Here is a 169,794-nt window from a genome sequence, read left to right as displayed (position 1 = left end):
CGCTACGCCCTGGAGTCCGCCGAAATCATGATCGAATGAACCCCAAACACTTGACCTTCAATACAGTTGCTTTCTTTGCGGCGGCAAAGAAAGTAAGTGCCGCCCCGCACAGGGGCAACGCTAATAGACCACGAACAAAGCAAGGAAAGGCCAAAAGACCAACCCAAACAGACCACGAACAATTCAAGGAAAGGCCAAAGACCAGAAGGGCAACGCCAAACCAAACCACAAACCCAGCAAGGCCCCGCCCAAATTCCAGATCAACAAAAAAAGCGTCGCGAAGACCCCTCCCAGCCGGGCAGGCAAAAAAAACCCCGCCAAAAACACCAAATTCAGCGCACACTCCGTAACTGCTCCCTCGCGGAGGGACAAACGCCTATTGGGGAGCCCATCATGGCAAAAGGTCAAATGCGCAGCAACCGCGAAGTAAAGAAACCGAAACAGGCCAAGAAACCTACACCGGCCACAACACCGTCGGGCGCGCCGCCGATCCGCGTTGCCCCAAGCAGCTCGGCAACCCAGAAAAAGAACTAGGCAAGCACCAACCCGGCAGCAAGCCCGCCGCCACCAGGCGGGCCTCAACCATCACTTCGAAATATCCTCCAGCGCAACATCCCGTGTCTTCGGCCCAAGCGTTCCGATCGCCACCATCACCACCACCATCGCGCCCGAAATAAACACGAACACGCCATTCACACCAAAACGGCTCAAACACCCCGCAATCACAAACGCGGAAAACATCGCGGAAAGCCGGCTCCACGAATAAACAAATCCCACCGCCCTCGCCCGAATACCAGTCGGAAATAGCTCGGCCTGATAGGCGTGGTAGCTATACGAAATGATATTGCCCGCCAGCACGAGGCACACACCCAGACTCACGAGCAATACCGTCTCCCGCGCCTGGCTGAACAGCAGCCCGCACACCACGTTTACCGCCGCCATGCAGATAATCACCGTCTTACGCTCGAAGCGGTCGGCAATCAGCATCCCCAGCAATGGCCCCAACGGCGCAGCAATCGCAATGACGCTCGCATACATCAAACTCGTCGTGACGGTAATGCCCTGCCTGATCAACAACGTCGGAATCCAGTTCGCGAAGCCGTAATAACCCATCGTCTGGAATACGTGGAAAATAATCAGCATCAGCGTGCGCTTGCGATAAGGCGGCATCAGCAGATCGCGAAACGCCGCACGCGCACGCACCGGTTCGGGCAACGCCGGCTCCGGCAAAGGCCGTCCATATTCCCGCTCGACGCGCGCTTCAAGCCGCTTCATCACCGCGTCCGCTTCCTCGATGCGGCCCTTCTGCGCGAGCCAGCGCGGGCTCTCCGGCAAACGCCGGCGAATCCACCACACCACGATCGCGCCCACTACGCCGGTCAGCACAACCAGACGCCAGCCGTCGAGACCGAAGTAACGGTGCGGCACCAGCAAGTACGATAGAAACGCCACGATCGGCACCGCGCAGAAACCGACAGCCTGCGAAAAGGCCGATGCGCGACCACGCACGTGCTTCGGCACGAGCTCGGAGATGTACGTGCCGATCGTCACGATCTCCACGCCAATGCCAATCCCCGCGATGAAGCGCCAGAGGTTCAACCCAAGCGCCGTGTCCTGGAACGCCATGACGACGTTGGCCGCGGTGTACCAGAGCAACGACCAGGTGAAGATCGCGCGCCGCCCGAAACGGTCGGCGAGAAAACCGCATGCCGCCGTGCCAATGAACAGGCCGGCAAACAACGCCGCGATGAAACTCGCCACGCCGCTCGTGCCGAACAAACCATGCGTCGTCGCGGTCAGAATGCCGCTACGCACGAGACCCGGCGCGATGTAGCCGGAGAACATCAGGTCGTACAGCTCGAAGAAAAGCCCGAGGCTCAGCAGCATCACCAATTGCCAGATCGAGCGCGTGGCGGGCAGGCGGTCGAGCCGCGCGGAAATGCGCGCACCGCCTAGCGCGATCTCTTCAGCGCGGCCGCCCGCCGATGCGCCAGCGTCCGAAGGCAAACCACCCAGCGCGCCGGCATCGCCAACCGCTGTCGCATATACCGCATGATTCGACGATTTCATCGTCTGTCTCCATGATTTCCGGTCTGATGCCGGATGAGATTGATCGACTACGTTTCATGCAACGAGTACTCACTGCCTCACACCATCACGCTCACGCAGCTTCTCGCGGCACCTGCCCCGCACCGCCGCCCAACGCCGCGATCTGTGCCTCGTCGTAGCCCAAACCGCGCAGGACGTCGGCGGTGTGCTCGCCGATCTTTGCGATTGGCTGGCGTGGTTGCAAACGCGCGCCGTCCATCGAAATCGGCAACAGGGGCATCGCGGTTTCGCTGCCGTCGTCGAGGGTCAATCGCGCAAGGCCGCCGCTCTCGTTCAGGTGCGGATCGTCGAACAGGTCTTCGGGTTTCGTGATCGACGCAAACGGAATGTGGTCACGCTCGAACAGCGGCACAAGCGCGGCGCCTTCGAAGCGGCTCAAGGTTTCGCCGAGCGTCTGCAGCAGCCACTCGCGCGCCAGCACGCGGTCGTTGTTGGTCGCAAGGCGCGGGTCGGCCAGCAGGTCGGCGCGGTCGAGAATCGCGCACAGCGCGCGCCATTGGCCGTCACCGGTGGCAGCGATAAACATCTGCTCGTCGTTGGCAAGCCTGAACACGTCGTAGACCGCCCATGCGCTGATGCGCTCGGGCATCGGCGCGGCAGCCACGCCGGTCGCGGCGAACTGCTGCATGTGCTGCGCGGACAGCAGCACGCAGTTTTCGAACAGCGCGCTCTGCACTTCCTTGCCGCGCCCGCTCGTATGCCGCTCGTGCAACGCCGCGAGCACGCCGATCGCGCCGAACATGCCGCCCATGATGTCGTTGACCGAACTGCCCGCCCGCAACGGACGGCCTACCGGCCCGGTCATGTAGGCGAGGCCGGCCATCATCTGCACCACTTCGTCCAGCGCAAGACGGTGCTCGTACGGACCGTTCAGAAAGCCTTTGTGCGAGACGTAAATCAGCCGGGGATTGCGTTCGCGCAGCGACACATAATCGAGACCCAGGCTCGCCATGCGGCCCGGCTTGAAGTTCTCGACGAAGACGTCCGCGGTATCGACCAGTTTATGCAGCGCGGCCAGTCCCGCTTCGCTATCGAGATCGAGCGCGACACTCTTCTTGTTGCGATTGAAGGTGCGAAAAAAGCCCGCACCCGTACCAAGCAAACGGCGCGTACCGTCGCCGCGCGGCGGTTCGACCTTGATGACTTCGGCGCCAAGGTCGCCAAGAATCATCCCGCAGGTCGGCCCCATCACCATATGCGACAACTCGACCACGCGGATGCCCGCCAGCGGCAACGCGCCCTGTTGCTCCGCCAGAGAAACGGATGCGGAAGTGGTTGAAGAATCGGGAGCGGAAGAATCTGAAGTCATTGCAACACCTGTGAGTCGGAAGGTTCGATACGTTGCGGCGCAGCGCTGAACTGCTTCGGCAAACCGGCTCGCGCCAGATAGCCGTACAGAGGTTCGCCGGGTAGCGCCTCAGCGAGAATGTCGCGCGAGGCAATGAGTCGAGTAAGGTCGATGCCGGTGTCGTAGCCCATGCTGTCGAGCATGAACACGAGGTCTTCGGTGTTCACGTTGCCGGTTGCGCCCGGCGCATGCGGGCAGCCACCGAGACCGGCCAGCGACGCGTCGAGTTCACGGATACCGTGCTGCAGCGCGATCAGCGTATTCGCGAGACCGAGGCCGCGCGTGTCGTGAAAATGCAGCGAGCGCAACTTGCTTCCCGCCACCGCTCGCACCAGTTCGATGATCTCGCCCACCTGGCGCGGCGTCGCTTCACCCGTGGTGTCGCCGAGTGCAATGGCATCGGCGCCGGCCTGCAACGCGGCGCGCGCAATCTGCTCGATGTCGGTATAGGGCACCCCGCCTTGCAGCGTGCAGCCGAACACGGTCGACAATCCCGCAATCAACTCCACGCGCCGCGCGTTTGCACCGGCCGCGCTATCGATCAGCTCGCGCATCGCGGCAAACGATTCGATCATCTCAGCGGGTGTCTTGCGGACGTTGGCAAGGCTATGCGCCGTGCTCACCGAAATCGGCGCGACGATCCGATGCACACCGGATGCGAGCGCGCGTTGTGCGCCCTTCAGGTTCGGCACCAACGCCGTCACGATCAGATCGCCGTAGCTCAGCGCGTGGGCGATCACGTCCTCGGCGTCGGCCATTTGCGGCAGCAGCTTCGCCGGCACAAACGACGCGACTTCCATATGCCGCACGCCGGCGGCATAGGCCGCGTCGATCCAGCGTCGCTTGAATTCGGTGGGCATCGTGCGCGCAATGCTTTGCAGACCGTCGCGCATGCCGACTTCGGTCACGACGACGCGCTCATGGGTGTCACTCATGGTCTTGAATCCCGGTCTTGAATCTTGCGTGGAGGGCAGGGAAAGAAGTTGCTGAGCGACAGCGTGCCCGCGCGCGGCCGCGCGGCAAAGTCTGCGTTGACGACGCTCTCCATCGCCGCTCGCGATGGCGGCTCAGGCAAGCTGGACGGGCGCGCTCCGTCGCAAAGGGAAAACCCTTAAGGACTTGTCAGAGGGTGTTCAGAGCGCGTTCGACCCGCGCTCAATCCACGTTCCGCGCACGCTCAGGCGAGGCGCAGCAGATGGTCGAGCAAATTCGACGCCGCCAATGTCAGCGCCTTCCGGTCGCGCATGCAGATCACGAAGCGCCGCTCGGCCCATGCTTCGCTCAACGGCACGGCGGCAATGCCGTACTCGTCGGCGGCATGCCGGGACAACGCCTCACGTGGCAGGATCGCGACCGCAAGGCCGGCCTGGATAAAACGATAGGCGGCGTCGAAGGTCGATACGTAAGTTCGGTAGTTGAGCTCGTGGCCTTTTTCCGCCGCAATGCGCTGCATCAGCGCGTTCATCGAGGCGTTCGACGCAAGTCCGAGATGGTCGAACGCCAGGCTCTGCTCAAAACCGATTGCGGCCTCGCCGGCCAGCGGATGATCGCGCGGCACAAGTAGCGCGAGATGATCGGAGCGATACCGCAGCACGTCCAGATTGCCCATAGGCACCGAATCGCGGCAGATGCCGAGATCTGCCACGCCCTCTTCCAGACCGCGCACGATCTCGGTACTGACGCGCTCTTCGACATCGACGCGAATCTGCGGATTGGCCTTCAGAAACACCGACAGCGCCTCGGGCAAGAACTCGACCATCGACGACACGTTCGCCAGCACCCGTACATGACCGCGCGCGCCGGCCGCGTATTCGCTGAGCTCGGCCTGCAGACGTTCGTGGCCCCGCATGATGAGCCGCGCGTGCCTGAGCAGCGCCTCCCCGGCGGCGGTCGCGCGCACGCCGCGCTGGCTGCGCGAGAGCAGCGCGACGTCGACCAGCGCTTCGAGATCGGCGAGCCGCTTGCTGACCGCGGACGGCGCAATGAATTCGCGTTCGGCCGCGCGCGCGATCGTGCCTTCCTCGCAGACGGCGATAAACAAGCGCAGTGTCACCTGATCGATTTGCCACATGGACGGGCGCGCCCTGGGAGTTCGGAGTGGGAAAATTATGCCCGAGGAACGCGGCGGGCAGCTTGCCCGGGATTTTCGCTCCGACTATGCTTGTGGACGCGCCGGCCGGACGCCTGCCCGCACACTAGAAGCGCAGCGCGCGGCCCACCACCGAACAGAACAACCTATCAAGGCTCTCCATGTCCACCGCCAGTCTCTTCGTCACCTCCGCCGGTGTGGGCCTCGCGATTGCCGCACCGGTCGGCCCGATGGGCATGCTGTGCATTCGCCGCACGCTGACGGGCGGCCCGCGCGCGGGGCTCGCGATCGGCTTCGGCATTGCAACCGGCGACGCGGTTTACGGCCTGATCGCGGCGCTCGGCCTCGTCGGCATTTCGCAGTTCATGCTGGCCTACGACCGCCCCTTGCATCTGGTCGCCGGCCTGTTCCTGCTGTATCTCGGCGTGCGCACGCTGTTGCAGAAAGCTCCCGCGGAAGCCGCCAACGGCAATGGCGGCAGCGACGCTAACGGCAAACTCGCGCAGGTGGGCCGCGCCGGCGCGCTGCGCGCGTATGCGAGTTCATTGCTGCTCACGCTGACCAATCCGCAAACCGTCATCATGTTCGCCGCGCTGTTCACGACACTCGCGCCGCGTGGGGCATTTTCATCGAGCATCGCATTGACCACGGTCGGCGGCGTATTTTGCGGTTCGATCGCGTGGTGGTGTTTTCTCGTGACGGTGGTGTCGCTCGCGCGTCATGCGATCGGCAGCAAGTTGCGCGTCGCGATCGACCGGATCGTTGGGTTCACGCTGGCGGCATTCGGTATCGTCGAAATTCGCCGCGCGCTTTGAGTGGGGTTTAAGGCCTGGCGGCGCGCTTCGTACGCAAGCGCGGCAGTTTTGCGACAATAGCGGCTTTCGCCGTGCCGCCACGCGCCTGCCGCCGACCTTCGCCGACACTCGAAGGCCGGTGCGCGTAGGCCTTGCCGCCTGATCCGTCCAACCCACCCGACCGTCACCGGTCCGCTCAATGGCTCTTCCCCACATCGATCTGCTGTACTCCGTCTCCGGCCTGTTCGTCGGCTTCCTGGTCGGCCTGACGGGTGTCGGCGGCGGCTCGCTGATGACGCCGATCCTGGTTCTGCTGTTCAACGTGCATCCGGCTACCGCGGTCGGCACCGACCTGCTGTACGCGGCCGCCACCAAGGCGACGGGCACACTGGTACACGGCCTGAAAGGCTCCGTCGACTGGCAGATCACACTGCGTCTCGCGGCCGGCAGCGTACCGGCCGCCACCCTCACCTTGATCCTGCTGCATCGGTACGGGATGGACACGCCGGGCGCGAGCCGGCTGATCCAGATCGTGCTCGGCGCCGCGCTGCTGGTCACCGCCGTGGCGCTGGTCTTCCGTCCGCAACTCGCGGCGCTCGGAGCGCGCCGTCAGCGCGCTCCGCGGCAAGGCCGCACGCTCGCGCTCACCATGTTGACCGGCGCGGTGCTGGGCGCGCTGGTGTCGCTGACTTCGGTGGGGGCCGGCGCCATCGGCGTGACGGTGCTGCTGCTGCTCTATCCGTTGCTGCCGACCACGCGCATCGTCGGCTCCGATATCGCGCATGCGGTGCCGCTCACACTGCTGGCGGGCGCGGGGCACTGGCTGCTGGGTTCGATCGACTGGTCGATGCTGTTGTCGCTGCTGGTGGGTTCGCTGCCCGGCATCGCGATTGGCAGCTATCTGTCGTCAAAGGCACCGGACGCGCTGCTGCGCAACGTGCTCGCCGCCACGCTCACGCTGGTCGGTGTGCGCCTCGTGCTGGCGTGAAGCCTGAGAGACATAGACGGCGGCGCTGGCGGCCCCGCTTGCGTTTCTATTTGAAAAACCGGCAGGTCAGATCGGCTTCGAACTGCTTGACCCATTGCCCGCGACGGTCCGGATAACTCTGTGCCCAGCCGCCGCGGCGAACCGTGACGAGGCGCTCATGTGGAGCCTCGCCCGGATTCAGGCGGGCGCTGATGTCGAAATGCACCGGCGCAAAGCCGTGCCGTGCGCATACCAGTTCGAAAGCCGCCCGATCGCCGATAGGCAAATCGGTGTAGCGCAAAAGCGTGATGTCCATGGCGAAGGCTCCCGTTTCCCTCACATCACAGTACGCTTCATGACGCGTTAATTGTGTGTCGCAGCGCACGCAGGGGCCGTTGCGGCGCAGGCGTTCGACCCGCAACGGGTCTAAGCCATCATCGCCGCTTTAAAAATAATCGCCACGAAAAATAAAGCGAAAAAAAAGCTCCGGGTATTAGCCGGAGCCCTCGCACTGGCATGCCTCAGAATGGCGCATAACGATCTTGAATCGCCCACGCCCTCCGATACAGCTTTGCGCGCCTGCCGGCGCCTCGTGCGCCAGTTGCAAACTGCTGGAGCCAGGCCGCCTGATGCGGCCTGCCGATTGCAACTGTCTTACTGCTGTACAACGGTCAGCTTGTTGGTTACCGACGTCACGCCGGCAACGCCCTTGGCCACCGTACCGGCATTGTCGATCTGGCCTTGATCAGGCACCGAGCCCGTCAGGGTCACCGCACCGCCACGAGCACGCACGGCGATGTTCGACACGTCGATACCTTGCGCCTTGGCAAGCGCGCTGCGCACCTTGCGGCCGAGTTGGCCATTCGCCTTCTTGGTGGCCTTGGCGCTTGCAGCCGGCGCGGCGGTCGTGCCCATCGTTGCATCGCTTGCCTGAGCGTACACGTTGCACGCCACCACCATTGCCACGACCGAGCCCAGCGTTTTCAGAAAACCGACCGATTTCATAGTTTCTATTCTCCTTAGCTACACATTGGACCGCATATACCAGCAGCGGCTTCGTTACGACTACGGGCGGCCATCCTGGACGCGACAAGGCGCGGCTCAGCGACGGCCGACTATGGCTGCAACACGGTGTGCGAGAGGCGAGAGAAGCCGGCCGCCGTTATCGCATGCGCATCCACGCATACATGCGGTACGAGAGCCGGCAAGCCGCGAAGTCCGCCGGCGTGCCCGGTTCTTGTCTGTCGTGCCGGGTCACGCCGCGCAAACATTTGTTCGCGACGGCGATGCACAATTTAATCTAGCCGCGCCAGAAGCGCAAAGGGTTTAGTCATCCCTCGAGGTGGCTGCTGGTTGTCATCCGGTCATGGATCGTGTTTTATTCATGCACTGTTCATATTTTTGGCCGGGAGCCGGTTCACCGGCCGCTCACGAGGCCGTCATGGACCATTCGTGCGTCATTCATGCTTCGGTCATTTCCCCTTCACGGGCTGTTCACACGCTGTTCACTCGCTGTTCACTCGCTGTTCACTCGCTGTTCACGAATTGTTACGGGTTTGACAGCGCCCGCGCCGGCCCGGCGCTGCGCCACCGCGCGATTCTCGGGTACCATCGGCGCGACGCGCGCTGCCGTGCGGCGTGCCGGTTCGGCGTGGTCGCCGGCCCGGCATGGCGCGCGCCTCGTCCCGGTTCGCGTGCCGCACAGCGCCGCCACCCTGTCCACTTTCGACCGTAGCCGTCACGTCACCCGATGAAGCCAGCCACCGGCCGCAAACGCCCTCCCCGCCTCGTCGCCCGTTTTGTCGCGATCTCCTGGCGCGATCTGGCGGTCTCGTTCGGACCACTCGTGCTGATCGCCGTCGCGGCGATCTGGGTCGCCGTGCGCCTGATCCAGCCCGCGCCGCCCAATACGCTGACGATCAGCGCCGGCCCTGAAGGCAGCACCTTCTGGAACGCCGCGCAGAAGTACAAGGCGATTCTGGCGCGCAACCGTATCACCCTGAACGTACTGCCCTCGGAAGGCTCGGTGCAGAATCTGAAGCGGCTTTCGGACCCCAGGTCGAACGTCGACGTCGCCTTCGTGCAAGACGGCATTTCGCCCGGCCCGGTCAGTCCGGACCTGATGTCGCTCGGCAGTGTCGCCTATGTGCCGCTGGCGATCTTCTATCACGGACCGACCATCAGCCGGCTCTCCGAATTCAAGGGCTTGCGCCTCGCGGTCGGCGCCGAGGGCAGTGGCACGCGTGAACTGGCGCTCGCGCTGCTCAAGGCCAATGGCATCGTGCCGGGCGGCCCGACCAAACTGCTGCCGCTCTCGGGCGACGACGCCGCCCAGGCCCTCGTTGCCGGCAAGGTCGACGCGGCTTTTCTGGCCGGCGATTCGGCACAACCGGCGGTGATGGGCAAGCTGAACCGCACGCCGAATGTGCAGTTCTACGATTTCACCCAAGCCGATGCTTATACCCGCCGGTTCCCCTATCTGACGCAGCTTCAGATACCGATGGGTGCATTCGACCTCGGCAAGAATCTGCCGGCCGCGCCGATGCACATGGTGGCGCCGACCGCCGAACTGGTGGCGCGCGACTCGCTGCATCCGGCCCTCTCCGATCTGCTGATCGAAGCGGCACGCGAGGTCCACGGCAAGGCAAACATCCTGCAGCGCGCCGGTGAATTCCCCGCGCCGCTCGCGCACGACTTCCCGATCAGCGACGACGCCGCCCGATACTACAAATCGGGCAAGAGCTTCCTCTACCGGGTCCTGCCGTTCTGGCTGGCCAGTCTCGCAGACCGGCTGCTGGTGGTCGTGGTGCCGCTGATCGTGCTGCTGATTCCGGCGCTGCGCGTGGTGCCTTCTCTGTACACGTGGCGGGTGAAGTCGCGCATCTACCGCTGGTACGGCGCGCTGATCGCGATCGAGCGAAGCGCGCTCAGCGAGCATTCGGCCAGCGAACGCGCGTCGCTGATCGAACGGCTCGATGCGATCGAAGAATCGGTGAACGGTCTGAAAATGCCGCTCGCCTATGCGGATCAGTTCTACGTGCTGCGTGAGCATATCGGCTTCGTGCGCGAGCGGCTCACTCACAGCCGCGAGGCCCAGCGCGACGCCGCGGGCGAGCCGGACGAGCCCGGCGATCCAGATGCACCGGGCGAGTCCGGCGGCGGATCCGAACCGGCCGTCGCGGGTCCAAAGTCATATTGATCGGTGCAAGCCTCGGCTGCACCGCGTAAGATCATTACAAATCCGACGATTCAGCAGACAACATCGTCTGGAACAGGCAATCCGGGAGACATTTATGACCGTTGGCATCGACGCCAGGCAACCGCTGTGGTTTTACGATTTTGTCTCGCCGTTCACGTACCTGTTGCTTGAGCAACACGACAAATGGCCGGGCTTCGACTTCGCGTTCACGCCGGTCGTGCTGAACGAGTTGTATCGCCATTGGGGCCAACGGCCCGCTTACAGCGTGCCCGCAAAGCGCACTTTCATGTATCGCCACGCGCTGTTTCGCGCGGAGCAACTCGGCATTCCGTTCAAAATGCCGCCGGCCCATCCGTTCGATTCGATGAAACCGCTCCTGCTCGCCACCGCGGCGAAGGGCGATATCGGCTTCGTACGCGAGATTTTCCGTTTCATCTGGCGCGAAGGCCGCGATCCGTCCAGCGATACCGCATTCGCCGAACTGTGCGAGCGCGTGGGCATGCCGGACGGCCCGGAACTCATCAAGAGTGAAGAAGTGAAAGCGCAACTGCAACGCAACACCACGGACGCAATCGGTCTGGGCGTGTACGGCGTGCCGACCTTCTTTCTGAACGATCAATTGTTCTGGGGCGAAGACGCGTTGCCCATGGTGCTGTATTGCGCGCGCACCCCGAACTGGCTCGACTCGAAGGAAGTGAAACGGATCAGCTCGCTGCCTTCGGGACTTGCGGACGTTTGAGCGAAAGCAAAAAGTAATGTTCGTGCAATCAGGCTCGCTTTTGCGGGCCTGATTGCGCCAAAAAGCCCGTCCTGATGCCGGCCATACCGTGCCCGCTATGCCGCCACACCATAAACGGCCTAAGGTTATAACCTTTGCGCCCTGCTCTCGCGATCCGGCTCGCCGGCAGCTCCGTAAGACGCTTCATCCGGACCTGACCTGCTTGCATCGCCTCCCCTGAACCATGGACGACGACTCCGCCGCCTCCCTCGACATCTGGCTTGTGCGCGTGCTGCGCACGCTGATCGTCGAGCGCAGCGTCACACAAACCGCGCTACGTCTGAACCAGACCCAGCCCGCCATCAGCACGGCGCTGCGCAAATTGCGCGAAACGCTGAACGACCCGATCCTCGTGCGCGGCAAGTCCGGCATGGTGCCGACGGAATACGGCGAATCCTTGCTGGCCTCGGCGCAACGTGTGCTGCGCGAAGTCGATTTCGTGGCGACGCCGCACGGCGACTTCGATGCCGGCCGCTCGCGCCGCACCTTCCGCGTGGCCGCGCCGGATTATCTGAACGACTTCTTCATGCCCACCGTGATCGCGCAATTTCGCGAAGCGGCGCCGCATGCGCGTCTGGAGATCGATTCGCTGAGCCCAATGCTCGATCATTCGGCCGCGCTCGACGCAGGCGAACTCGATCTGGTGATCGGCAACTGGCCGAAACCCGAGCCGCGTTTCGAACGCAGCGATCTGTTCTCCGATACGGTGGTGTGTCTGATGCGCGCCGATCATCCGCTCGCACGCGCGCCGATGACGCGCGAAGCCTACCTCGCCGCGCCGCATCTCGCGCCAACGCCCTATAGCGGCGCGAGCGGCGGCGCCGTCGACATCGGCTTCGCACGGGCCCGCGCAGAGCGGCGCATCGTCGCCACGCTGCCTTACTTCGGCCTCGTGCCGCAAACGCTGCTGCAATCGGATCTGATCTTCACGACGACACGCCGGTTCGCGATGCACTACGCCAACATGCTGCCGCTTGCGGTGGTCGACGTGCCGATTCCGTTTCCGCGCATCAAGTGTTATCAGCTATGGCATCCGCAGCCGGACCGGCCGAGCGATATCGGCTGGCTGCGTACCCTGATGTCGCAAGTGTCGGACGCACTGGTCGCACAGAAGGTTCGGCGCACAAAAGGGCCGCCGAAAAAGACAACGTCAGCCGCGGCGGACTGACGTTCTCGTTTGAACTGCTGGCTTGAACTTACGCTGAACGCCTGATGCCAGGTGTCTTGCTCTACCGGTTCACACGCTCGCGCAGAGCTTCTGTGTCGCTGCCTGCGCCATAGCCTGGCGAGTACGGATCTGCAGCAACTCCGCACACACCGCGACCGCGATGGCCGCAGGTGCTTTATCGACAATGCCGCCGACGCCGATCGGGCACGTCATCTCCGCCAGCCGATCCAGATCCACCCCGCGATCCAGCAAACGGCGCTCGAATTTCACGCGCTTCGTTTTAGACCCGATCATGCCGAAGTAGGTGAAATCGCGCCGCCGCATGATGCGCGCGGCAAGCGAAAAGTCGAGCGCATGGTTATGCGTCATCACGAGAAAATACGCGCCGGGCGGCGCCGTATCGACGATCGCATCCGGCGTGTCGGTTGCTTCGACCTGCACGTTGGCGGGCGTTTCGTCAGGGAACAGTTCATCGCGCTCATCGACCCACTGGACGACGCACGGCAAGCTGCCGAGCAGCGTGACGAGCGCATGGCCGACGTGCCCCGCGCCGAACAGCACGATGTGCATCGGTGCCGGACGCGGTGCTTGCTCGGCGCTGCGCCGGCCGATCTGAACGGAAGAAAAATCGTTCATGGCGATCAATCCAGTTGGTTTCAATGATTGCACAATTGCGTTGGCGGGTCAGTGTGTTAGCCGATCATGGCGCGATCCGCGAAAGGCCACGCCATGCGCACAACGCGCTTACTGCCGCGCCGCCGCGGTCGCTGCCCGCACGGCGCCGACTGCCTTGAGGATTTCCTCGCTGGTCGCAGGCGCGTTCAGCGGCGGATTGACCTTGTGATCGCCCACGGCCGAGATGGCGTCGCGCACCGCAAAGAACACCGAGAAGGGCAGCAGCAGCGGCGGCTCGCCGGTCGCCTTCGAGCGATGGATGCTGTCCTCCGCGTTGCGGTTCTTGAACAGGCGCACGCGGAAATCGGGCGGCGTATCGTTGACGGTCGGAATCTTGTAGGTGGACGGCGCGTGCGTCATCAGCTTGCCGCCTGCGTTCCACCACAGTTCCTCGGTTGTGAGCCAGCCCATACCCTGAATGAACGCGCCTTCCACCTGACCGACGTCGAGCGCAGGGTTCAGCGACGCGCCCACGTCATGCAAAGCGTCCGCGCGCAGCACGCGCATTTCGCCGGTCAGCGTGTCGATCACCACTTCCGACACGGCCGCGCCGTACGAGTAGTAGTAGAACGGCCGGCCTTGCAGCTTCGATTGATCCCAATAGAGCTTCGGCGTTGCGTAGAAGCCGTCCGACCAGAGCTGGATACGCGCGACATAGGCCTTCGCGATCACTTCTTCGAACGGCACGATCACTTCGCCGACCACCACGCGATCGTGGACGAAACGCACGTCCGACGCCGCCACCTGTCCTGCGCCGAAACGCTCGGCGGCAAACGCCGACAGACGTTCGCGCAACTGACGCGCGGCATCTTGCGCCGCCTTGCCGTTCAGGTCCGAACCGGTCGATGCGGCGGTTGCCGACGTATTGGCGATCTTGCTCGTATCGGTCGCCGTCACGCGAATGCGGTTGAAGCCGATCCCCAGTTCATGCGCGACGACCTGCGCGACCTTGGTGTTCAAACCCTGGCCCATTTCGGTGCCGCCGTGGTTCACCAGCACGGAGCCGTCGGTGTAGATGTGGACCAGCGCGCCGGCCTGATTGAAGTGGGTCACGTTGAACGCGATGCCGAACTTGACCGGCGTGAGCGCGAGACCCTTCTTCAGCACTTCATTGTTCGCATTGAACTCGTTGATCGCCGCACGACGCGCGCGGTATTCGCTGGTCGCCTCGAGTTCGTCGATCAATTCGTGAATCACGTTGTCTTCGACTACCTGACCATACGGCGTCTGGTTGCGCTCGGTCTTGCCGTACAGATTGCGGCGGCGCACGTCGAGCGAATCCTCGCCGACCGAGCGCGCGACGTTGTCCATGATGTACTCGATCGCGAACGCGCCCTGCGGACCGCCGAAGCCGCGGAACGCGGTATTCGATTGCGTGTTGGTCTTGCCGCAGAAGCCGTCGATCGACACGTCGGACAGCCAGTACGCGTTGTCGAAGTGGCACAGCGCGCGCGTCATCACCGGACCGGACAGGTCGGCGGAGAAACCGCAACGCGAGGTCATGTCGACGCTCACGCCGTCGATCACGCCTTTATCGTCGTAGCCCACTTCATACGTGTAGTGGAAATCGTGGCGCTTGCCGGTCACCATCATGTCGTCGTCGCGGTCCGGACGCAGCTTGACCGGGCACAGCAGCTTCCATGCAGCCAGCGCCGCGCAGCACGCGAACAGACCCGATTGCGATTCCTTGCCGCCGAAACCGCCGCCCATGCGGCGGCATTCGATCAGCACGTTGTGCGAGGCCACGCCCAGCGCGTGCGCGACCATGTGCTGCATTTCGGTCGGGTGCTGCGTCGAGCAGTAGACGTGCATGCCGTCGTCGTCCTTCGGCACCGCGTACGAAATCTGGCCCTCCAGATAGAACTGTTCCTGGCCGCCGAGCAGCATCTCACCGGCTTCGCGATGCGCTGCACGGGCGATCTTCGTGCCGGCGTCGCCGCGCGCGAGTTTCATCGGCGGCAGGACGTGCTGGTTCGCGGCGCGCGCCTGTTGCGCGGTCAGGATCGCGGGCAGCTCTTCGTAGACGACTTCGGCGCGGCGCGCGGCGAGACGCGCGGTTTCATGCGAGGTCGCGACCACGATGAACATCGGCTGGCCGACGTATTGCACGACGCCGTCGGCGAGAATCGGATCGTCGCCGTGGATGATCGGGCCGACGTCGTTGACGCCGGGGATATCCTGCGCGGTGAAGATCGCAACCACGCCGGGCGTGGCACGCACCTTATCGAGCGACATCGAGACGATCTTCGCGTGCGCTTTCGGCGACAGGCCGAGCGCGGCATGCAGCGTGCCGGCGAGCGTCGGGATGTCGTCGGTGTAGGTTGCGCGGCCGCTCACGTGCAGATGCGCGGACTCGTGCGGACGCGAGATGTGGACCTGGGTAAAGTCGTCGAGATCCTGAAGGTCTTTCAGGAACGGTTCGGCATGCTGGTTCATTCTTGTGTTCTCCGTATCCTTGTGGCGTCTCAGGCGCTTGCGCCGACCGGGGCGCAGGCAGCGGCAACCGCGCGAACATCCAGCGCGCTTCTCGGCAGCGGATTGTTCGGACGCGTTTCGAGCCAGAAGCGGTACAAGGTGTTCTTCGCCGCTTCGAGGCGGTAGTTGCTGGTCGCGCGCATGTCGCTGAGCGGCGCGTAGTCGTTGCCGAGCGCGAGCATCGCGGCCTGCGCGGTGGCTTCGTGCCATTCGGCGTCGCGCAGCACGGCTTCGGCGTGCGTCGCGCGCTTCGGTGTGGCGGCCATGCCGCCGAACGCAATGCGCGGCTCGCGGATCAGGTTGCCGTCGGCGATGAAGGAGAACGCGGCGCACACGGCCGAGATGTCCGAGTCGAAACGCTTCGACAGTTTGTAGGTGCGGAACTGCAGGTTCTTGCGCGCGCCGGTACGGGTCGGCACCTTGATCCCGACGACGAACTCATGCTCGGCCATGTCCTTCTTCTGATACGCGAGGTACAGATCTTCGAGCGGCATTTCGCGTTCGATCTCACCGCCGCGCACGATCACATGCGCGCCGAGTGCGATGAGGCCTGGCATCGAATCGCCGATCGGCGAACCGTTGGCGACGTTGCCGCCGAGCGTGCCGGCATTGCGGATCGGCAGCGATGCGAAGCGTTGCCACATTTCATGGAGTTCCGGATATTGCTTCGCCAGCTCAGCGTACGCCTTCTCGACCGTTACGCCCGCGCCGATCTCGATCCAGTCGTCATTGGTTTCGAGCTTTTGCAGCTCGGCGATCTGGCCGACGTAGACGATGTTGCCCAGTTCGCGCATCTGCTTGGTCACCCACAAACCGATGTCCGTGCTGCCGGCGAGGATGCGGGCGGCCGGTTCGGCTTCCTTGATTTTCGCGAGCGCGTCGACGGTGCGCGGCGCATTGAACTGCTGTCCGGCGTGCTGGTAGTGGAAGGTGTCCTTGCGCTCGAGCGTGGCGAGCGTTTTCGACAGCGCCTCGACGTTGACCGGCGCCTTCGGCGCGGGGGCTTCGAACATGCGCACGGCTGCGTCGACGATCGGACGATAGCCGGTGCAACGGCACAGATTTCCGGTCAGCGCGTTGCTGATCGCTTCGCGTGACGGCACGGTCCTGTTCGCGCAGCTATGTTCGTGGCCGTGCTTTTCGTACAGCGACCACATCGACATCACGAAGCCCGGCGTGCAGAAGCCGCACTGCGAGCCATGGCACTCGACCATCGCTTCCTGCACCGGATGCAGCGAGCCGTCAGGCTGACGCAGGTCTTCGACGGTGTAAAGCGCTTTGCCGTCAAGGGTCGGCACGAACTGGATGCAGGCGTTCACCGCCTTGAAATCGACGCCGCCCGCCTCGTTGCGCTCACCGATCACGACCGTGCACGCGCCGCAGTCGCCTTCGGCGCAGCCTTCCTTGGTGCCCGTGCAATGCGCGTCTTCGCGCAGATACTGCAGGACGGTGCGGGTGACGGGCGCGTCCTTGATCTCGCGGATCGCGTTGCGGTGGTAGAAGCGAATCGGCTCAGTCATGTCTCGTTACTCTCAATGTTCTGTGTCCGTGGGACGTGCTGCGATGATGGTTCGAAAACTATCACCGTCAATAAATACAACCCATAGCGGGGACCGCATGCGGGACATATCCGCAAAACGATATCGAGACGGGTTTAGGGGGCGGTTGACTTATGTTGATATGGCTGGTTTTCCGTATTTTCACAACAATATCGTCTTTATCGCCATTCTGGATCTTGGCCTTCTGATGCATGGCGCACGAAAAGCTCGCCTCCATGGAGATAGAAGCGACCTTTATATAGCTCTGGCACCGTTTTTCGGGTGGTAACGCTATTAAGCAATCCCTGCAAGGGAATCGGTTCCATGGGAAAATCACGCCTTTCCGCCGTTTTCAAGTCTCGTTTTCCCCATGCCCACCGACTCAGCGACACCTCGCAGCGAATTTTCGACGACCATGCAGATCATTCCGGTCGTCTTTTTCACGTTTCTTTGCTACCTGACGATCGGAATTCCGCTCGCGGTGCTGCCGGGCTACGTTCATGACGACCTCGGATACAGCGCGATCCTGGCGGGCGCGGCGATTAGCGTTCAGTACCTCGCGACGCTGGCATCGCGGCCGCTTGCCGGCCGTTCGGCCGACACATTGGGGCCGAAGCGGACCGTGTCGATAGGCTTGCTGGGTTGTGGCGCGAGTGGGGTTCTGTTGCTGCTGGCCGTGTTGTGCGGGCGCTGGCCGGTGCTGAGCCTGGCGTTGCTGGTGTGCAGCCGACTGGTGCTTGGATTCGGCGAAAGTCTGTGCGGGACGGGTGCGATTCTGTGGGGGATCGGCCGGGTGGGCACGAGCAACAACGCCCGGGTGATTTCGTGGAACGGCATTGCAACGTATGGCGCGCTCGCGATTGGCGCGCCGCTGGGTGTTGCGATTGCGCATTCGATCGGGTTCGCCGCGTTGGGCATTCTGGTGATTTTGCTGGCGGGGCTTGGGTTTTATCTGGCGCGGCTTATCGCGCCTGTGCCGATTGTGCATGGCGAGCGGATGTCGTACCGGAGCGTGTTCACGCGGGTGTTGCCGCATGGGATCGGGTTGGCGCTGGGCTCGGCCGGCTTTGGGTCGATTGCGACGTTCATTACGCTGTTTTATGCGGCACGGCATTGGCCCAATGCGGCTTTGTCGCTGACTGTTTTTGGCACGCTGTTTATCGGCGCGCGCCTGTTGTTTGCCAATACGATCAAGGTTTATGGCGGGTTTCGTGTCGCGATTGCTTCGTTTTCGTTTGAGTGTGCCGGGCTGTTGATGTTGTGGTTGGCGCCTGAGCCGCATATTGCGCTTGCGGGGGCTGCGTTGACCGGGTTTGGGTTTGCTTTGGTGTTTCCGGCTCTTGGGGTTGAAGCGGTTGGGCTTGTGCCGCCGGCTAGCCGCGGGGCAGCTTTGTCGGCGTATTCCGTGTTTCTCGATCTCTCGTTGGGGATTACCGGGCCGTTGGCCGGGTATATCGCTGGGGAGTTCGGCTATGCGCAGGTGTTTTTGTTTGCGGCGGTCGCGTCTGCGATGGCTGTTGTGCTGTCGACTATGATGTATTTGCGCAATGCGCGGGCGCCGAATGCGCCTGCGGCGACTTGATTGTTGTTGCCTGGTCGGCGGGTTTTTTGTTGATCTGGAATTTGGGCGGTGCCTTGCTGGGTTTGTGGTTTGGTTTGGCGTTGCCCTTCTGGTCTTTTGGCCTTTCCTTGCTTTGGTAGTGGTCTGTTTGGGTTGGTCTTTTGGCCTTTCCTTGAATTGTTAGTGGTCTATTAGCGTTGCCCCTGTGCGGGGCGGCACCTACTTTTCTTTGCCTGCCGCAAAGAAAAGTAGGCAAAAGAAAGCGGCTCAAACCGCTAATTCTTAAGCGGGTCCCCCGCGCAGTAACGGTAGTGGTGCATCTGGAATCTGTCGCCTCGCACATTCCGCCCAAGTGACAAGGCAGTCATACCTCCGGCGGCGCTGCGCGCACCGATACCCCGTTCATATCGCCACCCCGCTACGGCTTCCACCCCCGATCCGCCCGCTGCGGTTTCACGCCTTGATCCGCCCGCTGCGATCTCGCGCCTTGATTCGCCCGCTGCGGTTTTCGCGCCTCGATTTGTTCGGATTCGGACTCGTCGGCGCATCGCTGTCACCAGGCCGCGGCCTCACTCTCCCGTTTGCCCCGGCTCTCTGCTCGCTGTTGCCCCGCTGCTGCGAGTGCAACCGCGGCAGCGATCGCGATCGCACCGCGAAAGCGAAAGCAAAGCACCGACATTTCCGAATTGGGGGTTGGCCAATCAGAGCGGGGGCATCTCGCCGAGGCGGAGCCGACGGCTCCCGCTGCGCGAAGCGAAGCCGCTGGTTTCCCAGGCAGACCCGTCCGCGACGCACATAGTGCGGAGTGGGAGCTGATGAGCGCCTTGTCGCTAACGCGGAGTGTGCGAGGCGACAGATTCCAGATGCACCACTACCCCCTCCAAGCCAGGGGACCCGCTTAAGAATTAGCGGTTTGAGCCGCTTTCTTTTGCCTACTTTTCTTTGCGGCCGGCAAAGAAAAGTAGGTGCCGCCCCGCACAGGGGCAACGCCAATAGACCACTAACACAACAAGGAAAGGCCAAAAGACCAGCAGCAGAACAGAGACAACTACCACAGCAAGGAAAGCCCCAAAACCCAGACCAACAACAAACCGCCGACCAGGCCCAAACCCTTATTTCCCCTCCGACAACCCTCTCTCAAGCGCCGCCACGCCAGCCGGCAACTCAACCTTAACCCCAAGATCCACCATCGTCCGCCCAAGCGCATGCAACGTGCGAAACAGATTGTGCTCCCGGCACTGCTCCCCCATCTGCCCGATCCGCACGATCGGCAAACCAAACGAACCCGAGATTTCCACCTGATGGTGCCGCGAAATGTGCCCACAAATATCAGCAGGACTCAACCGCTCCGGCACAACAATACCGACCACCGAATTCAACCGGCAAGGCGCCGGCGCATACAACTGCAAGCCCAATGCAGTAATCCCCGCCTGCAACGCCACCGAACACTTCAAGTGCCGCGCAAAGCGCTTCTCAAGCGTCTCGGCGCAAACAAGACGCAGCGCCTCATGCAAAGCAAGCACGCCGGAAACCGGCGCCGTATAGTGATACCCCGCGTTATGCCAGAAATTCTCCGCCAGCGAAGCATCAAGACACCAATGCGCATTCGCCGCCGTACGACCCTTCACACGTGCCCATGCCTCATCCGAAAACGCGATCAGCGAAACACCCGGGATCGAGGACAACCCCTTCTGCCCGCCCGTAATCACCGCATCGATCCCCCACGCATCCATCTCCAGCGGCATCGTGCTCAGCGTGCACACCGCGTCGACAATGACCAGCGCGCCCGCCGCTTTCGCCAGCGCCGCAATGTCCTTCAGGTGATGATTCCACACGGTGTTGGACGTCTCGCCCTGCACCACCGTGACAATCTCTGGCCGCTCGCGGCGGATCGCCTCGGCAACCGCGTCGAGACTCGCCACCGTGCCGTCCTCGACATCGAGCGTGACAACGTGTGCGCCGACTCGCCGACCCATCTCCGCCATCCGCTCGCTGAAAAAACCGTTCCTGATGCTCAGCACGCGCGTGCCTTCCCACGCCAGGTTGGAGATCGCCATTTCCATCGCGGCTGAACCCGGCCCTGCGACCCCCAGCACCCACTTCGAATTCGTCTGGAAGACGTAGCGCGCCATGGTCTTCACCTGGCCAATCACCTTCACCATCGTATTACCCAGGTGATTGATCACCACCGTATTGGCCTTCGCGACCGCCGCGGGAATCGGCACGGGACCGGCGCCCATCATCAGCAACGGTTCTTCGGGAAGAATGGCGTCGAGCGATTCGACCACCGGGCAGGGCACAAGGTGGGAAACGGATTCGGTAGAGAGCGATGATGTCGGCATGATCGGTACGTGAAAGTCAGGACGCAAAGGAACAAGCGGCCCCGCCAGCAGTGACACTGGCGGGGCCGTTCGTCCGATCATTCACCGATCCGCGCGATTGCGCAAGTTTTTTTACTTCACTTTGGTCTTATCGAGCTTCTTGCCGGTTGCCGCGTTATACCGCTCGACATACTCCTCGATCAGCTTGCGCATCGCGCGGCCGATCTGCCGATAGTCCGACTCGTTCAGGTTCGCGAGCGATACCCGCCCCGAGGGATGCTGCGTACCGAAGCCGCGTCCCGGCAACAGCACCACACGCGCCTCGCGCGCGAGGCGGAACAGCAACTCCGACGGCTCGGTGTTCTTCAGCAGCCACTCGACGAACTCGCGACCGAACATGCGCTCGCCGAGGAACTCGATGTCGAGAATCGTGTAGTAATCGACCTGATTCGGATCGCTGTCCTCGAACGAAATACCCACCTCTTCGTACAGCGCCTGCTTGCGCTTGCGGATCAAACGCTTCAACGCGTTCTTATACGCGTCCGGCGTGTCCATCAACGAGAACAGCGAGAACAACACCATCTGCACCTGCTGCGGCGTCGACAAACCGGCGGTGTGATTCAGCGCGACAGTGCGACTGTCGGCGACGAGGCGATCGATGAACTTGAGCTTGTCCGGTTCAGTCGTGATCGATTCATAACGCTCGTGCAGCTGGTTCTTCGCTTCTTTCGGCAACTCGCCAATCAGTTTGTCGAGTACGTTGTCGCGATGCGTCGCGATCACGCCGAGACGCCAGCCGGTTGCGCCGAAATACTTCGAGTAAGAGTACACAAGAATCGTGTTCTTCGGCGCGAGCGCGAACAGCGAGACGAAATCGTCGGCGAAAGTGCCGTACACGTCGTCGGTCAATAGAATCAGATCGGGGCGTTCCTTGACGATGTCGGCGATGTATTGAAGGCTCTCGTCGTCGATCTTCACCGAAGGCGGATTGCTCGGGTTCACAAGGAAGAACGCCTTCACCTTCGGATCGCGCAGCTTGTCGAGTTCCTTCTTCGAATACTGCCAGCCGTTCGCAACGTCCGCCTCGAGATTCACGACGTTGAGCTGATAGTCGTTGAGACGCGGAATTTCGATGTACGGCGTGAAGATCGGCAAGCCAAGCGCGATCGTGTCACCGGGCTTGATCAGGTGATTCTCGCGCATCGTGTTGAAGATGTAAGTCATCGCCGCCGTGCCGCCTTCCACCGCGAACACGTCGAATTCGCCGACAAACGGATGGTTGCCGATCATCTCCTTGCGCAGATACTGCCCAACGATCAGTTCGGACAACTTGAGCATCCGGTCCGGCACCGGATAGTTCGAGGCGAGAATGCCCTCGCACATTTCATAGAGAAAGTCGCCCGCGGAGAGCCCGAGCTGATCGCGCACATACGACACCACACCACGCAAAAAGTCGATGCCCGGTACGCCCTTGTTTTCGCGCAGGAACAGATCGAAGCGCTCCGTGAGCCCTTCGCGACGCGGGAACCCGCCCACGCCTTCCGGCATATAGGCAAACGAACGCTCCGACTCGCGCATCGCGAAGAGACCAAGCTGCCAGAAGCCGTGGCGCGGAATCGTCGCGAGGAAGTTCGGGTTGCCGCGGCCGGCGTTGAGCATCGACGCGTTGGCGGCACGCTCTACCGCGCCGCCGCCGGCGGCCTTGATCAGTTCGTCCTTGAGTTCGAACGGGCTGAGCGCCGCGAAGCCGGCTTGAGCCATGTCGCCTTGTTTCTTGCCGCTTTTCTCTTTTGCCATGATGCGTTCTCCAGTGTGCAAGTGAATGACGCCGGCCTCGCGTGTGAAACTTTCAGTTGAGGCAGGCGTTAGAGAGATCGATAAATGCGTGCGCTAAACCGGGTTAAACCAGCCCGACCACGAGCGGTCCGAGCAACGTCAACGCGACGTTCGCAATCGCATAGGTGATCGCAAACGGCACCGTCGGCACGGCGCTTTCCGCCTTGTCGAGCACGCCGCCAAACGCCGGATTGGCACTGCGCGAACCCGAGAGCGCGCCAGCCAGAATCGCCGCGTTCCTGTAGCCAAGTACGTAGCGGCCGAACAGCATCGTCAGAAGCAGCGGGAACAAGGTGACGAACACGCCGAGCAGGAAAATCGTCATGCCGCTCTGCTTGACCGTTACGACCGCCTGCAAGCCGGAGTTCAACCCGACCACCGCGACGAACGCCGCGAGACCAAAGTCTTTCAGCAATTGCGAAGCCGCTGTCGGCATCGCGCCGTACATCGGATGTTTGCCGCGCATCCAGCCGAACAGCAGACCGGCCAGCAGACAGCCGCCGCCCGAGCCGAGCGTGAGCGGAATGCCGGCCACGTTGACGACGATCAGCCCGATCAGCAGACCGAGCACAAGGCCGACGCCCATATAGATGAAGTCGGTCTTGTTGCTGTACGGCAGTTCATAGCCGGCTGCATCGACGGCGCGCTTGGTGTCTTTCGGCGAACCGTAGAAGGTGATCACGTCGCCGTGTTCAAGCTTGGTCTCAGGCAGAATCGGCAGCGGCTGGCCGGCACGCGAAGCACTCTGGATAAAGACACCATGGCGCAAATCGCGGTCCACCACCTCACGTGCCGCGGCGATCGTCGTGTGATTCATGCCTTTGCGCGTGAACACGCCCTGGCGCGTCTGCATCACGACGCCACTGTCCTCGACGTTGGCAATTTCATTGCCGTTCGCACCGAAGGCGACCACCGCCTCGCGACGGCCCACCACCAGCACTTCGTCGTTGGGTTGCAAGATCAGGTCGGGCGTCGGATCCAGGCTCTTGCCGTCGCGCTTGATCCGCTCGACCGTCAACAGGTCCTGATGCAGGGTCTCGACGGCCTTGACCGTTTTCCCCGCACTGACATCGATCCGGTACGCACGCCCCACCAGTTCGGGTAACGCACTAATTTGCCCCGCGCTGAGGGACGGCGTACCCGCGGACAGTTCACGCTCCGCTTCGATCGACGCCTCGCGCAAGCCTTGCCCCATAAACTTCGGCAGGATGTTCACGCAGACGATGATCGCGCCGAGCGAGCCGAACACGTAGGTCACGGCGTACGCGATGGCGACGTCGGATTGCAGCGACTTGACCTGATCGGCGGGCAGACCGAGACGCGCGATCGCGTCGCCGGCCGTGCCGATAATCGCCGACTGCGTCAGCGCACCACCCGCGAGCCCCGCGGCGAGGCCCTTGTTCAGATGGAACAGCTTCGCGCACACCACCACGGTGATTAGCGCGGAGACGGCGAGAAACACCGCCATCGCGATCTCACGCAGCGTCTTGCGGTTCAGGGAGTTGAAGAAGCCCGGCCCGGAGTCGTATCCGACCGCGTAAATGAATACGGCGAACATCACCGATTTCACGCCGTTGTCGATCGTCACACCGGCCTGACTGATCACGACCGCGGCGAGCAACGAACCGCCCACGCCGCCTAGCTGGAATTTACCGAAGTTGATCTGCCCGATGAAGTAACCCGCTGCAAGCGACAAAAACAGCGCAATCTCGGGTGATTTCTGAAAAATGTGATGTAGCCAGTCCATCGTGCCCTCGCTGGATAGTTTGCGATACTGAGTACTGGGTGCTGCATGTGCAGACGGACCTCACGGCATCCGCATGCGGTCGACCGCGCGCCACGCCGCGCGCAGTCCATCTGCCCGGCTAGCCAAACTTCCCGGCAAGGCCGACGACGATCGGCCCCATCAACGGCAACAGAATGTTCGAGAGTGCATAGGTGATCGTGTAGCCGATCACGGGCGTCGAGTTGCCGGTCACGCCGACCAGCGCGCTGATCGCCGGCGTACTGCATTGCTGACCGGCAATGGCGCCGAGCAGCATGGGCGTTTCGAGCTTGAGGAACACGCGGCCGATCCACAGCGACAGCAGACCGGGCACGAGCACCATCAGAATGCCGGCGACCGGCAACGCCAGACCGTATTCGCGCACCAGCTTGATGGCGTCGGGGCCGGCCGACAGTCCGACGGCAGCAATGAATGTGGCAAGCCCGAAGTCCTTGAGAATTTGTGCGGCGGCGGAAGGCAGCGAGCCGATTAACGGATGGCGCGAACGGATCCAGCCGAACAGCAGCCCTGAGAGCAGGCAGCCGCCGCCTGTACCGAGCGCGATCGACACACCGCCGATACGCCCGCCAAGGTGACCGATCGCCATGCCGAGCAGCACGCCGAGGCCCAGATAAACGAAGTCGGTTTTCTGGGTCGCGGGGAGCACGTAGCCCAGATGCCGCGCGCCGCGCTCGACGTCGGCCTTCGCGCCCACCAGCGTCAGTACATCGCCGCGATTGAGTTCAGTGCCGGGCAACGCGGGCACCGTCGTTTCGAGCCGCGTGACGGCCGCGATATAAACGCCGCGCCCCTCTTCCGGCTTCGCCCGTTCGCGCACCTGCGCGACCGTCAGACCCTCTGCCTCGCGGCGTGTCAGCACGACGTCGAGCTTCTCCGCAATGAGCTGGCCGAAGCCGGCGTCCGCCACTTCTTCGCCGAGGCCGGCAGCCGCGGTCACGATCGCTTCGCGCCGCCCGGCCACCAGAATCACGTCGTCGTCTGCCAGCACTAGTTGCGGCTCGGCCGGCACCTCGGCGCCATTGCGCCGGACCCGCTCGACGGTGAGGTTGAAGCCGTAAGTCTGTTCAAATGCATGGATCGTGCCGCCCGCCGCCGCACCCACCCGGAACGCACGGCCGACCAGGGCCGGCGCCGCGGCCCGCTGACCCTCGCCGAAGGCGCCGTCGCCACCCAGCTTGTGCCACACGCGCTCGGCTTCTTCGCGCAAATTGACGCGCAGCAGCAGCGGCGCGAACTGGCTGGTGAACAGGACGATGGTGATCAGGCCGAACAGGTAACTCACGCTGTACGCGGTCACGATGTTGGCCTGCAAGCGCAAGGTCTCCGCGTCGCCGAGGCCGAGCTTGGCGATCGCCTCCGAAGCGGTGCCGATCACGGCCGATTCCGTCGCGGCGCCGGCCAGCAGGCCGGCCGCCGTGCCGGCGTCGAGCCGCATGGCAAAGACGGCGATCATGATCAGCACCAGCACCGACACGATCTCGACCACCGACAGCAAGCCGTAACGCCATCCCCGGCCAATATTGGCGAAGAACTGCGGGCCACCGGTGAAACCCAGCGCGAAGATGAACAGCGCGAAGGCGATGTTCTTCAGATCGGGCGCCAGCCGCGCCCCTGTCTGACCCAGCAGCAAGGCCACGATCAGGGTGCCGCACACGCCCCCGAGCTGGATTGGCCCCACGCGAAACGACCCGATGAAGTACCCGATTGCAAGACTTGCGAACAGCGCGATCTCCGGTTGAGATCTCAGCAATTCACCGATCATGTTGGCTCGCCGATTTACGGTTTATTAACAGAAAGTTGAAGAATCTCTCTCTGGGATTCGAAGCGAATTCGATCCGGGTCTTCACGACCCGAAAATGACGCATCCGGCATAACCGGTTTTCATCAAATCGAAATTTATGGCAATGACATGACGCTATGGGCGTCACAATAGATATGCCGCAATGCAATGAAGGTAGCGAAACGCTCTACGGTAAGCTTGACGGTCACGCTTTCCTCGCGAAGTTTGCCTGATGCCCAGACACAAACATAGTCTATGGATGGCCGATTTTCAGCACGATATCTTCATGCTTTTTTGGGATTGCTTTTTTAATAAATATTGTAGTTCGGCATCGCTGTCAATATTATTTTCAATTACGGCCGCTTTTGCTTCGCAAAAGATGATCTTTAGTAAATTCGAAACGTATTGCGAACTGCGCATGCAAGCGGCGTCCATTAGGCTATAGGGTCGATATACTGTCCTGCCCGCCTGCCACGCAGTGAGTCCATTTGCCGCACCGGCACGCTTTCTTCGGAGCCATTCATGCGCATGATTCTGTTCAGCAGCCGCCAATACGACAGCGATACGTTCGCCGAAGCGAACGGCACGCATCGCTATGAACTGCACTTCCAGGAATCGCACCTCGACGTCGAAACCGCGATCCTCGCGCAGGGCTATGAAGTGGTCTGCCCATTCGTCAACGACAACGTCGACGCCGCCGTGCTGGAACATCTCCATGCCGGCGGCACGCGCATGATCGCGCTGCGCTCGGCGGGCTTCAATCACGTCGACCTGGCCGCTGCCGAGCGTCTCGGCATAACGGTTGCCCGGGTGCCGGCCTACTCGCCGCACGCGGTCGCCGAGCATGCGGTCGGCCTGATTCTCGCGTTGAACCGGCGCTTGCCGCGTGCGGTCGCGCGTACCCGTGAAGGCGATTTCTCGCTGCATGGGCTGCTCGGCTTCGATCTGCACGGCAAGACCGCGGGTGTGATCGGCACCGGCATGATCGGCCGCGTATTTGGTCGCATCATGGCGGGCTTCGGCATGCAGGTGCTGGCTCATGACCCCGGCACGCCGGCCGAGGATCTGCTCGCGCTCGGCGCGCGCTACGTGCCGCTCGACACGCTGCTGGCCGAAAGCGACGTGGTCAGCCTGCATTGTCCGCTGGTGCCCGACACGTACCATCTGATCGACGGGCCCGCGTTGGCGAAGATGAAGCGCGGCGCGATGCTGATCAATACCGGGCGCGGCGGCCTCGTCGAAAGCAATGCGCTGATCGGCGCGCTGAAGGATGGCCAGCTCGGCCATCTGGGGCTCGATGTGTACGAGGAAGAAGGCGGCCTCTTTTTCGAAGACCACTCGAACCTGCCCCTGCAGGACGACGTGCTGGCACGCCTGTTGATGTTCCCGAACGTGATCGTCACCGCGCACCAGGCGTTCTTCACGCGCGAGGCGATGAACGAGATCGCGCAGACCACGCTCGAGAATGTCGCGGCATGGCAGGCCGGCACACCGCGCAATGTCGTGCAGGCACGAAGTTAAGCGCTGCCGCCGCCATCTACCGTAGTCGGGCGAATCGCCGTGCGGGCGTCGTCCGCTGCGCCGCAAATCTCGCGCAGCAAGGCCGCCTCGCGCTCGTGCACTTCCACCGGAAACCAGCGCGCGCCCGCATCGGCCAGATAGCGCGCGCGATGCTGCCCATTGCGAAACGCCACCACGCCTTCGCGCTCGAGACCGACCCAGCCCAGCAAACCCGGCGCGCGACGCGTCGAGATCGTCACATACGGCATCTGCGGAATACGCGGATTGTCCGGATCGAGAAACTCGCGAATCCCGCGCACTTTGCCCGCATGCCATTCGGCAACCGGCTTGAGCACGTAATCGGTGTTGTCGCGATCCGCGCACTCCAACAGCTTGCGAGCATCGACCATGACCACTTGATGGCGCGTGCCGTCAGCCACAAAGACGCGCTTCAGGCGCACATGGTCGTACCATTGATGGTCATGGAGGGGTACGGTCCAGACCGTCTCCGCACAAGCCGGCACAGCTTCGGGTGATGAATTGGACAAGGACAAAGGCAAGCTCGAAAAGCTAGCTGAAATCCGCCAGCGCGTTAAAAGAGCGCTAACGCTACGACCCGATTGTGAAAGACGCATGACAACCATCGGGATTAAGCGCAGCGCATGAGCACACTGACTGGATCAGCGGCCGGCCACCGCCCTCAACGGAGACAACGATGATAACGACGCAACATTTGAATGAGCATGTGCGCATCGAAGCCAACGAAGACACCGGCGTCGCCACCATCGTGCTCCAACGGCCCGCGCGGCGCAATGCCGTCGATCGGCCTACGGCGCAAGCGCTCAGCGAAGCCTTCGTTCGTTTCGAAGCGGAGCCGGCATGGCGCGCGGCCGTGCTGTTCGGCGCGGGCGGCACCTTCTGCGCCGGCGCGGACCTCACCGCGCTCGCCGACGAGAGCCGCCGCAATGAACTGCACGCCGACGGCAGCGGACCTGGTCCGATGGGCCCGACGCGCATGAGCTTCAGCAAACCGGTGATCGCCGCGATCGCCGGCCATGCGGTCGCCGGCGGCCTCGAACTGGCCGCGATGTGCGATCTGCGCGTGGTCGAGGAAGATGCCGTGCTCGGCGTGTTCTGCCGACGCGTCGGGATTCCGCTGATCGACGGCGGCACGGTCCGCTTACCGCGTCTGATTGGCCTGTCGCGGGCGCTCGATCTGATTTTGACGGGCCGCGCGGTGGAGGCGCAGGAAGCGCTCAGCCTGGGGCTGGCCAACCGCGTGGTACGCAAAGGTGAAGCTCGCGCGGCGGCGGAACAACTGGCCGCTGAACTGGCGGCCTTTCCGCAGGCCGCGCTGCTGGCGGACCGCCGCTCCGCGCTCGAAAACAGCACGCTCGAGGATCTTGCCCTCGCGTTGCAACGCGAAGGTGCCGGCGGCTATCAGGCCGTCTTCGAAGAAGGCGTCGCGGGCGCCGCACGTTTCACCGAAGGTGCCGGCCGTCATGGCGGCACTTTCAAATCAGACGAAAGCGCGCCATAAAACTGCGTTACTGTGCTGCCGCATCTCAAATACATGCAACGCCCACGCCGCGCGCATTTTCAAATCCGCGCTCGAAGCCAGCTTTCAGAAAAAAACAACAACTGGCTTGACGCTCAGCAAGGCTGTTTTGACTTAGGTAGAATCCCCTACTGTTTTCCCCTTGCATGGCGCATGCGTTCTCGCCCCGAAAAATGCGCGCCTGCCGCGCGACGCTTCCCGTCGCGCCGATTCACGCTCCGTCACCCATGCCTTTACCCCTGCTCGCCCTTGCCGTTGCTGCCTTTGGAATCGGTACCACTGAATTCGTGATCATGGGGCTGCTGCCCGATGTTGCCCGCGACCTGTCCGTATCGATTCCCGCGGCGGGCATGCTGGTGTCGGCCTATGCGCTCGGCGTCACCATCGGCGCACCGATTGTCGCCATTGCCGTGGCCAATATGCCGCGCAAGAAAGCGTTGATGAGCCTGGTCGGGGTCTTTATCGTCGGCAACCTGCTGTGCGCGATCGCGCCAAGCTATGCGGTGCTGATGGCCGCGCGTATCGTCACGGCGTTCTGCCACGGCGCATTCTTCGGCATCGGTTCGGTGGTTGCGGCCGGTCTGGTTGCGCCGAACCGCCGCGCGCAAGCCATCGCGCTGATGTTCACGGGCTTGACGCTCGCCAATGTGCTCGGCGTGCCGCTCGGCACCGCGCTCGGGCAGGCAGTGGGCTGGCGCGCGACCTTCTGGGCGGTCACCGGTATTGGTATTCTTGCCGCGCTGGCGCTCGCGGTTTGCCTGCCGGCCAGAATCGAGATGCAGAAGGCAAGCCTTGTGCGCGAATTCAGCGTGCTGAAGAACCCGCAAGTGCTGATGGTGCTCGGCATCAGCGTGCTCGCGTCGGCCAGCCTGTTTTCCACCTTCACCTACATCACGCCGATTCTCGAAGACGTGAGCGGTTTCACGCCACACGCGGTCACCTTCGTGCTGTTGCTGTTCGGCCTCGGCTTGACGGTGGGCAGCACGCTCGGCGGCAAGCTCGCGGACTGGCGGTTGATGCCCTCACTGGTCGCGTTTCTGCTGGCAATCGTCGTGATCCTGACCATTTTCGCCGGCACGATGCATGCGCAGATTCCGGCCATGCTCACGATCTTCGTATGGGGTGTTCTGGCTTTTGCGATCGTGCCGCCGCTGCAAATGCTGATCGTCGACCGCGCAAGCCATGCGCCGAATCTGGCGTCGACTCTCAATCAAGGCGCGTTCAACCTCGGCAATGCAACCGGCGCATGGCTCGGCGGCATGGCGATCGGCGCGGGCGCGCCGCTTACCACGCTGCCGTGGGTCGGCGTGGCGACCTCGATCGGCGCATTGGCACTGACGCTGTGGTCGGTGTCGATCGACCGGCGCGCGCAACGGATGGCGGTAGCCGGTTGATTGGTGGTTGAATGGTGGTTGATTGACGGCGCCGCGGCAAGCTGGCGGCGAGGCACGCACCTCGTATGCGCTAACTACCGTTCTTACCCACTCCGCACGAAGGTGCAAAGGACGAACGACTCAAGGCCGTAGTAGCATCTCGGCCGATGAAAGTCATCTTCACACGCGATTTCCTCGCACTGATCCTGAGTGTCGCCGTCGTCGGACTCGGCAGCGGCGCCACGCTTCCGCTCACCGCCCTCGCGCTGACGCAGGCAGGCTATGGCACCGACGTGGTCGGCCTGTTGACCGCCGCGCAAGCCGGCGGTGGTCTGATCGTCGTGCCGCTGGCCGCTTGGGTCGCGGCGCGCTTTGGCGGCCGCCAGGTAATCGTCGGCGCGGTGCTGACCGTCGCGCTCGCCACCGCGCTGATGCAATTCACCTCGAACCTATGGTTATGGGCGGTGTTGCGCGTGCTCTGCGGCGCGGCGCTGATGCTGCTCTTCACGATCAGCGAAGCATGGGTCAACCAGCTCGCCGACGACGCCACCCGCGGCCGGGTCATCGCGATCTACGCGACCACCTTCACGCTATTCCAGATGTCGGGCCCGGTCCTGGTGAGCCAGATCGCCGATTTCATGCATGGCCGCTTCGTGATTTGCGGCGCGATCTTCCTGCTGGCTTTGCCGACGCTCGCGAGTATCCGCAAAACGCCCCATGCGTCCGAGGATGAACACGCAGCGCACGGCAGTTGGCGCCACGTGCTGCCGCAAATGCCGGCGCTTGTGATCGGCACGGGCTTCTTCGCGCTGTTCGACACGATCGCGCTGTCGCTGCTGCCGCTCTTCGCCATGTCGCATGGCATCACGAGCGAAGTGGCCGTGCTGTTCGCCTCGGCCCTGCTGCTCGGCGACACGACACTGCAGTATCCGATCGGCTGGCTCGCCGACCGGCTTGGCCGCGAACGCGTGCATATCGGCTGCGGTGTGATCGTCGTGGTGCTGCTGCCGTTGCTGCCCTGGGCGATTCAGTCGCCGTGGCTGTGCTGGCCTCTGCTATATGTGCTCGGTGCGGCGGCTGGTGCGGTCTATACGCTGTCGCTGGTTGCGTGCGGCGAGCGTTTCCGCGGCGTCGCGCTGGTGTCAGCGAGTTCACTGATGGGCGCGTCATGGAGCGCCGCCAGTTTCGGTGGGCCGCTGGTGGCCGGCGCATTGATGAAGGGGGTCGGCAATGATGCGATGGTCGGCGTGCTGCTTGCCGCCGCATGTGCGTTTCTCGTCGCGACCTGGTGGGAAAGGCGGCGCGCGCCGGCGGGAGCGATCGGCTGACGGTGCGGCTGCGGTGCTGATTCCAATGCGGATGCGCTGTTGCCCATGCCGGAGCCGGTACGCAAAACCGGGAAGCCGCGATGGCCTCCCCGTTTTGCATTGCGCTTCGAACCGCGCTTCTTTCGCGTTCGTTCCGCGCTTGTTCCGCACTTCTTCCGCGTTATTTCAACGCCGGCAGAATTTCTCCAACGCAAGTCCCGAAGCCGACACGGTAGCCATCGCCCTGACACCATCCGGCAAGCGTCAGTTCGTCGCCGTCTTCAATGAACCCTCGCGTGCCGCCTTCCTTCAACTCCAGCGGATTCTTGCCGTTCCAGGTGGATTCGAGCAGGCTGCCGCATGAATCCGCAGTGGGGCCGCTGATCGTGCCGGAGCCCATCAGATCGCCGACCCGCGTGTTGCAGCCCGACACCGTGTGATGCGCGAGCTGTTGCGCCATCGTCCAGTACATGTGCTTGAAGTTGGTCCGCGAGATCGTGGTGGCCTGCTTTGCGGTTTGCGGCCGCAGCGTCACTTCCAGTGAGATGTCGAACGCGTGCTTGCCGTCGTGGCGCAGGTATGCCAACGGCTGCGGCTCCTGCAGCGGCTGCTCGACGCGGAACGGTTCGAGCGCGTCGAGCGTCACGATCCACGGCGAGATCGTCGTCGCGAACGTCTTCGAGTTGAACGGGCCGAGCGGCACGTATTCCCATTGCTGGATATCGCGCGCGCTCCAGTCGTTCAACAGCACCATGCCGAAGATGTGCGCTTCGGCATCGGCACAGGCAATCGGCTCGCCCAGCGTATTGCCGCTGCCGATCACGAAACCAGTCTCCAGTTCGATATCCAGCTTGCGGCACGCGCCGAACACCGGACGTTCCTGATCCGGCAGTTTCAACTGACCGTTGGGCCGCCGCACCGGCGTGCCGCTTACCACCACCGACGACGCGCGTCCGTTGTAGCCGATCGGCATCTCCGACCAATTCGGCAACAGCGCATTCTTGGGATCGCGGAACATCGAACCCACATTGGTCGCGTGCTCTCTCGACGAATAGAAATCGGTGTAGCCCGGAATCTGCACCGGCAGGTGCAGTTGCGCATCGGCCTCGCGCACCAGGGCTTTCGAACGCAAGGCGGCATCGTCGCGCAAGGTCGCGGTGTCGCGCGCCAGCAGACTGCTCAACTGGATGCGCACGTTGCGCCATGCATCGCGGCCAAGCGAGATGAAATCGTTGAGGGTGTCCTGCTCGAACGCCCGATCCTTCAGCGCAATGAATTGATCGGCCGAGGTGATCGGAAGCTTGAGCAAGCCGGCCGATTTGAGCACGCTCAGATCGACGATCTGGTCGCCGATCGCCACACCCACACGGCGCGCGGGGTTGGCCTTATCGCTGAAAATACCGAACGGCAGGTTCTGGATCGAAAAATCGTTGGTCGGGTCGTTAGCCGACTCGACCCAGCTCTTGCGCGACGGATCGAGCGTCGCCTGAAGATCGCTCAATGCGTTCATCGTTGCTCCGGGTTGAAGTGTTTCTTGAGACCTTGCCAGCACTCGTAGTAATGCGCCTGCAGTTGCGCCGTTTCGAGCGCGAAACGGGTCGGCTTGATCAGGGTGCGCGTTTCGAACATGAAGGCCATCGTGTCGCCGACCTTCTTCGGCGTGGACGTATCGCTGTGCGACGCTTTCTCGAAGGTGTCCGCGTCCGGTCCATGACCCGACATGCAGTTGTGCAGACTCGCCCCACCCGGCACGAAACCCTCGGCCTTCGCGTCGTACACGCCGTGCACGAGACCCATGAATTCGCTCGCCACGTTGCGATGGAACCAGGGTGGTCGGAACGTGTCTTCGGCTGCGAGCCAGCGCGGCGGGAAAATCACGAAGTCGATCGTATCGACGCCCGGCGTATCGCTTTGCGACTGCAGCACCAGAAAGATTGACGGGTCCGGATGGTCGAAGCTGATCGAACCGATCGTGTTGAAGCGGCGCAGGTCGTATTTGTACGGCGCGTAGTTGCCATGCCACGCCACTACATCGAGCGGTGAATGGCCGATGTCCGCGCGCCACAGATTGCCGTTCATCTTGGCGACGAGTTCGAAATCGCCTTCGCGGTCTTCATACGCGGCATGCGGCGTGAGGAAATCGCGCGGATTGGCAAGGCCGTTCGAACCGATCGGGCCGAGGTCCGGCAGACGCAGCAATGCGCCAAAGTTCTCGCAAATGTAGCCGCGCGCCGCGCCATCCGGCAAGCTCACCGCGAAGCGCACACCGCGCGGGATCACCGCGATCTCGAACGGCTCGACATCGAGTTGGCCCATTTCGGTGGCGATATGCAGGCGGCCTTCCTGCGGCACGATCAGCAACTCGCCGTCGGCGCTGTAGAAGAAGCGGTCCTGCATCGAACGATTCGCGGCGTACAGGTGGATCGCGCAGCCGTTCATCGCTTCGGCCGAACCGTTGCCTGCCATCGTCACCCAACCGTCGATGAAATCGGTCGGCTCGGTGGGCATGGGCAACGCATCCCAGCGCAACTGATTGGGCGGTGTAGGCGGCACTTCGGCGAAGTTGGCGACGAGCCGTTCCGACGGCAGTTGCGTGAACGGCTTGTGAACGGCCGCCGGACGAATCCGGTACAGCCACGAACGGCGATTGTGTCCGCGCGGCGCCGTGAACGCGGTGCCCGACAACTGCTCCGCGTACAAGCCATAGGCCGCACGCTGCGGCGAATTGCGGCCTTCGGGCAATGCGCCCGGCAAAGCCTCTGAAGCAAATTCGTTCGCGAATCCCGACTGATAGCCCGGCTCGATCTCGAGCCGCGAACTGGCGGTATTCGGTGTACGGGTTGAGGTTTCCATGCAAAGTTCTCCGTTGATACTCGATCTGCCGGCGTGAGCGGTTTATCTCAGGCCGTGCGCGGTTCGGACGGGCTGCGTTGCCGTGTCGCCGCGGCCAGTGCGATCACCAGCAGCGCGGAGCACAGCACCGGCAGCGCAGCCGCGTGAAACAGCGATTCGTTCGACCAGTTCAGTGCAATCAATTGTCCGCCGACCAGCGGCCCGATCACCGAGCCGATGCGGCCGATGCCGAGGCTCCAGCCGATGCCGGTGGAACGCAACGCGGTCGGGTAAAAGTGGCCGGCCAGCGCGTTGACCGCAGGTTGGCCGCCAACCACACAGAAGCCGCCCACGAACACGACAAGCAGCAGCCACGGCAACGCATGCGCCACCGTACCGATGGTGCCGACCGCCAGCGCCGCGCCCGCGAAACACACAAACAGTACGCGCACAAAACCAAAGCGCTCGATGAACCAGCCAAGCAGCAAAGTGCCGACCACGCCGCCGGTTTGCAGCACGGTGCCGACGATCACCGCCGTGCCCGGCGAGTAGCCGGCGTCGCGCATCACGGTGGGCAGCCAGTTCGACAGGAAATAAAGATCGATCAGGTTCATGAAACTGATCGCCCACAGAATCAGTGTGACAGCACCCCGTCCCGCACGGAACAGCTCGGCAACCGGCGCGCCGCCGTTGCCCTTCTCACGCACGACGACACGCGTGTTCGCATCGATCGGCAACGTCGGATCGAACCTGGCGAGCCAGCGTAACGCGCGATCGCTGCGTCCTTTGAGGACGAGAAATTGCAGCGACTCCGGCAACGCCGCCAGCATCGCGAACGCGAGCAGCAAGGGCACCGCGCCGCCCACCCAGAACACCGCGCGCCAACCATACGCGGGAATCAGCGCGGCACTGATGAAGCCGCCGAGCGCCGCGCCCAGCGTAAAACCACACGACACCAGCATCATGCGCTTGACGCGATGCGCGGGCGTGGAGAACTCGCCGACCAGCGCCATCGCGTTCGGCATGATGCAGCCGAGGCCAAGCCCGGTGATGAAGCGCAGCGTGATCAAGACGGGGATCGTCGTGGCGAAGGGCGTGGCCAGCATCGACAGGGCGAAGAAAAACGTTGCGCCGATCAATACCGGCCGCCGGCCAATCCGGTCAGCCAGCACCGACAAGCCCAGCGCGCCCAGCAGCATGCCGAACAGACTGGCGCTGAACACTGGCCCGAGCGCCGCCTTGGAAACATGCCATTCGCCGATCACGCTTGGCGCGACGTAGCCCATCGCCTGCGCGTCAAAGCCGTCGATCACGAGACACAGACCGCATAGCGCGAGCAGCATCAATTGAAATGCGGGGTGATGCGTTTCGCCGAGCACGCGCTCGACTTCGATGACATTGGCGGCAGCTGCGGCCGGTTTGGCGCTCATTAGGTCGTCCCCTCGTCCTGACTGGATTGCTGATTCGCGGTGCGCACCAAGCGATGGTCCGCACAGGCGGGCGCCTTTCCCGCAAAGAAAGCGCAGACGCCACCACGCTGCGCTGCCGCGCAGAGATTTACGTATAGTAAAACCAATTACGAATAGTGAAATTAACGTATACCCTGAATGCTTGCGGTGAACACGCCGGCAGCCCGTGCTGACAGGCGCTCGACCGATAACGTTATGAGCATTTTGTTCAAGTGCGCGCGGCGCGGACTGCTACCATCAATGGATGCGGCAACCGCGTCGTGTTGCCGGGCGCCCAGTGCGCACCTATCTCCATCCATTCGCCTACATGATTCCGCCGACCATCCCCAACCTGATTGCCCGCGCCGCCGAGCACCCCTTTCTCGGCGAACATCTGGTGATGGGAACGGGCGTGCATAGCGAGATCGCGCTGGCGCGGTTCGACGGCGTCGAGCTTGCCAGTGCCTATGAGCCGATCTTCGATATCAGCGTGCATGCGTTGGCGCAGTCGCTGACGTCGGGTGCCGAAGGCGTGGATCGTTTCGGCGATGAGCTCGGATTTCAGGCGGTCACGCAACGTCTCGACGGCGCGGCCTTCGATGCTTTCGATCCCTTCGACCGGATCGCCGACGATCAGCAACTGGTCGCGCTCGACCGCATGTCACGCGCACTGCACGCGATCAATTTCTTCGGCGCGCAGCGGCACGGGCTGTTGTTTCTGCGGGTGCACGAGCGCCTGCTCAAGAGCGTCAAGTACGACCACGGACGGCATTTCTCGAGTGTGCTACTGTCGTTCGGGCTGAACCCGTCGCGCGTGGTGATCGAGCTGCCCGCCGCAGCGGTCGCGCATAAGACGTTCCTTGGTTATCTGACCACGAGCTATCAGCGCTACGGCTTCAAGGTGGCGGGGAATCTGTCGAACGCGGGGCAGATTCTGTCGGTCTCGGAAACGGCGCGGCTCGACTTCATCAAGATGGATGCGGCAATCGCGTTGCGCGATGCAATGGTGAAGCCGCTAGTCGGCTATGCGAGCCGGCTGCGGGTTCCGTTGATCTTCAATCGGGTGATCGATGAGCCGCAGTTCCTCGCGTTGCAGCAGTACGACGTGCGCTTCGTGCAAGGGCCGTTGTTCACCGCGCATTATCACGATCGGGCAGTGTGACCCGGTTCTCCGGGATTCACCGGAGCTCGTCCGGATCAGCCGGGGTTGAGCCCGCCCGGCGCTCAACCGGTATCCCCCAGACGGCGCGCCAGCGCCTTCAGACGCGGCGCCACGGTTTCCCGAAACACCTCCTCCCCCATCGACGACGCCGGCCCGCTGCAACTCAGCACCAGCCAGCGGCCTTCGCGTGGCTCGCGAAACGGCACCGCGACTGCGTTCACGTCGTCATGCCACGCGCGGAACGAATAGCAGCAACGCTCGTGCGCGAAGGCCTCGATTTCCTTTTCGGCATCCGCCAGCAATGCAGCGCCCTCCTTGCCGGCGGCTTTCTTGAGCTCGGCTAGCAATGCGACGCGCACGTCCGGCGCCTGCACCGCCAGATACGCGCGCCCCATCGAACTCGTCAACATCGACAGTTTCGAGCCCGAGGCGAGTCCGAGCGTCAATGCGGTTTCGCTGCGGATCGTCTCCAGATAAATCATGTCGAGACCGTCGCGGCACCCGAGCGACACCGCCGCGCCCACTTCGCGCGCGAAGGTGCGCATGTGCGGGCGCGCGAGTTCGAGCGTGTCGGTACCCGAGAGCAGCGCGAAACCTAGCGACAGCACGCCGGCGTCGAGCGCATATTTACCCAGGGTTTCGTCGAACCGCAGATAGCCGAGCATGGTCAGCGTGTAGGTCAAACGGTTGACGGTCGCCTTCGGCAAACCCGTGCGTTCGACGAAATCGCGATTACCGAGCATGGTGTCGCCCGGCTTGAACGCGCGCAGCAAGTCCAGACCACGAGCGAGGGCGACGACAAATTTTCGCTCGTCGAGCGGTTCGGAGAGAGTGGATGCAGGCGTCATGTGGTGATACACTCGGTCGTGGTTTGCAAAACATTGTTCCGCATAGCGGAACTTAAGTCAAGCACAAATCCGTTTTGGTCAAGCAAGGAATCAGGAGATACGTCATGGCAGAGGCCGCGCAGTTTCACTGGGAAGACCCGTTGCTGCTGGATCAGCAGTTCACCGAAGACGAACGCATGGTGCGCGACGCCGCCGCCGCTTACTCGCAGGACAAGCTGCAGCCGCGCGTGCTCGAAGCGTTCCGTCACGAGAAGACCGACATTGAGATCTTCCGCGAAATGGGCGAGCTCGGGCTGCTCGGGCCGACGATTCCCGAACAATACGGCGGCCCCGGCCTGAACTACGTGGCGTACGGTCTGATCGCGCGGGAAGTGGAGCGCGTCGACTCCGGCTACCGGTCGATGATGTCGGTGCAATCGTCGCTCGTGATGGTGCCGATCTACGAATTCGGCTCGGAAGCGCAAAAGCAGAAGTACCTGCCGAAGCTCGCCACCGGCGAATGGATCGGCTGCTTCGGACTGACCGAGCCGAACCACGGCTCCGATCCGGGCAGCATGGTGACGCGGGCGAAACAGGTCGACGGCGGCTATTCGCTGTCGGGCTCGAAGATGTGGATCACCAATTCGCCAATCGCCGACGTGTTTGTCGTGTGGGCGAAGCTCGAGGAAAACGGCAAGGACTCGATTCGCGGCTTCATTCTCGAGAAGGGGTGGAAGGGGTTGTCGGCGCCGACCATCCATAGCAAGGTGGGTCTGCGCGCTTCGATCACCGGCGAGATCGTGCTCGACGAAGTGTTCGTGCCGGAAGAGAACCGCTTCCCCGAGGTCAGCGGCTTGCGCGGCCCCTTCACGTGCCTGAACTCGGCGCGCTACGGGATTGCCTGGGGCGCGCTTGGCGCGGCTGAGGCCTGCTGGCACACGGCGCGTCAATACGTGCTGGACCGCAAGCAGTTCGGCCGGCCGCTCGCCGCGAACCAGTTGATTCAGAAAAAGCTCGCCGACATGCAAACTGAAATCACGCTCGGCCTGCAAGGCGTTTTGCGTCTGGGCCGCATGAAAGACGAAGGCACGGCTGCCGTCGAAATTACGTCGATCATGAAACGCAATTCGTGCGGCAAGGCGCTGGACATTGCGCGGCTCGCGCGCGACATGCTCGGCGGCAACGGCATCTCGGACGAGTTCGGCATCGCACGGCATCTGGTCAATCTGGAAGTCGTGAACACCTATGAAGGGACGCACGACATCCACGCGCTGATCCTCGGGCGCGCGCAAACCGGAATTCAAGCGTTTTTCTGACGCGCCGAATGCCTTGATGGCGGCGTTTCGCGGTCTGATTCTGGCCGCTGACTTGCTGGGTGGAAAAAAAGGCCGGTTCCTGTGAACCGGCCTTTTTCTATTGCGGCGCCACCATGAATCCAAGGGGGCGCCGGGTGCTCCATCAGCCGCTTACTTGTTCGGCTGCGGCGTCAAACGCAGATACGGGCGCAGCGCCTTGTATCCCTTCGGGAATTTCTGCTTGATGACTTCTTCATCTTTCAACGACGGCACGATCACCACGTCGTCGCCCTGCTTCCAGTTGCCGGGCGTGGCGACTGAGTGAGAGTCGGTGAGTTGCAGCGAGTCGATCACGCGCAGCACTTCGTCGAAGTTGCGCCCGGTGCTGGCCGGATACGTAATGGTCAAACGGATTTTCTTTTTCGGATCGATCACGAACAGCGAGCGGACGGTGAACGTCTCACTGGCGTTCGGGTGAATCATGTCGTACAACTGGGAGACCTTGCGGTCGCCGTCGGCGAGAATCGGAAAACCGACATTGGCGGCTTGCGTCTCGTTAATGTCCTTGATCCATTCCTTGTGCGATTCGGCGCTGTCGACCGACAATGCAATCGTCTTGACATTGCGCTTCTCGAATTCGTCGGCCAGCTTCGCCGTCAAACCCAGCTCGGTCGTGCAGACCGGCGTGAAATCGGCGGGATGCGAGAACAGCACACCCCAACTGTCGCCCAGCCATTCGTGGAACCTGATGCGGCCAACACTCGACTCCTGCTCGAAATCCGGCGCGATATCGCCAAGACGTAGACTCATAATGCAGCTCCTTGATTGTGTTCGGACATTCCGCGCGTTCGCCGGCGACGCCACGCCAAAGGGCCCCTGGCGAAGACACCTCGGCTAAAGCGTCCCTGGCTAATGCGCCCCCGGCAAAGCTACAGCATACGGGAGTGACCGTACACACCTAACGAACATCGCGTCACTACTTTATGCGTTTTTGTAATTTTCACCGTTTTAGTGGAAACTTTGCGGGACAGATCAACTCCATCTTAGGCAAACTTTGCTGCACGGTGCCGCATAGAGGGAGTTTTTAAGCTTTCCTTCAACCAGGAACGGTTCGTGCGTTCGTTATCGAGAACCGAGCACTGCGCTCGCCAGCGGCCGTTTCTTTGGTTACGATTCACGCGTGGCGTGAGACGAAGGGGAGCTGTCAATGTCGGAAGTCAACAAGGAGAGATTGATGTCGGATATCAAAACCGTCCTCGCGGACGCTGAGGATCTGCTGAAACAGGCCGCGAGCGCCACTGGCGAGCGCGCTTCGGAACTGCGTGAAACGGCGCTCACGCGCCTGAAGCAGGCTAAGGAAAAGGCGGCTGACGTACAGGTCGTGGTGGTCGAGAAAGGCAAGAAGGCCGCCCGCGCAACCGACGATTACGTGCACGAGCACCCGTGGGCATCCATCGGCATCGCCGCGGGCGCCGGCGTACTGCTTGGGCTGTTGATCAACCGCAAGTAACACTGCGCACACTGGTGACGCTGCGGCGTATCGCGTCCAGCACACCAGCGAATCAAGTTGACCGGCGCATTTTGGCCGGTCCGCTTCTCTTGGCGCGCTCGTTTTCACGCGCCGCTTAGGCCTTCACGCGCAACGCCCAAAGCCATGACGATCGAAACACAATCGCAGCACGGCGAACATAGTCCGTTGCGCCGTATCATCGGATCCGTGTTTGCCATTTTGCAAACGCGGCTGGAACTGGTCGGGATCGAACTCGCCGAAGAAAAAGATCGTCTGATCGGCGTGCTGTTCCTTGGCCTCGCCGCCATGATGCTCGCGACGATGGCCCTGATCGCCTTGACGGCGCTGATCGCGATCGCGTTCTGGGACACCTACCGATGGCAAGCGCTCGCCGGCATCACGGCGGTTTATGCCATTGCTGGAATAGTCTGTGCACTGAAAGCGCGCAGCGGTTTGCGCAATGCCCCAATGGTGTTCGAAGCCACCCTTGCCGAGTTCGAAAAAGACCGCGACCTGTTTCGCAAACCGTGATGCGGTAGGCAGCTTGGGTTGATGTTGGGTTACTGGACGCGCCCCAACCGGTTCACAGTTTTTACAGATACTCCGCAAACACCTCGAGCGACTTGCAGCACCGTTTTACCGCCCTACTTCCACTGCAGCCGACACGCCATGAGCCAATCCCATTCCGATACCGCCTTTCGCAACAAACGCTACCAGGCCAAGGATCTGAGCGCGCCGCATCTGCGAGCGCTGCGCAAGGAATTGCTGCTGGTGCGCGCGGATGTCGAGCGCCTGGAACTCGCTCAGGCGACCATCGAACTGCGGCAGGCCGTCACGCACTTCAGCTGGCTCAAATTCATTGTGCCGGGCTTCGGCGGCTTGCGCGTAGGTAGCGGATCGAAGGCGAGCGTTCTCAACGCCGGGAGCATCGGCGCGCTTCTCAAACAATATCCGCTCATCAGTTCGATCGCTTCGCTAGTACTGGCCAAGCCGCTGCGCGCGACGCTTGCCGCAAGTGCGAAGCCCGCGCTCAAATGGGGCGGCCTTGCGCTTGCCGCCTGGGAAGCGTATCGAATCTGGCAGCAAATGAAGAGCGACTCCGCCACGTCTACCAACGACAATGAAGGTGCTGTCGATAGCGGATACTGAGAGGCCGCACAAGCATGGCCTGTCTGTGTGCCATCGCGTTTCGACTCCCTGGTCGGCACGTTCCCGGTAGCAGGCCCTAGCTCGTATTCCAGCACTCGCCGCTTGCCGGCACTGTAGCGCTTGCGCCGCTTCTATTGCCTCGCAACCCTGTCGCATCCAGCGTAAAGATTCCACAAGCGTCGTCGCGCATCGGACCGCTATCCAGCGGTGCGGCCTCTATCGAATAACCGCCGTTTGTGTCGTCCGTCGGCAGCACTTGCAGCCGATAGATTGGCGTGCCGAATTGTGGCGTCTGATCCAGGCCCGGCGGCAATGTCGCGGCGCCGTCGCTTGCCGCTCGCTCGACGAATTGCGCGGCTCGATAAAGCGCGGATGCCGCGTCGATCCTGTGCGTTCGCGCAACATGATTCCGGTAGGAGGGCACGGCAAAAGCGACCAGCGTCGCCGCTATTGCCAGCGCGATCATCAGTTCCAGTAGCGTAAATGCCCGTTTGTGCTGCCTCGTCATGAACCTCCCGTCAAAATGGTCGCGCCACGACATGACGCCAATGGCGCTCGATCTGTTCACCCTCGATCACAAGTTCCATCTGCAGCCACACCTGCGACTCTGCCGTCCGGCCAAAGCCACGCGAGGTGAGTAAATAGGCGCGGGCATCGGCGCGCGTGCCCAGACGCCAGGCTTCGATCAAACACTGCGGCGCACGCAGCGATCCTGGCCACTGCGCGACCGGCGCGACCGCGCCGGCTTCAAAGGCGGCTTCGCGCGTCCATTGCGTCGGCTCACCGGGCAAAAGCGAAGCCACTGGCCGTGATTCGAAAGCTGCCGCGGCGATCGCGCTCCGCGCACAGAGGGTCAGTGCCGAATCCGCGGCATGAAATGCCTGCAGGTAGTCGTGCGCGTTATTGGCGCCGCGCGCCGCCGCTAGCGCTGTTTCGAACCAGGCTGCGGAGGTTGTCAACATCATCGCGGAAATCAGCAGGACGATCGGCAGGACAGTGCCGACGTTGCGAATACGTGATCCAGGACCGGCATGGATAGAACGTGCCGGATTTTTCAGCGACACACGACGCGTCGGGCCACGAAGTTCTCCTGTCATGGCGAATCCTCCGGGTGATTACGCATCGCCGCCCGCCGCCAGAAGGCCTGACGCGCGCGCATGTCGGTCCCCAGAGTGCTTACGCCATCGCAATCCACGTAGCGCACGCGCCGCCCTTGCGGCGCTCCGCGAACGAGCACGCAGAGATCGACGGCGACGATCTCCGCCCATTGACTGGCCGTCACTACTGAAGCGTCTACGGCCGCCAGCCCGCCGCGCAGCCAGTACTTGAAACGCACACGTTCGACGCCTTCGACCAACGGTTGCGCGGACCCCGCCTTGCCATTGCCTTCACAGTAAAGTTCCGGCTCACCCGTCGACCCGCTGACCCTGGCGAAGTATCGATTGACCACTAACACACCCTGGCCACCGAGTGCCGCATCGTTGTTCGCTACAGCCTGACCCAGACAGTCGGTCGATTGGCCGGTCGCCGACGGCCATGTCGACACGGTGTCTCCGACATAACGAACCAGAATGCCGTCCGAGCGGCCAGGCAATGCCTCGCAGGCAACGCTGCCGTCCGTGCCGGTCGGGCGTCCTCCCGAACATCCGAACAACGCTGGCGGACTGTTGAACCTCACGACGTCCGCAGGCACGAAGCCGGCCATTTGAACTTGCTGTCCCAGCAGCGTAAGCGCGGTCAGGCCAGCTTCGCGGATCCGCATCGCATCGCTCTCGCGCTCGAACACGTTACGCTGCGTTGTATAAAGCGAGACTGCACCGGCGGTCACCACCAATCCCAGTGCGATTGCGATCACGAACTCGACGAGCGTATGACCACGCGCGCTATCGATACGCCGCGTCATTTCGCGAACGCCAGCGCAACGCATGAGGAGCCGGCGGGAACATCCGCACCGCCGCACGACTCGGGTTTGTCGATGACATCGTCGGCACGCGGCAGATTGCGCAGGGCAGCCCAGGTGACGCGTGCGGCAGACACACCGCCACTTTCCCGCACCGACGCCTCGCCGTGCGGCAACAAGGCCGCAGCAAGCGCACTCCATTGCCTGATCGCAGAATCGCCTGCCGCAGGCTCGCGCATCGCCTCGGCGACGGCATCGGCAATCCATGCCGCGTGCTCGCGCATTGCCATCGCACGGGCTTCGCGCGCAATCCACAATTGACCGGCGATCAGCCCGAGCGTCGTCACTGCCAGCAGCGCAACGGCCAGCATCACTTCAATCAGCGAACTGCCTCGATGCCTCGTTGAGCGGCTTACCGGGCCGTTGTGCGCCCGTGAGTTCGACGGATATCGGCTCATGATGCCGCTCCACAGGTGCCTGCGACAATGCGCGGCCGCCCGCCTGCCGCGATGCGGATGCAGCGCCGCCACTGGTCACCCCGCGTCGCTTTTGACTGCACCCGCGGCGCGATATCGAAGCTGCGGAAGGCACCGATCAGCTGCCCCGCCGGCGGCGTAAACTTGAGACTGGTCTGCGTCCCGGTGATGCTGACCGCTGCGAGCGATGGCTGGGCGCGCAGCAGCGAAAGCGAACCGCCCCGCTCGGCCAATACAGCCCAGCCGCACGACCAGTCGGTGACGCCATTGCCGCAAGCTTGCCCTGCGGCAAGGCAATGCCGCGCCGCATCGATTCGGCACACCGTGACGCGAGCACCGCGACGCAATGCCTCGCTGCGCGCATAAGCGAGTGTTGCGGCAAGCACTTTTGCGCGGGCGTCGACCTGGTCGCGCACATGCCACGCAACGAACGACGGCGTCGCCATCACGGCGATTATCGATAGCAGCGTGACCACAGCCAGTGTTTCCACAAGCGTAAAGCCGCGATGCTGCCGCCAACAAACTGCATTCCATTTCATCTGCATCCCTGACCGTTGCAAAGAATGCAGCCAATCTAGCGATTCGCAAACGGCTCAACAATCGGCCGAATGGCCAGGTGGCACTCAGGCGCTAACCCGCGCAAAAATGCACGCGTAACGGACCATAACGGGAGTGGAGATGCAGATGCGTGAACCTACGCTGCGGAAAACAGAGTCTGGAGCGCGGCTTCAGGTACGGCAGCAATCAGCGCTTGCGAGAAGGCTTGGGAGGAGAAGAGGCGCGGCGAAATTCCTCGATCACGTCCTCGAATTCGGAGACGTCTTCGAAGCGCCGGTAGACAGAAGCGAAACGCACGTAAGCAATGGTGTCGAGCGCACGCAACTCGTTCATCACGAGCTCGCCGAGGCGCTCGCTGCGCACTTCGCGCTCGCCGCTGCCGAGCAGTTGATATTCGATGCGTGCGACTGCCGCGTCGATCGCGTCCGCCGCGACCGGGCGCTTGCGCAGCGCCAGTTGCATGCTCGCTACGATCTTGCGTCGATCGAATTCCGTGCGGCTGCCATCCTTCTTGACGACCGACGGCAACGCCAGCTCGACCCGCTCATACGTCGTGAAACGTTTGTCGCAGGCCGGGCAGCGGCGGCGCCGGCGAATCGTCGCGCCGTCTTCGGATACGCGCGAATCCACAACTTGCGTATCGGCGTGACGGCAGAAGGGGCAATGCATGGCGTCTTAACGGTAGACCGGGAAGCGCTGGGTCAGCTCAGCGACTTGTGCACGCACGCGTTCGATCGTGGCTGCGTCTTCCGGGTTGTCCAGCACGTCGGCGATCAGGTTACCCACCTGCTCCGCTTCCTTGACGCCGAAGCCGCGCGTGGTCATGGCGGGCGAACCGAGACGCACGCCGCTCGTGACGAACGGCTTTTCCGGGTCGTTCGGAATCGCGTTCTTGTTGACGGTGATGTGCGCCGCGCCGAGCGCAGCTTCCGCTGCCTTGCCGGTGATCTTCTTCGCGCGCAGATCGACCAGCATCACGTGGCTTTCGGTGCGCCCCGAGACGATCCGCAGACCACGTTTGACCAGCGTTTCAGCCAGCACGCGCGCGTTCTCAACGACTTGTTGCTGATAGGCCTTGAACTCAGGCGACAGTGCTTCCTTGAACGCGACGGCCTTGCCGGCGATCACGTGCATCAGCGGACCACCTTGAATGCCCGGGAAAATTGCCGAGTTGATCTGCTTTTCGAACTCGGCCTTCATCAGGATCACACCGCCGCGCGGGCCGCGCAGGCTCTTGTGCGTGGTGGTGGTGACGAAATCAGCGTGCGGCACCGGGTTCGGGTAGACGCCCGCGGCGATCAGGCCGGCATAGTGCGCCATGTCGACCATGAAATACGCGCCAACCGACTTGGCGATCTTCGACAGGCGTTCGAAATCGATACGCAGCGCGAATGCGGAGGCGCCCGCCACGATCAGCTTCGGCTTATGTTCCTGAGCCAGCTTCTCGGCGGCTTCGTAGTCGATGTCTTCAGCTTCGTTCAGGCCGTAGCTCACCACGTTGAACCACTTGCCCGACATGTTGACCGGCGAACCGTGCGTCAGGTGACCGCCGTGCGCGAGGCTCATGCCCATGATCGTGTCGCCCGGCTTGAGCATGGCGAAGAACACGCCCTGGTTCGCCTGCGAGCCGGAGTTGGGCTGCACGTTGGCGGCTTCGGCGCCGAACAGTTGCTTGACGCGGTCGATCGCCAGCTGCTCGGCGATGTCGACGTATTCGCAGCCGCCGTAATAGCGCTTGCCCGGGTACCCTTCGGCGTACTTGTTGGTGAGTTGCGAGCCCTGCGCAGCCATCACGGCCGGGCTCGTGTAGTTTTCCGACGCGATCAGTTCGATGTGCTCTTCCTGACGGCGGTTTTCCTGCTGGATGACGCTCCAGAGTTCAGGATCGACGTTGGCGATGGTGCTTTGGGCTCTATCAAACATACGGATTCCGTTGAGTGTGTTCAGGTTGACCGGATCGTGCGCCGAATCTTGCGTAGAGGGTACGCAGCGCTGCTGGCGGCTCGGCCAGCCCTGACGTGGCGGATGGAGATTCGCCGCACACGCGAGGCAGGACAGCCACCGCCAGCGCAGATAAATGCGCGCGGATCACAGCTGCCCAGGCGAACGGCAAAACGGCACCCCGCGCTTCACGGTGGGTTGTTCCACCTTGAATCCGATTGTTTGAACCGGTTCTATCGCCAGTCACGCAGGGATGAGCGCGTTAGTTTATTGGAAGAGGATCGAATAGGCAACCGGCTTCCCGCCGCCCCGGCGGGTGCCCGCCAGGCCGGTTGTGGCGCCGCCGCAAGCCGTGCGCCAACGGCCGCTCAAAGCGGGCCCGAAACCCGCTCTGCGTGCCTCCCCCAGCCGTTTGTACGGCTGGTTCATCCTTGCCGCAGCGCCGCATTGGAAGTAGGCTTGGGGCCTTTCTCCTCTACCAGCCAGGAAACTGCAATGATCGTATTCGTCACCGGAGCGTCCGCGGGATTCGGCGCCGCCATCGCCCGAGCTTTCGTCAAGGGCGGCCACCGTGTCGTCGCCACCGCGCGCCGCAAAGACCGCCTGCAGGCACTCGCCGACGAACTCGGCGACGCCCTTCTGCCGTACGAGCTCGACGTGCGCGATCGCGCCGCCGTCGAGGCGGTGCCGGCCTCCCTGCCCGCGGAGTTCGCGGCGCTCGACGTGCTCGTCAATAACGCCGGCCTCGCACTCGGCATCGAGCCGGCGCAAAAGGCGAGCCTCGACGAATGGAGCACCATGATCGAGACCAACTGCACGGGCCTCGTGCAGGTCACGCACGCGCTTCTGCCCGGCATGGTGGAGCGCAACCGTGGCCACATTTTCAATCTGGGTTCGGCGGCGGGAAGCTGGCCGTACGCGGGCGGCAACGTTTATGGCGCCACCAAGGCGTTCGTGCATCAGTTCAGCCTGAATCTGCGAGCCGATCTGGCCGGCACGGCATTGCGCGTGACCAACATCGAACCGGGCCTGTGCGGCGGCACCGAGTTTTCGAACGTGCGTTTTCGTGGAAACGACGAAAAAGCGGCCAAAATGTACGAAAACGTACAACCGCTGACGCCCGAAGACATCGCCGACTCGATCTACTGGGTCGCCACCCGGCCTGCACACGTCAACGTCAACACGATCGAGCTGATGCCGGTGGCCCAATCGTTCTCCGCCTTGTCGGTGCAGCGCGGCTGAAATCCCCGCTCAGGCCCGCCAGGCGGGGCGCACATCTTGATACAGACCTCGGAGTGTGCGTTCCGGTAAAATGCGCCGCATGAATATGTCGACCAGCCAGCCCGGCACGGAAATCGGCTTCACGTGGCCAATCCGCGTGTACTACGAAGATACCGACGCCGGCGGCATCGTGTTTTACGCGAACTACCTGAAATTTTTTGAGCGGGCGCGCACCGAATGGCTGCGCGCGTGCGGCGTCGACCAGAACCGGCTTGCCGACGAAGCGAACACGATCTTCATCGTCCGCAGTACTGCAATCGACTATCGGGCGCCGGCCCGGCTTGACGATGTCGTCAAGGTGGTAAGCCGAATCGAGCGTCTCGGCCGCGCCTCCGTCGACTTTGCGCAGGAAGCGTGGCGCGACGATACGCTGCTGGCGAGCGGCGCGATCCGGGTCGGCTGCGTCGAGCGTATGGCGCTGCGGCCGGCTGCGATTCCTGCACCGGTTCTTGCTGCTTTGCGGCGCGGGCCGAGCGTGAACGGTGGCGGTATGTCAACGGACAACGACTGAGCCCCGTTGTTACGGGGCCAGTGAACTCATATCGATCAAGCAACACAAAGCATGGTTCGGCTTGCAATATCGCCGATGCTTCCGTTTTGCTCACGGCAAGCTTCGAGTGACCTTGCAGCCGGACGCCCCCTTCCGGGACGTTAAAACGAACCTTTATGAACACTACACAAGATCTGTCGATCGTTTCTCTCGTACTTAATGCGAGCCTTCTGGCACAGGCCGTCATGGCCCTGCTGCTTCTGCTGTCGCTGCTGTCGTGGACTTTCATCTTCCGCAAGTGGTTTGCGATCCGCCGGGCCCGCGCGCAAACTGAACGCTTCGAACGCGACTTCTGGTCGGGCGGCGACCTGCAGGCGCTCTACCAGAGCGCAGCGAACAACCGCCACACGATCGGCGCGCTGGAACGGATTTTCGAATCCGGCATGCGAGAATTCCTGAAGGGCAAGGAAAAGCGCCTGAACGATTCGGGAGCGATTCTCGACGGCGCGCGCCGCGCCATGCGCGCCGCTTTCCAACGCGAAATGGACGTGCTCGAGGCAAATCTGGCGTTTCTCGCGTCGGTTGGCTCGGTCAGCCCGTATATCGGTCTGTTCGGTACGGTGTGGGGGATCATGAATGCGTTCCGCGGCCTCGCCAACGTGCAGCAGGCTACGCTTGCGAACGTGGCGCCTGGCATCGCCGAAGCGCTGACTGCCACCGCGATCGGCCTGTTCGCCGCGATTCCGGCCGTGGTCGCCTACAACCGCTACGCGCACGACATCGACCGTCTGGCGATCCGCTTCGAGACCTTCATCGAAGAGTTCTCGAACATCCTGCAGCGTCAGGCACAGTAAGGAGTCCACGATGGCAGGCTCTTCCTCAAGCATGCGCGGCTCGCGTCAGCGCCGCGCCATGGCCGACATCAACGTTGTGCCGTACATCGACGTGATGCTCGTGTTGCTCGTGATCTTCATGGTGACCGCGCCGCTCGTCGCCCCGTCGATCGTCAATCTGCCGACCGTCGGCGGCGCCGCGCCCCAGCAGCAAACGCCGCCCGTGATCGTGAATATTCGCGCGGACGGCAATATGAGCGTCAAATACAAGGACGACGCCGGCGCGCAGCAACAGGAAGACATGACGAAGGCTGATTTGCACGGCTTCATCGCCGATCGCGCGCAATCGCACCCCGACCAGCCGGTCGTGATCGCCGCCGACAAGACCGTGAAGTACGAAGTCGTGATGAATGTGATGTCCGATCTGAAGGCTCAGGGCGTCAAGCGCGTTGGATTGCTCGTCAAATCGCAATGATCCGCAAGAATTCCGAATACCCGCTCCAGCCACCGCGTGAACGCGGCACCGGGCGAGCCTTTGCGTTCGCGCTGGTGATGCATGCGCTGCTCGGATTCTTCCTGTACCACGGCATTCATTGGCAAAACAGCACGCCGGCCGGCGCGGAAGCCGAGTTGTGGACCGAGGTGCCCGACACGGCCATCCCTCGCCAGCCTCCTCCGCCGCCCGCGCCGGTAGCCCCAGCCCCGCCACTGCCGGACGAACAGGCCGACATCGCGCTGCAGGAAAAGAAACGCCAGCAGCAGGAAGCGGCCCGTCAGGCGCAACTGGCCGAACAGCAGCGCCTGCAGAAGCTGCAAGCCCAGCAGGAAGCCGAGGCAAAGCGCCAGCAGCAACTGGCGGCCGAGCAGGCCGCGCAGCTCGCCGCGCAAAAAGCAGCGGCAGCCAAACAGAAACAGTTGCAACAACAGCAACAGCAGGCCGAAAAACTGAAGCAGCAGCAATTGGCCGAACAGCAAAAACAGCAGCAGCTGGCCGAGCAGCAGAAGCAGGCCGAAGCGGAGGCGCAGAAGAAGGCTGACGCGCAGAAAGCGGCGAAGGCCAAGGCGCAAGCCGATGCCGCAGCGCAAGCGAAGAAGCTGGACGCTGAACGTCGCGCGCGGCTCGCGCAGATGCAAGGTTTGGCGGGCGGCGAAGGCACGACCGGCAACGGGCTGGCGAAGAGCGGCACGGGTAGCGGCTCGGGTGGCACCGCGACTTCGCCGGGTTATGCGGATAAGGTGCGCCGCGTGGTGCGTCCGAACATCTCGTGGGGTGGCGAAACGGAAGGTCTGGAGACCGTCATCTCCGTACGCTGCTCGCCGACAGGCACGTTGCTGGACGCGCAGATCTCGCGCAGCAGCGGCAACGCGGCATGGGACGACGCGGCGCTTCGGGCGGTCCAGCGTTCCAATCCGATGCCTCAGGATATCGACGGGAAAACGCCGACCAGCTTCAAGATTACGTTGCGCCCGGCAGGTTGATAGCAGCAACTTGACAGTCAGTTGACAGCAGAGCCCACGCCCCGACGGGCGTGGCGCGCCTGGGAACGAATTAGTTGTTTTCAGGTCTCTCTGCTGTCGCGAATTGTTAGTAAAACCGTTTTTGGGGAAACCATTCAGCATGAGTTTGATGACCAAGCTAGGCCTGCGGACACTTGTAGCGTCGTGCCTGATCGCCGTCGGCGGCGCCGCCAATGCCCAGCTCAACGTCCTTGTGACGGGCGTCGGGTCCACCCAGTTTCCGATCGCAACGGCGAATTTCGCCAATGAAGCGAACTCGCCGCAGCAGGTCAGTACGATCGTGCGTCAGGATCTGCAACGCAGCGGAAAATTCACGAATATCGACGCGGGCAGCACGCCGGTTGCGGAATCCGATTCCGTCGACCTCGGCAGCTGGAAAGCCAAGGGCGCCAATGCGTTCGTCGCGGGCAGCGTGAACCGTTTGCCGAATGGCCAGTATGAAGTGCGTTTCAAACTGTACGACACCGTGAAGGGCGAAAGCCTTGGCGGCCTCGTGCTGGTGAGCCCGGAAAGCGGCTTGCGCATGAGCGCGCACAAAGTCGCGGACTATATCTACGCGAAGCTGATGGGCAGCCGCGGCGTGTTCGCCACGCGTCTGTCGTATGTCATCAAGACCGGCGGGCGTTATCAGTTGCAGATTTCCGATTCGGACGGCCAGGACGCGCACATCGCGTTGTCGAGCCCCGAGCCGATCATCTCGCCCGCATGGTCGCCTGACGGCACCAAGGTCGCTTACGTTTCGTTCGAAAAGAAAAAGCCCATTGTCTACATCCACGATCTGCCTACGGGCCGTCGCGTGATCGTATCGGACCAGAAGGGTAACAACAGTGCGCCGGCGTGGTCGCCGGATGGCCGCACGCTGGCTGTTGCGCTCTCGCGCACGGGCAACACGCAGATTTTCGCCGTCAATGCGGACGGCAGCGGCCTGCGGCGCCTGACGCAAGGCAGCTCGATCGACACTGAACCGTGCTTCTCTCCCGACGGCCAGTGGATCTACTTCACCAGCGACCGTGGCGGCCAGCCGCAGATCTACAAGATGTCGGCTCAAGGCGAGAGCGCCGGCGCCGCACAACGGGTAACGTTCACGGGCAGCTACAACACCAGCCCGCGCGTGAGCCCGGACGGCAAACAGCTCGCCTATATCTCGCGCGTCGGCGGCGGGTTCAAGCTTTATCTCCAGGACCTGCAAGGCAATACGGCCACGGGCCTGACGGACACTACACATGACGAATCGCCGAGCTTCGCGGCGAACGGTCAGTACATTCTTTACGCCACACAGGTGAACGGCCGTGGCGTGTTGGCCGCAGTATCGACCGACGGTCGCACTCGGCAGGTCCTGTCCGTTCAGGGTGGCAGCGTACGCGAGCCATCCTGGGGCCCGTTTATGCAGTAACGTTGATGCAATAACACAAGGAGAGTAACAAAATGATGTCTAAACTTCGTTTCGCATTTGCCGTATTGATGGTCGGTGCGCTGGCCGCATGTCACTCGGGCGTCAAGCTCGACGAAAACGCTAACAAGGGTGGTGCAGTTTCGACGCAACCGAATCCGACCGATGTCGCTCAGGTCAACGTCGACCCGCTGAACGATCCGAACAGCCCGCTCGCCAAGCGCAGCATCTACTTCGACTTCGACAGCTACTCGGTCAAGGACGACTACCAATCGCTGCTGCAACAACACGCGCAATACCTGAAGAGCCATCCGCAACGTCACGTCCTGATCCAGGGCAACACCGACGAACGCGGCACCAGCGAGTACAACCTGGCACTCGGCCAGAAGCGTGCTGAAGCTGTGCGCCGTTCGCTGTCGCTGATGGGCGTAGCAGACTCGCAAATGGAAGCCGTGAGCCTCGGCAAGGAAAAGCCGCAAGCGACCGGTCATGACGAATCGTCGTGGGCACAAAACCGCCGCGCCGACCTCGTGTACCAACAGTAAGTAACGGGTGATGAGCCGAATGACGCATCGTTTCTCCTGGCTGCGGTTTGCCGCAGCGGCCTGCGTCGCGGGCACGGCCTTCGCGGCTGTGCCCGCGCATGCGGGTATCTTCGACGACGATCAGGCCCGTCAGGCCATTCTCGATCTGCGTTCGAAGACCGATAGCCTGTCGAGCCAGCTGTCGGCCGCACAGCGCACGATTCTCGATCAGTCCAACCGTCTCGATCAGCTGAATCAGCAGGTCGCGACGTTGCGTGGGCAGAACGAGGATATGGGCAACCAGCTCGCCACGCTGCAAAAACAGCAGAAGGACTACTACACCGATCTGGACACGCGGCTGAAGAAATTCGAGCCGCAGCAACAGACGGTGGACGGCGTCCAGGGCGAGGTGCAGCCGGGCGAAACCGATTCGTTCAATGCGGCTTCACAGCAGTTCCGCAACGGCGACTTCAAGAATGCGGCGGCGTCGTTCCGCAGCTTCATCTCCAAGTATCCGAACAGCCCCTACCAGCCGACCGCGCAGTACTGGCTCGGCAACGCGCTGTATGCACTGCGCGACTACAAGGGCTCGACGGCAACCTGGCAAGGTGTGGTGAAGAACTATCCGCAACATCCGCGCGCGCCGGAAGCGCTGCTCGCGATTGCGAACAATCAGCTCGAGCAAGGTCAGAAGGCTGCGGCCAAAAAGACGCTTGAGCAGATCGTCGCGCAGTACAGCGGCTCGGACGTCGCGCAGTCGGCTCAGAGCAAGCTGTCGCAGATCAAGTAGTCGCGTCGCGCAGGGTTAGTGCAGTTGATGTAACGCGCAGTGGCTGCGCAGTCTCCAAATCAAGGCCACGCGCGCCTCTCGCCGGAAAGCCCGGGGTAGCGATACCTCGGGCTTTTCACTATCTGAAGTGCGGATATCCAAACTAGCCACCATGGGTTGACAGCCCACGGGAGCTATCGCTATAATCTCGCTTCTCTTTTGGGTCGTTAGCTCAGCTGGTAGAGCAGCGGACTTTTAATCCGTTGGTCACAGGTTCGAATCCCGTACGGCCTACCAAAGACACCTCTTCCCGCAAGGGAAGGAAAATCAAGCACTTGCGATTTATCGCGGTGCTTTTTTTTCGTCTGTCGTACGTGCTTCGGCGTCAAAAACTGGCCTTTGCCGGAAATTTGCCGGAACTGGACAATCCAGACCAAGCGAACTCAACCTTTCGCATGGGAATCTGGATGGCATACATCAGTCAACGCGGCGCCTACTGGCGTGCCGAAGTCCGCAAGCGCGGGCACAAACCGATCTACCGAACGTTTGACACCAAGCAGCAGGCTCGCGATTGGGCTCAGCGCGTCGAGGCCGAAATTTCTCTCAACATCTTTGTTGATCGCTCTGAGGCCGAGCGCACCACATTGGGCGAAGCACTCGACAGATACGCCCGCGAGATAGTGCCGACCAAACGCTACCCGAGCCAAGAACTGACTCGCATTGCGCGTTGGAAGAAAAATGACCTGGCCTGGCGACCACTGGCGGCTTTGCGTGGCGTCGATTTTGCGAAATACCGAGATGCCCGCCGAGCAGCTGGCCGGGCCGAAAATACAATCCGCCTAGAACTCCAGGTCATCAGCCACCTGTTTGAGATCGCGCGCAAGGAGTGGGGATTCGAGACGCTCATGAATCCCTTGAAAAACATTCGCAAGCCCTCTGGTAGTCGGGCCAGAGATCGCCGCCTTCAGCCTGGTGAGTTCGATGCGCTACGTACGCGCCTTGCTGCAAGCAACAACCCGTGGGCAGCTCCTGCGTTCGAACTGGCGGTCGAAACAAGCCTGCGCCAAGGTACGCTGTTTAACGTGCGTTGGGAGTGGGTCAAGATCCAGGACCGCATGATCGAGTTTCCGCCCGAAGCACGCGGTGCTGACAACAAGGGAGTCCCAGCTCGTCTCCCGCTGACACGCCGCGCCGCAGATGTTCTCCGCGCCCTCGCCGCCCTCTGGCAACGCGACAGATTCATCGATCCAGAACTGTGCCGGTTAGGCCCGGTGAATGTCGATCCGGACAAGCTGAGCGGCCCGGTTTTCGGTACATCGTGTAACGCCGTCCAGCTAGTCTGGAAGCGCATCGTCAAAAGCGAGAATGGTTTCCCCAACCTCCGCTGGCATGATCTGCGCCATGAAGCAGCGAGCAGGCTTTTCGAGAAAGGACTCCACCCACTTGAGGTCGCCAGCGTCACGGGCCACCGGTCCATGCAGATGCTGAAACGGTACACGCACCTGAATCCTGCCGACTTGCTCTCAAAGCTTGGGTAGCCAATACGTCCAATCGGCATCCCGCAGGTTGTCATGCCCTACGGGAATGCCGCGATTGACCGCCCTCGACCCAAAGCCGTCCTTGGAGAAACGACGAAGCGGACGCTCACCAATGATGTTTGCTGGAGGACTTTGTTTTTTCAGCGCGAACAGACAGTAACGGCTTGTACAAAAGCGTCTTGTTGGGCGGGATTCTGAAAAAAGGCTTCGAGACTCGCGTGTTCATCGTTCGCGACTTGCTGAAGACAAAGGTTATTGTTTGCGCGGATGCTTGCCGGCGCATAGGCGACAGCCGTGAGGAACAATGCAATCGCCGCTACCGCAATGGCGATGCCCGCGGTCCATCGCACTCCAGCCCCCGATCTCCACGATTGTCGCTGCAAACTTCGCGGGGCGGTCGTTCTTTGTGTCGATACGTTTCTCATTGGCCTTCCGATTTAATTAGCAAGACAATCATTTGAGACAAGAAACCGGGCCTCAAGAAAGCGCCTTCCTGATGCCGTGCATGCTGGAGACAGCCGATTCGAACAGTTCCGGCCCAACTTTCGCACGCAGGGCTCTCGCGATCGCCGCACTAGCATCGTTAATTGGCTGGTCGAGCGCCCTTCCTGCACGGGTTGGGTAGACGCACCATTCCCTACCATCAGATTCAGCCTGGCGGCGTTCGACCAATCGTTTTTCAGAAAGATTGTCGATAAGTCGGGTGGCGGTGGGACGAGCAATGCCTAATGTGTCCGCAACCTGACTACTCAGGCACCCGGGAGATGCAAGCACTACGCGCAGCACAAATCCCTGTGCCGGCGTCAGCCCGAATGGCGCGTACACAGCTGCCCATTCACGCTCAGCGAGGCGCGCGAGTGCCGAAGAATTGAAGTAGAGGCAATGATCGAACATGGGCTCATTAAATCGCAATATGGTTAGCAAGGCAACTAAAATTTAACAAGCTCTCGCAGGATAGTTACGTTGCGATTTGACCGTTAGCCCAACGGCCGCTTTCGAGCACGATGCTGATCGGCTGCTCCTGGCCGGGCACCGCCTGCTGACGAAGGCTGGCTCTTGGCCGCCGCCGTCCCGTCAGTGAATGCGCCAAACCGACCCGTAAGCGACGGTCACCAATGCCTAAAGCGGTCATTCGGCTCAATGTGCGGACATCATTCGCAACGGATTCAAGGCACAAATCGTTCGTAAAGTGATGCGACGTAGTCGGCATGGACGGCCTTGGTTGCCACACGCGCAAAACCCAGCGATTCGTAATAGGTGCAGAGCTTCGCATTTTTCACGTCGCAATCCAGTCTTAGACGGTTGCGGTGGTTCGCACGCACCTGATTCGCGCACCAGTCAATGGAGAAGCTGCCAAGGCCGACGCCATGGAAACCATCCCGTACCGAGATGCCGTGCACGTACCCGGCGTCGGGGTCCTGTGGTCCCCAGTATTTTTGATCTTCCCATGACAGCGACAGCATTCCGGCAGGCGTCCCGTCCAGCTCGATCACGTACCACTCGTCCGACTCGATACGTTGACGCGCGACGGCCGCTGTCCATCCGACTTTGCCCCAGGCAAAGTCTCCGAGGGCAACCTTGTATGCAACGGATTCGTTTCGTATGCCGACGAGCAGCGCAACGTCATCCACAGACGCCCTGCGTATAGAACGTCCAGTCATTGCATCCTTCCGGCCGCGCGACGCTGGAAGATGATGTCTGACACAGCGGGTTCGAGCGGAGATCTAACCGCATCGATTCGCCCTTCCGCATTTTTAACAAACGAGATCACGATTCCGCTCGGATAACGAGCTTCCCCGTCCTCTTTCAGCTGGAACGAGTTCCGAGCGCGGCTCACTAACACCCCCCTAAGTCCACGCCAACTCCAGTGCATCGCGGACGCACCCCGGGCGATCGAAATGCGGCCATATCCCGGATGCTCAAACTCGCCAATGAGATCTTCCGGCGGTTCGTCGAGTGGTGAATCCGACCGATGCGCCAGCGCGCGGGCGCGTTCTTCCGCCTCTTCCTTGTCGAGAGCTTCTTGTCGTCTGGTGCGAAATACTTCGAGCCAGGCAAGTGGCGCGAGCGAGCGCAGTCGGTCAAAGACTGCATAGGCGATCAATTCTCGAACCGGGCTGGGGTCCCGGTTGGTCATCACGACTACACCGATACGATGAGCGGGCATCATGGTCATCAGCGCGCCCCAACCGGGCTGCGACCCGGTGTGCGAGACCGTCACCTCGCCACGGTAATGCTCACACGTCAATCCATACCCATAGCGGATCTCCCCGATCTCTGGAAATTCCGAGCCTCCAGCCTTTACGTGCGGCGTCATCATGGCGTCTATCGCCGCCTGTGAAACTAGTTGCCCGCCGTCGACCCGACCCCGCGAGAGCAGAAACCGCACCCAACGCGCCATATCTGCTGCGGACGCATTGATTCCGCCGGCGGGCGTCGCTTGCATCGGCCAGAGCTTTGCCTGATAAACACCGCCCCTTTCCCACTGATGCGGAAAGGCACGATCCGCAGCCGATTCCAGATCCGCCTTGGAAAATCCAAAACTGGTGAATCCCAAGGGCAACAGCAGCCGCTGCGTGGTGTATTGCTCCCAAGTCTGGCCACTTAACCGTTCAGTGAGCATACCCGCGACCACGTAACTCAAGTTTGAATATTGAAACGATTCGCGGAGGGGGCGGCTAGGTTCGAGATAACGCAAGGCGTCAACCATTTGCTGCCGCGACCGCCGACCGGGAGGCGACCATATTCGGTCGTGTGCAGGAAGTCCGCTACGATGTGTTAGCAGATCGGACACCGTGATATCTTCGGTTGCGTTCGCGTCACGTAACTGGAATTCCGGCAGTATGTCGCGTACCTTCGTCTCCCAACCCAAGCGTTGCTCGTCGACCAGAATCGCTAGTCCGGCAGCCGTGATGGATTTGGTCAGTGAGCAGATCATGAACTGGGTGTCGCACGTCACTGGCGCATTTGCTCCCAACTCGCGCGTGCCGTAGCCTTTGAGGAGTATCACGTCATCGCCGTGAACGACCCCTACGGCGAGGCCGGGGACGCCCCAGTACTTCATTGCCTCGTCGACAAGACGGTCCAGATCGGTCCAGGCGGAATCGCACATGTCGATCACCGCGCTAAATGAGTTCTGCGACGCGGACGATGACGAAGGCCGCCGGAAGGAGCACGGCCTGTGCACAGAGCGTACCAAGAACGCGCGCCCCCGCGAGCGTCGTAATCGCCCGCCGGAAGCTGTTTTCCGATATCCGGCCTTCAATGACATCGTCGGTCATCACTGAAACCTGCGGGTCGATGACGATAGCCAACACCACGGTCGCGAAGCCGTTGATGACCGACGAAAGATTTGCGCACGTCACTCTCAGATCGGGCTTCAGATAGCCCGCATACAGTGATGCGAACACGCCGACTGTCCAGATTGCCATGGCGACAACGTTCAGCGCGATGACTTGCCAGGAGACGCCGGTGCTGGCTGCCAGTTGCGTAACGTTGTGGCGCGAAGGGAGGCGTGCGCCTATGCGAACGTAGTTGACGCCGGCACGACTGAAGGCGTGCAGCAGAAGACGAGGAATCGAACGGTTTGCCTGAAAGTGATCGACAGCGCGGCTGAAGTAACGTTGGAACGTGGGAATCAGGAAGGAGCCGGCAATGGTTGCCACGGTGGCGGTCGCTAGGAACAGTCGAAAGTCCGCGAGCAACCCGCTACCCATGTGATGCGAGATATCCAGTTCGACCCGTTTAGCGATGAAAGGCCTCTGAAAGGAATTGGCAGTCCGGGAAACCAGCGCAATGATCCCGAAAAGGGAAAACGACAAGGCGATCCGGCGCGTGCGAACGCCAGCGATCCGCACTGCATAGGCGAATGTCGCGATCACGTGTATCACGAATGTAAGCCCGCATATGACCCAAAGCTGGCTGTCCATGCTATAGCGGTGCGTGTGGCAGGGATCTGAGTGTACCCGAGCGAAGTCCGTTTCCAATTGTCGACGGTCCAGCTCGGTCGATCGAATAACCAGAACTGGCCGAACGCCGTCTCATGCAATCTGCATGTTCAGCGTGCTTTGCGCTAAACGATTCGATTCCCTGGAGGGACCATTCGATTCCCTAGAGGGACCAACGGCAGTCCTTGCATGATTCCTTCGACGGCTTGCTCAACCGAAAACTTTGCGGTGTCGAGGACGAGGTGCGCGGATTCCCATGAGTCGTATTGACGTTCAAGCACGCTCTGCCATGTTGGCAACTGAAAATCCGGGATATCGGCCTTTCGCCCCTCGACCCTGTGCCGGTGCAGCGCAGCATCAGAACAAACCAACTCGATCTCGAAAATCTGTGCACCTGCCTCGAACGCGACATTTCTCCAGGCGCTACGCGTAATTTGCAGCGAATTGACAGAGTCCGCGACGACAGTCGACCCAAGCCGTAAGTTATCGCCGGCAACCGCATATGCGGTCACATACCCAGCAGCCTCGATTTCCGTTCCGCCGCTGTTGCACGACTTGATTGCCTGCTCGAAGGTATCTATCCGTAGATAAACGGCAGCGAGCTTGCGTGCCAGTGTTTGCGCTACTGTTGTCTTCCCGGTGCCGGGTAGTCCGCCGAAGACGATCAACACGTTCGATGCTCCCTGATCAGTAGACGCAGACAGATTGTTATCGATCTACGTCACGAGGTCCACTGTCTCCTTGTGGGCGGCGCTTAGGCGGACACACAGTTCAGGCTGTGCCGGTTCGGGCTGCAGTTTCAGGCAAGAAGCCGCGACTTTTAAATAGCTGCTCTGATGCGTCGTTCCCAACAGTAATCATCGCGCAGCATTCCAGATAACCGAGCGCCCCGAGCGACAACAGTGCTGCGTCCACCAACCTTCCACCGTCACCCGTTCGTTTGTGCGAAGGTGTGGTCGCCACCACGGCAATTACTGGACAACCATACGGTTTGTAGTTGCAAACGAGGCATGCGGATCGAAGACCGTCAGTTTCTTCAATCGCCCAAGATGCCGCCGGAATTCATTCCCCGTACCGACCAGCGACAATCGCGGTTGCCTTTGATTCGTATTGGGTCATAGCCTGACCAGTATCATCGATTGTTCCGAGAAACGCGCCAAAAAGAAGCGCGCCTAGCGCAGGTACGTCTTCCCGCGTTACGTTACGAAGATTGGCAGGTCTCATGCCCTCGCCAGAATTGGCCAACAGCGTCCGCTTCCAGAGTCGGGCGTTGCGCTCAGGTGTCTCATCCGGCATGCCGTGTCTTTCTCGTCAACAGGAAAGCCTCATTGTTCGCGAAACGGTGATCGATTGTCGCCTATGTAGGCTGGATATTCGAGTATCTCTTCCTGGCCGCACTACGTCTCACGGTTGAGCACGACGATTGCCTCTGGTGCGAAACCGATCAGTCATTGACAGTCCAAGAACGGCAAATGATCTCATAGCAGGGCCCGTCATCGAAGGTGATCATAAAGTGCTGTAATGCATCGATAGTCGCTTGATCTTTCCTTCCCGTGCCTCGGACCTCGGTTAGCCATGGACTTTCAATAGAGATTAGCTTGCCGTATGCGAGCTTGAACATTTCCGCCGTGCAGGACGTCAAAAATGTGCATTTGCACGACTCCACCCCGCTGAACTGAATTGAAATTGCCATGGGGGTCCCGTCGTCAGCTTCGATCAACAGCCTCAACACGCATTCGCGGCGCTGAAGAAATACAAATTCTGGGCTCAGCAACAATGCCGAAGCCGCCACCGGTAGCTGCCAGTGCTCTCTCATCGTTTCGGTCCCACGCGAGTTACCTCCAGGCTTATCGCTGCCTCGATTGCTGACGATCTGGGCAGCGCAGTTAACTGACCGGTTCTGGCCGGCTAGCGCCCGACGACCGAGCGCGACGTTCGTCTCAGGCCGGCTGCAATGCCAAAGGCAAAACGCGACCCGGAGCGGCCCTTCACACACCGCAGAAAATAGCCGCTATGCGATCAAGCAATCGAAATCGTCCTCGGAGATGCGGCCGCAAGCCAATCAGATCGACATCGGTAACGATGAAACGGCGCCAAGGCGCCGGTAGCTTAAAGACTCCTAATTTCGGCGAGATCGTCGTCTGTCTTGCGCAAAATGAGCTGGAAACACGCGTCGCACACACGCCGATCGGTCGAATAGGCCTGACCAAGCTTTGGAATTTCGATACAGGTCGTTCCCGCGACGAGGTCATCGTGGCACCGATAGCATTCGCTCAGGCGTTTGACGAGGACACGTTTGGGGCGCCCGTTGGCTCCTCCAATTAGGGAAGGTGTAGGCCCTTTAGGAGTTGTTTTTGTCATATTCCGCCTTTGCTTTGCGAACACGCCTTACAAGCACTTGCAGCAGATCGTCTAAATTATCGAGGACGGACCGGAATTCTTCCGTTGTGGCCTGTTGCCTCTCTTTGCCTAAGCGCTTCTCCATTTCCTTGTTCACCATCATCAGCGCGCAGATGTAGTTGTTCCTCCCAGTGAGCTTCAGGGATTTGTATTTGTAGACCATTTCGTTGCCGGTCTGCTTGAGCTCAAGGTGGTTCAGCAATACATTCGCAAGGCGCTTGGCCTGCTCCTGCATCCGTTTCCTGGCCTCTTCCCATTCCCGCTGCGGCTGGACCATGAAGGGCTCGGTGGGTGAATTCTTGCGTAAGGGAGATTGCTGCGCGAGCCGGACCATTTCCTCAGCTTTGCTGTCGTCGAGGCCGAGGAGCTTCAAACGTTCGCGAAGGTCGGCCACGATCTGCGTGTCCTCGACTGACGTGAAATCTTCCTCCCACAAAGAATCGACAATTTCTCCGTGGACCACGACCTGATCGCCAGCACGGAGGCGCGCGGTACCGTCGAGCACCCCTTGGGGCACTTCTGGTTCGTCGCCCCCAATGACCTTGTCCCAAAACGCTTGGTCATCATTCTCGAACTGCTTGAATTCCTTCAGGCGTTCGTCCAGATTCATCCCCAGATGGGTGACTATATGGCCGACATTGTCGGGATGACTCGGATCGTTCTGCACAACGACCCGCATGATTCGCCCGACAAATTGGATGTATGGAGCCAACGACCGGAACGGGCGGAAAATCGCTGCGACGCTCAACTTGGGATGATCGAATCCCTCGCCCAGCATCTGCACCTGGATGATGCAATCGAGCGACCCGTTACGTAGGGCCGCGAGAATGGCGGTCTGCTCATCCTCCGTCTGCTTGCTATGGATAACGTCAGCGTTAAAGCCGCGCTCTTGATATAGCGAACGGATTTCTCGCGCGTGGTTGATGGAGCATGCGACTGCGATCAGTTGGTGCTGCGTCCCGCTTTGCCGAAGCTCCTCAAGCTTCTGCAGGCTGCTATCGACGATGTGTTTGTTGCAAAGCCTGGCGAGCGCCACGCCGCGGCTGAACCATTCCTCCTCCTTGAGCTTCAGCACTTCTTCCAGGGTGTACGTTCGGCCGCCGGCATCCGAAAATCCGAGTTCAATGGTCGAGGGAGCGACGTAGCTCGCCTTTAGGCGTTTGATATAGCCTTTCAGAGTAGCATTTCGGAATGGATACCGAAACACCAATTCGCCATCGAGTTCCTGGCGATCGCTTCTAAATGGGGTCGCCGTGAGCAGGATGACCTTTGCGTTTGGAAAGCGCTCAATGACTTTCTGCCAACTAGCCGCCGCGCTGTGGTGCGCCTCGTCCACGATGATCATGTCGAAAAAATCATCGGGAAATTGAGTCAACCACTTATCGACGTTGGTTGCGAGTTGATGGACATTCGTGATGACGATGTGGGACTTTGTCGCGATCGAAATGTTGCCGCTATCAAGCGTACACGCCAACGGCCCAGACAACATCTGGTCAGCGCTCAGCACGCCTGCTTTCCGCCAAAAGCACTTCTGGCGGTTGGTAATGTCCATCGCTTCGTAAAGGCCGTCCTTGATGGTGAGATTGGGCGCGATAACAATGACCCTGCCTGCGGAGAGTCCAAACGGCAGCAGAGACGCTAGGCCGGTCTTGCCGCATCCAACCGGAATTTGGAGGATTGCCTTATTCTTTCCGGCCCGGAAGAACTCATAAGTGCGCAAATAGCCCTCGCGTTGCGGGTCGCGGAGGTGGTCGTTTCCGTCGATTGTGAAATCAGCGTCAAGGAAGAACGACTGCAGGGGCCGAGCGGTGCGCACCCACTGGTCGAGCCCGATTTTCTCAAAGATCCATTTCTTGCCGATCTTCCGTGCCGGGATGCGGCCCTCGCGCGCCATCGCATACAGAGCGGTCTTACCCATTCCCAAGTAGGTCGCGGTCTCTTCCAGCGAGAGCCATCCTTCGTGTTCTGTCATGTTAGTCACCATTTGATTCTTAACGATAGGAAACGACAGATAGGAAGGCAAGAAAAATCATATTGGCTGCTAGCCTGTGTCTGCTTGAGAGTATTTTTAAGCGAACGTTGAAGTGTACTTCGGTGGCTGCGTTGACGCCGTTCGGGACGTGTAGCCGCTTCATGAAAGCGGCCACTGACGGCAGACTGTCGAATGGCACTTCATGGCCGAGCAGGGAAGTCCGTCACCGAACGGCCACTACTCAATCTTTCGACGTGGCGGGTGTCAGTGGTTTGCACTCGCGCTGACATCCATGACGCGACTTTCGCATGCTCAGCCGAGGGCCTCGGCCCGCTCGAAGATCGCCAGTCCGCATGGCTCTGGAATTGAATTTTCGAGAATCCTCCAACCTAAAAAAGGCACAAATCTGAGCATGTTTTCTGCCGTTTTTTCGCGCAGCAATTCAAAAAATCGGAACCTCTATTAATCATGTCGCCTGCGGCGACCCATTTTTACGACCGCAAACCCGCGTGACTCACGTGCTGTCTCTTTATGCCGTCCCCGTTGACCTGAGATCGGGCGACGTCCCACCCGGAGTATGTGCACTGCGCACTGCACATATCGCAGTGCGCACATCGCATTGCACATTCGCGCAGCGAAGCTTCGATTCACGCGGTATCGCATATCGTCCATAACACGTACTGGTAATTGTAAAAACAAGTTAAAATATGACCTTATAAGTTGTCCTAATTTATAATCATGCAAATCATCCTCGGCGTAGCATCATGCTCCATCCCGACAAGATCCGTTTCATGCAGCGTCTCCAGCAAGCCGCCGTCCATCAGCATGTCTTCTACGTTGCAGGACGGACCGAACTCTCGGGTTTCGATCGGCTAGCAAGAAAATTCGCCGATGCGTACGGGACCGACCTCAGTCGCCAGACAAAGCACAAACGCCGGTTGGCCGGTGAGGCCAGCAGTTGCCTTCACGGCGTACGACTGACCAGCCGGGGCGAGAACGGCCAGTTGTCTGTTGACTGGGTGTTGCTGACCAGCGCGGGCCTAGGCCTCGTGACCCACCGCGAGCAGCTTCGGGATCTGCGCGATCCGCGCTCGCGGCTGCAATCGCCAGATCAACGGCACGAGCTTGTCCACGACGGTAAGACCTGGTCATGGCGGCTGACTCACCGCAGCTACAACCAATATGTCGTGCGAATTCACCGGATCGCTTCGTTGCCCCCGGATCGGCGGCGCCAGATTGAAATCGATGGCGTCTTGCGGGATGCCGACGCCGAAATCCTGCTCGACCGGCTCTACGCTGAGCCTGGTTTTCGTCTCGTGCGCCGGCAGGTCGGCAAGCTTGTCGCCGAGCTTCGGCGCGACTGGAAACGGCTGAGGCCGGCCAGTGGGCCCCAACTGTCGGAACGCTTTTTCCTCGCCTACGTGCGGTTTCTGCCGAACCAGCCGGTCGTCAATGGCCGCACGCAAGCCGAGCGACGGGAGGCTTTCCGGATTGCCTTTCCCGACCAAACCGGAACAGGCGCCGTCCCCGACCACCGTTGTGAGAGATTGTTTATACGCCGGCGTTCGACATAGCCATAGGTCATAACAACCCGATCGAGTCATCCTATGTCGACACATGATCCTTTCCCCGCCTTTCTCAACAAGGTCCTGCACGGCAACCCCAACCAGGATCTGATCGATGCCGGACTGCCTGCCCTACGCCGGCTCTTTGCCATCGCGCATGAAGATGGCGGTTCTAGCTATGTCGCGGCCGAGTTCCTGCTCTGCCTCTATGATCAGAAACGTTTCCCGTTCCCGCTCACCGATCTGCGCATGCTAGACCGGGAATGCCTCGACGATGTCCTGCGCGTCCTGCAAATGGATACGCGAGCCTGCTCGCATAACGTCGCTCAATACTTTGCCCACGGCGTGAAGCGCTTTGAGCAACTGGCGATCGACTGGGGCTTCATCGATCCGACTGATTAACCGAAGCGGTTCCCCGTGGCAATGCCACGGGGAGAAAGCCAGGGCGCAGAACCGTTCCGTCAGAACATCCGGTACTTTTCGAACGGCAACCCGTGTTGCTCGACATAAGCGTTGGAGCTCTCGATGGCTTCCGCGTTTTCCTTCAGCCATCGCTCGGCACGCGCGGCGGCCACGGCCCTGGCAAGTCCGGCCTCTGCCACTTGCGATACATCGACGCCCAGGCTTTTTGCTTCAGAGAGAAGCTTTTCATCCGGCTGGATATTGGTCATTTTTGGGGCTCACGCGTCATTGCGCAGCAGGCGTTTCGGCGCCCAGTCGCGTCAGGCCGTCCGCAAAGCCGCCAAGATAATCTGGACCGAACTCAATCATCGACCCTTTGCGAACCGTATGCGCGACCGCGACCGGGTTGTACCCGTCGCTCGTCGACTCGTACCTCGTCAATGCACGACCAGCAAAAATCCGGATACCGCGGTTCTGATGCGAGGCGTCCTCGACCACCTTTGCCGGCAGGGCGATCATCTGGGCCCACGACGCTCCGCTGCCGACATTGCTGAAACATTCCAGATCCTCGATCGTCTCGCCATTGCTTTCGGCCACATGGCCCAGCGGCACGTAGGTACCGTCGTCCTTCACGAGCCAGAATTCGATGCCGTTACCCGTATGGAATCCGTGATAGCCGTGTACGAGTTCGGCATCACTGGGGCAGCGGTCTTGCGAGTCGCCCGGAACGTGCGTCATCCAGGCATCCTTAAAGCCGCCGTTTGCGATCACCCCGGCGATAATCCGGTACGCGTGGACGCGGCCAGCGGTGTTGTAGTTCGTGGAGACCAGTTGCATGTTCAGATCCAGCCAGCCATGGAAATCCGGGTCGTTGATGAACTGCTGCCTGTACAGGCGCGGTGCGACGTATGTCCGGACCATGTTGCAGCCGTTACAACCGGTATAGCCCACCTTGACCGCAACTTTCGCGGCGACCTGGCCCCGCGTCAGGGGGGCCGTATTGACTGCGCAACCGCAGATCGAGGTGATCAGCGCGCAGACCAGAAACAGTTTCTTCATATCGATATCGCCCTGCCGGATGACTGGATGTGAGGCCGTCCTCCCGGACAGCCGGAAGCCTTACTGGGCGATGCCGCCACGCACCACGTTGCTGCTTTCGGCGAACGTGTATTTCTTCACGATGCCCTCTTCGTCGAACAGCACCGTCAGCGTCTTCTTCTCGACGTTCGCGCCGTGCGCCAGAAGATTCAGGACAGGCACATAATTGATGGCCTGAGACGTGGCATGGTCGAATCCGTAGCTCCAGATTTCCAGGCCGGTATCGGTAAATGACACCTTGTTCGCCGAACCAAATGTCGCCTGCACATCGGCCTTGGTCGATTTGCCCTCGGCGATCGAGCGGCCGACCGAAGTCTGGCTCTGGTCCTTTAGCGCCTCATTGCCCGCGCTCACGGCGCAACCAGCCAGTACAGCCGAAGCCGCAATCGATACGGCAGCCAGAATCTTCTTCATGGTGAATCCCCGAATTGGAAAAAGTGACGCGCAGCGGCGATCAGCAGCATCCCGTCCGCGGCACGGATGAAAACAGATGGGCACGCAGAAACCTGACGCAGCGATTCCGGTCAGGCGCGTAGGCCGTGCGTCACGGCGAGGTATCTTGATTCTGGCTGTTCAATTTCTCAGGCCCCTAGGTCCAGTACTTGTTTTTCCAGTTTGCATTTTCACCGCATAGCTACGATATTCGTAGTCATCAGGTCGAGAGATTGCTACGATATTCGTAGTGTGTCAACTTACGACGAGATGCCCTCCGGGAGGGTCGTCTCGGCTGGACGATGTCCATGGAAGATGAATATCCAGTAGAACAACACGGAAATGCAATGCAAGGGGCTGAAATGAAACCGCTGATCCTGTCCTACCGTCGTTTCACCGGGGCGCCGTTCTGGATGCGCGCACCGGTCGGCCTGCTTGCGCTGACGGCGCTCATCCAGATCAAGGATCTGCTGGATATTGTCTGGGCCCATTTCCGCATCAACCTGTTTGTCGCCGACATCGTTGTGCAGACCGCGTTCGCTCCGATCGTCGTCACACTGATTGCCCCCATGTTTCCTTTCCTCGCCCCGCTGTTTCGTAGCGCGTCGTCGGGAAGAGCGCTGCGATTTGACGGCGACGATCCATTCGATCGGGGAATTGAAGTTTCTTCCCATGCCCTGCGTCACGACGACTTCGATTTCCAAAACCTTCACGATGATGACGCACGGGATTGGTCTGGACGTCCTGGCTCGGGAGCCGACTGGCACACTGATCCCGGCTATTCATGGTTTTCTGGAAACATCTTCTACGACGATCCACATCAGTCGTGGAACCATATGGACTGACTGTCACCGGCAGGTCTCGCAAGTATCAAAGGAGCATCCGCAATGAATGCTGTCATGCGCGAATTCATCAAGGCGGCCAGAGAGGCCCCAAGGCTATTCTTCCTGCCACTCACCGGGGCAATTGACGCGGTTCGTCGGGAGGTAGGCCACCGTCGAAGCGGTCAGGACCCGAACGAACCGGCCAGTGCCCGCTCCCACAAAGGCGCCCAGGATCGGCGCTGACCGGGAATCACCGGGCGCGGACCGCGCCCGATACCGACTTCTCGGGTGTGATACGAGTCATGGCACTGACCCTTTATATTATTGCCGTCGGCATCCCGATCGTAATCGGCGCATTCTGGATGGCTTCGAAACAGCCTGAAGCGGAGAAGGCGAAGAGAGCACGCGGCGAGGGGCGAAACGGGTAAACGCCGTCGTAGATCTGCACAAACCGGACTTCTCCTCGCTATATTCTCGACCTGACGCGGGACTATCGCCCTCCTGGCGGCTAACACCACTACGATCTTCGTAGTATCCGGAATTTCGATTAACTACGACATTCGTAGCTCTGAAAATACAGGGTTACGCAATGTCCGCAACAGGGAATACCGTCTTCGGGGGGCGGCTGAAGGAAGCGCGCCTTCGTGCCGGCCTGTCTCAAAAATCGCTGGGTATTGCCGCGGGCCTCGACCCTTTCGTCGCCAGCACCCGTATCAACCGTTACGAGCTGGGCATCCACAAGGTGGATTACCCTTTTGCCTGCCGGCTGGCTACCGAGCTTTCAGTCCCGACTGCCTATTTCTTTACCGAGGACGATGACCTTGCCGAATTGATCCTGCTCTACGGACAGGCGTCAAAGCGGGCGCGGAGCCGGTTGCTGGCAGCGGCGCGGGAGATATAGGTACCTGGAGCGCAGCTACGACCGGGCACATGTCGACGCACAAATGCACCCGCCGCGCAAAAGGAAACTGCCGGGTCGAACTACCCCGGCAGCGGTTGTGCGCCACATCATGTGACGACTTTTGGCCCTACGGCCGTTGGTCTGATGCTTTTACTTCGTCGTTTCTCCGTGAAAATGTGCAGGGCTGCCAGGCCCCGACATGGTTCAGAACACGCTCGCACACTTCAAGATACCGCTCCGGCCTTTCGCTCCGCCTGGACAACCGTCAGGTCTGCCCTCGCATCGCTGCTAATCAGCCAGTCTCCCTCACCCGTACCTTGCCCGGTGCCACCCGGGTTCAATCGGCCGTTGGTGATTCCCACGTTAGCCATGTACGTCGACATGACACGCCGCCGCGCTCTGCTATCAACGATTAGCCCTGGGGGCCTACCCCGCCTTGCGGCGGGTTTCAGGGGGTCGAGGTTCCAAGCACCTCCCCTACTTCGTCAACGCTTCATCACGCCCTGACTAACTGATTCACCTCCCGGCGAACCAGCCAGCGGCTTGTCACGACTTACCCGGATGCATCCTCTGCGGATGCAACGTACGGCTTGAGCTATCCAGCGATCTCGTCAGCTTGCGCCGGCGAGTACCGGGTGATCCAGGTTTCCCCTCACACCCCTGCGCCATTCCTGACGCCTCAGCAGCCCACCGCCCGGGACACCGTCCGACCCTTTCGAGCCGCCCGTTGTCGGGATTTCCACCCGTTCGCGCATGGCAGGGTTACTCCAGTCGCCTGGAGGCCCGTTTCCGTGTCGCCCGACTTCCACTCCCAAAACTGGATTGGGTCGAAGGAGGCGTTGCAGCCCCCAGCGCCCTGCGTAGCATGGCGAGCCCAACTATAGGCACCACGCTTCAGCGGTCAATTCCAGTTGATTGGCGGTCGACTGGAACTGAAGTGCGCGAACGTGTCTGGGGTTGGCGGCCCCGGCACATTCATGAGAGTGTGTGGACTGCCGACCCTTCCACAGATCGCATAGGCATACTAACAGTAATTTAGAAAATCACTATACGCGCGCCTGTTATGGGGATATTCATCGATCGCCAGGGTAACAGGTACGCGTAGCCGACCGATTCGGTTTATCAGTTCGCGTTCGCCATATCGCTCTTGTCTGGACCAACACCAATCCCATCATGGCCCGGCATAAACAGGAGAATGAAAAATGGAAAACGTCCCCCAATCCGCAAAGCATATCGCGTGCGATTTTTTTCTTGATGTTGAACTGCTTTGTATCGTCCGCGACGAGGCAGTCTTCGATTTCGGTGAAGAAATTCGCGTTATCCGGCTGGAGAACAGTGCAGCGCTGGTTGGCGAAGTCGGCCGCCTGGTGGTATTTCACACCGGGCACGGCGAACGGTGGCAGTTTCGCCCGTACCGATCAGGTAGTTGGCGTAGGGTGCCCGAGTTGGACACTCCGTCAAGCTGGACCTGGCGATGCATAAAAACCGGTGAATTTACGACCACCACGATCGGCACCCTGCCGAGCCATAAGCCAACCTCTCATCTTCCGCCGGAAGATGAGAACAACGGGTTGCCGTGTTAATGAAGGACGCAGGAGGGCAAATTGCCCTCCTGTTTTGACTTGAGAACTGATAGTCGAAGCCCGCTTGAGCGGCGGCGCCTCGGAGGGGACGCTTTGCGTCCGCGCTCTTGGTCAAGGTGGGACAGATTGGTTGGAGCGCAATTGCTTGATATCTCCACAACTATTTGTCGACATCGTCGAACACTGAGCGCTTCGTGGCGACGGGGGTAGGAGACGGAGCTTCCTCCTTCTTTTGCGTCAAGATGTGCGTCCAATCCGCTTCGTCCTCCGAGCCTTCTTCCTGCTCGCGCTTGCGCTCTTCCAGTCCCTCGACTGACCGCTTCACCTGACTGCGCGCGTCGTCGATCAGGGCTGTGGCGTCCGCGTCGACACCGATTGCTTCAATGCGATCGAGCACGGCAAGAAGCTTCTTGAAGTGGCTGTCAGGCTCCTCGTCCAAGTCAGCGTCGGCGACGATCTTGTCGATCCGCTCTTCGAGTGAAGGCAGTACGGTTGTTCGCAATGCCAACCCCATGCCGACCAGTCTCAGCGGCGTTAAGAGCGCTAGCATCTCGGGTTCGTCGAAGAACGAAGCATCTAGATTCTTGAGGACGGCGGATTCAAGGGTGTCGGCCGCATCCGAGCGCAGATCGTCCGGCAAGACGCCGAGGTGATGGGCCCGAGCGTAAGCCGCCATCTGGGGATCGTTGCCGGCAAGGTCGGTTCCCCAGCAGGACCGTCGAAGTAAATTTGGAAATTGCTGGACCGCTTTAGCGAATACGGCCCCGCTCGCCCGATAAGACAGGAAGTGGAATAGCATCCAATTACGGTGCCATTCATCTGGGGTGTGGCCGAGCCGGGCGACCAGAGCGTCGTCGAGCGTCGTTGGGATGACAAGCGCGTCTCGAATGAGAGGCGAGCCCTCGCACGTAAAACTGTTGAGAATGGTGTCGATTGTTGCGCCCCGTATAAGCGCCGCCATCATATGCGGCTTCTGGCGCAGGATCTCCGTCAGGGCGTCGGAGATCGTCGGATGGGCGAAGGTCCATTTTGATCCGGATTGCTTCAGGAACGAGCCATTCAGCTCCGCGAAACAATCTTGGATCTTCGTGATGGTGTACCCCGTCAGCTCTGCAACCGCCTGGGCAGCCAATACGTCATGGTTGCTAGGATCGAAGCCAGCTTGATGGACGTAAACCAAGACGAGCGCAGCTTGAAGCTGGTCATCCAAGGCGTTGACCGTATCAATCAGATGCTCTGTTGGCTCCTCCATGAAACGCACGAGCGAGCTTTCGCGGGGCGCGAGCCCCTTGGTAAAATTCGGATCACCAAGACGTTCGGCAATCCCAGGGAGAAAGTCGCGAACGGCGGCGACGGCGTTCAGGTGTGGCTTGACGCTTGATCGCCAGCTCTGGCTCTGTTTGCCAAAATGCACATGGTTATAGAGAATCTGGGCCTTTTCTTCGAACGTCAGCTCACCGACGTCAACAACGGCGCTGCCATCGGCAAATTGGGCAAGGTTGCGCTGGCCGAGACGACGCCGCGCCGCCTCATAGATATGCTTACGAGAGGTCAGGAGAAAGCGGTTGCCGTGCTTGATGGCAGCGCGCAGTTTGGAGAATGCCGACGCCCAGTCTTGCACATAGTCGTCGCGTAGGACATTCGAGCCGAAAGCGTCGTCGATCCAAAAGAAGCGGCCGGGATCGTTGGGATTCCATCCGGCCTCGAAGTCCCGGGGGCTGGTCAAAGCGAGAACGGTGCTGTCCGGATTTTCCGAAGCGATTGTTGAGACGATCGCCCCGATCGCTGATTTGCCACTTGAGGGATTGCCCAACAACAGCACCACGCCATGGTTGGAAATGGCTTTGACGGCGTTGCGGTGGGCTTTTGTCGGCACATAGGTGCGAAGCTTTGGCGTCCAGCTGTCAAGCAGCGCCCGACTCTGCTCGCTTAGTCGCTCATCCACGATTGAGGTGAGGTCCCCTAGGCCGTAGACCTGCGGAACGAGAGCCCGTAGACGCGCGCTGGTTTTGATGACCCGGACGATATACTGGCGACCAAGAATGTGCGGCTTACGCACGCCGAGCGACCGAAGCTTGGCACGCATTGCCGCCGCGACAGGCGCATCTACGCTCATGTTCGTCATGAACGCGTAGGTGTCAGCCAGACCGACTTTGACCAGTTGCTCGACATTCTCAAGCTCGGCGGTGAGATCGCTGAGCTTCAGGGCCTTCATGGCATCGGAGGTGTGCTTGCACTGGATCGTGCCGATGGACGGTGCGTCTGTTCTCGACGGGATGAGAAAGACCGCGTCTTGGCCACCGTCCTGGGCTTCGCGGTAGATCTCCACGGGACGGTCGATTATGACCTCGCATACCTGCGAACAAAGATCCTGAAACGCGCGCCAGCCGATTGTGTGCAGCGCCAGATCGCTCCAGGGGCCGTGCGCCCGACGAACGCACGGCGCCGGAAGTTCGATTTGCGCGCTCTCGGTCGTCATGCGGTGACGACACCACGAAGAACGCCGACAGGCATCGGATGAATTTCCTGGGCGATGACTACGCTTGTGGTGCCAACAGGTCCAAGGTCGATGTCGAGACGCAGACCTCCCTCCGTCGAGGTGCTCACCAATCGCCGGCATAACAGATCGGCCAGCGCGGGGTCTTCGACCGCGCAAATTATCTGGCGCCCGTCCAAGCGGAGGGCGGCGAGCACTTCGACGAGGTGGAGAGCCCTGAAATCATCGATGTGTTGAACGGGATCGTCGAGCAGAAGGGATCTGAATGGTGTCCACGCACGCGCAAGATGGACCGAGAGAAGGAAGGCCAAACCTGCTGCCCGGCGCTGGCCGCTGCTGAAGACGAATTGCGGGTTCAGGCCGTCTCCCACCTTGAGGCTGAGGAAGCGTCGGACGTCTCCGCGGATGCTGTAGTCGATCGTTCGCCAGTCGGTGTGCGGTCGCAGTCGTTCATAGAGTTCGTTGAGGAGAGGACTGATCTGAGCGAGCCGCTCGTCGATAATCTCCGCACTCACGCGCTTGACAGAGCGTTCGATTTCGCGGGCTGCGGTGACGGCATTTTGCGACTGACTGACCGCCTGCGCCAGCTTCTCGATTTCAGCTCGCAGCGCCGATATGTTGCTTTCGATCGACGACATCTGCGACACCGCTTGTGAGGCTTCAAGCACAAGGAGGGCACGCTCAAGGTTGATCAACCGGTCGCGTTCGAAAGAAATCGCCTTCTCCAGCCCGTCAGGATCATGGATGAAGCGGTGATCGAGCCCCCACTGATTGTAGAAATCCACATGCGCCGTTTCTTGGTCGTGCAGCCGGCGCAGCTCGTCCGCATGAATTTGAACGGCAGCTGCTGCTGCTTGGAACGCGAGGCTGGGTTGCCGCGCATTGTCTTTCGCGGTGGCGAGAGCATCGCGAGCAGCCTGAACGCCCGAAGCCAGTGATGCTATCCGTCGCCGTGCAGCGGCCAAACCGGCGGCAAACTCGTCCGACGTCCGGTGCGCCGCGCATAGCGGGCAGTGATCGTCGTGCAGCCCGAGGCGCTCACCATGCTCGACGAGAAGGCTTAACGACGCCGCGATCGCGTCCATCTCTTCTTCGCGCACGAGGCGCTGTTCGGCTTCGGAGACAGCTTGCTGCGCAGACTGATGCTCGCGCTGCGCCGCTTCGTTCGTCGCTGATGCGGCCTCCCGGTTCGCAACTGCCTCCGGAGCGTTGAAGGCCGCCTGCGCCGACGCGACCTCGCGACCGAGTTGAAGCGCTTCGCCCATTCGACCCAGTTGGGCCCGTCCGTTCACGAGTGCGTTTCGCCCTGCAATTAGCCGCGCCGTCAGATCGGGCGGCGCATCTGGCGCGGCGGCGGCGATCACTTGGAGCGCCCCAGAAACATCCCCGGATCGACTAAGGGAAGCTTGTGTCTCAGACTGCTGCGTTAGCCTGTCCGCCAAGCGCGAACGGGCTGCCTCATAGGCAGCCTCGTCTTTAGAGTGAGCGGCCTCGGCCGCCGCCACGACCTCCTTGGCTCTGCTAGCGGCTTCCGAACCCTCCATTGCGCCGAGCGCCGAGCGGACGAGATCGAACCGCTCCGTTTCGGTGAGATCCAGGCTAAGCGCGGCGATCCATTCGTCGCGGATAATCGACGTCCGGGTAAGTTGCCGAAGTGCGTCGTCTGGCGCAGGTCCACGGCAAAGTGCGGCGCGAATATCCTCAGGTGAGCGATCGGAGCCGGATTCCCGCGTTCGTGTGATGGTAAACGGCTTCCCGTTGTCGTCGACGAACGAGGCGGTGACGTAATAAGCTTTGGAAACACCTTCACCCCGCCACCAGAGGTAATCGCTGAGGCTTTCCTTAGCCGCCTTTTCAACCGCGTATTTGTCGATGGAGCCCGTGATCGCAAACTCGACCGCATCGCACAGTGTGCTCTTCCCCACGCCGTTCCGGCCAGTAATGACGGTGAAGCCCCGTCCGAAGTTGATTCGGACGAGATCCCTGAAGCCACGAAAGCCGCATACTTCGATGAAATCGAGCCTCATGATATCGCTCCCAAAATGCGAGCGATCTCCGCCGGAGTCGTTTCGTTCAGGAACGCGGTAACGGCATCGGGAGGAATGTCCTTCAGCCTGGTGCGCAATCTCGTTTCGAAGTTGGACGCACCGAGCAGCGGCTTGGAGCGTATGGACAGCAGCGGTAGAAGCGCCTTCTCAACGTCATCGGCTGTGGTGATGGAGGCCCTGGCGATCTTTCGGGTCAAAGAGAAATCCTCTTCGATGCGCTCGATCTCGCGCCCTCGGTGCGCATCGTGATCCGGAGTCAGAAAGACCGAATAGACGTTCCACGCCTTCGCCCCGGCGCCGCGCAACGAAGCAGCGTGCCGAGCGAGTGCGACCTGCTGGTTTTCCTTCCAGGCGGTGAGGAGCCTATCTGCGTTGTCGAAGACGTGAACGAATCCCATCAGCGCCGCGCTTTCGAAACAGGTCACCGGGCCGGCAGAGCCAGTCCACGTCCAGGTTTCGTAGTGGGCGTCGCGAAGGAGGATTTCGGCTTGTGTGAGGATGTCCACTAGATGCCCAGCGCCGCTCTTGCCCCAGCGAGATCAAACCATTCGCCCGCTGGGTCGGGACGAATGACGTCACCGGCGCGTCCGCCGCGCACGACGTTGTTCGGTACGCCAAGGTCCGTTGCGCCCACTGCCACAACGATGTCAGTCTGCGTCACAGCAGGTGGCTCGACGAACCTGCCGCGAAGTGTCCCGAGGACGGATTGTGCTCCATTGAGGACGCGGATGCTCCGACCGTTCAGTTCATAACCGTCGGCCCGTTGAATTGCTCCAGCCTGACGGAGTAGCAAGTGGAAGAACCCGAGGGCTTCCGGATTTTCTGGCCGCAGGAGCTTGGCCGGCTCTGCCGCCGAAACACCTTCGGCATCGCGCCTCAGACCGTAAAGAGTTTCACTATCGAAGTTGTCGACGCTTAGCCAAGCTGGGTCGCACTGGACTCCGGTGGTGTGCTCGAAGACAGCCCGTCCGGCGTCCAGAACCTGACGAAGGTAGTTCGATGAGAACGCGCGACGAAGCTCGTCGAGCGCCACAGCTCCTGATTCTTGGACATGTTCGAACGTCACGTTTTGCGCGTGCGCTAGCTCCCAGAGCTGCGGAGCCTTCTGCTGCAGCGCGTTCATCGGCGACAGGTCGATCACGGTCACGGACATCGGCTGCACGTCGATTAGCGCTTCTCCGAGCACGGCGTTGAGATATTCCCAGTCCGACCAGAAGCCAACGACGAGCAGGTCCTTCTGCCGAAGGTTGGCAGCCATCCACACTTTGCTTCGTGCAATGCGAGCCGATATGGTCAGATCGTTAAGCTGTGAAGGCGCCCAGACTGTTGATGGCCGATCGCGATGGGAGCAGCCATGGAATTTCAGCAGGGGCGCTTGGCGGACGGTATCGGCGGTGGCTTCATCTCCGTCGAGCGAGCCGCGGAAGTCCGCGCCATAGTCCCATGCGCGTCTCTCGATAAGAGTATCGTAGTTGCTTGATATGCCGGCAACGGCTGCGCGGGTGATAAGAAAATCCGCTATCGCGGCATGCCCTTTGTTCGAAGGTCGTACAAAAGCTGGCCAAGGCACGAGGTGCTCGATGAAGACCGATTGCAGGGTGTTGAGGCCTGCAAAGTGCTCGGCAAGGGCCTCCAGATTATGCCGAAGAGCAAGGTCACACTGCGGGTCAGACTCGAGACGGTATTTGTCGAAGCACTTTTCAGCGACCGCCCAAGCCGACGGCAGGCTGCTGGGCGGCGCCATCGACAGCCCTGCGCCGCACACCACCAGAAGGCGACCGGCGTTCATAGACGCTAGCAGCCGAGTAATTGTCTCTGGCGTCAAGCAAGCCTCCACCGAGAAGCAATTCGCCGATCTGATAACGTCGCTACTGACTGCGCTAAGTCGACCAGATTTTCGATCCTCACGGGCGGCCGGCGCGGCAGCTTCACCGTCAGTTTGAGTTTGCCACCGATCGCTTCGACGTAGCTGCGGAGTGTCGTGAGATACATATCTGCCTGGTTTTCGATCTTGGAGACGGAGGCTTATCTGATGCTCAGGGGGCGCGACATCTTCCTAGGCCTTGCCCGCGATCCGATGAAACTCGCGAAGTCCTTCGACATCCTGCCTGGGACTAGGGCACTCCACCCCGGATCGAATGCGAAGGCCGCACGCCATTTGCCATCTGTAGCAGAGAACCGCGGCTCCTTCATGTTGGCGTATTTCGAGCCTCAGAGCGTGTCGACGTAGGGCCGACCGGGCTGCGGACCGAATCCTGCGAGCAGCTTCGCAACGGAAGGGAGTTCGGCATGAATTCCCCCGCCCGAAAGCCAGAAACTCCGCCTCGAAGGCGGCGCAACGTCTGACATTTTAACCTATACAGCTTGCACGCTATGTCGGGTAGCGCCCGATGACCGAGCGCGGCGATCGTCTCGGGCGATCGCTCGATGCAAAAGGCATACATCGACGCTGACTGCAAACCTATACTATGCCGGAATCGTGACATGCCGGGTCCGGGCACGCCATGTTTAAGGTTGGATGAGATTGGGAAGCATTGGTGGCAAGCGAAGCAAGTATTTGATTAAAAAAGAATTTAAATTAACCAGTCCAGTCTCTTAATCCGTGGGTCGAGTGATCGGGCACTCAAGCCCCGCTTGAAAATTCAAACTTTCAAGATTTCGTTTTGCCCCTTCGAAGCGACGTTCGAATGGGGCCGGAGATCGACAAGCAATGGGCCAACCCGCTAGTCACCCACAATGATATCTGCCTCACTAAACGTCTTTCGCGCGAATTGGTAAAGTTTCTCCGAGTTGAAACGCCGCGCGTCCTTCAGGATAGCTTCAATCGCTGCACCATCTCGCGCCGCTGCTGCCACAAGTACGCGGTACGACTGCCACGGCTCGTCGGGTTCCCTCTTCCGCATACCCAACTCAGCGCCGCGGGCGTCGACGCCCTCACAAGTTCCGAACCAAGACACAGAAATGGACGCTGAATCTTGCGCGGAACCGGCAGTCTGCCCGGTAGGGATGAACCGATTGACAAACGCGACGTAGGTCACACGAGTATCTTCGTCTCGTTCGCGCGCAGCCACTGCCAATTTGTGTGCAGCGCTCAATTGCTGAAGCGTCACCCCCTTACTGCCCCACGAAGACACAATGGCCAGGTCGCTCGTCGAATCGATCATCAAGTTTTTCAGTCGCCTAGCCTCAAGTTCGATCAGGTGGTTGCCCAACACGCTGGCTTGGTCGGTGGATTTCTTGATCGGAGCTGCAGCAGCGGCGGAGTTACCTACGGCTACGTACCCCGGCAATGCTGCTGTTGTCTGTGCCGTAGTCTGTGCTTCTATAGCGGATGCCAATTTCGCTGCCTCGTGGGTGCCAGCGTCCCCGATTCGCTGATGCGATTCCCCAGCAGTTCCGGATTCCAGATCCGGCGCTCCCGAATGCAACTTTTCAGCATGCGACTGCATTTCCTTGTCAGATGAACTCCCCGTTTCCTCAACGTCATCAGAAATCAGTGAGGCACTCAACAATTCGTCCAACGCATCAAGGTCCAGTCTGTAGTAAATCCGGTGCTGGAGTCGAGCATTCGTTTCAACGAGTACACCACGCTTCCGCAACTCCCTCCGTGCAGTTTCCTGCTCAGACCGGGACAGTCCAGTTTCCGCTCGAAGGTCGTGCATTGTCTTGTAGACACCTCGAGGATCAGTTGCGCGGGGAAACCAATACAAGAGTTGGCAAAAAAGAAGTACCGCATTAACACTGCCGAGGTGTGGCACCAACCCGCTGTAAAAGGCCACCGGTGGCCCAATTTTTCCGAGGATTTCTTTCCGGGTAACGGTGGATTCCCCAACGCTGTGACGTTGCTTCATATTCTTGATCGCGCCTCGCTCACTGGTCACGAAAACGCGGGCGGCCAATACGGCGGGGCTCCATTTTCACCGCACCAGCCGCAGGCGCGGCAATGACAGAGGAACTCACAGGTTTCGACTGCTCAGCCCTGATCGTTGCAAGCCAGTCACGAATGTCGCCGACAAACCAGCACAATTTCCGCTCCTGCGGAAATGCCTTCTGCGGCAAACGACCACGATGTGCAAGTACAGCGACAGCTCCGGCAGATCGCTGCAGCAAAACAGCCAGTTCATCAGCCACGACAATCGCTTGAGGGTCCATCTTGGCGAATACCACCCGAAAATCCGTTTCCATTCCACCTCCGAAATCACCAGTCGCGTCCAGTACGCGTAAATAATCTAGAATCTTTCTGGAATGTCCTCCACGGCCAGTTTTTGAGAAGCAACCTACAATGGCAAACGTCGGAAAAAATAACGGGCGAGTTCTTCGTCAAGCGCTCAGGCGTTTTGCAGCAACGCTGATCCGTGAGGCACGTGATGTCTCTGGAATCAGCAGCTACACAAAGTTGGATGACGCACTTGGATTACAGCACGGAACCAGCCATCGGTACTCCCTGTATCCCCTCGAAAGGGCAAACACACGCGCACCTCAAGCGGCGGCAATTCAGGGTCTCGAAAATCGAGTCGCCAAACTGCTTCGCCGACCGCCTCATAAAGTCATCATAGAAAACATTAAACCGCTGACGGAGGTTGAGGATGGTATTGAATATCTATACCACGCACTCAATCTGAAAATGGACGAACCTCGTGAGAAAGCGAACTACCGGGATGCCGATCCCAGTTATTTGGAACTCGGGTATGAGTTCGACTGGCCAACCTACGACAGGCTGGGCACAATCGACTTGTCCAACCTTCACGATCAAGACAAGTTGGTCAATATGTATGCTTGGCAATGGGGTATCCTCTGGGACAGGGGGATACTACCTGAGCCATGGAACCGTGAAACCATCGGCATTCATCCAAACGTCCCGATTGAGGACTTCATATTTCTACATAGACACCGTCTGGCGATAGACCGGTACTACACCCACGCCCAAAATCTTATTCGCCAGGTCGCCCCTGAGGCTCTGCCGGAATTTCGCCGGAATGTAACGGACAGCATCAGTAATTTCCAGCAATCACCAGCAATGAAATCCATTGAATAATCAAGCAATTACCAGTATCATCAGGTACGCTTGATCTGGCTTTTAATCCGTTGGTCACAGGTTCGAATCCCGTACGGCCTACCAAAGATTTAAAGGGCTCAGCGCAAGCTGAGCCCTTTTTCTTTGTGAGGTCAACGAGGCCAACGCCCCACGCTCCGCACGCAACCTCAGTGCAATCCCTGTTTCGTACGGCTGTACCCGACGAGCAGCGGCACCATCTGCGCGTATAGCTTCGGGTTGCCCGCGACAATTTCGCCGACGCGCAGAAAGTCGGCGCCGCCGGCATAGTCGTCAACCAGCCCACCGGCTTCCGTGATCAGCAGGCTGCCGGCCGCCATATCCCACGCGCTTGATCCCTGTTCGAAGAAGCCGTCGAGGCGGCCGGCCGCGACATCCACAAGATCGAGCGCACCTGCAACGGTCCGACTCGGCGAGGCTCAGGCTTCAGAAGCGCCCACGTGGGAAACATTCTCACAACACAGACCGCCACACCGCACACAGCCCCGAGACTCTTCCTACAACGTGCCTATTCGATATCGACTGAGATACAACGGACTCCGAACATTGATATTTATTGAGACGTGAAGACATGCAATGATCGCCGCCGATTCCGCTCACGGTGCCATTCCGCGTGAGCAGACGCTCTGGCAAAACCGCAGCGCTCCGCGCTTTCATTCCATCGACATGACCAATTTTCTGTTCGGCCTTATTTCGAACCTTGTTTTGCTGGCCATCGTGCTGAGCGTGTGTCTTCTGTGCAACCGGCTCGTACCCGGCGCCACACTCAATGGTCCGCACGTTTTTGTCGCACTGGCTTCAACGGCGCTGCTGCTCGACGCCGCACTGACCTTTCTCGTGTTCGCCGATGCGCAGAACCGCTACGGCAGGTTCAGCTCGTCGAGTGCATTCTTCGAACGCGGCAGCGCTTATGTGGTGGCAGCCATTGCCGCTCTGGCATGGCAGCATGTAACGCGTCGCGCCCGTCATGCCAAAACAGACAACAACACGCTGGTCATTCGCACATCTGCGTATTCCGAATCCCATCTGCCGATGTAACGCCGCACGAACTGTTTTCGTGCGTCACGCAATGCGCATCGTCGTCAGGAACGGACCTTGCGTATGGGCGCGCCGTCGCCTATAACTTCCGAAGACCGAGAGTTACCGTTTGCGCCCGTCACCGGGCATTTGCCGCTGTATTGCACTCCCGCCGTTCAATCAGTCGAAGGCAACTTAACCAACGAGGAACATCTTGGATCTCGATACCGTACGCGTGTTCATCATGACCCGAGGCATCGACCTCGGCACCAAGGTACTCGGCGCGATCGTGTTGTGGATCGTTGGCCGCTGGGTCATTGGCCTGATCACCGGCTTGCTTCGCAAGCTGCTGTCGAAAAACGGCCGGGTCGATCCAACCCTCGCTCACTACCTCGGCTCGATTCTCGGCGCACTGCTGAACCTGCTGCTGATCCTCGCGATCCTGCAGGTATTCGGCGTTCAGACGACCTCGTTCGCCGCCTTGCTCGCCGGCCTCGGTCTCGCTATCGGCACTGCGTGGGGCGGTTTGCTTGCCCACTTCGCGGCAGGCATCTTCATGCAGGTGCTGCGGCCGTTCAAGGTGGGCGATTTCGTTATGGCGGGCGGCGTCACAGGCACGGTCTCGGAACTTGGGCTGTTCGGCACGACCATCGTGACGCCCGACAATGTGACAACGATCATCGGCAACAACAAGATCTTTTCGGACACCATCTCGAACTACAGCGCATTGCCGGTGCGGCGCGTCGAACTGACCGCGAAGATCGCGAACGGCGTCGATCCTACGGATGCGATGAACCGGCTCAAGGCGGCCGTTACACAAATTCCGAACGTGGCCGAAAGTCCTGCTCCGGATATCGAAGTATTGAGCTTCACGCCTGAAGGACCGTTGCTGTGCGTGCGGCCCTACACGCACACCGACCATTACTGGCAGGTCTACTTCGACACCAACCGCGCGATCATCCAGACCTTCAGGGAGGCGGGCTATCCGACACCGGAAACACCGCTTGCACCGCGCATAGTCAGTTGAGCCCGATTGGGGTTCAGGCCGCTGGATGGAGGTTGACGTTCGCTGAGATGAGGCCTGCAAAAAAAAAACGGCGTCGCGAGTTTCGCGACGCCGTTTGTTCTTCTGCCCGGTGCGAGCCGCAGAGTCAGCGGGTGCCCGCCTTCGACGTGTTCTTGCGCGTCATCTTCCATACCGCGCCAATCACAACCGGCACCACGGCCGCGCCGATACCCACCAGCACGATCAGGTTCAGATACTGCCGGATGAACGGAATGTTGCCGAAGAAGTAGCCGAGCAACACGAGCAGGAGCACCCACAAAAGCGCCCCGAGAATGTTGAACAACTGGAACCGGCTAACTGTCATTTCCGATGCGCCGGCAACGAACGGGGCGAATGTCCGCACGACCGGAATGAAGCGCGCCAGCACGATAGTTTTGCCGCCATGCTTTTCATAGAAGTTATGCGTCTTCTGCAGCGCGGCACGGTCGAGAAAGCGCTCGAGAAGCGGGATATGTGAATTGAATACCCGCGGCCCGATGGCCCGTCCGACCATATAGTTCACCGTGTTGCCGGCGATCGCGGCAACCAGCAGCAGCACGATCAGCAACCCGAGGTTCATTTCACCGGTCGCGCAAAACGCGCCGCCGATGAACAGCAGCGAATCGCCCGGAAGAAACGGCAGAACAACCAGCCCGGTTTCGCAGAATACGATCAGAAACAGCACCGCATAGACCCAGGCGCCGTACTCGTGAATAAAGACTCCCAGAAACTTGTCGATGTGCAAAACAAGATTGGCGAACTGCAGCAGCGTGTCCAAAAAGCGTCCTTTATTGAGCGAATGTGAGCGTGGCAGGAATGGCCGCTCGAGCGGCCTTGCGGATGCTGAGCGGCGAACGCGTGTTCGCCGCCGGAAACTGACCGCGTCATGATACCGAAAGTGCCCGGATGCGATTAAAAATCTGCCGTGCGGGACCGATTTCGCTACCGTGCGGCAGTTCAGTGGCAGCGGCCCAAGAGCACCTCGAACCGCGCCTTCGGTCCGCACCCGGCCTGCCCGCGCCGAATCGCTATAATTTCGCCATGTCAGAATTCTCCGAAACACCTGCCGGCACCGCCGATGCGGCCACGGGTTCCGCCGCCGCGCCCGCCCCACGCCCGTTGCGGGCGATCCAGCCCCTGCCCGATCAACTGATCAGCCAGATTGCCGCTGGCGAAGTGGTCGAGCGGCCGGCCTCGGTGGTCAAGGAATTGCTGGAAAACGCGCTCGACGCCGGCGCGCAGACGCTGCGCATCCTGCTCGACGAGGGCGGCGTCAAACGCATCTCAATCACCGACGACGGCTGCGGCATCCCCGAAAACGAGCTCGCGCTCGCGCTGATGCGTCACGCAACCAGCAAGATCCGCTCGCTCGCCGAACTCGAAGCGGTTGCCACGCTGGGGTTTCGCGGCGAAGCGCTGGCGTCGATTGCGTCCGTCGCGCAAATGAGCATCACCAGCCGCACGGCCGACGCGCCGCACGCCGTACGTGTCGACGCGCAAACCGGCGTGCTGAGCCCCGCCGCCGGCACGCAAGGCACCACGATCGAAGTCCGCGAGCTGTATTTCAATACGCCTGCACGGCGCAAATTCCTGAAAAGCGAGCAGACTGAACTCGGCCATTGCCTCGAACAGATTCGCCGCGCCGCGCTGGCACGGCCGGACGTGGCGATTTCGGTCCTGCATAACGGCAAGGCGGTCGAACACTGGAATGCCAGCGAGCCGCCCGCGCGGGTCGCGAAGATTCTTGGCGAAACCTTTGCGACGGCGCATCTGCCGCTCGACGAATCCGCCGGACCGCTCGCGGTCTACGGTTGCGCGGGGCTGCCGACCGCGAGCCGCGGGCGTGCGGACCAGCAATACTTCTTCGTCAATGGCCGCTTCGTGCGCGACAAGCTGCTCACGCACGCTGTGCGCGCCGCCTATGAAGACGTGCTGCACGGCGATCGCTATCCGTCATACGTGCTGTTTCTCGATTTGCCGCCGGAAGCCGTCGATGTAAACGTTCACCCGTCGAAAATCGAAGTGCGGTTTCGCGATTCGCGTTCGATTCACCAGTTCGTGTTCCATGCCGTGCAGCGCGCGTTGGCGCGGCACGCGGGCGCGTCGCCGGAAACTACCGCCGGTGGGCATGCGGCGCATCTCGAAGCGGCGACGGGCGGACCGGCTTCGTTCGGCGCTACGCCGCTGGGCGGTGCGGGTGCGGGAAGCGGCGTGGGCTTCGGCACGGGGGCAGGCGCGCCTGGTAGTGCGGCGGGAGGCGGATTCGGCGCCTCGCAGCCCGGCAATACCTGGATGCGTCAGGCGCGCATGACGCAGGGCACGTTGCCGGTCGCGCAGCCACTGGCCTTCTATGACGCACTGTTCGGCCGCAGGGACACGAACGCCGGCACGGCGGAAGGCGCGACACTATTCGAAGCGCGCGATTCGGCTGCGGAAACGCCGTCCCCGTACAACACCTCGGGACCGTACGCGTCGCCTGCTTTCAATGCCTCGGATGAGCAACCGCTCGGCTTCGCCCTCGGCCAGATTCACGGTATCTATGTGCTTGCGCAAAACGCGCACGGACTCGTGATTGTCGACATGCACGCCGCGCACGAGCGCATCCTGTATGAGCAGTTCAAGAACGCACTGGCCGATCGTACGATTGCCGTGCAGCCGCTGCTGATCCCGCAAACGATGCAGGCCGATCCGATCGAAATCGGCACGGTCGAAGAAGAGCGCGACACGCTGGACGCACTCGGCTTCGATCTCGCCGTGCTGTCGCCGACCACGCTCGCGATCCGCGCAGTGCCCGCGCTACTGAAAGACGCCGATCTGCAGGCGCTGGCACGCGCGGTACTCTCCGACCTGCACGCGTTCGGCGGCTCCCGCGTGTTGACCGAGCGTCAGCACGAACTGCTCGGCACACTCGCGTGCCATCACGCGGTGCGCGCGAACCGGCGTTTGACGCTCGATGAAATGAACGCGCTGTTGCGTCAGATGGAGGCGACCGAACGCGCCGATCAATGCAACCACGGGCGTCCCACGTGGTATCAGTTGACACTGTCCGATCTCGACCGACTGTTCATGCGCGGCCAATGACGGTGCGCCTGACTACGCTCATTCGGCGCGCGCCGTCTTGCCCATGACTTCAAGCACTTCACCCACGCCCGCGCCGGTTCCTTGCCTGCTCGGCCCGACCGCGTCCGGCAAAACCGCTGCCGCGCTGGCGCTGGCCGCACGCAGACCGGTCGAAATCATCAGTGTCGATTCGGCGCTGGTGTATCGCGAGATGGATATCGGTACCGCCAAGCCCACACCGGAAGAACGCGCGGTGGCGCCGCATCATCTGATCGATATCGTCGACCCGGCGGATTCCTACTCGGCAGCGGAGTTTCGCAGCGATGCGTTGCGCCTGATCGGCGAGATCAGCGCGCGCGGGCGGCTGCCTTTGCTGGTTGGCGGAACCATGCTGTACTACAAGGCGCTCACGCAGGGACTCAACGACTTGCCCGCCGCCGATGCCGACGTGCGTGCGACGCTCGATGCCGATGCCGCGCGTGACGGCTGGCCGGCGCTGCACGCGCGGCTCGCGGCGGCCGATCCCATTACAGCCGCACGCCTCGCGCCAAACGATTCGCAGCGAATTCAGCGCGCGCTCGAAGTCTTCATGCTGACGGGGCAAGCGATGTCCGCTCTGCTGGCCGCGCCCGCCCGAACGGACGACGCCGCTTTGGCCTGGCGTTTCGTGCCGATTGCGCTTGAGCCGTCCGAGCGGAGCGTGCTGCATGCGCGCATCGAGAAGCGCTTCGACGCCATGCTGGCCCATGGCTTTATCGACGAAGTCGTGAAATTGCGCGAGCGCGGAGATTTATCGCCCGAGATGCCCTCCATGCGCTGCGTGGGATACCGGCAGGCCTGGGAATATCTCGACGGCACGGTCGACTATTCGACCATGCGGGACAAGGGGGTCTTTGCTACCCGGCAATTGTGCAAGCGGCAACTCACATGGCTGCGCAGCATGACGGAGCGGGTTGTGGTGGATTGCTGCGATCCCGGCGCGACTGCGCAGGCCGTGAGCTTGATTGAAGCGATGATCTGAGGTTTTTTACCCGCGCGGCGCTCTTTGTGTGCGCCGCGCGGGCCGACCGGCCTTGAGTCAGGCGCGGATTAGACGACCAACGTCTGAGCTTCGCCTGCCGCGCTTTCGCGGATCACGCCGATCTTCCAGACCTGCTCGCCGGCGGCCGACAACAGGCCGATTGCCGCATCGGCGTCAGCAGCGGACACCACCACGGCCATGCCAATCCCGCAGTTGAACACGCGATGCATTTCCGCATCCGCCACGCCGCCGTGTTTCTGCAGCCACGAGAACAGCGGCGGCAGCGGCCAGCTGCGATGATCCAGCTCAGCCGTCAGGCCTTCACGCAGAACACGCGGAATATTCTCGACCAGGCCGCCGCCGGTGATGTGCGCCATACCCTTGACAGCGATCTGCTGCATCAAGGCCAGCAAAGGCTTCACGTAGATATGCGTAGGCGCCATCAACGCGTCGGCCAGCGAGCGGCCGTCAAAATCCACATTCAGATCGGGCTGCGCGCGCTCGATGATCTTGCGCACCAGCGAAAAACCGTTCGAATGGATACCACTCGAAGCCAGACCCAGCACCACGTCGCCCGGGGCGATCGTGCTGCCGTCGATAATCTTGCTCTTTTCCACCGCGCCGACCGCGAAACCGGCCAGATCGTACTCGCCGTCCGGGTACATGCCCGGCATTTCAGCCGTTTCGCCGCCGATCAGCGCACAACCGGACAGTTCGCAACCATGCGCGATGCCCTTCACGACCGTTGCCGCGGTACCGACGTCCAACTTGCCGCAAGCGAAATAATCGAGGAAGAACAGCGGCTCGGCGCCCTGAACCAGAATGTCGTTCACGCTCATTGCCACCAGATCCTGGCCGACCGTGTCGTGTTTGTTCAGTTGAAACGCGAGGCGCAGCTTGGTGCCGACGCCGTCGGTGCCCGATACCAGCACGGGTTCCTTGTACTTCTTCGGCACTTCGAACAGCGCGCCAAATCCGCCGATGCCGCCCAGCACGCCGTCGCGCATCGTCTTTTTGGCAAAGGGCTTGATCGCGTCGACAAGGGCGTCGCCCGCGTCGATGTCCACGCCGGCGTCGCGATAGGACAAACCTTGGGCATCTGGAGCGGATTTGGGTTGATTCATGGGGAAGAGCAAGAAGGTCGGTAAAATGCGATTTTACCCGATGACGACCCGAGTTGGCGCTTCAGCGCCTACTCAGGTCCCACACCGAGTTGCCGGCCGGCTGGCTGGAATTTGAATCATCCTGAATCTTCCGCTCGGGACGACACCTGGGAAACAAACTTTGCAACAGAACTCCTCGATCCTGACACCTGTGCAGCGCCGCGCCTTTATCTGGCTGGCGATCGCGCTGGTTGTCGGTATTCTGCTCTGGCTCCTGAGTCCGGTCCTCACGCCGTTCCTGCTCGGCGCGATTCTCGCGTACATTCTGCAGCCGGGCGTCGCGTGGATGGTGCGCCGGCGTGTGCCGCGCGGACTCGCCGCCTTGCTGATGATGCTGCTGTTCACGTTGCTGATGACAATGCTCGTGCTGCTGGTGCTGGCCGTCATCCAGAAAGAAGGCCCGCAGCTGAAACAGCAGGTGCCCGTGCTGTTTGCGCATGTGAGCGCGTGGCTGCAACCCAAGCTTGCATGGCTCGGTCTCGCCGACTCGCTCGATTTCGCCAGTATTCGCGATCTCGTGATGGGGCAGCTCGAAGGCAGCGCGCAACAGGTCGCGATGTATGCATGGACCTCGATCCGCACCAGCGGCAACGTCATGATGACGGTGGTCGGTAACCTCGTGATGGTGCCGCTTGTGCTGTTCTATCTGCTGTACGACTGGAATCGGATGCTCGCGCGGGTGCAGATCGTGGTGCCGCGCCGCTGGCTCGACAAGACGCTGCAACTCGCGCGCGACATGGACCAGATGCTGTCGCAATACCTGCGCGGCCAGTTGCTCGTGATGGGCGTGCTCGCGGTCTATTATGCGATTGCGCTGACCATCGCCGGTTTCGAGATCGCGCTGCCGGTAGGTATCTTCACCGGCCTCGCGGTGTTCATCCCGTACATCGGCTTTGCGACCGGGCTTGCGCTCGCGCTGCTCGCGGCGCTGCTGCAATTCGGCGACTGGTATGGCTTCGGCGCGGTTGCGTTGATTTACGGCGTCGGCCAGATCGTGGAGAGCTTTTATCTCACGCCGCGCCTCGTCGGCGAGCGGATCGGCCTGCACCCGCTCGCGGTTATCTTCGCGTTGCTCGCGTTCGGCCAGCTGTTCGGCTTTTTCGGCGTGTTGCTGGCGCTGCCGGTCAGCGCGATTCTGTCGGTGGCGATGCGCGAGTTGCGTCAAAGCTATCTGACGAGCACGCTTTATAAAAACTGAGTCACTGACTGCTCATTGACGTTTCAGGGCCCGAGGTTCGGGCCATTTGCGGCCCAAGCCCCATTTTCGGCATTAACCTACTGTGCTTCGTCAACTGACGCTCGATCTCGGCACCCCGCCGCCATCGACATTCGACAATTTCTTCGCCGGCGCCAACGCCGAGCTGGTCACGCGGCTACGCGAGCTCGACAACGCGCTCGCGGCCGGCCCGGTGGCCGATCGCACCTTCTACATCTGGGGCGAAGCCGGCAGCGGCCGCACGCACCTGCTGCAGGCGCTCGTTCACGAAGCGCCGCCGGGCCATGCCCGCTTTGCGGGCCCGCAGAGCAGCCTCGCCGCCTTCACGTTCGACCCGCGCGTCGCGCTGTATGCGATCGACGATTGCGACGGCCTGTCCGCGGCCCAGCAAATCGCCGTGTTCAACCTGTTCAACGAAGTGCGCGCGCATCCCACCAGCGCGCTGGTCGCCGCGGGCAATGCGCCGCCGATAGGCATGACGGTGCGCGAAGATCTGCGCACGCGCCTCGGCTGGGGCCTCGTGTTCCACCTCGCGCCGCTGCCGGACGAGGGCAAAGCCGCGGTGCTCAAACACGCGGCGCGCGAGCGCGGCATCATGCTGGCCGACGACGTCCCCGCCTATCTGCTGACGCATTTTCGCCGCGACATGCCGAGCCTGATGGCCCTGCTCGACGCACTCGACCGCTTCTCGCTCGAACAGAAACGCGCGGTCACGCTGCCGCTTTTGCGCACCATGCTGGCCTCGCCCGAGGCCGACGACCGGCGCGGCGCGCCCGCCTCATCGGCTGCATCCGCGTCGGCCGCCGCCTCATCCGGGTCCCCCGACGCCGCTTCAAGTAAAATAGGCCCCCATGGCTAACCTCGCACTCTTCGACCTCGACCACACGCTCATTCCCACCGACAGCGACCACGAATGGGGCCGCTTCATGGTGAAACAAGGCATGGTCGACCCGGAAAACTTCGCCCGTGAAAACGACCGCTTTTTCGCCGACTACAAAGCCGGCAAGCTGGACATTCACGCTTACCTGATCGCCATGCTCACGCCGCTATCGAAGTACACGCGCGCCCAGCTTGCCGATCTCCACGCGCAGTACATGCATGAAGTGATCACGCCGGCGATCTTTCCAGTCGCGTTGGAGCTGGTCAGGGAGCACCGCGAAGCCGGCGATCTGTGCTGCGTGGTCACCGCCACCAACGAATTCATTACCCGCCCGATCGCTCAGGCGTTCGGCGTCGACGCGCTGATCGCCTGCGAGGCGGAAACCGTCGACGGTCAGCCGCATTCGCCGTACACCGGCCGCCCTACCGGCACGCCGAGCTACAAGGAAGGCAAGATCGTCCGTACCGAAGCGTGGCTGGCATCGCTCGGCAAGACCTGGAGCGATTTCGAGCACAGCTATTTCTATAGCGACTCGCACAACGACATCCCGCTGCTGGAAAAGGTCACCGATCCGATCGCGACCAATCCCGACGACACATTGCGCGCCCATGCGCAGGCCAAAGGCTGGCGCATCCTCGAACTCTTTCAACCCTCGTGATCAAAAAACTTATCCGCAAGCTATTCGGCCAGGACTCGGCGCCCGCTGACAACGCCTCGCCCGCCGCAGCCGAAGCAGACGAAGCCGGTGAATCGCCGGCACGCAATACATCCGGCGCCGGCAAAACGCGCCGCAAACCGGCGCGCCCCGTCGTCAAAACCGTGCGGGACCCCGACGTGCCGGTCATCATTCCGCACGACGTGCACGGCATCGATCAGTCGCTGATCTCACGGAACGCGATTCGCGTTACCGAGGGCCTGCAGGAAGCGGGGCATCGCGCGTTTATCGTCGGCGGTGCGGTGCGCGATCTGCTGCTCGGCATCAAGCCGAAAGACTTCGACGTCGCGACCGACGCCACGCCCGAACAGGTGCAGAAACTGTTCCGTCGCGCCCGCATCATCGGCCGCCGGTTTCAGATCGTGCACGTGCAGTTCGGCCAGGAAATCATCGAAACCTCGACGTTCCGTGCGCTGGTCGACCCGCCTGCTGCCGACGCGGCGCCGCCGCGCCGCCTGAAGCGCGACGAACTCGACCGCCGCACCCATGCGGTAGACGCCAGCGGCCGCGTGCTGCGCGACAACGTCTGGGGCGAGCAGCACGAAGACGCCACGCGCCGCGACTTCACGATCAACGCGATGTACTACGATCCGGCCACGCAAACCGTGCTGGACTATCACAACGGCATGGCCGACATGCGCGCGCGTCTGCTGCGCATGATCGGCGACCCGGCCACGCGCTATCGCGAAGACCCGGTGCGAATGCTGCGCGTGGTGCGTTTCGCCGCCAAGCTCGACTTCGAGATCGAAGACACGACTCGCGCGCCGATCGTCAAAATGGCCGATCTGATCAACAACGTACCGGCCGCGCGTCTGTTCGACGAGATGCTCAAGCTGATGCTGTCGGGCCACGCGCTCGCCTGTTTGAAACGTCTGCGCCAGGAAGGCCTGCATCACGGTCTGCTGCCGCTGCTCGACGTCGTGCTGGAACAACCGATCGGCGAGAAATTCATCACGCTCGCGCTCTCCAATACAGACGCCCGGGTGCGCGCCGGCAAGCCGGTTTCGCCGGGCTTCCTGTTTGCCACCTTGCTGTGGCACGACGTGCAGACGCGCTGGCAGCAATTTGAAGCAAACGGCGAATATCCGGTGCCGGCGCTGCATCGCGCGATGGACGAAGTCCTCGACATGCAAACCGAGAAACTGGCGATTCACAAGCGCTTCTCGTCCGACATGCGTGAGATCTGGGGCCTGCAGTTGCGCCTTGAAAAACGCTCGGGAAGAAGTGCGCTGAAGCTGCTGGAACACCAAAGATTTAGAGCGGGGTATGATTTCCTCCTGTTGCGCTGCGAATCGGGCGAACTCGATGAGTCGGTCGGTGCGTGGTGGACGGAGTTCATTGAAGGAGACGTCGCTGCGCGTGAGACTCTGCTCACGCAAGGCGGGAAGGACCGGAGCCCCAGAAAACGACGGAGGCGCAGCAGTGGCGCCAGAACCCGCAAACCGGGCGACGGAATGGAGGGCGGTTCGCCAGAACGCGCAGCCAACGAGGCGGGCCATGACAGCTCGCACGATGACTGACACGGCGTTGGCTGAGGCCGTCGAACGATAGTTGCAGGAAGTTATGCCATGACGGTTGCTTATCTCGGCCTCGGCGCGAATCTCGGGGACGCGCGCCAGACCCTGAAAGACGCGGTGGTGTGTCTCGCCCAACAGCACACCATCACCGTGCTCGCGAAGTCGAGCTTTTATCGTACTGCCCCGATCGACGCGGGCGGCGACGACTATTTCAACTGCGTCGTGAAGGTCGATACGACGCTCCCCGTGCGGCATCTGCTTGCGCTGTGCCACAAGATCGAACATCAGTTCGGCCGGGAACGGCCGTTTCGCAATGCACCGCGCACGCTCGATCTCGACATCCTGCTCTACGGCGATCAATCGATCGACGAAGCCGATCTGATCGTGCCGCATCCGCGTTTGATCGAGCGCGCCTTTGCACTTGTCCCGCTCGTCGAGATCGACCCGGCGCTGATCATTCCGCAACACGGCCGTGCCGAAGCACTGCTCGAAGGTGTCCGCGATCAACGCATCGAAAAGGTCAAAGGGCCCTGTCAGTGTCCAATGCTCAATGCATTGACTGCCGGCGCCCCCGCCGCGGACAAGGGACGTTGCGAATGAGTTCGCCGCCACTTACCGTCACCGCCCCGCAATTGCGGCCGCCGTTTGGCTATCTCGCGATCGAAGGGCCGATCGGCGTCGGCAAGACCTCGCTCGCGCGGCGGCTCGCACAGCGCTGGTCGATGCAGGAGTTGTTCGAGCGGCCGCAAGACAATCCCTTTCTCGAACGTTTTTATCGCGACACCGCGCGTTATGCGCTTCCCGCGCAATTGCACTTCGCCTTGCAGCGTGCGCAGCAGGCCCAGGAGGTCGCGGCCGCGCATGTGGCGGGCACACCGCTTATCGCCGATTTCATGACGCAGAAGAACGAGATCTTCGCGCGTCTGACGCTGCAGGAAGATGAGTGGCAGCTTTATCGCGCCCTCGCCGCGCGACTCGACGTCAGCGCGCCGGCACCGGATTTCGTGGTCTACCTGCAAGCCAGTCCTGAAGTACTGTTCGCGCGCATCCAGAAGCGCGCCGTGCCCATGGAACTGCAGATTTCCGATGCGTATCTGCACGCGCTCTGCGACGCCTACAACGAGTTTTTCTATCACTACGACCGCACGCCCGTGCTGACGGTCAATGCTGAACATCTGAATCCGCTCGACTCGGACGCGGACCTTGCGCTACTCGCCGAACGCATTGAAACCATGCGCGGACGCAAGGAATTCTTTGTCAAAGGCACGTCGCTTTAAGCGGCGCGCCCCCTCTTTTTCCAACGGATTTTCTCCATGACCTATTTGCAGGAAACGAGCCGGAACGCCATCACCGTGCCGAAACTGCAGGCGATGCGCGATGCCGGCGAAAAGATCGCCATGCTGACCTGCTACGACGCGAGCTTCGCGGCGCTGCTGGATCGCTCGGGTGTCGACGTCCTGCTGATCGGCGACTCGCTCGGCAACGTGCTGCAAGGCCAGACGACCACGCTGCCGGTGTCGCTCACCGACATCGCCTATCACACGGCGAGCGTCGCGCGGGCGCGACCCTCGGCGCTGGTGGTCGCCGATCTGCCGTTCGGCACGTACGGCACGCCGGAGGACGCTTTCAAAAGCTCGGTGGAACTCATGCGCGCCGGCGCGCAGATGGTGAAACTCGAGGGCGGTGAGTGGCTCGCGGACACGGTGCGTTTTCTGGTCGAGCGGTCGATTCCGGTGTGCGCGCACGTCGGCCTCACGCCACAATCGGTGCATGCGTTTGGCGGCTTCAAGGTGCAAGGCAAAACCGAGGCGGGTGCGAGCCAGTTGTTGCGCGACTCGCTCGCCGTACAGAACGCGGGCGCCCAACTGATCGTCATGGAAGCGATCCCGACACTGCTCGCGAGCGAAGTCACGAAGCAATTGCGGATTCCGACAATCGGTATCGGGGCGGGCCTCGACTGCTCAGGTCAGGTGCTGGTGCTGCACGACATGCTGGGAATTTTCCCCGGCAAGCGGCCGCGCTTTGTGAAGGATTTCATGCAGGGACAACCGAGCATTCAGGCGGCCGTGGAAGCGTATGTCCACGCTGTGAAGGACGGTACGTTCCCGGGGCCGGAACATGCGTTCTAAGTTCGGGCCGGACTTGGGAACCGCCTTGATCACGCGCATCCGGGCACGTTTTGAGACCAGTCTGATATTGTCTTAAAGCCGGGGCATCTATCTTCGTCTACCTTGTTAACGCGGCCCTGCCGCCAGCCGAAGAGAGATGACCATGAGCCCCTTTTGCCTGATCGATGTAGCAGAAATCCGCAGTCACGCCACCGCGCCGCATGACGTGCGTGAATCCACATGGCATGCACGCCTTACGGGATGGGTGGCACGCCTGCTGCACGTTCGCCACGCTTGAGCTAGCTGTTGCATGGCGGCACGCGGCGCTCAAGTCCTCGTTCGCCCGCCGGCACGGCCGACTTCTTTGGTCTTTCTTCTATAGCCCTGCGCGCTGCCTTAGCCCAGCACACGCGCCTGTACCGCGCCTCGCAGCGCGTTGCACACCAGAAGCGCTTCCGCATTCCGCACATCGATTCGAGTCAACACGCGTTCCGCTGCGTGAAGGTCGATATCCTCCAGCAGCACGCCCCGCATGATCCCGGGCAGAACGCCTGACTCCAATGGCGGCGTCCACCACCGTCCCGCCAGCTTCACAAACACGTTCGAGCGCCCGCCTTCGGTCAGTTCACCGCGCTCGTTAAAGAACAACGTGTCGAAAGCGCCCCGCGCTTCGGCTTCGCGCCAGCCACGATCATATTCGGCACGGCGCGTGGTTTTGTGTCGCAGCAGCGGATCATCGGCATGCGTAACGGGGAATGCATGATCCGGCCCGAGCAACACACCGACGGTCGGGTCGGCCAGCGGCGTCAACACCGCCGCCGTTAATTGCACCGCGCCGTTCTTGCTCAGCGCGAGACGCATGCGGTGCGGAATTTGCGCAGGCAACGCCGCACATTTCTCCGTGATTTGCGCGCGAATTTCGTTTTCGTCGTCGAGCCTGAAACCCAACGCCGCGGCGCTCGCCGAGAGTCGTGCGAGATGGCGCGATAGATGGCGCACGCCCTCGTCACGCGTTCCATACATCGTTTCGAAAAGCTCGAAACCCGGCTCGGCACCGGTCAGAAAGCTGGCCTTCAATTGGCATTCCGCATATTCGTCGGCGGCAACACTGTCGAGCACGATGCCGGCACCGACGCCCATCGTGCCACGCAGCACGCCGGACTGTGCGGCCGGGCTTAAGGTCAGGGTGCGGATCGCGACGGACAGGCAGAAGTCGCCGCAAGTAGTGTCGTTTGCGGTGCTTGCGGTGCTTGCGGTGCTTGCGGTGCTTGCGGTGCTTGCGGTGCTTGAGGTGCTTGAGGTGCTTGAGGGCACGTCGAGCCAGCCGATCGCGCCGGTGTAAAGTCCGCGCGGCGTGCTTTCGAGCTCGTCGATCAATTGCATCGTGCGGTGCTTCGGCGCACCGGTGATCGAGCCGCACGGAAACAGCGCCCGCATGATCGCAGCGAAAGACGTGCCGGCCCGCAGCGTCGAATGGACCGTCGACGTCATCTGCCATACCGACGCATACGGTTCAACCGAAAACAACGCCGGCACCTTGACGGAGCCCGTCTGCGCCACACGCGACAGATCGTTGCGCAACAGGTCGACGATCATCACGTTCTCGGCACGATTCTTCGGGTCGTTGGCCAGGAACTCGGCGGCGTGACGATCGGCCACGGGGTCGGTTGATCGCGGCGCCGTGCCCTTCATCGGCCGGGCGCGCAACATGGCGCCTTCTTTCTCGATGAACAACTCCGGCGAGCACGACAAAACCCACTCGTCGCCCGGCAACGCGATCAGCGCGCCATACGGAACCGGCTGGCGCGCCCGCAGGCGCCGATAAAGCGCGGCCGGCGAGCCGAATACATCGAAACCGAGCCGATACGTATAGTTGACCTGATAAGAATCGCCGGCGCGCAGGGCGGCATGGATCGCATCGATCGCTTCGTTGAATTGCGTGGGATCGACGCTCGCACACACATTCGCTGTGCCCGCCACGGAAGGCTCGGCCGCGCCGCCGTCGCGTTCCACGAGCCACGTATCGACGTCGTCGCGAGATAGTTTCTCGCAACGTTCAAACAATAAAAAACGCAGCGTGGCATCGCCACGCTGCGTTTCATTTGATGCCCGGTGAGCCTGGTCGCCATCGAGAAGATGCCGGCCAAACTCATAGTCGGCAAGCACAACGCCATGCAAACCACGCCGAGCATCCGCAGCCACGGTCTCGCACATGAGCTCAAGTTGCGCGGCGTCCACGCACACTCGTTCACGCACAAAACCCGTGTACAGACGACTCGAACGGCGCGCCGCCGTCGCGTCGCAATCGTCGAGCAACGCGAAAACCGCGTTGCGCTCAGCTGCCGCCATGCTTACCGCCAAATCAAACCGCAATTAATCGAAGAAGCTCTTCACCCGATCAAACCAGCTCTTGCTTTGCGGGCTATGCCGCGCGCCGCCTTCCACGAGGGCTTTCTCGAATTGCTGAAGCAGATCGCGCTGCGACTCGGTGAGCTTGACCGGCGTTTCGACTTGCACATGCACGTACAGATCGCCGGCAATGCTCGAACGCAGACCCTTGATCCCCTTGCCACGCAGACGGAAGGTCTTCCCCGACTGCGTGCCTTCCGGCACCGTGAAGCTCGCGCGGCCCGCGAGGGTCGGCACTTCGATTTCGCCGCCGAGTGCCGCCGTGGTGAATGGAATCGGCATCTGGCAATGCAGATCGTCGCCGTCGCGTTCGAACACCGAGTGCTGCTTGATGTGAATCTCGACGTACAGATCGCCCGACGGACCACCATTGATACCCGGCTCACCGTTGCCGGCTGAGCGGATACGCATGCCGTCGTCGATACCCGCCGGGATCTTCACTTCCAGCGTCTTGGTTTCCTTCACCTTGCCCGCGCCATGGCAGTGTCCGCACGGCTCGGGAATATAGGTGCCGGTGCCGTGACACTTCGGGCAGGTCTGCTGGATGCTGAAAAAGCCCTGCGACATCCGCACCGAACCCGAACCGCTACAGGTCGGGCAGGTTTCCGGCTTGGTGCCGGGCTTCGCGCCCGAGCCGTGACAGACTTCACACGACACCCAGCTCGGCACGCGAATCTGCGTGTCGTAGCCGTGCGCGGCCTGCTCCAGCGTGATTTCCATGCTGTAGCGCAGATCGGCGCCGCGATACACCTGCGGACCTGCACGGCCACCGCCGCGTGCGGCACCGCCGGCAGCCTGGCCGAAGATGTCGCCGAAAATATCGCCGAATGCATCGGCAAAACCGCCGAAGCCTTGCGCACCGGCTCCGCCCATGTTCGGATCGACGCCCGCGTGACCGTACTGATCGTACGCAGCACGCTTTTGCGAGTCCGACAGCATTTCATAGGCTTCCTTCACCTCTTTGAAATGCTCTTCCGCATCCTTGTTGCCCGGATTGCGGTCGGGGTGGTGCTTCATCGCAAGCTTGCGATAAGCCTTCTTGATTTCGTCGTCGCTCGCGTTCTTTGCGACGCCCAGAACCTCGTAGTAATCCCGTTTCGCCATATCGGTTCAACGCCACTCGCGCAATGGGGCGCGGTGGCTCCTCTTGAATGCTGGAGTCTTGCGACTCGTCCGGCCGCTGTTCACGCCGCTTTCAGGCGGTTCAAACAACGTCCTCCATAAAACAAATGTGCCCGGAGAGCCCAAACAGGCTCACCAGGCGCGATAACCGCTTTGCAGGTTCATGCTCCCGAACGGGAGCAGACCGTTTTGCAGCCGGGCCGCACACATTGCTGTGTGCGGCTTTACGGTCAAATTGCGACCTGGCTTTAGTCTTTCTTGACTTCCTTGAACTCGGCGTCGACCACGTCGTCCTGCTGCTGGCTCGCGCCACCTGCCGATGCGCCCGCACCTGCCGCGCCCGCTGCCGCAGCTTCGGCACCTTGTGCAGCCTGCATGTCGGCGTACATCTTCTCGCCCATCTTCTGCGAGGCGGTCGCCACCGCTTCGATCTTGGCTTCGATCGCGGCCTTGTCGCTAGAACCGCTCTTCAGCGTTTCTTCAAGGTCCTTCAGCGCGGTTTCGATCGCTTCCTTCTCAGCGGCTTCGAGCTTGTCGCCGTATTCGGTAAGCGCCTTCTTCGTGCTGTGGACCAGCGCGTCGCCCTGGTTGCGGGCGTCGGCCAACTCACGCAGCTTGTGATCTTCTTCCGCGTTCGCTTCCGCGTCCTTCACCATCTTCTCGATTTCAGCTTCGGACAGACCCGAGTTCGCCTTGATCGTGATGCGGTTTTCCTTGCCGGTTGCCTTGTCTTTCGCGCCGACGTGCAGAATGCCGTTCGCGTCGATGTCGAAGCTCACTTCGATCTGCGGCGTGCCGCGCGGTGCCGGCGGAATGCCTTCCAGGTTGAACTCGCCGAGCAGCTTGTTGCCCGCTGCCATTTCGCGTTCGCCCTGATACACCTTGATCGTCACGGCGCTCTGATTGTCGTCAGCCGTCGAGTAGACCTGCGCATGCTTGGTCGGGATCGTGGTGTTCTTGTTGATCATCTTCGTCATCACGCCGCCGAGCGTTTCGATGCCGAGCGACAGCGGGGTCACGTCGAGCAGCAGAACGTCCGTACGGTCGCCCGACAGAACCTGGCCTTGAATCGCGGCGCCAACGGCGACGGCTTCGTCCGGGTTCACGTCACGGCGCGGATCCTTGCCGAAGAATTCCTTAACCTTGTCCTGCACCTTCGGCATGCGGGTCATACCGCCGACCAGAATCACGTCGTCGATTTCGCCGACCTTCACGCCCGCGTCCTTGATCGCCAGACGGCACGGCTCGATGGTGCGTTCGATCAGTTCTTCGACCAGCGCTTCCAGCTTCGCACGCGTGATTTTCAGGTTCAGGTGCTTCGGACCCGACGCGTCGGCCGTGATGTACGGCAGGTTGATTTCGGTTTGCTGGCTCGACGACAGTTCGATCTTCGCCTTTTCAGCCGATTCCTTCAGGCGTTGCAGCGCAAGCACGTCTTTCGACAGATCGACGCCCTGTTCCTTCTTGAACTCACTGATGATGTAGTCGATGATGCGTTGGTCGAAGTCTTCACCGCCCAGGAACGTATCGCCGTTCGTGGACAGCACTTCGAACTGCATTTCACCGTCGACATCCGCGATTTCGATGATCGACACGTCGAACGTACCGCCGCCCAAGTCATACACCGCGATCTTGCGGTCGCCCTTTTCCGCCTTGTCCAGGCCAAAAGCCAGTGCAGCTGCGGTCGGTTCGTTGATGATCCGCTTCACTTCCAGACCGGCGATGCGGCCTGCATCTTTGGTGGCCTGGCGCTGACTGTCGTTGAAGTACGCGGGAACCGTAATCACAGCTTCGGTGACCGGCTCGCCGAGGTAATCTTCAGCGGTCTTCTTCATCTTGCGCAGCGTTTCCGCGGAGATTTGCGGCGGTGCGAGCTTCTGGTCGCGCACTTCGATCCATGCGTCGCCGTTGTCGGCTTTGATGATCTTGTACGGCATCAGAGCGATGTCTTTCTGCACTTCTTTTTCTTCGAAGCGGCGGCCGATCAGGCGCTTGACGGCGTACAGCGTGTTCTTCGGGTTCGTGACCGACTGACGCTTGGCCGGTGCGCCGACGAGAATTTCGCCGTCTTCCATGTAAGCGATGATCGACGGCGTGGTGCGCGCACCTTCCGAGTTCTCGATCACTTTGACCGAATTGCCTTCCATGATCGCCACGCACGAGTTGGTCGTGCCGAGGTCGATACCGATGATTTTGCCCATTTTTACTAATCTCCTAACTTTGATCGCTGCGGGAATCGCCGGTTTTGCCCATCTGGCGGTACGGCGATCCGCTCTAAATTCCTACCTGCACCCAACATAAGTGCGTCCGCATCGTTTTCAAGACCTCTTTTACGATGCGGTCTTTAATTTTTTTCAATCAGTCGAACTTTTGCCGCTTTTTTCACCACCTGCCGTGCTCCCGACCGCATTGACCGGCCAAATCTTGTCCCGCTCGGCGGCAATCGCCCCCACAAGTGGCCCAAGGCCGCGCCAGCCAGTTGCCAGGCCGAGCCGCTTGCCTCGGTATAAGAAGAGCCAGGTCGGCACGCCATGAGGCATGAGCCCGGCGGCGACGGGAACGCCGACCATAACGGCCCGTGTCAGGCGCAACGGCAAATAAACGGCTCGGACAGCGCGTTGCGATGCTTACTTCGGCGCCGCGACAGTTACGAGAGCCGGGCGCAGCACGCGGTCGGCGATCACGAAGCCTTTTTGCAGCACGGCGACGACGGTGTTCGGCTCCTGATCGGCCGGCACCATTGAAATAGCCTGATGACGATGCGGGTCGAACTTCTCGCCAACCGGGTTCAAGGCGACGACGCGCCCCTTCTCCAGTGCGCCGGAAAGCTGACGCAGCGTGAGTTCGACGCCCTCACGAACCTTCTGCAGGTCGTCGGATGAATGGGCAACCGCTGCCTCAAGACTGTCGACCACCGGCAGCAAATGCTCAGCGAAGCTTTCGATCGCGAACTTGTGGGCCTTGGCGATATCTTCCTGAGCGCGGCGGCGCACATTCTCGGTCTCGGCCTTTGCGCGCAGGAAGCTTTCCTGCAACTCGGCGATCTTTGCCTCAGCTTCGGTCAATGCAGCTTCCACGCCGGTTGCCGGCGCTTCCGGGGCCGCGCTCGCAGCCGCGTCCTGCTGGGGGGTCGCGGCCTCCGCGGCCTGACGCGCGGTTTCGTCGGCGGGCGTGGGATTCTGGCTCGTCGGGTTCTCTTGCGTGTTTTCCATGTCGCTGAAAGTCGTTAAAAAGTTAAAGCTAAAAGTGACGGCAACGCGTCGAAGCCCGCGCAATTTGTGCGTTGCAAAATTGCGACAGACAACTTGGCGCAAAACCTGGTGCGTTGACGCTTTTCGAAACGGCAGATGGGGCCGGAAAGACCCATTTCAAGCGCCTCTCCCGGAACTTTTCACGCCGCGCGCACGCAGCCGAAATGCTCCGTTACAACCATTATTGCGTCGCAATCAGATTGAGATTGAGTGCGCCCGCCAAGTGGCCTATGCTCCAATAAAGCATCGGAAAAGACACGTTAACCCTAATCTAACGTAATCCTTACCGAAATTTTTCAATCCACCTGATTCGCCTGTTTCCGTCCCGAATCTTCCCAAGGGGAGTACCGTGAAACTGACCTTTGCAATATCGGTGGTCGCATTGGTACTCATCGCGGGCACCACGACCATCTGCATGTCCGGGGCCGTCAACGATCACACTACCGAGTACGGCGGTGTGCACGCGACGATGGAACAGTTGTTCAATCCCCACCTGAAAGTTTGTCGATAGTGCGCCGGTCGCGCTTGGTCGGCCTTCCGTGCAAGGCGGCGGCCGGCTCGCGGTACGTCTTGCGCCGCTCCTGTTCGACCTGCCGCTTCACCCTGCTCTCTTCGGTTTCCGCATAAAGCGTCTGCGCAACGCTGGCCGGGCCACGCACGTCGCATACGCCCAGCACTTCCACCTGCCACACAATCCGCTCGATCTCGACTTCCACCAGATCGCCGACGCGCACGTCTTTGGCCGGCTTGACGCTGGCGCCGCCAATGCGCACGTGGCCTTTGTCGACAGCATCCGCCGCGAGCGAGCGGGTTTTGAAGAAGCGCGCAGCCCACAGCCATTTGTCGATGCGCAACTTCGCGCCCGCTTCAGTTGAAATCCTGTAATTCATGAGCTGCTTAAGCCCCTGTCGTATGCGGCACCGGCACCGCTTGCACGGGCCAGCCCTGCAGGTTCTGGGCGACGATTTCGCCTAGCGCGGCGATCCATGGCTGCGAGGCATTCACGCAGGGAATCCGATGAAACTCCTTGCCACCCGCATGCAGGAACTCGTCGCGTACTTCCATGCCGATTTCTTCAATCGTTTCAAGGCAATCGGCGGTAAAGCCCGGACAGAACACGTCGGCTCGGCGCACGCCTGCCGAACCGAGTTCCTTCAGGGTGGGCGCAGTGTACGGTTGCAGCCATTCGGCCTTGCCGAAGCGCGACTGAAACGTAATGCGGCATTCCACCTGCGTCAATCCCAGCGACTGCATCAACAGCGCGCCGGTCTGCTGACATTGCTCGTGGTACGGATCGCCGAGATCCATCGTGCGCTTGGGCACGCCGTGAAAGCTCAGCACCAGTTTGTCTCCCGCCGCAAAATCCGGCCGCCCGTGCTGATGCCAGTATTGATGCACTTGGGCGGCAAGCGCGGCGATATACGCCGGATGATCCGCGTACTGCCGCACCGTGCGGATTTCCGGCTGATTGCGCATGCGCTTGAGGGCCGAAAAAGCGTCGTCGAAAGCCGTGGCCGTGGTCGACGACGAGTATTGCGGATACATGGGCACCAGCAGCACGCGCTCCGCGCCAGCCAGCTTCAACTGGTTCAGCATGGCCGGAATACCGGGCGTGCCGTAGCGCATGGCGTAGTCGACCAGCACCGTGTAGTCGTTCAATTGCAACAGGTGGCGCAAACCCTCCACCTGCTTCTCCGTGAAGACACGCAGCGGCGAGCCCTCCGGCATCCACACGGCCGCGTACTTCTTTGCCGACGCGCGGCTGCGGAACGGCAGAATCAACAACCGCAAGATCACTTGCCAGAGCAGCGCCGGAATTTCGACCACGCGGGGATCGGACAGGAACTGCGCAAGATAGCGACGGACTGCACGCGGCGTCGGCGCGTCGGGCGTGCCGAGATTGATCAGCAGCACGGCGACACGGTGTGACGTAGCGTTCTGTGAAGGCCGCTCGAGGTCGAAGCGCATAGGCAGCAGGGATAACCGCTTGGGGCGGAGAGTCGGTTGAGGTGGAATTCATTATAGCGGCGCGGTCCAATGCAAGGTCCGCCAGGGACCCCTGGCCATTCGGCCAATTGGCAAGCCGCGCGCCGTCGCGCATCATTTGCAGCATGAGATGCCGCAGGAGACAGTGACCGGAAACCGCTGCGGATTACTGCTGGCTGAGCGTGAGGGAAAGCAGCCGCGCGGTGATGTCGACAATCGGAATCACGCGGTTATAGGCCATGCGAGTCGGCCCGATCACGCCGAGCGTGCCGACGATCTTGCCGTTCACTTCGTAAGGCGCGGTCACCACGCTCATTTCCTCGATCGGCACCAGATTCGATTCGCCGCCGATGAAAATCTGCACGCCCGCGGCATGACTCGACACGTCGAGCAACTGAAGGAGACTGGTTTTTTGATCGAACACATCGAACAGCTTGCGCAGGCGCGCCATGTCCGACGAAAGGTCGGCCACTTCGAGCAGGTTACGCTCGCCGGAAATCAGCACGGTCTCGCCGGTGTCGGTTTCATCCGTGCTCGCCGTGACCGCCGCGTGCATCAGCGTGGTCATGTCACCACGCAATTCGTCGATTTCTTCGCGCAGCCGGCGGCGCACGTCGTCGAACGAGAGGCCGGCGAAGTGCGCGTTGATGTAATTGGACGCTTCCACCAGTTGCGACGGCGAGAAGTCACGCTGGGTCGCCATGATGCGGTTCTGCACGTCGCCCTCGGGCGTCACGATGATCAGGAGAATGCGCTTGTCCGACAGCCGCATGAACTCGATCTGCTTGAACACATGACTGCGGCGCGGCGTGAGCACCACACCGGCGAACTGCGACAGATTGGACAGCACGCTGGCCGCCGCGGCGACGATTTTCTGCGGCTCGCCCGCTTGCAGCGTGGTTTTGACGATGCGCATCACCGCTTCTTCGTCCGCAGCGGATTCCAGAGTCAGCATGGTATCGACGAACAGCCGGTAGCCACGCGGTGTGGGAATGCGGCCAGCAGAAGTATGCGGACTGATCACGAGCCCCAGATCCTCGAGATCGGACATCACGTTGCGGATCGTCGCCGGACTTAGTTCGAGGCCGGAATAACGTGACAGCGTACGCGAGCCGACCGGCTGACCTTCGGCGATGTAGCGCTCGATCAGCGTTTTGAGGAGGGTTTGTGCGCGGGGATCTAGCATGACGGAAAATTTTAGCTCAATGACGCGACTACAGCGAGCGCTAACGGCGCCCACCCCTGACTATCGCGCCGCCTGCCGGCGGGGCGGCGCCTGGTATTGCATGCGGCGCGTTGACTGGCGCTGGGTCCAGCATGGTCGGCGCGTCGCCGGGATTCAAATCCTGCGTCTTGCCAGCCGCCGGTCCGGCAAGTCCGCTGGCGACGCGCCGCCGAACTATAACCGGCGCGCATGTCATCAAGACTTCACCATTCTAACGATAATCGCTCAATGCGCCGGCAGCCCGCTTGCGCAGGCCCGCTACCGGGTCTGTCTGCGGTTCTTTTCAGGCCCTACCTATGGTGTAATGCCGGCATGCAAGTGACCAGCCAGTTCAAGACCGTCGCGCTCGTCGGGCGCAACAATACGCCAGGTATCGGCGAGCCGCTGACCGCGCTCGCCTCGTGCATCGCGAAGCGCGGCTTCGAGGTCGTATTCGAAGCCGACACCGCCGCCGAAATCGGCATCACCGACTACCCGGCGCTGCGCCCCGCCGAGATCGGCGCGCGCGCCGACGTAGCCGTGATCCTCGGCGGCGACGGCACGATGCTGGGCATTGGCCGCCAGCTTGCGCCCTACCGCACGCCGCTGATCGGTATCAACCACGGGCGGCTCGGCTTCATTACCGACATTCCGATCTCCGACATGCGCGAGATCGTGCCGCAAATGCTCTCGGGCAACTTCGAGCGCGAAGAGCGCACGCTGCTCGAAGCTCGCATCATGCGCGACGGCACGCCGATTTACCACGCACTCGCCTTCAACGACGTGGTGGTCAACCGCAGCGGCTTCTCCGGGATGGCGGAACTGCATGTGTCGGTGGATGGCCGCTTCATGTACAACCAGCGCTCGGACGGGCTGATCGTCGCCACGCCTACGGGCTCGACGGCCTATGCGCTGTCGTCGCAGGGGCCGATCCTGCACCCGCAATTACAAGGCATCGTGCTTGTGCCGATCGCGCCGCATGCGCTGTCAAACCGGCCAATCGTGCTGCCGGACGACTCGAAGGTGAGCATCCAGATCGTTTCGGGCCGCGAAGTCAACGTCAACTTCGACATGCAGTCGTTCACTTCGCTGGAATTGGGTGACACGATCGAAGTGCGCCGCTCGCGTCATACCGTGCCGATTCTGCACCCGGTCGGCTACAGCCACTACGCCACGCTGCGTAAAAAGCTGCACTGGAACGAATACCCGTCGCACGAAGAAGATACCAAGCCCTGAGCGGCCGGGCCGCCGGAACGCCGGGCCGCCGGCCTCCTGGAACGCGAACGCCACCGCTGCCGAACCCTGAATATCAAGCTCACCAGACGACCTCCATGCTTCGCCACCTCTCGATACGCGACTTCGTCATCGTCGCCGCGCTCGACCTCGAATTCGACAGCGGCTTTACCGTTTTCTCGGGCGAAACAGGCGCCGGCAAGTCGATCCTGATCGACGCGCTGGCCCTTGCGCTCGGTGCCCGCGCCGATGCGAGCGTGGTGCGCACCGGCGAAAGCCGCGCCGACATCACCGCGGAATTCGACACGCATGCGCAAGTCGAGCAATGGCTCGACGAGCAGGCGCTCGGCGCGCCCGTCGACGACGCTCATCAGGGCACCGTGATGCTGCGTCGCGTGGTGGATACAAACGGCCGCTCGCGCGCGTTCATCAACGGTACGGCGGCAACGCTCACGCAGTTGCGCGAAGTCGGCGAGATGCTGGTGGATATTCATGGCCAGCATGCCCACCAGTTGCTGATGCGCCCCGACGCGCAACGCGAACTGTTCGACACCCACGCGGGCCTCACGGAAACCGCGGCAACCGTCACGCGGGCATGGCGGGCATGGCGCGAAAAGGTTCAGGCCGTCGAGCACGCACAAACGCGCGACCGCGAACTGCAACTGGAGCGCGAGCGGCTCGCCTGGCAACTCACCGAACTGGACAAACTTTCGCCGCAGCCGGGCGAATGGGAAGAGGTCAACACCGAACACCGGAGGCTATCGCATTCAGCCAATCTGATCGACGGCGTTCAAGGCGCGCTCAGTGCGTTGTCTGAATCGGACGAGGCAATGATCACGCATCTCGCCTCGATCGTATCGAAGGTGCGCGACCTGGCCGAGATCGACCCGGCGCTGAATGACGTGCTGGCGGCGCTGGAGCCGGCCGAGATCCAGTTACAGGAAGCGGCTTATTCGCTCAGCCACTACGCGCAAAAGCTCGAACTGGATCCGGACCGGCTCGCCCAGGTCGAAAAGCGTCTGGACGCGCTGCACTCGGCCGCGCGCAAATTCCGCCTGCAACCCGAGACGCTGCCGCAAGAGCATGAAGCGCGTCGCGCGCAACTCGCCGCGCTCGACGCGGCCGCCGATCTCGACAGCCTGCATGCGGCCGAAGCCAAGGCAAAAGAAGCCTTCCTCACCGAAGCGAAAAAACTGTCAAAGGCGCGCGCCAAGGCCGGCAAGGCCCTGGGCGCCGCCGTGACCACCGGCATGCAGGAACTGTCGATGAAAGGCGGCAGCTTCGAAGTGGCGCTGGTGCAACTGCCGGAAGGCGGCGCACATGGGCTCGAGCAGGTCGAATTCCGCGTCGCCGGTCACGCCGGCGTACCGCTGCGGCCGCTCGCGAAAGTTGCTTCAGGCGGCGAACTGGCGCGGATCAGTCTTGCATTGGCGGTCATCGCGAGCGCCGCGAGTCCGACACCAACGCTGATCTTCGACGAAGTGGATACCGGCATCGGCGGCGGCGTCGCCGAAGTGGTTGGACGGCTGCTGCATCAACTGGGACAGGCGCGTCAGGTGCTGTGCGTCACGCATTTGCCGCAGGTCGCCGCGCGTGGCGACCATCATTTCCAGGTGGCGAAGTCGGGCAACGGCAAGGGCGGCACGGTCAGCAGCGTGACGCCGCTCGACCGCGCAAGCCGCGTCGAAGAAGTCGCGCGGATGCTCGGCGGACTGGAGATCACCGCGACGACGCGCAAACACGCCAAGGAAATGCTGGCGGCCTAGCCTTTCCGTCGGCCGGGAACCCGAGCGGGAGCCGACCGCGGGCCGCTGGGGAGCCGATCGGGAGCCGCTGTGAAGCCGCCGCGACCGTTGGCCGGAAAACGCGCGAAGGCAGCGCCGCTTGCCTTCGCGTCAGTCATCCAGCCGTTCAGTCCAGACGCAGACTCCAGTCCTCAGCCGAACACCCGCTTCCAAAGCCTCAGCACCGCCTCACGCTCAGTCACCACCAAGGCCGGATCGACCCGAGCCTTTTCCATCCCGTCGAGACGCAGCTTGTGCTGCAACTTCCGGTAGGTCCGGTAAGCCGCGCCGACCGTCTCCGCTTCCTCCTCGCTCATCAAGCCGAAGCGCGACACTTCGCGCAGCAACGCAATGTTACCGGTATTGCGGATCAGTTCCGGATCGCTCGCCGCGTGCAGCAGCACCCAGTACTGCACGGTGAATTCGATATCGACCATGCCGCCACGATCATGCTTCAGGTCGAACAGCGCCGTCTGGTTCGGGTGGCCCGCCTCGACGCGCTCGCGCATTTCGACGATTTCCTTCGCAAGCGGCGCGGCTTCGCGCGGCGTGGTCAGCACCTGCTCGCGGATCAGTTCGAATTTCGCGCCGATTTCAGCGTCGCCCGCGCAGTAGCGCGCTCGGGTCAGCGCCTGATGCTCCCACACCCAGGCGGTATTGGCGGCGTCGCCTTCGCGTAATTGATAGCGGCGGAACGCATCCAGATCGGTGACGAGCAGACCCGACTCGCCGTTCGGCCGCAACCGCAAGTCGACATCGAACAAGGTACCCGCGCCGGTGGCCGTCGTCAGCCAGGTGATGAGGCGGCGGGTGTAGGTGGCATAGACGTCGGCGGCGGCATCGTCCGGATCGTCGTAGAGGAAGATGACGTCGAGGTCCGACGCGTAACCCAGTTCCTTGCCGCCCAGCTTGCCGTAGGCAATCACCGCGAACTTCGGCACCTCGCGATGGCGTTTGGCCAGTTGCTTCCAGACCGCTTCGAGCGTGACGTCGAGCACGGCGTCGGCGAGTTCGGACAAACGGTCGCTCACATGCTCGACGCTCAGCCGGCCGGCCAGATCGATCAACAGGATGCGGAACACCTCGGCTTGGTGCGCGTGGCGCAGCAGGTCCATCTGTTGCTCGACACCGTCCGCCGCGGCCAGACGCAAACGCAGTGTGCGCTTGAATTCGGGCCAGTCGAACGGACTGTCCATTGCCTCGTCGTCGAGAAGTTCGTCGAGCAATTGCGGATGGCGGATCAGGTAACCGGCAGCCCAGCGCGAGCCGCCCAGCACCGACAGCACCCGATGCAGCGCCTGTGGATATTCCGTTAGCAGCGCAAGGTACGCACCGCGCCGGCTCACGGCTTCGAGCAGGTCGAACAGGCGCGCCAATGTATCGCCGCGCCGTTCGGGCGGCTCCAGCGTCTGCGCGGCTTCCAGCGCACGCTGCGCGACGATGTCGAAGCGCTGCCGGCTGCGTTCGGCAAGCCCCGCGTAACGCGACGACTGCCACACCGCGCGCAAACGCGCCAGCAGTTCGCCCGGCTCGGGCACGCCCAGTTCAATCAGGCGCGCGCGCAGCGCTTCGTCGGCGCTATCGTCGGCGAGCGCGCTGCTCCAGACCCAGGTCGCCGCGCCGTCTTCCCGTGCGCCGCACCCGTCGCGGCCGCTCACCTTGTCGGCGAAAATCTGGTCGAACTGCTGCTCGACGAACTCGCGGTGCGCGTCGAGCTTGAGCATCAGCGCAGCATAATCGTCGCAGCCCATGGCGTGCGCGAGCGCCACGCGCTCCTCGGGATCGACCGGCATCGCATGGGTTTGCGCGTCGTTGCGGTATTGCAGGCGGTGCTCGAGTTCGCGCAGGAAGCGATACGCCTGCGACAGTTTCACGCAAACCGACGTATCGATCAGCCCCTGCGTTGCTGCATGCCGCAAGACGGCGAGCGTCGGACGCACCCGGAAGCCGGCATCCTGGCCGCCCCGAATCAGCTGAAATACCTGCGCGCTAAATTCGATTTCGCGGATGCCGCCACGGCCCAGCTTGATGTCGTCGGCCTTGTCGGGCCGCATCGAGGCGCGCCGCTGCGCTTCCTGGCGAATCTGCAAATGCAGCGCGCGAATCGCGCTGATCACGCCGAAGTCGAGATAACGCCGATAGACAAACGGCGTGACGATCGCGTCGAGCTGCTTCTGCAGCCGCACGGCCGCCTCGCTCGCGCCTTCGGACACGAGCCGGCCCTTGATCCAGGCATAGCGTTCCCACTCGCGGCCCTGCACGTAGAAATATTCTTCGAGCATGCCAAGGCTGCACACGAGCGGCCCTGAATCGCCGTTCGGCCGCAAACGCATATCGACCCGGAATACGTAACCGTCGGCAGTCACTTCGGCCAGCGCGCCGATCAGGCGCTTACCGAGCCGTGTAAAAAAGTCCTGCGTCGCGATCGGCGAACGCTGACCGCCGGCGGTCTCGCCGTCTTCTTCATAGACGAAGATCAGGTCGATATCCGACGACACATTCAACTCACGCCCGCCCAGCTTGCCCATTCCGACCACGCCGAGCGCAAGGCGCTCGCCCTGCGGTCCGCGCGGTTCGCCGTAAAGCGCTTCGAGTTCGGCCGACACAACCGCCAGGGCGCGCTGGATCGTCGTCTCCGCCAGATCGGTCATCGCGCCGGTGACTTCGGCGACATCCGCCTCGCCCGCCAGGTCGCGCTCCATCACGGCGCAAAATACTTCGGTGCGCAACCGGCGCAAGGCCCGTTTGAGTGCATCCTCGCTCAACGGGCCGCCGCCCGCGTCGGCGCCCTCGGCGCACAGCGCGTCAAAGCGCGCGTCGATCCGCTCGCGCGTGAGAGGCGCGGACGCGAGCGCCGCCACCTGTGCCACGATTTGCGGACGGGCCGCCGCGGCACGCGCCGCATAATGTGAATAGCTGGAACTCAGGAGTGTGGCGTCAGTCATCTAGGGTCTGGCTCGCTCGTTGCTTTAACAGCGTGGTTCAGTTCGCTGCAGCACACGGGTCGAGGCGCAGCCGGGCAACCTCGCGCAGGTCGCGAGACGGCATGCAGAAAGGGTTTGCCGGAGGTCCGCCGACGCTTTCCCGTGTGTTACATTTCGTCGTTAATTCGCAAAACTACCATACGCCCACCCGCCGCAGCATGTCCGAGCGAAACGAATCCGCCGACCCGCACGAAACAGGGCAGGTCCGGCCTGCGAGCGGAAGCGACCACATCGTGCTGCGTCGGACCCTTCGCGTGGTCCTCGCGCTGGCCCTCGTCCTGTACTTCATCGCGGCAAGTCTCTTTCTCGGCCTGCGTTACGTCGTGTTGCCGCGTGTCGATTCGTTCCGGCCGCGCATCGAGGCCACGGTCTCCGAAAAGCTGCACGCGCAGTTCACCATCGGCAAGCTCGCGCCGTACTGGAGCGGTTTTCAGCCCGGCCTCGACGTCACCGACCTTGTAATCCGCGCTCCTGACGGCAAAGCGGCGCTGACCATTCCGCACGCCACCGCCACGCTTTCGTGGAAGTCCCTCTGGCAGTTCCATCCCGCGCTTTCCAGCCTGATCGTCGATCAGCCCGACGTGTTGGTGTCGCGCAGTGGCGACGGCGTGATCTCGGTTGCAGGGGTGCCGGTGCCGACCCGGCACAGCGGCAACGACACCTTGTCCACGTGGCTCCTGCGCCAACAGGCCATCGTGGTGCGCGGCGGAGTGCTGCGCTGGCGCGATGCCCAACATCAAGCGCCGGAGCTCGCCCTGCGCGACATCCGGATCGCGATTCTCAACGAGGGCTACGATCACCGGCTGGCGTTGCAGGCGCCCGCCGACGGCCAGGTCCTGCACGGGCCGATCGACTTCCGCACCCATTTCAAACACGCCCGCCTCTCCGCGATCGGCAAACCGGTCAACTGGGCCGGCGAGGTTTACATGTCGACCGGTCCGGTCGATCTGCCGACTCTCGCGCGTTACATCAATTTCCCGATCGAGACCTTCGCCGGCCGCATCGACAATGCGATCTGGGGCGACTTCGCCGACGGCCGCATGACCTCGGCGAGCGGGCAACTGGCCGGCACGAATGTCTCGATGCGGGTCCGCCCGACCCAGCCGAAGCTGGACGTGCCGATCGCCAACTTCTCGTGGCACGTCACGGCCGACCAGGGCGACTACACGCTGCAGCTCAATAATCTGCGCGCCGAGCTCGGCCAGCCGCCGCTCGACGACGGCACGCCGCTGACCCGCACCCTCGCGCTCTCCACGTTGAACGGCCGCTTCCGGACCGCGTCGCAGCAGCATGGGCAACTCGTCAGCTTCAGCGGTGACCGCGTCGATCTGGGCATCCTCGCGGAATTCAGCCGCGCGCTGCCATTGCCGCGTCCGTTGCTGAACAATCTGGTGCGCTTCAATCCCCGCGGCATGGTGGCGAACTATGTGATCGAAGTCGAACGCGGCAAGCCGGAATCCGGCGAAGCGGGCAGCGACCACAGGCCAAGCGGCACCGAGCCGATCGAGCGCTATCGCTTCAAGGGTGACCTGCAAGGCATCAGCTTCGCCGCGCAGGAGCCGCCGCCGGGGCTTACCCCGCTGAATCACCCGCGCGCCGGCATTCCCGGTATCGAAAACCTGTGGGGCAGCGTCGACGCCGACGAAAAACACGGCACCGCAACGCTCGACACCTCCAAGGTCGCGATTACGTTCCCGGGCGTGTTCGACGACCCGCGCCTGAAATTCGACCGCCTGCATGGCCGGGCGGACTGGACCATCACACCGAAGGCGCCGGGCGAGAATCACCCGGCCTTCAATGTCAAACTGGCCGACTTCGGCGTGTCGAACGCGGACGCGGACGCCACGGCCACGGCCAATTACAGCAACCCGGGCCACGGCCGCGGCTCGCTCGACCTGAAGGCCGAATTCCAGCGCGCGCAGGTCACCCGCATCGTCCGCTATATGCCGACCAGCGTCAGCGAAAAGCTGCGCATTTACCTGGGCCATGGGCTGCAGGCCGGCACGTCGCACGGCGCGACGATCGAAATCCACGGCGATCTGACCAAATTCCCCTACTCGCGCGCGCCGGAAGCCGGGATCTTCCATATCGTCGCGCCGTTCAAGGGCGGCAAGTTCGACCCTTCGCCGTACCCGCCGCGCAAGATGAAGAACGGCACGCCGAACGTTTGGCCACCGCTGGATGGCATTGACGGCATGTTCGAACTCAAACAGAACGTGCTGCGCTTCGACATCGATCGCGCCCATTACAAGCGGGTCGCCTTGAACAAGGTAAACGGCAAGATCGACGATCTCGGCACCAAGGCATCGGATCTCGTCATCACAGGCAACGGCCGTGGGCCGCTCGCCGACATGCTCGACTACGTCAACGAAAGCTCGCTCGGCATCATGTCCAAACATGCGACCGAAAAAGTGCGCGCCGAAGGGCCCGCCGCGCTGGCGCTCAAACTCACCGTGCCGCGCACACCGAAGCCGCATATCGGCGTGGAAGGCGCAGTGGGCTTCCAGAACAACCGCCTGACGGTCGACAACGTGCCGCCGTTGTCGCAACTGAACGGCAAGGTGCGCTTTACCGAACATACGGCGCAGCTCGACCGGCTCTCGGGCCAGTTCCTCGGCGGCGACGTGCACGCCGACGGCGGCCTGAAGCAGGACGGCACGTATTCGCTCGCGCTCGGCGGCCATATCGCCGTGGATGCCGCGCGCGGTCTGAATCTGCACGGCCCGGCCGCCGAAGTGCTGACGCGCATGAGCGGCAGCGCGCCCTACGCGCTCAACGTGCGCGGCGCCAAGGGGCGCTTGCCAGAGGTCACGGCGAACTCCGATCTCAGCGGCCTTGCGCTCGACTTCCCCGCGCCGTTCGACAAACCGGTCGGCGCGCCGATGCCGCTGCGCTTCGCGGTCAAACCATCCACCGATGCGGGCGAAGCCGGGCTGGAACGCGCCGACCTGACCTTCGGGCCGATCGCCGCCACCTATCTGCTGCGCTATGAGCCCAAAACCGGGCCGAAGACAGCGCCGACGGTCGTACGCGGCGCGATCGGCGTCAACAAGCCCGCCGACCTGCCCTCCGATGGCGTGATCGCCACCGTCGACGTCGAAGCCTTCGACGCCGATGCCTGGCGCGCGCTCCTCACGCAGATGCGCAACAAAGATGCGCCCACTCCGTCGCCCAGCGCCGCGGCAGCGCCCGCGGCACCGAATCCGGCCCTCGCGCAGTTCCTGCCGAACCGCTTCGCTCTCCATATCGGCACGCTGACGCTGCTCAAGCGGCATTGGGATAGCGTGATCGTCGGGGCGTCGCATGCGGACGGCAAATGGCAGGCCAACATCGCGTCAAACCAGGTGTCGGGCCACGTTTCCTGGCTGCCGGGCGCCAACAAGGCGTCGCCCGGCACCTTGCAGGCGCGCTTTGCCCGGGTGGTGATTCCGTCCGTCACAGACCAGGATCTGCTTGGCCAGGCCATGTCGGCGCCGGCTCAGAACATGCCGTCGATCGATCTGGTGGTCAACGAATTGATCGTACGCAATCGCAACATTGGCCGGCTCGAAGTCGACGCGCACAACTTCGAGGAAGACGGCGTGCCGGTCTGGCAACTCGACAAACTCGACATCACTAACCCCGCCGCCACGCTGAGCGCCACGGCCAACTGGCGCACTTCCACGGGCCTCGGCAATACCGCCGACGAGGCCACGCCGCGCCGTACCGTGTTCGATTTCAAACTCGACATCAAGGATGCCGGCGCCCTGCTGGAGCGCTTCGGCCAACCGCACACGCTCAAGTCCGGCAATGGCACACTGTCGGGCAAAGTGGTGTGGCGCGGCGGCCCAACCGCCATCGACTATCCGACCCTCAATGGAAATCTGGCCGTCGACCTGCGTCATGGACAGATTCTCAAGGTCGACCCGGGCGTCGCGAAATTGCTGGGCGTGCTCAGCCTGCAAAGCCTGGAGCGCTTCGCCACGCTCAATTTCCGCGACGTGATCGGCGAAGGGCTGCCGTTCGAACACGTCACCGGCACGGGCGAGATCCACAACGGCATTGGCCGCACCGAAAATTTCGAAATGGTGACGGCGCCGGCCCGCGCCGAGATGAAGGGCTCGGTGGATCTGGCGCAGGAAACCCAGGATCTGCACGTGCAGATCGTGCCGACCGTCAGCGCCGGCGCCGCCGTGATTGCTGCGACCGTTATCAATCCGCTCCTCGGGTTAGGCGCGCTGGTGGCCGATCTGGCGTTCAGCAAATCGGTCTCCACGGCGTTTGCGCGCGAGTACGCGATCACCGGTTCGTGGTCGAAACCGCACGTCGAGCGGGTGAAGAGCGATCGCGGTAAGATGGACGTTCCGGCTTCGACCGTGGGCGCACACTGAACTCGAACTCTCGTTTGATCAGAAGCGTGCCGCGCCCCAGGCCCCAGCCGGTCTTGAACGACGTATGCGGCGCCGGCAGTCCGCGCCGCCGCCTTGCCGGGAGTTCTTCGAAACGCTCATGAGCGAAACACACGTCTCTTCATCTTCGTCCGCTGCTTCATCCACCGCATCGCCTGCGGCGTCCGGCGGCTCCTCCGGGAGCGCCTTCCGCGTTGCCGCGCTGCAAATGGTGAGCACGCCGGACCGTGAGCGCAATCTGGCCGAAGCGGAACGCCTGATCGCCGAAGCCGCCGCCGACGGCGCGCAACTCGTCCTGCTGCCCGAGTACTTCTGCTTCATGGGTTTCAAGGACACGGACAAGCTCGGCTTACGCGAGCCCTATCAGGACGGCCCGATCCAGCGTTTTCTCGCCGATGCCGCACGCCGGCACAAGGTGTGGGTGATCGGCGGCACGCTGCCGTTAATGTCGCAGGAACCCGCACGCGTGCTGAACACCACGCTGGTGTTCGACCCGCAAGGCGACGAGGTCTCGCGCTACGACAAGATCCATTTGTTCAACTTCGAAAAGGGCGAAGAATCGTTCGACGAGGCGCGCACCATCTGCCCCGGCGGCGAAGTCCGCACCTTCGAAGCGCCGTTCGGCCGGGTCGGCCTGTCGGTCTGCTACGATTTGCGCTTTCCTGAGCTGTACCGGCGCATGGGCGACTGCGCGCTGATCGTGGTGCCGTCGGCGTTCACTTACACCACCGGCCGCGCGCACTGGGAAATGCTGCTGCGCGCGCGGGCGGTCGAGAACCAGTGCTACGTGCTGGCCGCCGCGCAAGGCGGCAAACATGAGAACGGCCGCCGGACATGGGGCCACAGCATGCTGGTCGACCCGTGGGGCGAACTCGTCGCGGTGCGCGACGAAGGCGCCGGCGTGGTGGCCGGCAATCTCGAGCGTGCGCGCATCGACGAAGTGCGGCAGAGCCTGCCCGCCTGGCGTCACCGCGTGCTGAGCTGCTGACGTATTACCTGACATTGAAAGTGCGGCGCCTGTCACCCATATCCCGGTGATAGCAGCGCTAACCGAATCCTTCGTATCGAGCAGAACATACTCCGCATGAACATCATCGAACCCGGTATCCGTAATCTCGCCACCGCCAAGGATATTCTCCTGACGCCCTACGGTCTCGACGAGTCCCTGCTCACCCGCACGCTCGCCGAAATCTTCACGCACAAGATCGACTACGCCGACCTGTACTTCCAGTACACGCGCAGCGAAGCGTGGAGTCTCGAAGAAGGCATCGTGAAGTCGGGCAGCTTCAGCATCGACCAGGGTGTCGGCGTGCGCGCCGTGTCGGGCGATCGCACGGCTTTCGCGTATTCGGACGATCTATCGCCCGAAGCGATCCGTCAGGCGGCGCTCGCCACCCGTTCGATTGCCAAGGCGGGCGGCGGCAAACAGAAGATCAAGGCGGCCTCGTCGCTGACCGGTATTGCCGGGCGCGATCTGTACCTGCCGTCCGATCCGCTGCATTCGCTCGACGCGACCGCCAAGGTCAAGCTGCTGGAGCGCATCGAAAAGATGGCGCGCGGCCGCGATCCGCGCATCCAGCAAGTGATGGCAGGCCTCGCCGGCGAATACGACGTGGTGCTGGTCGCACGTAGCGACGGCGGCTTCGCGGCCGACATCCGTCCGCTCGTGCGTGTGTCGGTCACGGTGATCGCCGAGCAGAACGGCCGCCGCGAAATCGGCAGCGGCGGCGGCGGCGGCCGCTTCGACTACGGCTACTTCACCGACGAAGTGTTGTCGCGCTATGTCGACGACGCCGTGCATGCAGCGCTCGTCAATCTCGATGCCCGTCCGGCTCCGGCCGGCGCCATGACCGTCGTGCTCGGCCCGGGCTGGCCCGGCGTGCTGCTGCACGAAGCAATCGGCCACGGCCTCGAAGGCGACTTCAACCGCAAGGGATCGTCGGCGTTCGCGGGTCGGATCGGCGAGCAGGTTGCGGCGAAGGGCGTGACGGTGGTCGACGACGGCACGCTGCCGAACCGCCGCGGCTCGCTGAACATCGACGACGAAGGCAATCCGACCCAGTGCACGACGCTGATCGAAGACGGCATCCTGAAGGGTTACATCCAGGACACGCTGAACGCGCGCCTGATGAAGATGCCGGTCACCGGCAACGCGCGTCGCGAATCGTACGCCGCGCTGCCGATGCCGCGCATGACCAACACGTACATGCTCAATGGCGACAAGGACCCGCAGGAAATCATCGCGTCCGTGAAGAACGGTTTGTACGCGGTGAACTTCGGCGGCGGCCAGGTCGACATTACGAACGGCAAATTCGTGTTCTCGGCCTCCGAGGCGTACATGATCGAAAACGGCAAGGTCACCTACCCGGTCAAGGGCGCGACACTGATCGGCAGTGGGCCGGAATCGCTCAAATTCGTCAGCATGATCGGCAATGACATGAAGCTCGATTCGGGCGTCGGCGTGTGCGGCAAGGAAGGCCAGAGCGTGCCGGTCGGTGTCGGTCAGCCGACGCTGCGTATCGACCGGATGACGGTTGGCGGCACGGCCTGATTTTAATGTGGACGCATACTTCGTGCATGATATTCACAAAGTATGCGGATTTTCCGCATTTTTACACCTTGTAGCTTGCCAGCCCAGCTTACCCGGGTTATAAAGTCACTCACCCTTTTTGACCAGCGACCTAATTCGCCATGTCCGCCAAGTTTTACTTTTACTTTTTTTGGCATCTCAGACCGCTGGCGGATCGAGAGGGGTGTTAGTGCACGCAAGACACTCAGAATTCACGAAAACCGCCAGCTAGCCTGGCGGTTTTTTTTCGCCCCACGTCTTTGAAACTTTTGCCGTTGAAATCTTTTTGATTGTGGTTCGCCCTGGCATCGCTGCCTGATCGCCGTCTGATCGCAGCCCTTGTTGCCCGCGCGAACACGCTATGACCCGATTCAGGAGAACAAACATGCCCCCGCACAACACCGACGATGTCCGCATCCGCGAATTGAAAGAACTCACACCGCCCGCTCACCTGATCCGCGAATTCGCTTGCGACGAAACGGTGTCCGACGTGATCTACAACTCGCGCAACGCGATGCATCGCATTCTGCACGGCATGGAAGACCGGCTGATTGTCATCATCGGGCCGTGCTCGATTCACGATACGAAGGCGGCAATGGAATACGCCGGGCGTCTCGTCGAACAGCGCAAGCGCTTCGCCGGCGAACTCGAAATCGTGATGCGGGTGTACTTCGAAAAGCCGCGTACGACGGTGGGCTGGAAGGGTCTCATCAACGACCCGTACATGGACAACAGCTTCAAGATCAACGACGGCCTGCGCACCGCGCGCGAACTGTTGCTGCGCATCAACGAACTCGGGCTGCCGGCCGGCACCGAATACCTGGACATGATCAGCCCGCAGTACATCGCCGATCTGATCTCATGGGGTGCAATCGGCGCGCGTACGACCGAATCGCAAGTGCACCGCGAACTGGCTTCGGGCCTGTCGTGCCCGGTCGGTTTCAAGAACGGCACGGACGGCAACGTCAAGATTGCCGTCGACGCGATCAAGGCCGCGTCGCAGCCGCACCATTTCCTGTCCGTCACCAAGGGCGGCCACTCGGCAATCGTCTCGACGGCCGGCAATGAAGACTGCCACATCATCCTGCGCGGCGGCAAAACGCCGAACTACGATGCAGATAGCGTCAACGCGGCATGCGCCGACATCGGCAAAGCGGGTCTCGCGGCGCGTCTGATGATCGATGCGAGCCACGCGAATAGCTCGAAGAAGCACGAGAACCAGATTCCGGTGTGCGCGGACATTGGCCGCCAGATTGCTTCGGGTGACGAACGGATTGTCGGCGTGATGGTGGAATCGCATCTGATCGCCGGGCGCCAGGATCTGCAGGAAGGCTGCACGCTCACGTACGGTCAGAGTATCACCGATGCCTGTATCGGCTGGGACGAAAGCGTTGCCGTGCTGGAAGGTCTCGCCGAAGCGGTCAAGCAACGGCGTGTGGCGCGCGGTAGCGGTAATTAAACGCCGCTTCACGCACGTTGCGCGCGTTGCGCATCGGCGCGATTGCTGTAGTGGTTGCATCGAAAACCCGGCTCGACAAGCCGGGTTTTTTTATTGGCCGAACGGATGAATGGTGCTTCAAGCGCCGCCTATGTACCGTAACAACTCGTTGCCGGGTCGGATACGACTTGACCCGGCTGAATGTTGCGTATAAAATTTTGTACATGAAAGGTGCTTATGGAGCAGGAGAAAGAAATTCGCTGGATGGGCTCCAGCTATCACGATTTACTCACCTTTCCTGAAGAACCACGTCGCCGGGCCGGTTTTCAGTTGGGCAAGATTCAGGCTGGCCTTGACCCCGACGATTGGAAGCCATTTGATTCGATCGGCGCTGGAACACGCGAGATTCGCATCAGAGAGGCTGATGGCATTTATCGCGTGATGTACGTCACGAAGTTTGTGGAAGCGCTGTACGTTCTGCATTGCTTCCAGAAGAAAACTCAGAAACTTCCGCCCCAGGATAGAAAGATTGCCGAGACGCGGTATCGCGCCATCATCAATGATAGGAAACCTTAACAAATGACGATCGACACAAAAATCCGTCACGTAACCAAACCCGGTGCAAACCTGTTTCTCGAACTCGGCTTCTCCGCCGCAGAAGCGAAGCGTTTGCACGCTGCTTCACAGAAACAGATTAACGACACGCGGCTGCTCAAGGAACAGTTGATGACCGAGCTGTCCAGCTGGATCGAACAGCATCATCTGAAGCAGGCCGAGGCCGCTGAGATTTTGATGGTGTCGCGACCGCGCGTGTCGGACGTGGTCAACAAGAAGAGCGCCAAGTTCACCATCGACACACTGGTCGAAATGATGAGCCGCATCGGCAAACAGGTCACACTGGCGATTGCATAAGGCGCATGGCGCGCCCTACGGGGGCTTTTACGCACCGCTCGCCATGCGCCCTCGCTTCACTGCACCGCGCCTGAACCGAACACTTCAGTGTGAATCCGCGTTGCATCTACACCGAGCGCGGTCAACGACTCGCATTGCGCGCGCATGAACGGCACCGGGCCGCAGATGTAGTAATCCGCGTCGGGAATCATCACCTTGCCGGTAATTTTCGTGAGGTCGAGGCGGCCTTCGAAGTCGTAGTCGACACCCACGCGATCCTCCGTTTCAATGGCTTCGTAGAACACCGCGCGCGTAACATTGGGATGCGCGGCAACCGTATCGTTAAGCCACTGCCGGAATGCATGCACGCGTCCATTGCGGCAGGCATGCACGAAAGTCACGCTGCGCTCGCTGTGATCGGCGAGCAAGGTGGAGAGCATCGAGGTCATCGGCGTTACGCCCACACCACCGCTCATCAGCACCACGGGCGTATTCTTCTCGCGCGCCAGCGTGAAATCGCCCATGGGCGCGCTGGCATGCACCACCTCGCCCACTTCCACACCGTCGTGCAGAAGGTTCGATACATGGCCGGGCGCCTGATCTGCACGGCCGGCCTCGCGCTTCACCGAAATACGCAGCCATTTTCCGTTCGGGGCGTCCGACAAGCTGTACTGCCGCGGCTGATCGACGCCGAGTTCATCCACGAAACGCTTCACGCTCAGATATTGGCCAGGCTCGAAGCCGCAGGCCGGCGAGCCATCGGCGGGCGTCAGATAGAACGACGTGATTTCATCACTCTCCACTTCCTTGCGCGCAACCTTGAACGGCCGAAAACCACTCCATGCCGCACCTTCGTAGAGCTTCGCTTCCGCGCCGATAAAGATATCCGCAAGTTGCCCATACGCGACTTCCCACGCGCCAAGCGTCTCCTGATCGACGGCGTCGCCGAGCACATCGACGAACGCACCCAGCAGGTGCCGCCCCACGATCGGATACTGCTCCGGCCGGATATTCAGACTCGCGTGCTTATGAGCGATTCGCGAGACAGTCGGGCCCAGCGCGCCGAGATTATCGATATTAGCCGCGTATGCGTACACCGCTTTCGCGAGCGTTTCCGGCTGATTGCCGCTCTTCTGGTGCGTCTGGTTGAACACATTCTTCAACTCAGGATGATGCGCGAACATGCGCTTGTAGAAGTGTTTGGTGATCGTTGTGCCGTGTTCGGCGAGCACAGGTACGGTGGCTTTGACGCGGGCGATCTGGTCGGCGGTAAGAACGGTCATGACTACTTCTCCTTAAAGATGCATTTACGATACATTTTTAAGAATCAATTTTGACCCGGACAGATTGTCACAGCACTCGTACCGCTTAAAGGGACCGAAGCGCGGTGCTAGCCGGCCCTACCGATCGTGCTGCCATAACACGTCGCTGCCGCCATCCGCGCGATTGAGTACGCGCGCGAGCACGAACAGCAGGTCGGACAGCCGGTTCACATACTGGCGCGGTGCCTCATTGATCGGCTCGCTTTCACCCAGGGCCACGATCGACCGCTCGGCGCGCCGGCACACCGTGCGGCACACGTGCGCAAGCGCGGCCGCGCGCGAGCCGCCGGGCAAGATGAATTCCCTTAGCGGCGGCAGGGTCGCGTTGTAGTCGGCCAGCCAGCCGTCGAGTTGGCCGAGCTGCTTGTCGGTGATCATCGTATGACCAGGAATGCAAAGCTCGCCGCCAAGATCGAACAGGTCGTGCTGAATTGCGACCAGCGCCGCTCGCACGTTGTCAGGCAGCGTTTCGCACAGCAACACGCCAAGATTCGAATTGAGCTCGTCAACGTCGCCGATGGCGGCAATGCGCGCGCTGTCCTTGCGTACGCGGCGGCCGTCGCCGAGGCCGGTGGTGCCGTCGTCGCCCGTACGGGTGGCGATCTTGCTCAAGCGGTTGCCCATGATGTCTCCCATGCATTCACATTCAGTAACGATGCGTTGGCGCGGTGCGGCCGAATCCATCCGGCTCATCCGGCAAACAAGCCGCCGCGTTAGCCACCGCATTGGCCACCGCGCTAGCCACCGCGTTTATCCATATTGCGCGCATCGCGAGGTCGCCGCCATTATAGGAGCGGCAGCCGCGCCCGACGCCGGTCCCCGGGCGATCGGCGTAAAATGAAGCACAAGCTGTAGAACAGCTCTGCCCTACTATCAGGAGACATGCGTGAATCATCCCGTGCCGCCGGCCCCATTGCGCCGGCCGTTTCCCGCCGAATTGCTGGGCGCCCTCAAAGCCGCGTTCGGCGAGCGCGTCTCTACCGCTGAAGCCGTGCGCGCCCACCATGGCCGCGACGAATCCCCGTTCGATCCGCAACTGCCCGACGCCGTCGTGTTCGCGCGCAACACGGAAGACGTGCAAACCATCGTCAAGCTGTGCGGCCAGTACGACGTACCAATCATCCCTTACGGCAACGGTTCGTCGCTCGAAGGGCACCTGCTGGCGGTCCAGGGCGGCGTATCCATCGACCTGTCGGAAATGAACCGGGTGTTGTCGATCAATGCCGAAGATCTGACCGTCACGGTCGAACCCGGCATCTCGCGCAAGCAGTTGAACGAAGCGCTACGCGATACCGGCCTGTTTTTCCCGATCGACCCGGGTGCCGACGCGAGCATCGGCGGCATGTCGGCTACGCGCGCGTCGGGCACCAACGCCGTACGCTACGGCACGATGCGTGAGAACGTACTCGGGCTGACGGTGGTGCTCGCCGACGGCCGCGTGATCAAAACCGGCACGCGCGCGCGCAAGTCGTCGGCGGGTTACGACCTCACGCGTCTGTTCGTCGGCTCGGAGGGCACGCTCGGCGTGATTACTGAGATCACCGTTCGGCTGTATCCGCAGCCGGAGGCGGTCTCGGCCGCGGTCTGCACCTTCCCGTCGATGGGCGATGCCGTGCGCGCGGTGATCGAAACGATTCAGATCGGCGTGCCGATCGCGCGGGTCGAATTCGTCGACTCACTGGCGATCCGCTCGATCAATCGCCATGCGAACCTGACGCTGCGTGAAGCACCTACGCTCTTCTTCGAATTCCATGGCACCGAAGCCGGTGTGAAAGAGCAGGCCGAACTGGTGCAGGAAATCGCCGCGCAGAATGCCGGCGAAGGCTTCGAATGGGCAACCCGGCCGGAAGATCGCAGCCGCCTGTGGAACGCGCGCCACAACGCGTACTTCGCCATGCTGCAACTAAAGCCCGGCTGCCGTGCCGTCACAACCGACGTCTGCGTGCCGATCTCGCGCCTTGCGGAATGCGTGGTCGAAACCGAGCAGGATCTGAACGCGTCGCCACTGCCTTGTCCGATCGTCGGCCATGTCGGCGACGGCAACTTCCACGTCGCGATCCTGATCGATCCGGACAAGCCGGAAGAACTCGCCGAAGCCGAGCGCCTGAACCAGCGTATCGTGCAGCGCGCGCTGCGCATGGACGGCACTTGCACCGGCGAACATGGTGTCGGTCTGCACAAGATGAATTTCCTGCTGGAAGAACATGGTGAAGTCGCCGTCGACACGATGCGCTCCATCAAGCACGCGCTCGATCCGCGCAATCTGATGAACCCGGGCAAGATTTTTTCCTGGGCGGCTTGAGGCGCCGGTCGAACCCGGCTCCGTTGCAATAGCGGCAGTGGCAACGCCTGCTGTCGCACAACGCGACTGGGCCGGGCACGCAGAGTGAACGACATCAGGAGACAAGTCATATGAACGCACCCGTCGAACTGACGGCCGAAGTTCTCGCCCAACGCCAGCGCGAAGTCGTGCAGGCGCTGATGGCCGTGCTGCCGACCCACTGCCTGCTGTATCGCGAAGAAGATACCGTCGCTTACGAGTGCGACGGCCTCGCCGCCTACCGGCGTCTTCCGCTCGCGGTTGCGTTGCCGGAGACGGAATCGCAGGTTCAGCGCATCGTGCAGATCTGTCACCGGCTCGACGTGCCGATCGTGCCGCGCGGCGCGGGCACCGGTTTGTCCGGCGGGGCGATGCCGATTCGTCACGGGGTGGTGGTGTCGCTCGCACGCTTTCGCAAGATCGTCGAAGTGGACTCCTACGCCCGTACCGCCACGGTGCAACCGGGCGTGCGCAATCTGTCGATTTCCGAAGCCGCCGCGCCGTACGGCCTGTACTACGCACCTGACCCGTCTTCGCAGATCGCCTGCACGATCGGCGGCAACGTCTCGGAGAATTCAGGCGGCGTGCACTGCCTCAAATACGGTCTCACCGTGCACAACGTGCTGCGTGTGCGTGCCGTGACGATGGAAGGCGAAATCGTCGAGTTCGGTTCGCTCGCGCCGGATGCGCCGGGGCTCGATCTGCTCGCGGTGCTGATCGGCAGTGAAGGCATGTTCGCGATCGTCACCGAAGTCACCGTCAAGCTGATCCCGAAACCGCAAACGGCGCAGGTCATCATGGCCAGTTTCGACGACGTCGTGAAAGGCGGCGATGCGGTCGCCGGCATCATTGCGGCGGGCATCATTCCGGCCGGTCTGGAGATGATGGACAAACCGGCTACGCGCGCGGTCGAAGAATTCGTCAATGCAGGCTACGACCTCGACGCGGCGGCGATCCTGCTATGCGAGTCGGATGGCACGCCGGAAGAAGTGGCCGACGAAATCGTGCGCATGACCGCGGTGCTGCGCGAACAGGGCGCTACCCGTATCCAGATTTCACGCTCGGAAAATGAGCGGCTGCGCTTCTGGTCCGGGCGCAAGAACGCATTTCCGGCGGCCGGCCGCATTTCTCCCGACTACTACTGCATGGACGGCACCGTGCCGCGCCGCAGTATCGGGCCGCTGCTGGCGCGCATCGAAGCGATGGAGAAGAAGTACGGCCTGCGCTGCATCAACGTCTTCCATGCGGGCGACGGCAACATGCATCCGCTGATCCTGTTCAACGGCAACGATCAGGACGAATGGCACCGCGCGGAGGCATTCGGTTCCGACATCCTCGAAACCTGTGTCGAACTGGGTGGCACCGTGACGGGCGAACACGGCGTGGGCATCGAGAAGATCAATTCGATGTGCGTGCAGTTCTCACCAGAAGAGCGCGACACGTTCCACGCGGTCAAACGCGCTTTTGACGCACCCGGCCTGCTCAATCCCGACAAGGGTATTCCCACCCGTGCCCGGTGCGCCGAGTACGGCAAGATGCACGTACGCGGCGGCTTGCTGCCGCATCCGGACTTGCCGCGGTTTTAAACCGGCTGTAAGACCGCTTAGGACGGCCTCGACGGCCTCGACGGCTTCGACGGCTTCGACGGCCTCGACGCTGCCGGCTCAAGTCGGGCCCGCAGCGTCTATCGCGTGCCCGCCGCGCGGTCCCGCTTGCCCAGATACCGGGACTTCCACCTCTGCCAGCCTCCGCGCGACTCCCCGCGCCGACGCATTCCGCCTGTGCCGCGCCAGCATGCCTTCCAGCCCCCACCCTGATTACCCGATACGGGTCCGCTCCGGGTTGCCAGCGAGCCGCCGCCCGGTACAATCGATCGAAACACAACGAAGCAGGGCACCATGGAAGAGGATGACATCGTCGCCATCTGGTCTGAGCGCGTGCGTTCAGCCAGCGCCGAAGGGCGCACATTGCGCATCCGTGGCGGCGGCACCAAAGACTGGTACGGCCAGACGCTGGAAGGTGAGATCCTCGATACGCGCGCTTACCGCGGCATCATCGCTTACGACCCGGCTGAACTGGTTATCACGGCGCGCGCGGGCACGCCCCTGCTGGAGATCGAGGCCGCACTCGCCGAACGCGATCAGATGCTCGCCTTCGAACCGCCGCATTTCGGCTCGCAAGCCACCTTCGGCGGCTGCATCGCGGCGGGCATTGCCGGTCCACGCCGCCCTTCGGCAGGCGCCGCGCGCGACTTCGTGCTCGGCGCGGTGATCATGAACGGTCAGGGCCAGGCGCTGCATTTCGGCGGCCAGGTGGTGAAGAACGTCGCCGGTTACGACGTCTCCCGTTTGATGGCGGGTTCACTCGGCACACTTGGGCTGATCCTCGAGTTGTCGGTCAAGGTACTGCCGGTGCCGCAAGCCGAAACCACGCTCAAATTCGATATGAACGGCACAGACGCGGTCCGCAAGCTGAACGAATGGGGCGGCCGGCCGCTGCCGATTACCGCGAGCGCATGGCGTCACGGCACGCTGGCCGTGCGGATGGCCGGCGCGGAAGCTGCGGTCAAGGCCGCGCGCACGGCGCTTGGCGGCGAAGTCGTAGACGCGGTCGAAGCGGAGCGTTTCTGGGCCGGCCTGCGTGAACAGACCGACTCGTTCTTCGCGGCTATCCCGCCGAAAGCCGCGCTGTGGCGCCTCGCCCTGCCGTCGATCACCGAGCCGCTGCAACTGCCCGGCGCGCAACTGATGGAATGGGGCGGCAGCCAGCGCTGGTGGATCACCGATACCGACGCGCAAACCGTGCGTATCAGCGCCAAACAGGCCGGCGGCCACGCCACCATCTTCCGTACCGGCCACGGCTACGACCGCGGCGCCGGGGTGTTCACGCCGCTGCCCGCGCCGCTGATGAAAATCCATCGCGGCCTGAAATCCGCCTTCGACCCAGCCCGCATTTTCAATCGCGGCCGTCTCTACCCCGACTTCTGAGCCACGCGATGCAAACCAACCTCGCGGACTTCATTCGCAACACGCCCGATGGCGACGAGGCCGATGCCATTCTGCGCAATTGCGTGCATTGCGGTTTCTGCACGGCGACCTGCCCGACTTATCAGATACTCGGCGACGAACTCGATGGCCCGCGCGGGCGCATCTATCTGATCAAGCAGATGGTGGAAGGCGCGGCGGTCACGCGCAGCACCCAAGTCCATCTGGACCGCTGCCTCACCTGCCGCAACTGCGAAACGACCTGCCCGTCCGGCGTGCAATACGGCAGGCTGGTCGAGATCGGCCGCAAGATCACCGAGGAAAAAGTCACACGTCCGCTCGGTCAGCGGATGGTGCGCCGGCTGCTCGCGAGCTTCGTGCCGAACAGCGCGCTGTTCACGCCGACCATGCGCCTCGGTCAGCATGTGCGCGCGCTCCTGCCCAAAAAACTGCGCGACAAGGTGCCCGCCCGGCAGCGTCCGCTCGAATGGCCGACCGCGCAACATCCACGCAAGATGCTGATGCTCGCCGGCTGCGTGCAACCGTCGATGATGCCGAACGTCAACATCGCCACCGCGCGCGTGCTCGACGCCCTGGGCGTGGAAACGCTGATCGCGCCGGAGGCAGGCTGTTGTGGCGCGATCCGGCTGCACCTGGGCTACACCGACGAAGCGCTCGACGACTTGCGCGCCAACATCGACGCATGGTGGCCCTATATCGAGCAAGGTGTCGAGGCGATCGTCATGAACGCGTCCGGCTGCGGCGCGACGGTCAAGGAATACGCGCATCTGCTGCGCAACGATCCCGTGTATGCGGAAAAAGCGCGCCGCGTGACCGAATTGACGCGCGACATCGCGGAGATCCTGCCGGAGTTCGAAGAAGCGCTCGCCGCCGTGACACGTCGCCGCGCGATCCATACGGTGGCGTTCCATCCGCCGTGCACGTTGCAGCATGGTCAGCAGGTGCGCGGCAAAATCGAACATCTGCTGGCGGCGCTCGGCGTGGAAGTGCGCCTGCCCGCCGACAGTCATCTCTGCTGCGGCTCGGCCGGCACTTATTCGCTGACGCAGCCCAGGCTCTCGTACGCTCTGCGCGATCAGAAGCTCGAGCAGCTGCAGGCGCAGGAGCCGCAGGTGATCGTCTCGGCGAACGTCGGCTGCATCGCGCATCTGCAAAGTGGTACGTCCACGCCGGTCGCGCACTGGATCGAACTGGTGGAGCATATGCTGTCCGCCTGAAGCGATCGACTCCGATCGCGAAGCGCGGCGTCCGTATAATTCGACCATTGTCTTTCGCCGAACTTCCGGTTCCATCCCATGCCAGATCTGATCCACAACCTCGAAGCGGTGCGGCAGCGCATCGCCCTCGCGGCGCAAGTCGCCGGACGCGATCCGCATTCGATCACCCTGCTCGCGGTCTCGAAGACGTTTCCCGCTGAAGACGTGCGCGCCGCCTACGCAGCCGGGCAGCGCGCGTTCGGTGAAAACTATGTGCAGGAATCGCTCTCCAAGATCGAAACGCTGGCCGATCTGCGCAGCGCGCTCGAATGGCATTTCATCGGACCATTGCAATCGAACAAGACGCGGCCGGTTGCGGAGAATTTTGACTGGGTACATTCGGTCGACCGTCTGAAGATCGCTCAACGGCTGTCGGAGCAGCGTCCGGACAACCTGCCGCCGTTGAACGTCTGCCTGCAGGTCAACATTAGCGGCGAAGCGTCCAAAAGCGGCGTGAGCATTCCCGAGGCTGTAGAAGTCGCCCACACCATCGCCGCGCTGCCGAAGCTGGCGCTGCGCGGCCTGATGGCGATTCCCGAACCGGCCGGCGGCATCGAAGAACAGCGCGTGCCGCATCGGCAACTACGCGAGCTTTTCGAGCGCCTGCAAAATGACGGCCTTGAACTCGATACGCTGTCCATGGGCATGTCGAGCGACCTCGAAGCCGCCGTGCTGGAAGGCGCGACGATCGTGCGCGTCGGCACCGCCATTTTCGGCGCACGAGATTACTCCAACTGACCGTTTCGGCCCTTGGCGGCCTCACACGGAACTTCTCCCGGAACATCATGAAAATTGCTTTTATCGGTGGTGGCAACATGGCGGCGGCGTTGATCGGCGGCCTCATCAAGCGCGGCGTCGCGCCAGCTGATCTGTACGCGATCGACCCCAACGAAGAGGCGCGCAAGCGCAATGAGCAGCAGTTCGGCATCAAGACCGGCGCCGCCGCGGACGCCGCGCTCGCCCCGTACGACGCCGTCGTGCTGGCGGTGAAACCGCAGATTCTGAAAAGCGTCGCCGAGTCACTGGCGCCGCATCTGCAGGCAGCGCAACTGGTAATCAGCATCGTCGCGGGCATTCGCATGGATGACATGTCGCGCTGGCTGAACGGCCATGCCCGCATCGTGCGCGTGATGCCGAATACGCCGGCGCTGATCGGCATGGGCGTAACGGGCCTCGTCGCGACCGGCAGCGTGGACGAAACCGGCCGCGCGCTTGCGTCGCAGGTGCTGGGCGCGGTCGGCGAGACCGTCTGGTTCGACGACGAGGCGAAGATCGACGCCGTCACCGCGATCTCGGGCAGCGGTCCCGCTTACGTGTTTTATTTCATCGAAGCGTTGCAGGAAGCCGCGCGCCAACTCGGCATGGATGAAGCGCAAGGCCGCGCGCTGGCGGTCGCGACCTTCACCGGCGCGGCACAATTGGCCGCGAACTCGGACGAACCGCCGAGCCTGTTGCGCGAACGTGTGACGTCGAAGGGCGGTACCACCGCGGCCGCGCTGACGTCGTTCGATGCCAGCGGAATCAAGGACGCAATCGTCCGCGGCGCACTCGCCGCCAATGCACGCGCCAAGGAAATGGGCGACGAGTTCGGCAAGCAGTAAGCGCGGTTCAAGTTTTGCGGGTTGGCTGGCGCGGAAGAATTAAAACGAAGCAGCCGCGTAATGCGCGGCAATGCCGACAAACAACGCGCCGCCCAACCAGTTGTTATGACGGAACGCCGCGAAGCACGCCATCCGCTCGCGATTGCGGATCAACTTGTAGTGATAGATCGCGCAGCCCACCGCCGCTGCCCAGCCCAGCCAATACAACATGCCGAAGCCGAGCACTACGCCGATGCCGACGTAAATGCCCAGCGTGGCCGCGTAGCACAGCATGATCGCCGCCACGTCGAAGCGGCCGAAGGTCAGCGCCGAGGTGCGGATGCCGATCTTGATGTCGTCGTCGCGATCGACCATCGCGTATTCCGTGTCGTACGCAACCGACCAGAATATGTTGGCCAGCAGCATGACCCACGCGAGCATCGGCACATGGTCCTGAATCGCGGCAAACGCCATCGGAATCCCGAAGCCGAACGCAATGCCCAGGTACGCCTGCGGAATCGCGAAGAAACGCTTTGTGAACGGATACGAACCGGCAACGAACAATGCCGCCACCGATAGCTCCTTGGTCAGCGTATTGAGCGGCAGGATCAGCAGAAACGCCAGCAGCGACAAACCGGCCGCCAGCGCCACCGCCTCCCATGCCTTGATCTTGCCCGACGTGATCGGACGGTTTTCCGTGCGCTTCACATAGCGGTCGAAGTCGCGATCCGCGTAGTCGTTGATCGCACAGCCCGCCGAGCGCATCAGCACCGTACCCACCGTGAAGATCACCAGCAACGGCCAGGAAGGGTGGCCGTCGGACGCAATCCACAGCGCATTGAGCGTCGGCCACAGCAGCAGCAGGCTGCCGATCGGCTTGTCCATGCGCACGAGGCGCAGATACAGGGGAAGTCGGGCGAACATGGGTGGATTCGTGAAGTGCGGACGGTGCCGTTATTTTACGGGATGCGGGCGGCGGACGAACCGGCTAGCAGGCAGCCCGAGCCGCGCTTGGAGGGAGTGCCGGTGTTCTCAAGCACTTTTTCCGTTCATTCAGTTGTTTTTGTTGCCGGACTGTCGACCGGCAGAACCAGGCGCAAGACCTGTCCTGAAAGTTACGGAAGCGACGCCAGATTAGGAGTAGTCCTATTTAGATAGTTTACACGGAGATTACATTCTCGTCCCGACTGCGCAACTTTGTGCACGTATTGAAAGCCTTTGCACGAATCACGAAGCGCACGTTACGACGAACATGAAATTTAACTCCATCTCAGAAAAAGCCGCGCATTGCGCGACGGAAAAATATCGCGCGCTTTTAGAAAGTGAAAATTTCACGACACCCGGCGCACCGCTACCCGCGCTGGTCTATGCCGGAGCGTTGCTCGCCACCGTCGCCACGCCCGCACTCGCGCTCGAACCGGTCATCGCGAATCCGATCGACCGCACGCTGCATGAGCAGCAGCAACAACGTCTGCTGGACAACGCACGCACTCAGCGCGAAGAGCTCGGCAAGCAACAACCAGCTGCAGCTTCGGCGCCGCGTCACAGGCAATCGGCGGCGACGAGACTGAATGTCGATGCGGCGCGTTGCGTCGACGTCGCGGACGTCACGTTCCATGGTGCGGACACGCTGCCGAGGTCCGTCAAACTGCGGATTCACGCGAACTATTCGGGCCGTTGCCTGCAACAGGCCGATCTCGACCGCCTGCTCGACGAGGTGAACGACTGGTATGTCGAGCACGGCTACATCACCAGCCACGCCGAATTGCCTCGCCAGAACCTGGACGGCGCGGTGCTGGTCGTGGAGGCGGTGGAAGGCAAACTCGGCCGCATCTATTTCGCCGGCAACGACTACACCGGCGATCAGGCCGCGCGGCTTTCGTTTCCTGGTTCGCCCGGCGACGTACTCAGTCTGCGCAACATCGAGCAGGGCGTCGAGCAGATCGAACGGGTCGCGCCCACCGGCGTGAAAGTCGCGATCCGCCCCGCGCCGCTCGAAGGCTATTCGGACGTCGTGTTGACCGGCAGCGTCGCACCGAACGTCGGCATTTCGCTTTCCGCGGACAATAACGGCGCCGAAAACACCGGCCGCAATGAAATCGCCGCAGCGCTCACGTTGAACAACACGCTCGGCTTCGGCGAGCAGATCCAGTTTTCCGCCGATACCACCGCGCCGATCCACGCCGACCGCTTTCGCCGCAACTTCGGCGTCAACGCGTCATTGCCGGTCGGCTACTGGACCTTCAGCTACTCGGCCTCGGGTGGCAACTACGCGATCCCGCTCGAATTCTATGGCCTCGCGTTGAATTACCACGGCAGCAGCATCCAGCACCGGCTCACCGCATCGCGCACCGTACAGCGCAACGCGCGCAGCAAAACCGATGTGTTCGCTTCGCTATCCCACTATAGAGGCGACGTCTATCTGGACGAGTTCGCACTGCAGAACAGCAGTGAACGGCAAAGCGCAGCGCAGCTCGGCATCAGATATGCGACGCGCGTTGGCAGTGACAGCTATTTCACCGCCGCTCCGGTCTTCACCCAGGGTCTCGCTCCAGGCAGCACCAATCTCGCCGACGCGGGCGGCCCCAATGCGCACTTTCGCAAGGCCGCCGTCAGCGCAAGTTTCTACAAGGCGCTCACGCCGCGCGTCGCGTTTCTATCGTCGGCGTACGGGCAATGGTCGCCGGATGCGCTGTACGGCAGCGAGCGCGTCACGGTCGGCAGCGATGCATCGGTACGAGGCTTTCGCGATCGCTATCTGTACGGCAACACCGGCGCCTATTGGCGCAACCAGATCGACTGGCGTGCACCGGCGCCGTCGTGGGCCGGCCGGGTCATGCTCAGCGCAGCCGTCGACGCCGGCCGTGTCGTACCGGTAGCCGGCGAGCCGTTATCCGGCGGGACCGTGCTCGGCGCGGCGCTAGCGGCTTCGACGGCATACAGAAACGTCGCTGGTTCGGTTTCCGTCGGCACGCCGTTGCGCTTTCCGGCGCAACTCAAGGCCGATCCTATTGTGGTCAACGTCAAGCTGACCACTTCTTTCTAAGCAAAAAAGGAATCTCAATGAAGCAATTCCAATGCAACGTACTCGCGCTGGCCGCCATGACCGCCGTCGCGCTGGCGGGCACCAGCGCCTATGCCGGAGGCGTGACCGGCAGCGGCGGCACGCAGGTGAACAACGCCGGCGCCACGCCGGTCGTCAACATTAACGCGGCCAATGCAGCCGGGATTTCGCGCAACACGTTCAGCAACTTCGACGTCGACAAAAACGGCGTCGTGTTCAACAACATGCTGGCCGACGGCCGTAGCCAGCTGGTTGGCGCGTTGAAGGAGAATGGCAACCTGAAAGGCAGGCAGGCGAGCGTGATCGTGGCCGACATCAATTCTGCACAAGCGTCGAAAATCAACGGCCCGATGGAAGTGGCCGGCGTGCCCGCGCACCTGCTGATCGCCAACGCGGCGGGCATTTCGTGCAACGGCTGTAACACCATCAATGCCCCGATGGTCACGCTCGCCGCCGCGCGCTTCGCCCCGCGTGCGGACAGCCCGCTCGCGCTCGAAGTCGACACCTCGCGCGCCACACCCGCCATGCTCGAAATCGACGGCGACGGCATGGACGCCGGTGCGGGTCAGTTGAACCTGTTGTCGCGCGCCACGAAGATCAACGCGATCGTGAAGGGCTGGAAGATCGATTCGATCACCGGCAGCTCGTTTGACGGCGACGCCAACGGCAACTTCCAGGGCAAACTCGTGCGCGACGTGGCCAACGCGCCGCAAGTCGCGCTCGACGTGTCGGCGCTGGGCGGCATGTACGCGAACAAGATCATGCTCGAAGGTTCGGAGCGCGGCCTTGGCGTGAACAACGCGGGCGTGATTCAGGCCGGCAAGGGTGGCCTGGCCGTTGAACTGTTCGGTGGCAAGCTGAAGAACGAGGCAGGCGCGTCGGCCAGCGGCGAGGTCATGTATACGGTTTCGACGAACCCGTCGAATGAGATGAACAGCTTCGTGTCCGACCGCCGCTCGATGCGCGATGTCGTAGCGATGATGGCGGCCATGCGCGGCACCGACAAGATGGATGGCTGGAGCAACGCGCGCAAGCTCCAGGAATTGAACACTGTTTTCACGAACGCGCCAAAGCCGGGTGGCGCCGCTGTGGCACCCACCCCGACCGAGCCGTCGCAAGCCGACGAGCAGGCCCGCGCTGAAGCAGAAGCGAAAGCCCGTGCCGAAGAAAAGGCCCGCGCTGAAGAGGCCCGGATCGCCGCCGAGCAGAAGGCCCGCGAAGAAGCAGCGCGTCTCGCAGCGGACGAGAAAGCCCGCGCAGAAGCGGCCTTTAACCCGGCCAGCTATGAAGCCGAACTGGCCGCGCAAGCTGCCTGGCTCAAGGCTAACGAGCAGGCGCGCGCCGACCAGCAGGCTCAACGCGACGCGGAATACTTCGCGCAGCAGGAAGCGAATGCGCGCTACCTGGCGGACAAGCTCGCGAACTACGGAGTGCAACAGCCTGCGGCTCCGACGATGAAAATGGGCTACTCGTACTAAGTGCGCAATTGCGCTATCACATGCGGCTTCTGTTCGGATAAGCCGCCAGACTTCGCGTAAAGAAAAAGGCCCCGCGTGTGCGGGGCCTTTTCGTTTCAACGGTGCCCGTTCTGTTCCGGGCGCCGTTCGATTCTCTTACGCCAGCATCGAGCGCAGCATCCACGCGGTCTTTTCGTGCGTTTGCATGCGTTGCGTGAGCAAATCGGCGGTCGGTTCGTCGTTAGCCGCTTCCGTCGACGGGAAAATCGCGCGCGCGGTGCGCACCACGGCTTCCTGACCTTCCACCAGTTGACGAATCATTTCTTCCGCGGGCGGCACACCGTCCGCTTCCGGAATCGACGAGAGCTTCGCGAACTCCTTGTAGCTGCCCGGCGCATGCACGCCCAGCGCGCGAATCCGTTCCGCGATCGAATCGACCGCCAGCGCCAGCTCGTTGTATTGCGTTTCGAACATCAGGTGCAGCGTGTTGAACATCGGACCCGTCACGTTCCAGTGGAAATTGTGAGTCTTGAGATACAGCGTGTAGGTGTCGGCGAGCAGTCGCGACAAGCCTTCTGCAATCTTCTTGCGATCCTTGTCGCTGATCCCGATATTGACGTGCTGTACAGCTTCTTTCTTGGCCATGATGACTCCTTTGAAGAGTGATACGAACCGATCGGCAATGTGACGGTGCGCGATTGGCAAACCCGCAAACCCGGCACCGCGAACGCCCGCCAGTTTATCTTAGAAAGCAAATGCGTTCGTGTGACGCGTGGTCGCTTGCCGCACCCGCCGGCTCGTGCCCGATCACATGCAATTACGTGCAATCACGCACCCAGCGTGTGTTGCAGCGCCTGCGCAACGATCACTGTCCAGCCGCTCAAGACGATCGCGAATCCCACCGACTTGCGCAGCATCAAGGCTTGCCGCTGCTGCGCCGCGCGTTCTGAGGGCACACCGCCGATAGTGGACATCATCATCTGGATCATGATCGTGCTCCTTCGATTCACATCATTACCGGTGGGGCGCCGCTGCGCCCCACCCTGCTGCATCAACTCAATTCAAGTCAACTGCTACTTCTTGCTACTTTCGGCGAGTTCGGCCAGCGCGGCGATCACGCCTTCCGCGTACGCCGGATCGGCGCGGCGGAAATGCTCGATCTGACGCGCGACGATCTCATGCGGCACACCGTTGATATGACGTGCGATATTGCCGAACAAGCGCTGACGTTGCGCTTCGTCGAACAGGGCAAACAACATACCCGGCTGCGTGTAGTAGTCGTCGTCCGCGCGATGGTCATAACGCTCCACCGTACCCGCTGCGAGCGGCGGCTCCGACGCGTTGCCGTCCTGCGCGAAATCGCCGAATCGATTCGGTTCGTAGTTCACGTTGCCGCCGAGATTGCCGTCCGTGCGCATCGCGCCGTCGCGATGGAACGAATGGTGGACCGGGCAGCGCGGCGCATTCACCGGAATCTGATGGTGATTGACGCCGAGGCGATAGCGCTGCGTATCGCCATACGAGAACAAACGACCCTGCAACAGACGGTCCGGCGAGAAGCCGATACCCGGCACTACATTGGCCGGCGTGAACGCGGCCTGTTCGACGTCCGAGAAGTAGTTCGCCGCGTTGCGGTTCAACTCGATCGTGCCGACATCGATCAACGGGTAGTCCTTCTGCGACCACACCTTCGTGATGTCGAACGGGTTGAAGCGATAGCTCGCCGCTTCCGCTTCCGGCATCACCTGAATCGCAAAACGCCATTTCGGGAAGTTGCCGGCATCAATGCTCGTGAGCAAATCCTGTTGCGCGCTTTCACGGTTCTGTGCAACCACTTGCGCCGCTTCGGCGTCGGTAAAGTTCTCGACGCCCTGCATCGACTTGAAGTGGAACTTCACCCAGAAGCGCTCGTTGTTCGCGTTGACGAACGAATACGTATGCGAACCGAAGCCGTGCATCTGCCGGTAGTTCTTCGGGATACCGCGATCGCTCATCAGAATGGTGACCTGATGCAACGACTCCGGATGACGCGACCAGAAATCCCACGCCGCAACATTGCTGCGCATGTTGGTGTACGGGTCGCGTTTTTGCGTGTGAATGAAGTCCGGGAACTTCAACGGATCGCGGATGAAAAACACCGGCGTGTTGTTGCCGACCACGTCCCAGTTGCCTTCTTCGGTGTAGAACTTGATCGAGAAACCGCGCACGTCGCGTTCCGCGTCGGCGGCGCCGCGCTCACCCGCCACCGTCGAAAAACGCATGAAGAGCGGTGTGTCCTTGCCGACTTGCGCAAACACTTTGGCCTTCGTGTAACGCGAGATATCGTGCGTGACCTTCAGCGTGCCGAATGCGCCGGAACCCTTGGCATGAACGCGGCGTTCCGGAATCACTTCGCGATCGAAGTGAGCGAGTTTTTCGAGCAACCACACGTCTTGCAGGACGACCGGACCCCGCGCGCCGGCGGTCATCGAATTCTGGTTGTCGGCGATGGGTGCGCCGGCTGCATTGGTGAGCTTACGTTCGGACATGGGGAACTCCTGTGTGGCTTTTATCGGAAACAGAATGCGGGAGGTGGTGCGGCGCGCTGACGCTACGGCTCAAGCGAATCAAGCGGCTCAAGCTGACAGGGCCCGGTCGACCAGCAAGGACAGTGCAACCGTGCGCAAACCCCGCACCGATGCAGCGAAGCTGCCGTTGGTCACGCGAGTGGATTGAGCGGCGACGGCTTGGACTTGCTGCGGGTTCGACTGCGTCATGATTTCCTCCGGGTCTTGGGGATCGGGCGATCCATGGAGGACACTATATCAATGCTATTGAATTATCGTGTTTGATTAATTTTATCTATTCGATAGGGACGGCAGCTATCGGCACCAAGGCGGCTGGCCGCTCACGGCGGTGCACGGCGGCCGGCCTGGGTACGTCGTGCCGCCTAGTTGACGGCGACAGGCAGATCGAGCTTTTTGACACCCGCCAGATCGCAGGCGTTGATGGCGTCGCAGATCGCTTCGATCGCGGGCATCCGCGTGAAACTCTTGCGCCAGGCGAGCACGACGCGGCGATCCGGCACCGGTTCGTCGAAGGCGACATAGCTGAGCAAGCCTGCGTCGATGCCGCCGGCGTGCGGCTTGACCTCAGTCACCGACATGCGCGGCAACACGGTTATACCGACGCCGCTTGCCACCATATGACGGATGGTTTCCAGCGACGACCCTTCGAAGGTCTTCTGGATGCCGTCTGCGTTCTGCGAGAAACGCATCAGTTCCGGACACACGCCCAGTACGTGGTCGCGGAAGCAGTGGCCGCTGCCGAGCAGCAGCATGGTTTCCTGCTTGAGATCCTCGGCATCGATCCGCGGGCGGTTTTCCCACGCATGACCGGACGGCAGCGCGACGACGAACGGTTCGTCATAGAGGGGCCGCAGCATCAGACCCGTTTCCGCGAACGGCAGCGCCATGATGGCGACGTCGATTTCGCCCTGCTTGAGCAGTTCGATCAGCTTGACCGTGTAATTTTCCTGCAGCATCAGCGGCATCTGCGGGACGCGCTTGATCATCTGCTTGACGAGGGTAGGCAGCAGGTACGGCCCGATCGTGTAGATCACGCCGAGGCGCAGCGGCCCAACCAGCGGGTCTTTACCCTGTTTCGCGATTTCCTTGATGGCCAGCGTTTGTTCGAGAACACGCTGCGCTTGCGTGACGATCTGCTCGCCGATCGGCGTGACACTCACTTCGCTGGTGCCGCGCTCGAAAATCTGCACGTTGAGTTCGTCTTCGAGCTTTTTGATGGCCACCGACAGAGTCGGCTGGCTGACGAAACACGCTTCGGCGGCCCGGCCGAAGTGCCGCTCGCGGGCAACCGCGACGATGTATTTCAATTCGGTGAGCGTCATTGGGGGACCAATCAGTGCGGATAGTTCGATAGGTTCTAGTTATACACCTATAGGGTCGGTTCGCCAACTTTTTGGTCCTTCCGGCGTCAGGCGGACGGGTTTGCCCGGTATCAAAAGGCCCTTCTCATGCCTTCAGATATTGCTCGCGAGCTCCGAGCCAGCGGGCCAGGTGCTGCAAAACCACATCGGGATACTTCTCGAGCAAAGCCGCGGCGGCTTCTCTGGCCGGCTCGATGAGCCACTGATCGTTCTGCAGATCGGCGAACCTCAACATGGCCGCACCCGACTGGCGCGCACCGAGAAACTCCCCCGGACCGCGAATCTCCAGGTCACGCCGGGCGATTTCGAACCCGTCGGTCGTCTCCCGCATGGTCTGCAAGCGCGCTCGCGCCGTCATCGACAATGGCCCCGTATAGAGCAGCACGCAAACCGATGCCGCGCTGCCGCGCCCTACCCGTCCGCGCAACTGGTGCAATTGCGCGAGGCCGAAGCGCTCGGCATGCTCGATCACCATCAGCGACGCATTCGGCACGTCGACCCCCACCTCGATCACCGTGGTTGCCACCAGCAACTGCACCTCGTTGCGCGTGAACGCATCCATCACCGCGGCCTTCTCCGCCGGCGCAAGGCGGCCGTGCACCAGCCCGACATTCAGTTCGGGCAACGCGGCCACCAGCGTCTCGTAGGTCTCCACCGCGGTTTGCAACTGCAAGGTCTCGCTTTCCTCGATCAGCGGACACACCCAATACACTTGCCGACCCGTCAGCGCGGCCTCGCGCACGCGGCCGATCACCTCTTCGCGCCGCGCGTCGGAGACCAGCTTGGTCAGAATCGGCGTGCGCCCGGGTGGCAGTTCGTCAATGGTCGAGACGTCGAGGTCGGCGTAATAGGTCATTGCCAGCGTGCGCGGAATCGGCGTCGCGGACATCATCAGTTGATGCGGCTGGAAATCGTGCGCGCCGTCGGCGGCGTTCTGCGCCTTGGCGCGCAACGCGAGGCGTTGCGCCACGCCGAAGCGATGCTGTTCGTCGACGATGACCAAGCCCAGCCGCGCGAATTCGACCGCATCCTGAATGATCGCGTGCGTGCCGATCACGAGTTGCGCCGTGCCGAGCGCCGCCGCTTCGATCGCGGCGCGCTTCTCTTTGGTTTTCAGACTGCCAGCCAGCCACGCGACGCTCACGCCCAGCGGCTCCAGCCAGCCGCGCAATTTGCGCGCGTGCTGTTCGGCGAGGATTTCCGTGGGCGCCATCAGCGCGGCCTGGTAACCGGCGTCGATCGCTTGAGCGGCGGCCAGCGCGGCCACGATCGTCTTGCCACTGCCGACATCCCCCTGCAGCAGCCGCTGCATCGGATGAGGCTGCGTCAGATCGAGCGCGATCTCGCCGCCCACGCGCTCCTGCGCCTTCGTCAGCGAGAACGGCAATGCCTTCAGCAAACGCGCCACGAGCGCCGTTTCGTCGCCCAGCTTGCGGCGCGGCATGGCCGGCGCCGCCCGCGTGCGACGCTCGTCATGCGCGCGCTTCAACGACATCTGCTGCGCGAGCAGTTCCTCGAACTTGATCCGCACCCATGCCGGATGCGTGCCGTCGATCAACGCGGTCTCGTCGGACTGCACGCCCGGATGATGCAGCGTGCGCACCGCGTCCATCAGCGTCGGCACGCCGAGCGGCTGCATATAAGTTCGCGCGATCGGCTCGGGCAGCAATTCCGGCAAGGACGTGCGCGACAACGCGTTGTCGATCGACTTGCGCAGATATGCCTGTGTCACGCCCGCGGTGCTTGGATAAACCGGCGTCAACGCCTGCGGCAGCGGCGTGTCTTCGTCGACCACGCGCACCGCGGGATGCACCATCTCCATGCCGAAGAAACCGCCGCGCACATCGCCGCGCACCCGCAACCGCGCGCCGATCGCCATCTGCTTGACCTGCGAGCCGTAGAAATTCAGAAAGCGCAGCACGAGTTCGTCGCCGGCGTCGTCGCGCAGTTTCACCAGCAACTGGCGACGCGGGCGATAGGCAATCTCGTTGTCGAACACCACGCCTTCTGTCTGCGCAATGCCACCGGGCAGCAGGTGCCCGATCGGCGTCAGCGAAGTCTCGTCTTCGTAGCGCATCGGCAAATGCAGGACGAGGTCGATGTCGCGCGTAAGGCCCAGTTTGGCGAGCTTGTCGGCGGGTTTTGCCGCGGGTTTGGCGCCCGCCTTGGCCGCCGGCCCGGCGGCGGTTTTGCCTGCGGGCTTGTCGCCGAAGGGATTGACCGGCTCAGCTTCGCGCGCGGCCGGTTCGCTCGGCGGCGCGGCGCCCGCGCCGATGTCGTTCGAGCCCGCCGCCGCTTTGCCCCGCGCGCCGCGGCGCTTGGGCTCGGCGCTCACTTCGTCGGTGGCGGAAGGCAATCGGCGTTCGGACAAAGGCATGGGTTGCTTCGCAAGTACAATATCGGCTGTCAAAGGTGTTGGCGCCAGGCAGCGCGCGGGCTCGCGGGCCGCTCCGGCGTCCCGCAATCATAGCCGCCCGGCTCCGGCTTCGGCTCAATTCAGTCTCAATTCGCTTCCAGTCGTCCGCATGTTTACGCTTTCCGATTTCGATTTCGATCTGCCACCCGAGCTGATCGCGCAAGTCGCGCTGCCTGAGCGCAGCGCCAGCCGTTTGCTCGAAGTGGACAACACGGTGAGCCCCGCGCGTCTCACGGACCGCGGCTTTGCCGAACTACCCGAGTGCATCGCGCCCGGCGATCTGCTGGTCTTCAACGATACCAAAGTCCTGAAGGCGCGTTTCCTCGGCCAGAAGGCCAGTGGCGGCAAGATCGAAGTACTGGTAGAGCGCCTGACCGGCGAGCGCACCGCCCTCGCGCAGATCCGCGCGAGCAAGAGTCCGCAGCCGGGCACCACGATCCGTCTGGCCGATGCGTTCGACGTAACGGTCGGCGAGCGCGTCGAGCCGTTCTACACGCTGCATTTCCCGGACGACTGCCTGACGCTGATCGAGCAATTCGGCCGCCTGCCGCTGCCGCCGTACATCGAGCACGACCCCGACTCGACCGACGAAACGCGTTACCAGACGGTGTTCGCGCAGAATCCCGGCGCGGTGGCCGCGCCGACCGCCGGCCTGCATTTCGACGACGCGCTGCTCGCGCGGCTCGACGCCCGCGGCGTGGAGCGCGCAACCCTCACGCTGCACGTCGGCGCCGGCACCTTCCAGCCGGTGCGGGTCGAAAATATCGCCGAACACAAGATGCACAGCGAGTGGTATCACCTGCCGCAATCGCTCGCCGACAAGATCGCGGCGACGCGTGCGCGCGGCAACCGCGTGATCGCGGTGGGCACGACGTCGATGCGCGCGCTCGAAGCCGCCGCGCGCGACGCGGAAGCGGCCGGCCGCCCACTCGGCGCGGCCAGCACGGAAACCGATATTTTCATCACACCCGGTTATCGATTCCGCGTGGTCGACCGCCTGGTGACGAATTTCCATTTGCCGAAATCGACGCTGCTGATGCTGGTGTCGGCATTCGCGGGCGTCGATACAATTCGCGAGGCCTACCGCCACGCGATCGAACAGCGCTACCGCTTTTTCAGCTATGGCGACGCGATGCTGCTGACGCGCCGCGACGCCTGATATCCGGCACGCCGCTTCAAAGTTTTTGTCATCCCCAAGCCGCCGCGAGACTTTCCGGCGGCGATTAACATTTGCGCCGGACTGTTTTCCGGTAGCACAGGAGTTAGCCCATGACCGACGGTCATACCCACGATACGAGCGGTACCTGCAATACCTGCGCGAGCCACGGTGAGCGCCCTGAAAACGGCCTCAAATTCGAACTGCTCGGCACCGACGGCCAGGCGCGGCGCGGCCGCGTCACGCTAAATCACGGCGTGGTCGAAACGCCGATCTTCATGCCGGTCGGCACCTACGGCACGGTGAAGGCGGTCCAGCCGCGCGAGCTCGAAGAAATGCACGCGCAGATTATCCTCGGCAATACGTTCCACCTGTGGCTGCGCCCGGGCCTGGAAACGATCGAGGCGCACGGCGGCCTGCACGGCTTCATGGGATGGAAGAAACCGATCCTGACCGACTCGGGTGGTTTCCAGGTGTTTTCGCTCGGCGATCTACGCAAGATCACCGAAGATGGGGTCACGTTCGCGTCACCGATCAACGGCGACAAGCTGTTCCTGTCGCCGGAAGTGTCGATGCAGATCCAGAAGGTGCTGAACTCGGACATCGTCATGCAGTTCGACGAATGCACGCCGTACGCGACCAACAACGTGCCGACTTCGCACCAGGAAGCCGCCGATTCGATGCGTATGTCGATGCGCTGGGCCAAACGCTCGATCAATGAATTCAACCGCCTCGGCAATCCGAATGCGCTGTTTGGCATCGTCCAGGGCGGCATGTTCGAAGATCTGCGCGACGAATCGCTGGCGGGTCTCGCGGAGATGGATTTCCACGGCCTCGCGATCGGCGGCCTGTCGGTCGGCGAACCGAAAGAAGACATGATGCGCGTGCTGAACCATATCGGCCCGAAGCTGCCGGCCGACAAGCCACATTACCTGATGGGCGTCGGCACGCCGGAAGACCTGGTGGCGGGCGTGGCCGCCGGCGTCGACATGTTCGACTGCGTGATGCCGACCCGCAACGCACGCAACGGCTGGCTCTTCACCCGCTTCGGCGACATCAAGATCCGCAACGCCGCGCACAAAAACTCACTGCGTCCGCTCGACGAGCAATGCGGTTGCTACACCTGCAGAAACTTCACCCGGGGCTACCTGCACCATCTGCATCGTGTAGGGGAAATCCTCGGTGCGCAATTGAACACGATTCACAACCTGCACTATTACCTCGAGTTGATGCAGGAAATGCGCGACGCAATTGACGCAAAACTGTTCGAGCCGTTCCGTCAGCGCTTCCACGAGAACCGCGCGCGCGGCATCGATTAGCCGGCAAATGGAAATCAACTGACGAATTTGACGGCGGAATCCGTCGGCGCTGCACGGAAAACCTTACAATTAACTTTCGGACGCAGCAGAAAAGGCTTTAAACGGTTGATCGGAAAGCCGATTCGCCGCGCCGACCCCCGTCAGGCCAGTGGTAGAATAACCGGCTGATTTTTTTGATCGTTTTGATTTATAACGGAGAGACCAACGTGTCGTTCATTTCCAATGCCTTCGCCCAAGGCACAGCAACAGGTGGCATTGAATCGAACCTGATGAGCTTCCTGCCGCTGATCCTGATGTTCGGCGTGCTGTACTTCATCATGATTCGCCCGCAAATGAAGCGCCAGAAGGAGCATCGCAACATGCTCGCCGCCATGGCCAAGGGTGATGAAGTGGTGACGAATGGCGGCATCGTCGGCAAGGTGACCAAGGTGGGTGAAGCTTACGTCGGCGTCGAAATCTCGGAAGGCACGGAAATCACCGTGCAAAAAGCGTCGGTCACGACGATTCTCCCGAAGGGCACGATCAAGTCGCTGTAAGGCCTGCTCTCTCGCGTCCGGCGCGGCCTCGCCGGCGGTTCTCGCGGAACATCGCTGAGCCGCCCGCGCTCATCGCCGGACGCATCGCTTCCAAGCCAACCTTCCCGTTGGACCACTCATGAATCGCTACCCCCTCTGGAAATACGCCGTGATGCTGGTGGCTCTGGTCATCGGCCTCGTGTACACGCTGCCCAATCTGTTCGGCGAAGCGCCGGCGGTGCAGGTGTCGAGCGGCAAGGCAACCGTCAAACTCGACTCGACCACGCTGTCGGCCGTCGAAGCCACGCTTGCCGCCAATCAGATCAAGCCTGACGAAGTCACGTTCGACAATTCGTCGACCAACGCGAACATTCGCGTGCGTCTGTTGGACACCGACACGCAACTGCGCGTGAAGGACCTGCTGCAAAAATCGCTGAACAGCGACCCGACCGATCCGCAGTACATCGTCGCACTGAACCTGCAGAGCGCCTCGCCGCGCTGGCTGACCGCCCTGCACGCGCTGCCGATGTACCTCGGTCTCGATCTGCGCGGCGGCGTGCACTTCCTGCTGCAGGTGGACATGGCCGGCGCGCTGAACAAGAAGCTCGACTCCGACGCCTCGGATGCGCGCACCATGCTGCGTGACAACAACATCCGCGACGGCGGCGTGAACCGCGTCAACCAGACGGTGGTGATCAATTTCGCCGACCAGGCGACGGCCGACGCGGCCACCAAGCAACTGAGCCGCGGCATCAGCGAACTCCAGTGGGCCTCGCAAACCAATCCGGACGGCGGTGTGCAACTGGTCGGCACGTTCACGCCGGCGGTGCAGAAAGCCGTGCAGGACGCCGCGCTCAAGCAGAACATCACCACGCTGCATAACCGCGTGAACGAACTCGGCGTGGCCGAACCGGTGATCCAGCAGCAAGGCTCGGACCGTATCGTGGTCGAACTGCCGGGCGTGCAGGACACGGCGAAGGCGAAGGACATCATCGGCCGCACGGCGACGCTCGAAGCGCGCCTCGCCGATCCGGTCAACACGCATCCGAATCCGGGCGATCCGGTGCCGCCGGGCGACGAGCTGTTCACCCAGGGCAACCAGACGCCGGTGCTGCTGCGCAAGCAGATCATCTTCACGGGTGACCGCATCATCGACGCGTCGGCCGGCTTTGACGAGCATCAACGTCCGTCGGTCAACATCCGCCTGGATTCGGCGGGTGGCCGCGCGGTGCGCAGCGTCTCGCGCGACAACATCGGCAAGCCGATGGCGATGGTGCTGTTCGAGAAGGGCAAGGGCGAAGTGCTGACCGTGGCGACCATCCAGTCTGAACTGGGTGACCGCTTCCAGATCACCGGCCAGCCGAACCCGCAAGCTGCCGCCGACCTCGCGCTGCTGCTGCGCGCCGGTTCGCTCGCCGCGCCGATGGACATCATCGAAGAACGCACGATCGGCCCGAGCCTCGGCGCGGACAACATCAAGAAGGGCTTCCACTCGGTGGTCTGGGGCTTTGTAGCGATCGCTGTCTTCATGATCGCGTACTACATGCTGTTCGGCGTGATCTCGATGATCGGCCTGTCGGTCAACCTGCTGCTGCTGATCGCCGTGCTGTCCATGTTGCAGGCCACGCTGACCTTGCCGGGTATCGCCGCTATCGCGCTCGCGCTCGGTATGGCGATCGATGCGAACGTGCTGATCAATGAGCGCGTGCGCGAAGAACTGCGCCACGGCGCGCCGCCGCAACTTGCGATCCAGAACGGCTACGCGCATGCATGGGCGACGATTCTCGACTCGAACGTCACCACGCTGATCGCCGGCCTCGCGCTGCTCGCCTTCGGCTCCGGCCCGGTGCGCGGCTTCGCGATGGTTCACTGTATCGGCATCTTGACGTCGATGTTCTCGGCGGTGTTCTTCTCGCGCGGTATCGTCAATCTCTGGTACGGCGGCAAGAAGAAGCTCAAGTCGCTGGCTATCGGTCAGGTGTGGCGTCCGCAACCGGAAGGTATCGACGGCGCCGCGGCTTACCTCAGCAACGACGACACCACGACCGATACGGCACGGGCTGTCGCCGCGGCAAGCGCCAAGCCCAAGGCCAAAGCCGCCCCGGCCCAGGCGCGTGCCGGCAAGCCGACTGTGCGCCGCCGCAACGCGTCCAATACGCCGCAGAAACCGGGTTCATCCCGCTGAGTCCCGGAGAACAAGACCATGGAATTTTTCCGTTTCCGCAAAGACATTCCGTTCATGCAGCGTGCGTTGATCTTCAACGCAATCTCGCTGCTGACGTTCATCGCCGCTGTATTTTTCCTGCTGCATCGCGGGCTGCATCTGTCGGTGGAATTCACCGGCGGTACCGTCATCGAAGTGCAGTATCCCGGTGCGGCACCGCTTGACCCGGTACGCGGCACGCTCAACAAGCTGGGCTATCCCGACGCGCAGGTGCAGAACTTCGGCACCTCGCGTGACGTGCTGATCCGTCTGCCGCTCAAGCAGGGCTACACGTCGGCGCAACAGAGCGACCAGGTGATGGGCGCGCTGAAGGGCGAGGACCCGCAGGTGCAGTTGCAACGGGTCGAGTTTGTCGGCCCTCAGGTCGGCAAGGAACTCGCAACCGACGGCCTGCTGGCGCTGGCCTGTGTGGTGATCGGCATCGTGATCTATCTGTCGTTCCGCTTCGAATGGAAGTACGCGGTCGCCGGCGTGATCGCGAACTTGCACGACGTGGTGATCATTCTCGGCTTCTTCGCATTCTTCCAGTGGGAGTTCTCGCTCTCGGTGCTGGCCGCGGTGCTCGCGGTGCTCGGCTACTCGGTGAACGAATCGGTCGTTATCTTCGACCGGATTCGTGAAACCTTCCGCCGCGAACGCAAGATGACCGTGATCGAGGTGATCAACCACGCGATCACCAGCACCATGTCGCGCACGATCATCACCCACGGCTGTACGCAGATGATGGTGCTGTCGATGTTCCTGTTCGGCGGCCCCACGCTGCACTACTTCGCACTGGCGCTGACGGTCGGTATTCTGTTCGGTATCTACTCGTCGGTGTTCGTTGCGGCGGCGCTCGCCATGTGGCTCGGCGTGAAGCGCGAAGACCTGATCAAGGACAAGAAGGAACGCGTCGATCCGGACGATCCAAACGCAGGCGCGCAAGTCTGACTCTGCTGCAGGCAGACATCTGACTCGATCGCAAAAAGAAAGGCCGGTTCTCTCGAACCGGCCTTTTACGTTTACCGCCTGTGCGCCTCAGCGAAACCCGAGCTTGCGGCGCGCCGCCATCAGCGCCGCCAGGCTAATAGCCGCGGCGAAAATCATGTAGTAGCTTGGCGCGGCCTTCGAGCCCGTAAAGCTGATCAGCCACGCGATGATGAACGGCCCGAAACCGCCGAAGATCGTCACGGCGATGTTGTAGGCCAGCGACATGCCGGTCGTGCGCGTCTGCACCGGAAACATCTCGGAGAGCAAACCCGGCAGCGCGGCAAAGTAGCCGGTCATCAGAAAGCCGAACACGATCTGCAACGCGATCAGCGTGCCGAAGGTCGGATGCGCGACCAGATACACGAAAGCCGGATTGATCAGGATAAGCAGCAGCAGCGCCGAAATCAGCATGATCGTGGTGCGCCCATGGCGATCCGACAGATGACCGATCAGCGGCGAGAAAACCATCTGGATCAAGCCGGTGAGCGCGATCGCCGCGAACGCAACCGATGGTGCAAGTCCCAACTGCTTCACGCCGTACGTTGGCATAAACAGCACCAGATAGGTCGACACCGTACCGAGCACCACCACGCCGATCGCAATCACGAGGCGCAGCTTCTGGCTGCTGAAGGTATCGCGCAGCGGCGTGGCGGTGGTTTCCGCCGCGAGGAACTCAGGCGTTTCGTCGAGTTTGGTGCGGATATACCACGCCACCGGCCCGATCAGAAGACCAAAGAAGAACGGCACACGCCACCCCCACGAGGCCATCTGCTCCGGCGACAGTTTGCCGGTCAGCACCACGCCGAAGCCGGCTGCGAGCAGCGTGGTGAGCCCCTGGCTCGCGACCTGCCAGCTTGCGAAGAAGCCGCGCCGCCCCGGTACGTGTTCCGCGAGAAACGCCGTCGCGCTGCCGAACTCGCCGCCCGCCGAAAAACCTTGCATCAGACGCGCGATCACGAGAACGATCGGCGCGGCAATGCCGATGCTTTGATACGTCGGCAGAACCGCGATGATCAGCGTGCCGCACATCATCAACAGAATCGACAGCGTGAGCGCCGCCTTGCGTCCGGCGCGGTCGGCGTAAGCACCGATCACGATCGCGCCGAGCGGCCGCATGAAGAACGACACGCCGAAGGTGCCGAGCGTCAGCAGCAACGAAACCGTGTCGTTGCCCGCCGGGAAAAACAGCTTCGCGATGATGACCGCGAAAAAACCGTACACCACCAGATCAAACCATTCCAGCGCGTTGCCGATCGAGGCGGCCACCACCGCGCGCCATGAATTCTGGCGGCTCCGCGCGAGGCTTGCCGTTGCCGTTGTGTTCATAAAGATCTCCAATGCGCGCGAAATATTTTTCACGTAAGTTTTACGCTGGGTATTGCCCGACTGGATGCGCGCACAACCAGTTCGGAACCAGCGCTCTATGTACCTGAAAAATTAAACGGAGGCGAGCGGCAAATCACCGGAGGCCGCCGCACAAGGCTTCCGGCGCTTCAGCCGGACAATAAAAAACCGCTTCATCGCAAATGCGAACGAAGCGGTTCTTTTTGTTGCGACGCAGCGGCCGCACCCTGACGCGCCTTGAATACCGAGTGGCGCAAGGCTTGTTGAGGCGCTTATTGCTTGATGCCTTCCGACTGGATATGCAGCTTGGTGTCCATGCTGAAGCCGTACTTGGCGCCGAAATCCATGCCGTACTGGCTGCGGTCGAAATGCGCGCTCGCTTCCACGCCGCACACTTCGCGCTTGAGCACCGGGTGCTGCATGCACTTGAAGGATTCGATCTTCAGATTCAGCGGCCTGGTCACGCCGCGGATCGTCAGGTTGCCGATCACTTCGACGGGCTTGTCGCCGTCGAATCTGATCTCCGTGCCCTTGTAAGTCACCGACGGATACTTGGCGACGTCAAAGAATGCATCCGTCTTCAGATGTTCGTCGAGCTTGCTGTTGCCGGTATCGACCGACGCCGGATCGACCGTGACGTCCACCGTACCGGTTTTCGCCGCGCGGTCGAGGGTGACCGTGCCGGAGCTCTTGGTGAACTTGCCGCGCCATACCGAGAGGCCGCCGAAGTGGTCCGCCTCGAAGCTCGGATAGGTGTGGGTCGGGTCGAGTTGATAGGTGTCGGCGGCGGCCAACGCGCCAAGCGAGAACGATGAGGCCAATGCGCCGACGGCGATCAACAGGGAAGTTTTCAATTCAGGCTCCTTACGTTTTCTGAAATGCTTGAAGGATAGCGGCTACGCCCAACCAGCGCGGCGAACCTCACTTGCGTGCGGCAACAATATGAAATTTGATCACCACCTCATCGGCGACCACCGAGGTGTCTTTCCATTCGCCGGTGCCGATGTCGAATTGCGAACGCTCGATCGGCAGCGAGCCGTCGAACGTCTGCGTCGCGCCCTGCTGGGTGACCGTGACCGGCACCACGACAGTCTGCGATTTACCCTTGATGGTCAGCTTGCCGGTGACCTTGAACTGATTGCCGCCGGCCGGGGCGATCGCGCTCGACACAAAGGTGGCAGTCGGATAGGTCTTTGCGTCGAACCAGTCCTTGCCACGCACCTGATCGTTGTAGCTTTCGTCGCCGAGGTCGTAGCTGCCGACGTCGATACTGAGCTGTGCACTGCCGTCGGCCGGTTTTGCCGGGTCGAACTTCACCTGCGCGGTAAATTTACCGAACTTGCCTTCCACCGGCACGTTCATCTGCTTTGACGTCGCGGTCACCGAACTTTTGGCGACGTCGACTTGCGCGAGCGCGCTGCCGGCCGCGGTCAGCGAGGCTGCTGCGAACGCGGCGAGCATATAACGATAAAACGAAACTTTCATGGTTATCCTTATTTGATGAAAGGGAGCATGCGCGACAACAGACCGTCGCGGTCCAGCCATTGATGCTTGAGCGCCGCCACGACGTGCAGCGCGACCAGCACGAGCAACGTGTAATTCAACGCAATATGCACGTTCTTCAACAGTTCCTTGAGGTGCGGGTCCGGTGCGATCAGACGCGGCAGCGGAATCAGGCCGAGGTACACCACCGGTATATTGGCCGCCGAGCTATACAGATAGCCGGAAGCGGGAATTACGATCATCAGCACGTAGAGCAGCAGATGCGTGAGATGCGCGGCGCCGCGCTGCCAGGCCGGCATGCGGCGCGGCAGCGGCGGGGCCGCGTGCGTGGCGCGCCACAGAATGCGCAGCACGGCGAGCGCGAACACCGTCACACCGATCCATTTATGCCACGAGAAATAGCGCAGCTTGGTGGGCGTAAAGCCGGGGATGTCGGTCATCACCCAACCGAGCGCGAAACCGCATACGATCAGCAGCGCGATCAGCCAGTGAAAGGCGATGGCAGTCCGCGTGTAGGACTCCCGGCCACCGAAAGAAGGATTGAGTGCCATGACAGGTCAACGCAAGCTAAGAGAGGATAACGGCGCAGCCGGCCCTGCTATTCCATGCTGCATCGGCAGTTCGATAAAAAGCGTGGCGGCTGCGGCACACGCCAAGGCCGCCATGCTACCGCAAGCGGAAGAAGCTGGCTTGGCCTGGTCCGATGCGAAGCCGGTGGCCGGGATCGCCGCCGGTTAGAAAATTTTCCCGCGTAGCGAACGGTATTGAACAATTGGGGACGGAGAGTGTCAGAATCAGTCGATTGTATGTAAGACTAGTCGTGATGCCGACGTCGCCTGCACACAACAGCGCCTGGGCCAACGGCCGGCCCGGCGGCGAAGCGCGTTTGATACTATTGCTCCAGGCTTACAGTTTCACTTTTTCTCCGGCCTGCCGCGAAACCGGCATTGCACGCCTGTCCTCACGTCGTTAGCCCTTCTGCCGTATGGAACATAACAACCTGATTGCGTGCCATGAATGCGATGCGCTGTTCAGCAAGCCCCGGCTTGTCGGGCGGGCGGTCGCGCGCTGCCCGCGCTGCGGCGCGACGCTCTATCGCGGTGTCTCCCGCAAGCTCGACAGCATCTGTGCGATGACACTGGCTGCGCTGATCACCTTCATCATTGCCCAGGCTTTCCCGATCGTCGAACTCGAAACCAACGGCATCACCTCGCAAACCACGCTGTTCGGCGCGCTCATCGCGCTATGGGGCGAGGACATGCAGATCGTCGCGGTCATGGTGTTCTGCTCGACCATCCTGTTCCCGCTGACCGAACTGGTCGCGCTGCTTTATGTGCTGATCCCGCTGCGCGCCGGTTACGTGCCGATCGCCTTCAATCATGTGTTGCGCGCCATTCAGTTCGTGCGGCCGTGGGGCATGATCGAAGTATTCATGCTTGGCGTGCTGATTACCATCGTGAAGATGGTGAGTCTCGCTCGCGTGATTCCCGAAGCGGCGCTCTTTGCGTTCGGCGTGCTGACGCTGATGATCGCCGTGGTCCTCACGTTCGATCCGCGCGTGCTGTGGGACCTCGCCGACGAAATGAACGACCGCAGCAAGAAACCGCTGCCGCGCACCGCTGCGGATAGCGCAGCGGCTGCCGTCAGTTCCCTCGATACGCCGCCCGCGTCGCCCGATGTCCAGGGCACGAATCAATCCGCATTGCCGCCGGCTGTCCCGCCGGCGCCGCACCAGGGATGAGCGCACGATGAAATATGTGACCGCGAAGAGCGCGGGTCTGGTCTCCTGCCACGCATGCGGACGCGTGGAGCCGCGCATCCGCTCGGTCACGCCCCAACACTGCAGCCGCTGCGGCGCGGTGCTGCACCGGCGCAACCCCGACAGCCTGATGCGCACCTGGGCGCTGCTGATCGCAGCGGCCTTGCTGTATATTCCGGCAAATTTGCTGCCGGTGATGCATACGTCGTCGCTGCTAGGCTCGGAGGACGACACCATCATGAGCGGTGTCGTGTACTTCTGGACCTCGGGTGACTGGCCGTTGGCCGTGATCGTGTTTATCGCCAGCATCATGGTGCCGATGCTCAAACTCAGCGTGCTCGTGCTGCTCACCGCCACTGCGCAGCGCCGCTCGCGCTGGCGGCCTGAGCAACGCACCACGCTCTACCGGATGGTCGAGCGGATCGGGCGCTGGTCGATGCTCGACGTGTTTGTCGTCACGCTCACCGTCGCGCTGGTCCGCTTCAAGTCGCTTGCCGTGATCACGGCCGGACCGGGCGCGATCGCGTTCGGTTCGGTGGTGATTCTGACGATGATGGCATCCATGCAATTCGATCCACGGCTCATCTGGGACAACGTGGAAGGCAGTACCCAAAAACCCTCAGGACCTCGACCATGACTAGCCCGCAAGGACCGACGCCCGCCTCCGATGCGCCGCGCAACGATTCGAACGGACCGAAGCTGCCGCCCCAATTGCCGGACCCAGACATCGAACCGCGCAGCCGCTGGCTGCCCTCGCTCGTCTGGGTCATTCCGTTGATCGCCGCACTGATCGGCCTCGCGCTCGTGATCAAGTCGGTTACCGAGAAAGGCCCGACCATCACGATCAGTTTCATTAGCGCCGAGGGCCTCGAACCCGGCAAGACCAAGGTCAAGTACAAGGACGTCGACGTCGGCTCGGTGAAGACCATCACGTTGTCCAAAGATCTTTCGCACGTGCTGGTTCAGGTGCAGCTCACCAAGGAAGGCGAAAACTTCGCAGTGAAGGATTCGCGTTTCTGGGTGGTGCGCCCTCGCATCGGCGCGAGCGGCGTGTCCGGGCTGACCACGCTGCTCTCGGGTGCGTACATCGGCGCGGACGCCGGCCATTCGCCGGACACCGAAAAGAACTTCGTCGGCCTCGAAACGCCCCCGCCTATCACGGGCGACCAGAAGGGCCACCAGTTCATTCTGCACGGCGACTCGCTCGGCTCGATCGACATCGGCTCGCCGATCTTCTACCGGCGTGTGCAGGTTGGCCAGGTGGTCGGCTTCTCGCTCGACAAGGACGGCACCGGCGTAACGATGCAGGTGTTCGTGTCGGCGCCGTTCGACCAGTACGTCGGCACCAATTCACGCTGGTGGCATGCGAGCGGCGTCGATCTGCGGCTCGACTCGAGCGGCTTCAAGCTGAACACGCAATCGCTCGCGACGGTGATCGTCGGTGGCTTGTCGTTCCAGTCGCCGCCGGGCCAGGGCGTGGGCGCGCAGGCGCCGAACAACATGACGTTCCGCCTCGCCTCGGATGAACAGGACGCGATGCGCGAGCCGGATGGCGTGCCGTTGCGCGTGGTGATGAACTTCAACCAGTCGCTGCGTGGGCTGTCGGTCGGCGCGACCGTCGATTTCCGCGGCATCGTGCTGGGTCAGGTGACCAACATCGGCATCGACTACGATCCGAAGACGCGCAGCTTCACGATGCCGGTCACGATGAATCTGTATCCGGACCGTCTCGGCAAGCGCTTCCGCGAAACCGCGCCGACCCCGGGCACGCTCGCCGGCCAGACCTTGCTGCAACAGCTCGTCAAGCACGGCTTGCGCGGCCAGTTGCGCACCGGGAATCTGATTACGAGCCAGTTGTATGTGGCGCTCGATATTTTCCCGAAAGCGCCGCCGGCCACGGTTGACGTAACGGGCGATCCGCTCGAGTTGCCGACCATTCCGAACACGCTCGACGAACTGCAACTGCAAGTTGCCGACATCGCGAAGAAGCTCGACAAGGTGCCGTTCGACGAGATTGGGACGAACCTGAACAGCGCGTTGAAGAATGCCGACCAGCTGTTCACGCGACTCGACAAGGAAGTCGTGCCGGAGGCGCGCGACACGCTGGCCTCGGCGAAGCGCACGTTCGGTTCGGCGGAGGCGACGTTGCAGCAGGACTCGCCGTTGCAGTCGGATGTTCATCAGGCGTTGCAGGAACTGACACGCACGTTGCAGTCGCTGAATGCGCTGTCGGATTATCTGGAGCGTCATCCGGAATCGCTGTTGCGCGGTAAATCAGGAGATAAACCATGACGTTTGCCCGGCTCCCCCGCCCGCCGCGCGGGCTTGTGCGCGGCGCTGTTTATGTCGGCGCTCTGGCCGGACTGATGGCGATGGCGGCGTGTTCGTCGCCGAGCAGCCGCTTTTATACGCTCGGCGCGGATGGCGCGCCTGCCGGTTCTGCGGCGCCGGTCAGCGCCCGGACGGCTGCGCCTGCATGGCTGATCGAAGTCGCGCCGATCGATGTGCCGCCGCAAGTGGCGAAGAATCAGTTGGTGGTGCAGACGGGGCCGACGCAGGTCCAGGTACTCGAACAGGAGCGTTGGGCTTCGTTGCCCGGTGACGAGATTCGTCGGGCTTTGTCGACCAGTCTGACGCAGCAGTTGGGCACGATCGATGTGTACGGCACCGCGTATCCGGATACGACGCCGGTGTACCGGGTCAGCATGAATGTGCAGCGGTTCGAGTCGTGGCCGGGGTCGCATGCGTTGATCGATGCGGTCTGGAGTGTGCGGGCTGTGCGTGGGACGGCTGTGATGACGTGCCGGAGTGTGGTGAGTGAGCCGGTTAGCGGCGGCTACGATGCGCTTGTTGATGGGCATCGGGCTGCGTTGCAGAGGATTGCTTTGCAGGTGGCTGGTGGTGTGCAGGCTATGGCTGCGGCTAAAGGTGGCTCCGCCGGGAAGGGGGGTGGGGTTGCTGTGCCGGTGTGTCCTCCCGCTGTGGAGGCTGGTGCCGCTGGCAGTTGAAAAAGGGTTTTGCCTTGTCGGCGGTTTGGTTGTCCGTGCGCTTGGGGTGTTGGCCTTTCCTTGCTTTGTTAGTGGTCTATTAGCGTTGCCCCTGTGCGGGGCGGCACCTACTTTTCTTTGCCTGCCGCAAAGAAAAGTAGGCAAAAGAAAGCGGCTCACACCGCTAATTCTTAAGCGGGTCCCCCGCACAGCCACGGTAGTGGTGCATCTGGAATCCGTCACCTCGCACACTCCGCGTTAGTGACAAAGCACTCATCAGCTCCCACTCCGCACTGCGTGCGTCGCGGACGGGTCTGCCAGGGAAACCGGCGGCCGGGTGGGGCGCCTGGTACACTTGGTACACTTGGTACACCTGATGGTTTTGGGAAACGGGTATCGGCGCGCGCAGCGCCGCCGGAGGTATGACTGCCTTGTCACTGAGGCTGAATGTGCGAGGCGACAGATTCCAGATGCACCACTACCGTGGCTGCGCGGGGGACCCGCTTATGAGCTAGCGGTGTGAGCCGCTTTCTTTTGCCTACTTTTCTTTGCGGCAGGCAAAGAAAAGTAGGTGCCGCCCCGCACAGGGGCAACGCTAATAGACCACGAACAATTCAAGGAAAGGCCAAAAAGGCTAAAAGACCAAAGCACAGATCAACAAGGAACCCGCCGAAACAGGCAAACAAAGCAAAATGTTCACTTCAATCAAAAGATTCATAAAAAAATGGCGTGCCTCCCGCGACGGCGGCCACCAGTTGGACGCCCTACTAGCGATCGCAGACAAATCCGCCCCTTATCCAGACCGCAGCGAATGGCTGATCGAACTCGCCCACTGGATCCACCGCGGCCGCACAGTCCAACCCGACCACCTCGACGCCGCCGAAACCACCACCCCAGCGCACACAAGAATCCGCTATCTCCTCCACGTGCTGGACCGCAACCCGGCCTGGAAAGCCAACGTCGCCGGCATTCTCCGCGCGCTCCTGCGCGAAAGCGACGGCCTCTCGCTGCTCTGCGATGCCGGCATGCCCGTCCACTCCGGGTTCTTCGGCGCACTCTTCGAACGCCTCGAAGCCTCGCTCATCCCGCCCGCGCCAAACCGCCGCGACCTGCGAGCAATCGTCACGCTGATGTTCGGCCAGCAACGCGACGCCGAATGGATCGCCAATCTGCCCACCGATCTGCTCACCCGCATCCGCGCCCTCCTCGACTACGACCAGAACGACAGCGAACAACGCGACGTCACCCCTTTCTCGCTCGACCTGCTGGCCGCGCTGCACAACCTCACCTGCCAGATCAGCTCAACCGGTCTGTCGCAAACCGTCCGCAGCCGGCTCGGCGAAGTCGACCTCCGCGATGCCGGCGATGTACGCGTCGCCATGGAAAAGCAGCCGTTCTACCGGCTCACGCGCGCCATGCTGGCCGTCGAAGCAGCCCATCAGGCCGTCAGCGCAGGCGGCCCGCAAGACAAGCTGCTGCATGAGGTCAACTACCTGCGCCTGCTGCTCGACGAATGCCGCAGCGCCACCGACAACGTCTTCGCCCATCTTTACCGCAATGGCGTCAGTGTCGACATCGTGTTCCAGGTCGAACGCATGCGCATGCGCATCGTGCGCGCGGAACATCTGCTGAACGCCTGGATGACGCAGGACGATCCGCACGCCAGCGCACGTCTCGCCGCCGAACTGGTGAACGCGAATCACGCGAGCCAGAGCGTCGCCCATCTCGTACGCAGCAATTTCTCGCTACTGGCGCGCAAGGTCGTCGAGTACAGCGCCGATACCGGCGAACACTACATCGCGCGCGATCGTGCCGAATACCTGAAGATGCTGCGCATGGCAGCTGGCGGCGGCCTCGTGACCGTCGTCACGGTCTGCGTGAAATTCGCTATCACCGGTGCACATCTGCAATCGATGTTCGAAGGGCTGCTCGCCGGCATCAACTACTCGGCCAGCTTCCTGCTGATGCACTTCCTGCACTTCTCGCTCGCCACCAAGCAACCAGCAATGACCGCGCCCACCCTCGCCCGTGAACTGGACGGCGTCGGCACGCCAGCAGGCGTGGACAGCTTCGTGAGTTCGGTGACCGCACTGATGCGCACCCAGGCAGCCGCGGTGCTCGGCAACGTGCTACTGGTGTTTCCGGTGTGCTTCGGCGTGCAATTGCTGTGGCATGCGCTCTTCAATGCCAACATCATTTCGCCGGAGAAGGCGCACGCCACGCTGCACTCGTTCTCGCTGCTCGGCCCGACACCGTTCTATGCCGCGTTGACGGGCGTGCTGCTGTGGTCGTCGAGTTTGCTGTCGGGCTGGGCGGACAACTGGTTCGTCCTGCATCGCGTGGCCGACGCGCTTGCCTATAACCGGCGCCTGCGCATGACACTCGGCGTGGCCGGCGCCGCCCGGCTCGCCGCGTTTTGCCGCTCGAACGTAGCCGGCGTGGTGGGCAATATCACGCTCGGCCTGATGCTCGGACTCGTGCCAGCGATCCTGACCGCGTTCGCCTTCACTTTCGAAGTGCGTCACGTGACGCTCAGCGCCGGCTCGATCGGCGTGGCGCTCGGCGTGCTGGGTAAGGACGCGCTGAAACTACCGGAGCTGTGGTGGGCGGTCGCGGGCGTCGGCAGCATGGCGATCCTCAACGTGGCCGTGAGTTTCGCCCTCGCCTTCTACATGGCGGTGAAATCGCGCGACTTGCGGCGCAATGCGGTGCGCTCGCTGCGTGGCGCGATCTGGCAGCGGGTGTTCAGGCATCCGCTTGAGCTGGTATGGCCAGCCAAAGCGGCGCCACAAGACAAATAGAGCCATCCACGGGGGTCGCCCGGCAATCGGCTGCCATGCCTTACCTGTGCGGCGCCGGGCGTCCCTGAAACCACGCGCTGCTCATGCGCTACTCATGCGCTACTCATGCGCTACTCATGCATTACTCACGAGCGCAGGCCGCCCGCATACGCCGCCGCGCCTCCGGGAACGCCCCCTGCCTGGGCCGTCACCCCGACCGCGTACAATAGCGCCTTATCTAACGCCTTCCGGCAACCTCAATGTCCTTCGATTTCTTCCTTCCCTGTCCGCGCGGCCTTGAAGCCTCGCTCGCCACCGAGCTCGCCGAAATTGCCGCGAAGCACCTGAACGGCGCACCGTTCACGGCCGGCGCGCAAGTGCCCGGCGGTGTGCATTTCCGCGGCGGCTGGGCCGCCGGCATGGCCGCCAACCTGTACTCGCGCCTCGCGAGCCGCGTGCTGCTGAAAATCGCGCATCGGCCGTATCGCAGCGAACAGGACATTTACGCGCTCGCGCTCGAACAGCGCTGGGAGCAGTGGTTCTCGGCGAATGAAACGCTGCGTGTGGACGTCACCGCGATCAAATCGCCGCTGCGCAGCCTCGAATTCACGACGCTGCGGGTCAAGGACGCGATCTGCGACCGTTTGCGCGAAGTGAGCGGGGCCCGTCCGAGCATCGATACCGCCATGCCCGACGTGCGCGTGTTCGCGTTCCTCACCGCCACCGATTGCACGCTGTACCTCGACACCTCCGGCGATCCGCTCTTCAAGCGCGGCTGGCGTCTCGACAAGGGTGCAGCGCCACTGCGCGAGAATCTCGCGGCGGGCATCCTGCGCCTGACCGGCTGGACTGCCGGCACGCCGCTGTACGACCCGATGTGCGGCAGCGGCACCTTCCTCGCGGAAGCCGCGCAAGTGGCGCTGAATATCGCGCCAGGCGCGGAGCGCCGCTTCGGCTTCGAGAAGCTCAAGCAATTCGAAGCCAAAACCTGGCAACCGATGAAGGCCGCCGCGCTCGACGCCAAACACGCCGCCCGCAGCTCGCGCGCCGATCTGCAGATCTTCGGCAGCGACATTTCCGGGGACATGCTCGACAAAGCACGTGCTAACTTCCAGCGCGCCGGCCTGCCGACTATTCCGCTCAAGCAGGTTGACGCGCGCGGCATGACGGCGCCGTCGACCGAACCGGGCATTCTCGTGGCGAATCCACCGTATGGCGAACGGATCGAAGTGCGCGGCCGCAACGCACGCGGCGAAATCCGCGAAGGTCGCGCCACGCGTGAAGGCCGCGACGACGATAGCTTCCGCCGCGCTCAGGAAGAAACGCCGGACAGCGAATTCTTCCAGTCGCTCGGCGATGCGCTGAAGCAGCGCTTTACCGGCTGGCATGCGTTCATTCTGACGTCGGATCGCAAGCTGCCGGGCCAGATGCGTCTGCGCGAGTCGACCAAGACGCCGCTCTTTAACGGCGCGCTCGAATGCCGGCTGTTCCGCTTCGATCTGATCGCGGGCAGCGTGCGCCAACGGCCGCAGAACAACGACACGCCGGCGGCCTAAGCCGGAGCAGAACGACATCGAACAACCGCGGACCTGGTCCGCGGTTTTTTTTCGCCCGCACCTCAGTATTGCGGCACCCGCGACTCCCACGATTCCCGCGATTCCGCCACGCCCTACTGACACTACGCTGTCAGCAGCCCTCACGCACACTCCTTCTCACGCCATCCGGCGCTTTGCACGGCTTACCGCCATCCACAGGAGAGTGTCATGTCCGCTTCATCCAAAGTTGTTGCATGGTTCGAGATTCCGTCCGTCGATTTCGCTCGCGCCGTGCGCTTTTACGAAGCCGCGCTCGACGTCAAGCTGCGCCATGAGGAAGTCGGCGGCCAGCCGATCGCCATCTTCGACTACGAGGAACCGGCCACCGGCGGCGCAATCGTCCATAGCCCGTCGACGACGCCGAGCGGCGACGGTGTGCTCGTCTATCTGAACGCCCAGCCGACGGTCGACGCGACCCTCGCCCGTATCGAAAAGGCCGGCGGCAAAACCGACGGTCCGGTGATCAAGCTGCCGCAGGACATCGGCTACATCGCGTTCTTCACCGATACGGAAGGCAACCGCCTCGGCCTGCATTCGCTGACCAACGGTTGAGCACGTGACTCGGCGCACCAGCGCAGCGGCCGGCAGGCGCCGCACGGAACGCTGACCGGAGCGCGGCATGCGGCGCTATCATCGTGGGTCTGTCCCCGTCCTTTTCTACAAGACGCCCACGATGACGCGACGCGCCGACCGCCTGTTCCAGATCGCCGAACTGTTACGCGGCCGACGTCTGACCACCGCACAACAACTCGCCGACTGGCTGAATATCTCGCTGCGCACGGTCTATCGCGACGTGCGCGATCTACAGCTCTCAGGTGTGCCAATCGAAGGCGAAGCGGGTATCGGCTACCGCCTGAGCCGCGCGGCGAGCCTGCCGCCCCTCACCTTCACCGCCGACGAGTTGGCCGCGCTCGCAGCGGGCGCACGCATGCTCGAATCGTGGGGCGGCGCCGGCTTCGCGAGCGGCGCACGCGGGGCGTTGGCGAAGATCGCCTCGGCAATGCCCGCCGACAAACGCGCCACGCTCGAGCGTCTGGCGATCTTCGCGCCGTCGTTTCATATCAAGGCGGATTTTTCGGCGAAGGTAGACGTGCTGCACCGCGCGATCGATGCACGTCAGGTGGTGAGCTTCGCCTATACCGATGCGAACAGCGCGGAGACCGAGCGGCGCGTGTGGCCACTGTCGATGGCTTATTGGGGGGCGCGCTGGACGCTCGGCGCGTGGTGCGAATTGCGCGGCGATTTCCGCAATTTCGGGCTGGAGAGAATCCGCGATCTTCAGGTGCTTGAAACGTATCCGGATCAGGAAGGACGACGATTGGCGGATTGGCTACGGCACGTGAATGGGAAGCAGCGATAAAGATGTGCGATACGGTTTGGGGACGCGAGTGTGCGCGCGTTGGAGAACCCGATGTCCGTCCGGGCGATTCGCGGCCCACCACGAGGGAGGCCGCGCGACAACAGTAGCCCGTGTTATTCCACCGCCTTCACCATATCCTCGATCACCTTCTTCGCGTCGCCGAACACCATCATCGTCTTGTCCATGTAGAACAGGTCGTTGTCGAGACCGGCGTAACCCGCTGCCATCGAACGCTTGTTCACGATGACCGTGCGCGCCTTGTACGCCTCGATGATCGGCATGCCCGCGATCGGCGACTTCGGATCGTTCTTCGCCGCCGGATTCACCACATCGTTCGCACCGAGCACCAGCACCACGTCCACCTGACCGAACTCGCCGTTGATGTCGTCCATTTCGTAGACCATGTCGTACGGCACTTCGGCTTCCGCGAGCAGCACGTTCATGTGCCCCGGCATGCGCCCGGCCACCGGGTGAATCGCGTACTTCACCTCGATGCCCTTTTCGACCAGCTTGTCGGTGAGTTCCTTCAGCGCATGCTGCGCACGCGCCACCGCCAGCCCGTAACCCGGCACGATCACTACGGTTTCGGCATTGCCGAGCATGAACGACGCATCGTCGGCCGAACCGGATTTCACCGGACGCTGCTCGGCCGCGCCACCCGCCGCCGCCGCGCCCGCCTCGTTGCCGAAGCCGCCGAGAATCACGTTGAAGAACGAGCGGTTCATCGCGCGGCACATGATGTACGACAGGATCGCACCCGACGAGCCCACCAGCGAGCCCGCGATGATCAGCATCGGATTGTTCAGCGAGAAGCCGATGCCTGCCGCCGCCCAGCCCGAATACGAGTTCAGCATCGACACCACCACCGGCATATCCGCGCCGCCGATCGGGATGATGATCAGCACGCCGAGCACGAACGCGATCAACGTCATGATGATGAACGGCAGCCACGACTGCGTGAGAAAGAAGATCACGCCGAAGCCGAGCATCCCGATCGCAAGGAACAGGTTGATCAGGTGCTGCCCGGCGTAAACCACCGGTGCGCCCTGGAACAGCCGGAACTTGTACTTGCCCGACAGCTTGCCGAACGCAATCACCGATCCGGAGAACGTGATTGCGCCGACGAATGTGCCGATAAACAGTTCGATCCGGTTACCGTAAGGCAGGAAACCTGGCAGCGTATTCTCCGGATCGACCAGACCGAAGGCCGCCGGCTCCGACACCACCGCATACGCAATACACACGGCCGCAAGGCCGATCAGCGAGTGCATCGCCGCAACCAGTTCCGGCATCTTGGTCATCTCGACGCGCGCGGCAACGAACGCGCCGATCGCGCCGCCGATCACCAGCGCGACCAGCAGCAGGCCAAGCCCCAAGCCGAGGTTCGAGCCGAGCGCGTTCGCCTGTTTGACGATCAGCGCGATGGTCGTGAGGATCGCAATCGCCATCCCGACCATGCCGAACGTATTGCCCGTGCGCGCCGTCTTCGGATTCGACAGCCCCTTGAGCGCCTGAATGAAACAGACCGACGCGACCAGATAAAGCAGCGTGACGACGTTCAGACTCATTACGCGTTCTCCTTGGCGGTCTTGTCGGCGATCAGCTTCTTCGGCTCTTTCTTCCTGAACATCTCCAGCATGCGCCTCGTCACGAGAAATCCGCCGAACACGTTCACCGCCGCAAGCGCGACGGCCAGCGTGCCGAAGAACTTGCCCGTATCGCCCACGGTGAGGCCTGCCGCCAGCATCGCGCCGACGATCACGATCGCCGAGATCGCGTTGGTCACCGCCATCAGCGGCGTATGCAGCGCGGGCGTGACGTTCCAGACGACGTGGTAGCCGACGTAGATCGCCAGCACGAAGATGATCAGGTTGATGACGGTGTGGTTGATGACTTCCATCGCCGCTCTCCTATGTATTGATTCGATGTCGGCCGGAGTTGGCGCTTTAGCTCTCGATCAGCGTTGGCGCTTACTTCGGTCCCATGTAATTCATTTCTCAGGTCTTGCGCGTGACTTCACCGTCGCGGGCCAGCAGCGTGGCCGCGACGATGTCATCCGCGAGATCGATGTTCAGGGCGCCTTCCTTGCTGATGATCAGCTTCAGGAAGTCGAGCAGGTTGCGTGCATAGAGCGACGACGCGTCGGCGGGCACCATCGAGGCGAGATTCGTATAACCGACGATCGTCACTCCATGCTTCACGACAACCTGGTCCGCTTCGGTCAGCGGGCAGTTGCCGCCGCGCCGGCCTTCGTACTCGGCGCCGCGTCCAGCGGCCAGGTCGACCAGCACGGAGCCCGGTTTCATCGCCTGCACGGTTTCCACCGAGATCAGCGTCGGTGCGGCGCGGCCTGGGATCAGGGCGGTCGAGATCACCACGTCGGCCTGTTTCGCTCGTTCGTGCACCAGCGCGGATTGACGCGTGAGCCACGAAGGCGGCATCGGCCGCGCGTAGCCGCCGACGCCCTGCGCGGCTTCGCGCTCTTCGTCGGTTTCGTACGGCACATCGAGGAATTTGGCGCCGAGCGATTCGATCTGCTCCTTGACCGCGGGCCGCACGTCGGAGGCTTCGATGACCGCGCCCAGGCGCTTGGCGGTCGCGATGGCCTGCAATCCGGCCACACCTGCGCCGAGTATCAGCACACGGGCCGCTTTCACGGTACCGGCTGCCGTCATCAGCATCGGCATGAAGCGCGGATAGAGCGTGGCGGCCAGCAGCACCGCCTTGTAGCCCGCAATGTTCGCCTGCGAGCTCAGTACGTCGAGGCTCTGCGCACGGGTGGTTCTCGGCGCGGCTTCCAGAGCGAACGCGGTGACACCCGCAGCCGCCAGCTTTGATGAGTTTTCAGCATTAAACGGATCGAGCATGCCGACCAGCGTCGCGCCGCGCTTCAGAAGCGGCAGCTCGGCGTCGGTCGGAGACTGGACCTTCAGAACGAGATCGGCCCCAAAGGCGGTCGCGGCGTCGACAATTTCCGCGCCGGCGGCCGCAAAGGCTTCGTCAGGAAAGCTCGCGCCGGTGCCGGCGCCGCTCTGGATCGTGACCCGGTGGCCCTGGGTCACATATTTCTTGACCGTTTCGGGCGTCGCGGCGACGCGGGTTTCGTGCGCGCGCGTCTCGGCTGGCACTCCGATGTGCATCTTTTTTCCTCCTCGACTTCCTGTTTTACGACAGAGCTGCCGACGAGGCACGCCGGCTTGCAAGTGCAACGGCTAACGGCGTCACTTTAACCGAAACCTGGGGGTGTGCAGAAATCGGGGACAATCCGGGGGTCGCGGCCCGACGGGCGCCTTGCAGGATGCCGGCCGTGGGCTACCGGTCATGCTGCTCATGCCGCTTGCGCGTGAGTGGCCAGTCGCCCGCCGCCGGTCGCCCGCAGCCGGTCGCCCGCAGCCGGTCGCCCGCTGCCGGTCGCCCGCTTCCCGGCAGCCCAGGCCTATAAACGGTAAAATGCGCACCCATGAAACCGGAAACCTGGCTGCCGCACGTTACCGTTGCGGCGATTGTCGAGCGTGATGGGCGTTTTCTCGTCGTCGAGGAACATACCGCCGACGGCCTACGCCTGAATCAGCCCGCCGGCCACCTGGAAGCGGGCGAAACGCTGGTGGAAGCGGTCATCCGCGAGACGCTCGAGGAAACCGCGCATCCGTTCACGCCCGAGGCGCTGGTCGGCATGTATATGACGCATTTCGAGCGACCCGGCGTTGAGGGCGTGACGTATCTGCGCTTCACCTATTGCGGCACGAGTGGCGCAGCGGTTGCAGAGCGCGCTCTCGATCCCGACATTGTCCGCACGCTGTGGATGAGCGCCGACGAATTGCGCGCCTGCCCTGAACGGCATCGCACGCCGCTCGTCATGCAATGTCTCGACGACTACCTCGCGGGGCGGTGTTTCCCGCTTGATTTCGTGCACACGCATTCGGTCGGGCGCAAACAGGCAGAGTAAGCAGGCAGCAACAGACGTCCCAAGGTCTAACCCGTCAAGCAAGCCGGATCCGTCACGAGCGGCCAGGCAGGCGGGCGAGTAACACGGTCAACCCACGATCCATGAAGTCACGCAGTACCCAGTGAGCACCTTATGAGCAAGCAGAAAGTCGTAGTAGGCATGTCAGGCGGCGTCGATTCGTCCGTTACCGCGTGGCTGCTGAAGGAACAGGGCTACGACGTGGTCGGCCTGTTCATGAAAAACTGGGAAGACGACGATGACAGCGAGTACTGTTCGACCCGGCAGGACTGGATCGACGTCGTCTCGGTGGCGGACCTGATCGGCATCGACGTCGAAGCGGTCAACTTCGCCGCCGAATACAAAGACCGCGTGTTCGCCGAATTCCTGCGCGAGTATTCGGCCGGACGCACGCCGAATCCCGACGTGCTGTGCAACGCCGAAATCAAATTCAAAGCCTTCCTCGATCACGCCATGTCGCTTGGCGCGGAAACCATCGCGACCGGCCACTATGCGCGCGTGCGAGAGAACAATGGCCGCTTCGAATTGCTGAAGGCCTTCGATCATACGAAGGACCAGTCGTATTTCCTGCATCGGCTAAACCAGGCGCAATTGTCGAAGACGCTGTTTCCGCTCGGCGAGATTCCCAAGACGAAAGTGCGCGAGATCGCCGAACAGATCGCGCTGCCGAATGCGAAGAAGAAGGATTCGACCGGCATCTGCTTTATCGGCGAACGGCCGTTCCGCGATTTCCTGAACCGCTATCTGCCGACCAAACCGGGCCCGATGAAAACCCCCGACGGCAAAGTGATCGGCGAACACATCGGCCTCGCGTTCTACACGTTCGGGCAACGCAAGGGCATCGGCCTTGGCGGCAGTAAGGACGGCAGCGGCGAGCCGTGGTTCGTTGCCGGCAAGGACATTGCGTCGAATACGCTGTATGTCGCCCAAGGCCATGACCATCCGTGGCTGCTGAGTCATACGTTGAGCGCGGGCAATACGAGCTGGGTGGCGGGTGAACCGCCGGCTGAAGGTTTCGCATGCGGCGCGAAAACCCGCTATCGGCAAGCAGATGCACCGTGCACCTTCAGCGCGGCCGGTGTCGGTGAAGGCCTCTTCGAACTGAATTTCGACGCCGCTCAATGGGCTGTCACACCGGGGCAATCCGCGGTGCTCTACGATGGCGAGGTGTGTCTCGGCGGCGGCATCATCGAACACGCGGTGACCGGGCAACCAACGGTGCGCGAGGCGCAACAGGCAGCGTTGCTGACCGCCCGTTGACCTGCGGGTTTGAGCCAGCTTCCCTTGAGCCGGCTTCCCCTTGCATCAGCTTCCCAATAACAAGCAGTCGTTCGTTTCCCTTCGCGGCTGATTCCGCCTGCGCCGAGCGCGTCGACGATCCCTCCGCGACGATCCCCACTGCACTGGAGTCCCCATGCTTTCTCGACGTTATCTGGCAATGTGGTGCGCAGTCATTCTGCTCGCAGCCTGTGCGGCGCTCGCCGCGGCGCATCACATTTCGTGGTTCTGGATCATCGTGCCGGTGGCGCTCGTCGCGCTGGGCCTGTTCGATCTGACGCAGCAACGCCACGCGATTCTGCGCAACTATCCGCTGTGGGGCCACTTCCGCTTTCTGTTCGAATTCATCCGCCCGGAAATCCGCCAGTATTTCGTCGAGGACGACACCGACGAGAAACCGTTCTCTCGCGCGCAACGCAGCATCGTGTATCAGCGTGCGAAGAACGACGTCGATAGCCGCCCGTACGGCACCGAACTCGATGTCAAAGCCGTCGCACACGAATGGATCAGCCACTCGCTCGCGCCGACCACGATCGCCAGCCACGATTTCCGTATCGTCGTCGGGCCCGACCGGGCGCAGCCTTATTCGATGTCGATCTTCAACGTCTCCGCGATGAGCTTCGGTTCGTTGTCGGCGAACGCGATCATGGCGCTGAACCTCGGCGCGAAGAAAGGCAACTTCGCGCACGACACGGGCGAAGGTTCGATGTCGAAATACCACCGCGAGCATGGCGGCGACATCATCTGGGAAATCGCTTCGGGTTACTTCGGCTGCCGCAACGACGACGGCACCTTCAGCGCGGAGAAGTTCGCGAAGCAGGCCGCCGAGCCGCAAGTGAAGATGATCGAAGTGAAGCTCTCGCAAGGTGCGAAGCCCGGTCACGGCGGCGTGCTGCCGGCCGCCAAGATCACACCCGAGATCGCGGAAACGCGCGGCGTGCCGATGGGCCGCGATTGCATCTCGCCCGCCACCCACGCCGAATTCTCATCGCCGCGCGGCCTGCTCGAATTCGTCGACCGCTTGCGCACACTGTCCGGTGGCAAGCCGACCGGCTTCAAGCTGTGCATCGGGCATCCGTGGGAATTCTTCGGCATAGCGAAAGCGATGCTGGAAACGGGCATTCTGCCGGACTTCATCGTGGTCGACGGCGCGGAAGGCGGCACGGGTGCGGCGCCGCTGGAATTCACCGACCACGTCGGCGTGCCGTTGCAAGAAGGCTTGCTGCTGGTGCACAACACGCTGGTCGGCATCGGTTTGCGTCAGCGCATCCGCATCGGCGCGAGCGGCAAGATGATCACCGCGTTCGACATCACGAAGACGCTGGCGATCGGCGCGGATTGGGTCAACGCGGCGCGTGGCTTCATGTTCGCGGTCGGTTGTATTCAGGCGCAGACCTGCCACACCGGCCGCTGCCCGACGGGCGTCGCGACGCAAGACCCGGTGCGCCAACGTGCGCTGGTCGTGCCGGACAAGGCCGATCGCGTGTTCAACTTCCATCACAACACGTTGCATGCGCTGAAGGAAATCATTCAGGCCGCGGGGCTCAAGCATCCGGCGGAGCTGCGCGCGCATCACATCGTGCGGCGTGTGTCGTCGCATGAGGTGCAGTTGATGTCCGAACTGCTGAAGTATCTCGATCCGAACGACCTGCTGAACGGCAACTATCGCTACACGCTGTACGAGAAATATTGGCCTATGGCGCAAAGCGATTCGTTTGCGCCGAAGGTTGAATTGGCCGCGACGTAGGCCGGTTGTGACGGCGGCGGTTCTTATTGAACCGATCGCCGCCTGAGTCTTAGGTTTTGGCGGGGATTTCTTTCAGAAAAATAAGAATCCTTAGGAACCCGTCTTATATACAACTGCTGCGACGGATCGTACATTGGCGGGTCTTCTGCACCCGCTTAATGTTCATGCTCACGTCCCCTTCTGCTCCGCTGCCGCTTGCGGCTCATACGCAACTTGTCCAGACCCGGCAAGGCTGGATGCTCGCCAATCCCAACGACTTCTATCTAGGCCGGGCGCTCATCGAATACGGCGAGTGCTGCGAGCTGGAATCCGCCGTACTGCGACAGTTACTGGTGCAACCGGGGATCGTTGTGGAAGTCGGCGCGAATATCGGCGTGCATTCCGTCATGCTGGCTCGCGAGGCGCTGGCGCGACGCCAGGTGCTGGTTGCATTCGAGCCGCAGCCGGTGATCTTTCAGAACCTCTGTGCGAATCTCGCGGCCAATGGCCTGCGTAACGTGCTGGCCTGGCCGTATGCATGCGGCGCGAGTGCGGGCACACTGCATTTTGCGCGGCCTGACTACGACGCACCGGGCAATTTTGGCGCCGTGTCGATGCAGACAGAGGCCGCGGCGAACACGATCCCGGTTCCGTGCGTCCGGCTTGACGATGTGCTGCGCTCGCATACGGTCGGCTTGCTGAAGCTGGATGTGGAGGGGTTCGAGTTGAATGCGCTGCAAGGCGCGGAGGAAACCATCGCCCGGTCGCGGCCGGTGATTTACGTAGAGAACGACCAGCGCGATCGTTCGCAGGCATTGATCAAGTGGCTGTGGGCGAAGGACTATCGGATGTGGTGGCATTTGCCGCCTTTATTCAATCCTGGGAATTTCTTTGGGTGCGCGGAGAATATTTACGACCGTGTGGTGTCGTGCAATATGCTCGCTCTGCCGCGGGAACTGGAGATGGAGATCGAGGGGTTTGAGGAGGTGACGGATTCGTCCGTGCATATGTTGGTGGGTGGGAGCGGGGCGAGTGGTTGACAATGGCTGCTCGGGATCTTCGCTGATGAATCTTGCTGCCGCCGGACTGTAATACCTATTCCGATAGTAGAGAAACGGTAGTGCGCCGACATTCATCGGTTTGCCGTCGCGCTGCGCGCGCCGTCAAACCCGGCGGAACAGGACCGTCGTGTCCCACTGTTCCAGAACCGCGCCGGCCTTCGCGAACCACCCTGACGCCGACCCCGTCAAGGTCGCGCAACGCGCGCCGAAGGGCACCAACTCACACCAGCAGTTGATCATGGCTGATGTCAATCATAAAGCACGTCCACCCGTCACTGAGCGATCCGTCACCATCCAGGAATCCTGGCGCTATCAGAACCCGGCTCGCATGCACTTCCATAGGCCCAAGACCCCGCCCCTCTCTCCGTGGATGAAGCTCTCCGGACGATGGATCGAGACCGCCGGCCTTGAGCCTGGACAGCGCGTGCGTATCACCGTCGAACACCAGAAACTCATCATTACGCCGCTTTAAATACAGAAGGGCCGCGCGAGCGGCCCTTCTGTCACGTCACGGATGCGTGGCAAGAACTGGAGCCTTGTTCTCTAGCAGTTCCAACACAATGCCCCATAAATTATGTTCACTCCGCGAGAGATGTCTCAAACATGCTCTTGTGCCAATAGGCCTGCTCATCGCTTAACCACGCAAATCTTTTGCGGGTCGCCAACGCCTGCAATGGGACAAGTACGATTCCATAACGCCAGAACAGAGCGATCATGTCTCGCAAGGCATCCTCGCTCAAATAGCGCAGGTCGATGTCAATCAGCGCCCCCCTTCCTACACCCTGTATGTGCTTGATCGCGGCAACCTCCTCTAGTGTCTTAAAGAAACGCCGCTCTTCACCCACTGAGTAGAAGCTGCTCAGACGAATTTCAATCTGCATTCTTTGATTCCCGGAAATTATCGACTGCGCCCACCCGTCATCGTTTTTGTATGCGCCCGTCGGGCCATACGCTTTGGTGGTTTAAGCACAAGCAGAAACCGGCACGCCTGCCCTTCCATATGCGCAAGGAGCCGGCCACCTTCCCGTGGATGAAGCTCTCCGGACGATGGATCCAAACCGCCGGCTTTGAACCCGGACAGCGCGTGCGTATCACCGTCGAACACCAGAAGCTTGTCATTACACCGCTTTAAATACAGAGGGGCCGCGAATGCGGCCCCTCTGTTGTCTGACTGTTTAACAGCCTCAATGTGAACGAGCTGAACAAGCTTTCCGACGACTACTCTCCGCGCGCCCACGAGAGATACTTAATCACTTCCTCATTTACGTTCATCAGCACGTTTCCTCATCTTGGTAATGTGAATGTCATTTTGCCAGGACTCATATCCGAGTAGTGACCCTTGCATTCTTTCAAAACCTTCATTCCATCCGGCACGTGCTGCTTCGTCCTGCATCAGGATATAGGCATCGATGCGCCAACTTTCCCCCGGCAACGCGTACAAGACATGATGGATGCCCCGTACAGGGCCATCGCGCAATGGCTCCACGTATTCGCGTTTGACAAACCTTCCAGCTTCGACAAACGGATCAAACAGCCTCTCTGGGATTTCTTCTACGTCTGAATGAGGCGGATATTGCCCGCAAAACGCCGACAGTGGTTTTGTGCCGGACAACATCATCCTTAACTCGCGATTCGTGTGGAGCATGTAGGGCAGCTCATCAAGCGGCCGATTCTGTGCCCGAAGCATCACGATCTCCGCGCCCTCTGGCAATCGCAACTGGAAACGCCTCTCCACACGCACCACATCAGCAGAATCAAGTCTATAAACTCTATGCGCAAGGAGCGCATCCAGACCTAGACACGCGGCGATTTCATCGCCGCCAGCCTCGAAGCGCACTTCATGTTCAATGCACTCCGTCACGTTGTCGAAAATCTCAAGTATGAACTGCATGCAGTTTCTCTTTTTCAGATCGCGACCCCGTGCCGCGCGACCGCCTAATCAATGGGACATGTTCCGCTACCCTTATTTCCGCCGCTTGGATCAATCGGAAGCACCGGAGTTTGACCATTAGGATCCTGCGATTTCCTATAGCAGTCTGGACAATATGGAGTATACGTTCCCGCATGTGGACCACCGCAGTTGACACACCATGAGTCAGGTGCCCATCGTCCATTCTTGCCGCGAGCCAGACCAAAGGGATCTCTGAACTGAACCGGGTTCCCACCCACGTAAGCATACGCATTCGTCTGCCCACTCGCGTAGCCGATCGGGTCCTCACTGATGAACCTGCCCGTCTGCGGACTGTAATACCGGTTCCGGTAGTAATACAGCCCCGTCCCATCATTCTCCCGTCCGGTGTACTGCTGCGGGTTCGCATCCGCTGCGCCACTCAGCGTCGTCTGTCCGTAAGGCTCATAGCGGTATTGCGTGACGATGTTCTGCCCCGCATTGGTCAGCGCGATCACGTTGTTGTTCGCGTCGCGCAGCACGTAGCGGTCGGTTGCCGGATCATCACCATTGCGCCGCATCAGCAATTCGTCCGGCGCACCCCCGACGAACAGCGGGAACTGCTGCAGCCGGTGCGACCAGTCGTCGTCCGTGTTCGCAAGCGCCAGATCGTCGCCCACGTTCAGGTAGTC

147 protein-coding genes, 1 tRNA gene, 2 pseudogenes and 1 riboswitch are annotated in these 169,794 nt (G+C 61.9%); of the genes and pseudogenes, 77 read left to right on the top strand and 73 right to left on the bottom strand.

All coding sequences use genetic code 11. From position 1 onward, the window contains the following. Nucleotides 1-585 precede the first annotated feature (585 nt). The 4 genes from AC57B6_RS33520 to AC57B6_RS33505 form a co-directional block, all read right to left on the bottom strand. Nucleotides 586-2,070 carry an MFS transporter gene (locus AC57B6_RS33520; protein WP_144195981.1) on the bottom strand — a complete coding sequence of 495 codons (1,485 nt, stop codon included), beginning with the start codon at nt 2,068-2,070 and terminating at the stop codon, nt 586-588. A 91-nt stretch (nt 2,071-2,161) separates the two neighbouring features. After that, nucleotides 2,162-3,418, bottom strand: a complete 1,257-nt coding sequence (locus AC57B6_RS33515) for a CaiB/BaiF CoA transferase family protein (protein ID WP_496422940.1) — start codon at nt 3,416-3,418, stop codon at nt 2,162-2,164. Further along, on the bottom strand, nt 3,415-4,392 hold the full coding sequence (locus tag AC57B6_RS33510; RefSeq protein WP_496422939.1) for a hydroxymethylglutaryl-CoA lyase: 978 nt from the start codon (nt 4,390-4,392) through the stop codon (nt 3,415-3,417). The genes AC57B6_RS33515 and AC57B6_RS33510 overlap by 4 nt, the downstream gene beginning before the upstream one ends. 242 nt (nt 4,393-4,634) lie before the next feature. Continuing rightward, a complete protein-coding gene (locus AC57B6_RS33505; protein WP_106355943.1) occupies nt 4,635-5,528 on the bottom strand; it encodes a LysR family transcriptional regulator in 894 nt (297 codons plus the stop codon). A 179-nt stretch (nt 5,529-5,707) separates the two neighbouring features. Here AC57B6_RS33505 and AC57B6_RS33500 point away from each other — a divergent pair, with 179 nt between their 5' ends. Together AC57B6_RS33500 and AC57B6_RS33495 are read left to right on the top strand one after the other, a co-directional pair. Continuing rightward, nucleotides 5,708-6,361 carry a LysE family translocator gene (locus tag AC57B6_RS33500; RefSeq protein ID WP_028198772.1) on the top strand — a complete coding sequence of 218 codons (654 nt, stop codon included), beginning with the start codon at nt 5,708-5,710 and terminating at the stop codon, nt 6,359-6,361. Between the two features lie 178 nt (nt 6,362-6,539). Next, complete coding sequence (locus AC57B6_RS33495) at nt 6,540-7,328, top strand: sulfite exporter TauE/SafE family protein (RefSeq protein WP_216750177.1); 789 nt, start codon at nt 6,540-6,542, stop codon at nt 7,326-7,328. Nucleotides 7,329-7,374: 46 nt separating this feature from the next. Here the strand turns inward: AC57B6_RS33495 and AC57B6_RS33490 are convergent, their stop codons facing one another. Then, entirely contained in the window at nt 7,375-7,623 is a 249-nt protein-coding gene (locus AC57B6_RS33490; RefSeq protein WP_028198774.1) for a hypothetical protein, read from the bottom strand. Nucleotides 7,624-7,961: 338 nt separating this feature from the next. Beyond that, nucleotides 7,962-8,312, bottom strand: coding sequence for a BON domain-containing protein (locus tag AC57B6_RS33485; RefSeq protein ID WP_028198775.1), 351 nt, complete (start codon nt 8,310-8,312; stop codon nt 7,962-7,964). Between the two features lie 745 nt (nt 8,313-9,057). On the opposite strand from AC57B6_RS33485, the gene AC57B6_RS33480 reads away from it, so the two are divergent. The 3 genes from AC57B6_RS33480 (at nt 9,058) to AC57B6_RS33470 (ending at nt 12,452) form a co-directional block, all read left to right on the top strand. Continuing rightward, the gene (locus AC57B6_RS33480; protein WP_474632469.1) at nt 9,058-10,506 is read left to right on the top strand and encodes a TAXI family TRAP transporter solute-binding subunit; all 1,449 of its coding nucleotides are present in this window, start codon (nt 9,058-9,060) and stop codon (nt 10,504-10,506) included. Between the two features lie 94 nt (nt 10,507-10,600). Continuing rightward, complete coding sequence (locus tag AC57B6_RS33475; RefSeq protein ID WP_028198776.1) at nt 10,601-11,245, top strand: 2-hydroxychromene-2-carboxylate isomerase; 645 nt, start codon at nt 10,601-10,603, stop codon at nt 11,243-11,245. Nucleotides 11,246-11,468: 223 nt separating this feature from the next. Next, a complete protein-coding gene (locus tag AC57B6_RS33470; RefSeq protein WP_252888748.1) occupies nt 11,469-12,452 on the top strand; it encodes a LysR substrate-binding domain-containing protein in 984 nt (327 codons plus the stop codon). A gap of 69 nt (nt 12,453-12,521) precedes the next feature. Here AC57B6_RS33470 and xdhC read toward each other — a convergent pair whose 3' ends face one another. The 3 genes from xdhC to xdhA all read right to left on the bottom strand — a co-directional run bounded on the left by xdhC (nt 12,522) and on the right by xdhA (nt 17,122). Next, entirely contained in the window at nt 12,522-13,088 is a 567-nt protein-coding gene (xdhC, locus tag AC57B6_RS33465) for a xanthine dehydrogenase accessory protein XdhC (RefSeq protein WP_144195991.1), read from the bottom strand. 108 nt (nt 13,089-13,196) lie between these two features. Then, nucleotides 13,197-15,563 carry a xanthine dehydrogenase molybdopterin binding subunit gene (xdhB, locus tag AC57B6_RS33460; RefSeq protein WP_025648021.1) on the bottom strand — a complete coding sequence of 789 codons (2,367 nt, stop codon included), beginning with the start codon at nt 15,561-15,563 and terminating at the stop codon, nt 13,197-13,199. Nucleotides 15,564-15,592: 29 nt separating this feature from the next. Then, on the bottom strand, nt 15,593-17,122 hold the full coding sequence (gene xdhA / locus AC57B6_RS33455) for a xanthine dehydrogenase small subunit (RefSeq protein WP_106355955.1): 1,530 nt from the start codon (nt 17,120-17,122) through the stop codon (nt 15,593-15,595). 388 nt (nt 17,123-17,510) lie between these two features. Here xdhA and AC57B6_RS33450 point away from each other — a divergent pair, with 388 nt between their 5' ends. Beyond that, the gene (locus AC57B6_RS33450; protein ID WP_030102008.1) at nt 17,511-18,722 is read left to right on the top strand and encodes an MFS transporter; all 1,212 of its coding nucleotides are present in this window, start codon (nt 17,511-17,513) and stop codon (nt 18,720-18,722) included. Nucleotides 18,723-19,813: 1,091 nt separating this feature from the next. On the opposite strand, the gene AC57B6_RS33445 is transcribed toward AC57B6_RS33450, so the two are convergent. The 4 genes from AC57B6_RS33445 to aspT (AC57B6_RS33430) form a co-directional block, all read right to left on the bottom strand. Beyond that, nucleotides 19,814-21,043 (bottom strand): pyridoxal-phosphate-dependent aminotransferase family protein, encoded by a 1,230-nt coding sequence (locus AC57B6_RS33445; protein ID WP_028198782.1) that lies wholly within the window; start codon nt 21,041-21,043, stop codon nt 19,814-19,816. Between the two features lie 111 nt (nt 21,044-21,154). Then, on the bottom strand, nt 21,155-22,819 hold the full coding sequence (locus AC57B6_RS33440) for a bifunctional aspartate transaminase/aspartate 4-decarboxylase (RefSeq protein WP_030102010.1): 1,665 nt from the start codon (nt 22,817-22,819) through the stop codon (nt 21,155-21,157). A gap of 103 nt (nt 22,820-22,922) precedes the next feature. Next, nucleotides 22,923-24,605, bottom strand: a complete 1,683-nt coding sequence (gene aspT, locus AC57B6_RS33435; protein ID WP_496422938.1) for an aspartate-alanine antiporter — start codon at nt 24,603-24,605, stop codon at nt 22,923-22,925. Between the two features lie 118 nt (nt 24,606-24,723). Next, entirely contained in the window at nt 24,724-26,406 is a 1,683-nt protein-coding gene (gene aspT / locus AC57B6_RS33430; RefSeq protein WP_046566681.1) for an aspartate-alanine antiporter, read from the bottom strand. A 540-nt stretch (nt 26,407-26,946) separates the two neighbouring features. Between aspT (AC57B6_RS33430) and AC57B6_RS33425 the strand changes: the two genes are divergently transcribed. Further along, the gene (locus AC57B6_RS33425) at nt 26,947-27,945 is read left to right on the top strand and encodes a 2-hydroxyacid dehydrogenase (RefSeq protein WP_106355958.1); all 999 of its coding nucleotides are present in this window, start codon (nt 26,947-26,949) and stop codon (nt 27,943-27,945) included. On the opposite strand, the gene AC57B6_RS33420 is transcribed toward AC57B6_RS33425, so the two are convergent. Next, entirely contained in the window at nt 27,942-28,559 is a 618-nt protein-coding gene (locus AC57B6_RS33420; protein WP_106355960.1) for a plasmid fertility inhibition factor family protein, read from the bottom strand. The genes AC57B6_RS33425 and AC57B6_RS33420 overlap by 4 nt on opposite strands. A gap of 80 nt (nt 28,560-28,639) precedes the next feature. On the opposite strand from AC57B6_RS33420, the gene AC57B6_RS33415 reads away from it, so the two are divergent. The 3 genes from AC57B6_RS33415 to AC57B6_RS33405 all read left to right on the top strand — a co-directional run bounded on the left by AC57B6_RS33415 (nt 28,640) and on the right by AC57B6_RS33405 (nt 32,183). Beyond that, on the top strand, nt 28,640-29,464 hold the full coding sequence (locus AC57B6_RS33415; protein ID WP_496422937.1) for a crotonase/enoyl-CoA hydratase family protein: 825 nt from the start codon (nt 28,640-28,642) through the stop codon (nt 29,462-29,464). A 245-nt stretch (nt 29,465-29,709) separates the two neighbouring features. Then, a complete protein-coding gene (locus tag AC57B6_RS33410) occupies nt 29,710-30,876 on the top strand; it encodes an MFS transporter (RefSeq protein ID WP_496422936.1) in 1,167 nt (388 codons plus the stop codon). 146 nt (nt 30,877-31,022) lie between these two features. Beyond that, on the top strand, nt 31,023-32,183 hold the full coding sequence (locus tag AC57B6_RS33405) for an MFS transporter (protein WP_496422935.1): 1,161 nt from the start codon (nt 31,023-31,025) through the stop codon (nt 32,181-32,183). Between the two features lie 160 nt (nt 32,184-32,343). Here AC57B6_RS33405 and fahA read toward each other — a convergent pair whose 3' ends face one another. Genes fahA through AC57B6_RS33390 form a run of 3 tightly spaced genes read right to left on the bottom strand, consistent with a single transcriptional unit; the run spans nt 32,344 to nt 36,424 of the window. Further along, entirely contained in the window at nt 32,344-33,672 is a 1,329-nt protein-coding gene (fahA, locus tag AC57B6_RS33400; protein WP_496422934.1) for a fumarylacetoacetase, read from the bottom strand. Beyond that, nucleotides 33,669-35,015, bottom strand: coding sequence for a homogentisate 1,2-dioxygenase (gene hmgA / locus AC57B6_RS33395; protein WP_178368947.1), 1,347 nt, complete (start codon nt 35,013-35,015; stop codon nt 33,669-33,671). Before hmgA ends, fahA begins: the two co-directional genes overlap by 4 nt. A gap of 47 nt (nt 35,016-35,062) precedes the next feature. Then, nucleotides 35,063-36,424: an MFS transporter gene (locus tag AC57B6_RS33390; RefSeq protein ID WP_030102016.1), complete on the bottom strand. Its 1,362-nt coding sequence runs from the start codon at nt 36,422-36,424 to the stop codon at nt 35,063-35,065. A 346-nt stretch (nt 36,425-36,770) separates the two neighbouring features. Between AC57B6_RS33390 and AC57B6_RS33385 the strand changes: the two genes are divergently transcribed. Next, nucleotides 36,771-37,604 (top strand): EAL domain-containing protein, encoded by an 834-nt coding sequence (locus AC57B6_RS33385; protein ID WP_028198794.1) that lies wholly within the window; start codon nt 36,771-36,773, stop codon nt 37,602-37,604. Nucleotides 37,605-37,666: 62 nt separating this feature from the next. On the opposite strand, the gene AC57B6_RS33380 is transcribed toward AC57B6_RS33385, so the two are convergent. Beyond that, entirely contained in the window at nt 37,667-38,452 is a 786-nt protein-coding gene (locus AC57B6_RS33380) for an IclR family transcriptional regulator (RefSeq protein WP_028198795.1), read from the bottom strand. A gap of 104 nt (nt 38,453-38,556) precedes the next feature. On the opposite strand from AC57B6_RS33380, the gene AC57B6_RS33375 reads away from it, so the two are divergent. After that, the gene (locus tag AC57B6_RS33375; RefSeq protein ID WP_496422933.1) at nt 38,557-39,747 is read left to right on the top strand and encodes an acyl-CoA dehydrogenase; all 1,191 of its coding nucleotides are present in this window, start codon (nt 38,557-38,559) and stop codon (nt 39,745-39,747) included. A gap of 150 nt (nt 39,748-39,897) precedes the next feature. On the opposite strand, the gene AC57B6_RS33370 is transcribed toward AC57B6_RS33375, so the two are convergent. Next, nucleotides 39,898-40,536, bottom strand: coding sequence for a peroxiredoxin (locus AC57B6_RS33370; protein ID WP_030102019.1), 639 nt, complete (start codon nt 40,534-40,536; stop codon nt 39,898-39,900). 397 nt (nt 40,537-40,933) lie between these two features. Here AC57B6_RS33370 and AC57B6_RS33365 point away from each other — a divergent pair, with 397 nt between their 5' ends. The 3 genes from AC57B6_RS33365 (at nt 40,934) to AC57B6_RS33355 (ending at nt 42,385) form a co-directional block, all read left to right on the top strand. Then, entirely contained in the window at nt 40,934-41,236 is a 303-nt protein-coding gene (locus AC57B6_RS33365) for an ElaB/YgaM/YqjD family protein (RefSeq protein ID WP_028198798.1), read from the top strand. Between the two features lie 144 nt (nt 41,237-41,380). After that, a complete protein-coding gene (locus AC57B6_RS33360) occupies nt 41,381-41,767 on the top strand; it encodes a phage holin family protein (RefSeq protein ID WP_028198799.1) in 387 nt (128 codons plus the stop codon). Nucleotides 41,768-41,905: 138 nt separating this feature from the next. Next, nucleotides 41,906-42,385 carry a DUF3318 domain-containing protein gene (locus AC57B6_RS33355; RefSeq protein WP_028198800.1) on the top strand — a complete coding sequence of 160 codons (480 nt, stop codon included), beginning with the start codon at nt 41,906-41,908 and terminating at the stop codon, nt 42,383-42,385. Nucleotides 42,386-42,461: 76 nt separating this feature from the next. Here AC57B6_RS33355 and AC57B6_RS33350 read toward each other — a convergent pair whose 3' ends face one another. The 7 genes from AC57B6_RS33350 to glyA all read right to left on the bottom strand — a co-directional run bounded on the left by AC57B6_RS33350 (nt 42,462) and on the right by glyA (nt 47,242). Continuing rightward, entirely contained in the window at nt 42,462-42,893 is a 432-nt protein-coding gene (locus tag AC57B6_RS33350; RefSeq protein ID WP_030102021.1) for a type IV pilin protein, read from the bottom strand. Between the two features lie 10 nt (nt 42,894-42,903). Next, nucleotides 42,904-43,482: a pilus assembly PilX family protein gene (locus tag AC57B6_RS33345; RefSeq protein ID WP_496422932.1), complete on the bottom strand. Its 579-nt coding sequence runs from the start codon at nt 43,480-43,482 to the stop codon at nt 42,904-42,906. Then, nucleotides 43,479-44,288, bottom strand: a complete 810-nt coding sequence (locus tag AC57B6_RS33340) for a type IV pilus assembly protein (protein ID WP_046566694.1) — start codon at nt 44,286-44,288, stop codon at nt 43,479-43,481. The genes AC57B6_RS33345 and AC57B6_RS33340 overlap by 4 nt, the downstream gene beginning before the upstream one ends. Beyond that, nucleotides 44,285-44,743 (bottom strand): type IV pilus modification PilV family protein, encoded by a 459-nt coding sequence (locus tag AC57B6_RS33335; RefSeq protein WP_496422931.1) that lies wholly within the window; start codon nt 44,741-44,743, stop codon nt 44,285-44,287. The genes AC57B6_RS33340 and AC57B6_RS33335 overlap by 4 nt, the downstream gene beginning before the upstream one ends. Then, a complete protein-coding gene (locus AC57B6_RS33330; RefSeq protein WP_496422930.1) occupies nt 44,740-45,306 on the bottom strand; it encodes a GspH/FimT family pseudopilin in 567 nt (188 codons plus the stop codon). The genes AC57B6_RS33335 and AC57B6_RS33330 overlap by 4 nt, the downstream gene beginning before the upstream one ends. A 199-nt stretch (nt 45,307-45,505) precedes the next feature. Beyond that, the gene (nrdR, locus tag AC57B6_RS33325; protein WP_027799387.1) at nt 45,506-45,988 is read right to left on the bottom strand and encodes a transcriptional regulator NrdR; all 483 of its coding nucleotides are present in this window, start codon (nt 45,986-45,988) and stop codon (nt 45,506-45,508) included. Between the two features lie 6 nt (nt 45,989-45,994). After that, on the bottom strand, nt 45,995-47,242 hold the full coding sequence (gene glyA, locus AC57B6_RS33320; RefSeq protein WP_028198806.1) for a serine hydroxymethyltransferase: 1,248 nt from the start codon (nt 47,240-47,242) through the stop codon (nt 45,995-45,997). 166 nt (nt 47,243-47,408) lie between these two features. Continuing rightward, nucleotides 47,409-47,517: riboswitch (ZMP/ZTP riboswitch) on the bottom strand. 238 nt (nt 47,518-47,755) lie between these two features. On the opposite strand from glyA, the gene ydfG reads away from it, so the two are divergent. From ydfG to AC57B6_RS33270, 10 genes are all read left to right on the top strand, one after another. After that, on the top strand, nt 47,756-48,502 hold the full coding sequence (ydfG, locus tag AC57B6_RS33315; protein ID WP_046566699.1) for a bifunctional NADP-dependent 3-hydroxy acid dehydrogenase/3-hydroxypropionate dehydrogenase YdfG: 747 nt from the start codon (nt 47,756-47,758) through the stop codon (nt 48,500-48,502). Between the two features lie 70 nt (nt 48,503-48,572). After that, the gene (gene ybgC, locus AC57B6_RS33310; RefSeq protein ID WP_028198808.1) at nt 48,573-49,052 is read left to right on the top strand and encodes a tol-pal system-associated acyl-CoA thioesterase; all 480 of its coding nucleotides are present in this window, start codon (nt 48,573-48,575) and stop codon (nt 49,050-49,052) included. 155 nt (nt 49,053-49,207) lie between these two features. Next, on the top strand, nt 49,208-49,885 hold the full coding sequence (gene tolQ / locus AC57B6_RS33305; protein ID WP_012431821.1) for a protein TolQ: 678 nt from the start codon (nt 49,208-49,210) through the stop codon (nt 49,883-49,885). 10 nt (nt 49,886-49,895) lie between these two features. Continuing rightward, nucleotides 49,896-50,339, top strand: a complete 444-nt coding sequence (gene tolR / locus AC57B6_RS33300; RefSeq protein WP_028198809.1) for a protein TolR — start codon at nt 49,896-49,898, stop codon at nt 50,337-50,339. Further along, a complete protein-coding gene (tolA, locus tag AC57B6_RS33295) occupies nt 50,336-51,343 on the top strand; it encodes a cell envelope integrity protein TolA (RefSeq protein ID WP_030102027.1) in 1,008 nt (335 codons plus the stop codon). The genes tolR and tolA overlap by 4 nt, the downstream gene beginning before the upstream one ends. 139 nt (nt 51,344-51,482) lie before the next feature. Then, nucleotides 51,483-52,775 carry a Tol-Pal system beta propeller repeat protein TolB gene (gene tolB, locus AC57B6_RS33290; RefSeq protein ID WP_028198811.1) on the top strand — a complete coding sequence of 431 codons (1,293 nt, stop codon included), beginning with the start codon at nt 51,483-51,485 and terminating at the stop codon, nt 52,773-52,775. A gap of 32 nt (nt 52,776-52,807) precedes the next feature. Further along, nucleotides 52,808-53,317 (top strand): peptidoglycan-associated lipoprotein Pal, encoded by a 510-nt coding sequence (pal, locus tag AC57B6_RS33285; RefSeq protein WP_028198812.1) that lies wholly within the window; start codon nt 52,808-52,810, stop codon nt 53,315-53,317. A 19-nt stretch (nt 53,318-53,336) separates the two neighbouring features. Further along, on the top strand, nt 53,337-54,086 hold the full coding sequence (ybgF, locus tag AC57B6_RS33280; protein ID WP_028198813.1) for a tol-pal system protein YbgF: 750 nt from the start codon (nt 53,337-53,339) through the stop codon (nt 54,084-54,086). A 200-nt stretch (nt 54,087-54,286) separates the two neighbouring features. Next, nucleotides 54,287-54,362 (top strand) — tRNA-Lys (locus AC57B6_RS33275). 38 nt (nt 54,363-54,400) lie between these two features. Then, entirely contained in the window at nt 54,401-55,603 is a 1,203-nt protein-coding gene (locus tag AC57B6_RS33270) for a site-specific integrase (RefSeq protein ID WP_496422929.1), read from the top strand. A gap of 477 nt (nt 55,604-56,080) precedes the next feature. On the opposite strand, the gene AC57B6_RS33265 is transcribed toward AC57B6_RS33270, so the two are convergent. The 8 genes from AC57B6_RS33265 to AC57B6_RS33230 form a co-directional block, all read right to left on the bottom strand. After that, the gene (locus tag AC57B6_RS33265; protein WP_084167099.1) at nt 56,081-56,497 is read right to left on the bottom strand and encodes a MarR family winged helix-turn-helix transcriptional regulator; all 417 of its coding nucleotides are present in this window, start codon (nt 56,495-56,497) and stop codon (nt 56,081-56,083) included. 272 nt (nt 56,498-56,769) lie between these two features. Further along, on the bottom strand, nt 56,770-57,234 hold the full coding sequence (locus AC57B6_RS33260; protein ID WP_496422928.1) for a GNAT family N-acetyltransferase: 465 nt from the start codon (nt 57,232-57,234) through the stop codon (nt 56,770-56,772). Nucleotides 57,235-57,260: 26 nt separating this feature from the next. Next, a complete protein-coding gene (locus AC57B6_RS33255; RefSeq protein ID WP_496422927.1) occupies nt 57,261-58,715 on the bottom strand; it encodes a serine hydrolase domain-containing protein in 1,455 nt (484 codons plus the stop codon). Nucleotides 58,716-58,728: 13 nt separating this feature from the next. Further along, the gene (locus tag AC57B6_RS33250; RefSeq protein ID WP_496422926.1) at nt 58,729-59,532 is read right to left on the bottom strand and encodes a lipid II flippase Amj family protein; all 804 of its coding nucleotides are present in this window, start codon (nt 59,530-59,532) and stop codon (nt 58,729-58,731) included. Nucleotides 59,533-59,675: 143 nt separating this feature from the next. After that, complete coding sequence (locus tag AC57B6_RS33245) at nt 59,676-60,221, bottom strand: P-loop nucleotide/nucleoside kinase family protein (RefSeq protein WP_496422925.1); 546 nt, start codon at nt 60,219-60,221, stop codon at nt 59,676-59,678. Between the two features lie 100 nt (nt 60,222-60,321). Continuing rightward, the gene (locus AC57B6_RS33240) at nt 60,322-60,513 is read right to left on the bottom strand and encodes a GNAT family N-acetyltransferase (RefSeq protein WP_496422942.1); all 192 of its coding nucleotides are present in this window, start codon (nt 60,511-60,513) and stop codon (nt 60,322-60,324) included. Nucleotides 60,514-60,994: 481 nt separating this feature from the next. Continuing rightward, on the bottom strand, nt 60,995-61,366 hold the full coding sequence (locus tag AC57B6_RS33235) for a hypothetical protein (RefSeq protein ID WP_496422924.1): 372 nt from the start codon (nt 61,364-61,366) through the stop codon (nt 60,995-60,997). A 525-nt stretch (nt 61,367-61,891) separates the two neighbouring features. Continuing rightward, the gene (locus AC57B6_RS33230) at nt 61,892-63,922 is read right to left on the bottom strand and encodes a DEAD/DEAH box helicase (protein ID WP_496422923.1); all 2,031 of its coding nucleotides are present in this window, start codon (nt 63,920-63,922) and stop codon (nt 61,892-61,894) included. Nucleotides 63,923-64,686: 764 nt separating this feature from the next. Here AC57B6_RS33230 and AC57B6_RS33225 point away from each other — a divergent pair. After that, nucleotides 64,687-65,496 (top strand): hypothetical protein, encoded by an 810-nt coding sequence (locus AC57B6_RS33225; protein WP_496422922.1) that lies wholly within the window; start codon nt 64,687-64,689, stop codon nt 65,494-65,496. A gap of 33 nt (nt 65,497-65,529) precedes the next feature. Next, the gene (locus AC57B6_RS33220; protein ID WP_496422921.1) at nt 65,530-65,889 is read left to right on the top strand and encodes a DUF7673 family protein; all 360 of its coding nucleotides are present in this window, start codon (nt 65,530-65,532) and stop codon (nt 65,887-65,889) included. Between the two features lie 59 nt (nt 65,890-65,948). Here the strand turns inward: AC57B6_RS33220 and AC57B6_RS33215 are convergent, their stop codons facing one another. From AC57B6_RS33215 to AC57B6_RS33205, 3 genes are read right to left on the bottom strand one after another with little or no spacing between them, the layout of a single operon-like run. Continuing rightward, a complete protein-coding gene (locus AC57B6_RS33215; protein WP_496422920.1) occupies nt 65,949-66,158 on the bottom strand; it encodes a type II toxin-antitoxin system CcdA family antitoxin in 210 nt (69 codons plus the stop codon). Between the two features lie 16 nt (nt 66,159-66,174). Next, a complete protein-coding gene (locus AC57B6_RS33210; protein WP_496422919.1) occupies nt 66,175-66,948 on the bottom strand; it encodes a hypothetical protein in 774 nt (257 codons plus the stop codon). A gap of 60 nt (nt 66,949-67,008) precedes the next feature. Continuing rightward, nucleotides 67,009-67,401 (bottom strand): hypothetical protein, encoded by a 393-nt coding sequence (locus tag AC57B6_RS33205; RefSeq protein ID WP_496422918.1) that lies wholly within the window; start codon nt 67,399-67,401, stop codon nt 67,009-67,011. Nucleotides 67,402-67,727: 326 nt separating this feature from the next. Here AC57B6_RS33205 and AC57B6_RS33200 point away from each other — a divergent pair, with 326 nt between their 5' ends. The 3 genes from AC57B6_RS33200 to AC57B6_RS33190 all read left to right on the top strand — a co-directional run bounded on the left by AC57B6_RS33200 (nt 67,728) and on the right by AC57B6_RS33190 (nt 70,727). Continuing rightward, complete coding sequence (locus tag AC57B6_RS33200) at nt 67,728-68,264, top strand: hypothetical protein (protein WP_496422917.1); 537 nt, start codon at nt 67,728-67,730, stop codon at nt 68,262-68,264. A 568-nt stretch (nt 68,265-68,832) separates the two neighbouring features. Beyond that, the gene (locus AC57B6_RS33195) at nt 68,833-69,144 is read left to right on the top strand and encodes a helix-turn-helix domain-containing protein (protein ID WP_496422916.1); all 312 of its coding nucleotides are present in this window, start codon (nt 68,833-68,835) and stop codon (nt 69,142-69,144) included. Nucleotides 69,145-70,346: 1,202 nt separating this feature from the next. Further along, nucleotides 70,347-70,727, top strand: coding sequence for a hypothetical protein (locus AC57B6_RS33190; RefSeq protein ID WP_496422915.1), 381 nt, complete (start codon nt 70,347-70,349; stop codon nt 70,725-70,727). Between the two features lie 160 nt (nt 70,728-70,887). Here the strand turns inward: AC57B6_RS33190 and AC57B6_RS33185 are convergent, their stop codons facing one another. The 6 genes from AC57B6_RS33185 to AC57B6_RS33160 all read right to left on the bottom strand — a co-directional run bounded on the left by AC57B6_RS33185 (nt 70,888) and on the right by AC57B6_RS33160 (nt 79,457). Continuing rightward, a complete protein-coding gene (locus AC57B6_RS33185; RefSeq protein WP_496422914.1) occupies nt 70,888-73,206 on the bottom strand; it encodes an nSTAND3 domain-containing NTPase in 2,319 nt (772 codons plus the stop codon). Further along, entirely contained in the window at nt 73,203-75,251 is a 2,049-nt protein-coding gene (locus AC57B6_RS33180; RefSeq protein WP_496422913.1) for an ATP-binding protein, read from the bottom strand. Before AC57B6_RS33180 ends, AC57B6_RS33185 begins: the two co-directional genes overlap by 4 nt. Next, a complete protein-coding gene (locus AC57B6_RS33175) occupies nt 75,248-75,778 on the bottom strand; it encodes a hypothetical protein (protein WP_496422912.1) in 531 nt (176 codons plus the stop codon). Before AC57B6_RS33175 ends, AC57B6_RS33180 begins: the two co-directional genes overlap by 4 nt. After that, a complete protein-coding gene (locus AC57B6_RS33170; RefSeq protein ID WP_496422911.1) occupies nt 75,778-77,061 on the bottom strand; it encodes an SIR2 family protein in 1,284 nt (427 codons plus the stop codon). The genes AC57B6_RS33175 and AC57B6_RS33170 overlap by 1 nt, the downstream gene beginning before the upstream one ends. A gap of 934 nt (nt 77,062-77,995) precedes the next feature. After that, nucleotides 77,996-79,123, bottom strand: coding sequence for a hypothetical protein (locus AC57B6_RS33165; protein WP_496422910.1), 1,128 nt, complete (start codon nt 79,121-79,123; stop codon nt 77,996-77,998). Between the two features lie 19 nt (nt 79,124-79,142). Continuing rightward, nucleotides 79,143-79,457 carry a hypothetical protein gene (locus AC57B6_RS33160; protein WP_496422909.1) on the bottom strand — a complete coding sequence of 105 codons (315 nt, stop codon included), beginning with the start codon at nt 79,455-79,457 and terminating at the stop codon, nt 79,143-79,145. A 97-nt stretch (nt 79,458-79,554) separates the two neighbouring features. On the opposite strand from AC57B6_RS33160, the gene AC57B6_RS33155 reads away from it, so the two are divergent. Further along, nucleotides 79,555-80,307 carry a hypothetical protein gene (locus AC57B6_RS33155; protein WP_496422908.1) on the top strand — a complete coding sequence of 251 codons (753 nt, stop codon included), beginning with the start codon at nt 79,555-79,557 and terminating at the stop codon, nt 80,305-80,307. 167 nt (nt 80,308-80,474) lie between these two features. On the opposite strand, the pseudogene AC57B6_RS33150 reads toward AC57B6_RS33155, so the two are convergent. Further along, nucleotides 80,475-80,732: pseudogene (locus tag AC57B6_RS33150) on the bottom strand (inositol monophosphatase family protein); the annotation flags it as partial. A gap of 259 nt (nt 80,733-80,991) precedes the next feature. Between AC57B6_RS33150 and AC57B6_RS33145 the strand changes: the two are divergent. Further along, on the top strand, nt 80,992-81,363 hold the full coding sequence (locus AC57B6_RS33145; RefSeq protein WP_028198815.1) for a hypothetical protein: 372 nt from the start codon (nt 80,992-80,994) through the stop codon (nt 81,361-81,363). A 193-nt stretch (nt 81,364-81,556) separates the two neighbouring features. Then, nucleotides 81,557-82,369, top strand: coding sequence for a mechanosensitive ion channel family protein (locus AC57B6_RS33140; RefSeq protein ID WP_028198816.1), 813 nt, complete (start codon nt 81,557-81,559; stop codon nt 82,367-82,369). Nucleotides 82,370-82,493: 124 nt separating this feature from the next. On the opposite strand, the gene AC57B6_RS33135 is transcribed toward AC57B6_RS33140, so the two are convergent. Then, the gene (locus AC57B6_RS33135; protein WP_496422907.1) at nt 82,494-83,165 is read right to left on the bottom strand and encodes a DedA family protein; all 672 of its coding nucleotides are present in this window, start codon (nt 83,163-83,165) and stop codon (nt 82,494-82,496) included. 263 nt (nt 83,166-83,428) lie between these two features. On the opposite strand from AC57B6_RS33135, the gene mutL reads away from it, so the two are divergent. Next, the gene (gene mutL, locus AC57B6_RS33130; RefSeq protein WP_030102028.1) at nt 83,429-85,468 is read left to right on the top strand and encodes a DNA mismatch repair endonuclease MutL; all 2,040 of its coding nucleotides are present in this window, start codon (nt 83,429-83,431) and stop codon (nt 85,466-85,468) included. Between the two features lie 43 nt (nt 85,469-85,511). Next, a complete protein-coding gene (gene miaA, locus AC57B6_RS33125) occupies nt 85,512-86,468 on the top strand; it encodes a tRNA (adenosine(37)-N6)-dimethylallyltransferase MiaA (RefSeq protein WP_030102029.1) in 957 nt (318 codons plus the stop codon). Nucleotides 86,469-86,536: 68 nt separating this feature from the next. Here the strand turns inward: miaA and purM are convergent, their stop codons facing one another. Beyond that, nucleotides 86,537-87,592 carry a phosphoribosylformylglycinamidine cyclo-ligase gene (purM, locus tag AC57B6_RS33120; protein ID WP_496422906.1) on the bottom strand — a complete coding sequence of 352 codons (1,056 nt, stop codon included), beginning with the start codon at nt 87,590-87,592 and terminating at the stop codon, nt 86,537-86,539. A gap of 160 nt (nt 87,593-87,752) precedes the next feature. Here purM and AC57B6_RS33115 point away from each other — a divergent pair, with 160 nt between their 5' ends. The 7 genes from AC57B6_RS33115 (at nt 87,753) to panB (ending at nt 94,088) form a co-directional block, all read left to right on the top strand. Further along, entirely contained in the window at nt 87,753-88,829 is a 1,077-nt protein-coding gene (locus AC57B6_RS33115; protein WP_028198821.1) for an AI-2E family transporter, read from the top strand. Nucleotides 88,830-88,911: 82 nt separating this feature from the next. Beyond that, on the top strand, nt 88,912-89,706 hold the full coding sequence (gene hda, locus AC57B6_RS33110; RefSeq protein WP_496422905.1) for a DnaA regulatory inactivator Hda: 795 nt from the start codon (nt 88,912-88,914) through the stop codon (nt 89,704-89,706). Then, nucleotides 89,699-90,385 (top strand): histidinol-phosphatase, encoded by a 687-nt coding sequence (locus AC57B6_RS33105; protein WP_028198823.1) that lies wholly within the window; start codon nt 89,699-89,701, stop codon nt 90,383-90,385. The genes hda and AC57B6_RS33105 overlap by 8 nt, the downstream gene beginning before the upstream one ends. Then, nucleotides 90,382-91,962, top strand: a complete 1,581-nt coding sequence (pcnB, locus tag AC57B6_RS33100; protein WP_496422904.1) for a polynucleotide adenylyltransferase PcnB — start codon at nt 90,382-90,384, stop codon at nt 91,960-91,962. The genes AC57B6_RS33105 and pcnB overlap by 4 nt, the downstream gene beginning before the upstream one ends. A gap of 48 nt (nt 91,963-92,010) precedes the next feature. Next, nucleotides 92,011-92,559: a 2-amino-4-hydroxy-6-hydroxymethyldihydropteridine diphosphokinase gene (gene folK / locus AC57B6_RS33095; protein ID WP_028198825.1), complete on the top strand. Its 549-nt coding sequence runs from the start codon at nt 92,011-92,013 to the stop codon at nt 92,557-92,559. Then, nucleotides 92,556-93,236 (top strand): deoxynucleoside kinase, encoded by a 681-nt coding sequence (locus tag AC57B6_RS33090; RefSeq protein WP_028198826.1) that lies wholly within the window; start codon nt 92,556-92,558, stop codon nt 93,234-93,236. Before folK ends, AC57B6_RS33090 begins: the two co-directional genes overlap by 4 nt. Before the next feature lie 36 nt (nt 93,237-93,272). Further along, nucleotides 93,273-94,088 (top strand): 3-methyl-2-oxobutanoate hydroxymethyltransferase, encoded by an 816-nt coding sequence (gene panB, locus AC57B6_RS33085; protein ID WP_496422903.1) that lies wholly within the window; start codon nt 93,273-93,275, stop codon nt 94,086-94,088. Between the two features lie 375 nt (nt 94,089-94,463). Here panB and pabB read toward each other — a convergent pair whose 3' ends face one another. From pabB to hrcA, 7 genes are all read right to left on the bottom strand, one after another. Further along, nucleotides 94,464-96,416 carry an aminodeoxychorismate synthase component I gene (gene pabB / locus AC57B6_RS33080; protein ID WP_496422902.1) on the bottom strand — a complete coding sequence of 651 codons (1,953 nt, stop codon included), beginning with the start codon at nt 96,414-96,416 and terminating at the stop codon, nt 94,464-94,466. Nucleotides 96,417-96,440: 24 nt separating this feature from the next. Continuing rightward, nucleotides 96,441-97,580, bottom strand: a complete 1,140-nt coding sequence (dnaJ, locus tag AC57B6_RS33075; protein WP_028198829.1) for a molecular chaperone DnaJ — start codon at nt 97,578-97,580, stop codon at nt 96,441-96,443. 266 nt (nt 97,581-97,846) lie between these two features. Further along, nucleotides 97,847-99,799 (bottom strand): molecular chaperone DnaK, encoded by a 1,953-nt coding sequence (gene dnaK / locus AC57B6_RS33070; protein ID WP_028198830.1) that lies wholly within the window; start codon nt 99,797-99,799, stop codon nt 97,847-97,849. A gap of 426 nt (nt 99,800-100,225) precedes the next feature. Beyond that, nucleotides 100,226-100,810 carry a nucleotide exchange factor GrpE gene (grpE, locus tag AC57B6_RS33065; protein ID WP_106355391.1) on the bottom strand — a complete coding sequence of 195 codons (585 nt, stop codon included), beginning with the start codon at nt 100,808-100,810 and terminating at the stop codon, nt 100,226-100,228. Nucleotides 100,811-101,331: 521 nt separating this feature from the next. After that, nucleotides 101,332-101,739 (bottom strand): RNA-binding S4 domain-containing protein, encoded by a 408-nt coding sequence (locus tag AC57B6_RS33060; RefSeq protein ID WP_028198832.1) that lies wholly within the window; start codon nt 101,737-101,739, stop codon nt 101,332-101,334. A gap of 7 nt (nt 101,740-101,746) precedes the next feature. After that, the gene (gene hemH / locus AC57B6_RS33055; RefSeq protein ID WP_028198833.1) at nt 101,747-102,817 is read right to left on the bottom strand and encodes a ferrochelatase; all 1,071 of its coding nucleotides are present in this window, start codon (nt 102,815-102,817) and stop codon (nt 101,747-101,749) included. Nucleotides 102,818-103,001: 184 nt separating this feature from the next. Beyond that, the gene (hrcA, locus tag AC57B6_RS33050; RefSeq protein WP_028198834.1) at nt 103,002-104,021 is read right to left on the bottom strand and encodes a heat-inducible transcriptional repressor HrcA; all 1,020 of its coding nucleotides are present in this window, start codon (nt 104,019-104,021) and stop codon (nt 103,002-103,004) included. Between the two features lie 351 nt (nt 104,022-104,372). Between hrcA and AC57B6_RS33045 the strand changes: the two genes are divergently transcribed. Together AC57B6_RS33045 and recN are read left to right on the top strand one after the other, a co-directional pair. After that, nucleotides 104,373-105,275 (top strand): NAD kinase, encoded by a 903-nt coding sequence (locus AC57B6_RS33045; protein ID WP_028198835.1) that lies wholly within the window; start codon nt 104,373-104,375, stop codon nt 105,273-105,275. A gap of 95 nt (nt 105,276-105,370) precedes the next feature. After that, nucleotides 105,371-107,038 (top strand): DNA repair protein RecN, encoded by a 1,668-nt coding sequence (recN, locus tag AC57B6_RS33040; protein ID WP_030102036.1) that lies wholly within the window; start codon nt 105,371-105,373, stop codon nt 107,036-107,038. A gap of 170 nt (nt 107,039-107,208) precedes the next feature. Here recN and glnE read toward each other — a convergent pair whose 3' ends face one another. Continuing rightward, nucleotides 107,209-110,001: a bifunctional [glutamate--ammonia ligase]-adenylyl-L-tyrosine phosphorylase/[glutamate--ammonia-ligase] adenylyltransferase gene (gene glnE / locus AC57B6_RS33035; protein WP_496422901.1), complete on the bottom strand. Its 2,793-nt coding sequence runs from the start codon at nt 109,999-110,001 to the stop codon at nt 107,209-107,211. A 197-nt stretch (nt 110,002-110,198) separates the two neighbouring features. Between glnE and AC57B6_RS33030 the strand changes: the two genes are divergently transcribed. The 6 genes from AC57B6_RS33030 to AC57B6_RS33005 all read left to right on the top strand — a co-directional run bounded on the left by AC57B6_RS33030 (nt 110,199) and on the right by AC57B6_RS33005 (nt 119,347). Next, nucleotides 110,199-114,410 carry a YhdP family protein gene (locus AC57B6_RS33030; protein ID WP_496422900.1) on the top strand — a complete coding sequence of 1,404 codons (4,212 nt, stop codon included), beginning with the start codon at nt 110,199-110,201 and terminating at the stop codon, nt 114,408-114,410. A gap of 118 nt (nt 114,411-114,528) precedes the next feature. Further along, nucleotides 114,529-115,416 (top strand): carbon-nitrogen hydrolase family protein, encoded by an 888-nt coding sequence (locus AC57B6_RS33025; protein ID WP_406867940.1) that lies wholly within the window; start codon nt 114,529-114,531, stop codon nt 115,414-115,416. Nucleotides 115,417-115,512: 96 nt separating this feature from the next. Continuing rightward, nucleotides 115,513-116,979: a metalloprotease TldD gene (gene tldD / locus AC57B6_RS33020; protein ID WP_028198840.1), complete on the top strand. Its 1,467-nt coding sequence runs from the start codon at nt 115,513-115,515 to the stop codon at nt 116,977-116,979. Nucleotides 116,980-117,382: 403 nt separating this feature from the next. Further along, nucleotides 117,383-118,456, top strand: a complete 1,074-nt coding sequence (gene aroG / locus AC57B6_RS33015; RefSeq protein WP_046566725.1) for a 3-deoxy-7-phosphoheptulonate synthase AroG — start codon at nt 117,383-117,385, stop codon at nt 118,454-118,456. 216 nt (nt 118,457-118,672) lie between these two features. Beyond that, nucleotides 118,673-119,011 carry a type II toxin-antitoxin system RelE/ParE family toxin gene (locus tag AC57B6_RS33010; RefSeq protein WP_028198842.1) on the top strand — a complete coding sequence of 113 codons (339 nt, stop codon included), beginning with the start codon at nt 118,673-118,675 and terminating at the stop codon, nt 119,009-119,011. 3 nt (nt 119,012-119,014) lie between these two features. After that, complete coding sequence (locus tag AC57B6_RS33005) at nt 119,015-119,347, top strand: helix-turn-helix domain-containing protein (RefSeq protein ID WP_183802087.1); 333 nt, start codon at nt 119,015-119,017, stop codon at nt 119,345-119,347. A 56-nt stretch (nt 119,348-119,403) separates the two neighbouring features. On the opposite strand, the gene hmpA is transcribed toward AC57B6_RS33005, so the two are convergent. Continuing rightward, on the bottom strand, nt 119,404-120,609 hold the full coding sequence (gene hmpA / locus AC57B6_RS33000) for an NO-inducible flavohemoprotein (RefSeq protein WP_496422899.1): 1,206 nt from the start codon (nt 120,607-120,609) through the stop codon (nt 119,404-119,406). 117 nt (nt 120,610-120,726) lie between these two features. Further along, entirely contained in the window at nt 120,727-121,272 is a 546-nt protein-coding gene (locus AC57B6_RS32995; protein WP_496422941.1) for a cob(I)yrinic acid a,c-diamide adenosyltransferase, read from the bottom strand. 262 nt (nt 121,273-121,534) lie between these two features. Here AC57B6_RS32995 and AC57B6_RS32990 point away from each other — a divergent pair, with 262 nt between their 5' ends. The 6 genes from AC57B6_RS32990 (at nt 121,535) to proC (ending at nt 128,830) form a co-directional block, all read left to right on the top strand. Then, entirely contained in the window at nt 121,535-122,950 is a 1,416-nt protein-coding gene (locus AC57B6_RS32990) for an FAD-linked oxidase C-terminal domain-containing protein (RefSeq protein WP_183802093.1), read from the top strand. Between the two features lie 110 nt (nt 122,951-123,060). Further along, nucleotides 123,061-124,554, top strand: coding sequence for an FAD-linked oxidase C-terminal domain-containing protein (locus tag AC57B6_RS32985; protein WP_028198847.1), 1,494 nt, complete (start codon nt 123,061-123,063; stop codon nt 124,552-124,554). Between the two features lie 312 nt (nt 124,555-124,866). Next, a complete protein-coding gene (gene glcE / locus AC57B6_RS32980) occupies nt 124,867-125,955 on the top strand; it encodes a glycolate oxidase subunit GlcE (RefSeq protein WP_406867938.1) in 1,089 nt (362 codons plus the stop codon). A gap of 8 nt (nt 125,956-125,963) precedes the next feature. Next, nucleotides 125,964-127,190, top strand: a complete 1,227-nt coding sequence (glcF, locus tag AC57B6_RS32975) for a glycolate oxidase subunit GlcF (RefSeq protein ID WP_028198849.1) — start codon at nt 125,964-125,966, stop codon at nt 127,188-127,190. A gap of 78 nt (nt 127,191-127,268) precedes the next feature. Further along, the gene (locus tag AC57B6_RS32970; protein ID WP_406867937.1) at nt 127,269-127,967 is read left to right on the top strand and encodes a YggS family pyridoxal phosphate-dependent enzyme; all 699 of its coding nucleotides are present in this window, start codon (nt 127,269-127,271) and stop codon (nt 127,965-127,967) included. A gap of 47 nt (nt 127,968-128,014) precedes the next feature. Beyond that, nucleotides 128,015-128,830, top strand: a complete 816-nt coding sequence (gene proC / locus AC57B6_RS32965) for a pyrroline-5-carboxylate reductase (protein ID WP_216750156.1) — start codon at nt 128,015-128,017, stop codon at nt 128,828-128,830. A gap of 39 nt (nt 128,831-128,869) precedes the next feature. Here the strand turns inward: proC and ubiA are convergent, their stop codons facing one another. Next, nucleotides 128,870-129,733 (bottom strand): 4-hydroxybenzoate octaprenyltransferase, encoded by an 864-nt coding sequence (ubiA, locus tag AC57B6_RS32960; RefSeq protein WP_046566742.1) that lies wholly within the window; start codon nt 129,731-129,733, stop codon nt 128,870-128,872. Between the two features lie 328 nt (nt 129,734-130,061). Between ubiA and AC57B6_RS32955 the strand changes: the two genes are divergently transcribed. After that, nucleotides 130,062-131,855, top strand: a complete 1,794-nt coding sequence (locus AC57B6_RS32955) for a ShlB/FhaC/HecB family hemolysin secretion/activation protein (protein ID WP_496422898.1) — start codon at nt 130,062-130,064, stop codon at nt 131,853-131,855. Nucleotides 131,856-131,872: 17 nt separating this feature from the next. Next, nucleotides 131,873-133,351, top strand: coding sequence for a filamentous hemagglutinin N-terminal domain-containing protein (locus AC57B6_RS32950; protein WP_496422897.1), 1,479 nt, complete (start codon nt 131,873-131,875; stop codon nt 133,349-133,351). Between the two features lie 135 nt (nt 133,352-133,486). Here AC57B6_RS32950 and AC57B6_RS32945 read toward each other — a convergent pair whose 3' ends face one another. The 6 genes from AC57B6_RS32945 to recG all read right to left on the bottom strand — a co-directional run bounded on the left by AC57B6_RS32945 (nt 133,487) and on the right by recG (nt 139,635). Beyond that, on the bottom strand, nt 133,487-133,975 hold the full coding sequence (locus AC57B6_RS32945; RefSeq protein ID WP_028198854.1) for a Dps family protein: 489 nt from the start codon (nt 133,973-133,975) through the stop codon (nt 133,487-133,489). Nucleotides 133,976-134,157: 182 nt separating this feature from the next. Continuing rightward, a complete protein-coding gene (locus AC57B6_RS32940; protein WP_167346780.1) occupies nt 134,158-134,319 on the bottom strand; it encodes a hypothetical protein in 162 nt (53 codons plus the stop codon). An 84-nt stretch (nt 134,320-134,403) separates the two neighbouring features. Continuing rightward, nucleotides 134,404-135,858: a catalase gene (locus tag AC57B6_RS32935; protein WP_178368964.1), complete on the bottom strand. Its 1,455-nt coding sequence runs from the start codon at nt 135,856-135,858 to the stop codon at nt 134,404-134,406. 87 nt (nt 135,859-135,945) lie between these two features. Then, a complete protein-coding gene (locus AC57B6_RS32930; protein WP_167440656.1) occupies nt 135,946-136,086 on the bottom strand; it encodes a hypothetical protein in 141 nt (46 codons plus the stop codon). Nucleotides 136,087-136,259: 173 nt separating this feature from the next. Continuing rightward, nucleotides 136,260-137,219, bottom strand: coding sequence for a LysR substrate-binding domain-containing protein (locus AC57B6_RS32925; RefSeq protein ID WP_028198856.1), 960 nt, complete (start codon nt 137,217-137,219; stop codon nt 136,260-136,262). A gap of 124 nt (nt 137,220-137,343) precedes the next feature. Then, nucleotides 137,344-139,635 (bottom strand): ATP-dependent DNA helicase RecG, encoded by a 2,292-nt coding sequence (recG, locus tag AC57B6_RS32920; protein WP_496422896.1) that lies wholly within the window; start codon nt 139,633-139,635, stop codon nt 137,344-137,346. Between the two features lie 148 nt (nt 139,636-139,783). Here recG and queA point away from each other — a divergent pair, with 148 nt between their 5' ends. From queA to secF, 5 genes are all read left to right on the top strand, one after another. Then, entirely contained in the window at nt 139,784-140,833 is a 1,050-nt protein-coding gene (queA, locus tag AC57B6_RS32915) for a tRNA preQ1(34) S-adenosylmethionine ribosyltransferase-isomerase QueA (RefSeq protein ID WP_046566753.1), read from the top strand. 110 nt (nt 140,834-140,943) lie between these two features. After that, the gene (gene tgt / locus AC57B6_RS32910) at nt 140,944-142,149 is read left to right on the top strand and encodes a tRNA guanosine(34) transglycosylase Tgt (RefSeq protein WP_216750151.1); all 1,206 of its coding nucleotides are present in this window, start codon (nt 140,944-140,946) and stop codon (nt 142,147-142,149) included. A gap of 206 nt (nt 142,150-142,355) precedes the next feature. After that, entirely contained in the window at nt 142,356-142,685 is a 330-nt protein-coding gene (gene yajC / locus AC57B6_RS32905) for a preprotein translocase subunit YajC (RefSeq protein WP_007179286.1), read from the top strand. Nucleotides 142,686-142,803: 118 nt separating this feature from the next. Further along, nucleotides 142,804-144,849 (top strand): protein translocase subunit SecD, encoded by a 2,046-nt coding sequence (secD, locus tag AC57B6_RS32900; protein ID WP_046566755.1) that lies wholly within the window; start codon nt 142,804-142,806, stop codon nt 144,847-144,849. Nucleotides 144,850-144,867: 18 nt separating this feature from the next. Beyond that, nucleotides 144,868-145,818 carry a protein translocase subunit SecF gene (secF, locus tag AC57B6_RS32895; protein ID WP_028198861.1) on the top strand — a complete coding sequence of 317 codons (951 nt, stop codon included), beginning with the start codon at nt 144,868-144,870 and terminating at the stop codon, nt 145,816-145,818. Nucleotides 145,819-145,905: 87 nt separating this feature from the next. Here the strand turns inward: secF and AC57B6_RS32890 are convergent, their stop codons facing one another. The 4 genes from AC57B6_RS32890 to AC57B6_RS32875 form a co-directional block, all read right to left on the bottom strand. Then, nucleotides 145,906-147,183, bottom strand: coding sequence for an MFS transporter (locus AC57B6_RS32890; RefSeq protein ID WP_030102055.1), 1,278 nt, complete (start codon nt 147,181-147,183; stop codon nt 145,906-145,908). Between the two features lie 290 nt (nt 147,184-147,473). After that, nucleotides 147,474-148,043, bottom strand: a complete 570-nt coding sequence (locus AC57B6_RS32885; RefSeq protein ID WP_046569988.1) for a YceI family protein — start codon at nt 148,041-148,043, stop codon at nt 147,474-147,476. 79 nt (nt 148,044-148,122) lie between these two features. Further along, nucleotides 148,123-148,686: a YceI family protein gene (locus tag AC57B6_RS32880; RefSeq protein WP_496422895.1), complete on the bottom strand. Its 564-nt coding sequence runs from the start codon at nt 148,684-148,686 to the stop codon at nt 148,123-148,125. An 8-nt stretch (nt 148,687-148,694) separates the two neighbouring features. After that, on the bottom strand, nt 148,695-149,255 hold the full coding sequence (locus tag AC57B6_RS32875; protein ID WP_028198865.1) for a cytochrome b: 561 nt from the start codon (nt 149,253-149,255) through the stop codon (nt 148,695-148,697). 434 nt (nt 149,256-149,689) lie between these two features. Between AC57B6_RS32875 and AC57B6_RS32870 the strand changes: the two genes are divergently transcribed. The 8 genes and pseudogenes from AC57B6_RS32870 (at nt 149,690) to AC57B6_RS32835 (ending at nt 159,185) form a co-directional block, all read left to right on the top strand. Continuing rightward, nucleotides 149,690-150,445: a paraquat-inducible protein A gene (locus AC57B6_RS32870; protein ID WP_496422894.1), complete on the top strand. Its 756-nt coding sequence runs from the start codon at nt 149,690-149,692 to the stop codon at nt 150,443-150,445. A gap of 7 nt (nt 150,446-150,452) precedes the next feature. Further along, nucleotides 150,453-151,104: pseudogene (locus AC57B6_RS32865) on the top strand (paraquat-inducible protein A). After that, nucleotides 151,097-152,755 (top strand): PqiB family protein, encoded by a 1,659-nt coding sequence (locus AC57B6_RS32860; protein ID WP_028198867.1) that lies wholly within the window; start codon nt 151,097-151,099, stop codon nt 152,753-152,755. The pseudogene AC57B6_RS32865 and the gene AC57B6_RS32860 overlap by 8 nt, the downstream one beginning before the upstream one ends. Next, the gene (locus AC57B6_RS32855) at nt 152,752-153,471 is read left to right on the top strand and encodes a PqiC family protein (RefSeq protein WP_474634134.1); all 720 of its coding nucleotides are present in this window, start codon (nt 152,752-152,754) and stop codon (nt 153,469-153,471) included. Before AC57B6_RS32860 ends, AC57B6_RS32855 begins: the two co-directional genes overlap by 4 nt. Before the next feature lie 671 nt (nt 153,472-154,142). Continuing rightward, a complete protein-coding gene (locus AC57B6_RS32850) occupies nt 154,143-156,251 on the top strand; it encodes a site-specific recombinase (RefSeq protein ID WP_496422893.1) in 2,109 nt (702 codons plus the stop codon). 239 nt (nt 156,252-156,490) lie between these two features. Then, the gene (locus tag AC57B6_RS32845) at nt 156,491-157,786 is read left to right on the top strand and encodes a THUMP domain-containing class I SAM-dependent RNA methyltransferase (protein ID WP_106355364.1); all 1,296 of its coding nucleotides are present in this window, start codon (nt 156,491-156,493) and stop codon (nt 157,784-157,786) included. Between the two features lie 207 nt (nt 157,787-157,993). Then, a complete protein-coding gene (locus tag AC57B6_RS32840; protein WP_183802122.1) occupies nt 157,994-158,377 on the top strand; it encodes a VOC family protein in 384 nt (127 codons plus the stop codon). A 67-nt stretch (nt 158,378-158,444) separates the two neighbouring features. Further along, nucleotides 158,445-159,185, top strand: a complete 741-nt coding sequence (locus AC57B6_RS32835; RefSeq protein ID WP_030102060.1) for a helix-turn-helix transcriptional regulator — start codon at nt 158,445-158,447, stop codon at nt 159,183-159,185. Nucleotides 159,186-159,298: 113 nt separating this feature from the next. Here the strand turns inward: AC57B6_RS32835 and AC57B6_RS32830 are convergent, their stop codons facing one another. The 3 genes from AC57B6_RS32830 to AC57B6_RS32820 all read right to left on the bottom strand — a co-directional run bounded on the left by AC57B6_RS32830 (nt 159,299) and on the right by AC57B6_RS32820 (nt 162,325). Next, nucleotides 159,299-160,753, bottom strand: a complete 1,455-nt coding sequence (locus AC57B6_RS32830; protein ID WP_028198873.1) for an NAD(P)(+) transhydrogenase (Re/Si-specific) subunit beta — start codon at nt 160,751-160,753, stop codon at nt 159,299-159,301. Next, complete coding sequence (locus AC57B6_RS32825; RefSeq protein WP_028198874.1) at nt 160,753-161,085, bottom strand: NAD(P) transhydrogenase subunit alpha part 2; 333 nt, start codon at nt 161,083-161,085, stop codon at nt 160,753-160,755. Before AC57B6_RS32825 ends, AC57B6_RS32830 begins: the two co-directional genes overlap by 1 nt. A 97-nt stretch (nt 161,086-161,182) precedes the next feature. Continuing rightward, the gene (locus AC57B6_RS32820) at nt 161,183-162,325 is read right to left on the bottom strand and encodes a Re/Si-specific NAD(P)(+) transhydrogenase subunit alpha (protein ID WP_106355358.1); all 1,143 of its coding nucleotides are present in this window, start codon (nt 162,323-162,325) and stop codon (nt 161,183-161,185) included. A 320-nt stretch (nt 162,326-162,645) separates the two neighbouring features. Between AC57B6_RS32820 and AC57B6_RS32815 the strand changes: the two genes are divergently transcribed. The 5 genes from AC57B6_RS32815 (at nt 162,646) to AC57B6_RS32795 (ending at nt 167,686) form a co-directional block, all read left to right on the top strand. Further along, complete coding sequence (locus AC57B6_RS32815) at nt 162,646-163,131, top strand: NUDIX hydrolase (protein WP_496422892.1); 486 nt, start codon at nt 162,646-162,648, stop codon at nt 163,129-163,131. Nucleotides 163,132-163,263: 132 nt separating this feature from the next. Next, entirely contained in the window at nt 163,264-164,409 is a 1,146-nt protein-coding gene (gene mnmA, locus AC57B6_RS32810; protein WP_252888721.1) for a tRNA 2-thiouridine(34) synthase MnmA, read from the top strand. A 154-nt stretch (nt 164,410-164,563) separates the two neighbouring features. Beyond that, a complete protein-coding gene (locus tag AC57B6_RS32805) occupies nt 164,564-166,174 on the top strand; it encodes an FMN-binding glutamate synthase family protein (RefSeq protein ID WP_278497743.1) in 1,611 nt (536 codons plus the stop codon). A gap of 164 nt (nt 166,175-166,338) precedes the next feature. Then, nucleotides 166,339-167,193, top strand: a complete 855-nt coding sequence (locus AC57B6_RS32800; RefSeq protein WP_496422891.1) for an FkbM family methyltransferase — start codon at nt 166,339-166,341, stop codon at nt 167,191-167,193. Nucleotides 167,194-167,452: 259 nt separating this feature from the next. After that, nucleotides 167,453-167,686, top strand: coding sequence for a SymE family type I addiction module toxin (locus AC57B6_RS32795; RefSeq protein ID WP_216750147.1), 234 nt, complete (start codon nt 167,453-167,455; stop codon nt 167,684-167,686). A gap of 106 nt (nt 167,687-167,792) precedes the next feature. On the opposite strand, the gene AC57B6_RS32790 is transcribed toward AC57B6_RS32795, so the two are convergent. After that, on the bottom strand, nt 167,793-168,095 hold the full coding sequence (locus AC57B6_RS32790) for a hypothetical protein (RefSeq protein WP_496422890.1): 303 nt from the start codon (nt 168,093-168,095) through the stop codon (nt 167,793-167,795). Between the two features lie 50 nt (nt 168,096-168,145). On the opposite strand from AC57B6_RS32790, the gene AC57B6_RS32785 reads away from it, so the two are divergent. Further along, nucleotides 168,146-168,346, top strand: a complete 201-nt coding sequence (locus AC57B6_RS32785; RefSeq protein WP_496422889.1) for a SymE family type I addiction module toxin — start codon at nt 168,146-168,148, stop codon at nt 168,344-168,346. Between the two features lie 126 nt (nt 168,347-168,472). On the opposite strand, the gene AC57B6_RS32780 is transcribed toward AC57B6_RS32785, so the two are convergent. Together AC57B6_RS32780 and AC57B6_RS32775 are read right to left on the bottom strand one after the other, a co-directional pair. Continuing rightward, nucleotides 168,473-169,105 (bottom strand): hypothetical protein, encoded by a 633-nt coding sequence (locus AC57B6_RS32780; RefSeq protein WP_496422888.1) that lies wholly within the window; start codon nt 169,103-169,105, stop codon nt 168,473-168,475. Between the two features lie 44 nt (nt 169,106-169,149). Then, nucleotides 169,150-169,794: RHS repeat-associated core domain-containing protein (locus tag AC57B6_RS32775; protein WP_496422887.1), on the bottom strand; the 645-nt coding region annotated here is incomplete at its 5' end.

This window comes from Paraburkholderia sp. BGA-UO-ETr-F12 (assembly GCF_059567945.1).
Note: the sequence above shows the minus strand (reverse complement) of the source record. Positions and strands in the feature narration are given on the sequence as shown.

Coding starts and splice junctions, on each gene's coding strand:
- AC57B6_RS32940 (WP_167346780.1), bottom strand. CDS start 134,319: ATGATCCAGATGATGATGTCCACTATCGGCGGTGTGCCCTCAGAACGC.
- AC57B6_RS33345 (WP_496422932.1), bottom strand. CDS start 43,482: ATGACAGGAGAACTTCGTGGCCCGACGCGTCGTGTGTCGCTGAAAAAT.
- recG (WP_496422896.1), bottom strand. CDS start 139,635: ATGCCTTTGTCCGAACGCCGATTGCCTTCCGCCACCGACGAAGTGAGC.
- AC57B6_RS32950 (WP_496422897.1), top strand. CDS start 131,873: ATGAAGCAATTCCAATGCAACGTACTCGCGCTGGCCGCCATGACCGCC.
- hemH (WP_028198833.1), bottom strand. CDS start 102,817: ATGCGCTTCGACCTCGAGCGGCCTTCACAGAACGCTACGTCACACCGT.
- AC57B6_RS33515 (WP_496422940.1), bottom strand. CDS start 3,418: ATGACTTCAGATTCTTCCGCTCCCGATTCTTCAACCACTTCCGCATCC.
- xdhB (WP_025648021.1), bottom strand. CDS start 15,563: ATGAACCAGCATGCCGAACCGTTCCTGAAAGACCTTCAGGATCTCGAC.
- AC57B6_RS33145 (WP_028198815.1), top strand. CDS start 80,992: ATGACCAATTTTCTGTTCGGCCTTATTTCGAACCTTGTTTTGCTGGCC.
- AC57B6_RS33205 (WP_496422918.1), bottom strand. CDS start 67,401: ATGAAGAAGATTCTGGCTGCCGTATCGATTGCGGCTTCGGCTGTACTG.
- AC57B6_RS32835 (WP_030102060.1), top strand. CDS start 158,445: ATGCGGCGCTATCATCGTGGGTCTGTCCCCGTCCTTTTCTACAAGACG.
- AC57B6_RS32890 (WP_030102055.1), bottom strand. CDS start 147,183: ATGAACACAACGGCAACGGCAAGCCTCGCGCGGAGCCGCCAGAATTCA.
- queA (WP_046566753.1), top strand. CDS start 139,784: ATGTTTACGCTTTCCGATTTCGATTTCGATCTGCCACCCGAGCTGATC.
- AC57B6_RS33235 (WP_496422924.1), bottom strand. CDS start 61,366: ATGAGAGAGCACTGGCAGCTACCGGTGGCGGCTTCGGCATTGTTGCTG.
- AC57B6_RS32870 (WP_496422894.1), top strand. CDS start 149,690: ATGGAACATAACAACCTGATTGCGTGCCATGAATGCGATGCGCTGTTC.
- AC57B6_RS32850 (WP_496422893.1), top strand. CDS start 154,143: ATGTTCACTTCAATCAAAAGATTCATAAAAAAATGGCGTGCCTCCCGC.
- AC57B6_RS33165 (WP_496422910.1), bottom strand. CDS start 79,123: ATGAAGCAACGTCACAGCGTTGGGGAATCCACCGTTACCCGGAAAGAA.
- AC57B6_RS33060 (WP_028198832.1), bottom strand. CDS start 101,739: ATGAATTACAGGATTTCAACTGAAGCGGGCGCGAAGTTGCGCATCGAC.
- AC57B6_RS33350 (WP_030102021.1), bottom strand. CDS start 42,893: ATGACGAGGCAGCACAAACGGGCATTTACGCTACTGGAACTGATGATC.
- ybgF (WP_028198813.1), top strand. CDS start 53,337: ATGACGCATCGTTTCTCCTGGCTGCGGTTTGCCGCAGCGGCCTGCGTC.
- AC57B6_RS33505 (WP_106355943.1), bottom strand. CDS start 5,528: ATGTGGCAAATCGATCAGGTGACACTGCGCTTGTTTATCGCCGTCTGC.
- AC57B6_RS32820 (WP_106355358.1), bottom strand. CDS start 162,325: ATGCACATCGGAGTGCCAGCCGAGACGCGCGCGCACGAAACCCGCGTC.
- AC57B6_RS33520 (WP_144195981.1), bottom strand. CDS start 2,070: ATGAAATCGTCGAATCATGCGGTATATGCGACAGCGGTTGGCGATGCC.
- hrcA (WP_028198834.1), bottom strand. CDS start 104,021: ATGCTAGATCCCCGCGCACAAACCCTCCTCAAAACGCTGATCGAGCGC.
- tolA (WP_030102027.1), top strand. CDS start 50,336: ATGATCCGCAAGAATTCCGAATACCCGCTCCAGCCACCGCGTGAACGC.
- AC57B6_RS33195 (WP_496422916.1), top strand. CDS start 68,833: ATGTCCGCAACAGGGAATACCGTCTTCGGGGGGCGGCTGAAGGAAGCG.
- AC57B6_RS33380 (WP_028198795.1), bottom strand. CDS start 38,452: ATGACGCCTGCATCCACTCTCTCCGAACCGCTCGACGAGCGAAAATTT.
- AC57B6_RS32830 (WP_028198873.1), bottom strand. CDS start 160,753: ATGAGTCTGAACGTCGTCACGCTGCTTTATCTGGTCGCGTCGGTCTGT.
- hmpA (WP_496422899.1), bottom strand. CDS start 120,609: ATGACCGTTCTTACCGCCGACCAGATCGCCCGCGTCAAAGCCACCGTA.
- AC57B6_RS33180 (WP_496422913.1), bottom strand. CDS start 75,251: ATGAGGCTCGATTTCATCGAAGTATGCGGCTTTCGTGGCTTCAGGGAT.
- dnaK (WP_028198830.1), bottom strand. CDS start 99,799: ATGGGCAAAATCATCGGTATCGACCTCGGCACGACCAACTCGTGCGTG.
- fahA (WP_496422934.1), bottom strand. CDS start 33,672: ATGAACGCATTGAGCGATCTTCAGGCGACGCTCGATCCGTCGCGCAAG.
- AC57B6_RS32840 (WP_183802122.1), top strand. CDS start 157,994: ATGTCCGCTTCATCCAAAGTTGTTGCATGGTTCGAGATTCCGTCCGTC.
- ubiA (WP_046566742.1), bottom strand. CDS start 129,733: ATGTTCGCCCGACTTCCCCTGTATCTGCGCCTCGTGCGCATGGACAAG.
- pabB (WP_496422902.1), bottom strand. CDS start 96,416: ATGGCGGCAGCTGAGCGCAACGCGGTTTTCGCGTTGCTCGACGATTGC.
- AC57B6_RS33330 (WP_496422930.1), bottom strand. CDS start 45,306: ATGCAGATGAAATGGAATGCAGTTTGTTGGCGGCAGCATCGCGGCTTT.
- AC57B6_RS32805 (WP_278497743.1), top strand. CDS start 164,564: ATGCTTTCTCGACGTTATCTGGCAATGTGGTGCGCAGTCATTCTGCTC.
- AC57B6_RS33495 (WP_216750177.1), top strand. CDS start 6,540: ATGGCTCTTCCCCACATCGATCTGCTGTACTCCGTCTCCGGCCTGTTC.
- AC57B6_RS32935 (WP_178368964.1), bottom strand. CDS start 135,858: ATGTCCGAACGTAAGCTCACCAATGCAGCCGGCGCACCCATCGCCGAC.
- AC57B6_RS33405 (WP_496422935.1), top strand. CDS start 31,023: ATGAAAGTCATCTTCACACGCGATTTCCTCGCACTGATCCTGAGTGTC.
- AC57B6_RS33450 (WP_030102008.1), top strand. CDS start 17,511: ATGCCCACCGACTCAGCGACACCTCGCAGCGAATTTTCGACGACCATG.
- AC57B6_RS33090 (WP_028198826.1), top strand. CDS start 92,556: ATGAGTTCGCCGCCACTTACCGTCACCGCCCCGCAATTGCGGCCGCCG.
- AC57B6_RS32880 (WP_496422895.1), bottom strand. CDS start 148,686: ATGAAAGTTTCGTTTTATCGTTATATGCTCGCCGCGTTCGCAGCAGCC.
- AC57B6_RS33030 (WP_496422900.1), top strand. CDS start 110,199: ATGTCCGAGCGAAACGAATCCGCCGACCCGCACGAAACAGGGCAGGTC.
- AC57B6_RS32815 (WP_496422892.1), top strand. CDS start 162,646: ATGAAACCGGAAACCTGGCTGCCGCACGTTACCGTTGCGGCGATTGTC.
- AC57B6_RS33370 (WP_030102019.1), bottom strand. CDS start 40,536: ATGAGTCTACGTCTTGGCGATATCGCGCCGGATTTCGAGCAGGAGTCG.
- ybgC (WP_028198808.1), top strand. CDS start 48,573: ATGCGCCGCATGAATATGTCGACCAGCCAGCCCGGCACGGAAATCGGC.
- AC57B6_RS33155 (WP_496422908.1), top strand. CDS start 79,555: ATGGCAAACGTCGGAAAAAATAACGGGCGAGTTCTTCGTCAAGCGCTC.
- xdhC (WP_144195991.1), bottom strand. CDS start 13,088: ATGAACGATTTTTCTTCCGTTCAGATCGGCCGGCGCAGCGCCGAGCAA.
- AC57B6_RS33445 (WP_028198782.1), bottom strand. CDS start 21,043: ATGCCGACATCATCGCTCTCTACCGAATCCGTTTCCCACCTTGTGCCC.
- hmgA (WP_178368947.1), bottom strand. CDS start 35,015: ATGGAAACCTCAACCCGTACACCGAATACCGCCAGTTCGCGGCTCGAG.
- AC57B6_RS33250 (WP_496422926.1), bottom strand. CDS start 59,532: ATGGACAGCCAGCTTTGGGTCATATGCGGGCTTACATTCGTGATACAC.
- tolR (WP_028198809.1), top strand. CDS start 49,896: ATGGCAGGCTCTTCCTCAAGCATGCGCGGCTCGCGTCAGCGCCGCGCC.
- aspT (WP_496422938.1), bottom strand. CDS start 24,605: ATGGACTGGCTACATCACATTTTTCAGAAATCACCCGAGATTGCGCTG.
- AC57B6_RS33390 (WP_030102016.1), bottom strand. CDS start 36,424: ATGAGCGCCAAACCGGCCGCAGCTGCCGCCAATGTCATCGAAGTCGAG.
- AC57B6_RS32995 (WP_496422941.1), bottom strand. CDS start 121,272: ATGGGCAACCGCTTGAGCAAGATCGCCACCCGTACGGGCGACGACGGC.
- tldD (WP_028198840.1), top strand. CDS start 115,513: ATGAACATCATCGAACCCGGTATCCGTAATCTCGCCACCGCCAAGGAT.
- AC57B6_RS33340 (WP_046566694.1), bottom strand. CDS start 44,288: ATGACGCGGCGTATCGATAGCGCGCGTGGTCATACGCTCGTCGAGTTC.
- AC57B6_RS33470 (WP_252888748.1), top strand. CDS start 11,469: ATGGACGACGACTCCGCCGCCTCCCTCGACATCTGGCTTGTGCGCGTG.
- AC57B6_RS33355 (WP_028198800.1), top strand. CDS start 41,906: ATGAGCCAATCCCATTCCGATACCGCCTTTCGCAACAAACGCTACCAG.
- mnmA (WP_252888721.1), top strand. CDS start 163,264: ATGAGCAAGCAGAAAGTCGTAGTAGGCATGTCAGGCGGCGTCGATTCG.
- AC57B6_RS32785 (WP_496422889.1), top strand. CDS start 168,146: ATGCGCCCGTCGGGCCATACGCTTTGGTGGTTTAAGCACAAGCAGAAA.
- AC57B6_RS33005 (WP_183802087.1), top strand. CDS start 119,015: ATGACGATCGACACAAAAATCCGTCACGTAACCAAACCCGGTGCAAAC.
- tolB (WP_028198811.1), top strand. CDS start 51,483: ATGAGTTTGATGACCAAGCTAGGCCTGCGGACACTTGTAGCGTCGTGC.
- AC57B6_RS33025 (WP_406867940.1), top strand. CDS start 114,529: ATGAGCGAAACACACGTCTCTTCATCTTCGTCCGCTGCTTCATCCACC.
- glyA (WP_028198806.1), bottom strand. CDS start 47,242: ATGTTTGATAGAGCCCAAAGCACCATCGCCAACGTCGATCCTGAACTC.
- folK (WP_028198825.1), top strand. CDS start 92,011: ATGACGGTTGCTTATCTCGGCCTCGGCGCGAATCTCGGGGACGCGCGC.
- ydfG (WP_046566699.1), top strand. CDS start 47,756: ATGATCGTATTCGTCACCGGAGCGTCCGCGGGATTCGGCGCCGCCATC.
- AC57B6_RS33475 (WP_028198776.1), top strand. CDS start 10,601: ATGACCGTTGGCATCGACGCCAGGCAACCGCTGTGGTTTTACGATTTT.
- proC (WP_216750156.1), top strand. CDS start 128,015: ATGAAAATTGCTTTTATCGGTGGTGGCAACATGGCGGCGGCGTTGATC.
- AC57B6_RS33365 (WP_028198798.1), top strand. CDS start 40,934: ATGTCGGAAGTCAACAAGGAGAGATTGATGTCGGATATCAAAACCGTC.
- AC57B6_RS32855 (WP_474634134.1), top strand. CDS start 152,752: ATGACGTTTGCCCGGCTCCCCCGCCCGCCGCGCGGGCTTGTGCGCGGC.
- AC57B6_RS33210 (WP_496422919.1), bottom strand. CDS start 66,948: ATGAAGAAACTGTTTCTGGTCTGCGCGCTGATCACCTCGATCTGCGGT.
- AC57B6_RS32795 (WP_216750147.1), top strand. CDS start 167,453: ATGGCTGATGTCAATCATAAAGCACGTCCACCCGTCACTGAGCGATCC.
- mutL (WP_030102028.1), top strand. CDS start 83,429: ATGTCAGAATTCTCCGAAACACCTGCCGGCACCGCCGATGCGGCCACG.
- glcF (WP_028198849.1), top strand. CDS start 125,964: ATGCAAACCAACCTCGCGGACTTCATTCGCAACACGCCCGATGGCGAC.
- recN (WP_030102036.1), top strand. CDS start 105,371: ATGCTTCGCCACCTCTCGATACGCGACTTCGTCATCGTCGCCGCGCTC.
- AC57B6_RS33185 (WP_496422914.1), bottom strand. CDS start 73,206: ATGACGACCGAGAGCGCGCAAATCGAACTTCCGGCGCCGTGCGTTCGT.
- glcE (WP_406867938.1), top strand. CDS start 124,867: ATGGAAGAGGATGACATCGTCGCCATCTGGTCTGAGCGCGTGCGTTCA.
- AC57B6_RS32790 (WP_496422890.1), bottom strand. CDS start 168,095: ATGCAGATTGAAATTCGTCTGAGCAGCTTCTACTCAGTGGGTGAAGAG.
- AC57B6_RS33215 (WP_496422920.1), bottom strand. CDS start 66,158: ATGACCAATATCCAGCCGGATGAAAAGCTTCTCTCTGAAGCAAAAAGC.
- AC57B6_RS33230 (WP_496422923.1), bottom strand. CDS start 63,922: ATGACAGAACACGAAGGATGGCTCTCGCTGGAAGAGACCGCGACCTAC.
- AC57B6_RS33485 (WP_028198775.1), bottom strand. CDS start 8,312: ATGAAATCGGTCGGTTTTCTGAAAACGCTGGGCTCGGTCGTGGCAATG.
- tgt (WP_216750151.1), top strand. CDS start 140,944: ATGACCGACGGTCATACCCACGATACGAGCGGTACCTGCAATACCTGC.
- AC57B6_RS33480 (WP_474632469.1), top strand. CDS start 9,058: ATGAAGCCAGCCACCGGCCGCAAACGCCCTCCCCGCCTCGTCGCCCGT.
- AC57B6_RS33255 (WP_496422927.1), bottom strand. CDS start 58,715: ATGTGCGATTCCGCCTGGACCGATCTGGACCGTCTTGTCGACGAGGCA.
- AC57B6_RS33490 (WP_028198774.1), bottom strand. CDS start 7,623: ATGGACATCACGCTTTTGCGCTACACCGATTTGCCTATCGGCGATCGG.
- pal (WP_028198812.1), top strand. CDS start 52,808: ATGATGTCTAAACTTCGTTTCGCATTTGCCGTATTGATGGTCGGTGCG.
- AC57B6_RS33265 (WP_084167099.1), bottom strand. CDS start 56,497: ATGTTCGATCATTGCCTCTACTTCAATTCTTCGGCACTCGCGCGCCTC.
- AC57B6_RS33385 (WP_028198794.1), top strand. CDS start 36,771: ATGATTCCGCCGACCATCCCCAACCTGATTGCCCGCGCCGCCGAGCAC.
- AC57B6_RS33160 (WP_496422909.1), bottom strand. CDS start 79,457: ATGGAAACGGATTTTCGGGTGGTATTCGCCAAGATGGACCCTCAAGCG.
- AC57B6_RS33500 (WP_028198772.1), top strand. CDS start 5,708: ATGTCCACCGCCAGTCTCTTCGTCACCTCCGCCGGTGTGGGCCTCGCG.
- AC57B6_RS32955 (WP_496422898.1), top strand. CDS start 130,062: ATGAAATTTAACTCCATCTCAGAAAAAGCCGCGCATTGCGCGACGGAA.
- AC57B6_RS32970 (WP_406867937.1), top strand. CDS start 127,269: ATGCCAGATCTGATCCACAACCTCGAAGCGGTGCGGCAGCGCATCGCC.
- AC57B6_RS33375 (WP_496422933.1), top strand. CDS start 38,557: ATGGCAGAGGCCGCGCAGTTTCACTGGGAAGACCCGTTGCTGCTGGAT.
- AC57B6_RS33335 (WP_496422931.1), bottom strand. CDS start 44,743: ATGAGCCGATATCCGTCGAACTCACGGGCGCACAACGGCCCGGTAAGC.
- AC57B6_RS32780 (WP_496422888.1), bottom strand. CDS start 169,105: ATGCAGTTCATACTTGAGATTTTCGACAACGTGACGGAGTGCATTGAA.
- dnaJ (WP_028198829.1), bottom strand. CDS start 97,580: ATGGCGAAACGGGATTACTACGAGGTTCTGGGCGTCGCAAAGAACGCG.
- AC57B6_RS33190 (WP_496422915.1), top strand. CDS start 70,347: ATGGAAAACGTCCCCCAATCCGCAAAGCATATCGCGTGCGATTTTTTT.
- secD (WP_046566755.1), top strand. CDS start 142,804: ATGAATCGCTACCCCCTCTGGAAATACGCCGTGATGCTGGTGGCTCTG.
- nrdR (WP_027799387.1), bottom strand. CDS start 45,988: ATGCATTGCCCCTTCTGCCGTCACGCCGATACGCAAGTTGTGGATTCG.
- AC57B6_RS32985 (WP_028198847.1), top strand. CDS start 123,061: ATGAACGCACCCGTCGAACTGACGGCCGAAGTTCTCGCCCAACGCCAG.
- AC57B6_RS32930 (WP_167440656.1), bottom strand. CDS start 136,086: ATGACGCAGTCGAACCCGCAGCAAGTCCAAGCCGTCGCCGCTCAATCC.
- AC57B6_RS33010 (WP_028198842.1), top strand. CDS start 118,673: ATGGAGCAGGAGAAAGAAATTCGCTGGATGGGCTCCAGCTATCACGAT.
- aroG (WP_046566725.1), top strand. CDS start 117,383: ATGCCCCCGCACAACACCGACGATGTCCGCATCCGCGAATTGAAAGAA.
- panB (WP_496422903.1), top strand. CDS start 93,273: ATGACCTATTTGCAGGAAACGAGCCGGAACGCCATCACCGTGCCGAAA.
- AC57B6_RS33105 (WP_028198823.1), top strand. CDS start 89,699: ATGGCTAACCTCGCACTCTTCGACCTCGACCACACGCTCATTCCCACC.
- AC57B6_RS33220 (WP_496422921.1), top strand. CDS start 65,530: ATGTCGACACATGATCCTTTCCCCGCCTTTCTCAACAAGGTCCTGCAC.
- secF (WP_028198861.1), top strand. CDS start 144,868: ATGGAATTTTTCCGTTTCCGCAAAGACATTCCGTTCATGCAGCGTGCG.
- AC57B6_RS32875 (WP_028198865.1), bottom strand. CDS start 149,255: ATGGCACTCAATCCTTCTTTCGGTGGCCGGGAGTCCTACACGCGGACT.
- AC57B6_RS33360 (WP_028198799.1), top strand. CDS start 41,381: ATGACGATCGAAACACAATCGCAGCACGGCGAACATAGTCCGTTGCGC.
- AC57B6_RS33200 (WP_496422917.1), top strand. CDS start 67,728: ATGGAAGATGAATATCCAGTAGAACAACACGGAAATGCAATGCAAGGG.
- AC57B6_RS33410 (WP_496422936.1), top strand. CDS start 29,710: ATGCCTTTACCCCTGCTCGCCCTTGCCGTTGCTGCCTTTGGAATCGGT.
- AC57B6_RS32845 (WP_106355364.1), top strand. CDS start 156,491: ATGTCCTTCGATTTCTTCCTTCCCTGTCCGCGCGGCCTTGAAGCCTCG.
- AC57B6_RS33170 (WP_496422911.1), bottom strand. CDS start 77,061: ATGAACGCCGGTCGCCTTCTGGTGGTGTGCGGCGCAGGGCTGTCGATG.
- grpE (WP_106355391.1), bottom strand. CDS start 100,810: ATGGAAAACACGCAAGAGAACCCGACGAGCCAGAATCCCACGCCCGCC.
- AC57B6_RS33440 (WP_030102010.1), bottom strand. CDS start 22,819: ATGGCAAAAGAGAAAAGCGGCAAGAAACAAGGCGACATGGCTCAAGCC.
- tolQ (WP_012431821.1), top strand. CDS start 49,208: ATGAACACTACACAAGATCTGTCGATCGTTTCTCTCGTACTTAATGCG.
- AC57B6_RS33045 (WP_028198835.1), top strand. CDS start 104,373: ATGCAAGTGACCAGCCAGTTCAAGACCGTCGCGCTCGTCGGGCGCAAC.
- AC57B6_RS32860 (WP_028198867.1), top strand. CDS start 151,097: ATGACTAGCCCGCAAGGACCGACGCCCGCCTCCGATGCGCCGCGCAAC.
- AC57B6_RS32925 (WP_028198856.1), bottom strand. CDS start 137,219: ATGACGCTCACCGAATTGAAATACATCGTCGCGGTTGCCCGCGAGCGG.
- aspT (WP_046566681.1), bottom strand. CDS start 26,406: ATGATCGGTGAATTGCTGAGATCTCAACCGGAGATCGCGCTGTTCGCA.
- glnE (WP_496422901.1), bottom strand. CDS start 110,001: ATGACTGACGCCACACTCCTGAGTTCCAGCTATTCACATTATGCGGCG.
- purM (WP_496422906.1), bottom strand. CDS start 87,592: ATGAATCAACCCAAATCCGCTCCAGATGCCCAAGGTTTGTCCTATCGC.
- miaA (WP_030102029.1), top strand. CDS start 85,512: ATGACTTCAAGCACTTCACCCACGCCCGCGCCGGTTCCTTGCCTGCTC.
- AC57B6_RS33225 (WP_496422922.1), top strand. CDS start 64,687: ATGCTCCATCCCGACAAGATCCGTTTCATGCAGCGTCTCCAGCAAGCC.
- AC57B6_RS32945 (WP_028198854.1), bottom strand. CDS start 133,975: ATGGCCAAGAAAGAAGCTGTACAGCACGTCAATATCGGGATCAGCGAC.
- AC57B6_RS33425 (WP_106355958.1), top strand. CDS start 26,947: ATGCGCATGATTCTGTTCAGCAGCCGCCAATACGACAGCGATACGTTC.
- AC57B6_RS33510 (WP_496422939.1), bottom strand. CDS start 4,392: ATGAGTGACACCCATGAGCGCGTCGTCGTGACCGAAGTCGGCATGCGC.
- AC57B6_RS33415 (WP_496422937.1), top strand. CDS start 28,640: ATGATAACGACGCAACATTTGAATGAGCATGTGCGCATCGAAGCCAAC.
- AC57B6_RS32800 (WP_496422891.1), top strand. CDS start 166,339: ATGCTCACGTCCCCTTCTGCTCCGCTGCCGCTTGCGGCTCATACGCAA.
- AC57B6_RS33420 (WP_106355960.1), bottom strand. CDS start 28,559: ATGCGTCTTTCACAATCGGGTCGTAGCGTTAGCGCTCTTTTAACGCGC.
- xdhA (WP_106355955.1), bottom strand. CDS start 17,122: ATGACTGAGCCGATTCGCTTCTACCACCGCAACGCGATCCGCGAGATC.
- AC57B6_RS32825 (WP_028198874.1), bottom strand. CDS start 161,085: ATGGAAGTCATCAACCACACCGTCATCAACCTGATCATCTTCGTGCTG.